Here is a 230,686-nt window from a genome sequence, read left to right as displayed (position 1 = left end):
TGGCTGGCGACACTCTCATCAGATTTTACCAAGTGCAAAATGGCACTACTGATGCCTTGCAAGCTGGACAAATTTCCCTGCAAGATGTTTCTTTGAATGCGCCAGCTCTGACACAAGAGAATGGAGCCTTAAACTTCGGCAATATTAGCCTAACAGTTCAAAAGACAACTGAGCCTGCTCCAATAGGAACTACTTTCCAAGGTAGCAATCAGGGAGAACTCATCGACCTGAGCAACCAAAACACACTGCAAGCAAGCTACATAGTTAGTAGTCAAGCAGACTTTAACAATACTATTGGTTTGTATGTAGTGCAAAACGAGCAAGGTACTGTCATTGACCCGTTGACGGGCCAACTAATTAATCCTGGAGAAGAGGGGTACTCTCAATCAGCTATCCGTATTGGTCAAAGCTTACTACAAGCTAGTCAGGATGAGACGGGTTCAGTGCAACTTGAAGGTGGATTAATCTATGCACCCTATCTCATTGCCGATGGCACCACGGCAGAATTTCTGGCTGACAATCCCAGTAATCAGGGTGAGGGGAATAAACTTCCTTTAGCTTACTTTGCTTATTTGGGAGCTAACCCTGATGGCTTTGATCACGTTCGTTTGTTAGGAGACAACGTCTTTGGTTTCGAGGATTTGTTTAGTGGCGGTGATCAAGACTATAACGATATAGTCTTACAGGTCAATATTGCCTAAAAAAGGTGGTAATTGCTCTCTATTAAGCTCTTGAGTTAATTGCCTTCAAGCTGCATTACTGAGTGTTCGTCACAGGCGATTTACAGACAGTTGTTAATAATTAGCGAAATTAGCAATCGCAGTTCTCATCAGCACTACAACTCCTAAAACCATTACCCCCAGAATGGGTGCATCTACACTTCAGCTAAAGTAGTAAGAAAATCAGAAACTAAGTTTTCTATTTAGTTAAGGTAGCCTTAGAAAAAAAATAGGTTAATTTCTCTAGCTTAAATCCTTTCTTATCGATAAATTTATAGTTATCCCCAATTTTTCAAGCTCCAGTACCTGGTGGGCAGTACACCTGATCTTTAAGAAGTAGGTGGCACGCCAGTTCCCTATAATACGTTTTGGACAAAACTATCTTCAGATAAATTGTAATGAAACAGCTCCTCTATCATCTACACCGTTGGCAAAAACACCTTCAAAACCTGATAATACCGCTTTTATTAATGGTTTTGGTCAGTGGGCTAGTGGCAGCACCAGCAGCAGCAACCAACATCTATCAAATGCCCAATGTCAGTTCCGGTGAACCAACCTGGATAATTGATCAATCAGAAGTTATCAGTCGTATCAATGAAGGCAGAATCAGTACAACACTGGAAGACTTAGCCAAAGCAACTGGCAATGAGGTGAGGCTAGTTACTGTTCGCCGCTTAGATTATGGCGAAACCATTGAAAGTTTTTCAAAAGCTCTGTTTGAAAAATGGTTTCCTACCGAGGAAGCTCAGGCTAACCAAACTTTACTCGCCGTTGATACCCTAACAAATAATACTGCTATTGTTACAGGTGAGGCAGTCAACTCGACTATGCCCAAGGATATAGCAGAAAGCGTAGCCTCTGAAACAGTACAAGTGCCACTCCGCGATGGTAATAAATATAATCAGGCTTTTTTGGATGCAAGCGATCGCTTAGTAGCTGTCTTGTCTGGTCAACCTGACCCTGGGCCACCTGTTGTGGAAGATACCATTGAGGTGGAAGGTACTTTTAAGACGGCGGAAGAAACAGACACCAACAGTGCTACAACTTGGGTGATTGTCGTCTTGGTTGTTGCCACAGTTGTTCCCATGGCTACCTACTTTTTCTACCAGGGTTTCTCAGGCTAGTCTTGTATCTGCTCTTGGTTTTCGCTAAAGTATGCCAATTTTTAGATAATTCTCAGCCCGAAAAAAATCCCCAAAACAAGCAGCGATCTAGTCAAGCCTTGTCTGAGGAAAGGGCTGAGTTTACTTGGTTTTACTAAGTGAAACAGGAACAAGAATTGTCAGCTTAATCCTGAATTAAAAAGTCAATCTCCCGCTTGCTAAAGGGTAAATCCTGATTAATCGCGTCAATTTCCTGCTGTTCCATTTCGTTAATTTCACTGATATAGTGGCGCAAAATTTTAGTGAGGCGTCCGTTGTAAAATCGGTGCAAACTGTGATTAGCTGTGGCGGGAAAGCCGCGACGTTTTTTATGACGGCCACCAGCACCAGGGTCAAAACTCTGAATACCCTTAGCGATCGCCCACTCAATTGGTGCATAATAGCAGGCTTCAAAATGTAGGCAGTCAAATTCTTCAAAGCATCCCCAATAGCGACCATAAAGTAATTGATCTTTAGTGAGACAAAATGACATACCTACCGGACGCCTGTCATTACCTTCCTCATAAGCAGCAAACAACAGCACTCTGTGACTATAGTTGGGATACAACTGCTCAAAAAACTTGCGGTTAAGATACTTACTCCCGCCCCAAAATTTATCGCAAGTACTGCTGTAGAAGCTGTAAATTAACGGAAATAAAGATTTAGGAATTCCGTCCCCAGTATAAGTTTCAATGCGCAGATTGGCTTTGCTAACCGCTTTGCGTTCCCGTTTGATATTACGGCGCTGATTAGCATTGAAAACACTAAGATAGTCATCAAAACTGCCGAAGTTCTTATTTTGCCAAATGTAGCTGTGGTGCATCCAGCTAGTAAAGCCCTGGCGTTCTAGAATTGGTCGCCATTGTGGATCCACAAACAGGAAATGACAGCCAGAAATCTTGTGGCGATCGCAAAAATGGTCAATGGCATTAACCATCAATCCCGTGATTGCTTCCTCGTCTTCTCCCGGTGCGATCAGGAATCGGTAGCCCATAGCTGGGGTGAACGGTGTCATTCCCAAAAGCTTTGGATAGTAATCAATGCCTAATCTGTAAGCTAAATTAGCCCATTCTTGGTCAAAGACAAACTCTCCGTAACTATGACCTTTGACGTACAAAGGTGCCGCAGCAATTAGCTGTCTATCTCGCCAGACACTCAGATGATTAGGCAACCAACCTGTCTGAGGAGTTGCACTACCAGATGCTTCTATATTGTTCAACCACTCCCATTCCAAAAAGGGGGTTTTTAGGGGCAGGGCTAAGGCGTCCCAGTCTTGTTGGGGAATGTCGGCGATCCGGTTGACCCAGGTAACGGAATAGTCTATCTGGGATTGTTGAACCATTGAGGGAATCCAGGGTAAAAACTTCTTGAAATACCACTTCATCAGCCAGGTGGGTGCAGGTTTAGCTAGCAAGGAATCAGAAACTTATGCTTCCTGTGATTATTGCTGAAGCCACTCCCACTTTCGAGTAATAAACTTTATTTAGGTTAACTAATCTTCAAGAACCTTGCCGTCGATAGTGCAAAAATACTTCCTGCTCAACAGTCTGGACACTCAAAAGTTCTAGATGCCTTGCCAGGTGTAAGGAAAAACCTTCCCCTTCCACTGGTGTTGGGGCTGTTGCCCCGCCTAAAATCAAGGGACAGATTGTTAACCAAAGTTCATCAATTAAATCTGCTGCCAGTAGCGAAGCTACCAATTCGCCACCACCGAGGACAGCTAAGCGTTTAATACCTAAGTTTACTAACTGCCGAAGTGCGTTGTTCCAATCAATTTTTCCTTGGTCAGTTTGAACCAGCAAAATTCGCTCAAAACTACCAGCTATGGAAGACTGTTGAGCACGTTGAGCCCCAGTTGCTGTTGTCAGTAACCAGCGAGGCACCTGCTGACGAAAAAAGCGTAATTCGGCGTCAAACTCAACGGAACTAGAGCAAACAATCTGCACTGGTTGTAGTGGTAACCCTTGCTGCGAACGGAGTTGAAGTAGTTGAGGATTTGAGACACTTAAAGTCGTGCCGTAAGCCCTGAGAGTACCTGCACCAAATAAAACGCCATCAGCCTCAGCCACTTGTTGTTCTAAATGGGATCGGTCAACTGGCGTTGAGAACCTAGCAGGCGATCGCGTTTTATCTGCAATCTTGCCATCAGCGCTCATCGCTAAAACTACGATTGTCTGAGGTCTGTCAACACTCGTGTTGTGGGTTTTCAAGTTATATTCGAGAATGCTAATCTTCCATAACAAAAGATACTCTTAATAGCAAAGGGTTGAAGAAAATTCTCTTGAGGAAGAAGTTTATGCGGTCGAGAGATGTCGCTAGAATCTAGGAATCGGTCATAAGGTATACATTTTTCCTGTGGTGGGTCATTAAACTGGTAAGGAAAATCTCCTGAATTCCTGGATGCATTTTCGACACCGCCGCTCGCTTCAAAATTTCTAGGGGGTGCATCAGACAATACCCCTCAAAGTCTCCTCTTTATTAGGTAAATTGAGAGTGAGATCTACTCCAAATTACAAACAGGTTAGTGACAAGGGATCATCATAGCGGCTCTGGAGAAGTGAGAGAGTTGCCTCCGCTATAAGCTTGAAAGTTAAGGGGGTAACTATGCCACCATGGAAACCAGTCTGATCAACATAACTATCTACAGAGATAAGGGGTAATTCTTCTACTGTATAAGTTAGTGCTGTTGGGTTTTCTATTTCAATCTGAGAGACATCCTATGGCTAAGCCAGGTCAATCCTCCTTTCGTCGCATCCTGCTGTCGCGCCTTCTACTGTTGAGCGTGCCAGTATTATTAACGGGGGTGTATGTGACCTACAAAAAAGCACGCTCGGCATTTTTAGATACTGCTCGCCAAAATCTCATGGAAAGTGCCCAGAGAAATGGTGAAAGCATTCAAGCCTCAATTGCTGCACTGCAAGCTAATTTGATGAGTGCTAGTCAGAGCGTAGTGTTACAGTCCCAATCACCGGAAGCATATCAACAATTTATTAACCAACTTGCTCAACAATTACCGACCCAAATCAAGTGTGCACAGTTGTCTAATGTCCAGACAAAAGAAATTATTGCCAACACCTGTGGCGATAGCCTCTTAGCCAACACAGAGGTTTCTTGGTCGCAAGAGCAGCCAACTCAATCATTCTGGAACCCTTCTCAGGTCAAAGTGAGAGTGATAGCACCGGAGGAGTCTCTACCATTGAGCAGCAAAAGTGCTAATCAAACCAACTCCAACAATCAACTCAATTTGTTATTGAGCGTGCCGGTTTACAACCAAGCTGGTCAACTGCAATACGCTCTTAGCATCGAGTCAACCTTGCTCAAGGGAGAACTGCAAGAGTCTAAGCCGGGGTCGCTTTCTGGCTATCCAGTAGTGATTAATGAAGAGGGCAGGATTTTAGTTCATCGGGATCCAGAGCGAGTTGGGAGTAATATTGCTCAGGAGGGGGATGCAGCTCCCCTAGAGGAGCTGGTGGAAAAAGCCCAACCTGGTCAACAAGATTTTCTACATCTATTTTCCTTTGAAGAAAACACTGTAGAGCTAATTGCTGGCTATACCGCAATTCCTAGTCCGATTACTGCTAAGGACAACCAAAAGTGGATTATCTTAGCAGCTACTCCCTTAGATAACGCTCTGGCTGGCCTCGAAAATATTAAGCGGGTTCTCTATACTTTGGGGTTTGGTCTAATTGCGGCAAATTTTTTGGCAACACTCTATCTTGCTCGCGATTTAGCACGTCCTTTGGAAAAACTGAGGGATTATGCCTTGAACGAGTCTCAGCTACACTCCACAGACAGGATTCCTCATGACTTCAAAGTTCGGGAAATTAACCAATTGTCTGAAGCTCTTGATGGCATGATTGAGCGTCTCAGGGATTGGGCTGAAGAACTCGAAACTGCCTGGAAAGAAGCGCAAACTGCTAACCAACTGAAAAACCAGTTTCTGGCTAGCACTTCCCATGAGCTGAGAACTCCCCTCAATGGCATCATCGGTTGCTTGCGATTAGTCAAGGATGGTTTCTGTGACTCTCGTGACGAAGAACTAGATTTTTTACAGCGAGCTGACGATGCGGCAATTCATCTGTTGGGAATCATTAATGATGTCTTAGATATTGCCAAGATTGAAGCTGGTAAGCTCTCCGTGGAAACAGAACCCGTTGATTTGCGTAAGCTGCTTGATGAAGTAATTAATCTACAAGCAGTGCCTATCCAGCAGAAAGGCATACAGTTCAACACTAATGACTTACACGAGGTGATTGCTGTCCGTGCTGATCCAGCTAAACTCAAGCAGGTACTGCTGAATGTGGTTGATAACGCAGTTAAGTTTACTGATACTGGTAGCATTACCATCAGTACGATAATTGAGTCGATTAATCACACAACTCAAAGTAATCAACCCTCTACACTCCCTTCTTCTTACAAAGAGGAAAAATCACAAGAAACTGATGTTGATGGGAAAGACTCAGAAGTTTGTACGCCTGTGACGTCTTCAGAAGGGGCTACTAAGGATAGTATTCCTGTGCCATCCTCAGCTAAGAATTCCCTAAGCACCTCCTTACAGGTTGTGATAACAGTCAAGGATACAGGAATTGGTATCGACCCCAATCAACAGCACAAACTATTTCGTCCCTTTGTGATGGTTGACGGCTCGACTACTCGCAGGTACGGTGGGACGGGTCTTGGTCTTGCTATTTCACGCAATTTAATCCAACTTATGGGAGGTGCTATCACCCTATCAAGTAACGGTAGAGGTAAGGGTACTACTGTTGAAATCAAATTGCCGACTATTGAACCTTCACTCTTGGTTTCAGGAGAGTCCCCAAAATTAACCAGCATGAGTCAAATAAGCGCGGACGAGTTGAGTGTTGATGGTTCCCAAGTATCGTAAAAAAAGATGGAGATCCCCGACTTCTACAACAAGTCAGGGATCTTGCTTGGATATAATTTACTTCATAAACCTGAAATACTGTATCTTCTTCTTTCGTAGACTAAACTGACAACTGAGGAACCGTTACTGGGCAACCTCCAAGCTGGAGAGATTGCTCCAGACAGCTCAGAATCTGCACTAGTTGTGTGCCTGCCCAGCCAGAGGATGCTACTGAAGGTTTAGATAAGCGAATGCTATTAAGAAAATGATCGCAGACCAAACCTAGTGGTTGACTGGGTTCGACGTAGATAACTTCACGACTTTGACCGACAGGAGTAAAGGAGTCACCGTCCGGCTCTAGATATCCATGCTGAAGGCTCAAAGGGCTTTCTTGGAGCATCTCATCAAAAATCAAGGTTCCCTGACTACCAACAACAGCAAGACGCCGTTGTTTATCAGGATTGAGCCAACACAGATGAATAAATGCCTCGAAGCCACTAGGGTAGGTCAATTTGACCTGAACTAAATCAGCTAAGTAGGGCAAGGGTGAAGACTGTAACTTGTTTACTTGACTTTCGGCTTTTGATTGATCCAAATTTAAGCTCTGAAACTCTTTTGGGCTGCAATCCCGCTTCAGCCAAACTGCACTAGTAGCTTGCACCTGTAGTGGAGTTTGCCCCAGCCAATGGTTAAAAATTGAAATGTCATGAATTGCTAAATCCCAGAGAGCATTTACATCTTGGCGCACTGGGCCTAGATGAGTACGGGCAGCGTAGCCGTAGCATAATTCTCCCAAACAGCCTGATGCAACGACTTCTTTGCCCCGCCAGACAGCAGGGTGAAATAAATAAGTATGATCAACTATTAGCTGCCGTTGCTGTTTTTGAGCCAGTTGGCAGAGTTCTATGCATTCAGCAACATCCAGTGCCAAAGGTTTTTCTGCAAGAACATGGCAACCTTGCTGTAGTGCATTAGCAATTAAGCTGTAGTGAGTAACAGCTGGTGTAGCAACTACCACCGCCTCAATTGCAGCGTGATCAGGCAGAGAAAACCAATCAGGTGCCAAAATTACACCTTGATCGAGGTCAAATAGCTCTTGAATTGCTATCAACCTCTCTAGATTTAGATCTATTACTGCCACCACCAGAGCCTTGGGGTGTGCCAAGAGGTTCCGCACGAGGTGTGTACCCCATCTACCCGCTCCCAGTATGGCAATCCTAGTGGGTTTCACTCTGGTTGTCTATTAGTGCCAAAAATGCTTGTTTGGCAGCAGCTTGTTCAGCTGCCTTTTTAGAGCGTCCCTTTCCTTGACCTAATTGCCGATCTTGCAGCCAGACTTGGGCTGTAAATCGATGGGTTTTGTCGTTTACCTGAATATTCTCTGTCAGGCGATACTCTGGGAGTATTTTGTAGTTAGCCTGAGTCCATTCCTGTAGAGCGTCTTTATAATTTTGGAGGGCTGGATCTTGACGAACTTCAGTAGCTAGTTTTTGTAAGTGAGGATCCAGCCAGGGACGCACCAGTTGCAGCGTGCGAGTACTCAGATACAAGGCTCCCAGCATGGCTTCAAAGGCATCTGCCAGCCGCGATGTCTCTCCGGCCGGGTCACCAGCAGCACTACTAGAAATCAACAAGTAGCGGTCTAGCCCATAGATTCGAGCTAGTTCGGCAAGGATGCGATCGCTGACTAGAACTGAACGAATAGCAGCAAACTCACCAACTAGAGAATCAGGATAAGTTTCAAATAAAAACTCTGATGTCGCCAGACGCACTGCTGAGTCGCCGACGAACTCTAACTGTTCATAGTTGCTCTCAGCAGAAATGCTGGGATGGGTCAGTGCTAAGTCAAGAAGTGCCCACTGTACGGGGGCATCCTCAGGCAAACCCAGTTTTTGCAATAACTTCTGTAGTTGTTTCTGGCGGCGAGGATCTCTAAAGGTTGTCACGGGAGGAGTTTAGCTTAGCGCTAAAAGTAACCGACAGGACAAAAGGTAATTACGAAGGAGAGAGCAGGACATAAGCCGGGTTCTGTTCTCTTGAACATATTGTCAAGAGGGCAGTTATCTATCTAGGGCGGCTGTTACCAGACGCCTCAAGCGGTTCTCTTGGACGGAACCGGTAAAAGACCAACCTTGGTTCCTACGACCTTGCTCCCAACCGGGGTTTACCGAGCCAGCACCTCTCGATGCTGCTGGTGCGCTCTTACCGCACCTTTGCACCCTTACCTGTCTAGCCAAAAGCAGCAAAGCTCTTCTGGAATCATCGGCGGTATGTTTCTGTGGCACTATCCTCACGGTCACCCGCACTGGGCGTTACCCAGCAAGTCTGGTCTTTCGGGAGCCCGGACTTTCCTCAGAACTAACCACTCTGGCTAGTCTGCAACTGCCTGCGCCTACTCTCTCCCCTACCTAGTCTAATCTCCATTGGGACTAACTGTTAGCCTCTTAGCCATTTGCCCTACGGGAAGAGTGTCTGTTGGCTCTCAGTCGGTTGTCAATCCTTTTTGGCCTGTGGGTAGTGAGCTCCTATCACCCACACTGTAATTAAGAGTTCTTTTCGCGGCACAGAAGAAGAGTGCCATCCTCAAAAATTACTCTTGAGAAATTATCACTTTGGCGGTCTTAAAATTAAGTCAGCGGCTTTTGCCCAGTGTACTTTTTCGACACCTAGTGGACATTTCACTACACAGAAGTTTTGCTTTTTCGTATCTTTAGGATCGGCAGTCTGATCAGAGACATTAAAAGCTAATTGGAGGTGAAATTTATTGCCAGATAAAGCGGCTAGTTTCAGCAATCTTTCGCTAACCAAGGGAGATTTTTTATAGGGTATGCTATTCAGTGGAGATTTTAGTTTTTCATCACTAAGATTTTCTACAATAGTTTGACCAGGAAGAATAGTACTTGTTGCCTGGGATGTAGGTGGATCAACCATCCCGGAAGTCACTCTGATTGACCGCCCTGCTTGCTTTTTAAAGTTAGAGATAGAACTCTCATCCCAATTTACTGAGACTTTGTGATTCTGGGATTTGTTAGTGATTACCAGAGGTAGTTGTGTGACATTATTAAGATCATCAAGATGATAAGCTGGCTTAAACTTAAAACCTATAGCGACTATATCTTTGACGTTTTGTTCTTCCAGTTGCTTATTTACTTCGTCAGTATCTAACTGGATTTTTACGCGGCTATCTATCTCCTGAAATGCTTTTTGTAAGACATAAGTAACACAGATAATATAGACTGTTATAAGCAGCAAATCCCAGGGACTCATTGCTATTGTCCTCCTTTTGTTATTTATTGAGAGGAAAAACTTAGGATAATACTATTAGGCTGCATATTTATAGATTATCATCATTAGAAAAATTAAGGAAAACACCAGACAACTTCAAAAGGTCTTTCACTTATAGCAATTACAGCGCTTTTCGGGTGAGTGAACTGTGGAGATGCCCGACTTCCCGAAGAAGTTGGGCATTTTGCTTGGAGATACTGTACTTCATAGACCTGGAATCTGCTGTGTCATCGCCCTAGGGATTCGTGATTACCCTGCTATTAAAAAAAAGCAGCCTATCTCTGATAGATAGACTGCCTGGAGGCTAAGGCCTAACAAAGCGTGGACTACATCATGCCCATGCCGCCCATGCCGCCCATGCCGCCCATGCCGCCCATGCCGCCCATATCAGGAGCAGGAGCTTTCTTCTCAGGCTTCTCGACCACTAAAGCTTCTGTGGTCAAAACCATACCAGCAATGGAGCCAGCATTTTGTAGAGATGAGCGCACTACTTTGGCAGGGTCAATGATGCCGGCTGCAATCAAGTCTTCAAATTTATCTGTTGCAGCATTGTAGCCGATGTTGGCATCACTTTCCCGCACCTTTTCCACAATTACCGAACCCTCGACGCCAGCATTGTCCGCCATTTGACGCAGGGGAGCCTCTAATGCCCTAGCAACAATTGCAGCACCAATTTGCTCTTCTACACCAAGACTATTCTTGAACTCGGTAACTTTCGGAATCAGGCGTATTAGCGTCGTACCGCCACCGGGAACGATACCCTCTTCTACAGCAGCCTTTGTTGCATTAAGGGCGTCTTGAATTCGCAGCTTGCGGTCTTTGAGTTCGGTTTCGGTAGCCGCACCTACTTTGATTACGGCAACACCACCAGCCAGCTTAGCAATTCGCTCTTGCAGTTTTTCTTTATCGTATTCGGAATCGCTTTCTTCCAGCTGGCGGCGGATTTGACCTATCCGCTTCTCAACATCTGCCTTGGTATCACCACTAGCAACAATGGTGGTTGTATCTTTGTCAATAGTGATTTTCTGGGCACTTCCCAGCATCTCGATGGAGGCAGTGTCAAGGCTCAGGCCGATGTCTTCTGAAATTAGCTGACCACCAGTGAGTACAGCAATATCTTGCAGCATCTGCTTGCGGCGATCACCAAATCCTGGTGCTTTAACCGCTGCAGCATTCAAGACGCCTCTTACCTTATTGATAACTAAGGTTGCCAACGCTTCCCCTTCCACATCTTCTGCAATGATCAGTAGAGGTTGACCGGCACGCGCTACTTTTTCCAGAATTGGCACCAGTTCCTGAATTGCGCTTACCTTTTTGTCAGTAATCAGGAGACGGGGATTGTCAAATTCCACGGTCATCCGTTCAGGGTCAGTGACAAAGTAGGGAGAGGTGTAGCCTCGGTCAATTTGCATCCCCTCTACGACCTCTAGTTCCGTAGAAAGAGATTTAGACTCTTCAACAGTGATCACACCGTCTTTGGTAACTTTGTCCATGGCTTGAGCGATCATTTCGCCCACTTCTTCATCATTGCCCGCCGAGACTGTCGCCACCTGTGCGATAGCGCTTCCCTGAACTGGCTTTGCCATGGTCTCAATTTCTTTGACCAAGTAGGTAATGGTTTTGTCAATACCTCGACGCACAGCCACAGGATTAGCACCGGCAGCGACGTTCTTGAGACCTTCACGAATCATCGCTTGAGCTAGCACAGTAGCTGTAGTGGTGCCATCACCAGCGATATCTTTGGTCTTGGAGGCAACTTCCTGAATTAGCCTAGCGCCAGTATTTTCTAAGGGATCTTCGAGTTCGATTTCCTTAGCAACAGTAATGCCATCATTGACAATCTGGGGTGCACCAAACTGCTTTTCTAAAAGCACATTACGGCCCTTGGGGCCAAGAGTAATGCGGACAGCATCGGCAAGAGCGTTAACACCTCGCTCTAAAGACCTTCTTGATTCTTCATCAAAGGAAACGATTTTTGCCATGTTTGCGCTGTTCCTCTTCATATATCCATTAGCAAATTTAGCACTCCTTACGGGAGAGTGCTAATAAAAGTAATCGAATGGGTTAGTTTTTCACTTTTAGTTTAGACTGAGAGTACCTCAAGCCATGACCATGCCACCGTCAACATTAAACACCTGACCAGTGACGTAGGCGGCAGCCTCATCAGCCGCCAGAAAGCGTACCATTCCCGCCACTTCTTCTGGCTTACCATAACGACCCAGGGGAATGTACTTGAGAATTTCCTCGGACTTGAGGTCATTGGTCATGTCTGTAGTAATAAATCCAGGTGCTACTGCATTGACTGTAATGCCACGACTGGCTAACTCCTTGGCGACAGTTTTGGTAAATCCAATCACACCTGCCTTAGCAGCGCTATAGTTAGCCTGACCAGGATTTCCCATCTGTCCTGCTACTGAGGCAATATTGATAATGCGACCCGAACGCTGTTTGAGCATCACTTTGCTAACTGCCTTCGTACACAAAAAAACACCTGTCAGGTTCAGATCAATCACTGCTTGCCAATCTTCTAGCTTCATCCGCAGCAGCAGAGTATCGCGGGTAATTCCAGCATTATTAACTAAAACGTCAACACGCCCAAACTTGTCCATAGTCTGCTGCATTAGAGACTCTACCTGCTCCACTTTAGAGACATCAGCTTGCAGCGCTATTGCCTTTGCGCCAGCTTCAGTGATTGTTGCTACTGTTTGTTCAGCTGCGTCGCTAGAACTAGCGTAATTTACCACCACGGTAGCTCCCTGAGCTGCCAAAGCTAAAGCAGTTGCCCTACCGATGCCTCGCGAGGCACCTGTAACGATAGCAACACGATTGACTAATCCCTGCGAAGATGCTGGTGAAACTTCCATGAAAAATCCCTAGAGAAATATTTGCCTAGTTCGGCTCTTGTGAATTTTGCACTAAAATCAAGCAGAAAGACTAACGTATTGGTTTTTTCTTATGGCACTCAAAAAGCAGTTCTCAAACTTCTCAGAGTTACTCTCTGGTTCTGAAAAGCCAGTTTTAGTAGATTTTTACGCTACTTGGTGCGGTCCGTGTCAGATGATGGTTCCCATTTTGGAGCAGGTGAACATTCAGCTCAAGGATCACCTACAAGTTGTGAAAATTGATACAGATAAATACCCTCAAATTGCCTCTCAATACGATATTGAGGCATTGCCCACCTTAGTACTTTTCAAGAATTCTCAGCCAATCGAGCGTATTGAGGGTGTAGTGGGAGCTGAACAACTGATCGAACGATTGCAAGCTCTACTCTAAATCTCACGTTTTCCCTGCAATCCTTTTCTTGTTCTGGCAAGATGAGTCGCCAGTTGCACTCATATCTGATGAGGAGCAGCAAAATTTATCTGCCAGATAATATCTAGGTTACAGTGCTGTGACTGGCAAGCGCTATCTACCTTCTTTATTCTTTACTGGTGCTGAAAAATTCGACAGTAGTTCTGCCCAGAAATAGTATTTGCCCTGATGATAGCTAAATAAGCAAGAAATAAGGCAAATAGCCAAGATAGTTTTCAGACCAAATCAAAGGGATTTAGCAGCAATTAAAAAATACTAAGATAAGCGAAAATACTCGATTACCTTGGTAATAATTGTCGGCTAATTCCCGACAAAAAACAGACAGATACCTAGTTACTCAAACTACTTTTAGTATCCAGGCTGTAGATAGAGTAAGATAGCCATTGAAAATAAATATTTTTAATAACCTGCCTACTTCTATTAACAAGGTCTGGTAGTTAACTTACCTTAGAAGAGGTAGAGATAAGGGCAGTTTTCTAGATTACGGCAGCTATTAGTATAGGTTGAGTTTACCTATACTGTCCTGGCTATGAAGAAGGCGTTTCCCCTTGAGAAGAATCCGATTCTTGGATAGATTCTGGAGAATTGTTAGCTGCTGTCGCTCCCTGCTTTTTATCCTGAGTACGCTTTTCGCGTTTTTTTCGCTCGGCGATGATCGCATCTGCCATCATCAGTTGTGCCTGCTCCATTTTTTCTAAGTTGCTGCGGTACAAGTCCAAGTCTTTTTGTAACTTATCTTCTGGAAGGTGCAAAGCACTACTAATTTGCTTAAGGGCTTCATTAAGTTGTTTTTCGTCTTTAACTAACTCCAAATTCGCTTGTTCGAGAAGCGAATATATACCGACAGCAAACAGACGACTGTACTTAAATTTGGGATTTTGTGCGATCGCTATTATCGTGTTGTGTAAATCCCCAGTTTCTTCCAAGGGGGTTGGCGAAGCAAACCAGGAAAGCAATTCTTTTCCAGGAAGATGCAAAGCCATAGTCTTGAGCAATTCAGCATCTTGACGATACTGTTGCTGCTCCTTTCCCACTGCCTTGCAAAGTGCCTCAAAAATTGATTCTTTATCTTTTTCTGGTTGATAGCCTTGCATGAAGCGCTCAAAGGATGTCACCACGCCCATAGCATAAATGGGATCGTAGTTGAAATCGGCATTGACCGCTAGTAAATGCATCTCTACCATCAACTCTTCCACTACCCTCCGGTAAACCGAGTTGACAGGACGAGTATGGTGGTTGTAGAAATCTTTTTTGGTATCTGAGACCGTGGGAACTTTATTCACAAAGCCGACTCTAAGGTTTACTGGATATGTTCTCTCGCCAAAGCCACTAGTTTTAACGAGGCATGGCAATAACACTGCTGAATTTGACTGGTTGGGTAATCTTGCTTAGACAATCGAAGACTTCCCCCGATTAGCAATAAGCTGCTCTCTTACAATGCATTGCTTTTGCTATACTCCAAAGCAGTTGTGCCTTACTTTCTTTAATTACCAGACTAGTGGACAACTCTCTCTATTTAGGAGTACAGCTCAGGCTGGCAACAGCTCTTTAACTTTCCCCAGAACCTAGCTGTTACATATTTAATATTAATTTATCATGTTTTTTTAGATTTATTTCACCATTTCTTCAAGAATTATCAAGGTAGAGTGGGGCAATTTTAAAAGAAAACGTGCTATCTTCGGCACATTGACGGCTTCACTTCAATAGAGGAGTTCTCCAAGTGACGTACCTAGGCTTCTCTAACGAGTAAGTGTAGGCTTCTCAGCAACTCTTCTTTGAAGACATTAACTGAGCTTTTAAGCCGTGCGTCCCACGGACTTTGAGAGATATATTTGTTGTGTTTGTAGGCTGCATTTCTGCATTTATTTTGATTACACCTACATCTCGTATTCTACCGCACATCCTGTTCGCAATTCATCCCGCGCCTCCTTGCAGGTAGGTGTGGGACTTCTTACGATTGAAAGTTAAAAATAGACTACACTCTCTTAGCTCTGAAAAAGCACACCTCGCTTCTGGATATCTGGCTTTGTCCAGGTTCAGGATGAGTAAACCAGGAGCTAAGCTACTCTAACAGCTTGATTGTTTTTGCTATCCCTAAATCAACCGCTTCTAGTTAGTCATAGCTAAGATCTGTACACCCAACGTTTTAATATTTTGACTACTTTCTAAGTTGCCATGCTTCGGGAAATACCGTCCGTGGCTTCTTCCTCGGTTTCAAATATTTCAAACACAGAATCCATCATAGTGACTTCAAAGACTAGTTTGGCTTCTGGGTGAACATTACAAATGCGGAAGCTACCCTGAACTTTATCGGCATCCCGCATACCTGCCACCAAAGACGTCAGACCAGAGCTATCAATAAAGTTCACCTGACTTAAATTAACTACCACATAGCGGCTGAGTTTAGAAATACACTCTTGCAACTTCAGGCGAAATTGCCAAGCCGTAGTGATGTCTAGACGACCAATTGGCGTCAAAACAATGATGGCTGTACCAGTTGGTGTTGTATGTGTTTTCTGGTCTATATGAATCATCAGTACCTCTTTGCAGCGATTGCTCCTCTTGAAGCTCAAGAGGAGCGATGTTTGGGTTGCGGTTTGGGTGCATCAATAAAGCTTGAAAAACTCAAGAGGAAAAATAAGAACACCCTGATTGCACTCCGTTCGCTACTCTCCCCATGTAGTTTAACTCACATAGGTTGGAGAGTTTGAGGGTTTCCAATTAGCCCAGTCTTGAGGCTTGAGAAAAGTCTCATATAACTGTGCTTCCGGCGTATTAGGTTCTGGGTGATAGTTATACTCCCAACGGGCTAGAGGAGGTAGAGACATCAGAATAGACTCAGTGCGTCCATTGGTTTGTAGACCAAAGATCGTACCCCGGTCGTAAACTAGGTTAAATTCAACGTAACGTCCCCGGCGGTAGAGCTGGAAATTACGCTCTCGGTCGCCGTAGGCTATAGAGCGGCGTCGTTCTACAATTGGCAGATAAGAAGGTAAAAACGCCTCACCACACTCCTGAACAAAGGCAAACACATCCTCCCAACTACGAGGCGGCAAAGCCCCTAGTTTCTCGCTGTAAGATGCCGCCGGATTATCTTGGTGAGGACCCCGATACAATTGTCCTTGACCATCCTGATAATCAAAGAACAGCCCACCAACGCCTCGCATTTCTTGGCGATGCTTCAGATAGAAATATTCATCACACCAATTTTTGAATACTGGATAGTATTCAGGGTGGTGATTATCACAAGTTTGCTTAAGGGTAAGATGAAAATGCGCTGCATCTTCGGCAAAAGGATAATATGGTGTTAAATCGGCACCTCCGCCAAACCACCACACTGGCCCAGCTTCAAAGTAACGATAATTCAAGTGAACTGTTGGTATATAAGGGCTACGAGGATGCAGAACCATCGATGTGCCAGTAGCAAAAAAGCCATGTCCAGCAGCTTCGGGACGCTGCGTCAGGACTGAAGTAGGGAGTTGGTCACCCCAAACTTCAGAAAAATTAACTCCACCCTGTTCAAATACTGCACCTTCTCGGAGAACACGGGAACGACCGCCACCACCTTCTTCACGCTCCCAGACATCTTCTGTGAAACTGCCAACGCCATCAAGATTAGCTAGGGCGTCACAGATTTTGTCTTGCAGCTGCTTCATATGCTGCAAGACTCTCTCCCTAGAACCAGGGACTGGTAAAGAATGAGTAGTAATCGCTGCGTCCGTCTTCAAAACTGTCATAATCTCAATCTCGTGTAGTTAACCCAAATGCTCAGTGCCGCCTTGGGGAGTAGGGGAGGCTTCAAGACATTGAATCCGTTGGAAGACCTGCTCCGGGTTCTCTAGAACATTTTCAACCAGAACCAATGCAGAAACTCACGCTTTGAGCGTCGCCGCCCTCTTTTAAAAGATTAGCTTGGATTGGTTACCTAAAGAACAGTGCGAGATTTGTTTTTCGAGGAGTCGTGATTTCATCTTATAAAGAAGGATTTTACTAGCAATGCCATTAGCCATTAACAAAATATGCTTGAGTGTTTTTGCTCCTAAGGGTTTTGCCCGGTAATCATGGACAATTCTTAGTTAAGCTCTATCGTACTTATCTCTTACTATCTAACTAATAGGTTATAGGTCAACTTGTCTTGACAGGGGTATTTCCACGGGGAGGTGTTTTGTGATTCTCAACTTTTCCTTTAAGCTAACCGCAGATCGAGAGGGAGTGTGGTGCAAGTTTTCCCTCTTCCGGACTTATCGTGCCTTGAGTAATGCCCCTGTGGAGGTTCTCTGGCAAAAATTAATCAACTTAGCTGATGTTTCCTGGAATCCACTGCTATCGAGTACCAATGCTCCTAGAGGGTTAATTGCTAAACCCGGTTTAATTTATCAGGTGGTCACTCGTTTGATACCCATTCCCGTGAGAATTTTTGTTGAGCATGTACAACCGGGTGAATTACTTAGTGTAAGGGTTTTGGCAATCCCTGGTGTAGAGAATCGCGTAACTTACCGTGTTGAATCTACTGTTTGCGGGACTTACGTATCCTTCTCGGTAACGCTACGCGGTTGGTTATCTCCCTTGCTGTGGTGCTTAATTCGTCCCTACGCGGCCCGTGTAGCTTCTGAATTAGCCCAGGCAGCCGAAAGCAAGCAGATAGTACTCTAAACTATCCTCTGTTGCTGCTCCGTTTAGGACTAAACCTATAGTAGATAGGTTAGGAAATTATTTAGAGGGATTCTCCAACATCGATTAATTACTCGAAAATTTAGTCAAAGAAGGAGAATCATCTTCGTTGATAGTTGAGAAAAATGATCCAAAATCCCTAATTTCCAATCTGGCACTAATCAATTTACGTTTTCGGTAACGGCTTCAACAGCGCTAAACCCCTAAAATAACATAAAGAAACTCTGGTCAAGTTAGCCCCAAAAAGCAGCAGCTAAGGAATCTACATCTATTATGCTCGATACTAATTCGGTTTTAGAAGTACTAAAACCCGTGCAAGACCCCGAACTCCGCAAGAGTTTGGTGGAATTAAATATGATTCGCAATATCAAAATCGATAATGGCGCTGTCAAGTTTACCTTAGTCTTAACTACACCTGCCTGCCCTCTTAGGGAGTTTATTGTTGAGGACTGTCAAAAGGCAGTCAAGCAACTACCAGGTGTCACTGAGGTAGTAGTAGACGTTACCGCCGAAACACCCCAGCAGAAATCTCTGCCAGACCGCCAGGGAATTGGCGGCGTAAATAATATTATTGCTATTTCTAGTGGCAAGGGTGGTGTTGGCAAGAGTACGGTAGCAGTGAATGTGGCAGTAGCCCTGGCACAATTAGGAGCCAAAGTGGGTCTAATTGACGCAGATATCTATGGCCCTAATGCTCCGACAATGCTAGGGTTAGCCGATGCCAAAGTGATGGTGCAGCAAGGACCACAGGGAGAAGTCTTGGAACCGGCTTTTAACCATGGTGTCAAGTTGGTTTCTATGGCTTTTTTAATCGACCCAGACCAGCCAGTAATTTGGCGAGGACCGATGTTAAATGGCATTATTCGCCAATTCCTCTACCAGGTAAATTGGGGTGAGTTAGATTATTTAATTATCGATATGCCACCGGGCACCGGTGATGCACAACTAACCTTAACACAGGCTGTACCTATGGCAGGCGCAGTGATTGTGACAACCCCCCAAACAGTGGCGTTATTGGATTCCCGCCGAGGCTTGAAGATGTTCCAGCAAATGGGAGTACAGGTGCTGGGAATTGTGGAAAACATGAGTTATTTTATCCCGCCAGATATGCCAGACCGGGAATATGATTTGTTTGGCTCAGGAGGTGGTGAGAAGACATCGAAAGAACTCAATATTCCCCTACTGGGCTGTATTCCTTTGGAAATCTGCTTGCGACAGGGGGGCGATAATGGCTTACCAATTGTAGTTGCTGACCCTGATTCAGCTTCTGCTAAAGCACTGGTTGCTCTCGCCCAGCAGATTGCTGCTAAAGTCTCGGTGGCTGCCCTCGCTACTAATTAGCTATCAGTTATTGGTCTTTTTCGCTTAAAGTGTAGCCCGACATTCCGGAAAGTAGCTACTTATCATGGCTAATTGATCACATCAAAGATTACTACCAGCTTAATATGTTGCAAAAGTCACTAACTGGTATACGCTGGAAGTCTCTATTTGCCCCCTGGCAAGAACTTGACTGGCAGCTATTAATATTGACCATCGGTCTGACGCTGCTAGGCGGGGTGATGATTCGCAGTACCGAACTCAACGCTGGACAAGCAGATTGGTGGTCTCATTGGGTCATTGGCGGTATCGGATTGGTACTGGCTTTATTTATGGCGCGTTCGCGCTATGAAAACCTACTCAATTGGCATTGGATTATTTATGGCATGATCAATGTCAGTTTAGTCGCGGTGATGTTCGTCGGGACTACGGCCAACGGCTCGCAAAGATGGCTCGGCGTTGCTGGGTTCCACGTTCAACCCTCGGAATTTGCCAAAATCGGGCTGATTATAACTCTGGCTGCTATTTTGCACTCGCAACCAGCCTCAACCTTGACTATGGTTTTTAAAGTACTAGGGGTGGCAGCAGTGCCTTGGTCCTTTGTATTTTTGGAGCCTAATCTAGGCACTTCACTAGTATTTGGTGCCATTACTTTGGGCATGCTCTACTGGGGTAATGCTAATCCCGGCTGGCTATTGCTTCTGATTTCTCCCATCGTTTCCGCTATTCTATTCAGCTTTTTCTTGCCTGCATGGTTTGGCTGGATGGCGTTGATGGTGTTTGTTGGCTGGCGCAGCTTTCCTTGGCCTTGGTCTGGAGCAGTAGGAGCCTTGGCTTTAAACTTACTTTCAGGAGGTCTCGGCAATTTGTTCTGGGGTCTATTGAAGGATTATCAAAAAGACCGACTGACTCTCTTTTTAGACCCCGATAAAGACCCTTTGGGAGGAGGATATCACTTAATCCAATCTCGGATTGCGATCGGGGCAGGTCAACTTTGGGGAAAAGGACTCAACCAGGGTAGCCAAACCCAGCTACACTTTATACCTGAACAGCATACTGACTTCATCTTCTCGGCAATTGGTGAAGAACTCGGTTTTATGGGCGGTGTGTTGGTGATAGTTGTCTTCTGGTTAATCTGCCTACGTTTGGTAATTATTGCTCAGAACGCCAAGGACAACTTTGGCTCGCTGCTGGCAATTGGCGTCCTCTCGATGATTGTCTTTCAGGTGATCGTTAATATTGGGATGAACATTGGGCTAGCTCCCATCACTGGTATTCCTCTGCCTTTAATTAGCTACGCCCGGTGGTCATTGCTAGCAAACTTTATTGGTATCGGCTTGGTAGAATCGGTTGCCAATCATCGGCACCGACTGAGGTTTTAGTTAGTCGTTTGCCAGTTTTCTCGGTTATTTGCTGATTGCTGGTTGCTTGTTGATACACAACTAACAACCAATAACCAGCCAAAGCCATAAGCTATTAAATATAAACTCAGTGTTTTCAGACTCATGATTCTTCCTGGTTCAATTGTTCGCGTAATTAATCCCGAAGACACCTACTACAAATTTGAGGGGTTAGTCCAAAGAGTTAGTGATGGCAAAGCAGGAGTACTTTTTGAAGGAGGTAATTGGGACAAAATCATGACTTTCCAATTGGCAGAACTAGAAGCTATAGATCCAACAGCGGGTAAAAAAGGCTGATGGTCCTTGCTGAAGAAAAGTTGACGGTTGGGGAGGTTAAAACTTCTCTAGTCAGTCTTCTAGCCATCCTCAATGATTCAGTAGATAAACACAGGTGAGCGCGAAAAAATAGGCAGTTTTCACGATTCATCGAGGATTGCTAGATAACCTTCCGCCTGATCAGGGTGAAGCATGTGGCGAGACCAATCAGGACTAATCGCTAGATATTAGCGTGTCCCTGCTTCACCCCCATAAAGCTTTGACTCTTTACCAAACACTAAGACTAAATTATGCGTCTTCCTTTGCCACAGTTCGCCATTAGCGATCGCCCTGACTATCATATTGCTGAGGTGATTGAGACGGCGACTACAGAATTTCTGGCACAGTGCTTGGAACCAGAAGATTTAAGCTTCCCCGTCATGCCTCCTTTTGGCAGTTGGGTAAGGTCAGTTGATGAAGAGTCAGGCAATCAAGTCTTAGCTGTAGTTTACTACGCTACTACTAGCCCAATTGACTCGGTGCATCGTGCTAGAGCCTTGGGTTTATCTCTTACCGATTTACGAGAACAGCAGCCCCAAATTTTTGCCATGCTCAAAACTGAGTTTCGCGCTGCTATCGTCGGTTTTTTCTCTCCAGAACAGAGTTTGAATGGTTCTGAGCAAATTAGTAGTCCAGTCTATCAATACCTTCCTCCTCGCCCTCCACAAATTCATCAAGCGGTTTACCAATGTACACCAGCAGAAATTGTTCACTTCAGTGAGAATTTGGATTTTTTACGCACTCTTTTGGAAGTAAAGGGAGCGCCTGTAGAGGCATTGACCGCCGCTGCTATCAGAGCAGTTTATCAGCTACGTAAAGCTGACCGCGACTGGCTAGTCAAGGCGGGGCGCACCTTAAGTATTTTGCTCAAAGACGATTATGATCGCTTGCGGTATGTTTTGAGCCAAATTCACTGGTAATAAATTAATTACTTCTGGGTTGAGTTAAAACTCAATGCCCTCCAATTTTCTTCTCGCTTCTAACTCCTGCCTTTTTTGAATCTTGCGAGGGCTAGCTAGGATTCGCTTATCTCCCCATCGGTTTGAGAATTCAACTCCTCTGCCATCAGTTCCAACTGCTGTTTTTTCTGTTTTAGATCCTCTTCTAGGGTTTGAATTTGTTCGCGACGTGCTTCCATTTCTGTACGCAGGCGGGTCAAATCTTGACTTTGCAGGGTCAGATCTTGTCGCCACTTTTCGGTGCGTTTCACTTCTTCTTCTAAGAAAGTTGGACTCATGCCGAAGCTCAGGTATTCCCTTACTAAATCCAGAACCCAGTCTTTGGCATGTTTGATGCTAAGAACTTCTTGGTTTTCAGCAAGCTCTGCTAAAACCAACGAAGCTTCGGGTACAGAGTGAGTGAGAGTCAGTGGAACTTCTTCAGGGTTAATTAATACCCAATGGTGCTCAGATTTTTGGTGAGCTAGCAACCTCAGTGCTACGCCACCTGAACTCTCTTTTTTTTGTACTTGGGCCAGGTATAACATTGCCTGTCAGTTCTTGGTTTTTAGCGAATAAAGACTTGATAATTGAACTTTAGAGTCGATTGAGGCGATTGCGCAAAATTTCTTCTTGCTTTTGAGCTTCTGCCATTGCCTCTTTCGCTGCCTGCACAACTGCCTCTGGTGCTTTGTTAACAAAGTTTTGATTAGCTAAACGTTGGCTAAGGGTTTGAGTTTCGGCCGCCACTTTGCCTAAGTCTTTTTCTAACTTAGCTCGTAGTGCCTCTATATCCACAACACCAGCCAGGGGGAGTAGCACTTGGACGGTGCCAACAACACCTGTCATTGTAGTCTTAGGTTGAGTTTCTAAAGACGGAGTGATCGTCAAACTCTCAACTTTAGCTAACTCTTCTATGTAAGACTTCCCTGCTTCTAGAATTTGGCGTTCTGTAGCATTCCCTGTTTGCAGAATAACCGCGACCTTAACCCCTGGTTTGATGTCTGCTTCAGCTCGCAGATTGCGGATAGTGTGGATTGTTTCTATTAGCAGCTCGAACTGTTGCTCTAGTTCTGGGTCAATCGGGATCAGCTTCCCGTTTAAAGGTGATGGGGGTGATGGGGGTGATGGTTGCTTACTAATTACTGATGCCTCAGGACTAACTACCTCAGATTGTAATGTTTCTACTTTGCCAAGACTCAGTTCTTTGAGGGATTGGATTTTTGCGGATAGTTGCTTACGGTTCGATGCCCGTAGTACATAGCGGTACAAGAACCAGATTGAGTATCCCAAACCTATCAGTTGGAATGTGCCTGACACCAGAGGAATTTCCCCCAGTGCACTGGTAGTTGCTAGCAGCACTCTAAGAGCGACAATTGCTGCCAAAATTACGCTAACTACAACAATCTCTCTTCGGTTTTGCCCAAAAAAGTTGCCTAAACCACCGGGCAGTTCTGCCAAAAACTCGGCAACTTGGTTGCCAATGTGCTGCATTTGAGATACTGATTTGTCCAATGGAGGCTTTTCAGGGTTTAAAGGCTCAGCAGCTAGCTGCTGAGCTACTCCTGCTTGCCGAGCAGATGCCGTGGTTGTGGTTGCCGGGGTGGGTTTAGCGAAGAGATTTCCCTTCTCCGGCGATAATTGCTGTTTCCCAGCTACCTTGACTATTTCAGGAATTGCGGGATAGGGTTGCAGCGCCAAAGCCTCTACAGGTGTCGTTAGCCACTCATCGCTAATGCTTTGCCCGTGCAAGGTATGCCAAATTTCTTCTGTGATGTGGGGCATCAAAGGATGGAGCAATTTGAGGATTCCTGCAAGTACGTAGGCAAGAGTTTGTTGTGCGACAACCCGCGAAGGGGAAGTTTTATCCTGCCGCAGCCGCGATTTAACTAGTTCTATATACCAGTCGCAAAAGTCGCCCCAGATGAATTCGTAAAGTCCCTTGGCAGCTTCTCCCATGCTGTAGTTGTCAAGGTAGTCACTAGTTTGCAGCACTACTTGATGGAAGCGCGATAGAATCCAGCGATCGCTTAATTCTAACCCTTCACTCCCACTGACTAAGGGAGAACCCAACTGTTCGGGTGTCTTACCGTCGAGATTCATCATCACAAAACGGGCAGCATTCCAAAGTTTGTTGGCAAAATTACGCGAAGCCTCGACGGAGATGGATTCATCTGTCTTACGGTCATACTCCAACCGAATATCTTGACCTGCACCGACAACTTCCTTAACCAGGGTGTAGCGTAGGGCGTCGGTGCCGTACTTGTCAATCAGGATTAAGGGGTCAATGCCGTTATTAGACGACTTGGACATTTTCTTATTATTTTCGTCTCGTACCAAGCCGTGAATATAGACGTTTTTAAATGGCATTTGACCCGTGAAATGCCCTGCCATCATTGTCATTCGGGCGACCCAGAAGAAAATAATGTCAAAACCCGTAACCAGAGTTGCTGTCGGGTAGAAAGTCTTCAAGTCAGGGGTTTCTTCTGGCCAACCCATCGTGGAAAAAGGCCACAATCCCGAAGAAAACCAGGTATCGAGAACATCAGGGTCTTGTTCTAGCTTGACATTTGCCCCAAATTTTGATGCTGCTTGTTCTTGGGCTGCTGCTTCATTGTGGGCAACGATAAACGGTGTCTCGTCGGTGATTTCCCCATTGGTTTCACTGACTACATACCAAGCAGGGATTTGATGACCCCACCACAGCTGACGCGAGATGCACCAGTCGTTCAACTTCACTAGCCAATCACGGTAGACTTTCGTCCAGCGTTCAGGGATAAATACGGGGGAATTTTCCTGGTCAAGGAAATTCAGAGCACGATCTGCTAAGGGGCGAATACTGACAAACCACTGAGTTGAGAGCAGAGGTTCGACGGGAACTTTGCCACGATCGCTGTAGGGTACTGTATGTTTATAATCTTCGACTTTCACTAGGCAGCCCAAATCCTTGAGCTGGTTGAGGACGTTCTTCCTCGCCTCAAATCGGTCTTGCCCTTGGAAAGAAGCGGCATTTTCGTTTAAGCTGCCATCTTTGTTCATGATGTTGATCAAGGGCAGATTGTGGCGCTTGCCCATTTCAAAGTCATTGGGGTCATGGGCTGGTGTCACCTTCACACAACCCGTGCCGAATTCGGGATCAACCAACTGATCAGCAATTATCGGTATTTCCCGACCGATGATTGGCAATGTTACCGTCTTACCAATCAAAGACTGATAGCGTTTATCGTCAGGATTAACGGCAACGGCAGTATCTCCCAGCATCGTTTCTGGTCGAGTTGTTGCCACTTCTACATCGCCAGTACCATCGCTGAGGGGATAACGGAAGTGCCATAGATGCCCATCAACTTCTTGATTTTCCACCTCCAGATCAGAGACTGCTGATTGGGAAGCTGGACACCAGTTAACCAGATACTCACCCCGGTAAATTAGACCTTCTTCATGGAGTTGGACAAAGGCCTCGATTACTGCCTTAGATAAACCTTCGTCCATAGTGAATCTTTCCCGCGACCAATCTACAGAAACCCCTATGTTCCGCATTTGGTTGACGATTTTACCGCCAGATTCTGCTTTCCACTGCCAAGCCCGTTCTAAAAATTTTTCCCGTCCCAAGTCGTAGCGAGTGGTTCCTTCTGCCTTGAGCTGTTTTTCGAGAAGTGTTTGCACAGCTATACTGGCGTGGTCAGTTCCCGGTAGCCACAGAACATTACGCCCTTTCATTCGGTGGTAGCGGACAAGAGTGTCAATTAGGGCATACTCAAAGGCGTGACCCATATGTAAGCTACCAGTCACATTGGGTGGAGGAATGACAATACTGTAAGGTTCACCACCGTGATCGGGATCTGCTTGGAATACTTGGTGTTCTTCCCAGTAGGTTTGCCACTTGGCTTCTGTCGTTTTGGGGTCGTATTTGGATGCCAGTGTGGGAATGTTTGCAGTCATGGGTGGAACACTAAATTTAAGACGGGCTTAACTAAATTTTGCCACAGTATAAGAGGGGGTTTGTTTAAGAAGCTGCTCTCGAAGTATAGAAGGCTCACCCAGAAGAGAGTTGGCACAACAGATTAATTCTTTCTTGAGTAATTAATCATCGAGACCGTGTCTATTGCTCTATTCCCTCTCTCTCTGTCCGTGGTACTCTTATGCATCAGGGCGGTTTGTTAAATCAGTGACCTAGGGTCGGAAAACGTATCTTAAGCTACAAAATTTCCGGTTGTTGCAGTGTAGAAAGTGTCAGGCTGTTCTATAAGTAATAGAAGAACAAACGAGGAGTTAGGACCTTGAAAAAGGTAGAAGCAATTATCCGGCCTTTTAAGCTGGACGAAGTGAAAATCGCCTTGGTTAACGCCGGCATAGTCGGCATGACTGTGTCAGAAGTCCGAGGATTTGGGCGTCAGAAAGGTCAGACTGAACGCTATCGCGGTTCTGAGTACACCGTTGAGTTCCTGCAAAAGCTCAAGGTGGAAATCGTTGTTGAAGAACACCAGGTTGACATGGTGGTAGAAAAAATCATTGCCGCCGCTCGAACTGGTGAAATTGGCGACGGCAAAATTTTCATTACAGATATAGATCAGGTAATTCGGATTCGTACAGGGGAAAAGAATCTAGAAGCAGTTTGACTATCATGTCGTGATCAAAGGACACTGAGGCGATGATGCCCCCGGTTAATGCCTCAGTACTTCAATTTAGTTACGGTAATACTGGCAAGCATTAAGTCAATTTCCTTAACTGAGGTAGCAGTTCTTCAAAGGCTTTGCCGCGATGGCTCAGGTGTCGCTTCACTTCTGGCTTCATCTCAGCAAAAGTTAGCTGCTGCTGTGGTACATAGAAGAGAGGATCGTAACCAAAACCACTACTACCTCTGGGAGCAGACAAAATTTCGCCTTGGCAGATACCCTCAGATTGAAGAACGATCTTCCCATCGGGACGGGCAATCGCCACGACGCAGACAAACTGCGCTTGCCGATTCTTTTCCTCTCCCAGTTCCTGTAAGAGCCTCTCAATCCTCGCGGCATCTGTTTGACCATAGCGTGCCGAGTAGATGCCCGGAGCCCCATTAAGGGCATCTACTTGCAAGCCAGAATCATCAGCGATTGCCCACTCCCCAGTTGCCTTTGCCACTTCCGATGCCTTAAGACAGGCATTGGTAACAAAGGTGTCCCCAGTTTCCTCAATCTCTAGTTCTGGTGGCTTCAACTGTAGTTGCCAGTCTAAAGAAGTCAGGTACTGTTGTATTTCCCGTAACTTGCCGGGATTTCCTGTAGCCACAACAAGTAATCTCATTAGTCACTAATAAAGAAAATGGAGTTGCCGGTTACAGGTTAACAGTTTGCCGGTTACAGGTTCTCAAGACTTTTGCCCCGTATACCAAAAACTCTTGAGAACTTTCACCTTCTAACTTCTTATGCTGACTCTGCCCAGTTTTTAGCCCAGTTTAGGGTTTGGCGTGCTTGCTCAGGGGTAGCGGCTTCACAGTACAGTCGCAATACAGGTTCAGTGCCACTAAAACGAATCAGTAACCAACTGTTGTCGGCTAGACGGAACTTGTAGCCATCTATAGTTTGACACTCAATCACCTGCTGAGAGTCAATTTCTGTTAGAGGCTGAGTTTCTAGTTTTTCAATCAGTCGTGAACGTACTTCCATACCCGCCAAATGCAAATCTATGCGGTCATAGGCAGAAGTATAGCTGGTGCGGTCTTGTAGGCTTTGGTAGAGTTCACTCAAATCAAGTCCCGATTGGGCGATTGCTTCTAGTAGGTAAAGTGCCGATAACAAGGCGTCTCGTTCGGGAATATGATTACCGTAACCAATTCCCCCTGATTCTTCACCACCTAGTAAGACTTGACTTGATAACATCCGGTCGGCAATGTACTTATAGCCAATGGGAGTTTCATAGACCGATAGCCCGTATAAATCAGCAATACGGGGAATTAAGTCCGAACCACTCAGGGTTTTAACTATTTCACCAGTAAACTGACGCCGAGAGGCCAGGTGTTCGATCAAAATGGGGATGAGAATTTGGGAACTCAGGAAGTTTCCCTGACCATCGACAGCGGCGATGCGATCGCAATCTCCATCAAACACTAACCCTATCGCCAGCCTTGCGTTCTCTTGACGCTGGTGAGTTTTAATATCTTGGAATAGCTGAGAAAGATAACGGGCCAAGGGTTCTGGCGCGCCACCACCAAACAAAGGATCCCGTGAGCTATTGATTTCCCGAATCGGCATGTCTAGGATCCGGCTTAAGCCAGTTGCGGCTGCACCATGCATCACGTCTGCGAAAACGGTCAATTTTCCTTGACTGATGAACTCTTTAATCTGAGAAAGCTCAACTTTTGTTCGTAGTTCCTCGCAATAGCTGGGCCAAGGATCGAAGTTGCTCAGACTACCGGGGGTTTCGGCAGGTGTTATTGCTTGAGAGAGTCGGGCTTCGATTTTCTGGGTAATTTCTGGAGGGACTGAGCCACCAAAAGCCCCTTTTACTTTCAATCCTAGGTAAATACCAGGATTATGACTAGCTGTAATCACCAGAGCTCCTAGGGCATTCTGATGCTTTGCCGCCCAGCTAAAAGCCGGAGTTGGGGCATAACTATCAGAAAGTAACACATCAAAACCAGCAGCTGTAACTACTTCGGCTGTCTTCATTGCAAAGTTTTCCGCCATGAAGCGCCGGTCATAACCCACAATAATTGTGCGGCTACCAGTAGTACCTCCATAGGTTTCTGCCAGAATTTGAGCAGCCACATGGGCTACCAAAGCCAAGCGCTCGAAAGTGAAATCGGCGGCGATGATACCTCGCCAGCCGTCAGTTCCAAACTTGATTGAATCCACGGCAATCGCTGTAAATAAAGGATATTGATTTTCTGAAATTCCCTGACTGACGGCAGGATCCTAACATTTGTCAATCGTGATGTCTTGCTTAGTCAGTATGGGTGCATCTCACCTTTTGCAGAGATACCTTATGATTTACGAATTAAATTTTACTCTGTCCGGATTTTTGGGCGGGTACTCAGGATGAGCTGACTGCACAGTTAGATCTGTACAGTCTTTGTATCAAGAGTTTTTTGAGTACACCAACAACCTCAGCCTTGTTAGTGGCTAGCTCTTAAGCCGAATGATCTGGTAGCTTGGCTAGCATTGAGCGCAATGTCATGCGTTCAATATAAGGCCAACCTCCAGTTTCTTCGATATCTTTAAGCAGAGCATGGAGAGCTTGGCGATTATTAGGCAAAGACTCCTGAAACCAATTCTCTCTAATCTCGCGATGGGAATGCTCTAATGCTCTGAGCAAAGCTAACAGGACTAGAGCGTTATCTTGATGGCTACTTGCTAGGGAATGAATTTCTGCCGAGAGTTCTTGCAGCTTGACCTGTAACTGCCTTGAGTCAAAATTCTGGTCACTGTTCATGCCATCAATTTCAAATACATCAAATTAACCTAAAGCTTAGCTGGATGCAATCACCAGAGCTTGATTGAGAGTTTAAGGATACTCTTCCCGTGTACAATGCTCTTACAACAAGAGCTGAGGCTGAATCATTCGGTGCCATCCCAGGAACTTCGCTCGATTTGGTGGTGGTTCGACAGATTTAACTCTCACCAAAACTGTTCTTGTGTACCAAAATATAGCATGGGTGTCAAGTTAGTCGGAGATATCTGCTGTCGATGTCTTGAGAGCGACGGTAGTTTCATTCCGATTTAGCAGATTAAATACATCCATCACCTTGAGATAAATTTTCAGATCAGACTATTGAGATTGACCATGAGGTATCGCGCTTTTATCATTGCCTTCCTAGCTTTGTGCCTGGGTGTGTTGACGGCTTGTAGTGAAGGACCAGCAACAGCAACCAGTATTGAAGGACTAACCTACGACCAGATCAGAAATACTGGTTTGGCGAATCTTTGTCCGCAGCTTTCCGAAACAGCTCGTGGTTCTATTGCCATAGAGCCAAGCCAGTCCTATAAAGTACTGGACATGTGCTTACAACCGACCAAGTTTTATGTTAAGGAAGAACCCGCTAATAAGCGGCAAGAGGCAGAATTTGTTCCGGGCAAATTATTAACAAGGTACACTTCCAGCCTTGACCAAGTTCAGGGAGAATTAAAAGCTGACGACACAGGAACCTTAACCTTCATAGAACAGGGGGGTATGGACTTTCAAGCAATCACAGTCCAATTACCTGGAGGCGAGCAAACCCCTTTCCTGTTCACAGTTAAAAATTTGGTTGCCAAGAGTCAGCCAGGTCTTGATAGCCTCAACACTTCCACTGACTTCGTTGGTGAGTACAAAGTTCCCTCCTACCGTGGTGCTGTTTTCCTAGATCCTAAGGGTCGTGGGGTCGCAAGCGGCTATGATAATGCGGTTGCTCTTCCCGCTGAATCTGATAGTGAACAACTTGTCCGCGCCAATGTTAAGCGTGTTGTAGGTGGTAATGGCAAAATCTCTTTGCAGGTTGCAAAGGTAGACAGCTACACTGGCGAAATTGCCGGTACATTTGAGGGCGAACAGACTTCTGCTACCGACTTAGGTGCTGAGGATCCAGAGGAAGTGAAAGTTCAAGGGATCTTTTATGCCCGCATCGAACCAGAATAAGCTTAACTTTCGCGCTTGAATCTTGAGCAAAAGCATTATTCCTGTTTGAGCAATAGTATAAAAAAGGGGCAAATGCCCCTTTTTTATGGCAATATTCCGGCAACTAGGCAACTTATCTACTAAAAGCAAATTAGGAATGTTGCTAGCATTGACTGTGCTTTTGATCTCACTCGCCAAAGTTGCTAAGCGTATAAAGAGCTTTTCAGGGTGTGGGGTGTTGCCCATCAAATCCAAAAATTTAAGTAGTTTGAGCTATTATATAGTTTGGCAATCAGCGAACTGGTTGAGAATTCTTAAATTTAGATGCACTAGAGCTAGATGTATCTACCAGCAGAAATTCTCTTCCTAAGTAACAAGAAGAGTCATTGATGTGACTCCGAAAACTGTGCTCTACCATCAAGAACTCCCTATGGGCCCCCTAGTTCAAGACGAACTGAAGTATGAGAGCTTGAGATTGTTGCAAGAGTACCAGCAATGTGGTGCTGCGAGGATTCGCAATCAGCTAGTTCATCTCAATTTTGGACTAGTTAGAAAAGAAGCTCATTACTGGGTCAATCAATGCAACGAAAGCTATGAAGACTTGCTTCAGGTTGGCTGTATAGGCTTAATTGGTGCCATTGAGCGGTTTGACCAAACCAAGGGAACTGCCTTTAGTTCCTTCGCTATTCCTTATATTCGTGGTGAAATTCAGCATTATTTGCGGGATCGAGGTTGCTCGGTGCGCATTCCGAGGCGATGGCTGAGCTTACGGCAACTATCTGTGGGCATTACTCAAAAGTTGCAGGTGAAGCTAAACCGTCAACCAACTGATGCTGAGGTTGCAGCAGCATTAGATATCTCCACGGCAGAATGGCAAGAAATTAAGCTGGCTCATCAGAATCGAGAGCCACTGAGTTTAGACACACCAGTACGAGATGTGGAAGAAGGCACCACAAGCTTGGGTGAACTTGTACCGGATCCTCGATATCGCAGTTTCCAGTTGGCACAAGAGGATCGGATTCGCTTACAACAAGCTCTGGCTAATCTAGAAAAGCGTACTCGCGACGTTTTAGAGTTCGTTTTTTTACACGACTTGACGCAAAAAGAAGTGGCGGAACGTTTAGATATTAGCGTGATTACCGTCTCACGCCGAGTCAAAAAAGGATTGAGTTCATTGAAAAATTTAATGACAGGTGAAAGCTAAAAAACTTATTAGCTTTTCTTACTTTCCATAACCTCAAAAAAGTACTTTTGAGCAAAACTTGAGAAAAATTATTATCAGGCAAACTGCTTCCGATGACATCAAGAAGCAGATGTCTATTTATCTCTAAACAAAACAATAATTGCCTCGTCTATCAAAAAACATCTTCAAAACAGCAAAATTGTCAACTATACGACTAAGCTATGCCACACCAAAAACTGTTTAGATATACTTAAGTTATCTACTGGTTTACTTGATTGCCGATAGAGGTAGTCTAGGGGAGCGTTTTGGTAAAACCTTGGTTGGGGGAATGCTTATGCGTCATATTTCATTAATTGCGTTAGTGAGTTTAGTCGGTCTATTGATAGGAAGCTGTCAGATTGGAGGGGACACTGAAGAAGCAGCGGTTGACACTGTTGAGTCATCTCCTGCCGTATCTCCTGCTACTCCAGAAGCCTCACCAGCTGAACCCAAATTTGCTAAGCCTCTGGAGCCACAAAAAAATGCAGATCCTGTAGCAGTTGCAGGCTTGATTCAAACTCTGCCACCAGAGGCAGTAGTAAAACAACTTGAGTCAGGGCGTAGCGATCCCTTTGCCGTATTTCCAGTGCAGCCGGAAGTGACCGTTTCAGCCAACCCCGGTGCTGCCACAAGACCTGTACAACGGCTGCCTAATATTCCTCCATCTGGGCAATCTGGCTCACGAACCAATAGGAATCAACCAGTAGCTAGAAGCAACGTACTGCCACAACCAAAACCACCAGCGGCTCAAGGTAGAGGTGCCAGCGCCTCGAAACCAGGTACTCCTGCCAGAGGTAATGCCGGTAGTGCCAGCGCCTCGAAACCAGGTACTCCTGCCAGAGCTAGTGGTAGCACTAGCACTCCTCAACCAGGCGGTAGCTCTATCGCAGCTATTCCCGAATTGACACCAGTAATCCCAGAATTACCTGACCCAGAGCAGGCAAAGGGTGTTAAAGTTACCGGAGTAATTCAAGTGGGTGGCATTCCCAGTGCCATAGTAGAAGTACCTAATGAGCCAGCTCGCTATGTTCGAGTGGGACAGCGTCTTTCTAATGGACAGGTACTAGTCAAGCGGATTGAAATTAACGCAGGGCCTGAACCAATCGTGGTTTTGGAACAATATGGCGTTGAGGTTGCCAGACGAGTTGGGGAACAACCAGCAGAGGCGCAAAAACCAGGCTCGCCAACAGCGTCTCTTCCGGCACCTAGCTTGGTAGGTACAAAAATCTTTCCTCAAGTGTGAAACCTATTTGTCAAGCTGGACATGGGAGTTGTATAAAGTGCACAAAGCATTTAGCGAACAACTGCGATACCAGATTCGCTATCCAGGATTGCCTTTGGCAGTTTATCTTGAGGTAGCTGCACATTTGCAGCAAGTGCAGGGAGTAGAAGCAGTTCTAATTCCCTCCCCACAAGAGCAACGGTTTGATTACACTCAAAGTCAGGCGGATGGTTTGTGGATTAGTTATACAGGGGTAACTCAATCAGCAGATCGAGAACGCATTGACCAAATTTTGACGTATTATCAAAACCGTTATGGAGTCTGGGAAATAGAAACGTCTCAGGCACTGCCATAAAACAGGTAGCACAGTGAAAGTTAATGGGTTCAATTCAGGCTTTACGAGGAACGCGGGATATTCTTCCCGAAGAAGTTGGTTACTGGCAACAGGCGGAGACAATCGCGCGGCAAATTTTAGGCAGAGCCGCTTATCAAGAAATTCGCCCCCCCATCTTTGAGCGCACTGAGCTATTTGAACGGGGTATCGGTGAAGCGACAGATGTCGTGGGCAAGGAAATGTATACCTTCAACGACAAGGCAACTCCTCCGCGTTCTGTAACTCTACGTCCAGAAGGAACTGCTGGTGTGGTACGTGCCTTCATTCAAAATAGTCTCTATGCCGCCGGAGGAGTACAACGTCTCTGGTACACAGGACCAATGTTTCGTTATGAAAACCCTCAAGCAGGTCGCCAGCGCCAATTTCACCAACTGGGGGTAGAAGTACTGGGTAGCAATGACCCACGGGCAGATGTAGAAGTGATTGCTCTGGCAACAGATATCCTGAAAACTCTAGGTCTTCAAAACCTGCGACTGGATATTAACTCCGTGGGGGCTCCAGAAGACCGACCGCGCTATCGGCAAGCCTTAGTGGATTATCTGATGCCTTACAAAGACGAATTAGATGCCGACTCTCAAGACCGCCTCGAACGTAACCCATTGAGGATTCTAGATAGTAAAAACGAAGGCACTCAAAAAATAGTCGAGGCTGCTCCTTTACTCATCGACTACCTAGGTAAGGAATCTCAGCGTCACTTTGCTAATGTGCAGCAACTGCTCACTGACGTAGGCATTGATTACCAGCTGAACCCTCACTTAGTGCGTGGCTTGGATTACTACACCCATACGGCTTTTGAAATTCAATCTGATGACTTAGGTGCCCAGGCAACAGTATGTGCCGGCGGTCGCTATGACGGATTAGTAGCCCAACTAGGGGGACCTAATACACCAGCCGTAGGTTGGGGACTGGGACTAGAGCGTTTGCTGCTGCTACTACAACAGCTACAAGAGCCACCTTCGTCAATTATGGATTTATACGTGGTTTCCCGAGGGGAAGCAGCTCAATCTCAGGCTTTACAGTTAGCTCAAAAACTTCGTCATGCTGGATTTACAGTAGAACTTGACTTAAGCGGTAGTGCCTTTGGTAAGCAATTCAAACGTGCTGATCGTAGTGGAGCAGTTGCCTGCTTAGTTCTAGGAGAGGCAGAGGCAGAAAGCCAAACTGTAAATTTGAAATGGCTCCAGTCGGGAGAACAACAAGCCCTCTCTCGCGTTGCTCTTCTAGAAATGACCGATGAGCTGCGAAGGCAGATTGATAGCTCTCGATAGATACTCTAAAAAGTAGTTACAGCAAAGTAAAAGGCACTCAAACTAAGGAGATTTGTTAATTTATTAGGTTATAGACTAGCAGTTACCTAGGCACAGAATAGATGGGCTTTAGCGACACTTTTCTGTAAAATATAACCTCATTCACCCTCAGTAATAATTAACCAATTAAATATTTGACTCTAGAGATCAAAATCACAAAAAGTGCCAACGGTCAAGCCCAACTGATGGCTAACATCAAGGATTGCTCACGGAAGAATCCCTAAAACTATGGAATATTGGGAATTTTTAATACAGAAAGAGGGCGAACGCTTCTGGCTACCCATCAAGTCCCCAAAAATTGAAATCGAAGCAGGTCGCTATCGGGTGGTTGCTCACTCAAATCTGAGCAATATTAATCTAGAAGTCTGTGTAACTCATGAAAGTACAGGGGAGCTACCACCAAGGCGACGGTCTCAGAAGCGGTCACGCTGCACCAACCAAGAGGGGTTAATGGTTGTTCTTCCCTTCACTGACTTCAAGTCTGGGCTTTGGAGACTACGTTGCTCTAGCGATATCATGTCCGACCTGATGGGCAACTCCTGGCAGCAGGTTGTGGTACTGTCTGTTCTACCAAAAACTCAAGAAGTTTTGCCAACAAGTGAAGCGCGATCACCAGGAGTTTCTGGGGAAAATTATCCAAATTCTCATTCTCCTGATCTAGTTACTGCAGCCACTCCCAAAGAAACCCCAGTTGTTTCTCTTAGCTCCCTTAACTCGCCTGCAGTGGTTCCTTCTCAAGTAAAAGAGTGTGGACACGAGAAAGGTTTACAGGAGGCTTTTACCGTTGAGTCCAATGGCTCGGCCAAGATCGTTCCATCTATCCCCGTCTCGACGACAACTGAAGCTTCCCTCTCTGACGAAGTTCCTCGTAGTCAGTTAAGAGCTAGTCAAGATAGCAATGGACATCAAGGGGAAAAAAGCAACTTGGCAGAGACATCGGCTCAATTGGAGTCAGCTTCTGCCCCTGCAAGTCCAACTGATCTGGGGAGCAATTCAGCCAATCCGAGGCATGAACAGCAAATTTTGTCTAACAATAGTGTAGGCAAGAACTCATTAATTCCTGAGCCAGAACAGCAATCCCCAAACAAGCTTCAACGAAGAAACGAAAAGCGAAAATCTTCAACTCAAAAGTGGGCAGCAGAGGACTCTAGGACTTCAATTTCACCACCAGCAACAGTCAATCAATCTCCTGATTCTTCTCATCCTCCGGATTTAGAGGAGGAAATGCCTCAAGTCGCAATTACCAATAACTCAGCTGAGGTGTCAGTACGGGCAAATCCGATCTTTGAGCAATCCCTACAGATGCTGGAGGAAGTACTCCAGGAAGTAGTTGAGCCAGTATTGCAAGAGTTTGAATACTCTGATTCTCAGGAGCTGCGCTCGTCGTTTAATGGATTACAGCTAGTGGCAACGTCTGATTCAGAGGCGGAGCTAGATATATTTCCTGAGCAGCAATGGTTAACCTTAAGCCTAAATCAAGAAGCCTTGGTGGCACATCGGGGAGAGCCGTTGACTGTTACTGGAAAATTGGCTATCTCGGACGTAAATCAGAGTGGTGACCAGATTGATGCTGCTGTGAAAAAACTGTTCCCGGCTAACCTGCGCTATCAGCTAAGAGATCCTCAAACCTCACAAGTCCTGCTCGACGTTGATTATCCCCTATCAGAACAGTCACTACCTTTAGCTTTTAGTCATACTCTGGAAATTCCCACTGACTTTAACACTCGTTTAATTTTGGGAAAACTCACAGTTTATGACTCAAGTCGAGATGCTTTAGTAAGTCAACCATTCAGCATCACTGCAGATTTAGAGGAATTATTAGGCTCAATTATTCCTGGTAGCAAGGCAATGCCTTTAGTAAGAGTACTCTCACTCACGGATAATCTTGCTGCCTATCAAGAAAACCAGGTAAAGCCAAAACTTAAATCCCCACCACCATTGAATCAAGATTTACTTAACTTCGTAAATGCCACCGATATTCCCGATCCTCTTCCCCTGCAAACTTCAGTAAAACCCGTCTTTCCACCGAAACTTGAACCCAGAACTCCCCCTCAAAGTACCCCATCATCTCTCAAGCTGCCCAAACTGCCTAAAGTTTCGGGATTACGTCCTGCGGCGAGGGAAGCTAGGCCCTGGGCTTTCCTGCATGACCCTGAGTTAACCGTTACCAAGGCAGAAGACCATGATCAGTTATCTCTGAGAAGTGGAGATGATTACCTCTACCAAATTGTACTCAATGACAATCAGGTAGAAGTTATAGAAGAACCAGTTGACTCCTTGCTGCTGGAAGAGTTAGAACCTGATGTTGTTAACGACAGCCTTGCTTCCGGAACGCCTCTTCAGGAGCCAGCAGCAGCAAGTACGCATCTAGAGTCACAAGTCCAGGAAGATGCTATTGAGTGGTTTGATGCTATTCCTGAGCAGAATATAGCAACAGATACAGAGTCTTCATTGAGTATCTGGGATGAAGCTGAATCCCCAGAAATGGCAGCGCATTTAGACGCTCCTCGGCAGGATGCTTTCAAGGCGACGGCGGACTCGGAGGTTGGTCAATCTGAGGTAGATGCCTCACTAGATGATACCGAGTTGTGGCTCAATGATGCTAATCTCGGGTCACCGTCTCCAGAGATACCAACAATAACCTCATTAGAAGCAACTGAAGAGTCAGAAACCGATGATCAGCACAGAGACTCAGAGACAACTGGAGAGTCAGGAGATGATGCTCAAAGTTCCAGGGAATCAACTAAAGCTGTAGCCGATCAGGAGGAGGTTACAGATACTTTTAATGCTTTGGAGAACTCCTTCGGAGCGTTAAATATACAAGATCGTTTTTGGTCGCGACTGAATTCTCTGGTCACAGATGTGGACTTTTCTGAATCGATGAAGCCGGATTCGTCTGTTTCTAGTAACCTGACAAATCCTGAGCGAGTAACTACTCTACAGCCAAACTCTGATACAGTACCGACGGATTTTGATGAATCTATCTGGGAGGAAACTGACGAGTTCGGTGGTACTAATGTCAATAGTGACTGGTCACAGCCAGATTCTTCGAGAGAAAGCGTTTCTTTAGACAGAGAAATATCAGAACAGCCGTCTTCGTGGGATGTGCCTCAGACACAATGGGAAGCTCAAGAAATTGTGATCGAAGATGATCAGCTTCAAATCCCCATGGGATCGCAGCAAAGAATTGATGATTCGAGAAGGGTTAATTCACAGGGACAGTTGAAATCCCAACTAGAATCTGAAACGATTGATCCTCGGCAATTGGACTTACCAGTCCCAGCACCAGTACTCCTCCTACCCACGAGTGAACTTGTTGCTGGAGAACCAGTAGCAGTGCGCATCAAGTTACCGCCTCATCCAGCGCGTTTATATGTCAAGCTATGGCTTCAGGACAGGCAAAGTCGTGCTTTGTTGGATGGACCGCGCTCTTTAGTGGATTTTATCCCCAATAATTCCGGCGAACTTGAAGCGCTAACCCAGTTGATTGTCCCATTTAGTAGTGTAGAAATTCGGTTTGAGGCGATTACGGTAGATATTTTTAGTCAACGGGAAAGCCGCAAAGTGGGATTCGACTGTGTAGTCGTTCACGATGATTTGTCCGATGATGCCTCTTTATCTCTAGATGACCTGTAGGAGGCTTTGAGCCGAGGTAGCAAGAGACTTTTAATGCTATTTTCTCTGTTACCCCGCTACAAAAAATGACAAACAAACCGCCGATTGAATGAAAATCGGCGGTTTGTTTGGCAATACTTATCTGGCTGCTCAACCAGGTTCAGGGAATTCCTGTCAAAGGTATTTCTAATACGGTGCTACAGAGAAGAACCTACGCCTGCATAGGAACCATAGAAGAAAATACCGACCACTGTAAGCAAACCTAAACCAGCAATAGTTGCCACAATCCACAAGGGGATTTTTCCAGTTCCAGACATGACTCATACCTCCAAATTAAAAAAAACAGCAGTTTAAATTAAGCCCAGTTAATTAAAGAAGTAACTGGAAAACAAAATCCCAAGAACAAAAATTAGCAAAAGACCCAAGAAGAGCGAAGTCCGGTTAAGCTCAACTGGTTGGTTATTTGGGTTGGGAGTACGCTCTGGCATAGTCTTTTCTTCTATCTTTGAACAAATTGCATCGAAGCGATCGCACCCAAGAAAAATACCGTCGGTACAGCCAGTGTATGAACAGCTAGCCATCTCACAGTAAAAATCGGGTAAGAAATTGGTTGATTTGGCGAATTACTCGTCATGGTTTTAAATGTGATCTACAAAAATCTACTTGATAAATTGCTCAATTTGCTGCTTGCTTTGGTAGCGGTCTTTCACAATTGGTAATTCCTGCCGCTCTTGAGTGAAATACTCATTGGGACGGGGTGTACCGAAGATATCATAAGCTAGACCAGTACTTACAAAAAGCCAGCCAGCAATAAACAAAGCAGGAATGGTAACGCTATGAATTACCCAGTAACGAATGCTAGTAACAATGTCTCCAAATGGACGCTCTCCAGTTGTACCCGACATAGCTAATTCCTCCTTCCAACAACAGTTTGAAACTTACTACCTATCATACGAAACCTATTTGCATTGATACAAGAGATTTCGGTCGTCTCAAGCCGCTTGTGAGGGCGGCTCGTACTTAAGCAAAACACCTTTTTGACCAATGATAAATCCCTTGTCTGGTGTTACAAAAATGACTCTGTATAAATTAGAGGGCACCTTCTCAAGTTCGCGGTCTTTTTGCCAGGTTTTTCCGCCATCTAAACTACAAAGTAAATTACCACTGCCGCCTGCTAACCAAATTTCCGAAGGTGTTCGATAGGCTAAATCTAGGAAACCCCAGCTTGTAGAAAATTCTGGATATATCGGCTCCTCCCACACGTCTTTGTCTTCAGGGTTACTAAACCTTAACTGACCACCCCGCGCTAGTATCCAGAGACGTCCATCTTCGCTATAGCCCATATTTTGAAGACGCTTAGAACTGGTACGGTTATGCTGAACCCAAGCCTTTTGACCCGGTTCCCAGGTTGAGTAGAAGTTACCTCTAGCAGACACAGCGACGTATTTGCCATCATCAGAGCGGGCTATATTACGGACAACACCGACGGCTTCTTCCACCATCGCCTTCCAGGTTTCCCCAGCGTCTTGGGTACGATAAATTGCCCCAACACTGGTAGTCATTTCTGCTACTTGTGGCTCTAGTGCCGTAATTCTATTGGGCGAACCAGGCAACTTCTCACTTAAGGGTACGCGAGACCATGATGCTCCGCCATCGGTAGTGTGCAGCAGGATTGTTGGTTCCCCAGTAATCCAGCCTTCTTCTCCACTAAAGTCGATATCGGTCAAGCGATAGTTTTGCTCCCCAAGAGCTAATTTTTTCTCCAGCCAGTTCTCGCCGCCATCTGTTGTTTCTAAAATTGTGGAATCACTACCCACTGCCCATCCATGACCAAGGTCGCTAGTAAAAGCTACGTCCTGGATAGTGGCAGCTGTTGGCAAGGGAACAAGTTGCCAAGGGTTATAGCCCAAAGGTGAGGCATATTTACAGCTAACACACAATAGGGCAATCGCTAATAATATTACAATTTGTTTCAGATTTCTCATCAAATAGCTCATAAAGTCCAGAACTGGTTAAAGCAAACTTCTCTCCTGCGCTGATTGAGAGTAATATTTCAGGCTTATTGATACCTACAACCATAAAGCCCTTACGGAGTACTGCTGTGAAGAAGGCTTTCTCTGCAGTACAGCCCATTGCTAATCGGTCAATTGCCCATTATTATCAGCCCAACCGTGATGATTTCAGCTCAAACCATATAGACTCAAAAAGAACAAAAAGCCTATAGCTAAGCCACCAAAAATCAAGAGATTTTTCTGACCTGGTGTCAAGCGGTTGACACCCAAGCCAAAGTTGAGATTTTCCTGAAACCCAGAGGGGGCATTGCTCGCGCCGATGTTCTCAAACTGAGACTTGCGAGCGCCGCATACAGGACAACGCCAATCGCCTGACAAATCTTCAAACAGCGTCCCTGATGACACATTACTCTGACTGTCTCCCTTGCTCGGCTCATATACATAGCCGCAAGCGCGACAGGCGTAACGAGCCGGTGCCTGTTCAGCGAGGGTTTGCTCGTTTGCTGGATCGCTCATTGCTTACAGAAAAAAAATTGGTCTAAAATTGGTCTGCGAATATTAATTGCATGTTAAAAATTATCGCATAAATGTAAGACTTTCTTAACTCAGCAGAATTGATATATCTGGTGTCGGGTGCAAAGATGAAACTAATCAAGGTTCTGGACTGCTCTAGAAGAGTATCCCGGAAGCAGGAGGAAAAAATTATGTCATTTCAACCTGCATCGGCTCAGGAGTAGTCAGCGATCAAAAGTGTAGATTCCTGAGATGTATCTTGACAAAAATGGCAGGAAATGAGTTTTTAGAGCTTCTTGATCTCCTGAATTAAGGAGTTGAGGTTAAGTTAATCGGCATCAAGGCCAATAAGTAAGATTATTTTTAATAATGGGTTTGCTTAGTTTGTTGTAATGGGACGAACTAACATACTCAATATAATAAGGTAAGAATGTAAAGAAGTAATAACGCAAGTTTTTAGCGGTAGTTATCCATTGTGTTTGTTCTTAGCGGCTACGAGTATCTCTTAGGTTTTTTACTGGCTTGCGGTTTAGTTCCTCTGTTGGCACTGACTGCATCTAAGCTTCTGCGGCCTAGCAATCGCGGTCCAGAGCGGCTTACTACCTACGAATCGGGGATGGAACCGATAGGAGGAGCCTGGATTCAGTTCAACATCCGTTACTACATGTTTGCTCTGGTATTCGTGATTTTCGATGTAGAAACTGTCTTCCTCTATCCTTGGGCGGTAGCCTTTAACACCCTAGGATTACTGGCTTTTATCGAAGCCTTAATTTTTATCGCAATTCTCGTGATTGCTCTTGTCTATGCATGGCGTAAAGGAGCTTTAGAATGGTCATGACACCCAATACACCAGATAGTGTTGCTTCAGAAAAGCAACAAAAAGAAAAAATACTCAATCCTATTGAGCGACCTCAGGTCACCCAAGACCTCTCAGAAAACGTTATTCTGACGACAGTGGACGACCTCTACAACTGGGCACGGCTTTCTAGCTTATGGCCAATGTTGTACGGTACTGCTTGCTGCTTCATTGAGTTTGCAGCTATGATCGGTTCTCGCTTTGACTTTGACCGATTTGGCTTGGTGCCACGTTCTAGTCCCCGGCAATCTGATTTAATTATTACAGCAGGCACGATTACCATGAAAATGGCTCCTGCACTGGTTCGTCTCTATGAGCAAATGCCAGAGCCGAAGTATGTAATTGCCATGGGTGCCTGCACGATTACTGGTGGTATGTTTAGTGTAGACTCTCCCACAGCAGTGCGGGGCGTGGATAAGTTGATTCCCGTGGATCTTTATATCCCAGGGTGTCCTCCTCGTCCAGAAGCAATTATGGATGCGATCGTTAAGCTGCGCAAGAAAGTTGCTAACGAATCGATGCAAGAGCGGGCTATTATTAGCCAAACCCATCGTTACTACAGCACGACTCACAGCATGAAAGTTGTGCCAGAAATTTTGACTGGAAAATACTTGCAGTCGGAAACTCGCCAAACTCCCCCGAAGGAATTGACAGAAGCCACTGGTATGCCAGTACCACCAGCACTCAAGTCTGCTCAAAAGCAGGAGGTAAACCGTGGCTGAAGAGTCGAAACCAGCAGCACAAGAAGGACAGGAAAAGACAGAAGATTCCCAGTTGGTAGAAGCTGGCAAAGTTCACGGCTGGCTACAGGAAAACGGCTTTGATAGTGAGTTAATCGAGCCGGATCACCTGGGTGTAGAGATGATTAAAGTACAGCCAGAAGTATTAGTGCCAGTTGCCACGGCTTTATATGCCTACGGGTTTAATTACCTGCAATGTCAAGGTGGCTATGATGCTGGCCCTGGTGATGACTTGGTCAGCTTTTATCATCTAATTAAAGTTAGTGATAATGCTGATCAACCGGAAGAAGTACGGATTAAAGTTTTTCTACCACGAGACAACCCCAGAGTAGCTTCAGTTTACTGGATTTGGAAAGCCGCTGACTGGCAAGAGCGGGAAGCCTACGATATGTATGGCATTATCTATGAGGGACACCCCAACCTGAAGCGGTTGTTAATGCCAGAAGATTGGACAGGTTGGCCTTTAAGGAAGGACTATATCTCGCCAGACTTTTACGAATTACAAGATGCTTATTAGTTAGTTGTTCTGCTAAAAGCGATCGCATTTTCTCTTAATCAACACTCGCTTCTTAATTGAAGTGGGTGTTATTTTTTAGGTAAGAATTGCTTAGCTAGGGTGCGATCGCTTTTAGTTGTAGACAATAATTTATTAAATCAAGCTAATGTCCCACATTTCTCGGCGTCAGTTTTGCCTCTTCACTGGAGCTACTCTGGCAAGTTTGGGCTTGGGTCAGTTTAAGATTAAACGACAGGCTCAAAACTACGGTAAGGTTTTAGCTCAAAGTACTCCTTGTAAACTGGCTTTACTTGTTGGCATCAACCAATATTCATCTCAACCTTTACGAGGATGCCTTAATGATCTAGAGTTGCAACGTTATCTCCTGATTCACCGTTTTGGTTTTAATCCCCAAGATATTTATACCCTGACGGATGAACAAGCTACTCGCCAGGGTATTTTAGAGGCATTTGAAGAACATTTAATTAAGCAAGCCAAGCCGGAGGATGTGGTAGTTTATCACTACTCAGGTCATGGTTCGCGGGTACTGGATCCTGAACCGATTATTTTTGAGCCTGGTCAAGAAGATAACTTAAATGGCACGTTTGTTCCCGTTGATAGTTCCTTACCTACTGGCTATCCAGAACAAAGCGGTACTGTTGAAGACATTATGGGACATACTTTGTTTCTGTTGATGTCTGCCTTGCCGAGCGAAAATTTTACCGCAGTTCTGGATAGTTGTTTCTCTGGTGCTGCTACGAGAAAGTTTACAGTAAGGGCGCGAGATGGTGGCAGTAAGGTGCTAATTTCTCCCCAGGAAAAAGAGTACCAAGAAAAGTGGTTATCGCGGCTAGGTTGGTCTAGAGAAGAATTTGTTAGCAGGTATCGCCAAGGTGTGGCTAAAGGCGTTGTCTTGGCAGCAACTGACCCCACTCAATATGCAATTGATGCATCTTTAAATGGCTTCTATGCTGGAGCTTTTACTTACTTATTAACCTCTTATCTCTGGCAAGAAGATGCTACACCAGAAAGTGCGATCGCTTATGCAGTAAAACAGATACCTGAAGAATTTAACCAAACACCGACCTATGAAGTCAATGTAGGGAGTAATTACGAAGATCAGCCCATGTATTTTCTGGGTAGTCCTAGTTCAGAAGCTAATGCAGTGATTACTGAGGTAAAAGGCGATCGCGCAGAGGTTTGGTTAGGTGGTGTAGATTTAGCCACAGTTGATCAGGGTACGGTGTTTAGTACTGTGGATGGTTCTGGCCAGCTAAGATTTGTCTCTCGTGATGGTTTGGTGGGAGAGGTGGTAGTTGAAGGGAAGGTGGAACCAGGAACGTTGTTGCGGAAGGAAAATTAAGCTTGGCGTGTGGGTAGTTGGCATCAATATTTAGCGTTGAGATAAGGCAGGAGGAAAGATAATTTTAGCCTTTTTACGATAGTGCGAGCGTCTCGCTCGCGTCAATCGAGTTCTCGCTTTTCACCATTCATCCAAGATGACTATATGATACAAACTACTGCCAAAACCATGAGCCTAGATGAGTTTCTGGATTGGTATCCAGACGGCTATGGTCGCTTTGAGCTTCATAATGGAGTGGTCGTAGAAATGCAACCAACTGGCACTCATGAAAGGGTTGCTGGATTTCTTGCTCTTAAATTAGGAGTAGAGATTGAACGTTTAGCACTTCCTTACTTGATTCCTCGGCAATGTATTATTAAGCCGATTGATTCTGAGCAATCAGGTTTTATTCCTGATATTGCTGTTTTAGATGAAAGGGGGCTTGATGCTGAACCAATGTGGAGAAAGCGTTCCACTATTACTAAAGGGGAGACAGTGCGGCTGGTGATTGAAGTAGTCAGCACTAACTGGCAAGATGACTACCTGATTAAGTTAGCGGAATATGAAAAGCTGGGTATTTCAGAGTACTTGATTGTTGATTATTTGGGCTTAGGAGGTAGGCGCTATATTGGTAATCCCAAGCAACCAACTATCTCTGTTTATCAGTTTATTGATGGTGAGTATATGTTTAGGCAGTATAGGGAGAGTCAACGTATTGAGTTGCGAACTTTTCCAGAGTTGAAGCTGACTGCTGAACAGGTTTTTGCTCAGGGAATATAGTTATAGCAGTTCTCTCTCATGTGAGGTGGAGTGAGACCCCCTAAATCCCCCTTATCAAGGGGGACTTGAAGCTTAAGAACATACCTCACAAGACTAGGAAACGCTGTATAAGCTGTTCGTCATTTAAACGCGATTGCCAATAATTGCGAAATCCTTGTAGTGCGACCATCTTGGTCGCGACTTATACCCAATTTAAATGCGTGACAGCTTAGCAGTTTTTATAAGAAGTCTAATAAGATGGTTCTACAAATTAAGTCCAGCCAACAAAAACCAACTGTCACTTGGAATCCCTTACCAGCAGACTTTACTTTACCTGATGATCCTGTGGAAAATCTTCAGCAACCTCTTCTTGCAGCAGCTTTAACTGATGCTTTAGGGGCGAGAGGTTATATTCAGCCAGAGATGCTGATTGGTTCTAACTTTGGTTTAGTCGCCACAGTTAATAAAGAAGTTGTTGTTAAGGCACCTGACTGGTTTTATGTTTCTCAAGTAAATCCAGTTGAAGCTAATATAATTCTTCGTAATAATGCTCCTTATTTAGAAGGTAAACCTGTGGCTGTGGTGATGGAATTTCTCTCAGACACAGAAGGTGGAGAACTATCTGTACGTTCGACTCCTCCCTATGGCAAGTTATATTTCTATGAGCAAATCCTGCAAGTTCCTACTTATGTTACCTACGATCCCTATGAACTAAGTATTGAAGTGCGCCGCTTAGAGGAAGGGAAATATGTTTTACAAGCAGCAGATGGGAACCAACGCTGGTGGATTCCGGAATTAGAGTTATTTTTGGGAATCTGGCAGGGGGAAAGATTAGGGCATAATATCCATTGGTTGAGGTGGTGGGATTTGGAAGGTAATTTGTTGTTGTGGAGTAGTGAGCAAGCTCAACAGGAACATCAAAGGGCGGAACAGGAGCGTCAAAGGGCGGAAAAGTTAGCTGCTAAATTGCGTGAGTTAGGAGTTGAGCCTGATAGTTTTTAAGCCCACTGAGATTTTTTGCCATTCTCTGTAAGTCCAATAAACCGCCAAGAAATCAATTTCTTGGCTAATAGCTTAAGTCGGTTTAAACCGACTGAAATTCTTATCTAAGCTGTTGTGCATTTAAATTGGTTATAGTGCATTTAACTTGGTTTTAATGCATTTAAATTGGGTATGAGTAGCGACCAAGATGGTCGCACTACAAGGATTTCTCAATTATTAATAATCAAGGGTTTAGTTATGGGTAGCGACCAAGATGGTCGCACTACAAGGATTTCTCAATTATTAATAATCAAGGGTTTAGTACTCTTGAGAGGACTTTCGCTATTAGCTAAGGGTTTGAACCCTTGGCGGGTTTAAAGGATAAAACAATCTGTCTGCGTAATTTCAACTTAAATCGGTGAAGTAAATAATAGGTAGGAGTAATTAGAGTAGACGCGAGAGAAGCTAGTTGCAGCTATGAACCAAATCATTGCAGGCAAATCAACTCCAAGTAAATTACTTTTGGGGTTGAGTCGTTCTAGTCTGAGTTTATTGGTTAGCCTTCTCTTCTTACCTGTGGGGGAAGGTATGCTTTATCCTTACCTGATAGGGTAATTGCCCAGACACAACAACAACAAGCAGCAACTGAACAAGAGGCAATTCGTGCTGCTGCACAGCGATTATTGGCAGAGGGACTACAACTTTATAAGCAGGGTACAGCAGAATCTCGGCGGCAGGCAATTGTTAAATGGGAAGAGGCACTTCCACTTTTTCAGAGAGTGGGGTACAAAGAAGCGGAAGCTATCACACTGACTTCCATCGGTAGAGTCTACTCAGATTTAGGACAAAAGCAAAAAGCCTTGGAGTACTATAACCAATCCTTACCTTTGAGTCAGGCTACTGGGGACAAGACACAGGAAGCCGTTACCCTCAATAATATCGGTCTTGTGTACTCTGCATTAGGAGAAAAGCAAAAAGCCTTAGATTACTACCACCAATCCTTACCTTTGAGTCAGGCTACTGGGGACAAGACACAGGAAGCCGTTACCCTCAATAATATCGGTCTTGTGTACTCTGCATTAGGAGAAAAGCAAAAAGCCTTAGATTACTACCACCAATCCTTACCTTTGAGTCAGGCTACTGGGGACAAGGCAAAGGAAGCCGTTAGCCTCAATAATATCGGTCGTGTGTACGATGATTTAGGTCAAAAGCAAACAGCCTTAGAGTACTACAACCAATCCTTACCTTTGAGTCGGGCAACTGGGGACAAGGCACAGGAAGCCGTTACCCTCAATAATATCGGTCTTGTGTACGACGCTTTAGGAGAAAAGCAAAAAGCCTTAGATTACTACAACCAATCCTTACCTTTGAGTCAGGTGGTGGAGGACAAGACAGGGGAAGCTGTTACCCTCCATAATATCGGTGCTGTGTACTATGCTTTAGGAGAAAAGCAAAAAGCCTTGGAGTACTACCACCAATCCTTACCTTTGAGACGGGCAACTGGGGACAAGGCAGGAGAAGCCACTACCCTCAATAATATCGGTGCTGTGTACTCCGCTTTAGGAGAAAAGCAAAAAGCCTTAGAGTACTACAACCAATCCTTACCTTTGAGTCGGGCAACTGGGGACAAGGCAGGGGAAGCCGTTACCCTCAGTAACATTGTCGGATTGAACGCACCCAAGGCAACCTCAACGAAGCCTTAACTCAAATTAAAACAGCCATCAATATTATTGAAGACCTCCGCACCCAAATTGGCAGCCAAGAACTCCGCGCCTCCTACTTCGCCCAAAAACAGGGTTACTACCAGTTCTACATAGACCTACTGATGGAACTGCACCAGCAAAACCCCACTCAAGGATACGATGCCCAAGCCCTCCACGCCTCAGAACGAGTACGTCGCCGCAGTCTGGTTGAACTCCTTGCCGAAGCTAATGCCGATATCCGTCAAGGAGTAGACCCAGAATTACTAGAAAAAGAAAGCAATATCCAACAAAAACTTAACGCCCAAGAATACCAAAGACACCAATTAGTCAGCAACGGTCAATATACCAACAAACAACTCGACCCAATTAAACAAGAAATTAACACCCTCCTCGACCAACTCCAACAAATTAAAGCCGAAATTCGTATTAAAAGCCCTGGTTATGCTGCCCTAAAATATCCCGAACCCCTCACCCTGCCAGAAATTCAACAACAAGTTCTTGATGAAGAAACTCTACTATTACAATATTCCCTAGGTGAAGAACGCAGCTTTCTTTGGGCAGTAACTCAGACAGGTATTAATAGTTACGAACTACCCCCACAAGCTGAAATTGAAGCCGCAGCTAAAGAATTGAGGGGACTTCTGCAATCAGAAAATAGCGAGGTGATTAATTCTGAAGCAGCCAAAAAATTAAGCCAGATGCTGTTAGCACCTGTAGCGGAACAATTAAATGGGCAAAGATTGTTGGTGGTGGGTGATGGTATTTTGCAGACGATTCCTTTTGCCGTGTTGCCAATACCTGGTAAGACCTCTCCACTATTAGTTAACCACGAAATTGTCACCTTACCTTCAGCAACTGCGATCGCAGTTTCCCGCCGTGACTTGAAAAACCGTACTCCCGCACCTAAAACTCTAGCAGTACTCGCCGACCCAGTTTTTCAGCAAAATGACCCCCGTTTCCAGGAAGATTATACCCAGTCCCCGCTAGCCAAATCTCCATCTTCAACCTCAGACAAAGTAAGACAATTCGCTGTAGAAATAGGTGTTACCCTAAACCGCCTTGAGTACAGTAGCCAAGAAGCAAAAACCATTCTCGCCCTAGTACCAGAAAATCAGCAAACCCAGGCTCTGGGATTTGATGCTTCTCGCCTCACAGCCACCAGTTCAGATTTATCTCAATATCAAATTGTCCACCTTGCCACCCACGGATTACTCAATACAGAAAAGCCAGAATTATCGGGTTTAGTACTCTCTTTATTCAACCAAGAAGGCAAAGAAGAAGACGGCTTTCTGCGTCTCCACGATATTTACAACCTAAATTTACCTGCCGAATTAGTTGTCCTCAGCGCCTGCGAAACTGGATTAGGTCAAGAGGTGAAAGGAGAAGGATTGGTCGGCTTGACGAGAGGCTTTATGTATGCAGGTGCTAAGGGAGTTGCTGTTAGTTTGTGGAGTGTTAATGATGCCGGGACAGCTATATTTATGGAGAAATATTACCAGAAAATGCTGCAAGAAGGACTAACTTCTGTGGCGGCAATGAGGGCTGCACAGTTGGAAATGTGGCAAACTGAGCAGTGGAGTTCTCCTTATTATTGGTCGGCTTTTGTCGTGCAGGGAGAGTGGAGAGAATAAGTAATAAGCATGCCCTTGAGTGGAGCGAAGGGTAATAAGCATGCCCTTGAGCGGAGCGAAGGGTAATAAGTAATAAGACCAGTGAAATGCTTGTCTGAAAGGTTGAGTGGATGATTGTTTACATGGGGGATTGCAAAAGTATGAAATTAATTTAAGTCAGCGACGGATCGATATATACACTGAGATAAATGTGATTATAAAAAAGACAGTATTTTGCGAGAATTATAAATCTATCTTCCCGCAAACATAGTGACTATTCTATAAGTAAGTATTGGATAAATCTCAAATAAAATCATACCTAGTATTAAGGCATTAAAAAGATTAAACCACTTGAATTTAAAGCGAAAAATATTAATCCGCGGATGATGATGGGCGTGTACGGTTAACACTGATGCTATAAAGAACATGAAGGGCAGAAATTGCGCCAAGACAAATCTGCTACCACTGGCAATGGGAATATACCAAGCATAAAGCAGCAAATAAGCGATTAAGTAGCTTAGGGTAAACGAGATCAAGAAACAATGCTTTTTAGCAATTGCCCAACTGCTGCGAAAGTTTAAACAGGTAATAATTAAAGCCATTGCCAGGTAAATAGCGGCATATTTGAAGTATCCGTAAGACTGACTAGTAACCGAATATATTTTGTCTAGTCCATTCAAAAACCGCTCGAATATTTGCCCAGTTGTGTGTTCTTGTAAATATTTTTGGGGACTCGGAATTAAGTCCGTGGGCATTTCTGGTACCAGCCTTTTCCATCGCCATAAAGTCTGGTTCCCTGCTTGGCTTCTTGCCAAGAGTCATACCACATATAAAAAGTGGAATTGACATTATAAAAATAATGTCCAAAGAATCTATTACTATTACTGATATAGGGATAAATCGTAACTGTAAAACATAAAATAACTAAAATTAAGCTTAGCAAATTAGAAACTAAGTAGCCTTTTGCTTCAGCTAAAATATTGGATAAATCTCTTTTCTTTGTTTGGAGATGAGTACAAAATAAATAAATTTCTTTGCCTAAGAAAAATAGAATAAATAGCAATAAACCAGGTAATATTGATGCTTTAGTAAGATGAGTTAAGCCAATTACAGCTCCACTGATAATTCCTAATTGCCATGAAGGTCTAATTAGCAGTTTGTACATTAGTAAAAAGCTACAAAAGTTCAAGAAGTAAAATAACAACTCAACTTGAACGTAGGCGGCTCTAAAAATAAATACGGTAAAAGTAGCAATTAACCAAAGATTAACAGCAAGACGCAGGGGAAAACTAGCCGCTAGAAGTAAAAATAGTGCAGGTAAAATTGCTGCTGATAAAGCAATATTAAAATATTTACCTCGAGTAAAGTACTCATTCTCGCTGAAATCAGGGTCGTATATTAGTGATAGTAAGAAGGGATAAACTGGCATACGGTTGCGTCCACCAGTGTAGTTATAGTCAGTTTCGTACATATTCTGTGCATAGCTCAGATAAGCACTCTGATCAATCTTGTCTCGATCTAAGTTGACTCGCCTCGAATGCTCTAAGGCACCATAGCAGTATAAAGAAATAAACAGCACGGCAAGCCCAGCAAAGCAAATTTTTTGGAAATATTGAATTCGATTTAATTTCATTGCCCAATATATAGCAATTCTAGATACATTGTGAAAACGCCATGTTTTATCTCTATCTATTTGTGTCAATCTGTGGTCAATGTTTCTCAGAAGTCATTAAAAAACCCTATAAATAAGCAGATTAATTAACTAAAATTATTGCCCAAAGATTAGTCAAAAAATATTATATTTTAAGATGCAATAAATAGCTCTAAATCCATCTTTCCAGTTGACTTTCTTGCCATCTTGGTAGGTACGACCGTAGTAAGAAATTCCTACTTCGTAAATGCGGCAGTGTTTTTTAGCAACTTTCGCCGTAATTTCCGGTTCAAATCCAAAGCGATTTTCCTCAATTTTGATTGATTGGATAATTTCCCGACGAAAAGCTTTGTAGCAAGTTTCCATATCAGTAAGATTGATATTGGTAAACATGTTAGACAAAGTTGTGAGGAACTTGTTACCTACTAGATGCCAGTAATAGAGAACACGATGGGCATTGCCCCCGGCAAATCTTGAGCCATAAACTACATCAGCTTTGTTTTCTAAGATTGGCTTAATCAGCAGAGGATATTCTTGGGGGTCATATTCAAGATCCGCATCTTGAATAATAATAATATCTCCCGTTGCAGCATTAATTCCTGTACGTAGTGCGGCACCCTTACCACAATTACGAGCATGATAAATAACTCTATTAACTTGTGGTTCAATGACAGACTGCAAAACCTGCCTTGTGCCATCTGTTGAGCAGTCGTCAATAATAATAATTTCCACTTCACTAATGGGAGATGCCTTGACGGCTTGAACAACATCCTCAATAGTTTTTACTTCGTTGAAACAAGGAATGATAATACTTATTTTCACAAAACAAGCAGTTTAAAAAAGGATTAAAAGTACTGATTATTGTTAAGAAACTATAGGTTAGAACTAAGTAAACAAACAGATAGAAAATCCTTAATTTTGTTCCATGGCAGTAAAGCATAGCATTAAACCCCACTTAAGGCAGATTAATCGGCGGTACGGAGTCTCTGGAAAGCAATTTCATGTAAAAATTTGTTACAAAAAACGCTTCCTTGCGCAAAAGGAAAGCTTTACTCTGAAAAATATCTAGCAACTCAAAATCAAAAAATTTTGTAGTTGGCTCCAGAAAACCTGGAAAAATGGTAATACCCGCGCCACTTTCCCGGAAATTCCAACCTTGGGACTTGCAATGCGGGATTTTTTAGGGTGAATGGTCATGTTAGGAGTTCAGGGACATAATTCAGTACCACGAAAATAGTTCCCCAATCCTTGCGGAGATCCTAAACCTCTTGAGGCTATCTCAAACAGATGCTACGGAGGCTTCCCAACTAACTCAAGCCTTTGAAGCCCGTGAATTTCAACTAGGCGATACTCTATATAGTTACAACCCACTCCATCTAGCAGACAATTCTGCCACAGAGGAAAACGATAACTTAGGCTTATATCTAATTTGCCAAGGTCGGGTTCGCTTGTTAGGCTTAGAAAAATCTGGAAGCAGAGAAGTTTCGGCAATGGTGCTGGAGGCTGGAGAAAGCTTCGGTACTGAGACTTTATTTGCCGATATTCCCTCCCTCAGACAAGCGATCGCAGCTAGTGATACTCAAGTTGCCTGGATTCCCCTAACTCAACTCCAGTCTTGGTTAGAAAGATTACCCAACCTACAAGAGTACCTGCGGCAAACTGCCCTAACTCGACAACGCCTGATTTTCTTTAAAACCTCAACTGACTGGCGACGCTTACCCGCAGCCCAACTACAAGAAGTTTTACCCTATTTAAGAGAAACCACGATTTCTGCTGGCGAAGCATTAGTTGCCTCCTCTGCATCAGGACGCTTTTGGCTGTGTAGTGGCGAAATTAGTCAAGGTGAACAAACAAGCGCCCCCAGTATAGGAGAAAGTTGGGGCTATCCCCATGCCACACCAGCCGAGTGGATTGCTCAAACCGATTTGTTAGTTTACCAACTTCCCCAAGAACATTGGCAAGCTGTAGAGAATGCCGGAATCTCCTTTGATTCCCCCTCCAGCAACAGCCACCATTCTCCTCAAGACAAGACAAGGGTTGTTGCCAAAGTCCGCACAGCCCCAGCACTGCGATCGCGGTCGCCCGCCAGCGAACCTCAAGCACCACCACCGCCTAACTCCCCAGCCGAAAGCGTAGTTTTTCCTAAACCATCCAAGCAGGGTTATCGAGTACGCAGCTTTTGGCAACGCTATCCTTTCATTCAACAACAAAGTGCCGCAGATTGTGGAGCCGCTAGCTTAGCGATGATTAGCCGCTACTGGGGCAAAACCTTCAGCCTTAACTACCTGCGGAATCTCGCCAATGTCGTAGGTGCTGGTGCTTCTCTCAAAAGCTTAGCTAATGGTGCCGAAAGTTTAGGATTTCAGGCACGACCCGTTAGGGCTTCTTTAAGCCGCTTGGTGGAGCAGAAAAACCCCTGGATTGCTCACTGGCAAGGCGATCACTATGTAGTGGTTTATCGAGTTAAAGGCGATCGCGTCCTGATGGCTGATCCTGGAGTCGGCAAGCGATTAGTAACGCGCCAAGAATTTCTCGCTGGTTGGACTGGCTATGCCTTACTCTTAGACCCCACCGAGCGCCTAGAAGCCGTACCTAACCAAAAAACTCCCTCCGCAGCTTTTTAGGGGTAATTTGGTACCGCTCCCTGGTGGTGCAAATTATCTTTGCCTCTTTGTTGATTCAGGTTTTTGGTCTGATTACTCCCCTGTTTACTCAGATCATTCTTGACCGAGTGGTGGTTAATAAAAGCTTCGTCACCCTTCATGTCTTTGCCATCGGTTTAGTACTGTTTGGAGTGTGGCGTATTGGCTTGATGGCAATTCGTCAATACCTGCTAGATTACTTTGCTAATCGTTTAGACCTCACCCTAATTAGCGGCTTTATTAGCCATGCTCTCAAGTTACCGTTGAGTTTCTTTGAATTGCGCCATGTAGGAGATATTATTACCCGCGTTCAAGAAAACCAAAAGATTCAAAGATTTCTTACCCGCCAAGCGATTACTACCTGGCTAGATTCCTTGATGGCGATTGTTTACATCGGGTTGATGGCTTATTACAACTGGCGTCTTACTTTGCTGGTAGTGGGACTAATTCCCCCTATCGCCATTTTGACCGTGGTGGCAAGTCCCTTCCTGCGGGGGATATCACGGCAAATCTTTAACAAAGAAGCTGAGCAAAATTCCTCCCTAGTAGAAATGATGACGGGGGTTGCTACAGTTAAAGCGGCGGCGGCTGAAGCAGATTTGCGTTGGCGTTGGGAAGATCGTTTAACGGCAACACTCAATTCAAGATTTCGCGGTCAAAAACTGGCTAATGGTTTGCAATCAACTGGTAGCTTAATTAATATCTTAGGTACGACAGCTCTGTTATGGTACGGGGCGATACTGGTGATTGAGGATCAACTTACCATTGGTCAGTTTGTAGCTTTTAATATGCTTATTGGTAATGTGATCAACCCAGTTCTATCTTTGGTAGGTCTTTGGGATCAGTTGCAGGAAGTAATGGTTTCTGTGGAACGACTTAATGATGTACTCTCCCAGACTCCAGAAGAAACTCCCGAAACACCATTGATGGTTCTACCTAAGTTACGGGGCGATGTAAAGTTTGAAAATGTCACCTTTCGCTACGATCAAGAAGGGGAGCGTAATATCCTGGAGAACCTTAATTTTGAGGTAAACTCAGGGCAAACTATCGCTATTGTTGGTCGCAGTGGTTCTGGTAAAAGTACTTTGGTGAAACTATTGCAGAGCCTATATTACGCGACTAGTACGCATCCTGGTGGATGGACACGATATTCGCCACGTTTCTCCCTCAAGTTTGCGTCGCCAATTGGGAGTAGTACCCCAGGAATGTTTCTTGTTTTCTGGGACTATCTTAGAAAATATTACTCTCTACTCCGATGAGTTTAATTTGGAGAAAGTGACCGAAGTTGCCAAGCTAGCAGAAGCTCATGCTTTTATTCAAGAATTACCCTTAGGATATAACACCAAAGTCGGTGAGCGAGGTTCTAATCTCTCTGGAGGACAAAGACAAAGAATTGCGATCGCTCGTGCTTTGTTGGGAGAACCGCGCATCTTAGTTCTGGATGAAGCAACTAGTTCCCTAGATACAGAATCAGAACGCAGATTTCAGCAGAATTTAACGCGCATCAGCCGCGATCGCACTACCTTTATCATTGCTCACCGACTCTCAACCGTTCGCAATGCTGACTGCATTTTGGTACTAGACAAAGGTATTCTAGTTGAGCGTGGTAATCATGAAGAACTAATGGCACTACAAGGGATTTACTACCATCTCGCCCAACAACAATTAGATCTTTAAGTAGTTAAGTCTAGTTCATATACCCTTAACTCCGTTCAAGGGTATATTTATTACCCTTCGCTCCGCTCAAGGGCATGCTTATTACCCTTCGCTCCGCTCAAGGGCATGCTTATTACTTCAAGCCAAACTATGCACAGCATTCTTTAGGAAAATTAGTATTACGTCCTCTTAGTCATTACTATAGTCAGCAGCATCGGTGCGATCGCTTGAATTGGTAAAACCTTTTTTGCCGCCCCTAGGTTAATCGCTTCTTGAGGCATACCAAACACAACAGAAGTAGTTTCATCTTGAGCAATTGTCAAGCCACCAGCTTGGGCAATCTCCAACATTCCCGGTGCGCCATCTCTACCCATTCCTGTTAACAAAATACCGACTGTTGACTTACCATAAAAGTTAGCTACCGACTTAAAAGTTACTGTTACCGAAGGGCGATGTCCTTCCCACGGCTCGGAATTAGGGCAAATAAATCTACCTCTAGCATCTAACTCTAAATGCCGGTGTTCTGGAGGAAAATAAATCCTTCCTGGTTTTGGTTGATCTCCTTGTCGAGCAATCTGAATTGGCAGCCGACAACTACTAGCTAACCAATCGATTAATCCCTGCAAAAAGCCAAGACTAATATGTTGCACGCAAATTATTGGTACAGGAAAATTAGCTGGTAGTTTGGTAAACAGTTCCTGTAGAGCTTGTGGCCCACCTGTAGAGGCACCTATGACTACTATTTTAGTTCTGGGGTAGGAATCAGTAGTTAAAGAAGAAAGATTTCCTATTTCTATGAGAGTTGCTGGAGCAAGAGGCTTGCGTTTTTTCTTAAATACCCTTACCCCAGCTAGTATTTTAATCTTATTAATTAGCTCTTGCCTGAGCAACTGATCTTGTATTGACATCCCGGCAGTTGGCTTAGGAAAAATATCCACCGCCCCTGCATTTAAAAGCTGAAAAACTTTATGTTGATCATCTTTTTGCACCGAAATGCTAACTACCAGAATTGGTATAGGATAGAGAGCCATGACCTCAGATGTAAATTCTAGACCATCCATGTGAGGCATGTGAAAGTCTGTACAAATGACATCTGGCTGCACTTGAGGAATTAACTTCAAAGCTTCTAAACCAGTACTAGCTTCTCCGACTACTTTAATCTCCGGTGATGACTCCAGAATTCTTTTGAGAACTACTAAAACAAGTGGGGAATCTTCAACTAACAAAACTCGAATGGTCATTGGTGTTTATCAATTATTGGTATTGAGTTAAGGTCGCTTCCTCATAATTTAATTTAGCAATATTTCTTAACTATTAGTAAACTTAAATCAATCTAGTCATCCTAGATTAATCATCTATTTAATTTTGTCTGTGTACATCGGCGGTAATTTTTTCACGAATAATTAAAGAGTGCTTTGACAATTAAATAAGTCCTGCCAATATTTCCAAAAGAGCCTGTTGATTAAACTTCCCTTTAACAACGTAAGCACTAGCTCCAGCTTCAGCACCTCTTTTCTTATCTTCATCACTAGAAAGTGTGGTAACTAAAATTATGGGTAAATGACTATACTCTGAGTGCTGGCGAATTTTTCTTGTCAGGGATAACCCATCAATATGGGGCATTTCTACATCAGATACCACCGCATCAAATTCACGATTTTTAAGTTGTTCATAGCCATCTAATCCATCTACAGCTACTACTACTTCGTAGCCGGCTCTTTCCAAGAGCCTTTTTTCTTGAGTACGCACGAAGACGGAATCTTCTACTAAAAGAATCACGGATTTCCTGGTAACTACTTCCTTTCGTTTAACGGCAACTAAACTTCTAGTTGGCTGCTGCAACGATTTCAGCAAGTCCGATGGGTTCAGAATCGTGCAAACTTCTCCGGTGGGTAGAATAGTTGCTCCCGTGACATTACGCACCCGCTTTAATAACTGACTCTGAGGCTTGATTGCTACCTCTTGAGTATCAAAAAGCCGATCTACAAAAAATCCCGATTGTTCTTTGCCTACCTTAAGCAGGATAGTAGTTCGTAGATTACTTTGTGGTTGCTCATATTTGGCAACAGAGTCATAAGCAGGAGAGTTAGAAAGTTCTAGTAAATCTGCCAAGTTTGCTACAGGAATATCTTGCTCATCAAAAGTAATAATTTCTCTACCTTCGCTAGTCAAAATCTGCTCTTGAGAAACCATTAAAGTTGTTTGCACAAATTCAATTGGTAGAGCATGAATAATACCCTGAACTTCTAAGATTAGTACATTGGCGGTTGCCAGGTTTGTCGGTAGTTGTATGCGGAAGGCGCATCCTTGACCAAAGGTTGATTCAATCTCAATATTGCCTTTAAGTTGTTCAACATTGGTACGTACAACATCTAACCCGACACCTCTGCCGGAAATTTCTGTAATAAAAGTTCGGGTTGAGAAACCAGAAGCAAAAATTAGAGCGTGAATTTGGCTAGTAGTCATCGTCTCTAGCTCTTCTGGGCTGTAGAGTCCCCGCTTAATGGCAGTTTGCTTAATTTTTTCGCTGTCTAGCCCTTGCCCATCATCGGCTACTTCTATAAAAATTTTGTTATCCGCTTGATAACCTCTGAGCCAAATGTTAGCAACTGGAGATTTACCGAGTCTTTCTCGTTCGGCGGGAGTCTCAACACCATGATCAATGGCATTGCGAAGCAGATGCATCAAGGAGTCTTTAATCTCTTCTAGGATCAGTTTATCAGCGGTGGTTTCTCCTCCTTCAACGATTAACTCCACCTGTTTTGATTGTTGTCTAGCTAAATCCCTCACCATGCGAGGAAACAAACCAAAGGTAGTAGATAGAGGTAAAAGCCTTAGAGTACGAATGTTTTCTCTTAATTCCCCAGCAATGACATCTAGTTTCGTGCTGTTTTCCTGAGCTGAACTTCTTAGGGAGTCGATCAGGTTTTCTAGACGCTCCTCGTAGGGATTTTTACTTAAGGAGGTAGATTTAAGGCGTCGCTCCCGGCGCTGGAAAGCTTTCCACTCTTCCCAGAGAGTTGCCATTGCCTCCATCTCAGTAGTAGCCTGGGCGATGCGGATTTTAGTCAGTGTTAATTCCTCAGCTTGCCTAATCAAAACATCAAGCTGACGCGTGGAAACGCGAATAGAATCAATACGGTAAGCTTCATCAACTCCTAGAGGAGAAGATATCTCTTGAGTTGGTGGTGCGGCGGGAAGCGAGAGAACTCCTGTTGGCGAGAGTCGTGGTTCTTCGAGTTCTGTTGATTCGGCAAAGACTCCCCTTAATTGCTCAAGTACTTGAGCTGTTTCAACCCCACTTGCTTGACCGGTAATCGCTTCCTGAACCAAAATACCAATAGTATCTAATCCTTGATAAAGGCGATCGCTAACATCTAAAGTGAAAGAAATTTCTTGGCGTTTGAGGCTACTAAGAATCTCTTCAAAAGCATGGGTGAGAGTCTCTACGGTTTCTATACCAACACTTCTGGAATCACCCTTGAGGCTGTGGGCTTCCCGCAGTAACTTTTCTATCGTAATTTCGTCAAATGGATGTTTTTCTAGATGTAGTAAACCAGCTTCAAGTTTCTGTAAGCGTTCTTCAGTGGTAAGTTTATAAATCTCTCGCAGTTCTTCTTCTATATAGTTTGGTGCCGCAGCAGGAACATTGCCTTCTTCCGGAGAGGCTTTAAATTCTGGGTTCGGCGAATCAAAGACTGCCATCAACAGCTCAAGCACTTGTGCTGTCTCAATGCCACTCGGTTGACCACTAACGGCTTCTTCCACTAGTAAGCTAATGGCATCGATTGCTTGATAAAGAGAACCGCTTACCTCAGGAGTAAAAACTAGCTCTTGGCGTTGGAGGCTGCCGAGAATCTCTTCCACAGCATGGCTAAGGGTTTCGACGTTTTCTGTGCCAACACTTCTAGAATCCCCTTTGAGGCTGTGGGCTTCCCGTAGCAAATCTTCTAATATGGCTTCATCCAGTGGCTGCTCTTCTAAATGCAGCAAACCAGCGGCCAGTTGCTGTAATCTATCTTCGCTAGCAGTTTTATAAAGATTACGGAGTTCTTCGTCTTCTATATAAGTTAGTGCAACTAGGGACGCATTGCCATTGCTTGCTGAGATTAGGGCAGGTATCGTAGATTGACTGTCTTGATCAACTGATACTTGAGAGATCAAATCCTCTTCTAAATCTGCTGCCGACTCCGGTGCTGGCGGCTCAGAAAAAACTGCCATTAACTGCTCAAACACCTGCGCTGTCTCAATGCCACTCGGTTGACCACTAACGGCTTCTTCTACTAGTAAGCCAATGGCATCGATTGCTTGATAAAGACAAGCACTCACCTGGAGATTGAAAACTAGCTCCTGTTGTTTGAGACAGCCGAGAATCTTTTCGACGGCGTGGCTAAGGGTTTCAACATTTTCTGTGCCAACACTTCTAGAATCCCCTTTGAGGCTATGGGCTTCCCGCAGCAAATCCTCTAAGGTGGTTTCGTCGAGTGGGTGTTTTTCTAGATGCAGCAAACCAGTTGTTAGTTGCTGCAATCTTTCTTCACTGGTAATTTTATACAGGTTCCGGAGTTCTTCGTCTTCTATTATCATCATTGGTTATACCAAGTTGCCATCAAAGGTATTACTCCCCTTATCTCCGGTAAATCCTTACTCTACCTGCTCTAAAACAGGCAAATGACTATTTCTGTGAAAGCAACTTACCTGAGTTCGACATCACCCTCAAATAATTGAGCTTTTCTTCTCAACTAAAGCCTCGATTCCCTTCTGGCGTTGAGTAATGTCTGATATCGAACTCAGGTAACTGGGTATTAGTTAAAACATCACCATGAAGATGTTTAGGTAATCTCGCTGCCCGTAGACTGATACAGCGTTGCTCAACCAAACTTTTGTGGGAATTTTGGGTAGGGTAGTAAGACTTACTAGTTAGTTAAACCATCCGCTTAAGAGTTAGGGCAGCATCTTTGAGTTGCTGAGTACCCAACTTAGTTTGATGGATGCCAGTGGCAGTTTCTTTGGAACCTTTGTTAATGGTGTCCATTGCTTCAACGACTTGCTGCATGGCATCTACTTGCTGCTTAAGATTCAGCGAGATTTGCTGGTTGTTCAAAACCACATTGTTAACCGCATCTGCTACCCCAGAGAAGGCTTGATCTGTTTTTTTGGCAATTTGTACTCCTGTCTTCACTGTCTTGGTTCCTTCTTCCGTCACCATTACTGTGGAATTAATCGCGTTTTGGATTTCAAAAACCAAGTTACTAATCTTTTCGGCTGATTTTTGACTCTGATCTGCCAGTTTACGAATCTCATTAGCCACCACGGAAAAGCCTTTGCCATGTTCTCCAGCGCGGACGGCTTCAACTGATGAATTGAGAGCTAACATATTTGTCTGGTTTGCTAAGTCAGAAACTAGCTGAGAGATGTTACCAATTTGATTGGCTTGCTCACTTAGATGCACAATTTGTTCGGCAATCGCCCCCACTTTCTGTTCTAGGTTGAACATTCCTTCTAGGGTTTCTCCCACTGCTTTAGTTCCACCTTCTGCCATCTGAAGTACTTGCTGCGCCGACATAGCAGCTGCTCTAGCTTGCTCTGCGGCTTGTCGGCAAGAAGCTTCGAGTTCATCCATGGTAGTCGTGGTTTCGCTGACTGAAGCAGCCTGCTGACTTGCTACGCGTTCTTGCTGTTCCAGGGTGGAGAAAATTTGTTGACTAGAGGTGGAGATACCGCTAACTACTTGTTTAATCAGATTTACCAGTTGGCGTCCCCGGAAAATTCCCAACGGTAGCACCGTCGCCAAAGAAACCAGAATAATTAGACCTGCAACCAGTTTAAACGAATTAACCGAGCCAAAAATAGCCTTCTTTTCGATTTGATCGATAATCACTAAGAATTGCTGCGTCTCTGGAGCAAGATTAACTCTCTGATAGGCGACGATTCCAGTAAGTCCTTGATCGATGAGCCCTTGCTCAGTGTTGAGAATTTTATCAGCAATGTTGGCTGGATAATCTTTATCTAATTTCTCTTCTTTCTTGAGGTCAAATCCCCACTCTTTTTCAGCATTGGGATGGGCAATGTAATAGCCATCCTGATTAATTAGTAACTTCTCTTCTCCACTCCCTACATTCTCTTCTTTGAAAGGTTTGATGAACTCATTGGCAAAGACATTGGCGATGACAATTCCTTTTTTGTTGCCGGATGAGTTAAAAATTGGTGTACCGTAACGAACTACTGGTTTATAAGGCTCCTCGATGGCACCCCGTTCTTGATTCAGGTTCACCGGTGAGATATAAATTCCCTCAGGAGACAATTCTATTGTCTCGCTAAAATACGGTCTATCTGCCTTATTTTGTAGTTCTGCTTCGGGAATGACTTTGACATTCGTGCCGTCCGAGTCTACCCGCACGATTTCCTGACCTTTTTCGTCCAAATATCGAAGCTGCATGTATTGCGGCTTCACCTCCATCAAGCCAGAAAAGATGCTTTGTAACTGCTTAATCCAGGCGTTATTTTCTCCTTCAGCTTGGATAATACCTTGAATTTGGGGAGTCTTGCTCAAGAATAAAACGTCATTACTGATACCTTTTAAAAAGTCTGTAATTTCGTCAGCATTATTGGCTACTTGATTTTCAAGTTTGGCTATATTTAAGTCTGCTAAGGCTTTGGTGGAAGAGTAAATCCCATAAGAACCCACAATGGAAATAGGAATAATCGTGCTTAAGAGTAACAACAACAAAAGCTGATTTTGGATTTTTCGGAAAAACTGTGTAAACATACTTGTTTATCTATTAGTAGATAATGGGACTGTAATGTGCAACTAATACGATGTTGCTTTTTGTTTTAAGTAATTAGGAATAGCGGGAGAAAATATTTAACCCCAAACCTGTATAACTTAAAGCTGGAGAGGAAGACCAAATTACTGCGTAGGGAATTTCATTAACTATTGTCCAGCCAATCTGAAAGTATAGTGCTAGCACTACTGTGATAATGGCTCTATCTACAAATAAGTAAATAGATAACTAACTAGACAATCTGCTCAGATAAAAGCAGGCAAAACTATTCCTGTCTAAGGAAGCTTTGAGAGGGAAGTATCTGCCTAGGGCTATTGCTGGGCTAATTATTTATAAAATTTACCCTGAACTTATATGCTAGTCATCGTTACGGTTAGTTATTTAGGCTTAGTTGACTAACAGAACTAACAAAAGTACCTAACTAGTCATTATGGACTCAATCAGTAAAATTTTGTTCTGTGAAGGGTAGAAGCAGCTAGTGATCAATGCATCCAGTTGAACAGCAAGACAGATGTGCGACTTAGAGTCTTGCCTACTTTACAGCATACTTTCAGTTTGCTAACATCAGCAAGAGTCTACATCAAAATTTATTGCTTTTTTTTTGGGGAATTAATTAATTGTTGCAAGAGAAAAACATGAGCTTTTGGGAAGCATTTTCTTCATTAAATCTTATCACTAATATCCTTAAAATTTCCTGATTTTTTTTTATAAGAGCGTATATAGAATGACACTGATCATTAAGCCAAGCAGTAGTTGTTTAACTAGCTCCTCAATCTTAATCTCAGCAACCGTTAGACCAAAACCAAGCTTTTATCTATTCATAAAGGCAGCACTATTTCAAATTGTGATGCATGACAATAGCAACTCTGACTGAACAATTAAACAACCTTAATCAAAGAGGTAATGATGGAGAGCTAATTCTCAGCAATCAAGACTTTGCTTTGACTCTTCATATTTACCGTGGCAAGTTGCTCTATGCTACCAACAGCATACATCGTGTAAGGCGCTGGACTAGAGCATTACAACAGCACTGCTCTACCTGGAAATGGGGTGTTGAGTCCTCCCATTTGTTAGATAATCAGTTCCGGGAATGCGGGCTTTTAGAGCAAGGAATCAGCCAGCAGCAATTGAGTCTGATTCGAGCCAAGTTAGTGATTCGTAATATTGTCCAGGAATGTTTTTTTGAGCTAAGTAGCTATACAAACTTGAACAGCGAATGGAAAGACAACCAAAAAGAGATCTCAATTTCTTGTCAAACCGCCGCCTTATCTTCTCAGGAAATACGCTCAGTTCTCTATAGAACAACACAAATGCATCAACAATGGCAAGCTGCTGGTTTAGCTCACCTCAGCCCAATCCTCTCACCAACTATTAAAGCAGGAACACAGTCTCAAGCGCTCCCGGTTTTAGGCAAATATCTTAACGGTAATTTGACTCTCTGGGATATTGCTTTGCACTTAGAAAAATCGGTAACAGAGGTTACTCGTTCTTTACTACCTTTGGTTGAGAAAAACTTACTTGAATTTAAAGAAATTCCAGATTTGCCAGCAACAACTGTAGAACAGCCAGTTGTAGAAACGCATCGCCTATCGGAAGTACAGCCTTTAATTGCCTGTATAGACGACAGTCCCGTGTTAGCTCATACACTCAAAAAAATCTTAATACCAGCTGGATATCAAATGTTAAGTATTCCAGAGCCTATGCGAGGTTTCACTCAACTTATTGAAAACAAGCCTGATTTAATCTTGCTAGACTTGCTTTTGCCCAATGCCAATGGCTATAGCATCTGCAAATTTCTGCGAGACACTCCCGCCTTTGAGAAGACGCCAATTATTATTCTGACGGCCAAAAATACCCTAGTTGACCGAGCTCGTGCCAGGATGTCTGGTGCAACCGAGTTTTTAGGCAAGCCTCCAGAACCCCAAGAATTGCTGCAAATGCTTCGGAGATATCTTGGACAATAAATTTGCTGGAAATCAGATTACCAACCATTATTAGAGGTTACTTTTTTCCCGATTGAAGAGACACCGGGATTTATTACCAATAAAAAATGGAAAACGGAATCTTTATCTCATTTTCCATTTCCCATTATTAGTAGCTCAGAAGTGAATAATTTCAGAAGTTACTCACATTTTTGTTGCTCTGGCTATTGAAGCAATTGTTTGAAGAATATCCCATCAATTAGGTTAATTAATTCTTCATCGTCTGCTTACTTTAAATTGATGTATAAGTGACCAACTAAAGTATTTCTTTCATAGGATAGCAAGTAAAGATGCAAGAGATCGGGGTTATCCTTGTCAAGGTGCATAGCTGCTCCATCAACTGCTACTTTGTGATGGTCTATCCAGCCGTCATTTGAATCTAGCAAGACACTAAAATAGGGACTTTCGTAGGGAGGATTCTTTTTCAATTCTTCGTAGGCTTGATAAAAGGGTCCTACCCCAATTCCCATAGGCATGTACAATCCCTTGGGATAATCTTCTATGGCTAACTGAGGAAGCTCTTTGAAGTCAATGCCACTGAAGTATAATCTGTTTTGTTCGCCAGTCTTTGTGTCACTGAATACTAGCTCAAGTTCCTGTAGGTCTTTTTTCACACCCACAGGTTTGATATCTCTCAGAATAGCTTTTTCAAATTTACCAATTCTCCAGTATTCACTGTGATGAAGTTTGTTTGGGTCATAGAACCCTGGCGGTCGAAAAGTAGCAAAATTAATTTCGTTTTTGCCACTGTAAAAGTCTCCCCAAGTTCTTAAGTTGCTAGCTAGGGTAGTTCTGACTTTCCTGACCTGCTCACCCGAAACAATTACCTCTTCATCAAGCGGAAGTTTAGCCGTAACTTCTCTTTCGTCAATAACTTCCCTGAGTAAATTTGGTTTAACTACTGTACCACTAGGATCTTGCCAGTGTTCTAATTTCCACCAATGTTTCCAATAGGAGAGATTATTAATTTTTTCAAAGACATTTTTATAATGTCCCATTGGTAAGGTGAACCACCCTTGGTAATAAAGACCTTTTTTGTCATCTTCTTTAAAGGAAAGCAAAACCTCCCATAATCCTGCGTTAATGCAGTTTCTCGCTAAAGCTACTTCAGTGAGGTTTTCTTTTTCAAAACCATCTCCTCCACTGACTTCTATATGCTCTGAATCAACAGGAAAACTAATCTGTTGTCTGTTCCACTCTCTTTCTACAAAAGCAATTAACTCCAGATTTTCATCTTGTTTAGTCCATTCTGGCGCTTTAGGTATTAAAAGGCTTAGATCAACGTTTTTGATAACTATCTTGGCAGTTTTTTCGTTAGTAGGTTCTAAGACGAAATCAAAGTGTGTATCATCTCTCTGAATAACTTTTAGCTCTCGATTGCCATATCTTTGGAAGTTTTTGCTTAAACCAGCGGGATTTGCAGGGTATTCAATATTAGATAACTCTTTTAGCTTAACCTCCATTTCTTGCTCATATTTATACCTAGAGTTAAACCATAAACCTCCTGCACCCAGCAAGCCAACAAATAAAATTAGGCTGCCAAATAAAATGCTTTTTTTGGGAACTTTGAATTTCTTAGGTTCACCTAATGAAGGAACACTATCGATGCCCTGTTGCGAAGCGGGATTTGTCATTTGGACATTTCCTTTAAATTGTAGTTCCGCGTAGTATCATAGCTTAAGGCTGTCCATTTTTCTACAAACTCAAAAAATTGTTACCCAGTTTCTGCCTCTCGGTAATGTAATGACGAGTTTTTGATAATGGGGAGTTTTTGGATTTTATTTTCTGGAATAATTTTCAAAAAGCCCTAATTTTATTGACCTGCAAAATAGTTGTCTAAGAAACTGGGATAAAATACAAAGCTAGATTTCTAAGACAACTTCACTTTTACTTTACTGAAACTTCACCTTTACTTTGCTGTAGCTTCATTTGATTATTCTTTAAATGCAAGAGTATTAAACTAGCAACTTTCTTTTTTTGTCTCTAGAGTTATAAAAAAGAAATTAATTTTTATTACAAAAAGCTAAAAATGTTACTTTAATTTGCTTGGATATACACTCAATATTTTATTTGTCAGTGCTTATTGAATTTTCATCTTTGTAGATGCCACCATACCCTAACAGATGGTGAATTTTGCTCACAGCAATCCACCATCGCACAACCAGATATTTCTTCAGAGGTGATTAAAAATTACCAATCAAATCACTTCATCCACGATTAACCCACCCTTAAAGAAAATTTTAGGCAGATCTAAAATACCCATTATTTTTTCACCATATGGAGCTACCCCTTGAAGATATTCGCCATTAAGTGGCTCGATAGTAGTTGATGTAGTGGTTATCTCTAGTGGATTTAGGAAAAACATTACATCATGAACTTCTTCCACGACTACACCAGTAACTATATCTTCAATTTCTACAACCATTACTTTGGAACCATCAGTTACACTCTTCAGGGGTAAATTCAGTAGTTCACTAATCTCCACTAAAGTGAGAATCTCACCTCGTAGATTCATATTTCCCACAACGTGCGGTGGACAGCAAGGAATGGGAGTAACTCTGTTGATGTTAGTAAACTCTTTAACTATTTTCAGATCAATACCCAAAAAATTTCCATTTAAACTAATTACTGCTAGAGTTCTAAAACTACTTAAATCCTGGCTCTCTAAGGACAGTTTTAGCTCATCAGCTCGTTTGCGGAAAATTTCTCTCTCTTGCGGTGTAGCGCTAGGGCAAAAGACAAGTTGTTGCGTCTCTAATAATTCAGATTCATTAAGCTGAAAGTCTTCTAGATCATCAAAATTTTGAGTATTTTTTTCTGCAAAATTATCAACAGTGAATCTTGTTTGCTGATGTATCTGAAGAAGCAAACTTTCTATTTTACTCAAAATCAAAATCTTCTCTGTACTACTGTCAATATTTTCTATTAAATTTTTCTGCTCAATTATAAGAAACTCTCGTTCTAGGGGGTCAAGAGAAAGTTCTGCATTAATTTCATCAGGTGGAATATTGATTACTTCGTAGACTTGATTAACAATTATGCCTAATCGTAAGTCTTTCCACCTTAAAATCACCACACTATCTGTCAAACAATAGTCCAGTGATTGATAACCAAATCTAAGATTAAGATCCATTACTGGTAAGATATCGTCTCGGAGGTTAAGAGTACCCACAATGTCATTAGCTGTCTCCGAAAGTGGGATTAGTTCTGGTAGATAAAAAATTTCATCTACGTAAGCTGTACTAATGCCATACAAACATTTATTGAGGCTGAAGGTAAGATAGTAATACTCTTTCATATTCTTGTTTAGTTTGAATATTGTTTACTGTTTTGCTTTTGTTTAAGCAGTACTCAACTTTATAAAGTTGAATAAAATTATCTGCCTAACGCTGATAAACTAGGGATTCAGGGAATACTTTTGTCTGAAATTCGCTTAAATTACGACCATAAAGCTCAGCATGCCCAGTGAGAAGGTATCCTGACGGTTGGAGCGCATGGTAGAATTTACCTAAAACATGAGTTATTGCTGATTCTTCAAAATAGATAAAAACATTGCGGCAAACAATCAAGTCCATGTCTCTTAACTCACAAGCCGGATGAGGAAATGGCTCTTTAACTAAATTGAAAGGTTGAAATTTAACCATTTGCTTAATCTCTGGATCCAGCTCATATTGATTACTTGTAAACTGAAAATACCGTTGCTTAATTTCTGCATCAACACTTCTAAAAGACCAAGCAGTATAAATTCCTTTCTTTGCCTTTTCTAGTGCTACTTTATTAAGATCTATACCTAAAATGCTTATATTCCATTGCTTTAAATTAGGGATCATTTCTTTAAGAAGGATAGCTAGAGAATAAGGTTCTTCTCCGCTGGAACATCCTGCGCTACAAATCCGAATAGTTTTACTCTCAGCACAGCGTTTAATTATTTCCGGCAGCAGACGATGCTGCAATAAATTTAATTGACCTTTATCTCGAAAAAAGTAACTTTCTATATTAGTCAGAAGAATAACTAAATTTTGCCATTCTTGATAACTTTCTGCGCTTTTAGTTTCTAGTAGTTCGTAATATTCTTCAGGGAAATCTAATTTAATAGACTTCATTCTTAAGAAGATTTTTTCACTTAAAACTGTTTGATCTCGCTCTCGAATGGCTAATCCTGTATGCTGAGCAATTAGCTTTGTAAAAGCCTGAGTAAGCCATAAATTTAAATATTCTTTATTGGACACTTTAATCTCTTAATAATTTTGATTATAGACATTAGCTGTTTTGGACAAAAACTCATAATCATTGTGAGAAATTTTTCTATAAGTTATTAATGTCTGCTAAAAGCTTGGTTTCCAGCTAAAAAAGCGGACAAAAGATACTTTAGCCCTGCATTCTCAGACATAACCGCTAATTCGGCAATAATTGCCAAATTCCTCGCGTAACCCAATTTGCCTGAAGTAACACCCTATTGGTTCTGGCGCGAAAATTACTTTTGAGGAAATTACTCAAACCCTGTAACGGTAACTCCAGATCCTGAGATCTGACATAGGATAAAGTGCCATTTGTCCAGCAAAGACGACTACTAGAATGACACTCCCCTATCTACAGTAGGCACTTAGGCAATTGTCAAAGCTTAATTTTAGTCTAACGATACCTTGAGGATCTAGGTAGGGTTACATGCTTTCACATCCCAACCTTTTCCACTATCTGTGGTCATGAATTATGTGCAGCAATCTGTAAAGAAATATTACAAAAATATCGGTGATCAGCATAAAAATATGGGCATTGCCCGATGAGTAACTAGCAGCTCAAAATTACTAATTTTGCAGTTTGCCAATGCAACTTCACCTTCGGGAAAGTTTTTTATTCAGGGTCACCACCATGCACAAGCCTCAAACAAAGATTACCGCCACAGCGTCCTCAAGTATGTCAGATGCTAAGTCGGCTCACTCTTTTGGTTCTGGCTGGAAAAATAGTTTCCTGAATATGGGACAAGAGTCATCTTCTAATACTGAATCTGTCTATGGAGGTAAAGGTATCTCCAGCAAGCCAGTTTACCAAAGACCTAGTAATACTCAAGATAGCCCACATCAAGCGACCTCGCCAACAGCAGTAGCTAATGCTGCAAGCTGCTCTACCTCAGTACAAACCCTACTTGACCAACCACCATCCTCTCTTCCTCAACGAATTATTTTAGGAGGCCTGGCATTTTCTATGGCTTTTGGTGCTTGGGCTACCTTAGGACAAATTGACGAAGTAGGTCACGCTCAAGGGCGCTTAGTACCAAAAGGGGAGGTCTATAAAATCAATCCTATTGGTTTAGGTAAAACTGTCAGCATTCATGTCGAAGAAGGGGAAGCGGTACAAGCTGGACAAGTTTTGTTAGAACTGGATACAGAACTTGCGGATCAGGAAGTGGAGCGTTTAGAGCAAATAGTAAGCGCTGACCAAAACCAACTGACTCAGATGCAAGCTTTGATTGACAAAACCCGTCTAGAAGCCGAAACCCGCACTGCGATTGCTCAGGCAAATGCTCAAGCTCAAAAAGCTGCGATTGCTCAAGTCACAGCCAAGACGGCCGCCACTAGGGAGCTGATTAGTCAAAATCAGGCGATGACGGCTGCGGCTCAAGACAAAATTAGTAGGTTAAAACCTCTAGTAGCAACAACTCAAGAACTTATTAGGCAGAGGCAAGTGGATGCAGGGGCTCAACAAGAACGACTCTCACGACTCGAACCTCTCTTGCAAGAGGGAGCAATTTCTAAGGAAGTGGTGTTTCAAGCCGAGCAGAGTTTTCGCGATCGCCAAAGAGCGATCACCGAAAGCCAACTGCAAGAGGGTGAGAGCATCAAAGAACAGCTTTTTCAAGCCCAACAGAGTCTGCGTAACCATCAAAGTACTATTACTCAAAGCCGAGGCGAACTTGAGCAAACTCTCGCCCAAGCAGCGCAACTTGAGGCAGAACTTACTCAAAAGCAAACTGAGGTACGTAGAACTCAGATAGAAGCGCAACAACAAATTCAAAAACTGGAAGTGGAAACGGCTCAACTCAAGGCCAAAATTGCCGACAACCAAAATCTGATTAAGAGTGCTCAAGCTAAGCTAAAACAGCAGTTCCTCTACGCACCAGTTGATGGCGTAGTTTCTTCTCTTAACGTTGCTAATGTTGGCGAAGTCGTGCAGCCAGGACAAAGTGTTGCCGAAATCGCTCCCCAAGATGCACCTCTAGTTCTCTCAGCTAGTTTACCCAGCAGCGAGGCGGGTTTTGTTAAAGAAGGGATGCCAGTGCAAGTTAGGTTAGATGCTTACCCTTATCAAGATTATGGCATTGTTCGCGGTAAAGTTACTTCGGTTTCCGGTGATGCCAAAGCCGATCCACAACTAGGCGCGGTCTATAAACTTGAAGTGACCCTAGACCGCAACTATGTTAGTGATGACGGTCAAACTGTGCAATTCAAGGCGGGCCAGACTGCTAGTGCTGATATTATCATCCGTCGTCGTCGCATTGCCGACCTGCTACTAGACCCAATTCGGAAGCTGCAAGAAGGTGGTCTAAAGCTGTAGTACCAAAAAGCACGATGTCAATGGTACAAGTGCCGTTTGAGAAAAAAGATTTAATAGCCATGACTATGCAAATTTCTTACTCTAATCGACAATTCAACAAAGAAATCAGCCCAGAACAGTTCGATCAGATTATAGAAGCAATCCTTGCTGGTAAGTATTCTTGGGCTTGTGTGTTAATGCTACGTTTTGCTGGTTATAATCCCTTACACTACATCCCTTATCGAACTCACAACCGACTAATTAAAGAAAATTCTCAAGTTGCTCAATCCAGCTTACCGAAGCTAGGTGAAGGCAAAAAGGTAAATCACAATAATCCAATTGAGTTTAAGCGGAAAGCTTCACAGAAGTGTGTCAGCAAAATCACTGACCTCAGCTATCTAGAACCTGTCGAAGAAAAAAATACTCGTGTACGTGGCGGAAGCCTCAAGGCGTTGAGTGGTTCGGGGGAAATTATTCCGTGGAAGTTGAGAGAGATTTTAACTTAATAACCTAAAGTTACGCATTGGCAATTGACGTATTTTTAAACTACTCGTTACTGTTGCTTGGTTCTCAGCCTAAATCAAAGTATGCTGGGAACTTTTTTTTGTTTATTTTCAACATAATCGGCTGCGTCTCGTGTCCCAGTAAACTATCAGATGTAAACTTTTGTTACAACAATCCGTCTTGGGCGTAAAAGCTTAGAACCTAGCCGATAAATAGTTAGCGGCTCAAAACTAGAGATTTTGCAGTTTGCAGGCGCTACCTAACTTCAGGAAAGTTTTTTATTCAGGGCTACTACGGATATGACTACACCAATTTCCTGCTCTCGTAGAGAATCGCACCAAGCCATCAGCACAGAACAATTAGATCAGATTGTGGGCGCTATTTTGGCAGGTAAGTATTCCTGGGCTTGTGTCCTATTGCTGCGCTTTGTTGGTTATAATCCCCTCCACTACATCCCCTATCGGACTCATAACCGATTAATTAAAGAGAATTCTCAGGTTTCTAAACTTCATCACTCTCTGGTAGGTCACAGTACAACTAACCGAGGAAGTGTGGTTGATTTTGAGCGCCGAACTGAACAGCATTTATATCAGTAAAAACCGTCTACCAGTCTTTACTTGAGATGGAAACCGAATAAACTACTTTTTGGATGCGTTACTCTTAATTTAAATGAGGAGATTTAATTAGACTGTTAGGTTATTTTCATTTAAATTAAAACTATCGATAATGACCATAGTTTCTGCCAAATTGGCAACACGACCAATAGAAAAATAAGATAGATTATCTATAACAAACAATTCAAATCATTGCTAGCAAGTTTAAGTAACTAATTATTACTAGGAGACACACCATGAGTCAATTAATGATCGATGATCTTAGGTTTTGTGAAGAAGTCACCCCTGAAGACGGTAATGTGAAAGGTGGTTTGTTGGGATTCTTCGATTCCCTAGAAGCTCAAGTGATTGGACTGGGTTATGACTATGAAAGAACCAGCACTGACACCACTGATACTATTGCCATTACTAATACAAGCCTTTTACCGGGTGGCGGTATGGCTGCTCAGAGTGCTTCAGCTTCCGTCGCAACGATAATTTGAGCCTTTTAGTGGTCAGCTTACTCTCATAATTGGTTAGTAGTAATGCCTCCAACCAACTTCAACTACTAGCTTTTGTCGATAACTAAGTGACATGAATTTTAGTCCCAGTTCGCTTAAGGCGAATTGGGATTTTTTGAGGTTAACATTGATTTTTATTTTGCCAAATTACTGTTATTTGTTAGTAAACTAAATGCCATTTTTTTAAATTTCTGCCAACTTGGCAACCTGATTATTTTCCTTTCAGATAGATTATATATAACGAAGAAAACAAGACAGATTCTACACACACACCTGAGGAAAAAATTATGTATATCTCTGACTTAAACCATCTCGAAGTTCTCTCTCAAGAAACTGCAACCCTAGCTAATGTTCAAGGTGGTTCACTACTAATCCCTTCCCCCTTTATTTTCCCTCCTATTGCTGTTGCTGATGCTGGTGCTGACTCCATCGCTTTGGGTCAATTTACTGCCACTAATACTCAGACCAGCACAGAAGCGGTCGCTGGTGTTGGTTCATCTTCAAGTTCTAACTCTAGTGCTGTCGCTATCGGTTAATTTTCTCTGCTCAACCTAGTCTGATTTTACACACACACATCACAGGAAAAAATCATGCATATCTCTGACTTAAACCACATCGAAGTTCTCTCTCAAGAAACTGCAACCCTAGCTAATGTTCAAGGTGGTTCACTACTAATCCCTTCCCCCTTTATTTTCCCTCCTATTGCTGTTGCTGATGCTGGTGCTGACTCCATCGCTTTGGGTCAATTTACTGCCACTAATACTCAGACCAGCACAGAAGCGGTCGCTGGTGTTGGTTCATCTTCAAGTTCTAACTCTAGTGCTGTCGCTATCGGTTAATTTTCTCTGCTCAACCTAGTCTGATTTTACACACACACATCACAGGAAAAAATCATGCATATCTCTGACTTAAACCACATCGAAGTTCTCTCTCAAGAAACTGCAACCCTAGCTAATGTTCAAGGTGGTTCACTACTAATCCCTTCCCCCTTTATTTTCCCTCCTATTGCTGTTGCTGATGCTGGTGCTGACTCCATCGCTTTGGGTCAATTTACTGCCACTAATACTCAGACCAGCACAGAAGCGGTCGCTGGTGTTGGTTCATCTTCAAGTTCTAACTCTAGTGCTGTCGCTATCGGTTAATTTTCTCTGCTCAACCTAGTCTGATTTTACACACACACATCACAGGAAAAAATCATGCATATCTCTGACTTAAACCACATCGAAGTTCTCTCTCAAGAAACTGCAACCCTAGCTAATGTTCAAGGTGGTTCACTACTAATCCCTTCCCCCTTTATTTTCCCTCCTATTGCTGTTGCTGATGCTGGTGCTGACTCCATCGCTTTGGGTCAATTTACTGCCACTAATACTCAGACCAGCACAGAAGCGGTCGCTGGTGTTGGTTCATCTTCAAGTTCTAACTCTAGTGCTGTCGCTATCGGTTAATTTTCTCTGCTCAACCTAGTCTGATTTTACACACACACATCACAGGAAAAAATCATGCATATCTCTGACTTAAACCACATCGAAGTTCTCTCTCAAGAAACTGCAACCCTAGCTAATGTTCAAGGTGGTTCACTACTAATCCCTTCCCCCTTTATTTTCCCTCCTATTGCTGTTGCTGATGCTGGTGCTGACTCCATCGCTTTGGGTCAATTTACTGCCACTAATACTCAGACCAGCACAGAAGCGGTCGCTGGTGTTGGTTCATCTTCAAGTTCTAACTCTAGTGCTGTCGCTATCGGTTAATTTTCTCTGCTCAACCTAGTCTGATTTTACACACACACATCACAGGAAAAAATCATGCATATCTCTGACTTAAACCACATCGAAGTTCTCTCTCAAGAAACTGCAACCCTAGCTAATGTTCAAGGTGGTTCACTACTAATCCCTTCCCCCTTTATTTTCCCTCCTATTGCTGTTGCTGATGCTGGTGCTGACTCCATCGCTTTGGGTCAATTTACTGCCACTAATACTCAGACCAGCACAGAAGCGGTCGCTGGTGTTGGTTCATCTTCAAGTTCTAACTCTAGTGCTGTCGCTATCGGTTAATTTTCTCTGCTCAACCTAGTCTGATTTTACACACACACATCACAGGAAAAAATCATGCATATCTCTGACTTAAACCACATCGAAGTTCTCTCTCAAGAAACTGCAACCCTAGCTAATGTTCAAGGTGGTTCACTACTAATCCCTTCCCCCTTTATTTTCCCTCCTATTGCTGTTGCTGATGCTGGTGCTGACTCCATCGCTTTGGGTCAATTTACTGCCACTAATACTCAGACCAGCACAGAAGCGGTCGCTGGTGTTGGTTCATCTTCAAGTTCTAACTCTAGTGCTGTCGCTATCGGTTAATTTTCTCTGCTCAACCTAGTCTGATTTTACACACACACATCACAGGAAAAAATCATGCATATCTCTGACTTAAACCACATCGAAGTTCTCTCTCAAGAAACTGCAACCCTAGCTAATGTTCAAGGTGGTTCACTACTAATCCCTTCCCCCTTTATTTTCCCTCCTATTGCTGTTGCTGATGCTGGTGCTGACTCCATCGCTTTGGGTCAATTTACTGCCACTAATACTCAGACCAGCACAGAAGCGGTCGCTGGTGTTGGTTCATCTTCAAGTTCTAACTCTAGTGCTGTCGCTATCGGTTAATTTTCTCTGCTCAACCTAGTCTGATTTTACACACACACATCACAGGAAAAAATCATGCATATCTCTGACTTAAACCACATCGAAGTTCTCTCTCAAAAAACTGCAAATCTGGCTAATGTTCAAGGTGGTTTACTACTACTGCCTAATTCTTTCTTCCCTCCTGTAGCTGTAGCTGATGCTGATGCTCAATCAGTAGCTCTTGGTCAATTTACTTTCACCAATGCTGAGACCACGACAGAAGCTGTTGCTGGTGTTGGTTCGGCCTCAACTTCTAGCTCTACTGCTGTCGCTATCGGTTAATTTTTTTCTACTAGTAGTGACCAGTTATACTAATTTTCACTACTAGCTTTTGATATTGCCAAGTCAACAGACAAATTTTTTAGGGAGCTATGAATATTTCTGACTTAAACTATCTGGAAGTTGTTTCGCAAAAACATCATATCTTTGGTGGTTACGGCATTTCCAATTCATTAGATGCGGCTCTAGCGACTGACTTAGATGCCTCTCTGAGTGCAAGTTTCGGAGTGAACGGAAGTCCTCTAGGAGGTGCTACATTTGCCTTTGCAGGTGCTGGTAGTGGTGCTGGCGCTTTCGGTGCTGCTGCTTCAGTCAATGGCGATGCATCAGCGTCCGCAGATGCTAATGCTAATACCAGTACTAGTATTTAGAGTTAAACAGAGAAACTCAAGCACTCAAACCGCTGTAAGCTAAATATATAAAAAGTTTGCAGCGGTTTTGTTTCACCCAATTAAAGACACCATATATCCCCCATGGCTGATCTTTCAACGATATCTCTTCAACCAGAAGAAATTGTTAGTTTCCTGAAGAAAAACCTTCAATTCAGGGAAGTTTACCAGAAGATTCTCTATCAGCGAGTAATTAATCAAGCGACCGCTGAAAGAGGTATAACAGTTACGCCGGAAGAAATTCAGGCTGAAGCGGATCAGCTGCGCCTTGAAAAGCGCCTAGAGAAAGCCTCTGATACACTAGCATGGTTAGCTGAGCAGATGATTACGCCCGATCAATGGGAGGAAGGGATTCGCGATCGCCTATTATCTAAGAAATTATCGGAATCTCTGTTTGCTAAAGAAGTAGAGAAGTCTTTTGCTCAAAATCGAATTTCTTTTGAGCGGGTTCTACTCTATCAGATTGTCGTAGAGGATGGTAAAGTAGCCCAAGAATTACTATATCAAATTGAAGAAAAGGAAATCAGTTTTTACGAAGCTGCTAAATTTTATGACATTGACGAAAATCGCAGGCAAAACTGTGGTTGTGAAGGTGAAATTGACCGTTATCAACTCAAACCAGACATAGTAGCAGCCGTTTTTAGCGGACAATTAGGAGAAGTAGTTGGCCCACTAAAAACGGAGCAGGGTTATCATCTATTGATGGTGGAAAAGTTTATTCCAGCAGAACTAACATCCCAAAGGTATCAAGAACTGCTTGATGGTATGTTTCAGCAGTGGCTGGTTGCTGAATTAAACTACATGCTTCATAGTCAAGCTAGTTAAATAGTGAGCTATTAAAAGATAATTTGTTTGAGATTACTCATAGTAATTATCCCGATTATCATCTATCTTAACGAACACTGGTTCTAGTTCTTGGGCGAGTTTTGCTCTAGATTCCCAGGCTTTATTCTTAAATTGATACATAATAAAAATTAAGCCGAACCACAGCAAACCTAGAAGGTTTGAAGCTTCCGGGACTTTAACGCTTGCTTGATTTACTTTAGCTTCTACTAAGGTTAGGTAAGTTAAGCTGTCGAAATAACGAGAATAAGAACTGCTAACTTTAGCTTCAGCGTATTCTTGATTTCCTCCAAAAGCAGTATCTATTTTTGAATCAACAGTAATGCTCTCAGTGTATTGAGGTGCAATAAAGTCACCTTGTCCTGGAGTTGTTAAATTTCCAGAGAGAGTAAAGGAATCTAAAGCTATCCAATTATTATCGTCAGTTGTGTCATACAACTTCAAATCCACTAATCCAACAGCACTAGCATCCTCAGATTGAGCATTATCAACTGATGTTCTTAGAGATAACAAAGTATCGAAATCAAAAGAAAAGCTTTCGTCCTTGTTTATACGAAAATCGTAACCAATTACTTCAGCAAAACTTTGCCCTATACCTAAGTAATTACTACCCTTTCCTGCTGCTGTACTCCAAGAAATATTTTCAGCCTGCGTTGTCTCAGGTGAAGCAGCTACAAAGTTTGCCTGCGCGTCAGCGGCTGCCTCAACTTTACCGTTATTAGTGGCAATTGCCAAAGTTTTTGTGTCAGTAAAGGTGAAAATTTTGTTAGGTGCTTGGCTAAAGTTGTTAAAACTTACCACTGCTTTAGAAGAGGCTAAAGTCGCAGCTAGAGTTGGTGATATGCCAAATAGAGAGCCAGTTACTAAGGGTGCAATTAATAAAAATAAGCTTTTTGCAGTTTTTTGCTTAGTTTGCATATTTTTTTGTAGTTTTTAGTTAGCTTCTGATAGTCTCTGATAGTCAAATATCGGTTATAGACTCAATTGGTAGAAGCTCTAATTAGCTTAAAATAGCCCTGATTTAGGGTCAGTTTTTAGCAATTTAATTTGTTTTTTGCCAAAAAAAATTATCCGTCAACTCCAATTATAAGTTGATTTTTTGTATTCTTTTTGAATTTTAAGTAAAGCTAAACTGAAGATTATGTAAAGCAATAGTAATTTTAAAAAAGCAAGCTAAAATGCTAAAAGCATGCTGATATTCCATCCTATTCGCATCTTGCAATAATAATAGCCTTACTTAGTCATCAGTAAGGCTATTATTATTTAACTAGCTATTTATATTTTTATTGAAAATTTTCAATCTACAAAAAAAACATCAAATCCTGAGATTTTACATCACAAATTTGGCGACAATTTACAATGCAAACTAGCTAAAAAAAATTGAAAGTGAACTAGGAATATATTCTGCAAAAACCGCCTGTGTCTAAATGATTGCCAACGCTCATACTAATTGGGTTTGAGTCTGACCCCTACCCCTATTCTCTAATAGCTCTCCCCTAAAGCTTTTCGGGCATGGGTCAAGGGCTTAGAATAAAGGGAGGCTGGAGGACTGTGGAAGTGAAATTGAAAAAGCCAATTAGGAATACCTGGTTTTACTCTAGCTGCTGCCAACAAAGCAACTTATCCCACCAAACTACTTGCCTGAGGGATAAAATTGCTCGGTAATGCTGATTTTTTTGTTTAACCACGCCCTCGGTAGGATTCGAACCTACGACCTAAGGATTAGAAATCCTGTGCTCTATCCCCTGAGCTACGAGGGCATAACTTAATCATTACACAAAGCTCAAACAGCCTACTGATCGGCAGAATTACTTTATTCAACAGTCCTGACTGTGAGTGAGCTATATACCGAACGGCTATGGTTCACGCTTTGCATAGATGACTAACTTTTCTTGGGAGCGACCCGATAATAATACCAGACATTCTATCGATGATCCCTATTACCAGGCAAGTCAATATTTCAGGCAAATCCGCACTTACCTAGACTCAAGCCCCTTGATGGTCGAGTACACTATAAACCATTACTTCAGATGCTTGTATCGAAGTGACGCGACTGAGGGTAAACGGCTCAAAAACAGAGGAGCCTAGCATTGCCAGCAGTTAAATCATCTCCCGAAACTAGCATTATGTATAGAGAGATAGTTGCTGAGTCATTATAGCTATATCACTACGGCAACCCCCGACCCTGTCAGGAGTCATTTGCTAGTGCCATGTTTATTCTCAAAAGGCAGGATGTTGAAATCTCTAGTATTCAGCACCCGAAGCAGAAGCAAAAAATCCCGATTCTTACCTATCAAGGGCAAACGTTTCGCTTGCTTAATGTGTTTAGCGGCAATCAGCAAGAGGAGGCTAGAGCCTTCTGGCGAGATCTTACAGACAATCACGGCAAAGTCTGTGTTTTACTCGAAGAACCCGAACGCTATAGTGTTTGGGGGAAAGTTATTCTTGAGCAGCTAGAAACTGAGGCTGCCCCAGATGCTTCGTTTTTAACTTATACTAAAGCCTGTCTTTTACTGCTCCAGACCGTCTATCTTGATGTAGAAGACCTCTTGGGAGGCAGACAAGCTGGGTTATTTGAGAAAGATCTTACTGATGTCTTTCAGCAATGGCACTTTCCCCAAGCTGACTCGCCCAAAGCTGTGCAACAATTGCTTACAGCAGACCCCCTAGCTACCGTCCAGATGCCTACTTGGGAAGAACACCATCTCATAACTCTATTGCAAGAACTCTATCGCCTTGGAAAAGAGTACTTTGGAAACGCTAACTTTGCTGACGGAGTCAAAGATATCTTGCAAGATATGCCAGCTAACGAGCAAGCTCAGTTTATGAAATGGCTAAATCAATCTCCCCTTGGTCAACTATGGAGATAATCTAGAAGTAAGATTAAACAAATTTGTTGATCGTCGCTGGAGATTAAGACACTTTTACTGGTTTACCAGCCGATGATCTTCCAGGCATCAGCTTTTAATGATTTCCCTCTTCCTGTGATCTCTGGACAGTCCTATGAGCAGCTCTGTAAACAAGTCATCTACAACTCAATCCATTTTCAATGGTCAAAATGTTGTCTATGCAGGAATTGCTTGGGCAGTAATATCGCTACTATTTTTTCTGCTGTTTGGGATTGGGGAAGAAACTCCACTGTGGTACTTAATTGGCACTTACCTTCTGGAATGCCCCCCTTTTCTAGCAGCAGCCATACTCTGTTTTAGGAATTGGCGCAGTCCTCAGATTGCCAGTGGACGCAATGTCTGGTTGGGAATTGCTTTGGGAACGGTATCCTTTTTCGTCGCTAACTTGCTATTTGGTTGGTGGGAGCTATATTTTGGTCTTGATCCTGCTGTATCACCTGCTGACTTGTTTTACATTGCTACCTACTTGTTTCTTGGCTGGGGTATGTTTTTAGCAGTTCTTCCTCGACGCTTGAATTTGGAAACTTGGCAGTGGGTATCCGTCTTCGTGATCGCAGTGGTGGGATTGCTCTTGGCCGGTTGGATTGCCTTTGCCCCACCCAAAGTTTCCAATGTAAGCAGCTTTTTTGCTTCACTGAATGCTAATCAACGTAGTGAGCCAACACAATTGGCTGTAATTTCTCCCCAAGAACCTACTACTGCCACAGCATTATTAGTGCAAGAAGTTTCTTCCCCAGTCACAGTAACCTCAATAACGGCTCAATCAACTCCATCTGCACCAGAAGCAGAGCCAAGTAGCCCCAATAGACCACCTGGCTGGGCTACCTCCCTTGACAAAGCACTTACTCCCCTGAGTGAATACGTGAACTTCTTTTATATTGCTGCTGATGTTTGCTTACTTGTGATCGCCTCAACTTTGCTACTAGCCTTTTGGGGTGGACGTTTTTCCCAGTCTTGGCGGATGATTGCTGCTGCAACTTTTTGCCTGTACATTGCAGATATGTGGACATTTGTTGAAGCTCTGGCTATAGACTATGAAAGTGGGGGATTGCTAGATATATTCTATGTTTTTAGTGGAGTACTCTTTGCGGTAGGAGCTGCCCTAGAGTACGACGTATCTAGCCGTTCCCGCCGTGGTTCTCGCCGACGGGCTTAAGGATTAGCATGAGTCCCAGAAAACTATCTGATGCTGATAAAAGCGACATATTGAAGTTGTATCGACATCAGTCAGAGACAACCTCAACTCTAGCTGCGCGCTACGGCGTCAGTAACTCGACGATTAGCCGTATTCTCAAAAGTAGCCTGTTAGAGGCAGAATACGAAGCGCTGATTCAGCAGAAACGATTAAGTCGTACCTCAAGCAGCGCCTCCCCTGGCGATACCAGCGCCATTGAATTACCCAAAGAACAGCAGACTGAGCCACTACCACCACCTATTCCGAGGACTGAGCCGCCGCAGGAATTCGATAGCGAATCCTCAGACTCGGCTACCGCCGAACAACGCCGGAAGCGCAGACGTTCCTCGATAACTGGCAAAGAAGTTCCTCAACCAAAACCAAATGCTATACAGACCGAGTTACCGCTCGAAATGAGAGCCGAGCAGTCAGAAGAAAAGGTCTATGCTCAACAAGAGTCTGTTGATAAAGTTGAGCGTCCCAAAATCAGAAGGTTTGAGGAATTAGTGGATGAAGATTTGATCAATGAATTAGATGAGGATTTAGATGAAGACTTAGACGACGAAGATTTGGATGAAGACTTAGACGACGAAGACTGGGAGGAAGACGAACTCGAAGCACAGGATGAAGAGCCAATTAGAACTTCTCTTGCCTTCAGAAATACTAAAGTAGAGGTGTTACCTTTATCTGAAGCTTCCCTTCCTAAAATCTGCTACCTTGTCGTAGACAAGGGTTCAGAGTTGATTGCTAGACCCATGAAGGAATTTGGCGACCTCGGGCACATCCCTGAGGAAGAAGTTCAGGAGAGAACGCTGCCAGTATTTGATAACCATAGAGTGGCAAGGCGCTTTTCTAATCGTTCCCAGCGAGTGATCAAAGTTCCTGACGGTCAGATGCTTCAGAAAACTTCTGATCATTTGCAAGCAAAAGGAATTACCCGACTCTTAATTGATGGCCAGGTTTATTCTTTATCGCCAGCTGGGCTGTAAATTTGCTCACGATTCAGCTAAGTGTTTCCCTGATGAATAAAAATTCTGACCCTGCTGGCTATGGTGTGGTGCTAGTAACCACTTCTTCACAACAAGAGGCAGAAGCGATCGCCAAAGCTCTGGTTGAAGGTCAGATGGCGGCTGGTGTCACCTTGATGCCAGTGCATTCTATCTACACCTGGCAAGGTAAGATTCACCAAGAGCAAGAGTGGCAGCTGATCATTAAAACCGAATTAAGCCAATTTGCCCTCTTGGAAAACAAGATCCGAGAGCTGCATTCTTACGAAGTACCAGAAATTATCGCGCTACCAATTAAGCAAGGTTCTCAATCTTATTTGCAGTGGATTTCAGAGAACCTCAGCAAGCACTAGCACCCCAAACGACCTGCTGATGATTGTTACTGAGACGCCAATCAGTTAACTCAGTTAAGCTTCCATCGGCTAGAATCGCGATAGAAGCTACACTTTACCTATTTAATCCTCAACGAGCACGGAGGGATTTGAACCCCCGACACCCAGAACCGGAATCTGGTGCTCTATCCACTGAGCTACGTGCCCTTCTTGATAGCCACTTTGAGTACATGCTATCACCAGAGATAGTATAACCTTTAATCTGGTCAAGCGTATCGCATTAGCCCACGAGCTAGAGATAAATCATGGGATCTATAGGTTCTCCCTGTTTACGGACTTCAAAGTGAAGATGAGGGCCAGTAGATAAGCCCGTAGAACCTACCGCCGCGATCACTTCTCCCAGCTTCACCGATTGTCCCTCGCTCACATAAAGCTTACTCGTATGACCATAAAGCGTTGCCAAACCGCCGCCATGGTCAATCACCACCGCATAACCATAGCCACCGTACCAACCAGAAAAAATCACCTTGCCGCTTTCTGCTGCCCGAATAGTGCTGCCATAACTAGCACCAAAATCTATACCAGAATGGAAGCGAGATTTACCCAGAATCGGATGACGTCGCCAACCAAATTCGCTGGTAATTTCAGCCTCACTAGGAAAAAGCAGTTGACCAGAGCCAGAAAAGCCCCTGTAGGGATATCTAGCCTTAGCAGCCGTTCTGCGAATCAAAATGCCGAATCCCCTCGAATCCGCTGCCAACTGTGCTTGAGCCGCCTCCAAGGCTTGTTGGTCGGTATTGAGGCGCTCAATCAACTGCTGCTGTGCTGCTAGTTGCTTTTCAAAATTCTCCTTTTTTGCCAATATTTGCTGAGTGATCAGAGCAATTTTATTTTTTTGTCGCTCAATCTCGGCCTTCTGTTCCTTGATACGATCTGCTTCTGCTTTTAGGCTATTGAGCATTTTCAGATCAGCTTGGTAAACCAATTTGACTCGACGACGCAGGCGGAGAAATTCGCTGAGATTCTGACTTTCTAGTAAGGTGTCCCAGCCAAAGCCTGAACGCTGCTGACGTTGTAGGAAACGCAGTCGAGCAATAGTAGCAGCTTGCTTTTGGTAATAGACTCGTTCGGCTTCTGTCAAATCCACTTGCAATTCTTTGATGCGCTTATTTGTCGCTTGGATTTGAGCATCGTAATCTTGATAATTTGTATCGGTGGACTCTAGGTTATAGAGTATCCCTCTAAGCTGACCCTGAGCTGCTTTTTCAATGTCCGAAAGGCGATCGCGCTTTTTAATAATATTAGAGCGCTGCTGCTCAATTTGCTCCTGCATCTGGCGCAAGGTATCCACTGAGGCGGGATCTAATGAAGGATCAGCGTGTACTGGTGTTATTAACGCCAACAGCCAGACGAGAATACCAAAGACGACCCCTCCAAACCATGCTTTGGTCAGAGAGGGAAACAAAAGGCAATAATTTTTCCTTCTTTTCGGTTTTATTGCGCTCATCCTTTGTTCTGCGTGCCTTCGTATGGTATCCGGGTTTGGGGTCATCAAAGAAAACATTCTAAAGCTTAAACACCCCTTGAGTCTTGGCTGGAAGGCAAAGCTATTCTATTCTCCAGAAATGACTTAAGCTGTCACACCTTTAAATTGGGTATAACTAGCGACCAAGATAGTCACATTACAAGGATCAAGTCGTATCTCTTGTTGGAGAAAATTTTAATTTCAATACTTCTTCTACCTCCTGAGTTCTGCCTTTTATCTTCTGAAAAAGTCAGTGTCATATTAGAAGAAGTTAATTTTTCTTGAGGTATTGCAGTATGGTAGAACCTTGGACAGCCTTAGGTGTTTCCCTGCTCAAGGACTTAGTATTTCAGGAAGTCCTGCTGAAACTAGGCAAGGATGCCTTAGAAGATTATGTCAAAGACTTCTTCAAGGACTGCATTAAGGGGGGTGTGGAATCCGCAAAACCAAATGTGCTGAAAAAAGCGCTAGGTGAATCTCTACAGCAATTCTTGCGGATCGTGCAGGATCAATTGGAATTGAACTGCGATATTTCCGGCGCTGAAATTAGAGATGACTATGAAATACGGATTGGAGAGTTTATTCGGAATCAGCAAGTTAAGCCATTATTGGGTAAAGCATTTGAAAAAGATTGCCGCCGTATCGATGGGACGAAATTAGGGGCAATTTGGCTAAACCATTACCCGCCAGCAATGCCTATGGATTTTGATTGGGATGGCGTGGCTAAAGAGTACGTTAAAGAAGCCAAACGCATTGTTAAGCAGTCGCCAGAATTAAGGGCAATTCTAGAGCTAGAAATTAAGAAAGCTATCGAGGAAAGCACTAGGGAAATTGCCGGAATTATTCCAGATTTTAACCTGAAAACCTACCAAGAAGGACTGCGAGAGCGCTACGGCAATCTCAAGTTAGATAGTTTAGATACTACTGGTTGTGCTTATAACGAACTGAAATTATGGCAGGTGTTTGTCCCCCAAAATGTTCGGCAATGTCAGGAATTTTTACCCCAAGCTTATGAAATTCCTAAGGGACATCAAAGACGCCTTCGGGAGAGTAACCAACTGGAAGAGGAAATTGATTTAGATGAATTGGCAAGATACAAAAAGGTTTATTTTCAACAGCCGATTAGCCCAGTTGGGGAGATTATCAAAGATCAAGAAACTTATCCCTATTTAGTCATTTTAGGTGATCCGGGTTCCGGCAAGTCTACCTTGTTGCAATATCTGGCGTTAAATTGGGCAAATTTATCCCCAAATGATGCAAAATTTCAGCCGATTCCGTTGCTAATTGAATTGCGGACTTACACACGCGATCGCAATTCTGGAAAATGCAAAGATTTTCTAGAATTCTTCCACAACGGCAATGTTATCTGCCACCTCAATCAGCACGAACTGCACGAACGGCTCAAAGCTGGCAAGGTTTTAGTAATGTTTGACGGCTTGGATGAGGTATTTGAGCCAGTGCAACGGGATGAAGTGATTACTGATATCCATCGCTTCACTAATGATTATCCCAAAGTGCGGGTAATTGTGACTTCTCGCGTAATTGGTTACAAGGCGCAACGGCTGCGAGATGCCCAATTTTCTCACTTCTTGTTGCAAGATTTAGAGCCAGAGCAAATCCAAGACTTCATCCACAAATGGCATGAATTAACCTTTGCTGACGAGGCAGATAAAGTTAGAAAGCGGGAGCGATTGCAACGGGCAATTAAGACATCCAAAGCGATTGGGGAACTGGCAGGAAATCCCCTGTTGCTGACAATGATGGCAATTTTGAACCGCAATCAAGAATTACCCAAAGATAGATCAGAATTATATAAGCAAGCCTCGCGAGTTTTGCTGCATCAGTGGGACGTGGAGCGGAAATTGTTAGAAGATCCGAAAGTTGATGCGGTCACAATTGATTATAAAGATAAACAGGCAATGCTGCGTCAGGTTGCCTATTTTATGCAGGCGGCAGATAAGGGTTTAGCTGGCAATCTAATTCGGAAGGAAGATTTAGAAAGGATTCTGATTGGCTATTTGAAAAGTATAGAAGTTAGTCAGGAGAGAAGAGTTGCTCGGTTACTGATTGAACAACTGCGGACTCGCAACTTTATTTTGTGTTTTTTGGGTGCTGATTCCTATGGGTTTGTACATCGGACATTTTTAGAATACTTCTGTGCCTCGGAGTTTTTTGAGCAGTTTGGAAAACGGGGACTTGAGGGAGGGTTGACGATTGAAGAACTCAAAACGGAAGTTTTTGGTAAGCATTGGCAGGATGAGTCTTGGCATGAAGTGTTGCGGCTGATTGTGGGGATGATTGATACGAGTTTTGCTGGAGAAATTATTGATTATTTAATGGATTTAGATGGCGAAGAGGAAAAATTTATCAATCTATTTCTGGCGGCTGAGTGTCTTTTAGATGTGAGAAATCCTGCTGCGATTGCATCAATAGCTGATAAGTTACTCGAACAGCTACAGGGGTTAATGAATTACGGAACCTTAATTTTAAGCCCTCGCACTGATAGAGATATAGAACATTACATTAGAGACATTAGAGACATTAGAGTAACTAAAATTCGCACCCAAGCTGTTGCATCAGTTGCCACGATTTGGAAAGATGACCCCAATACCTTAGCCATCCTCAAACAACAGGCGCAACAAAATAATGATTGGGTTGTGCGAAGTGCAGCGCTGCGAGAGTTAGCCCGTGGCTGGAAAGATGACCCCAATACCTTAGCCATCCTCAAACAACGGGTAAAAGAGGATGACGATGAGATGGTGCGAAGTGTAGCCCTGCTAGAATTAGCCTGTGGCTGGAAAGATGACCCTGATACCTTAGCCATCCTCAAACAACGGGTAAAAGAGGATGACGATACGATGGTGCGAAGTGCAGCCCTGCGAGAATTAGCCCTTGGCTGGAAAGATGAGCCTTGGCTATTTGAATTGTTGTGCAGTATTGCTGTTAATGACCCCTTTGAACGCGAAAAAAACTACCAAGACAACCCTCGACAATTAGCACTTGAGCTCATCATCAAGCAATATCCCAACCATCTCCAAACTCTATCCCTGTTGAAGGATAGAGCAGACAATGACCCAGATGAAAAAGTGAGAGAGTTCGCCAAGGAGAAATTAGAGCAATTAGAAAGGCAAAATTAGAACTGTGGGAAGTGAGGAGCGATGAACACACCTAGCTTATGCCAAAGAAAATCAGGGAATTGAAAAGCTTACTCTTGAAAGCAGGTTTCACTTGGAGTCCTGGTAAAGGTAGTCATACGAAGTGGTTTCATCCTCTGCTACCTGGAAAACTGACTTTATCAGGTAAAGATGGAGATAATGCCAAGTTATATCAAGAGAAAGACGTTAACAATGCACTTCAAAGACTAAAAGAAATTCAACAAGAGGAAGACGAACAATGAAATCTCACTACACGATCATTATTCAATGGTCAGATGAAGACCAGTGTTATGTTGTCAGTTTGCCTGAGTGGGGAGAGTTCTGTCATACTCACGGGGATACATACGAAGAAGCTCTGAAGAATGCTCAGGAAGTTTTAGAACTTCTCATCGAGTCAGCTTTAGACGAAGGTGAGCCACTACCAAAACCTATAATTTTCGGGCAGTTATCTCAAGTAGCTTTATCCTCCTTTTAGGATGAAATCAACAGCAGCACAACAACGGATGACAAAGTAGAAAAGTCTTGAACTTAAACATCATGACACTAACCAAATACGAAGTTGCATTCGTATATAGCACTTGCTCTTTCTTGTCCCCTCGTCCCCTTGATCACTCTACAGTTTAGAGCGCAACTCCGTACCACGATCCCCCGTCGCCAGTGCTACGACACACAACAAAACAAAATTATTTGAACAATTTTCAAAACTTTCCGGATACCATAGGCAAAGACCCGAAGAAATGAAATCGAACGTTACATAAAATCAGCAGTATGCCCGAATATCAATGGAAGCTGACTATTGTAGAGCGCAACTTATTGCTTTCTAACTGGATGAGACTGATACCAGAAGCGCAAGAGCGAATGTTAGAGGAAGCTGATCAATTGATTGCAGACTTGCCTCTATCAGATAGGCAGCGGTTAATGGCATCACTGGGAATACTTCAACAACATACAGAAAAAAATTTGCAAAAGAGAATCATGCAAATTTTGAGTCCTAAGTCAAGTAAGGACATCATCAACGTGCTGGAATTTAATGTCAAAAACAATAACCTCTCTCTCAGTACTCCACAGGTGAATTCAGTCACCTTAGTGAAATCGATTAACTAAGAGAATTAGAGGTAATATAGCCGCAGGCTTGAGTCTGCGGGTCTATATTTACTTCTACTCAAGCAGCAGACACTAGCAATCTGCTATACCAATTGTCCAAGTCAGCCAAAGCGCGATCACGATATACTCCGTATCGCTCCCGCTTATTCTTAATTCGCGTTGGCAACTCGGGCAAAATGCCAAAATTCGGCGGCATCGGTTGAAAATGTTTCGGTGAGGCAGAACTAATAAACTCAAACAGTGAACCAATCATTGTGGTTACTGGCAAGGTTATCGGTGGCAAACCCAACACTAGCCGCGCTGCATTTGTCCCAGCCAGCCAACCACCCGCAGTAGCTGCTGTATAGCCTTCTGTACCCACCAACTGACCAGCCGCCAGTAACATGGGGCGTTGCTTAAATTGCAGCGTCGGGTGCAATAGTTGAGGAGCATTCAGGAAAGTATTGCGATGCATTACCCCCATGCGCACAAACTCCGCCTCCTCCAGACCCGGAATTAGCCGAAATACCCGTTTCTGTTCACTCCAGCGCAAATTTGTCTGAAATCCCACCATATTCCACAACTGACCCGCCTTGTCTTCTTGGCGCAGTTGTGTAACCGCATAGGGACGTTTGTGCTTATTTTCTGGTTCGCGAAAGTCTCCCTGACGGGCATCAAATAAACCTACCGGCTTCAAAGGACCGTAGCGCATGGTATCTTCTCCCCGCCGCGCCATTTCCTCAATCGGTAGGCAACCTTCAAAAAATTTGGCGGTTTCTTGCTCAAAATCTTTCAATTCCGCTTTTTCGGCTGCACAAAGTTCTTGCCGAAACTGGAGATATTGCTCCTGATTCATCGGACAATTCAGATAAGCTGCTTCGCCTTTGTCATAGCGAGATGCCATAAAGGCAATGTCACGATTGATTGATTCTCCCACCACAATTGGCGAAGCAGCATCAAAAAAGCTGAAGTATTCTAGACCAGTAAAGCGTTGCAAGTCTTCACTTAAGGCCGGGGTAGTCAGAGGACCAGTAGTAAGGACAACTATGCTATCGGTGGGAATTTGTTCAACTTCCTGCCGACGCAACTCAATCAGGGGATGACTAGCAAGAGTTTCCGTCAATTCGTGGCTAAATACACCCCTGTCTACCGCTAAAGCACCACCTGCCGGGACAGCGTGTTGATCAGCTTTACGGATAATAATCGAGCCAAGGCTGCGCAGTTCTGTATGTAGCAAACCAGCAGCGCGATCGCTTGAGGCAGCACCAAAGGAATTACTACACACCAGTTCCGCCAGTTCTTCTGTGTGATGGGCCGGGGCGGTTCTGCTTGGTCGCATCTCGTGCAGTACCACTGGCACTCCTGCTTGAGCAATTTGCCATGCAGCTTCTGTGCCAGCTAGACCACCTCCGATGACCTGAATGGGTTGTTGCTCCATGATCCTTCTTTGACCTCCCTTAAATTATGTTAGCCAGACTCCTATTTTTCTGCCTCGCCAAGCATACCAGGATGTACTATGGTAATATCATCGAACTCTGGATCTGGTAACTCACTCTTTTCGGGATCTGGTAACTCACTCTTTTTGTCATTTCCCCTGTTCCGGTAGTAGGTCGCACTCACTTCAGGACCGAAGATAATGTCATCTTGGTCTTCAAGATCATGAGCCTTAAGTTTACGACCGTTAATCAGGATACCGTTAACACTAAGATTGCCTTGGAGATCACCATCAACAATCCGGTAATAGTAGCTCCCGTCATCACGACTGCGTCGCACCAATGTAGCGTGTCGGCGAGAGACAAAATTTGAGAAGTGGGGGAAAAGATGAATATCAGAATTTTCTTTTCTACCAATAGAATAGACTTCCCCTACGAGGGTAAATTCTCTACATCCCTTGTCGTCTTTAACCACAAACGAATGACTATCTTGTTCTTCTGAAAGTCTTGAAGGCTTAGTGCTAAAATCGCGTGTTGCAATATTAGACAAAGATTGATAATTGTGAGAGGTTTTGGCTTCAGGCATTTTCTTGCATTAGGGCAGTATTCTCTTTGATGATGAATTGCACTCTGATGATAGGTGAGGAAACTCCTTTCCCCACGGACGAATAGCTACTGGGAGCTGACTATTCGCCCAAAAAGCTGACCAATCTAGAGGGGTTTGTACCTAGTTTAACTACTTAGCCATTTGAGGGAAAATGGCGATTGACGAATGATTAATACTTAGCTACTTGTACACTCTGAATCTCTTACAAATTTAAGAGCCTAGTAATCGTAACAGGTGCCGGTAAGATAATGCTTACTAAAACCACCATAGCTAAAAAGCCGCATAGATCACGCCAGTTGTCAAGTTCTGAAACATCGTTAAGAGCCGGTTCGTCTGCTACTGGCATGAATAACAAGATAATTGCCCACAGCAACAAATCTGGCTCAAGCAAGGCTAATACCAACATCAACAGCCGGGTAATCTGACCGATTATGGCACCAATTCTCTGGCCAAGCATGGCATGGACAACATGACCGCCATCAAGTTGACCTACTGGCATTAAATTGAAAGCCGTCACCACCAAACCGATGTAACCAGCTACTGCCACAGGATGAAGCTTAATTGCCATTGCTGAGGTTAATTGAGAACCCAACGCCCCTTTACTCAGTACAGTGAGTAACAAAGAAAATCTAGGGTCTAGGGATTCATAATTCAATAATCCTGAGGCATCAGAAAGAGGAACCACACTAGAGTGAGCTAATCCCCAAATTAGCAGTGGTATAGTCACAATCAACCCGGCGAGAGGTCCAGCAATCCCGACATCGAATAAAGCCTTACGGTTCGGTACAGGCGATCGCATCTGGATAAAAGCCCCAAAAGTTCCTAGGAAAAACACAGGAATCAAGTCCAGTGCGCCCAAGAAAAAGGGTGAGGGGATAAAATAGGGCAGCGTTGTCTGCATCTTGTAGAACATTGCTGCTAGGTAATGGCCCATCTCGTGGATGCTGAGAATTGCCATTAATGCCAGAGCATAGGGCAGACCTTGTAATAAAGTTGCTGGATCTGATGTGAGCTGTTCAGCAGAAAAGCCAGCAATCCTTACCCCAATTACAGTGGTGGTAAACAAAGTAATCAACATCAATCCCAACGCCAAAGCCTTGCCTTCGACAGGTTGGCGTTCTTTGGGAATCCCATCTTCCCTGGTTTTGGTTTGGGGATTAGGGACCAGGGCAAAGAATGGCTTACCACTGAGACTTTCTTGAAAGAGTAAAAAGAAGCGATCGCCAAATTCTGCCTCAACATTGTCCCGCACAGTCTGGTAAGCTGCCTCCGGGTTGGTACGCAGCTTACCCCGACACAAAACGGCCTGCGGTCGGTACTCCACATTTTGAAGATAGTAGACTCCCCAAGGAAAGCAATTTCTGAGATCGGTTTCTTCCTGTTTAGTAATCGGACGCAGTGTTGGTTCCTTGGCAATTGCTGGAACTTGTCGACTAGCAACAGAGGCTTGATTTTCTGTCTGTGTTTTCTGGGAAGCTGGTGGGTTAGCGTCTCGCCTTCCCCACTGAATCAACAGCCAATACAACAGTGGGCAAGCTACAAACAGAGCAAGCATTAATTCAGTGGGCAATGGTACGTCCTCACCTTTGGCTAAAGTCCAGCCACCCAAAACCAGTGCTGGTGTCATCATCACCAGCCACAACAACCAGACTGGCGTACGGGTGATACGAGCAACACTGCGATTAATGATGAAGTAGGTGATAAGACCCAGTAAAATTAGGAGCAACCAAAGTTCCATGATGTATAGATCAAAATTAATGTAAAGAAGCAGTCTTGACAAAAGTCATTACCGTTCACTAATAAACACTACGGTCATATCCAGGCATACAATAATTGTGCAACCCGATTTACCCCAACAGGGCGACTTTATTCTTTCTCAAAGATCATCGTCAAAGCAGCCAGAAGCTGCTTTCAAACCACCACACTCCATCCTCGAGACCATTTTTGCTTTTCCACCCAGTCGAGATACTTTGGGTGGTACAGCCTACCTTATTGTAGAAAATACCGTCAACATCCTGATCGATTGTCCAGCTTGGAATGAAACTAACGAGCAATTTCTACATCAACAAGGAGGAATATCTCTACTTTTTCTTACCCATAGGGGCGGCATTGGCAGAGTACAAGAATTTCAATCTACTTTTGGTTGTCCGATTATCATCCAAGAACAAGAAGCCTACTTGTTACCAGGACTCAACGTCAGGTCATTTCAAAAAGAGTTAACCATTACTCCTCGCTGCTGCGCTATCTGGACACCTGGACACTCACCTGGTTCAGCTTGCCTTTACTATACTGCTGCCGGCGGTGTTCTGTTTTCTGGGCGTCATTTATTACCAAACCGACAAGGAGAACCTGTCCCTTGGCGAACCTCAAAAACTTTTCATTGGCCCAGACAACTGCAAAGCGTCGAGTCTCTAAAAGGGCACTTTACGGCGGAAACTCTCAGTTATATCTGTCCTGGTGCTAATACAGGCTTTCTGCGAGGTAAAGGTGTGATTGACCAGGCTTATCAAAGTTTGTCTCGGCTGAATAGAGAAAGTTGAAAATTGCTAATTGAGCTGTATACACCAGCATCTGGCTGATCATCTCAACTCAATATTCCCTTTTTTTGTTAGCAATTTTCAGCGCCAGGGGAGGGGTTGTTCCTTTTCTAGCTGAAAAAATGAGCGCTTGCCTTGGCGGCGACATTGATGGCCTCAAAGCATTTTGCCAAGACACCTCCTGAATCAATGGACAACAATTGAGCAAGTTACGGGCTAATTACTAATTACCTCAGCAAGCACTGACTGACCTGCCAACAATTTTACTGCTGCCTGATATTGGCTATCTACTGCCGTTCCTACTTGGTCGAGAGAGATTGACTCTAGGGGAACTTCTAAGTCTGGTTTTATCCCCAGTTTATTGATGTCGTGGTGGCTAGGTGTTTCATACTTGGCAACAGTAACAGCCAATCCTGAGCCATCCGACAGGTCAAATAAAGATTGAATTAGACCTTTACCAAAAGTTTTTTCACCAATGAGCTTAGCTCGACCATTATCCTGCAAAGCTCCGGCAAGAATCTCACTGGCGCTAGCACTCCCTTGGTTAACTAACACTACTAGCGGATCTTTTGTCAATGCCTGACCATAGGCTTCAAAACTGCCTAGCGTTCCCTGGCGGTTGACTGTATAGACAATAGTGCCTTCATCTAGCCAAATACGGGCAATTTCGATACCTGCTTGCAGTAAGCCGCCAGGATTGTTGCGCAGATCAAGAATGTAGGAATCTACACCCTTTTCTTCTAGTTCAGCAACCGCATGAGCAACTTCTGCGGGAGCATTGGCACTGAATTGGGTCAGGCGAATGTAACCAACAGGTACACCACTGGGCTGCTCATCTAAAGCGGCATATACTGGATTGAGGGAAATGCGATCGCGCACTAGTTCAAGAGAATTTTTCGCCCCTTTTTTCTTACCTTGGATTTTCAGGGTAACACTGGTGCCAACCGGGCCACGCATCAGGGAGGCCGCCTCATCAAGGGTCATTTCGGACGTTGCTTGCCCGTCAATTTCTAGGATATGGTCAAGTGGTTGGATGCCAGCGGCTTCCGCCGGCGAACCGGCAATTGGTGCTACGACAATTAACCCTCCAGTTTCCGCATCAAGAGCAATCTGTAGTCCCACCCCTGAGAGTTCCCCAGAGGTGTTCACCTGCAAACTACGATATTGCTCCGGCTTTAATAGCCGAGTGAAAGGATCATCAAGACTTCCTAACATTTTCTCAATGGCAGCATAAGTTGCCTCGCGGTTTTGCAGACGCTTTTGCAGAGAATGCTGACGCAGTAACCACCAGTTCTGGCTGTTAAAGGTGTCATCTAAATAAGCTTGGGAGACAATGCGCCAAGCTTGGGAGAATAGTTGTTGCTCATTGGTAAAAGCCGACGCTGGTGGTGTCCAGCAAGCTGAGAGGAAAACAATTTGGAAGGTTAGTAAGATTCCTACCCAGAAAGCTCGTTTGTGCATCATTAAAATTTTCATATCAGGCTATGATTTTCTCATTTTTCAGTGTGGCAGAGCCTTGGATGAGAAGAGAACTTGAAATAGATTTCTTGCTTGAGTCTCTTTGGTAGCACAAGAACGAGTCTTTGTGAGTTAATCTCTGAGAGCCTCAACTCCTGTCAAGTTATGTTACATTTCTTGTAAAGGGGAGAGCAAACTTAGATCAGAAATTCTGACCTAATTTGTCTGAGTTCGGTGAAAGCGGTGTTTGGCAACCTTAACTCAAGCAGTCAGCTTTGCTGCACTAAGCAATTCAGCTTTAGCGTCGGCTTGGGGAAAAATGCAACAAACATTTGAGTGTAAGTGCTGGCAGTGAGGCTACAAATCTGATGCCTGTTGAGCATTTCCGAGAACTTCCCCAACTCGGAGTGTTTACCAACATGTTCTCGCCTAGGCGTTTTTAGCACCTGTAGCAAACCAAAAGCAAAGCCTCTTTTCGTGGCCCGGAATAGGTGAGGGAATCAAATACAACAAATTTTCCGAGCCTTGGCTTACCAAATTTGCTGTAAGCAGCACAGTCAAACTCTGCCGATAGCCAACTCTTCAACAGAAAAAGTGCTTTTTCTCCGTCACTAATTCTGTCCAAAGAGTAACCATCGACAACTCGGAGAACATATAATAATCTCCCCGGCGGCAACCCGCCTTTCCAGGGAAAAACACTTCCAAAAACAGCAAGCTCCTTTTAGGAATTCCGGACTTCATGTTTTCTAAGCAGATAACCGAATCAAAAGCCTTCAACTGGTTTGAGGAACGCCTCGAAGTTCAGGCGCTAGCCGACGACATCACCACCAAGTACGTACCTCCCCACGTAAATATTTTTTACTGCCTGGGAGGTATTACCCTAACTTGCTTCATCATCCAGTTTGCCACTGGATTTGCCATGACCTTCTACTACAGACCGACGGTCGCAGAAGCATTTACCTCGGTACAGTATTTGATGACAGACGTCAACTTCGGCTGGCTCATTCGCTCCGTCCACCGCTGGTCTGCCAGCATGATGGTGCTGATGATGATTTTGCACGTCTTCCGTGTCTACCTCACTGGCGGCTTCAAAAAGCCTCGTGAGTTGACTTGGGTTACAGGCGTGATTCTGGCAGTAATCACCGTTTCCTTCGGTGTTACCGGCTATTCACTACCTTGGGACCAAGTCGGATACTGGGCAGTCAAAATTGTTTCTGGCGTTCCCGAAGCAATCCCCTTTGTAGGTCCTCTAATCGTGGAACTACTTCGTGGTGGTGTAAGTGTTGGGCAAGGCACCTTGAGCCGCTACTATAGCTTGCATACCTTTGTTTTACCTTGGCTGATTGCAGTCTTCATGCTATTGCACTTCATCATGATTCGTAAGCAAGGCATTTCTGGTCCTTTGTAAGTTGCGCCGACAGCTAAGCCTGATTAAGAAAAGGCTATTAAAGCTGGGATGTCAGCATAATTGACCCCAAATGAGACTTCACCCAGAATAGGTAATTTTAACCAGCATCAACACCTCAAAAGTCAACAGCTAGTAGGTAAGCTGAGTCTGCGTCAACCTGGCATCATACCTAAACCAGTAAACCCCTATTTTGGGGAAAAGTTTGCAGTCACCATGACCGCTCTGGGGGCCATAGCATAGATAAGCGACCTTGAAATATGCCAAAATCTGACTATTGACAGTGCTAGAGAGGCTTTTCTAAGCAGATGAATCGAGAAGTTACTCTCTTATGCTCAAGCTGGTTACAGCACACTGTCGAAGTCTAGACTAGGTTACCGCTAATACCTGCTGATCTTTGTTCATTAAGGAGAATAAGCAAACAATGGCAACTGTTAAAAAGCCGGATCTTGCTGATCCACAGTTACGCGCCAAACTAGCAAAAGGGATGGGTCATAACTACTATGGCGAACCCGCTTGGCCAAATGACCTACTCTATATCTTTCCCGTAGTGATCATGGGGTCAATTGCTCTATGCATTGGTCTAGCAGTTCTTGACCCAGCAATGATTGGAGAAGCGGCAGACCCCTTTGCCACTCCTCTAGAAATCCTTCCGGAATGGTATTTATATCCAGTTTTTCAAATTCTACGCGTTGTACCTAACAAACTGTTGGGTATTTCAGCGATGGCCGGTGTTCCCCTAGGTTTGATACTGGTTCCCTTTATCGAGAACGTTAACAAGTTCCAAAATCCATTTCGCCGTCCAGTAGCAACTACTGTATTCATGATTGGTACTGTGGTTACCCTCTGGCTGGGTATTGGTGCAACCTTCCCGATTGACAAATCTTTTACCTTAGGCTTGTTCTAGTCTCAGGATAGATTGAGGAGTCTCTAAGCAATTAGGAAGCCTCAACAACACTTTTTGTAATTAAAACCTGGGTATTTCCCCGACTTAATTACTTTTACAAACGCCTGTAAGTGTCTTAGCAGTACTCAAGTATTGCCGATAGACATTAACAGGCGTTAATTTTTGAGCATTTTTCGGGGTTTTGGTACACAGTTGCCTTGACTTGTATGCAGACAACAGGGTTTGCAGAGAATCGCCCAAGGGTAAACCAGCAAAGCGAAGGGATGACCGTAGGACAGACAGTGATAGGTAATAGATAATAGATAATAGGTTTTGGAAGAAGGAGTTGAGACTCACCGGATGATTCAGCAAAAAAACAGATTATTGTTACTTATTACTTATTACTTATGTTGAGGGGCAAGACCTCTTGGAAGCAAACGACTAATACCGGAAGTGACCACGTATTTCTCTTTTTAGAAATATTTGAGCGAGAAGGAGGTATTCAGTCTTATGTCAAGGACATCTTTGAGTCCTATCTCTCAATAAGACATCAAGGAGATGCTAGCAGCAGTGCTGCTAAGAGAGCAGAGATATTTTTACTCAGGGATAGCCCAGAATGCACCAATCCCTTTGCTGTCCACCCCTTAAAATTTCATTACCTGAAAAGCAAAAGTCCCATGCTAGGACGCTTCAAGTTTGCCGCAGCAGTTTGGCAATGTCTCTGGCAAAAATCTCCTAGCCATGTATTCTGTGGTCATATTAAATTGGCGTCCCTAACCAGGCTACTATGCCAGCCCCTGGGTATTCCTTACACAGTAATAACTTATGGCAAGGAAGTGTGGGAAAGCTTACCCCATCAGCAACATAAGGCGCTAAAAACAGCAACAGGAATTTGGACAATCAGTCGCTACACTCGCGATCGCCTCTGCGCCGCCAATGACTTAGATGTTGAGAAAGTGCAGCTATTACCTTGTGTGGTAGATGGTGATGCTTTTACCCCCGGGCCGAAGTCCCCCGAACTGATAGCAGAGTATGGTCTAGGTGGTGCTAAGGTACTGATGACCGTTGCTCGGCTATGGTCGGGCGATATTTATAAAGGTGTCGATGTCACAATTCGGGCACTTCCTGCGATCGCAGCAGTTTTTCCAGACGTCAAATATCTCGTAATTGGTCGCGGCGATGATCAACCGAGACTAGCACAACTGGCTCAAGATTTAGGCGTGGCTGAGCGCGTTGTCTTTGCTGGTTTTATTCCTACACCCGCCCTAGTAGAACACTACCGCCTTGCTGATGCCTACGTCATGCCCTCCCAGGAAGGGTTTGGTATCGTTTATTTAGAGGCGATGGCTTGTGGTAAACCAGTGCTTGCTGGTGACGCTGATGGTTCTGCTGACCCTTTGCAGGATGGACGCCTCGGCTGGCGAGTTCCCCACCGCAATCCAGCAGCCGTAGCTCAAGCTTGTATTGAAATATTTACAGGGGAGGACGAGCGTTGTAACGGTCAATGGTTAAGACAACAGTGCCTTAGCCTGTTTGATCAAGATGCTCTAACCCAGCGCTTAAAACAACTACTCAATCACGCTACGGCTTCCTCGTCTTCATCAGTCGGTAATCTGGACTAGGATGGAGGTAGATCAAAAAGTTATGCACCCTGAAAGATTACTGTGAACCAGAACATTCCTAAACTTGCTCAGTTCAACATATCTGGCGCAGGCTGTTGGCTCCTTTTCTTCTCAATTTGTTTGTTGCTAGGAGCGGTTGGCTTAGGCTGGGTAGTCAACGGGTTTTTGATTCTGATTGGATTATTAATCATCTCACCAGTAATTGGGTGGCTAGTATTTAGCTGGTGGATCAAACGCAATCTGGTTCAAGACACATGTCCAGTCTGTGCCTACGAGTTTACTGGTTTCAATCAAACTCAGTGTCAGTGTCCTAACTGTGCAACACCCCTGAAGGTAGAAGAAGGGCATTTTGCTCGATTGACACCCCCCGGTACGATTGATGTTGAAGCGGTAGAAGTACCAGTTAAGCAGATTGAAGATTAGAAGTTTATAGTTGTAAATTGCCTGTGGCGTCTGAGAAGCGGCCGTTTTGATCACCCACGGCTTCTAGATAAGTAGCTTATTGAGAGTTCTTTTGAGTAGTGATTGATAGTGTATAAGCAGTTTGACCACCAGCACGATCACCCACGTAGATCGAGTATTGACCTTCTACCCACAATCCTGAATCTTCAATATTTTGCCCCGGTAAACCCTGTACACAGGTGCTTCCGCTTGGTCCCTCAATAAAGAGTGTTGGTTGACCAGTGCTTTGCACAATGAAGCGCAGGTAGTTGAATTTTTGACCTAGGTTAATTACATGATTAGGTGTTGCTCCAATCATGCCGCAGCTTTTACTGGCCTGTGAACCGCCGGAGGTTCCCGTCAAAACCAGCGGATCTGGTTCAAATCCAGGCTGAATCTCCCTATTTTGAGAGTAAGCAGCACCTATACTGCTCAAAAAAATAGCCAAGGCGATGGGAATAACCATCGAGTAGTTAAATGTTTTCATCTGTCATCTTTCCCTAAACTTTTTTTAGGTTTTGCTAATCAAAGTATCCTAAATTATTTGACGTTTAGGGGCTTTATCTGTTCCTGTTGAACAAGTGTCACGGTAGCTGATTAATCGTTGTTTTACTACATAGAGAGGATGCTCAAGCTTTGAGCAAATTCCGTCGCTAACTACCGCTTGACCCTATCGGGTACAAGCGTAGGATGCGCGACGGTCAGGATTTATCAGCTTTACCGTGATTCTTAATGTAAGTAATTAGTACATCAATACTGGCACTAGCTCCTACAGAAATAATCGTCGAGCCATCGTTCCAAAATTCACCACCCCAAAGATATTCTTCCAAATAGTCACCGTACTCCTTCCGCATTCGGCGAGAGGATACGGATTTCACATTTTTGATCAAGTTAACCAAGTTTAATCCTGGATAAGCATCAAACAAGATGTGAATGTGGTCGCCTTCCCCACCCAGTTCAATAGGTTCGCACTCCCATTTCACCAGCAATGTAATGAGGATTTGCTTTAACCTATCCTGCATCTCTTGGGTCAAGATATCTTTGGGATACTTCAATGTGAGGATTAAGTGGTAGCACAACCTGAAAGTCATGTGATTTCTGGATTTTAGCTTTAAATTTTTCTCTTTATTCACTGCTACAATCATTGCATGGGCAATTCAATTGTACGCACAGATCGGTGGCAGTTAGCACCGACACCAGAGCAGGTGAAGCATTTAGAGCGAACAGAGAAGATGTATCGCTCCTACGCTCGTGCTTTGATTGGTGTCGTTTTCACTCACTTTGACCAAATAGTGAGTGCCGACTCTCCTTGTGCGGCAACTGAACGACTCATTCATGCCACCAAAAATAATCCCAATCCTCGATACCAATACTTGGGACGGAATTTTTACAAGTTTCCGTCCTACCTGCGTCGAGCCATTATTCAAGCCGCTATCGGGCAAGTCTCTAGTTTCGTGACTCGTTATTACCGATGGCAGCAAGGACGACGCTCCAAAAGAAATGCACTGCCTCCTATACTCAACGCCGTGACGAATTTGCACGTTGTTTTGTATAGAGGGCAGTGCATTTTGTTTGAAGAAGATTGCGTCCACATCAAGGTCTACAACGGTAGGGAGTGGACATGGGAAAAAATAGGGGTAGTTGGACGCCGAGAACGTCACAAGCTCCCAAACTCTAAGAGTTTGTCACCATCACTAGTAATGAATCACAAAGGAGTGTTCTTGGCAGTTCCCTTCCAGATCACACCTCCTAAGATGGGAAAACCCAAAAAAGTTTGTGGTGTTGACCTCGGATTGAATACAATTGCGGTAGCCTCAATCGTGAGTTCTGACGGCACTGTGACTGCAGGCCGATTCTTCAATAATTGTGCAGCCGACATAGACCGAAGGGATAAGCGATTGCAGGCTATTCGCCACAAAGCCCGTTTAACGATGAGAAAAACGGGCAAGCTGTACAAGGGTTTTTGTCAATCGATTTACCGGAAGGCTCACAATATCAACCGTCAAATCTGTCAGTTAGTTTCTAGGCAACTGGTAGATTGGACAGTACAGCAAGGGGCTGAGGTTATCGTCCTGGAAAACCTTAAGGGTTGGCGACCCAAGGGTGGCAAGAAAGGCTCTACCTTGCGTCAGCGGTTCCATGGTTGGATGAAGAGTCGATTGGCTCAACTCATTACCGAAAAATTTGAAGAACTGGGAGGCAAGGTCGAGTTTGTTTTTGCCCGTGGTACATCTAGTAATGCTTTTGATGGTTCTGGGACTGTAAAACGTTCCAAATCCAACTATTCTCTGGCTACATTCCAGACTGGGAAGCGGTACAATGCTGACCTTAGTGCGAGTTACAACATAGCGGCTAGATATTGGCTGAAAAACATTAAACCCACTCGGAGAAATCGCAGTGGGTCTGTTTCGGGCAAAAGTTCCCGAACGGAACCGAGAATGCCGGGCCTACTCTGTCATTTATGGAGCTAGACGCCACGCTTCTATTCGTAAGAATGAAGCGTGGAGCATTCACACAAAGACAATCGTAGCTAACTGTCTAGTTATTTAGTTTGACAAAGCTAGAAAAAACTCGGCAACTAAAGACCTAGGTAAAGTTCCTAATTCAATTGATCATTAATAGGGTGGAATCACACCCCCCGTCTGAATTAGTGAACCATTGGAAAAATAATATGTTGATCCCTTTATTGCTAAGTGCGGTAGGATTGTTCCTCAGCCTATGGATTGTAGTTCCAGCTCCGACGTTGTTCTTACTACCTCTGGGAGTGGGTGCGCCAGAAATTAGTCCTTGGTTGGTTTGTCTCAATGCGATTGCACTGATGCTAGTCAGTTTGAGATGGTCTGAAGGTTGGCTGTGCAATGTTACCCTGGTTTGCAGTCTACTGGCTTTGCTCCTGAGTTTGTTGCCGCTTATTCAGTTCTCGACGGCAAATGCAGGAATTGCCAATGAGATGCAGACTGTGCTGGGAGAAGACTACTTGGCAAAAGTTCCTCCATCTGCACAGATGCCAATGCGTTCCCAACCCTTTGTCCTGATAGATGCCTTTCGGGGAATTCCTCTAGAAGAGGTTCGTATCGAGCGAGGTATTGTCTTTGCTAATCCGGATGGGGTGGCACTCAAGCTGAATATTTACCGACCATTATCTACTGGAAAATATCCAACGATTGTCATGATTTACGGTGGCGCTTGGCGAACCGGGACTCCCGATAATGACGAGAAATTCAGTCGCTATATGGCAGCGCGGGGTTATTCAGTAGTAGCGATTGATTACCGCCATGCTCCAGAGTATCGCTTTCCGGCTCAGCTTGAGGATATACAGACGGCTTTGTCCTATATCCAAACCCACGCCGAGGAGTTGGAAGTTGATATTAAGCGCATGGCTTTGCTGGGGCGATCAGCCGGTGCTCAACTAGCAGCGATCGCAGCTTATCAGCCAGATGCAGTCCCGGTTCGGGCAGTGGTGAACTACTACGGTCCTGTTAACCTCACCAATGGCTACTACAACCCGCCCTTTCCGGATCCTATTGATAGTCGTGCTGTTCTGAGGGCATTTTTAGGAGGAACGCCGGAGGAATTGGCAGAGATTTACCGAAAAGCTTCTCCGATTAGTTATGTTAGACCGGATCTTCCGCCTTCTCTACTAGTTTATGCAGGTTGCGATCATTTGGTACAAGCCAAGTTTGGACGCCGACTTTACGAACAGTTGCAAACAACTGAAAATCTTGCTGTTTGGCTAGAAATTCCTTGGGCTGAACATGCTTTTGATGCGGTTTTTAATGGAGTTAGTAATCAGTTGGCGTTGTATTATACAGAACGCTTTTTAGCTTGGGCTTTGCAGTCTTAATGACCATTAATCTAGCCCCTGCTGAAGTTTGAAGGGCAAGAACATCGCCCAAAACCACAATTTACCGATCTCGCGTAAAAAAACTTGATCTCTTGATGAATCACCGTTTTCCACACCATAACTTGAGCCTGAAATTGTTGCCAAGGATGAGGTGCAACCGAAAATAGCATCTAACCTTTTGCCTCGCTTGTCTAGTTCTGCTCACTCTCGGTAGGGCTCCCCAATCAGCGAAAAGCTGATCAGTCTCTGGGGTCAGGATGTTTTTTCCTGGTTGTCAGCCTGGAGAAATTTACATGAGACGATGACCAAAGAAAGCGCGTTCTAAGACCCGAATATCAGATAAATCAAAAGAGCCATTATGAAACACCTAGAGGGCAAAATCACCTTAGTCACAGGTGCAACACGGGGTCTCGGCAAAGGAATTGCCATTGGACTTGGTGAAGCAGGTGCAACGGTATACATTACAGGTCGCACTCTTGAGAGTTCTAATCCAGCAGATGGCATCTCAGGGAGCCTTCAGGATACCCAGTCCGCTGTTGAGGAAGCTGGGGGTGTCTGCATTCCCGTGCAGGTTGATCACAGTGATGATCAGCAAGTGCGTTTGCTCTTTGAGCGCATCCAAGACGAGTACGGACAGCTCGATCTACTGGTTAATAATGTTTACTCAGGGGTACAGGCATTAAGGGACACTAACGGGCAGTCATTTTGGGAGAGTGAACCCAGTTTTTGGGATGCTTGCAATAATGTTGGTCTTCGTAGTCATTATGTGGCAAGTGTGTTTGCGGCTCGCATGATGACCCAGCACCAGCAAGGAATCATTTGCACTCTCTCCTCCTGGGGTGGTCTGTCCTATATTTTTGGTGTACCTTACGGTGTGGGCAAATCCGCATGCGATCGCTTAGCTGCGGAGATGGCAGTTGAACTCAAGCCGCATCATGTCGCCTCACTCTCAATTTGGCCCGGTATTGTCGGTACTGAACATATGTCCCAGTTGGCTGCGCAAATGAGTGAAAGTTCTGCCGCTGAACCACAAAATTCAGCCATCAAGGAGGGTTATAACTGGGAAACTCCTTTACTAACTGGACGGGTAATTGCAGCACTAGCGGCAGATCCAACTGTAATGCAGCGGACAGGTCGGGTGCAGATTGTTGCCGAACTGGCTCAACACTATGGATTAGTAGACCAAGACGGCAATCTCCCTGTCTCTTTACGCTCTCTGCGTTTCCTGCTCCCCTCGGCTTTGCCTAACCTCAGAAAATACCCCTGGCTTGTACCTAATATTAAAGTACCCTGGTCACTCCTACTACTAAAAGCACTCAGCTCGCCTAAAATTTGATTCAAGCGGTATACGGAGCAAAGCTATGACCCAGCTAAGTAAGGCGGTGGTGCTGATTACAGGAGCAGCCGGAGGCTTTGGACAAGAACTCATCAGACAGTTATTGATGGCAGGTAGCCGCCTAATCCTCAGTGATCTGGATAAAAGCGTCCTACACAAATTGGTTGAAGTCATTGAGCAGGAAGTCACGACGGGTGAGGTACTTAGTTGCTTAGCCGCCGATTTATCCTCTCGCGAGGGATGCGAAGCACTGTATCACCAGGTGAAATCACTAGCCATTCCCGTGGACATTTTGATCAATAATGCTGGTATCGGGCTGTTCGGTCGCATGGATGAAGTGCCAGCCGAACAATGGGAACGGTTGATGCAGGTTAACTTAATGGCACCGATGCGGTTAAGTGCGCTATTTGCTGCTGAGATGATTGCTCGCCAAAGGGGACACATTGTCAATATGTCATCCTTAGCCGGGTGGTCGGGATCAGGTGGGATGGCTCACTATGCCGCTAGCAAATTTGGTTTACGGGGGTTTAGTGAAGGACTTTTTAATGAAGTCAAGGCTTATAACGTCAAGGTGACAGCCGTGTATCCGTTTTTCAGCCGCACTCCGATTCTCCAATCACAACGGTATGGGACACTTGCTCAGGGAAACGCGGATCTTCCAAAATACCTGATAACCGATCCTGCAAAAGTTATGGGCGAAACGATTCAAGGTATTGTTCGCGATCAACTGCATGTATTTCCCGATGCGATCGCGAAAAATCTTCATCTCCTCAAGCGATATGCTCCCGGATTATTAGACTGGATGAGCAACACATTAGCCAGGAGTAACAACAGTGGTACAGGTCGGTAACTCTAGTAAAACTCCACGGATGGTTGATACCGCTGACAAACACTTAGTTATCGGGGCGGGTTTTGTGGGATTAGGGATGGCTCAAGCACTTAAAGCTGCTGATATTCCCTATGATCAAGTTGATGCGAGTGATCATATTGGTGGCAATTGGTATCACGGTGTCTACGAAACCGCCCACATCGTCTCATCCCGCAAGATTACTCAGTTTACTCATTTCCCGATGCCAGAGGATTATCCCGACTTCCCCAGCGCTCAGAATATGCGGGATTATCTCAATTCTTTTGCTGATCATTTTGATTTACTTGAGCATATTGAACTCAATCGTACGGTCAATCATGTGCGACCCATCGAAAATAATCTTTGGGAAGTTACCTTCGCCAGTGGGGAACAACGAATCTACAAAGGCGTATTATTGTGCAATGGACATCACTGGTGCAAGCGTTTTCCCAAATTTGAGGGAGAATTCAACGGAGAGATTATCCATTCCAAAGATTACAAACGACCCGATCAGCTTCGTGGCAAACGAGTTCTGGTGATTGGTGGTGGCAACTCAGCCTGTGACATTGCGGCGGAAGCTGCGCGGGTAAGCACTAAGTGTGTTTTGAGTATGCGCGAGTCGATATGGTTCATCCCAAAAACCTTTGCCGGAGTCCCAGTCGCCGATCTGGGCAAATCAAGGATGCCACCGATGCCAGCATGGTTCGGGCGGCTGATGGTTTATGGGATTATACGCCTGACATTTGGTAAGCACTCCGACTATGGTTTACCCAAACCAAACCATCAAATTGGTGATAAGCACCCTACTCTAAACAGTGAAGTACCTTACTACATCAAACACGGTCGTATCATTCCCAAACCTGCTGTGGGTCAGCTTAAGGGCAGGAAAGTAGAATTTATAGATGGCAGTTGTGACGAATTTGACTTAATTGTTTGTGCCACTGGCTATTACGTTGCCTACCCATTCTTACCTCAAGAACTTCAGCGCGTCGAAGGAGCAGTTGTCAAATGCTACAATGGCTCGTTTCTCGATGACTATAGGGGACTCTACTATATAGGTTGGGAACAAGTTAGGGGAGGTGTTGGCTCGTTCATTGCGGCTTATAGCCCACTATTCGTCCGCTATCTCAAACTTCAGGATGAAATTAACGTGCCACTTGGTTTCGTCTTTAAAGAAATGGGACAACAGCTACCGACTAATCATCTGGTCGATCCCCGGAAGATGTTTAAACAATTCCAACTCGCTAGCGCTGCCTTTAGCAGGATTGCCAAAAGAGCTCATCAGGTTGATGCCAAATATCCCAATTTTAGTAACCGCCCACTGCCCAACTGACTTATTCATGGCATCTTTTAAGTAAACCTCAGCCTTAGAAGATAGCATCGGAGACTTTTCCGACATCCTCTTCTAGGGAAAAGGTATGAACTAGGGCAGTTGCCGTCCTCCAAGATCAAAAGTAAGTGTAAACTCTAACTCGTGGATTGAAATTGGAGCATGGCTAGCCCCACTATCAAAAGAGTCAAAAGTCGAGAGGGTAGACGGTCATTGTCGTTACGGGTTCACCTGGCATTGCCATTGGTGACGCGGCGTTGTCTGGCTGTTCTTCTGGAAGCTTCAATAGTTGTAGCTTCGGCACTAGTCCCTTACGGCATCGGTTTATATGCCAATCAGCAGGAAACAGCCCAACCTGTTCCCTTAAACCCAGTACTAGCATCTACCGAGGAAGCGCTCGCCAAAACTCTGGCTTACCCTCTGCGAGGACAAGCTAATCGGTGGGTGGCACCACTGACGAATTTATTCTGGTGTTCAGCAATAGCAATACCAGTGGCAGTGGTAGGTCGGCAGGTGTATCTTCTGGGAAAAACGGGTCAGACTACTGCCAAGCGTTGGTTTGGCGTTCAGGTAGTCACAGTTTATGGAACGCCTCCTGGTTTAGTGCGTGCAGTGTGGCGTGAGGGAGTAGGGCGATCTTTATTACCTAGCGGAACTGCTTATCTGCTCTGGCGCTACACCGGTGCTTTTCCCAACCTAGGTATTTTGTTGGGCATGGCGGGATTTATCTTTTTAGCGGAGAGCGCTTGCTCCGTTTTCCACTCTCGACGCCGTGCCTTGCACGACCAACTCGCAGGAACCTATGTCCTAGATGCTGGTGGAGTTGTCTTGCGCCATGGAGCAGGTTTCCCGCCCTGCCGACCATTACAGACTAATCAGCAGGTAGAACTGGAGGTGGAAAGCCGTTGGGGTGTTCCCGACGAGCAGACAGCTCATCGTCCAAGTCCTGGTCGTAATGTCACAACCATTGTGATCAGCCCAAAGCCCCGGCAAGAGCCTCTCAATTTTTGGCTTTGGATGCGGCGACATCCTGGCTTGACTCTACTAATTGTGTCGTTTGGCAGTATGGCTTGTATACTGGGAACCTTTTTTGGCACCCAAGTTTATATTCAAGGTCAGGCAAATCAGCGGGAATTCAAACAGCAGAAAAATGAGGTATTTCTCGCACTAGTTAGGCAATTAAGCTCTACTTCAGCAACAGCGATAGAAGAGCGACAGGGAGCAATACTCGCACTAGCAAGGCTTGAAGATGACCGTGCTGTTCCTTTACTAGTGGACTTACTGGCTCAGGAAAAGACGCCTAGCTTAATTAATGCCCTGGAGCAGGGCATAGTCAGTAGTGGCTCCAATGCCTTACCAGCTTTGCGACGTCTCAATCAATCCTTAGAAAATGACCAAAAAGTACTACAGCGACGGGGAACAGTTAAAGAGCAGCAGCTAGTGGCTTGGCGTCAACAAGCAACTAACCGGGCGATCGTCAAAATTATTACCATCTACGCCGGTCAGCTCCACTATGCTAATCTAAGTGCGGCTAATCTCGGTCAGTTTAGCATCGGAGCAGCTCAATTTACCCTGATTCTAGATAATCTAGACTTGTCTGGAATCAACTTCCGCTCAGCAAGTTTAAACAACGCTAGTTTAAGAGGAAGCCGCTTCTACGGACCTGGTGAAGATCAACGTTTTGGTACGTTCGATGATTGGATTACCGATTTTAGCGGTGCTGACCTCAAGGAAGTGGACTTAACTGGTGCTATTCTCAACAATGCTGTGATCAATCGCAGCAATTTAATTCGGGCAAGTCTCAACCGAGTCAATTTATCTGGGAGCAGCTTAGTTGGCACTAATCTTAGTAGTGCTCAACTCATAGGAGCAGATTTAAAGGGAGCCATTTTGGAAAACGCTAGCTTGACGGGTGCATATTTGGGAGAGGCAAAATTAGCCCAATCTAATCTGCGTAGTGTTCTTGCGGGCAAGGCTAACGCGATTGGAGCTGATTTTTCCTTTGCTGATTTAACTCAATCGAGCTGGCAGGAGGCAGATCTTTCCGGGGCAAATTTGAGCAATGCCAGACTCCGAGATGCTGATTTAAGTTCAACTAAGCTAGTTGGCGCAAATCTGAGACATGCTCAGTTGCAGAATGCCAAGTTACGTAACTCTAACTTGAGTTCTGCTGACCTACAGGGAGCGAATCTAGCAGGAGCAGATTTGCAGGGAGCCACTTTTGCTAAAACGACTCCTGTCGAGTCAGATCAATTTATTGAGGTGTCTCCCAATGTAGCTTCAGTTGCCCGCATCAAGGGAGTTAATTTTGCTAAAGTCAAAAATTTAGATGCTAAGCAGATCAAATTTATTTGTGTCCAGGGTGGGCGTCATCCTGAATGCCCCTGAAAGGCAGTGTGAAATTCAATAAGTGCCTGGTTTAGCAGTTTTTGGCTAGCTAAAAGTTTTTTAATTGAGCATAAGTTTTAAGTTGTTGTAAGTAAGATAGAGTCCGATGTCAACAAAAAAGCAAAAAAGTTATTTCTCTAGAAGAAATCTGCTGAAGTTAGGTACTGCATTTGTGGGAATAGGTACGCTAGCAGCAAAAATCGGCTCTGACTTGGTTTTTCCAGAACCTGTGGTTGCCCAAAATGACCTGACTCCTGATCAAGCTTTAGAAAAGTTGATGGCAGGGAATCAACGTTTCGTGCAAAAAAAAATCCAAAAACCTAACCAAGATGTTGAACGTCTTAAAGAAGTTGCCCAGGAGCAGTTTCCTTTTGCTTCTATTCTTAGTTGTGCTGATTCCCGGGTGCCACCAGAAATCGTTTTTGACCAAGGACTGGGGGATTTATTTGTAGTTCGTGATGCAGGAAACATTGCGACACCGGAGGAGATTGGAAGTCTTGAATTTGGCACCTTAATCTTAGGCTCAAAGGTCTTAATGGTATTGGGGCATGAATCTTGCGGTGCGGTCAAGGCAGCATTGACAGGTAAACCGGTTCCTGGTCAAATTGGCAGCATAATTTTGGCAATTAAGCCAGCTTTAGCTATGTCGGAAGGAAAAACTGGTGATCGGGTTGATTTGGCAGTTAGAGATAATGTTTTGCTACAAATGGAAAAGTTGAAAGAGTCTCCAGTTATCACTCAATTAATTGAGGAAAACAAACTGAAATTAGTTGGTGGTCGTTACGATTTGGATACTGGAGAAGTGACTATTGTGAGCTAACAACTACTGTTGATTTCATACTTAGCCGATTAGTAATTATTATGGTTGGCATTATCTATCTTTGTTTTACCGGATTGGATTAACAGAAGCGATAGGCAGACAAAATGATTGACGAAACTTGGTACAAGTACACTCCTGGAATTGAGAAAGAAACATCCGCAGGCGGTGTGGTTGCACGCTTAGAGAATGAGCAGATGTACATTGCCCTAATTAAAGAAAATAGAAGAAGTGGCTATGTTTTGCCTAAAGGACGTGTCGAAGCTGGCGAAAGTATTGAACAAGCAGCATGTCGCGAAATTGAGGAAGAAGCTGGTTTCGTTAACTTGCAATTGATTGCTCCCCTAGGAGTGCGGGAGAGATTGGCTTTTTCCAAGCGGACTTGGAAAAAAACCTATTATTTCCTGTTTATTACTGACCAAGTAGAAGGTATCCCAACTGACCCTCTACATGACCAACCACAGTGGTTTTCTCTAGAGCAACTACCTGAGCTATTTTGGCCAGAGCAAAAAGAACTGATTGAAACTAATCGCGATCAGATTAGCAAACTCATTAACAAATCTTTGAGTACATCAGCTTGAATCTATTTTATTGCTACTCTGTGATACTGATTTATCCTCTGAGTAGCAATGCATTAATCAGCTAAATCAGGCTATTCTCTACCTCATTAGGATGTTAAAACGGTCACATTTTCTGAGTGTTTTAAGGGAAGTTGTGCTAACCGCAAGATTCATAATATCGGCTATATTTTCTAACTAATTCTGGAAAAATAATCTACCCAGTTCAATAAATATGAGGGAAGACAAGGACAATCTTGTTATCTTCCCTCAGTAGATTATCTCAATTGGTCTCAAATATTTTTTAGGAGACAGTCATTTGGTACTGACTGTCTCCTAAAAAAAGGATCAGGCTTTGAGCATTTGTTGTTTTTAGCTGACAAGTTTTGCAAGACAAGCTAAGCAGCATTAGTTTTTGTACTTAGTATGTAGCATGTTAGAGGGCTATTGGGGTCAGCTACTAGCGAAACATACTGCTAACTGAAGAGTCTTCATGGATTCGCCAGATGGTTTCCCCTAGTAAGTTAGCTACCGATAGTACCTTAAGCTGTTCAAAGCATCTGTCTTCCGGAACAGGGATAGTGTTAGTGACAATCACCTCTTCAAATAAGCCAGAAGACAGTCTTTCTACAGCAGGCGGCGAAAATACAGCATGAGTAGCACAGGCATATACCTGACGAGCCCCCTCTTGGCGAAGTACTTTAGCACCTGCGGTGATTGTCCCTGCGGTGTCAATCATATCGTCTACCAGCACTGCGGTTTTACCCTCGACATCACCGATGACATTCATTACTTCGGCAACATTGTGTGCTTGTCGTCGCTTATCGATAATGGCTAATGGCGCATCATCAAGCTTTTTAGCAAAAGCACGAGCTCTAGCAACACCGCCGACGTCTGGTGAAACGACAACAATATCCGATAGTTGCTTAGAAGCTAGATAATCTAAGATTACTGGCGAACCGTAGACATGGTCAAAGGGAATATCAAAATAGCCCTGGATTTGGGCTGAGTGTAAATCCATTGCTAATACCCGATTGGCACCTGCCTCAGTAATCAGGTTAGCAACTAGTTTGGCGGTAATTGATTCACGGCCTGCGGTTTTGCGATCTGCCCTAGCATAACCATAGTAGGGAATTACGGCGGTAATTTGCCGCGCTGATGCTCGACGACAAGCATCAATCATGATTAGTAATTCTACTAAGTTAGCGTTTACCGGTGGGCAAGTTGGCTGGATTAAATAAACGTCACAACCACGAATTGATTCTTGAATTTGGATATATAACTCGCCATCGGCAAATTGTTTACGAACCATGGGTCCTAAGTCCATGCCCAGATAACGAGCTACTTCCTTTGCTAGGGGAGTATTAGAAGAACCGGAAAATAGTCGTAGACGATTCCCCTCCGCAAGAGGCGGCAGCGTAGGCTGAAGCGTTAAAGTTCCAGAAAGGCTCACAGCAGACCCTCGAAGCTTGTTTCATCGCAATGTTATCATTCCAGCTTATCAATATTTCTAATAATTTCCTGTAAATTGACTGGAATGATCACACTAACCATTGCTACCACTCACACCGATGATCATTAATCAATCATGAAGATGAAACAAATTCATTACTTTTAATAGTGGTAAAAACACCAAGAAATGATGGTTTACTCAGCTCAAATGCTATTGAAAAAAATCAAAACCCAAGCGTTACTTAAGCTCAACTGCCTTACTTCTCGATGATCACACCTAGGTTTTTAGAAAATTACTTAAACCAGTAAGGGAGTGCTTCTGGTTGTGCGAGCCTAACTTTATCAAGAAAAAATAATTTTTGCAAAGAAAAACAACAAAGTGTTGCTGTTCCCGAAAACTATTGAATAGTGAAGTATGGGAAAATTGACCTCAAGATACTTAATAAACAAAAAACCCGAACTGACAAATGTTTTACCTGTAAGAAGCCCCTAGAAATAATCTCAATCATGAATTGATGTTTTTAAGTAATTAAAACCAAAAAGTAATATATGCTGGTCAAAATCTGAGAGCTAAATTAATTTTAATTAAAATTAAAGTGCTAATGTTAATTTTCTCTGCCCTCAAACAGTAGACGAAATTGCCAAACATAGATCCTTAACTACTTTAAACTGCAAAAGAAGTAAAAACAAACAGCCTGATTCTTAGTGAAATTAAAATTGTTGTAAGCTACCGTTTAGGTGTTTTGTAAAACCGATTTATAAAATTATGGAACCACCAATTGCTTCAGGAACTACTCTGCAAAACCGCTACCACTTGATTAGAGTTCTTGGTCAAGGCGGGTTTAGTCGAACTTATCTTGCAGAAGACTTAAATCGCTTCAATGAACCTTGTACTCTCAAAGAATTAATTCCTGTTCAAACAGATGACTATGCATTAGAGAAGTCGAGAGAACTTTTTGAAAGAGAGTCAACAACTCTGTATCAAATTGAACATCCACAAGTTCCCCAGTTCCGAGCTACTTTTCAACAAGACGGTAGGCTGTTTTTGGTAAGGGAGTATGTGGATGGTAAAACCTATTTTGAACTACTTGTTGAGCGCAAAACTCAGTTTCTGGGCCTACAATCTCAAGGGGCGAATCCGGATATCACTCCCCCAGAACCGTCCTCAGGAGCAACTACCAACTCTGGAATTTTCTCAGAACCTGAAGTCAAGCAGCTATTACAGCAGCTACTACCAGTTTTAGACTACATCCACAGTAAAAATATCATTCACCGGGATATTGCACCAGATAATATTATTCGGCGCAATACGGATGGTCTGCCTATTTTAATTGACTTTGGCGTGGTCAAGGAACTGGCAACTCGTTTACACAATCCCAACATTTCAACACCAGCAACAACTGTCGGTAAGCCTGGTTATGCACCCATCGAGCAAACCCAAAGGGGCAAAGCTTATCCCAGTAGCGATCTCTATTCCTTAGCCGTGACAGGGGTTGTACTGCTGACAGGCAAAGATCCCAGAGAACTTTTTGATAACACTCAACAAACTTGGCACTGGCAGCAGTGGACTAGTGTTAGCGATCACTTCGCCCAAGTGTTAAACCGGATGCTCAATCAAAATCCAGGTGATCGCTATCAATCTGCTATGGAAGTGTTACAAGCGCTGCAACCTTCGGCTGGCGCACCTCAACAGCCAGATCCCAATCACAACCTCTCGCAAGTCGCTACTGTAGCTGTAGGGCGTCCTCCTGAGCCAAATGGTTCTAGTCCCGGAACTCCCCAAAGATCCGCTCCTGCAACTTCTCGACCCACAGATGACTTAAGACGACCTCAACCTTGGCTAGTTCTTGGGATTGGTGCAGCTTTAGTCTTGCTGGTGGGGCTTATTTTGTGGGCATTTCTGGGTAAATCTGGCAGACAAGAAGAAGAAGTCGTTACCCCAACACCCGTCGAGACAACCCCACTAGAACCTATTTCTTCTGGTGGGCGTTTGAATTTGGTAGTTGGTGAACCTCTGTCAAAATCAGGTAGTTTAATAGGAAATTCCAGCGTTAACTATGTGATCCCAGGCAAGCAAGGTCAAGTTCTGAGTGCTTCTCTATTGGGTGATGGGGTAGTGATGAGTGTCCGACAACCAGACCAACAGCCAGTCAATGACCAGGCAATTCAAGTAAATCAATGGAAAGGAACTCTCCCTGTAACTGGTGATTACACAATTCAACTCAATCCAGTTCAGGATGCAGCCAATAATGATTACCAGCTAGACCTTGATTTGACTGAAACGCAGCTCTCGTCACCATCCCCGTTGCCACCATCACCCTTCCCAATACCGGTGTCCCCGTCTCCATCTCCATCTCCATCTCCATCTCCATCTCCATCCCCGTCTCCATCGCCATCGCCATCCCTATCTCCATCTCCATCGCCATCCCCGTCTCCATCTCCGTCTCCATCTCCGTCTCCATCTCCGTCCCCATCGCCATCGCCATCCCCGTCTCCATCAATTGATAGAGAACAGCTTTCTATCCCTCCTGGCGCTTCGGGAGTGACTTTGAATGATAAGACTCGCCCCAACACAGTTAAGCGCTATCTAGTTAGGATTCAAGAGGGTCAGCTACTGAAAGCAGAAATAGTCCGAGGTAGTGTGATTTTAGATGTTCGCTCTCCTAATGGTCGTTTAGTACCAGAAGCATTAGGTGGTCTAGAATACGCTGTACCTAGTAGTGGTGAGTATATGATTGAGGTGAGAACCCCGGAGAGGGAGTCAGACTTTACCCTACGCGTTAGCGTTCGCAATCAAGAGTGATTTAGCCTTGAACGTACTACTAATTACTGGCACGGATACAGCAGTTGGCAAAACAGTTTTGACCTGTGCTCTGGCGGCTTACTGGCAAACTTACCGTTCTCAAGAAACTTTGGGAATTTTTAAGCCTATTCAAACGGGGAGTGGTGATTGTGAACTATATACTCAGCTGTTTGATCTGAACCAAGCTGCGGAAGAAATAACGCCTTTACGGTTTCTGTTGCCAGTAGCACCACCATTAGCAGCAGCTCAAGAAGGCACAGGGGTGGATTTAAAGCTTGCTTGGCAGGCTTTTGAAAACCTGCGGCGGAAACGCCAATGGGTACTAGTCGAAGCACTAGGAGGACTCGGCTCACCCGTAACTGATGAACTTACTGTGGCAGATTTAGCAAGGGATTGGCGGCTACCGGTGGTGTTGGTAGTACCGATAAAACTGGGCGCGATTTCTCAAGCTGTAGCTAATGTTGCTCTAGCGCGCCAGTCAGGAGTCCATCTCAAAGGTATTGTTCTTAACTGTGTCAGACCTTTGTCCGATGAGGAAATTGCTGGTTGGGCACCAATTGAACTTATTCAATCTCTAACTAACGTCCCGGTTTTGGGCACTTTACCCTATTTAGCCGATACAACCGACCTTTCCCAACTAGCTCAAGTTGCTTCAAATCTAGATATGGAACAATTAATGATGGATTTTTGAATGGGGTAGTTCTGTATGACACTAGGTCATTTTGTCCAGAAATCAAAATGCTTCATCATTCTTGCTAACAGTTTCTCATAAATAATGAAAGAGCCAGCGTCACGAGACAACAGCGCTGGCTGAGGCTTGAGCTAGGAGCCAAAAACTATGCGAGGTCTAGCTATTGTGGGACTCTTTGCCTACTACTTGTTTTTTGAGGGCTTCAAACTCAACTGCTAGTTCTTGGCGTGTCTCCACTTTCAGTAAGTAGCGCCAAACAAACCAGCCAGTGTAACCAATACCCACTAGTTCAAAAATTGGTGCCAATAGAGGCACACCATTGATAGCATCAAGTATTGCCAGTGTTACTTTAACGGTGACTACACCTGACAAAAGCAAGGCAATGATAATCAGTGGTCTTTGATACTTTTCAAAGAAAACCGCAGCATAGTCAGGCAGTTTTGACACGAATTCCACCACAGGCTGTACCCATTCTTGCCAGGGTTCGTCTGTTGATGGCTCAGGGGGAGGAAGTTGTGTTATGGCACCGGGCTGGTCAACTCTTACTTCTACTTTTGGTTTTTGGACTTTCTGGGCTTCCTCTTTGGGGGAAATGCTTTCGGTATATTCAGATTTTTGCTCAGATTCCATATTTCTTCCACCTTTACCTTAAATTGGGACATTTGATCATTGGAGCAAGGCAGCTGGAGACAACAACAGACTGACTAACTTTTGCCCATATTACCAAAAGTTCCCTAACGACTTGCTAAAATACAGGACGCCTATTGCAAAAGTTAGGTATATCCTGCTGATGCGCTCTTAGACCTTCACTTTTTACAAAAATAAGTGGCAATCATCCGGAAATGAGGGCATCAATCAATCCTTGATGTTTACCTTGGGAACAATAACACCTGCAGGATGCTATCAATCGGGTCTCAGCTTACCTTAGTCCGCAAGAAAAAATCCTGAGTTCCTTACAGTTATTAATCCAAAAGGCATTAACAGGGAGTAGACAGCTTCATGGTAATTTAATTATTGTATTTATATACAGCCTCCTATAGTAGCGTAAAAATCTCAAAGTCCATCGGAAAGCTTCGCAGACAATTTAATTCCTCGGTCTGATATCGATAGGAGTATAGCCTCGTGCAGACATAGATAAATGACCGCCAATTCTCTCTCAGAAATTGGCGGTCGAAAAGCTCCTTTCCCTAGTTCAGAAGCTCGTGAATGGCTAAGGCTAAAATGCTGGTAGAACCGAAGAATATAGCAAGAACAAAGAATTTTTTGTCAAGATATTTTCATTAGACTTCACTATGCTCGTCTTACCTCTGTTAACCTCGATACTATCCCTAGTAATTTACAGTGGAGTTACCAGCGCTTCCGTTCCCTGCACACTAATCGAGGTTAACGGCAAGTCAGAGCAATAAACCTCGCAGGAATTGTTAGGACTTTCAATCAACTTGACTTTGTAAAGCGCAGCTCCCAACTCTTGAATTGGTTGTTGGAGTAGGTTCCGGATATAAATAGCAATATTCTCAGCAGTAGGAACAATCTGGGCGAAGTAAAGAATATCTTTATTGAGGAAAGTATGGTCTAGTGGCTCAACTACGTAGTCCTCAATTACCTTATTTAAAGCTCCTAAATCTACGAGCATACCTGTGTTCTGGTCAATTGTGCCTTTGACTGTCACCTCAAGATGGTAGTTGTGTCCATGACCATGGGGACGGGCACACTTACCATATATCTCAGTGTTTTTTTCGTAATTGAGGTCAGGACGAGCGAGGCGATGAGCGGCACTAAAGTGAGTACTGATAGTGAGATAAGCTTCCATGCCATTTCCTTGATAGTCAGCCCAAAGTTCTGGATGTTCAAACAGTTGAATGTTTACCAGTGGTAGGTAAGGAGCCAATCGCTGCCAAATTACCCGGGCAATGTTTTCTGTAGTAGGTAGAGTTTGTTGAAATTCTGACCAGACATCATTGAGATAGGCGTAGTCCAGTTGACTGGTGACTTCCCCTTTAATCACCTTTTTTACTTCAGACAAGTTTTGCACCATGCCATACTCGTCGAGATCCCCAGCAAGGGAGACAAATAGGACATAGTTATGTCCATGACCAGGAAACCGACTGCCTAAACCAAATTTCTGGAAGTTCTTCTCTTCATCCAACTCTGCTAACCAGTAGCGGTGAGAAGCTGAGAACTTAGCGCGGCGGTTAATGATGCACTTCATTATTCATTGGATTATTAATGTGAACAATCAAAAAAATGTAAAGTTCCGTAAAGCACAATTAATTTCAGGATAAACGAAATGGTGTGGAAATTTCTAGTTCCGACTCCTTGGACTTCCTTCTCGACAAACTTGGCTAGCTGAGACAAAGATTTTTGAACGTTAGGGGTTTGCCGCTGAATAACAGCTCTCCACCATTGTTCAAAAGTATTGCTAAAGCTGATCTAAGCAAAGTCTCTATCTCTGACTGCTTCTTGAGCTTCGTAACGTAGACTGCTAGCAATTCTGAAGAGTTCTTGACCCGTATGTAAGTAGTGGTCGTCGTAGTTAAGTGTAAAAGTTTCTAGCTCTTCTATACCATCTTTTAACTGATTGAGACAGTAGTAGAGGTTAGCCGCAGCACCAGCAACAGTAGCGGGATTCGGTTGAGAACGAAATGCCAACTGAGCTTGATTAACGTAGTAGTGACAATCTTCTAGGTAAGCTTGGAACTCTGCCATGAGTTCGTCATCAAAGGGATCAGCAGATAGTTCATCAAGTTGGCTCTCTAAAGGATTGAGGATACAACTAATTAAATAGTTGACTTGCCGATAAACAGTTTTTAACCAATCATTCAAATGTGCATCGGCGTTTTTTGCCGTTTGTCGATAACGCTGGTAATTTTTCTGAGCAGCGGCTGTTCGCTGTTGTCGATTTGAGCCATCTGTTTGAAAGATTTGTGTTTGTAACTGGCGGTCGTAGGAACGGCGGCGACGAGGGTCACTTAATACTTCATAGGCAGCATTAAGCCGAACAATTTTTTCGGGATCGGAAGTTTCACACTGGCTATCGGGATGAAAGAGTTTGACTAGATGGCGGTAAGCTTTTTTTATTTCTGCCGGGGTGGCTTGAAGGCTGATATTGAGAGTTTCGTAATGATTGGAGTCTGACATGAGAGCGCTCGTAGTCGTATAAACATAGAAAGCTAGCCAGTGGATAAGAAATTTGCCAGTGGCTACTGGTGAGACGAGCATAAACCACTGAACAACTCTAACCTACCGCGCTTTTCTGTTTTCTTTCAGAGTAAAACTTTCGACTAAAAGTACCAGTGAAGTTCTCTTTCTGAGCTACTTTTTATGTTGAGTACACAACCAAATTGGTCGGTCTTTAGCCTGGGGTACTCTCTAGTAGCAGCGCAGCGTCAAAGCCAGAGATTATCGCATCTTGGCAAATCTCCATCTCTAATGCTCACTGAGAGCCTCAAAAGAGACGGGCGCAAAGTTTTTGCGCCCCTGGTTAGTTTTCCAGCAAGCTAATAAGAGAGTTAACTCACAACAGCGGGTATTCGTGGCTCCGGGTCTTGGAAGAGGGGAGTGCTTAAGTAACGTTCTCCAAAGCTGGGCTGAATCATGACTATCAAGCGACCTTCATTTTCCGGGCGTTGAGCCATCTGGATGGCAGCGCACAGAGCTGCACCGCTAGAAATGCCGGAGAGTATGCCTTCTTCCCGTGCCAGACGACGACCGTAAATGATCGATTCTTCGTCAGTGACGGCAATCACTTCATCGAGCAGCTCAACTTTCAGGACTTCGGGAATAAAGCCAGCACCGATGCCCTGAATTTTGTGAGGCCCTGGAGAACCTCCCGAAAGAACGGGACTACTGCTCGGTTCCACAGCGATCACCTGGAAACTCGGTTTCCGGGATTTGATAACTTCAGCGACACCAGTAATGGTTCCACCGGTGCCAATTCCAGCCACGAGAATATCTATTTGTCCTTCAGTGTCTTCCCAGATTTCTTCTGCTGTTGTCTCTCGGTGAATCTGTGGGTTAGCTGGGTTGCGGAACTGTTGCAGCATGTAAGCATTAGGAGTCGTCTCGGTAATCTCCTGAGCGCGACGAATGCAGCCACTCATTCCTTGAATTCCTGGTGTCAGTTCGAGCTGAGCGCCGTAAGCTCTTAACATTGCCCGTCGCTCGGTACTCATGGTATCTGGCATCGTCAAAATTAGCTGATAGCCCTTGGCTGCGGATGCCATTGCTAGAGCAATGCCAGTGTTTCCCGAAGTTGGTTCTACTAATATTGTTTTACCTGGGCTGATCAGTCCTTCCTGCTCAGCTGCATTGATCATGTTGACTCCGATGCGGTCTTTCACCGAAGCGGCAGGGTTCATTCCCTCTAATTTCACCAGGATGCGAGCTAAACAGCCTTCGGCTTGAGGAATACGGTTTAATTGTACTAAAGGTGTCCGACCTACAAGTTGTGTAATATCTTGTGCAATACGCATGACTTGAAAAAGTTATTAGTGGTTAACAAGGGGATTTTAGGATACTTTCGAGCTTCTTGAAGTTTCTAGTTAAAGGCACCACGAGAGGGTTATTTTAATTAAAAGTATGTCGCCTTAAGTAAGTTAGTGACATTAAATAGGCATTGGGTAGCTCCGGAGGACTATGGAGCTACCAGACAACAACTAGAAGAACTTCTGAGTTTCTAGTCCTTAACTCGATGGTTCACCAGCTTTATTTAGGTTAGATTCTCCTAATTAACAGGTGAATGGGCATGATTAAGATGTTAGGTTAAACTTTTTACAACTTGATTCCTATTCAACAAAATTTGAGATTTTCATCGTTTTTTGTTGGTACTTTGGGCTGCTGTTGTCAAGCATTCACTGCTAAAGCCCTAAATGTAGTACATGATGTCCAGTTGCTGTCTAGCCTCCCGCTTCTCGGATAAATCCTGAAGTGTGTATTCTTTTAGGACATCGTTAGCTCGATCCTGGACTTCCTGCCAAATTTCTCCGACTATGGTACTTTCCAGCGTGCCCAAAGTTTTTTCCGTTGGGGAAGCTTTGGAGTCTGAGCCTTCCAGACAGTTGATGACGTCTAAAAGATTAATATTCCAGGGTTCTCGCGCTAAAAGATAACCTCCTTTAGCTCCCCGTTGGCTACGCACTAGCCCTCCGCGTCTCAAAGTTGCCAACAACTGTTCTAGGTATCGGTCAGGAATATTTTGCACAGCCGCAATTTGTCTGATTTGTAGCGGCTCTCCTTGGTTGTAATGACCAGATAGCTCTAGTAAAGCCAGAAGAGCGTATTCTGTCTTGCAGGAAAGTTCCACAGATTCTAATTAATCACTTTTATTTATGGGCAATTACTTACAGTATACCCCGGTTATCCAGTGGGGTTTGCTGATTAAAGCCTACCTATAAGAAAAAACCCCGCTCTCAGGCGGGGAAAACTAATTAGTTAGCAGATTAGGGCTGTTGCTTGAGTGTTAACTCAGTCCTCTAGAAAGTGAAAGTAGTTCTGAGTGTGCCGATAATCGCGTCTTCATCGTCAGTTTCTTCTGGATTAATTAACCAGATGACACCTGGAGTAACGGAAATATTATCTGTCACTTGGTACTTGTAGAAGCCTTCGATGTGAATTGGTGTATTCTCGTTGCGGTAATCCTGACCAGGAACTGTGGCACTTCCCAAGTAAGGGACTGCTCCACCAAAGATACCCAAGACGTTACCTTCTTTTCCTAAATCAGAGAGTGCCAAACCTCCACCGTAGCTCCAGATTTCAGCTCCACCTTGACCAATGAGGATGGCATCAGTGTAAACCCCAAAGCCGCTAATTGAAATGTTGTTGGTCAAACGGAAAGCAGCTTCCACACCGTAAGAATTAGTTACTAGCGGGGTTTCGGGGAGGAGCGGGTTTAAGGCTGAGACAACACTACTCGGATTGTTGGCAAACAAAGAACCTACTATCGGAGCGGCTGGGTTGCCCCCTCTGGCACCACCTGCGTCGAAGATCGCACTACCGCTGTTGTGATAGCCGTGAACAAAGGTTGCACCAATGCCAATCCGGTCACCTAGGTTGAAATTCAACTGTCCGAAGGCAGCATAATCACCGTCAAATAGACCATTTTTGTTGCTAGGATCGGCTGCATCAGGCCCTGCCAGGTAACCAGCGGTTAAGGTACTCGGTCCGAGAATACTGTCTAGAAGACCAACACCCAGGCTGATGGCACCACCAGCACCGCCGCCGATACGATAGATGGGGCTTTCGGAAGCGAAAGTAGAAAGAGCTCCGTTACCACCATCAAAGTCTTCAAAGTAAGGGTTGAGAGTAGGAGCGTAGTCGCTGTGAATACCGCCAGTTGCGGCAATGTAAACCCTTGAAGCGCCAAAGTTAGAGTAGTAGGCCAACCAGTCTACGACGACATCGTTGCCCTCGGAAGCGACAACGTCAAAAGTCTGAACTCCCTGACCACTTTCCCGACCAGGAAATACTCCAGGAAATGGCTCATCAAATGGACTAAATTGCTGAGCATTACCCGCAGCTAGACGAGTGACTAAGCGATCCTGACCAGTGAAGCTAGTGTTGAGGTCTAAGCGAACCCGGTCTTGTAAGACAAACTCATTGTCGTAGTTAAATTCGTTGCTGACGGCAAAAATAGCTTCACCGCTTAACTTGGTGGTAGTAGAAAACTGATGGTCTTCCAAAAACCCGACACGACCTTCTAGGTTATCTACCCGTGTACCGAGAGTAGCTAGTTCTGCTTCAAACTCTTGAATCAGACGTTGCAGAGTTTCTAAGTCCTCGCGGGTGACAGCGCCCTCTTGGGAAATAATTAAACGCTCAATTTGGTTTAAGCAGGAATTTAGACCAGCAGCAAATTCATAGCGTGTCGTCGGCGACTGCCCCCGATAGGTGCCGTCAGGGTACCCCACGATACACTGATAGCGTTCAACGAGACTGCGCAATGCTTCGTAAGCCCAGTCTCCAGGGGATACATCCCTCAGCTGCTCAATATTGGTTACCTGGTTTTGGGAGTTACCACTACCTTCGTTGCTGTAGCGGTTAATTTGGTTCAGAATTTCGCTGTTACCCCCTGTTCCAGGAGTAGCCTGGGCAACAGTTGTTTCTAGCTTTGGTTGGGTAGCAGTTGGGGCTAGTTGATCGGCTTTAAGTGCTTGAGCTTTCAACGGTTGCGCCTCTGGAGCAACCAGCTCTAGCACTCCAATTTCAGCATTCTTTGAAGATAAGTTGCCTTGATTGGCTACTTTGCCAATTACTGTTTCTTCCTGAGCAAGCGGGGTAATTGCTGTAGTTGGTACTGTAACAACTGCCATTGATGATGCTTGGGAAGTAACTCCTTCTCTGAGCTGATTGCCTTCTTCGATAGCAACACCCTCAGTTGCGAGTAAGTTAGCTCCATCGGCAGCACGCACATTTTCTACGGAGACAACCAAGGTTGCACCCAGCAGAGCTGGGCTAATCAACAGAGATTTCCAAACTATTCCAGACATATTTCTCTTCTCCTCACACCTCATTAACTTGATCTCCTCAGAACCTTTGCACAATTAAAGCTAGCTTATGTCTTTTGAGCAATGGTACATGTTTTATTATGTGACACTTACTACACATAGGCTATTTAGGGGCAGCTAAGATGCATATTTCTCTAGCTTGACCAGCAGCTTTAGCTCCTGAGTTCCACTAGGCAAGGGTGGCAATTTTTAGGAGTTTAAATTGTTAAGAGTTCTTTTCGGATTGTTCAACCCCAGAAACCTCTAGAAAAGTTCTTAAAGAACTATCCGCTCTCACGGGAAGTGATCTGGTTAAAACCATCACACTTTATGTGAGAGCGGTCTAGCGGGTCTTCTGATTGAAGCCTGACTGCCGGGAGGATCTCCGAGCCAGCCCAGCAGTACAACTAATATTCTCCGAAGAGAATAAAGCTGACTGCTAGAGAACAGCCCCGGCGCACAGCCGGTCAAATTCAATCAGATGACCCATGATTTTACTACTATCTGACATGGGCATCACCTCCGCGTAACTTTCATGTGTTTTCATTTGTCTTTAAACACTCCTAGTAACCTTGATAAGACTTATCTTTTGCATCAACAGAAACCCTTTTAGGTTAATCCCAAGTAGGTTTGAATCCGTAATACCAAAGCATTTTAATTTCTTGATCTAGGCTTGCTTACCTTAGCGGTAAAGCATTAGGATTGTTGTCTGACATGGCTGCTTTACTCCCATTCCCCATCCCTTAATTTTAGGATAGGTTGGTTGCAGCACTCCCCTAAAGATAACATACGCTCAAAGCTATTTACTGATTTATTGGTGACACTTGAAGCCATCTGTCAAAGAATTTTTTGTTGAGCTGCATCAGAAACCTTTGCGGCAGTTCTCAATTCCGTTCTGAAGGGTTAAGACAGCCGTAGTTTTTCTCCAGACTTTTGCTACAAATTACCCCTACCGTAAGGCAGGGGTAATTAATGGGGTGAAACCCTAGCTAACTGAATTTGATGCTAGCTTACAGAGCGTTACCGCGAGGTAGAACTTCCTCAGGGAACTCAAAACGTTGATGGGGTTGGTCTTGAGGTGCCATCCAAGCTCGGATGCCCTCATTGAGCAGAATGTTCTTGGTGTAGAAGGTCTCAAATTCTGGGTCTTCCGCCGCACGGATTTCCTGGGAGACAAAGTCGTAAGCCCTCAAATTGAGCGCTAAACCAACGATGCCCACCGAACTCATCCACAAGCCGGTTACTGGCACAAACAACATGAAGAAGTGCAACCAGCGCTTGTTGGAGAAGGCAATACCGAAGATTTGTGACCAAAAACGGTTGGCAGTTACCATCGAGTAGGTTTCTTCGGCTTGGGTCGGGTTAAACGCCCGGAAGGTGTTGGCTTTGTCGCCGTCTTCAAACAGGGTGTTTTCCACCGTGGCACCATGAATGGCGCACAGTAGCGCTCCTCCCAAAATTCCGGCAACTCCCATCATGTGGAAGGGGTTGAGTGTCCAGTTGTGGAAGCCTTGCAAAAACAGCAGGAAGCGGAAAATTGCCGCTACTCCGAAGCTGGGAGCAAAGAACCAGCTAGATTGACCCAAGGGGTACATCAAGAAGACGCTGACAAACACCGCAATCGGGCCGGAGAAGGCAATGGCGTTGTAAGGGCGGATGCCTACCAGGCGGGCGATTTCAAACTGACGTAGCATGAAGCCGATCAGTGCGAAGGCACCGTGGAGGGCAACAAAGGCCCACAGACCACCGAGTTGGCACCAGCGGGTGAAGTCTCCCTGGGCTTCTGGTCCCCACAAAAACAGCAGTGAGTGTCCCAAGCTGTCGGGAGGGGTTGAGACGGCAACGGTTAGGAAGTTGCAGCCTTCCAAGTAGGATGAGGCTAATCCGTGAGTGTACCAAGAACTCACGAAGGTGGTGCCGGTCAGCCAGCCGCCAATTGCCAGGTAAGCGCAGGGGAACAGCAGTATACCTGACCAACCGACGAAAACAAAACGGTCACGCTTGAGCCAGTCGTCGAGGGCGTCAAACCATCCTCGGCTGCTGGGCGCGCGTCCTACAGCTATGGTCATAGGGAAGATCTCCAGTTATTTATAATTTCGGAAGAAAGCTAACTCTTTAGCCAACTAGGTTACTCTGCTGAATGAACAGATAGCTAGCCTGGATGAGAGCAAAGTTTACTTTTCTTTACTGTCCTTAAATGTAATGTTATGTGAAAATTTCTCAAATTTCCACCCTTATTTTTCAGAAATATGGATCTACAGCCTCTGGTAAAAGATTCAATCACCTTCAAACCCGCCAATAGACTAGGCTTTTTGTACAATGTGTTTGACAGAAAAATTATACGCAGGAATAGCGTATCTCTTAAAATCGCATGTACACCATTGACTTGACTCTCAAACAAACGCCCATGTCCTTATCCGTTCAAAGGAGTTCGGCAGAAGCGGCAGAAGAAACTTACCAGGAAGTCCTAAAGGCAATGCGCTCATCAGGCGAGGCTCAGTTATTGGAACTCACCTGTGATAAGCAACCTGAGAAGAAAATTGGCGTTCTTAGTGATCAGATTTGTGCTGTTGTGATTTCTCAGAAATCGGGTGCTGCTGGAGCAGGACGTCCACCCGGTTTCTTCGCCATAGCTGAGTAAACAGAGGCATCTGAGGCAATGACCCAGTGGGCTATTAGAGTACGAGATCTTTGCTTCAACTGGTCTCAGGGAACATCAGTTTTACATTCTTGCTCGCTGAATGTTCCCTCAGGTCAGTTTTGGATGCTATTGGGTAGGAATGGCAGTGGCAAGTCCACATTACTAAGACTGCTAGCCAGTCTGTTGCAACCGCAATCGGGAGAAATTCAAATTACTGAGCCCGTAGGCTTCGTTTTTCAGAATCCTGATCATCAGCTAGTAATGCCGACAGTAGGTGCTGACGTCGCTTTTGGGCTGGTGGAGGAAAAGCTTTCTCCTATCCAAGTGCAGGCTAGAGTACAAGAAGCACTAGCGGCTGTTAATTTACTTAATTTACAGCGACGACCAATTTATGCCCTGAGCGGTGGTCAGAAGCAGCGAATTGCTATTGCTGGTGCACTTGCCCGTCAGTGCGAAGTTCTGTTGCTTGATGAGCCCACTGCCTTGCTTGATCCAGATACTCAACAAGATTTAGTTTTGCAAGTGCAAAGCCTAGTTAAAAGTCGGGGCTTGACGGCTCTGTGGGTGACCCACCGCTTTGAAGAATTAGATCATTGTGATGGGGCATTTTTGTTAGAACAAGGTCGGGTGGTTGACCAGGGGGATCCACAAAGACTCAAGCAAAAACTGATGCAAGAGCCAAATGGGACAATGTAAAGTATTGTTGATATAAGTAATTGTCCCCAAAAGAGCAAGATTGGTTTTGAACAATGCCCCCTTCATCACCGCAGGCTACTTTACTGGTTGATGGCTACAATGTCATTGGCACTTGGACTGAGCTCAAAAAGATCCGAGATGTCAGTGGGCTAGATGCAGCTCGCCAAGGTTTGGTAGAAATTTTGATTAACTACAGTGCCTTCGTCGGTTATAAAACTGAGGTTGTCTTTGATGCTCAGTATCAAAACACACGCCTCTACTGTGAAGCCTTAACTAGTCATTTATCGATTTGCTTTACAGCTTTTGGACAGACAGCAGACACTTTCATTGAAAAGTTCTGTGCTTCGTTTCGACACCAACCTAGCTATCGAACTAAGCGGTTGATTGTCGCCACCTCAGACAGAGCTCAGCAATTGACTGTAGTGGGATATGGAGCCGAATGGCTCTCTTCTGAGCAATTAGCCCACGAGGTGGCATCAACTGCTAGTCGAGTTCGCCGTAAACACCGACCCGAAAAACAATCTCGCGCTCGTTTTTTATTCAATTCCCTGGACACACAATCTCAACAACGTCTAGCCAACCTGCGCCATGGCATTAGATAAATTTGAATTTTTCTGATTAGGTAGTTGACACTCCTGGCAAGATTCGCTATCTTTATAAAGGTTCACAAAACAGGCCCCCATCGTCTAGAGGCCTAGGACACCTCCCTTTCACGGAGGCGACAGGGATTCGAATTCCCTTGGGGGTATACTACTAACAAAAGAATAATTTTTAGACTGCTAGTGACTTGCCCTAAAGCCTCTTGTCTAAGTTTTCCCTAATCGCTAAGCTGATTAAAGAGCGCAGCAAAATCACGAACCAAATGGCAGAAAAGGTGAAAGCGGCGCTTGCCCAAGCACTGTGAGTCCCTAAAATTAGAACGGTACCAGATAGCAAGCTAAATCCCGTTAAGCTAGCATAAATAAGGCTTTTGATCGCTAAATGAATCCTTTTTAGTGTGCGATCGCTCTCGACTGAATGCACGCGCACTTGTAGATCGCCCTGTTCAATCCGTGCTTCTAGGCGTTGAATTAGTGTCTCGGTGGCGCTAGGCTGCTGTAATCTGTATTTAATAAAATCTCTAGCTTGCCTTGCCAGTTCTCCCACTATCTGTCGAGGTCTTTGAGAAACAGTTAGGCTCTTAACGAAAGGCTCAGTTGCCGCTAAAAGGTTATATTCTGGGTCTAGGGATCTGGCAATACCGTCGAGAGTGGTTAACGACTTCAAAATAAAAGTCATCTGCGCCGGCAAGCGAAATGGTTGTTGCTCAAACATTAAGTAGATTTCGCTACCCATTTGTTCAAAGGTCTTTAAGTCTATGGGCTTTTCTGTAAATTTCTCTAAAATAAAGGCAACTAAGCGTCTTACCGGTCTCATATCCGCCACGGGTTCAATTAAACCCATGTAGGTTAAGGTATTTACCACCTCATCTGTGTCTTTTTTCAGGACGGCAAAAAATGTCTTAATCATCTGATCTTTGGCAACAGGCTTCACCTCAGCCATCGTGCCAAAATCATAAAAGATTAGACTGCCGTCATGAGTGACTGCCATATTGCCGGGATGGGGGTCAGACTGGAAGAAACCATCCTGTAATAATTGTTTAAGGTAACAACAAATACCGAGCTGAATAATTTCTGCGGTATTGATGCCACAAGCTTCTAGAGTCTGACGATCATCGATTTTGATGCCTGGTAAGTATTCCATCGTCAGGATCTTTTTTGTCGTGTACCGCCAATGGATTTTAGGAACAATAATGCGAGAATGGCCGATAAAATTTTGGCTAAAACGATCAGCATTTTTGCCTTCGTTAATATAATCAATTTCTTGATAGAGTAATTCAAAAAATTCTTGATAAATTGACTCTAAGTTATACTTTCTGACTCCAGACAGCCATCGGTTGCACCAGCGCACCAAACCGTGCAGCACTTCAAAATCTAAATTAATTAGCTTTTCTAATCCTGGGCGTTGCACTTTGACAACAACATCTTCTCCAGTATGCAACCGGGCTTTATGCACTTGCCCTAAGCTAGCAGATGCCAGAGGATAGCGGTCAAAATCACGATACAAAGCATGAATTGAATTACCTAGTTCAGTTTCAATTAAAGCGATCGCTTCATCTGCACTGAATCCTGGTACTCTGTCCTGTAATTCTCCCAATGCCTGTACATACTCTAAAGGCAGTAAATCAGCGCGGGTAGATAATGCCTGCCCAATCTTGATAAAAGCTGGGCCTAAATCCAGCAGTCTTCTAACCAACCACTGGGCGCGGCGATTTCTCTGCTGGGCAGAATTGTGACCCATGAGCTTGTCCCAGGACAAGTAAAGTAGAAATTGGGCTGCCATACCAAAAACGTCGCTTTGGCGCTGTAGTGGGGCATATTTAGAATATCTAGCTCTTTGCCAACGGGGTGGTTTAGGGGCAGCAGTTAAAGCCATACTGTTGTCTATTTTGGTTTGTTTACCTCCACTATTGCAGCAATAAAACTACGATGTTTGGGGTAATCAGTGCTTCAGAACTGGCTGGCAGATCTAAAACTTTTCTGTAAACTAATCAGCTACTGAAACTAGATTTTGATCCTCCTAAGGAAATTGAGGCAGGGTAACGGTAAAAGAGGTAAGGTAGCTTTGGGAATCGTCGCAGGGGAGGCTGGAAACCTCAATCGTGCCATCGAGGCGTTGCACAAGGCATTTTACCAAAGCCAGACCCAAACCAGTACCTTGAACGGCTTTCTGAGTAGCATCTTGACCGCGACGGAATTTATCGAAAATATATTTCATGTCTGTCGGTGAGATACTGGCTCCAGTGTTTGTCAAGGTAAAAACCACTTGATTAATTGGTGATTGCACTGGGTGAATAATCTGCAAATAAACCGTCGTATTTGGATAAGAATACTTGCCTGCATTAGTCAAGAGTTCCCAGAGGATGCGGTTAAGACTATCAGGATCGATCTCAAGTATCAGTGAGTGTTCTTGAGACTTGTCTAGTGCACCGAAAGGAGTTTCTACTATCAAAGTTAAGCCCTTATCCGTCCACTTAGCCTGAAAAGATTCAGCCAACTTTCGGATGAACAAAAATAAGTCAATTTTTTGGGGTTGAATGTGAGAGCTATCCGATTCTAGCTGCTGTAAACTCAGTAGGTCATTAATCAGCTCAATTTCTCGATTACACTGCTCCTCAAGAATTTCCAGGTATTTTTCCCTGCGTTTTGAGGGGAGTTTAGCTTGGCGCAGCATCCGGATCGCCAGAGTCATTGTGGTTAGAGGTGTTCGCAATTCATGACTCATCGTACTCATGAATTCTTCTTTAAGCTGATTCAATTCCTGCACTTGTTCTAGATGCTGGTGCTTCTTTTCGTCTAGCTCTTGGTTAGTTGGTTGAGGATGTTGCAATTGAGCAGTGGGATTGGGATATTTAACGAGGGTTTGTTTTGTGTCTAGAGCTTGATTCTGGAGAATAACAGAACTTACTTGTCTACTCACCCACTGGATCAAGTCTAATTCATCAGGAAGCCAAGGGCGAGGTTGAGGATTTTGTAAGACCAGGAAGCCTAAGATGGTAGTTGATTCTGACTTTTTGCTCTTTGACCCAAGCAGGGGGAAGATCACTGTAGCTGGCATGATTTCCCAATCAAAAATTGAGGTGATTTTATCCTGGGGAAGAGTAGGGGAGTAAAGGGCTAAGGAGGTTTGGCGGGTTGAATCCCGATAGTCTAAACTGTTGGAATACTCTGAAAAACTTTCGTCTGTTTTTTCTTCTCTGGGTGGATTTGAGTGCCGGAGGTCAATTTCCTCTCTCTCGGTTGAGGGTATAGACTGTTGATACTTCAATCCTAAAAGACTTTGATCAGCAAATCCAGCAGGAAGATAGTTGCGTCCATCAACGACAACTATTGGTTCAGGGGCATTTCTCAAAGCCTGTTGGCACCAGTAAGAATCTGCCAGCCAGAATGATTGCTTAGAAAGTTGACTAGTTCTTCCTCTGTGATCTGATTTACCAGTAGTTTCCTCTGACCATTGGTAAGCGACATCAACCTTAATTTTCGGAAGTTTATGGGAAGAGCGACCCTTAACCAAAGTTGAAGTATCTTTTAATAATAGAATGAAACCACGATTAACCTGAAGTGCTTGAGCTATGCCAGTAGTTGCTACTTGAAGAATTTTTTTTAATTGACTGGTTCCACTCATCAAGAGACTCAAATGCTTGAGCAGGTGTTGGTGGCGAGCCGCTGCAAGTGTTTGTTGAGTTAGGTGGACTTGAGAAATGGCGATGGCGATCGGTTCTGAGGCAACCCCTAATAGTTCTCTATCGTAGTTAGTCCATTCGTACGGCTGATTTCGCCCTAAAAGGATTAATCCATTCCGCTCAGACTGAAAACGGGTGCGGATCATCAGTAGTGATTTAATGGGTAGACCATAGCCAATTATTTGAGCGCTATTGGATGCTTGAAGATCTGAAATTGCTCGTGGTTCTTCGCCTACCCAATCATCCGTCAGCATTGGGTATTTTATTAGTTGTTCTTGATACTCTTGTTCCCTATCTTGGTGAGCATCAGCACACCATAAACCAACTTGGTTAGTTGCCGCTCGGTTAACAACTTCAGCAATTAAGCAAGTATCCACCTGAAAAATCTCCCCCAGAGCCTTGGCTATTGTCGCTAGCAAAGTTTGTGGATCTGGGCTTTTAAGAATAATTTGCGTAATTTGGGATCCTAGCTGAGCGGACTCTACCGGGTAGTACATGAGTAAACTCTTATGCTCCTCGGTGAACAGTGGCTCTACCTTTCAGACAAACTGGAAGTTAAAGGGATTTACCGTTTTTGCGTTGCTACTTTAATACTCTGAGCAAAGACTTATAAATCGATATTATCGATATTACAGACTAACTTTATCAGTAGCTCCGCAAAGAGCATCGAGTTTTCTGTATTCATTACCTTTATTGCAAAACTTATGTTAGGCTGGTTTTTTGGACAGCCAAGATCAAACGAGACTTAAAAACCACCACATTACCATAATCTAACCCATCCAACAGGGTAATAAAGTTTCTTTTGTCAAGCCTGATACTCCAACCATCTAACTATCCTCAAACTGATGGTAACTTGTCTGAGCAAGGTTAACTATTGTCCTTTTGACCTGAGTATGGGCTGCTAAACAATAAGTTAAGTAATGAGCAGTAGGTTTATTGCCCATTACGTTTTCCACTATAAGTGGTGGTTGTGGGAGGTTGACGACTAATATTTATCTCATTAATTAGGAACGTCTCTGTCTTGCTTGTCTTTGGGCTTCCTCACTGTTCTGTCGATAGGTTTTAACCCGATTCTGGGCAGTTTTGTGGCGCTGATCTTCTGGTTTAACCGCACTCATTAGATCTGAGGCTCGCTCCCACTTGGCTGCTAAATCCAGCCACTCAGCAGAAGTTTGAGCATTCTTTCCGGCTGAAGCAGCTTGTTCGGCGAGGCGCACTGCCTCAACAAAGGGATCACTGGCATTAGGATCCTTATAGGGTGATGACACCGATTTTACAGAATTTGTTTGGGTTTGCGAGGAGGCGGCTGTAGGATTTTGCAGTTGGGTTGTTGTCCGAGTGTATAATTTCGGACTAAGCCAGGTGTAAACAGACCAGCAACCTAATACTAGAAGTATACTCAAGCTAACTCCGCTGAGAATACCGCGCCTGAATCTAGTTTTTTCCCGGTGTTTAAGGGAAGAGGGGGTAGAAATATTGGGCGTTTTGAGCTGTGTGGCTGGGTGACTTTTGAGATTTTCTGTTAATTGCTTGAAGAGGTTTGGTTTGGCAAGAATTATTTCTTCAGACCAGAGTAGCTGATTTTCTGGATCTCGGCTAATTTCCTCTAACCAAAGCAACTGTTGCTCCCGCACGATGCGACTGTTAATCTTGACGCGCCGAATATTGTGCGGGGCAATACTCTCCAGGATCTGCTGAATTTGTGCTACCAGCGTCGGTTTCTCAAGCTGCTCGGCGAGTGCCGCCTCGCATAACAACTGTAGGACACCATCTATTAAGATAGCTCGGATCCTAATGCCAGCTTCTGCTAGTCTTTCATTCAAGGTTTGAATAATCGCCGCAACACTACCCTGACGAGCTTGTCTGACGATGTCCTCCATTGGGTCATGCATTTTTCTTGGAGCCATGGACTAATAGCTATGCCTGACTGTGTAATAGATTGCTGCCAATTTCACCCATTCTTATTTAGGTTATTGGCATTAAAGGCAAGATGATAGTGTCAAAAACACTATTTTTGACGTAAGGCGCACTGAAGTTAACCAGCACTGTTGCCATTTTGTTCTCAAGTCGCGGACGCGTTAATATGATACAGGCTTTTTACAAGTTGTTCCGGAATTTGAGTTTAAAGTGGGGCAGTTTCCCGCTTTTTTGACTAGAGGTTAGCAGTTATTGTCAACAAATATCCAGGCTTCGGCTGTTTTGCCAAGTAAACGATAGCCCTCTAGTTTAGGTCTACAGGTACAAAGGAGATAATTCTAGAGACAGGAGGATTATATTGGGATTTATTTTGCTGATCATCAAGTACAGATTTCCAGCTCCGCCCTCCGATAAATTACTCACCCTGGTGCCATCTTAACCAGAAAATATCAGAATTCTATGCTCCAATAGTTTGTTAGGCTTCTAGGGCAAGTTTCTCTAACCAGGATAGATAAAATCGAGGTTAGGTTTATATTATATCCGTGGAGAATTTTGTTGTCTCGACTAGAAGAGAATCACTATCGCTGCGGTTATCTATATAGTTAATTAGTTAATTGCTGCTAATGCTGACTCAACAAAGGCTGGTGTATTCACACAAGTTTACAATTAGCCTATAAGAGTCTTATAAGAGTTAATAGTAGGAAGGTTCCCATGCTGCTAAAGTCCACAACTCGTCACGTTCGCATTTACACTGCTGAAGTGAACCAGAATGAACTGCTTGAGAGTGATAAAGTTTTAACCTTAGATATTGACCCAGACAATGAATTGAACTGGAATGAAGATTCCTTGCAAAAGGTGTATCGCAAGTTTGATGACTTGGTGGAATCCTATAACGGGTTAGATTTAACAGAATATAACCTGCGTCGTATTGGTTCTGATCTAGAGCACTTTATCCGAGTAATGTTGGAGAAAGGGGAAATTAGCTATAACCTGAATAGTCGCGTTCTTAATTACAGTATGGGATTGCCTCAAGTGGTGCCGCCAGCAGGTGTGGAAAGCTAAGGGGTAACAGGTTATACAAAAAAGCCAAAGGAAGAAGGCGGTGATGCTGGAGTTTTAGTTAATTGAGTGGTACTGACTGAGGCGGAAAATCTTGGTTTGTTGTGAAAAACCAAGATTGGGGGGACTTCCCCCCAAGCCCCCCATTGGGGGACGGAGTGCCTCCCCCAAGCCCCCTGCACAAGGATTGATCGGTTGAGGTGGTTTTGCTTAAATCAGTGTTGTTCATTGATTAATTTCTGGTTTCTTAATGGGATTTGAGTTGAGTACTCCCTTATCTCCCTTGTCTTACAAGAAAATTTCTGTATTGTATCCAGGTGAGAAAAGCTATGAATCTTCTGCCTTTGGTGTTTATTATTTGAGTAGTTGGCTAATTTGCTGAAGATCAACGTTGCCGCCGCTGATGATGATGCCGATTTTTGTGTCTGGGATGGTGATTAATCCTTCTAGTAGGGCGGATGCGGCTAAAGCGCCTGTGGGTTCGACAACTATTTTCAGGCGTTCCCAGAGGAAGAACATGGTGCGTAGAATGGCTGCTTCTGAGACGGTTAGCATGTCGTCTACGTAATGTAGTACTAGGGGAAAGGTGTATTTTCCTAGGCTTGGGGTGCGGGCACCGTCGGCGATGGTGTCTGGATTGTGAATTGTTTGCAGTTTTTTGGTATAAAAGGAGCGTTTGGCGTCGTCTGCTTGTTCTGGTTCTACTCCTATTACACGAGGGTGGTGGGATGGGGAATTGGTTTGGTTTGGTTGACTTTTGGTAGCGATCGCACATCCTGAAAGTAAGCCTCCACCACCACAGCAAACTAGCAGCAAGTCTAGCTGGGGGACTTCTTCGAGGAGTTCTTTGGCGGCTGTGCCTTGTCCGGCGATAATCTGGGGATGATCGTAGGGGGGTATGATTGTTAGTTGGCGATCGCTTGCTAGTTGTTGTGCTAGTTTTTCTCTAGTTGTGGTGGCGCGATCGTAGAGAATTACTTGGGCACCATAACCGCGAGTGGCTGCTAGTTTCACGGCTGGAGCATCTTGGGGCATTACGATGGTTGTGGCAATGCCTAGTAGTTTTCCAGAAAGTGCGATCGCTTGGGCGTGGTTACCGGAAGAATAGGTAAGGACTCCCTGCTGTTTTTGTCTGTCGGATAGTTGTGCTAGGGCGTTATAGGCACCTCTAAATTTAAAGGAACCTGTGCGCTGAAAGTTCTCACATTTAAAGAATACTTGAGCTTTAGTTAGTTCGTTGACTGTTCTGGAAGTAATAACGGGTGTGCGGTTTGCTACTCCGGCGAGGCGTTGTGATGCGGCTTCGATATCGGCGTAGGTGACTGGTGACATCCTCCCTTCCCAAATCAAAGATTATGGAAAGGGCTTCCTAAAATCGCTTCTAGGAGATTCCTGTCTCTTCCGGTGCTACCTAGACTGAGTAACTCAGTCCCCAACGCATCCCGTCCACAGGCAATTTCCTCCACCGTCTGTCCAACGGCAGAAACACCCCGGTTTCTGACAATTTGAGCGGCAGCGACATCTCGATCCGTCTTGTACCCACATTCGGGACACTCATGCACTCGAACCGATAAGTTCTTGGAAACATGAGTATCGCATTCTGGACAAGTCTGCGATGTGCCAGCCGCTACCACTTTGGCAAAATACACCCCACGTTTCCAGCAAACCCAAGATAATAGCTGCAAGAACTGACCCCATCCAGCATCTAAAGTGTGCTTTCCTAGCATTCCTTTAGCCATGCCTTTGAGGTTAAGTTGTTCGGCAAATATCATCCCAGCCTGGTCACAAAGGTGATGCGCCAACTTAAAGTGAAAGTCTTTTCGGGTGTCGTGTATTTGTTGGTGAATTCTCGCTATCTTTTTAGCTAACTTAGCTTGATTTTTAGACCCTTTTTTCTTGTACTTAAGTCGGCGTTGTAGCAATTTAAGCTTAGTTGCCAAAGCTTCAAAGAACTTGGGTCTTTTGATTAAGCTCACCATCAGATGTTGCCAAGAATTTTTTCAGTCCAACATCAATCCCTAAAGGGTGTCCTGATGGTGGAGTGTCTGGCAGATTAACGTCTAACTGCAATGACAGCATGACGTAATAGCCTGACGCTTTTTTGACGATTCGAGCCTGCTTCAATTCAAATCCACTAGGTATAGGTCGATGCATAATTACTTCGACTTTGCCTAATTGCGGAAGCTTTACCCAGTCTTGCCCTAATGGGTCTTTCAGCATTTGGGGATATACAAAAGACCGCATTTGTCCGAACTTCTTGAAGCGAGGGAAACCGAATCCCTTTCGCTTGATGTCTTCAAATGCGGTATCTAATTTCCTCAGTACTTGCTGCAAGACTTGAGCGTTAATGCTTTTTAACTCTTCATTCGTCTTTTTGGCTACAGTTAGCGCTTTCTCCTGAAGACTTTTACGAGGATAAGGCGTATCTGCTGGAATGATATATTCCGAATGAATTGAGCAAGCATCTACTCGACACTTACGCGAATTAATCCAGTCCCTACGTTCCCGTAAAGCATAATTCCAGACTTTACGGCACACCTCTAATGTCTGATCAATAAGTGCCGTTTTACCTGAATTTGGATTAATTTTATAAGCGTAAGTTAGGTTGAGCATTTTATTATTTTAGAGTATCTACCAGAATCAATCAATATGGTAGACTGCTAATTTAAGAGGTGTTGAACCCCTTAAATTAGCTTGGGTGAGTCCAGGTACCTACGCCCAACCCTAGGGGTATGGACGCAGCACTATCGCTCCCCCAAACCCCCTCATTTAGGTAGGGAGGGAGTATCTGGAGTGGTAGGAATTGGGGAAGTCACTCGATTTTGGATTTTGGATAATTAATCTGTTTGGTTATTTTTTACACCCTAGCTTTAGCAATTGTAGTGCGGGCATCTTGCCCAGGTGAGCGAGATGCTTAGACTAGGGTGATAGGGTAGAGTTTTTAGTCTAGAGTTGTCAGCTTGTTGATTGCTGATTCTTCAACACAGAGAACTGGTTCTTTGGTATGCCAAGGGTCATTGGCGTCTACTTGGATATAATAATGCCAACCTGCTGTGATGCCTTCTATTACCCACAAGTTATCGGCACGGAAGTATTCAACTCCGACGAGTAAGCCTGTTTGAATGAGGGTAATATCCGGGAGTTGGGTTGTTACTTGGACTTGCTCACCTAATGAGAACTTTGGCAAGTCCCAATCTACTGGAATGCTTAAGCAGTGGCGGTTTTGGCTATTTTTTGACACCATTAATATGCTCCTTTCATGGTTATTGCATGGGAGGGGAAACCGTCGTGGAAAGTCTTTCGTAACACCAATTCACGGCGTTCTCTTTGATTGCTATTTTCGATATCTTACCCTGATTGGGGAAAAAAAGAGCAATTGCCTATTTTGTTTTGTTACCTGTCAGAAGTTGCCGCATCGATTCAGCAGCTTTTGAGTTAGGAAAGGCTTTGAGGAACTCATCTAAATCCCGCTTTGCCTCGTTGATGATAGTTTGCGGTGCTGCTTTGGCTGCTTCGCGATACAAGTTTTCTGCCTTCTCGATGTCGCCGCTAGCTAGTAAGTAGACGGCGAGATTAAGGGTGTTTTGATAGTCTTGGGGGTTTTTCTGATATTTATCTGAGGCTAGTTTAATGGCAGTAGTAAAGTCTTCTTGTGCTTTGTCTGATTGGTTTAGAATTTTGTAGACAAGAAAGACGGTTGTATAAATTCCAATCATCTTCTGGTTCTAGTTCAATAGCACGGTTGAAGTCAGCTATTGCTTCTTCGTAGCGTTCCATCAAGCGATAGGTATAGCCTCGCTGTGCGATCGCCCATTCGTCTTCTGGTTTGAGTTCGATAGCACGGTTGAAGTCAACTAATGCTTCCTCGTAGCGTTCCATCAAGCGATAGGTTAAGCCTCGCTGTGCGATCGCCGATTCGTATTCTGGTTTGAGTTCGATAGCACGGTTGAAGTCAACTAATGCTTCCTCGTAGCGTTCCATCAAGCGATAGGTTAAGCCTCGCTGTGCGATCGCCGATTCGTATTCTGGTTTGAGTTCGATAGCACGGTTGAAGTCAACTAATGCTTCCTCGTAGCGTTCCATCAAGCGATAGGTTAAGCCTCGATGTGCGATCGCCCATTGGTATTCTGGTTTGAGTTCAATAGCACGGTTGAAGTCAGCTATTGCTTCTTCGTAGCGTTCCATCAAGCGATAGGTTAAGCCTCGATTTGCGATGTTCCATTGGTATTCTGGTTTGAGTTCAATAGCACGGTTGAAGTCAGCTATTGCTTCTTCGTAGCGTTCCATCAAGCCATAGGTTTCGCCTCGATGTGCGATGTTCCATTCGTCTTCTGGTTTGAGTTCGATAGCACGGTTGAAGTCAACTAATGCTTCCTGATAGCGTTCCATTAAGCGATAGGTATTGCCTCGCTGTGCGATCGCCCATTGGTATTCTGGTTTGAGTTCAATAGCACGGTTAACTCAACTAATGCTTCCTCGTAGCGTTTCATCAAGCGATAGGTTTTGCCTCGATTTGCGATGTTCCATGCGTCTTCTGGTTTAAGTTCAATAGCACGGTTCAAGTCAACTAATGCTTCCTCGTAGCGTTCCATCAAGCGATAGGTTTCGCCTCGATTTGCCCAGTATTCGGCTTCTGGTTTGAGTTCGATAGCACAGTTGAAGTCGGCTAATGCTTCCTCGTAGCGTTCCATCAAGCGATAGGTTTCGCCTCGATTTGCCCAGTATTCGGCTTCTGGTTTGAGTTCGATAGCACAGTTGAAGTCGGCTAATGCTTCCTCGTAGCGTTCCATCCAAAGATAGGTAAAGCCTCGAAGTGCGATCGCCAATGCGTATTCTGGTTTGAGTTCGATAGCACGGTTGAAGTCAGCTATTGCTTCTTGGTAGCGTTCCATCAAGCGATAGGTTAAGCCTCGAAGTGCGATCGCCCATTCGTCTTCTGGTTTGAGTTCGATAGCACGGTTGAAGTCAACTAATGCTTCCTCGTAGCGTTCCATCAAGCGATAGGTTAAGCCTCGAAGTGCGATCGCCCATTCGTCTTCTGGTTTGAGTTCGATAGCACGGTTGAAGTCGGCTAATGCTTCCTCGTAGCGTTCCATCAAGCGATAGGTTTCGCCTCGATATGCGATCGCCCATTGGTATTCTGGTTTGAGTTCGATAGCACGGTTGAAGTCGGCTATTGCTTCCTCGTAGCGTTTCATAAAAAAATAGGTTGTGCCTCGATCTGCCCAATATTCAGCTTCCTCTGGTATTAGTTGTATGGCTTCACTATGGTGTGATACCGCCTTGGGATATTCTTCTAATAACCTGTACAAATACCCGCAATAATTGAGTGCTACTCCACGCCACTGCTTCTCTAACTCTACTTCCTTGAGTAAATCCTCAAAAATTTTAACAACGGGTTCATAGCGCTTCTCTTCAGAAGCTATCACTCCCTCTAGCAACTTTTTACCCCAGCGCTGTACCTCTACAAAACCAGTTTCCTCCCCAACTTGTTTCATAGTTTCTGCCCAACGACGGGCAAAGGCTTTTGAGTTCTTGAAAGCAGCAACAAACCCATTCAGCGCAAATTTAAGAAACTTATGGGATGACTCACACAAGCGATGGTAGAGAACTTCTAGGGCGTAACTTTGCCAAGTAGCATCTTGGTATTGTTTCTCTGCTGGCAATTCCAGACTATTCTGCAAAGTCTCGTAATAACTTGCCAGTTTTCCATGTAAGCTAGACCAATTCTGCCCCGACACGGTACGCTGATAGCGCAACATCTGTTCTCTAACAACCGAGTGATAAGTCCAGTGTTCAACTTGCTTACTGACAAAAGGCTTATCCGTCAGCCAGGTAAAATGCTGATGAGCCTGCTCATCTCCTACTAACACGCCTAACACATCCCGATTGAGCATTCTGGGTAGTGAGGCATTGAGCGCGACTTGCCGTTGATTGTCGTCTTCAACCCACTTAAGAAAACGCTCAATTGCTGTCTCTGTGGGGTCAATTACTGCTGAGGGATGCTCCGGTTTACCAGCAGCGAGGGTGGCAACTAGTAGGGGTAACTTTCCCGAAAGCTTGAAAATAACCTCGATTGAGGCTTCATCGGTAATGCCTTTTCTACTCAAGAAATCCCGCGCCTCTGCCTCTGTGAAAGGTTCCAAGGGCAAGCGCACTAACAACGACTCATTCTCATCCCAGAGATTTTTATCTAGTTCTTCCCTACCAGCAATCACCATTAAAATTCTGGTGGGACATGCACCATACTTTTCATCAATTAAATCGCGCAACCAACTATCAAGAAATTCCTCCGTGCGCTCATAAGTATCAAAAAATAGAGTAATTAAAAACTCCTCTGGCAACTTATGCAGTTCCTCTAAAAAAAGAGGCGTGAGAACTTCTAATGGTTGCCTAACTAACTGCACTTCGTCTTTATTTTTCAGCTTGCTGTAGGCATAATCGATCCATTCCTGGGCTTGTTCAGCTACTACATCCTCATCAACTAAATCAGTTAACCCACCAGCAGGAGTACCACGAGCAAAACCTAGCCCTACTTTGACCATACCTCGCCCTACCAAACCAGCAAAGCCTTTGGGCGTTTCTGAGTCAGCCTCTAACTGTTCTAGACACTGGCGATATAGGCGGTAGCGATCGCGAAATTTCCGCAGCTTATATCCTTGCTGTGCCAATTGTTCGGCAATTTGTGCCATCACTTCCGGAACGCCGCGTTGAGTTTCATCAATGTAGGCATGAAAAGTGAATTTTTGCCGCACAATTTTGCGGAAATTCTCCAACAGCGTCGTCTTGCCCACGCCCCCTTGACCGTGTATGTTAAAGATAAAGCGACGGCGAGGGTCGCTCAGTTCTAAAAATAGATTTTGTTGAAAAAGATTTAGTTGCTCCTCACGTCCCACGAAAGCCGATTTTTGACGGCGTTCTCGAATATCCTTGAGACTCATATAGCTTCGGCAAATTTTGGATAAATCTTGACTATTAGTCTAGCCTCGTTATTTTTTGTAGGTTGGGTTGCCACGCAGCAGCTTTCTCCCACAATAAAAGAAGAGGCACTACTCAAAGCTTATGATTCCCCCCAAAATTACCAGGCGCAATTTTTTACTAACCAGCGCCACTGTAGCCGCTAGTATTGTTGGCTGTGCGACAGGGCAACCAGATAGTACCTCTGATGCTCAAGAGTACTCACCAGTAACTACTACCATGCCAGAACGAGAGTTAGGTAGTACTGGTATTCCTGTACCAATTTTGGGTTTAGGTGGTGCAGGCAACACGCCATTATCCCAGTACAATCAAGAAGCCGCAGCAGTGGCACTAATTGAACGAGCTCTACAGTTAGGGATTCGTTACTTTGATACAGCCGCTAGTTATGGCCCTTCTGAAGATTATTTAGGAAAAGTACTGCCCTCGCAACGAGATCAGGTGTTTCTGGCAAGCAAAACAGCAGCCCGCGATCGCGATGGTGCATGGCGAGAATTAGAGCGATCGCTACAACGCCTCAACACAGACTACCTGAATTTATGGCAACTGCACCACGTCTCTTTTGAGCAAGAATTAGAGCAAATCTTTAGTAAAAACGGCGCAATTCAAGCGATCGCAGAAGCCAAGGAACAGAAACTGCTGCGCCTAGCAGGTATTACCGGACATCACGAACCGGAAATAATCGCTGAGGGATTGCGCCGCTACTCCTTTGATACTACGCTAATTCCGATTAATGCCGCCGATAAACACCATCCCCGTCCCTTTATCCCTACCGTATTGCCAGTAGCAAGTCAGCAAGGAGTAGGGGTAATTGCCATGAAAGTACCTGCTTATGGACGCTTATTCAAGCCAGGAGTATTGGATGGCATGCACCAAGCGCTAGGCTATACTCTTTCCCAGACAGGTGTTCACTGTGCCATTATTGCTGCTGAAAACATCCCTCAGTTAGAGTCTAATGTGCAAGTAGCGCGGGCATTTAAGCCACTGACAGAGACAGCATTAGCAGAAATTGAGCAGCGCACTGCTACTAGTTGGCAAGATAATACCTTCTATCGTGCCTGGACTTAACAGAGTAATCCCTCTCCTATCAGATAAAATAGTCACGGAACCCCAGAAATCAAGGTCTAGCTAAAGGTAATGCAAATAGAATTTCGCGAGTTTGACCCCTTCGATTTGTGGATTTGGCTAGAGTTCAACACCGTTCCATCTCCCAGAGAAAAGGAATATGTTGAAGAACTTTTCAATTCATGGTTTTTCTTAGGCAAACTGGGAGGATTTGACGCAGAAAATTTGCAGGTGCAAGAAGTTGGTGTCGATCTCAGCTACATGGAATATGTTGATCACTCAGCAGATATTAACCTAGTAGCGTTCATGCACAATCAAGGTGATTTTGAGTATTTAGGAACTTGGGGGCGCTGTTGGTTTGATTTAGGTACTAGTGATGCGATCGCTCTTGATGTTTTGATTAATTCTCTCAAGAGGCTTACTCTAGAATATGTTGAAATAAAACGCTTATTAATTGGTGGTCAAAATGAAGATTGGCCGGTAGAAGGCAGTCAACAGCCTAATTTATATGACTCTGAGCAAAATGGCCGTGTTAACTAACTGATAAACTTGGGTAATAGTTAGCTCGTGAAAATTGAGTCTCTATCTGTTAATTTTTAAGGTTAAGGCATAAATTAAGGCGACAAAAATGGGTCAACCCAAACAGAAAATTCGGGTTATTGTACTGGGTTTGATTAAAAATGGCGATCGCACTTTACTCTCAGAGGGCTATGATCCAGTCAAGCAAGAAACTTTTTATCGCGCTTTGGGAGGTGGTGTTGATTTTGGAGAAACTAGCTACGATGCCTTGAAAAGAGAGTTTCAAGAAGAACTGCAAACAGAATTAGTAAATATTAAGTATTTAGAATGCATAGAAAGTTTGTTCATTTTTAATGGTAGAAGCGGTCACGAAATTATTCAGCTTTACCAGTGTGACTTTGCCGATCAAAAACTTTACCAACTTGATGAATTAGAATTTGTTGAGGGAGACAGCAAGAAGAAAGCTGTCTGGGTAGATATTGAGCAGTGCAAATCCGGCAAACTGCGCGTAGTTCCGGAAAAGTTTCTCGATTATATTTAGTATTTATCCTCGAAAATGTTTAATTGTCGCTGCGCGTGTCAATAGTTAATTGAAAATGGTTAATTGAGCTGCACACACCAGAATCTGGCTTATAGTCTCAATTTTCAATTTTCAATTTTCAAAAGTTACTGAGCGAGTGATGGCAAAAAACTGACTATACCAGGGAAGGCAATAATTAGTACTAATACTAATAGTTGCAGTAAAACAAAAGGAATTGCCCCTCGATAAATATCTGTAGTTTTTACTTCTGGAGGGGCAACACCACGCAAGTAAAAAAGTGCAAAGCCGAAAGGCGGAGTCAAAAATGAGGTTTGGAGATTGGCACCCAATAATACTCCGTACCAAACTAGGTTAATTCCTAGTGTTTGGGCCACTGGTGCGAATAGAGGAATAACAATAAAAGCAATCTCAAAAAAGTCAATAAAGAAGCCCAAAAAGAAGACGGTAAGCATACTTACCAATAAGAAGCCAGTTTCACCGCCCGGAAGATTTGATAAAGTATCAAACATAAAGCGATCGCCATTCAAGCCTCGAAATACCAAGCTAAAGGCTGTCGAACCCAACAGAATGAAAATCACCATACTGGTAATTCTGAGGGTAGCGTCACATACTTGTCTTAAGGAAGCCCAACTCAACTGACGGTTCGCGCCAGCAAGTATCATGGCACCCAAGCTACCAACAGCCCCGGCTTCTGTGGGCGTGGCAATGCCAAAAAAGATACTGCCCAGTACCAACAAAATCAACAGTAACGGGGGCAGCATTACTTGGAGTATACGGCGTCCCAAGGATGCTGCACCGATATCCCGCACTTCCAGGGGTAATGCTGGTGCAACACTCGGCTTTAGCCATGCCACAATTATCACATGCATGGCAAAAGCTCCCGCCATCATCAAGCCGGGAATCACAGAGCCCAGAAATAAATCACCTACAGAAATGCCCAACTGATCGGCTAAAACTACTAGTACCACACTGGGAGGAATAATTTGCCCCAATGTCCCTGAGGCGGCAATCACACCAGCAGCTAGTTCTTTGTTATAGCCATAGCGCAGCATCACTGGTAAAGAAATCAGTCCCATAGCCACGACTGTGGCAGCGACAACGCCAGTAGTAGCCGCCAACAAGGCACCTACAAGTACTACAGCTAAAGCCAAACCTCCCCGTAGTCGTCCAAAGAGAATCCCCATTGTTTCCAGCAACCGTTCGGCAATTCCCGATTTTTCCAGCATCGACCCCATAAAAATGAAGTAGGGTATCGCCAGCAACGTATAATTTGCCATAATGCCGAAAATTCGCTGGGGCATTGCGGTGAGGAATAGAGCGTCAAAGACACCTAAGCTTATTCCTAAAATTGCAAAAAAAATTGCCACTCCTCCCAAGGAGAAAGCTACTGGATATCCTAAGGAAAGAAAGGCTAATGCTCCGACAAACATTACTGGACCTAACCACTCATAAGCCAGAGTCATCTGCTTCCTCCCCAGATACTGTGTAACCAGTAAAAATTGCCCAATTTTTAATTGCTTCCGATATACCCTGAAGCATCAGCAGTCCAAAACTGACAATGATCATCGATTTAATTGGGTAGCGTGGTAAGCCACCAGGATCAGGAGAATTTTCCAAAACTTTCCAGGAGTTGAGGATACTATCCCAGGAAAAATAAATCACCATTAAGCAAAAAGGAATTAAGAACAATAAAGTTCCAATTAAGTTAGCTATGGCTCGTTTTTTGTAACTCAAGTTTTTATAAAAAACATCTACTCTGACATGTTCGTTATGTTTAAGAGCATAGGCAGCACCCCACAGAAAAATTAAATCGAACAAGTACCATTGAGCTTCTATCAAAGCATTAGAAGTCAAGTTTTGACCCAGGAAACGTCCTAAATAGCGACCGATAACATTCCATACTCCCAGCAGCACCATCAACAGAACAAGCCAGTCGGTTAGGCGGCCCACCCACTCATTGAAGGCGTCAATAATTCTGGATATGTGTAGTAGTTGCTGCAATGCTTACCGCTCCAAGATTAGCTGCTACAGATGTTGTATTTTACTCCTTATTTTCTCCCCATAAGATACTTGAGGAGTTGAAAGTTAACTCTCAACTCCTCAACGGTTGATCAACAAAATTCAAAAAACAGTTACCAAGGGTTGCCCACTAATGTAAAGCCTGCCCAATGATAGGGATGTGTTAGCAGTCTTTCCCCCTGCTGTGCCAGTTCTGGCGGCAAGGTAATAGATCCATTCTGGGTGATTAGCTGATCATTACTGAGTTTTACTTCTCCCCGCAGAATTGCCACCTGCGCTTGCTGTAATGCCTCGGCTTTGGTTGTAGCGTTGCGCAGATTCTGATAGAACTGCGTCATCAGCGCTAGAGTACCTTCATCACTGACGTACCATAGACTGCCAAGAGAAGACTTGACCCCTGCTTTAACCGCTAAGCCCGAAAAGCCTAACTCTGCTTGTTCATTTCCTAAAGCTGTGCGACAGGCACTGAGTACCAACAAATCCACCGTCGGGTAATTCCAGCCTAAATTAGGCAATTGGTTAAGGCTAAGCCGGGTGTCCCACAACTGGATGTAGGAGTTATTAGGAGCACCCGGTTGGAAATCAGCATGGGTTGCCAAGTGAATAATACCAAAAGGCTGCTCTGCACGTTGCTCTTTGAGATTTCTGAGAGTAAAGGCATCGTCAAGAAAAGATTTGCCCTGCCAGAACTTCTGAGTGATCAGACTCAGTTCCAAGGGTACTGCTGGTAAGGGATTTCTATCGGCAAACTTCTCGACACCCATTGCCAAAACCCTGGAGTTTTTAATGTCCCGGAAACCCGTATTAGTGAGGCTGAGACTGGGTATTAGACTGCTGCTATATTTCTCTACGAGAAAGCTTTCCCCATCGTAAAATGCAGCAATAGCAAGAGAGCGTAAACCTGTATCCACTGAAAAGATCAGGTTTTCAATACCTCGCTCTTGTAAGGTCTCTTCTAGAGGTCTTAGTAACCAATCGTAGAGTTGCTGGCTTGATTTTAAGTAACCTTTGACATTGATACGATTAGTGACGGTGCCTCGGAACTCTTGAGCTACTCTAAAGACGTGTTTGCGTTTGATAGCAAGCTGTTTGCGAATCAGATCACCAGAGGAAGTGATTAATAAAAGTTCGAGTTCGTCCTCATCCTTGTCCAATGCTTCTTGGGGATTAGTACTGGGGACAAATCGGGCATAAATCAGCGCTGATTTCACACCGGGTTTTTCTTCCACTTGTCGCAAAATTTCACGCGCTTGATTCAGAGAGAGGATGGGAACTCGGTCAAGTCCTAAATATGACTCATATTGTCGCGTAAAGTATTGGTCTGTTTCACTAAACACACGCTCAAGTTCAACAGAGTCGCCACTATTAGATTGCTTTGGTGTTGAGTTTGAGCTAGAGCTATCATTATCCTCGGCAGTCGTGGTGGGATTACTAGTTGTGCCACCAGATGCAGATTCGGTATTATCGACTATCGTGGTGGGATTACTAGTGTCGGAATTATCCAGAACGCCTCCTCCTGTATTGTCTGAGGCATTCTGGGGTTCTTGAGTTTGAGGGTTTGTCGGATTTTGATCTATAGGTAGAGAGTTGTTATTCGGGATATCTGAGTCGCCTGATTCGTCGGACTCTCCAGCACCACCGTCACCACCCACGTTACCTGAGTCGTTTGATCCACCAGCGCCAACACCGGAACCGCCACCGGAACCACTGCCACCACCGGAACCATTACCACCGGAACCACCGCCACCACCAGCACCACCGACACCGGAACCGCCACCAGCACCGTTACCACTGCCTGGATTATTAGGAGAGTCGATTGAATCTGTCGTGATTAACTGAATTGTAGTCAGTTGAGAGCCCGGAGGTGGAAACTGTCCGAAATACTCGCCCTCGGTAATTTGCTCACCTCCTGTGGAGATTGCTCCAAAGGTGCCATTCTCTCCGTTGAAATTTGGTCCCACCGTAAAAGCAATGGGAGGGTTACTATCACCACCACCGTGGGAAATGGTGATATTACCACTGCCGCTACCACCAGCAGTGAAGATGCTGTTATCGGTCTCGGCAACTGTACCTAAAGCTTTAAACAGGCTCGCAGTGGTGATAGCAACATTGCCGCCAGTACCACTCCCGCCCTGTGCATTGATCGAGGAGACTTCAATTGACCCTGGGGCAGAAACTGTAATATTTCCACCGTTATCCACCCCTGATGAATTCAAGTTACCACCAGTTATACCACCCTCATTACTCGTTAGGTTTATTGCTGAGCCATTGGTAGTAATGTCTCCGGTGGTGATATTCTGATTGCCATTTACAGTAACATTCAAACCCTGGGTGGTAACGTTGCCATTAATTGCGATCGCGCCGTTAGCAGTTATCGGACCTTCCGTGGTTAAGGTAATATCGTTGCTATTGAGGGTAATATTCCCACCTTTCAAGGTGCCAGTATCTTCAGGGTTAATTGGCTCATTTGGTGGTCCTCCCAAAATAAGTCCATTGGCAGTAAGACTAATATTGCCACGACCACTGCCACAGAAAGTATCACCAATAAGACAGGATGCGATACCACCGTTATCACCTCTGCCAGTGGTGTTAATTATGCCGCCACTGTTGATCTCAATATTTCCAGCGCCTGTAGTACCTCTAGTAACAATACCGTCACTGTTAACGTCACCCCCTGGGTTAATGATAATATTGCCACCACTACCGTCATTACCTACCGAGAAGACATCAAAAAGCTCCATGATGCCCCCCGCCGTGAGGTTAATATTTCCCCCATTCTGACCTCTAGAGTCAAGAGCGACACCGCCTATATTATTGACGGTAATATTGCCGCCGGCGTTAAGGTTAATGGAACCTCCATCACTGGTAGTATTTCCATTAGCAGTAATGGGACCAGTGGTAATATTGCCGCCCAGAGCCTCCAAAATTACTGAGCCACCGTTTACTCCATCTGTGGTGGATGTGGTATCAATACTGCCTACCTGAATGCTTCCGGGCAGAGTTGGCCCTCCCGGAGATGAGAAGCTTCCTCCAGGTGTTACCTGATCGGGAGGCAGATTCGGGGTATTTTTCAAGGGAGTTTTACCCGCCAGCAAAACTAGAGATGGACTAGTTGTTAACTGCTCCAAATGATCGTCTGTATCAGGAATGGAACCAGAGATATCAGGCCCTGTAATGCTAATATTTCCGGCAGTAATACTACCTGTAGCCTCGACCTTGAGCGCCACACCTGTGTAATTATTAAAGCTGACATCTCCCAGAACGCTGATAATGGGGTCGTAGAGACTAACAAAGTTTCCCGGTTGCCCAGCTAAGTTAAAAATTGAGAAGCTACCACCACTGGCAAAATGAGCATCCCCGGAGACGTTACCGTCACTAATTAAACTGAGATTACCGCCACTTTGAAAGGGTGTTTCGGCATGATTGAGCGCCAGGATATCAATCCCATTATTACCCTGGATTTCAAGATTGCCTCCTGCTTTTGCCAGAAAGGGCTTTTGTATACTATCTCTAGCTATAACGGTATTCTGGGCCAGCAGTTGCAAATCTCCGCTAGTCTGCAACTGGCTCTCTGGCAGGGTCAAATTATTTTCGGCTGAGAGTAGAGCACTTCCGGCTGTTACCTTACTTACCGCAACGTCACCATTGTTGATTGGCAGACTAGAGCCAGTCAGAACCACTTCACCGTTTTGATTAACTCTCAGACTAGAGGCGTGTTCTGCGGTGCTACCCGTCAGCAGTTGAGGCAAGGAGAGAGGATTAGCAACAGAAAGATTAGAGTTCGGTGATAGGGTGTTCGGTTCTATTTCTAGATTTAATAAATGTCCTGGTTGACTGATGCGTACCGAGCTATTGCCCGGTATAGCTGCGATAGTAACCTGACCCCCCGGTGCTTCTAACTGACCGCTACTTACAACGGTGCCCCCCAGTAAGGTAAGATTTTCTTCAGAATTAACACTAAGCTGCCCCTCGTTAATAATTGCTGAGGGCTGGGAAGTGTCAAAGATAAAGGCGCTAGGATTACCCACCAAGGTAGCGTAGTCATTATTCCCGGTGGCGTTGAACCAGTTACCGTTAAAGCCAATACCAGTGGCTGTAGTTGCAGTAAATGAGGCAGGCACATTTAACTGAGCGTTAGAGCCAAAGACAATCCCAGCGGGATTGATTAAAAACAGGTTAGAGTTGCCGCCAGTGATCTGAAGCAAGCCATCGATAACAGAAGGATTACCACCAGTGATCCGAGAGAGAATATTGGCAATATCCGGTGAAACAATAAAGTTGGCAATCTGATTTGAGTCTAGTCCCAACTCGCTGAAGCTATGGAAAATATTAGCTCCATCACCGGAAATTTCGCCGCCAGTGATGTCGATGCGGTTACCATCAGGAGTCACAATGGTGTTGGTACTGCCATCTGGGAGGATAGCTTGTCCTAATGCTGGCTTAATCATCATCAACCCTGTCAAAGGCAGAGCTGCCAGCGTTAGACAAAGTTTATGGTTGATCGTACGGTACGCCATCTGTTTTTATTGACTACTGACTAGTGATCACTGAGCGAAATTTGCTTAATTTAGCGACTTTCGGGTAACTTCGCTAATTAGCTGTCCATGATTGAACAAAGAAATGCTTTCCCTGAAAATTTCCTCCAGCAGGAGCTACCCTTGGTGAGAGCCTGCTTTGAGTCTTACCTGGGAAATTGGAGCATTGATTCTGGTACTTACACAGATGAGAAGTATTCTGGTTAAGCTGAGGTAACCCTATCTGGTAAATATTGTTTCTAATGATCTTTGATTTCAATTGTTAGTTTATGAAATTTTGCTATGCTACGCAGCCGGCAAAGAGTTTAACACCATTTCCGTAAAGCCTAATTATGGCTGGTAGCAGTTAGTAGATAGATTAAGTTATTGCTCCTACAAGCATCTAACAATAAACAAGTAGCACCCAGCATCTACAGACTCTTAAGTAAGAGTTCCATGGTCGCATCTCCCCTGGTTTTACCTGTCGTCAAGATTATCTCTAGAGTTCCCAAAACGCTTAAAGTTAACCCCACAAGGTTTAGCTATCCTTGCCTGTTAAAAAAATAAAAATGCCAATAGTTTAACTGCTAAATCTTACCCTGACTTGAGTAGATGCCAACACCCGTTCGTTTAACTGGGTCGCTGAAATACTTTTGTATTCTGTGGTTTCTATTGTAGTCTTTACAGACCTCAAAGTGCCAGTAGTGGTGAAGCCAATGACTATGCCGAGCTACTCATCAAGAGTAATTTTAGATAAAACCGACTTGAGACTTACCAACAAAAAGTCTCTCACATGCACTTCACCCTAACCAGCGGCTAATGAGAAGCTGACGCTAAACAGCGACAGATAGTTGCAGTTAATTATTTTGTACTCTTAGCTTGCAGGCAAAATGCTCTTCAACAAGTGTACTGACTTCTTGAGAGTCAACCTTAGTGTAACGAGACTTGTCGGGCATTAAGACTACAACCGGTCCTTTTTTGCACTGCTTCATACAGCCAGTAGGTTTGATGGTAACGTGGTCTTCCAGTCCTCGTTCGCGTAAAGAATCTGTTATCGCCTGACAAACATCACTGGCACCTCGCTTACGGCAAGAGGACTTTTGACAGACCATGACACAGGCTTTAGCTTTAGGAGCAGTAGCAGTTGTTTGCTTGTCCTTTTTTTGCTGATGATTTTTATCAGGTTTGCAGACGCGAGTCATCAGTTCGTTAGAGTCTAACTCCAGCAATCCTAGTTGCTGAGCACAAGCTTTTGAATGCACCTGAAAAGCTTTGAGCTTCATTTCGCCAGTTTTTGGCTTGAACTTTTGTTCTCCGGAAATTTCTACACAGTCTCCAGGAGCAAGAAATTCCTCTAGGGAGCCACGCAATTTCTTGGATAGCTTGATAAAGCGTTCGCCTGCCAAGGTTTCCACCCATAATAGTTTTGCTGGTTTTTCGGATTTACCAACGAAGCCGATTACTCTCCCTTCCAAGCTGAACTGGGAGACTTTTACTGCTATTTCCGATTTACCCATGCTTAAGTCCTCAATCTACTTACATCTAAAATTAACCCTAATTGATAATAAATTTCATATATATCAACTAATTTTTATCAAAACTGCTAATTTTTTCAATTATTTAGATACCTAGTATGGTCACAAACACCTGTAACTTTTAGTGCTGTAGCAACATTTTTTGTGAATTTAGTGACCAGTGAAGTTGTGCTAATTAATTTCTGGGCCTATAGCTGTTTAGCCAAGCAGCGATTAGACTATGTATGCAATTGCCCGATCATCGCTCTAGCTTCACTCATCCTGAGTAGTTTGCAAGTCTGCCAAAGCTTCTAGCTGTTTGGTTAAGCCTTGCATTAGTTGGTTAAGGGCCGGCAACATCTCTAGTGGTATACCGTGGCGAGAAGAGCGATTGCGGATTTCTTTGAGCTTTCGCTGTAGCTGCCCTCCAAGCTGTAGGGCATCTTGACTAAGCTTTTCCAGTTTTTGGCGCTGGTATAGTTTCAGGGCAACACCCCGCACAATTTGGAAAGTTGCCTCTTCTCCATAGCTGCCGGGATTGACTCGCAGGCGCAACAAGAGACATTCTTGTTGGTATCGACACTCTATTTCTACCTGCTTAAAAGCTGTAACCGTAAGCAGCGGCAAGTTGAGCAAACGCTTCAGTTCAATAATCACACCTTGGAAAATAGGCAAAGTTAGTCTTTCTAGTACAGACTGCAGCACACCATTTTCACTCCAGAGAATACGGCCTTGCTCTGGTTGCCGTTCTAAATAAAGGCGACTAATGCCACTATTTAGCATTCGCCCCAACAACTCTTGTAATAGCTGCTGGGGTGCTAAAGTTTCAATAAATTCTAGAGGACGTGATAAATATAAAGCTTGCACTTCCAAAGGTGGTAGAGCTTTATTGGGGTCTGAGTATACCGTTGCTAATGCTAAGGAACCGACAGATGCAGTTCTTTTTTTCCTGGGGAGTGGCTGTGCTAAGTTCGGCTCGTTTGGCAGTTGTTCGACCTTTATTAGCGAATCCGAGCGCAGGATTGGATTTACTTCTATAGAGTGGCTAGAGTTTTGCCTAGGCTGTTGATGCGAATCCCTAGTGGCTGGCGAATCTTCAGATTCGTATAGTTCAGAACCAGGTAAATCCTCCAGATTATCGCCCCCTGAACTTAGCTGCTCACGGCTTGCTAATTGTTGCTCGTTTTGTTGGGAAGCTTGGAGTCGCTGAAGGGAGGATGTATTAGTATAATTCAGATATTCAGAAAGTAGCGACTGATGGGTCTGAGTATCAATCAACTCAGTCTTAAGAGAACAGTTCAAGTAAGCCAGGATATGACGCACATAACCGCGAGCAGCAGAATCTTCAGGCTTTACCATCCCTAACTTGAGGTGCTTTCCTTCCAGAGCCATTGGCAGGAATTGATGGTACAGACAAGCTTCAAAGGGGAGAAAGCTGTCAATAAGCCTAAACATCTGCTCCTTATCCATTTATGAAGCACCTCTGATCGCTTGAGCTGCCAAATAGAGTTTACTCCATTCACCAATCACCTGGTTGGTTTTCAAGTCTAAGTCCTTTGCAATCAATTCTGGCTTCATCCCGGCGGCAAACTGGTCAAGTAATTGGCGCTGGTCAGGCGTCAAATTTTTGAGGTATTGCTGCCACTGTAGTGGCGTTAGGCCAAAGCTATGCTCTTGCAGGGAAGTCTCCAGCCAGTTGGCAACTAATTCCGGCTTTCCTTTGATGGAGAAAACTTTGATCGCATGATAGCTGACTTTTTCCCGCAGTCGATAGATTTCCTTCACGGGTTTATTTAACGTCCGCGCGATCATTTCTTGAGATTGACCTTGGAGGTAAAGTCTCAGCCATTGTACTGCCTCGGAGTTGAGGTTTTCTGTTAGGTAAGCCTCAAATTCATTGAGTACACTTAACCGCAGTGTTTGTTGCTCTTCCCAAGCTTGGCTGTCTTGATAATCTAATAGTGCTTGTTGATCTAACAGACTAACTGGTGTGTCTGTTTCTTCTATAGTTATTGACTCCGAAACCAGCCGCACCTTCTCACTTTCTGGTACGTGAGTCATACCACCACGCTGAGACCGACGCAGAAAGTTAACAAATCTATAGACGAGCAAAGGCTGATTACGAATCGGGCGCAGACAGTACTCCTCGACACTGGTGAGCAATAGAGCATCGCGCAGGCGCATATCTTCAGTACATTGAGCAATCCAGGCAATTTGTTTTTGAATGTAGCGATCGCTGTTTAATAATTCTTGAATTACTTCTTGCAAGACATCAACAACGGCTCTTTGGCGATCGCGGCTCAGACTAACCCAAGTGCGAATTTTGTTACGTAATGTTACTAAGCTTGCTAATCTAGTTGTCAAATTGCGATAAGCCAGTTCTGGTCTTACCCCTAGATAGCGCTGTCGCAAAATCCGGTAGCGATAGTCCATCGCTTGTTTAGCAATTATTAACTGGTTCGGCATTAGTTTTTCAAATCTGTCTAGGTTCTCTCCTAGTAACCAGCTTGTAATGCCTTTTATCGTAGCTGGACTAGAGTCTGGATAGTCTCTAGATAGGCGCAACCGCCAGTCTTGCTCCAGCTCGTCTGCTAACTTTGCCATGAGATTGCATTCCTCGAACCCCTGTCTTAAAGTTTGCATGACAACCCTCTTTTGTTCTACAGACTCTGTTTAATAGCGGCTGCTCTTCATTTGAGCATTTCTGGCATTAGCGAGAAGTGATCACGTCGCCATAAATCTCTCTGTAAGAATCACAATGGTACTTTGACGCAGAGCAATTCTTTGCAGAACCCAGATCTCATTGGCAAGTGTCTGAGATCACAACACTCACACCCCTTCCCTCAATTTCTGGAAGTCTCGATTTCTTGGTAAACTCCCTAAAAGCAGCTATCTCAACGATATGGAGCATTCACTTTCTCTTATTAGTTGAAGACTGTTATCTGGAAGTTGATCTAAAAAAATCGTGACTTGGCTTTGGTTAACTAAGGCTACGTACCTCACTTTGAGCGATTGTCCACTGGCTTTACTCACGAAGAACTTCTTCAGTGAGCAGAACTAAGGCAACAATAAATCCTGAAAAACTAAGCATCACTATCACTACTCAGGTATGGTGACTGAAACCTTAGAATCTAATGCAGTGGGGATTTTCCATGTCACCAGCGTTTGCCAATGCAGAATATGTTCTTTTGAGCTTCTTACGTACTTCTCAGGAGTAGTCATTACTTTTTATGCCTGGTTTCGGAAATTCGTAAAGTTTCTTTACTAAACTGACGCGAGCAGACGAACCCTAGGCTATCTATCCCTGCTAAAAACTCAATCATCAACCCTGCCTGCAATGATGCCGAGGAGGTAGATGTCTAGAGAGTGCAGTCGCCGGATATAGGATTATTCTCCCACAACTTGGCAAAATTTCCGGGTAATCTAGGGAATAATTAGCAAAGCGTGGTTAGCATTTTGCCTCAGATACCCTCATGATAGGTAACATGCACCAGGCCAAGTATATTGCCAAGTCTATTAGCCATATTATTGGCACTTTTATAAATTTCTTCATGTTAACTTTACATACATAAAAATTATAAGTAGGAGACTAGAGAGGTACAACAGAACGCAAAACATGGAAATGAAAAGGATCAACAGTTATCAGGCATTGTGGAGGTCAAAAGAAAATAAAGGTCACTTTTGGTTCACTTATGTCGATGGAGAAAGACACCGCACTGTTGATATTGACGCCAAAAATTTCCGAATTGTCTTGGAAATTCTTGATACGGACAAACCAATTTTCGGTGATCACACTACAGCTACTGTCGCTGTTCACTGGTCACGCCATGAAAACAAGCAGACTGAGAACTTGTAGTTTTTGTTTCCCTAAGAGCTAGCTTTTTTGAGGACAGTCATGCAAATACTAAATTTTTCTGATGAGTAATCACTAAATCTCAGTCAGTATACACTCGTATATTGGAGACTATAAAATCATCAGGTAGTAACCACGTAGATTAGTAGGCAAATAAAAGGAAAAAGCCCGATATGCAAATGAGAAGAATTACTAGCTATCAGGCATTGTGGAGGTCACAGGACAATAGAGGTCACTTTTGGTTCACCTATTATGATGGTGAGAGACAACGCACTCAGGATATCGATTCAGAAAACTTTAAAATAGTGCTAGAGATTCTAGACACCCAAAAACCAATTTTCGCTGACCACACAACCTCAACTGTAGCTGTTCATTGGCCGGATACCGAACTGAAAACAGGTGCATGGGCTTAGTTGAAAAACTTTCGGTCAAGTGACCCTTGCTGGCTCTCAAAGAAGATTAACAAACGTTGGAGTATGATATCAGCCTCTGACTATAAAAATCAGGAAACTTCCTTGTCATTAGCCTTGCCTAGGTTTTTAAAATTACATTGGTGAGATACAGACTGGAAGTATTGGGAATAATTGAAGACATAACTCTGAGAATTTGTCCCCTAAGTCATCTAGCTAATACGACTAACTTGTCTAACTCTTAACATCTAAAAAGTCAATGAACCCAATGAGACGGATTACTAGCTATCAAGCATTGTGGAGACCCCAAGAGAACAAGGGTCACTTTTGGTTTACTTACTACGACGGTGATAGACAACGCACTGAAGATTTAGACGCCGAAAGCTTTAAGACCATGCTAGAGGTGCTTGACACTGATAAGCCAATTTTTGCAGACCATACCACATCTGCTGTTGCCGTTCATTCAGAGCCCAATGATTTGAAAACAGGAGCATGGGCTTAGGGATAAATCCGCTATCAGTCTAGCCTAGTGCTGTCGGTAACCACAATATTTTAGAGGTAAATGAAGTAAAACTTGTTAGGTATTACAGTATCTAAAAGGGGATTTTCTCAGGGAAAGCTCCACTAGAGTTAGTTACTTAGCAGTAAGCTCTACAAGCTGTTGAGTTATATTTTGCTAGAATACCCCCCCATGAAACGTATTATTTAGATTGTAATATTTAACTCTTGCGAAGAGGAGCAATCAAACCAGGCGAATTTTAATTAATGTTTTTAAGGGCTGCGCTGAAACTGAGTAGCCTTCAAGAGATTCGACTAACTTGTTTAGAGCCAGTACTTTTTAAGAGGCTGACTGTGGATGAGGATATTGGTGAGTTCTGTTTGTTAACCGAGCTACCCCCTCCCTAGTTAATTCCCTAAAGTTGGTAGAGTAGCAAAGATTGTCAACTCTCACATAGTATATACTTGCTCACCTGGCGTTATGCTTGGCTAATTAACACAGACTATTTAACATCTTACCCCCTCAGGAGTAGGATATTCCTGGTCTATCGACTTTGACACGATTAATGAGCCAGATTTCTCCACAAACATCTACTAGTTCCCCTATCAATCTATTACAGCAGCCAGTTAGCTGGCTTTACGCCTTTTGGAAATTCTCTCGTCCCCATACAGTTATTGGCACTAGCCTCAGTGTTTTTGCCTTATATCTGATTACTTTAGCAGCCACAAACAGCAGCATAGCGCTGGCAAGTTTAGAGCAACTATTAGGCACTTGGGTAGCCTGTTTGTGTGGCAATATCTACATTGTCGGTCTCAATCAACTGGAAGATGTCGAGATTGATCAAATTAATAAACCTCATCTACCAATTGCTGCTGGGGAGTTCTCCCGCCGACAAGCACAACTAATTATCGGAATTACTGGCATTTTGGCGCTAGTGTTAGCCGGGTTACTAGGAATATGGTTGTTTTTGATGGTTGGTATTAGTTTAGCGATTGGCACAGCCTATTCTCTACCGCCATTAAGATTGAAGCGTTTCCCCTTTTTTGCAGCAGTATGTATCTTTTCTGTACGAGGAGCTATCGTTAATTTAGGATTATTTCTGCACTTTAGCTGGGTTTTGCAGGGACAAGAAGTAATGACACCGACAGCCTCAGTCTGGATACTAACGGTGTTTGTCTTGGTGTTTACCTTGGCAATTGCCATCTTTAAAGATATCCCTGATTTGGAAGGAGATAAACAATACAATATCTCCACTTTTACAATTCAACTAGGTAAAGAAACAGTGTTTAATTTGGCAAGATGGGTAATAACCATTTGCTATTTAGGTATGATAATTGCTGGTATACTCTTGCCTAAAGCAGTTAATCCCCTGTTTTTAGGCTCAACCCAGTTAGTGACATTAGGTCTGATGTGGTGGCGCAGCCAAAGTGTTGACTTGCAAGAAAAAAATGCGATCGCCAACTTCTATCAGTTTATCTGGAAACTGTTTTTCTTAGAGTACCTAATTTTCCCTGCAGCCTGTTTCTTGGCTCTGTACTAGCTGCATTAAGAAGCACTAATTCCTAATTACCGATGACAAAAAAATACTGGCAAAGCACTAACCCCAAAAACTAGTTGTGCCAGTATAAGTAGCCAATGGGTGTCCTTTGGCTACCACCGCCTCAAAGCTGCGTATTGACGAGCCTCTAAATGTGAATTAGATTGGCATCAAGTGCCTCTAGTTGAGTGTAGGGCGCTCATTGCAAAAATCTACTCTGATGCCTTCGTCTTCTACTGCATGACTACATAGGGTCAGCTACCTGCTTCACCTCTCTTCCAGACTAGTCTTAGGTATTCCTCTAGTCGGTAGGGAGAAATTGTTGAATCTACATAAGGCTTAGCAGTCAAAGCATCTATGCTCTAAATTTGGCAGGACTCGGAGAACCTACCAAACAAGGGTTTTCCTCGTTTTCTCAACATATTGATAAGCACTGTCAACCCAGTCTGTAAGTAAACACGCTTTCAGACAAAGTATCTGGTGGCAATAAATAAATACCAACAGAGCAATCAGCGTTAATCACTCTCACTCCCATCTTTAAGGGAGGGGATGAATACCTATTGTAATTCCTTCTTATCTATCATAGCCTCTAAGATGAATAATTCTAATGTTGCTGTTCGGTGGGTTGATGCCGCTTTACAGGCGGTAACTGACGCGGTTACTGGACCAACTATCGGCTCGCGAGCCTACGGCTTAGTCAGTACTGCCATGTACAATGCTTGGGCGGCTTACGAGCCAACAGCAATTAGTACCGAACTTGGAGATATTCTACAACGCCCGGAACAAGAGAACACCGAAGCCAATAAGAGCGAGGCGATTAGCTATGCAGCTTACAGGGTTCTTAAGGATTTGTTTCCTTCTCAGGTGGGCTTGTTCAATCAATTAATGAACGAACTGGGCTTTGACCCTAATAATACATCTACAGATAATAATAAACCTAGTGGTATCGGTAATATCTCGGCCAGGGCCTTACTAGCTGCCCGACGCGATGACGGCTCAAACCAGTTAAACGGGTACACTGACTATACAGGATATCAGCCAGTCAATACGCCCGATGAGATTATTAATCCAGACCACTGGCAACCCTTACGAACGCCATTGGACAACCCAAATGGCAAAGTTCAAAAGTTCCTAACTCCTCAATGGGGTAATGTTACACCCTTCGGACTAGATTCAGGAAAACAATTCCGACCTGGTGGTCCTCCCAAGTTTGGTAGTGAAGAATATCTCCAGCAATTTCAGGAAGTTGTCGACTTTAGCGCTAACCTGACCGATGAGCAAAAAATCATCGCTGAGTATTGGGAAGATGGCGTGGGAACTCCCTTTCCTCCTGGGACGTGGATGCAGTTTGGTAAGTTTATTTCAGAGCGAGATAACCATACTTTAGACCAGGATGTCCAGTTGTTCTTCGGGCTGGGTAATGCCGTTTTTGATGCGGGGATTGCTGCTTGGGAGGCTAAAAAATTCTACGATTCTGCGCGTCCGATTACAGGTATTGAAGCACTGTTTGCAGGGCAAAAGATCTCAGCTTGGGGCGGACCAGGAAAAGGCACAGTAGAATTAGACGGCTCAGAATTCATCCCTTACCAAAGACAGAATACCCCCACTCCTCCTTTTGCTGAGTATGTATCAGGACACAGTACCTTCAGTGCTGCTGCGGCTGAAATCCTCAGGCTATTTACAGGTAGTGATAACTTTGGTGGTTCAGATACAATTGCGGCAGGCACCTCTTTTATTGAACCCGGCCTGACCCCTACCGAAGATATCAGACTATCTTGGCCGACGTTTACCGACGCGGCAAATCAGTCGGGAATATCAAGGCTATATGGAGGAATTCACATTGCAGCAGGCAACCAAGACGGGTTAACTTTAGGCAGGAAAATTGGTGATGCTGTTTGGCAGAAAGGACAAGCTTTTATTCAAGGAGGTTCTGAGCCAATTACCCTTGAAGTAGCAGCCAACGACCTCTTTTTCCTCCAAGGGCCAGGCATACCCACCCAACTACAATTTACCCTTACTAATACCAACACCACTTTGGTGAATGAAGTAGGAGTAATTGTCGCGGATGATCACCAAGGGACAGTTGATGGTCTAACTCCAGGCTCACAAGGCTATCTAGAAACTGCCTTGCATAAAGCCAAAGTTATCTTAACAGCATTGCCAGATAAACTAGCAGGTACTGGTCTAACTCGTCAACTGAGTTTACCTACTGACAAGCATTTAATATTCTATTTAGTGCAAAATGGCACAACAGAAGGAGTGCTAGCGGGAACCCAGAGTCAAGAAAATGTTTTCTTTGGTCTGAATTCAGCTAATGCAGGTCAATCTGATCATCTTCAAGTTTCTAACCTAGGCGAAAACTTTTTTGAACTCGCTTGGGAAGAGGAAGTTAACGAAGATAAGCAATTTTTTGATGATTTAGTGCTAACTGTTCAGACAACAAAAGCTACCTCACTCACAGACTTTGTTTCTGCTCGGCAAGGAGAAAGAGAACTCCTAGATTTGAGTTTAAATGATGGTTTGGTAAAAGCCAACTTTGTGGTTAATCGCGACGCGGCTTTTGATAATACCTTTGGTTTTTATCAAGTTGCCAGTATTAATGGAGGTATTGACCTTGATAATGATGGTCAAATTGACCTTAATCCAGGGGAACAAGATTATGCCAAAATTGCAGTCGAACGGCGCGTAGATTTGAATGCAGGGCTTCCCGGTGGTGGTTTTCTCGCACCATTCTTGATTGCCGATGGTACACCGGAGGAATTCTTGGCCAAGAACCCAGCTAATCAGCCCGGTAAAGAACCTATCGCCTACTTCGCTTTCTTGGGGGCTAACCCAGATGGAAAGGATCACGTCCGTATGCTAGCGGACAATTGCTTTGGTTTTGAAGATTTGCCAGGGCTAGGTGATGCTGACTATAACGACTTAGTCTGCAAAGTTCAGTTTACCTAATTTTGTAGATCAAGAATAATAGGAATTGACATCCTCTATTGTTAGACGTTGAAATTTAACAACAGAGGAATGCTGTTAAATAGATAAATAATGCCAACCTTAAACCAACTGCGATTTTTGGCTGTAACTGCCGTCCTAATAACGCTCTCAGCGGGATGTTCCTCTGCAAAGCAACCTCAAGCTACCGCCTCAATTGTCACACCATCTATCGCCACATCAGCCAACCCTGCTAGTGGAACGGTAGAACAACCCCAAGCGAACAATCCCGCCAGCCCTACTTCCAGCAAAAATATTACCCCAGTGCGGCAGATAGCCGATAATAGCCAATCATCAGAGTGCAATCGCGCTCAGACTCAGAGAGAAATCAATGCTTGTGCCAGTTCTCAAGCCCAAGCGGCGGATGAAAAATTAAATCTAGTTTATCGACAACTTAGGGCAAAACTCAAAGGTTCAACCCAAGAACAACAACTTATTAAGGCTCAAGTTGCATGGATTAAGTTTAGAGATGCTGATTGTAAGTATGCTAGAGATCAATATCAAGGAGGTACATTTGCTCCTGCTGCTCAGGCATTTTGCCTTGCTAGGGTAACAGAACAACGCACTCAAAATTTAGAAGAGTATCTGGAACAAGCATCACTCTGATGGTAAAAATATCATCTCAATAGAACTTGTTTTGTCAGTTTATCGCACTTAAGAGTTCATTCCCATAACTAATCTGGGCTGAGGGGTCGATTAGCTCTACTGAACAATAAAAAGGGGTTGACTAACTATTGGTGTCGAGCACTCGATGTATTGGTATCAGATAAACTTTTTTACTCACAATGGCATTACCATAGGAGCTAGTTAGTTGAAGAAGAGTTGGCTAGAAGTGGTCGAGAGGCAAAATGGCAGAGATGACTCAACCAATTAATCTAATTGCTGCAATAACGGTTATTTTTATTGTAATTGTTCTAGCGTTTTTGGCAGTCAAGACAATAATTGTTTCCAACCTTTTTCAAAAAGGAGTACTACTCTATCAACACCAAGAATATGAAAAAGCTGAAGCGATTTTTAGTAAAATAATTTCTCAACAAAGCAGTAATGACATGGTTCGTCTACTGCTGGGCAAGACTTTAACAGAACAAGACAAGCTTGATGATGCTATTGCTGCATTTCGCGAGTTGATTCAACGCTCACCCAAAAATATAGATGCTTATTTACAATTGGGTGAAGCTCTCATTAAACAAGGTAACCCAGAAGAGGCGATCGCTCACTTCCAGGAGTTAATTCACCGACTCCCGAAAAATACAGAAATTCCCTTCAAGGTGGGAATTATTGTCTCTAAACTTGGTCGGTTAGAGGCAGTGATTGCTAATTACCGAAAACTGACAACAGAAACTCCTAAGCAAGCAGCAATTCATCTTAATTTAGCAAATACTCTCATGGTGCAAGGTAACTCAGAGGAAGCAATCCCGGAGTACCGAGAGGCAATTCGTCTCAAGATTAAAAAACAGGAAGCTTACTGGTACTTAGGCGATGCTTTAAGCCAACAAGGTGAACCACAAGAAGCAATTGAAGTCTGGCGACAAGCTATCAAAAAGAATCCTAGGGATAAACTAGCTCAGCAGAGAATTAGACGAACTCTACAGGAACAAATTAAATTGAGTTGATTGATCTTTTACAGTTAAGTAGTAAGAAATAATTAAAAATAAGAATACAAGCAAAAAATAGTTTAATTTAAGTACCAATCAGCAAATTAAAATTATTACTCTTCGCTCCGCTCAAGGGCATGCTTATTACCCTTCGCTCCGCTCAAGGGCATGCTTATTATTTATTACTTCAATCCAGACTATTTGTAGCATTTTTTTAAACTGGTATAATAGACATCTCTGATAATTAACCTGAAACCCCTGTACTCCTTGTACCACGGTTGCTAAATCTTAATTTCTGCAGATGTCTAATAGGGTGCCGGAACAAAAGCATAATGACCGAGCAAAAAGGCAAAATCTACATTGTAGGTGCAGGGCCAGGAGATATTAAGTACCTGACTGTACGGGGACAAGAACTCCTCACTCAGGCAGAAGTTTTAGTCTATGATGCTTTAGTCGATGCCTCAGTATTGCAACTAGTGCCAGCTAACTGCCTGAAGTTGGATGTTGGCAAAAGAGGAGGAAAACCTAGCAAAACTCAAGCAGAAATTAACCAACTGTTGGTAGAACAATACTTGCAAAAAAAGCAGGTAGTGCGACTCAAAGGCGGTGATCCTTTTATTTTTGGTCGCGCTAGCTCAGAAATTCAAGCTTTGAATGCCGCTGGCTGTCTTTTTGAAGTAGTACCAGGAATTTCCTCAGCACTAGCAGCACCTCTATTAGCAGGAATTCCCTTGACGGATCCTCTCCTGAGCAAGGGTTTTGTGGTTGTTAGTGCCCACCAGCCAGCAGAACTTGATTGGGAAGCACTGGCAAGGATCAACACTCTGGTAATTTTAATGGGAGGCCGTCACTTAGAGCAAATAGTCCAGTTGCTGCAACAGCATAAGCGATCGCCGACAACACCCATCGCTTTGATTCGCGCTTGTGGACGTCCTCAACAACAAATTTGGACTGGCACCTTAGCCAATATTGTTCAGCAAACGGCAGGTGTTTCTTTCTCACCAGTAGTAATTGTAATTGGCGAGGTAGTAGGACTAAGAGACTATCTGCGATCGCCAGAGTCAGAAGATTGAAGTTGGGAGTTGTATAGTTACCAAATGATTTGGATTATGGGTGATTATTTTGCTCCTAGTCAGCTATCAGTTGACTACTGAACCCCATCCCCCTTGTCTTCCTTGTCTTCCTTACTCATCTGCCGATAGAGTAACACCGCAAGTTGCCCAGGATTTCACCCTTCCCTAAAGGTAGGTGAGGAGGATAATCTTCTACCTATTAGTCTGCAATCTTTAAGCAAAATGCCATCTTCTGCCTTATCTGCCTTAATTGGTAAAACCATCTTAGTCACTCGCTCAGCTAGCCAGTCAGGTCAATTTAGTGAACTTTTGCAATTGTCCGGAGCACAAGTTATTGAAATGCCTGCTTTGATCATTGGCCCGCCTTCTAATTGGGAAGCTTTAGATCAGGCGATCGCTAATTTACCTAACTTCGACTGGTTGATTCTAACTTCGAGCAATGGAGTCGATTACTTTTTTGAGCGACTACTTAACCAAGGTAAAGACGCCAAGGCTTTAGCCGAGATCAAAATTGCTGTAGTCGGCAAGAAAACCGCTACTACTATTAAAGAGCTTGATTTAGAACCCGACTTTATACCTCCAGATTTTGTGGCAGATTGCCTAGTACAGAAGTTTCCAGAGTCAATCAAGGGTAAAAAAATTTTGTTCCCTAGGGTAGAAACTGGGGGGAGAGAAGCCCTAGTGCAAGAGTTTACAGCTCAAGGTGCACAAGTGACAGAGGTAGCGGCTTATCAATCCCAGTGTCCGACTACTATAGCACCAGCAGCTCGAGATGCCTTGCAACAGGGAAAAGTAGACGTTATCACCTTTGCTAGTTCCAAAACAGTAAAGCACTTTTGTCAATTATTGGAGACATCTTTACTGTCAGACTCTGGAGAATTGAGCAATCTCCACTCCTGGCTGCAAGATGTTTGCATTGCCTCAATTGGTCCTCAAACTTCCCTTACTTGTACCCAGTTACTAGGGCGAGTAGATGTCGAAGCACAAGAATATACTTTGGAAGGATTAACTGAGGCAATTGTCAAATGGTCAGCAGACAAAGGTAACTCTCATCAAAAAAATAGCTAGGGTTTCTTTGCTTCAGATTCCAGATAAAGCAACTGGGCTTTACAGTATTCTCAGTCACCATCAACTACTAAGTTTTAATCTGAGTGTTTACATTTACTGAAGCCCAGTAAGGAGAATGATAGATAAATTAGCTAACCAAAAGAACCTAGCAGGCAAAGTCTTATTCATCTATGGAGGTTTTGGCAGCCTCTGGATTCTATTTTCTGACTGGCTACTGAGATTTTTGAGTAATGACACGAAACTGTTCACACAGCTACAGACTTTTAAAGGATTGGCCTTTGTCCTACTTACCAGTGGACTTTTCTACAGGATCTTGAAGCAGGAAGAACAATCACAGCAAGCAAGTTACAGTATTTTGTTTACCGAAAGCAACCAGTTACTGGAAGAACTCCAACAAGAGAAAGAAGACTTAGCAGCCTTGAGTAGTGTTACCGCTAATAGCGTCAGCACTTTAAATCTAGAAGAACTACTCAATGTACTCCTCCAGCGCATTTTAGAAGTGATGCATGCGGATGCTGGAGTGATTCTTTTGAAAAAAGATAACCGTCTGGAAGTGCGCGCCTGTATTGGTATTGAGCAACAAACTTGCCCAGCTTATGCTGTTGCTATAGGGGAAGGTTTTGCGGGTAGAATTGCCGCAACTATGCAGTCGCTTTACATTGAAGATGCTCAGGCAGACTGTAGTGTAGTTGGTCAGTTAACCAAAGAGTCCGGTATTCGCACCATGTTAGGTGTGCCGCTAGAGCGTAATAGTAATTTAGTGGGAGTGCTTTATCTAGATTGGTTGAGTATTCATCCCCCTAGCGATCGCGAACTTAACCTGCTAGAAATTACTGCTGAACGGTGTACAATGGCGATTCTCAACGCTCAGTTGTATGAAGAAACCAAGCATTTACAAGAGCGCCTACAACTACAAGTTGACCAAATGCCCATCGGCTGTATTATCAATGATGGACAACTACGCCTAAAAGATTGGAATCCCGCCGCTGAGAAAATTTTTGGCTTTACAAAGGAAGAGGTGCTAGGGAAAAATCCTTGTGATCTCATCGTCTCACCCCAACTTCGCTCCCATATAGAAAATATTTATCAGCAACTGGCAACGGGTGAGACAACGGTGCATAGCATCAACGAAAACTTAACCAAAGATGGTCGAGTGATCATCTGCGATTGGTATAGTACACCCCTAAAGGCGACGGATAACTCAGTAGTGGGTACCCTCTCCATGGTGCAAGATGTTACTGAACGCCAACAGACAGAAGAAAAAGTGCGGCGTTATGCTTTTCATGAGCCATTAACAGGTTTACCTAATCGAGCTTGGTTCCTAGAGCGCTTAGAACAACTGATTGTCGGAAGGAAAAATCGTCAGTCTGGTTTATTCGCTGTCCTGTTTCTTGAGCTAGAGCGCTTTGAAATGGTTAAGTACAGCTTAGGTCACGCAGCGGCCGATCAACTGATGATTGCTACTGCCAAACGACTAGAGGCTTGCCTACAGCCTGATGATACCTTAGCCAGACTAGGGTCAGCAGAGTTAGCGATTTTGCTAGCGGATATCCAAGATCGGGAAGAAGTTACCAAAATAGCTGATCATCTTGATCAGCAACTGATGTTACCTTTCGACTTTGAGGGATGTGAGGTGTTTTCTAGTAGTAGCATGGGCATTGTGCTGTGCACTTCTCAACAGTCAGCCAGTGATCAGGAATGGCAACCTTGTCCTGTAGAATCATGCCCAGAAGCCTCCTACCCCCCTTCTTCAGCAAGACTATGGCCTTCCTTAACATGCGGGAAATTACCAGAAGACTTATTGCGCGCGGCTGATACGGCAAGGCATCATGCCAAGTTACACGGTTTAAAACCTTACGCGGTGTTTCATCCTGCCATGCACGAACAAGTGGTGGCGCGTTTTCAACTAGAAACTGACTTGCGACGGGCACTAGAACGTCAGGAGTTTCAAGTCTACTATCAGCCAATAGTGTCCTTAAAAACTGGTAAGATTAGCGGTTTTGAGGCTCTGGTGCGCTGGAACCACCCGACGAGGGGAATGGTATCACCCACAGAATTTATTCCCGTTGCCGAAGAAACCGGGATGGTTAATCTGATAGATTGGTGGGTAATTGGCGAGGCTTGTACTCAACTTGGCATTTGGCAACAAAGATTTGCTGCTGAGGTTCCTTTGACAATGAGTATGAATTTATCTGGCTTGCAGCTCACTCAACTCAGCCTTTTAGAGCGATTGGACAAAATTTTGCGGCAGACAAGCATTGAGGGACGCACTTTGAAGCTGGAAATTACTGAAACCGGCTTATTGAAAAATGTTAACTCCTCAACGGCGATGCTAAAGCAACTAAAAACTCTAGGAATTCAGCTCTCGATTGATGACTTTGGCACGGGGTACTCTTCCCTGGAACGTTTACATCAGCTACCGATTGATACCTTAAAAATTGATCGTTCTTTTGTCAATCGCCTCGGTTTTCAGGACAATAGCTTAGAGGTAATTCGGACAATTATTACTCTGGCTCACCGTTTGCAGATGGATGTTATTGCTGAGGGTGTGGAAACTACACTGCAATTATCACAGTTGCGCACACTTGATTGTGAGTATGGTCAGGGTTATTTTTTCTCTAGACCCCTAGACAGTTATGCTGCTGGAGAATTGCTCGCGGCTGAATGGCAATGGTAAAAAGGATTATTGGTCTCACAGGCGGCATTAGCACTGGAAAAACTACCGTCTCGAATTACTTAGCTAATGCCTGGACACTACCGATCTTAGATGCGGATATCTACGCTAGAGAAGCTGTACAACTGGGTTCGCCAGTATTAGCCAAGCTTGTCGAGCGCTACAGCTCTAGCGTTCTGCTAGCCGATGGTAAACTTAATCGCCAAAGCTTAGGAGCAATTATTTTTAGTGACTCAGTTGAGCGGCAGTGGCTAGAACAGCAGATCCATCCTTACGTACGCGATCGCTTTCAATCGGAACTCGCTACTCTGGTTGCTCCTACAGTGGTGTTAGTTGTGCCTTTATTATTTGAAGCCAAGATGACTGATTTGGTCACGGAAATTTGGGTAGTTAGCTGCACAAGACAACAACAGCTAAGACGCCTGGAGGAGCGCGATCGCCTCCCATCAGAGCAAGCAATTGCCCGGATCGACTCTCAGCTACCTTTGCCAGAAAAAATAGCTGGTGCTGATGTCGTTCTAAACAACTCCTCTACACCAGCAGATCTACTCAAACAGGTAGATTTAGCCTTAGGGTCACTCCATTCTGCTTAGCTACTGATTGGGGGTGAAAGTCATTTCCTTAACAGCACCAACTGCTCCTAAGAGTTTTGGTTGCTGTTGGTTCAAAGAATACTCTACACCACCAGCATTACCAGATCTCAGAGTCAGTTGTTTTTGGGCAGTCCAAGTTTGCTGAGCTCCTTTGTCTAAGATGCCCTCAAACTCAGTTTTGCCATCAACTATGACTCGCAGCCAAGATTTCTCCTCCAGATTTACTGCCAATTTAATCGCTTTACTAGCCTGAGAAGCTGGTGATGCTTTAGGTGATGGAGATTTAACAGCCAAGGGTGCAGGCGCAGGAGTTTTAGGGACTGTAGAAGCTACAGTTGTCGAAGCAATGGAGTTGTTCGTGAATTTTTGCTGCTGAGTGGCTGATGCTTTTCTTGCCTCTGTAGAGGATTGGAGTGTCTGTGGTCTATTGATTAAATAAAGCAGTCCACTGGCAGCTGCGACAAAGAATAAAATGTAGCTTAAATAAGGTTTGATAACTGCTGCGCGTGGTTTGAGAGCTATCGCCTGTGCTGTCTGAGATTTAACGGCGGCTACACGAGAAGAGATGTCTATCGAGGGAGACTGAGGAATCTGCTGACTAGATGCATCTGGTTTTATTGGTGTGATATTAATTGGTGTGACATTAAGAGGAAAGGTTTTGGCTAAAGCCATACCATCTAAATTGAGGCAATCTGCATAGCGACGAATGAATCCCTGAACAAACACAGGTTCAGGTAATTGATCCGATTGCCCTTCTTCGAGAGCTTTTAACAAACGCGAGGAAATAAACGTTTTGTTAGCTACTTGCTCTGTCGATATTGACTGCTCTTGTCTAATTTCTCGTAGATAGGCACCGATTTTTTTGAGTTGCTCAGCTTGAGCCGGATTTAAAGAATTCACCTGATAATCACTCTGCCAAGGAATACACAACTAATTTTCTTTTAAAAAAATTAACAGCTCACCATTATTTAGTGAAGCTGTTAAAAAAATTATCATACTATTTGGCAAAGTAAAGTTAATCAATTCTGGTGATCGGAGCCATCGTCTCGGCTGGTGATGTCAGTTCTCGATTGAATCCCCTTGTCATTTGTGTCCCCAAGAGTCCTTTGAGCCAAAGGAAAACCACCTGCATCTATTATCTTTAAGCCTCTCCTCCAACAACCACATCGCGAATCCGCAAACTCGGTCCCCCACAGCCTACTGGCAAACCACCTTGCCCTGCTTTGCCACAGCCACCGGATTCATCCCAGTAAAAGTCGTCGCCAATTGCTTCAATATCTGCCAATGTTTTGAAGACATTCCCAGAAAGAGTGACATCCCGCACCGGTTCAGCCAATTTGCCATTGCGAATCATCCACGCTTCACCAGCGCTGAAGGTAAACATTTCGCCATTAGTCATACCACCCAACCAGTTGCGGGCATAGACGCCTTCGTTAATTCCCTGAAATAAATCCTCTACTGGTGTTTTCCCTCGCTCAATCCAGGTATTGGTCATGCGCACGATAGGAGGATAATGGTAGTTAAGACAGCGAGCATTACCGGTTGGTGTCTCTGCTAACTTGCCGGCCGTTTCGCGAGAGTGAAGACGCCCGACTAACATGCCGTCTTTAATTAGCTGAGTTGTAGTCGCTGGGGTGCCTTCGTCGTCGTAAAAGTAGCTGCCACGATGTCCTGCTGGTGCAGCGCCATCAAAGATTTGTAACTCAAGCGGCCCAAAGCGACGACCCATGCTCATAACTTCTAGCAAATCTGGGTTTTCATAGGCCATGTCAGCTTCGGAAAGGTGTCCGAAGGCTTCATGAACAAACAAACCCGTGAGGATCGGGTCAATGACTACGGTATAAATACCTCCCTTAACGGGTGGTAAGGAGAGAGCATTTGTGGCTCGCTTAGCTGCACTACGTACTTGTTCGTCAAGCTGGGTAAGATCTTCGTAGGCTTTACGAGAGCCAGTAGTTTCTCTACCAGTTTGCACAATGTCGCCGTTACGGGCGGTGGCGGCGAAGCGCATTTCCATATCTACCCAGGATTGATCGATGAGAGTGCCTTCGGAAGTAGCAATAATCACTCTTTGGGTACTATCGCCATAACTTACAGAGGTGGTAGTGATGCGGTGATCAAGGTTCTTGAGGATGGCGTTGTAGCGATCGCAAAGTTCTTTTTTTTGAGCCAGAGGGATACTACGGGGATCGGTACCAGTTAAGGGAAGTTGGCAAACGTCCTGCACTGGCTTAATCGGAGCAAGTATAGTTTGCTCGTCACCGACAATTCGCGCTGCTGTTATTGCTTCCTCAACTCGCTCTTTGATAGTAGAAAGCTGATTGAAGCTAGCAAAGCCCCACCCTCCTTTGTAACATGCCCTTACTTGTCCACCAACGGAAAGACCTTCACTGAGGGTTTCCACTTTATCACTGCGCAAAGAAATGTTGGTTCCTTCCGACTCTTCTAAACGAATTGCCAGGTAATCAACTTGGTGGCGATATTGAGTAATCAGTTCAGAAAGTAAATTTTTAGCGTTAGTCAGTACAGTTGGCATATAGGGAAGCAAGAGCAACATAACTAGATCTATTGTGCAATGACGGAGTTACCCTGCGCTACTGCGGGGAGTAAAGGAGCAGCATTTTCGCTTATTTCTAGTGTCCTTTGCTGGTGAGAGCGTTTTAGATAAATCTCTGCGGCTCGATCCCAGGGATTTTGACGCAGACATTCCTGAAAGTATTCTGCTGCTTTTTTAAAGCTATGACGATAGTAAAGTAGTAAAGCTTCTTCAAAGATGGTTTTTGTTGCTAATTTAGCCTGTCGGATCTCTTCTGGTTCGCCGTCCAAAACTTCAAAAACGGCGACGGATTTTGATTTGCCTTTCACTTTAACTTGATCAAGCAAGCGGATAGCATACTGAGTAGGGTTTTGTAGGCGAGCAAAAGTGTGATGAGAGATTAATAAATTTACGCCATAATCTTTAGTTAAATTTTCTAGACGAGCTGCTAAATTAACGGCGTCACTAATAACAGTACTATCCATTCGGGAATGTCCCCCAACCGTTCCTAGCATCAAAGAACCGGTATTGATGCCAATGCCAATTTTGAGGGGGGGACGCTCTGGTCTTTGGCGAGTTGTATTATATTCTGCCAAACGGTGTAGCATGGAAATCGCTGCTTTGACAGCGTTATCTGCTTCACCACTAAACAATGCCATAATTTCATCGCCAATATATTTATCAATAAAACCTTGGTATTCAATAATCGCTGGTTCCATGCGGCTCAGATAGGCATTAATAAATTTGAAATTATCCTCCGGCGTCATTTTTTCTGAAAGAGTTGTGAAGGAGCGAATATCGGAAAATAGTACCGACATCTCCTGTTGCACTTGGTCGCCTAATTGGACATCGATAATACTTTTTTTGCCCAGAAATTGCAGGAATTGACGTGGCACAAAGCGGGAAAAAGATTGATTCAACTCAAAGAGTTCTTCAGTAAACTTTTCTCGTTCAGCTTCTGCTTGTTTTCGTTTGGTAATGTCTTGAAAAGCAGCGAGAGCATAAACTAAACTGCCTTCTTTATTATAAATTGGCGTTCCCCAGGCTTCTATAGGAATAATCTTGTCTCCTGTGTGAATTTCTATATTATCGGCAGTAGTACTTTCGCCTTTTAATGCCCGTACCAATGGCAATTTTTCTGAAGGGTACACTTGAGTAGTTCCTGCGATATAGTGTTGATAAACCTCAGCTATTTGCTCTGCTGTGGCTTCCAAGACAACTCCTTTACCTAATAATTCCTGAGCTTTTTGATTAATGTAGTAGGGAGTACCATTAGCATCAATTACTTCCACTCCCACTGGCATGGCTTCTAAGAATTTGGTTAAGCGACTCTCGTTTTCATGTAATTTAGCAATTAGTACAGCTTGCTCATGATTCAATTGTTCTAATTGTTGATTCATTTGCTGTAGCTTGACATTTTGCTCCGCCAGTTTTTTATCCTGAAGATAGCTATGCACTGCCTCTATAACTGTTAATTGCAGGTCTTCAGACTGCCATGGTTTAGTTATATAACGATATAGCTTAGCATGTTTTATGGCATTGCCGACGGCCTCAAGTTCCGCTTTCACTGTCAACATTATTTTGATAGTTCTCGGTGATATTTGGTGAATCAATCTTAGTAATTCATCACCTTTAATACCGGGCATAATATAATCGGAAATTACCAAGGCAATTTCCCTTTTTTCTTCTAATAATTCTGCAAATAAACTTAGAGCATCTTGACCATTATCAGCAGTTTCAATAATATATTCATTGCCTACTGCTCGCTTCAGTTCTCTTTTGAGAGTTTGCAGTACATTAGGTTCATCATCTACACAGACAATGACAGGTTTATTCATGACTTTGATATTGTTTTTAAACCAGATTTAATCGTTTCAATTAATTCTGTAGCACTCCAGGGCTTGCACAAATGGCAATACATATTTGCTTGAGTATTAGCACGTCTAATAGCTTTTTCGTCAGCTTGACCAGTTAATAAAATTTTGATGATATCAGGAAATTTTTGGTGAACACCAATTAAAAATTCATCTCCTTTTATTCCAGGCATTAACCAATCAGAAATAATTACCAGGATTTCTGATTTATTCTTTTCTAGTTCTTCGATAAGTATCATTGCCTCATCGGCATTTTCTGCTAATTCATAGACATAAGTGTTTCTAAATTCTGTTTTTAACTGCCGCTTTAGGCAATCTAAAATCATGACTTCATCGTCAACACATAAAATTACTGGCTTGTTCATAGTGGCTTTCCTCTGTCATTTTGATCGGAATAACTATGGTAAATGTGGTTTTACTGGGTATCGAATCAACTAAAATTTTGCCTTGATGCTTTTCAACAATCCTCTTAACTATATCTAATCCCAAACCATTTACTTCTTCTGTAAATTTAGTGGTGAAGAATGGCCGGAATATTTTCTGTTGCATTCCCTGAGGTATACCTGCACCGCTGTCAGTGATACTTATCTCTACATTCTGAGCACGCTGTTTAACATCAATTCTTAATATCCCCTGATTGTTCATTGCCCACAAAGCATTATGAACAAGATTTATCCATACTTGGTTGAGTTCATAAGGATAGCAATCTATAGGTGGCAAAGCATCATAATTTTTAATTACTTCTACGCCCTGTTTTAATTGGTGTTGGTAAAGAGTCAAAACATTTTCAATACCTTGAATGATATTTGCTTTCATTTTGCTATCTGACTTCTGATAAGAAGCATAAATTTTTAATGCAGATACTACTTTTACAGCCTTATCTGTTGCTATCAGGATAGTTTTTACACTTCTTTGTAGATTCGTAAATTGATAAACTTCATTTAAAATATTTTGACTTTTATGTTTTTTTAAGAAGGGCAAGAATGATTCAACATCGTTATAAATGCCTATATCTACCAGGGTGTCAGAAATAAGATCAGCGTTGGTAATGTTTTCAGAGGTAAACTGCTCAATTAACTTTTTTTTAAATTGTCGTTTTTCTCGACTAGAGAAAATTTTGTCTTGCTGAATAGCCTTTCGGAATAGGATGAAGAAATCCTCTTGTTCCTGAGTAGATAATCCTCTAAAAAAATCTGGCAACTGTTCTAACTGTTTACTTAGAAATTCAGTAATATTATCTACAGATGAACGAATTACTGCCAGGGATGTATTGAGTTCGTGGACAATACCTGCAATCAGTTTGCCCAAAGCTGCTATCTTCTCCGATTCTATAAGCTTATTTTGAGTTACCTTCAGTTCTCGTAAAGCTTTTGCTAAAGCCTCATTTTTATCCTTCAGACGCTTTTCCAGGCGACGCATTGCTAAATGCGTTTCTACCCTAGCTAAAATTTCAGCAGCTTGAAATGGTGTAGTGATATAGTCAACTCCACCAACATCTAAAGCTTTTATCTTATTGCTTGTGTTATTGAGGTCGCTGATAAAAATCACCGGAATGTCACGAGTTACTTCATTTGCTTTTAGCTGTTCGCAAACCTGATAACCGTCTATGTCCTGCATTACGGTGTCCAGCAAAATCAAGTCAGGGCTTATGCTTCGTACTACTGAGAGTGCTAATCTACCGTTTAGGGCTGGTTGCACTTGATAGTTCCTAGCTGACAAAATATTGACCAATAGCTGCAAGTTAGTAGCACTATCATCAACGACTAAAATTTTGCCTTTGTTCTTTTCTGGTAAAGGGTTGTTCATGTTAGAAAATGTTTGATAAGTTATCTTTAGTTAAATAAATTGATTGATTTTAAGAGTTCACAATTCTTAAAAAATAATTCTTCAAAATATATTATTAACCATCTTTTATAACTCTGACCAGAATAAAATAAAAGATGTTTTCAGAATAATTAGCGCTCCTTTCCAGGAAAGAAGATCATATTATTTACTAGATCACAGCCAAAATAAAATTAGTACTTGTTTTTTCTCATTTCAGTATTGCCCTGTTGTCGCTAAACTCATTGAGCAGTGACAAGGGATACAAAGTTTATCTGAAGATAAACTCTAGCTATTTTATTCTCGAAAAATTCCTGTGTCTTAGTAGGGGTAATTAGTAAATCCTTAATGATCTCCTACTTCCCTGTTAGCTATTGACAGCTAGAGAACTAATATCGATTAGCGTTGGTTTAACAGCACAAAACCCCGCGTTTTGCCAGAAACCGGATCTACCGTTGCTGTTGCCTGCCAGAGTTCTTCTGCTGTTACCCACACTGGGGGATATTTATAACGGGAAACATCCAGGATGAGAAAGCGATCCTCTTGTTCGTTGTAAGCGGCCACAGGAGAGATATGTCCCCCTGTTTCTTGACCAATTGCTTTGCGCAAATAGTTAACTAAGACAAAATTTCCTGTTTCCTGCAAATTCTGAGCCAGTAGTCGGCGAAACTCTTCTAGAGTTACATCGCCACCGTGGTAGACTTGCGCTTTTACAGGATAACTTTCTAAAAGTTGACCCAATTCTTCTAAAGTCATACCCTGACGAGCAACAACATCAGGTGTTATAACTTTTTTAGCCTGTGAATTGAAAAAGTTCTCTTGAGTGAAGAAGCGATATTGACCAAACCCAGGCGATTCTGGTGCAGGAATCGAGAGGGCATTGAGTACCATCACAATACTAGCAACTCCACAGTAAGCAAGGTTTTCTTGAGTGATAAAGTGAATACTGAGAGGCAAATAGTCTTTTCTGGCTTGACTAGTCATCAGTAACTGCTCTCCTTGGGGAGAGTTTAGATCAATCAGGTTCTCAGTGAGAGTTGGTGTCTGTGCCAGCAGTCCTCTACTAAAAATACTGATACTTATACCGATGATCAATGCTCTTAAGGGTATACCGATAATTTTCAATGAACTAATTCGATAAATCCTGGAGTTCATGGCATCTTTCCCTCTAAGTGTGAGTTAGCAAGTCAGTTTTTTGTGTGAACATAGATTAATGTTTCGCATTGTGACATACTCTGCTTTGTCCTGGAGGGGGTGGTTAGAGATTAACTAATGCGAACTATCTTATGCCAACTAGCAAGCTCTCAGCGGTAAAATGAGCTTCGCTGCTGATCAACAATACGAAGTATGACCGTTTCTCAATGTCCGGTTTGCCAAACTGAATACGCCGCAGGCAAGATTGATTGCTGTTCGGTATGTGGTTGGGATTTGACGCCCTATCCAGCAACTTTATCTGAAGAATTTTTGCAAAAAGAAGGGACGAAATTAACTTGGGCAAAGCAGATGTGGGTTAAGTTGCAGTCCCCTCCAGGTGGGCAACATGCCCGATTATCCTTAGAAGAGCAGTTGGCTGAGATTCAGCAACAGCTTAAGCAAGCTAAACAAGAGCGCCAGATATTGCTATCGGAACTACAAAAGCTGCTTACCCAAACAAAGCCCCTGGAACTCCAGCAATCAGAGCAATCTCTGGCGTTGGAGAATGCTCCTCTTGACTTAGGCAACTTAAACTATACATTAACTGAGAAAAAGTTCACCTTAAAAGGACACGAAGACTCAGTTTTATCTGTTGCTATTAGTCCGGATGGACAGACTCTAATAAGTGGTGGCTATGACGATCTAATTAAAGTTTGGCATCTCGACACCGGAGAAGAAATTCAGACATTTAAAGGGCATAATAAGTCAGTATTATCTGTTGTCATTAGCCCTGACGGACAAAAATTAATTAGTAGCAGTTCCGACAATACTATTAAGATCTGGGAGTTAGCTACAGGAAAAGAAATTATGACACTAGACGAGCATTTAGACTCAGTTTTGTCTGTTGTCGTCAGTCCTAACGGTAAGACTTTAGCTAGCAGTAGTTCTGATTGCACTATCAAATTATGGGAGTTGATCACTGGATACGAAATCCGTACCTTGACAGGACATAACGACTCAGTTTTATCGGTTGCTATTAGCCCTGACGGACAGATACTAGTAAGTGGTAGTTCCGACGATACGCTGAAACTATGGAATCTGAAAACAGGAAAAGAAATCCGTACCCTAAAAGGTCATGAAAACTCAGTTTTATCTGTTGCCATCAGCTCAGATAACAAGACTGTGGTAAGTGGCGGTTATGACAACATCATCAAAGTGTGGGATTTTAAAACTGGAGAAGCAATCCGTAACCTTAGCGGACATAAGGATTCGGTATTAGCTGTTGCTATCAGTCCAGACTCCAAAACCATAATCAGTGGCAGTTCTGATCAAACAATCAAAGTGTGGGATCTAAAAAGTGGAGAAGAAATCCGCACTCTTAGTGGTCATTCTAGCTCTGTGATTGATTTGGCAATTAGCCGCGATGGCAAGACTGTCGCTAGTTGTAGTTCTGACAGAACAATTAAAATTTGGCGTTTGCCTTAGTAATATCCTCTAGAGTTAATCCTAATCAGGATATCGCGATGACTGCTTTTTTTTGCATTTTACTAAAAAGCAGACTAGAGCAGTCCCTGGTCAAAGTAAAGATGACGTCTAATTCAGAGGTAACTAAAATGACTAAATTTCTAGCTCATTCACTAGTAGTCTTGTTACCCTTTTTCGCTAAATTTTGCAATGATTATACCGAGGAATTTCTCAATCAGGAGTAGGTGTTTTCTGCTTAGAGCGATTAACTATGAAATGGCACAGTTACTAAAGGTAACAACCCTAAAATTACCCAACTCCAAGCCCACGAGCTGGAAGCAGTAGATAAGTCTGGCTCTTCTAACAGCGCGTCGATTCTTTCTTGTAGGCGATTAGCAGGAGCCTGGCGGCTGAAAGCTGCACAGAAGCTTTTTGAGCCAATCATGGGCGCGCTGACTACAGTCAGCAATGATTCTGCTAAGACTAAGGCATCTACGCGTTCTGCTGCCCAGCGATCTGCTCGGATTTCCCTCAATATTAGTAGTTCTTGCCATAATGCCTCAGTATTCGGCAACCAGCTACTCAGCCGACGCAACCAACCCAACCAGAAAAACCAAAAAGTGTCTCTGTAATAGAGATGAGCCTGCTCATGGGCTAAAACTGCCTCTAAATGAGGCGGCTTTAGTTCCTGCAAAAGTCCTTGACTAATAACTAGTTCTGGTTGCCATAAGCCAATCTGGGCAATAAATAGCATCGGATGCTCTAGTAAACGAGCTGGTATCCCATCTAAGTCAATCTGGTGATAACTACGGATTCTTTGCACAGACTCGCTAGCCTCCAAAGCTAGCCTTAAGCCAAAAACAACGACTAAAACGACCCATGCCACAATCAAACAGTAGCTTAACCAGTCAGTGTGCAATCCCATCATTTTCCCCTGCGGCCCCATGCACAGCACAGCTAGGGCAGTCATAATCAGCAGTAGAGGCGGCAACAAAAAGAATAATAGCGCTCGTTGCCAACGTTGTGTCCAGTTACCACTTGCTTGATACCAGTTGCCTCTAAGCCAGCACGCCAGCCCAACTGCTGTCAGAATCATGATTAAATGCATTACCCTTCCTCCTCTCTTGCTTGACGTGCTGCTTTCAGCCGCAGAGCGATCGCTTCAATTTGCTCGATGCTGGCAGTGTCCAAGCTATCAGCAAAAGCCGCAACCACATCCGGGTTGCCTATGGCGAGAAATCGGTTGAGCTGCTCATGAGCTTGTAATACCTGTGCTTCTTGGCTAGATAGCAAAGGCTTCCAGTAAAAGACACGTCCTTGTTTATCACAAGTTAGCCAACCTTTTTGGGTGAGGCGACGCAGCACCGTAGTGACTGAAGTATAGGCTAACTCTCGATTGGGATCACTCAAAATCAGTTCATGCACGTCCTTAACCGTGGCACAACCTAGTTCCCAGACGATATGTAATATCTCCTGTTCTAAAGGGCCAAGGGAGAGTTGTTTGGGACGGTGATCGGGCAAAGGAGTCATGAGTAGTTTTAGGTGTTTTGGCTAGAGGCAATCATCTGCTAGTACAGGATGGCGGAAGTTTAGCAACTGTAGTGCGGGCATCTTGCCCGCGTGAGCGAGACGCTCACACTACGGGTTGGCAGATTAAAGCCGAGGTCTACTAGATTACAGGCTTTGCTGTAAAGTTTGACGGCTTGTCTTTTGACTTGTACGGTTGCCTTCCTCTGTAATAATAATCGGCACTGTTACAGCTTACTGGTCGTTGTCATAACTAGAGGAGAATGCACATGAGAAAAATTTTTACGGTTGCTTTGTTGGTGATCGCTTTTTTGAGTTTTGCCTTGAGCCGTCCTGTTTTGGCAGGTGATGCGGCATCTGGTGCCAAAATTTTTGCGGCCAACTGTGCCGCTTGTCACATGGGTGGTGGCAACGTGATCATGGGAAATAAAACCTTGAAGAAAGAGGCTCTAGAAAAGTATGACATGAACTCACTAGAGGCAATTAGCTACCAGGTGACTAATGGCAAAAACGCTATGCCCCGTTTTCAAGGCAAACTAAGTAGCCAGGAAATTGAAGATGTTGCTAGTTATGTTTTAGAACAAGCTGATCAGGGCTGGTAGTTCCAGAACGCTTCACGAGCAAGGCTACTGCGCCTTACCCACTCAGATCAATTTGCCATAAGTACAAAGCTTGTCATCCCAGGCTATAATTGCTCCTCACAGTGATCGAGGAGTGAGTGATTTTTGCTGCTTAGGCTCCGTTGGTGCTCAGTTGTTCTAAAATCTTAATGACGAAGAATTCTGCGCATCTTTAGGATAAAACGATGAAATTTAGAGCCACAATGCTACGCAAGCTGGGTTTGCTACTGTCTACTGTTGTGTTGGTAGTTGCTAGTTTTGCCCTAACAGCTTCCCCTGCGGCAGCAGAAACTTATACAGTTAAAATGGGTGCAGACAGTGGCATGCTGCAGTTTGTACCCAGCACAGTAAAAGCCAAGCCTGGTGACACAATCAAGTGGCAGATGAACAAACTTGCTCCTCATAACGTTGTCTTTGATGGCGACTTAGCAAAGTCAATGTCTAAAGACAAATTATTGTTTGCTCCTGGTGAATCCTATGAGTCAAAAATCCCTGAAGGCACTCCCTCAGGCGAATACACATTCTACTGCCAACCTCACCGTGGTGCTGGTATGGTTGGCAAACTAGTTGTGGAATAGTCCCATATTCGATTAATCCTGGGAGAGTAAAGTCTAGAATACCGTGTATAGAAGGAGGTTGTCTTTCTTTGTGAAAAGGGGAAGACAACCTCCTTCAAGCTATTTGAGAGCTAGTAAACTTCTCTATTCCACCTGACAAAGGCTAAATTTTGTCTCCCAGTTGCCATGATTACAAGTTTGACAGCTCGTCTTTTGACCTTGAGAGCTGTAGCCCTGACAATGAAAGCAAATTTAGTACTTACTCTCTCTCTAGAGAGGTGAATAAAGCGAAAAAAATATGTGGGTTATCGAGTACTAATTCCCATATCTAGTATATTGCTCTGTAGCAATTTATTCAGATAATATGAGTCACTTTTTCCGAGCCTTTTTCAGCTTCGGTGTCGCTGCGTTGCTCATTTTTATGCCGTTGACTAAGACAGCCCAAGCAGCACCAGTAAATAGCGACCAGATGAGTGCCAGTGAATTTTTTGAACTAGGCGTAGACAAAGCTCAACAAGAAAAATATGCACCAGCAAAAGCTTATTTTACCCAAGCAATTAAGCTGAAAGAAGACTTTGACGCTGCTTACAGTAATCGGTGCTTAGTCTACCTTAAATTAAGGAATTACACAAAAGCCATTGAAGATTGCACTCAAGCGGCACAACTCAATCCCGATAACCGTGAAGCTTATCTCAACCGAGGGCTAGCCAATTACAGACTGGGGCAATATCAAGCTGCTATTTTCGATTACTCCCAGGTTACAAAATTAAAATCTGATGATCATCGCGCCTACTACAACCGAGGATTGGCGCATTTTGAATTAAAAGATTACACAGCGGCGATCGCCGATTATGAGCAAATTTTAAACAAAAATCAGTGGCCTTCTGATCTTCCGCTGGCAGATATTTATAACGACCGTGGTTTAGCTCAGCTAATGTTAAATAACTTACCAGGCGCGATCGCCGATTTTGATCAGGCAATTAGTCTTAATAATAGCGATCACCGAGCTTTCTACAACCGAGCTTGTGCTTGTCACACTGTAGGTGACTATCGAGGCGCAATTCGAGATTTTTCACTAGCACTGCAACTAGATCCTAACCATGCTGAAGCTTACGTTAATCGGGGTCTAATTCGCCATCAGCTTGGCTATCAGCAAGCAGCGATGTCTGATCTGAAAGCCGCATCCCAACACTTCCAACAGCAAGGCAATACAACGGCTTACCAACAAACTCTAGATTTGATTGAGAGACTACAAAATTTGCTCCAGTTGTCCGAGCAAAGTGCGATTGGCTGAGCAAGACTGTTTTGATTTTGAGGTCTAACTTTCCCTTTTTTAATTTGACTACTAAATCGCCTCCCCGCTAGCTCTAGATTACTCAGATAATGTTTTGCTAGACAATAACACTAGGATTAAGTCCGATTTATACCCTAACTAGTGGAGTTACTAGCATGCATCAACAGATTGCCTTTCTCGGACTCGGCGTCATGGGTGGCCCGATGGCGGCAAATTTGGTACGAGGCGGTTACTCAGTCAAAGCCTGGAACCGAACCCCGAAACGTCCTGGCATAGAAGTAGCAGCCAATGCTGGTGCTACAATAGTCTCCTCTATTGGTGAGGCAGTTGAGACAGCAGACATCATCTTTTTGTGTCTCAGTGATGTTCCTGATGTTGAGCAAGTCATCCTGGGAAGTCGGGGAGTTGCTGAATCGGCAAAACCGGGCGCTATATTAATTGATACTAGTACGATTGGTCCAGATGCTGCCCGCCAAATAGGAGCCGAACTTAAAAAACACAATCTACGTTTTCTGGATGCGCCGATTTCTGGTGGAGATATTGGGGCGAAAAATGGCACCTTGACGATTATGGTTGGGGGTGAGCAGCAAGATTTTCAGGAGATTAAGCCACTGCTGGAAGTATTAGGCAAAACTATTCGCCTTTGTGGGCCAGTAGGCAGTGGTCAAGGAGTAAAACTCTGTAACCAGGTGCTTGCTGCTGTTCATATGGTAGCTTTGTGCGAGGCAATGCAACTAGCTCGGCAACAGGGAATCGACCCGAATCTTATGGTCGAGGTTTGCAGTACTGGTGCTGCTGGCTCTTGGGCACTCTCTAACCTAGGGCCAAAAATCGCCGAGTCAGATTACCGACCAGGTTTTATGATTAAGCACATCATCAAGGATTTGAGGCTGGTGCAGGCAAGTCTCAACTCATCTGGTCAAGAGTTACCGGGATTGGCAATGGCACAAAGCCTATTTAAAACTGTTCAAGCCATGGATAACGGCGCAGGTGGTGAACAGGGAACCCAGGCAATGATCCGTGCTTACCAGGGAAAGCAGCCATCTGACTCATGACGACGTAGAGCACAATTCCCCATGGGTTCAATTTCATCCCTGGGGTAGTTAGCTAAAAAGTTTAGTTTCTTTATTATTGAGATAAATCCTTATCCTAGGCGATCAATCCCTTAACTAAGCCTTGTTCACGCCAATCCCTAAATTTGGGAAAATCAGTCCATAAAAATAGCCAATAAGATTTTGCACAGGTTAAGTAAATGATCAAATCTTGGATGGTAATTGGGGCAATAACCCTACTAGTAGGTTTAGGTGGTAGCTTGATAAGACCCCAAGATGCCAAATGGTTCAACCGCCTCCAACGTCCAAGATGGTTGACTTTTGAGCGAGCAATCCCTTTTATTTGGACTGTGATTTTTATCTGCGGTGCTTGGTCAGCTTACATTGTTTGGCAAAACGACCCATACAGCGCAAAAACTTGGCTGCTGATGGGTCTATACTTTTTGCTGGAACTAGTGACCATTGCCTACACACCAGTGATGTTCTTACAGCGTAGCCTTAAGGTAGGCACAATTATTGGTGGCACGGGTGCAGTTATGAGCATTATTTTGGCACTTCTGGTTTTACCTATTTCTCTTTGGGCGTTTTTGTTGTTGTTGCCTTACGTAATTTGGAGTCCCATTGGCACTTACGTCACTTGGAAAATGATTCAACTGAATCCAGAAGCCGCCTAGAAGAACCGCGCTACTCTCTTAATCAGTCAGTACTTCTCAAGATTTAAACTTTTTCCTGAAGAGTTGCATTTTCCACAGGATATAACAGAGAAAAGCATAGAAGTTAACTACTAGGGTGTAATCATAACCATATTTCAGAGGCTGCACTAGCAGTAGCGATTCTAGATGGTGCAAAAATTGTAGCGATATAGGTAATTGCCCATGGTGAAGGTGGCACTACTGATTGGCATCAGTGAATATGGGCCCGGATTGAACCCACTTCCTGGGGCAATTGAAGATATTGAAGCAATGGAGCGAGTGTTGCAGCCGTCAGAGGCTGGCGGTTTTGACGAGGTAAGAACCCTGTCCAATCCTAACCCTCCAGTGATGCGCAAGGCGATAGAAAATTTGTTTTTTGGTCGCAGTGCAGATGACTTAATATTGCTGTTTTTCTCCGGCTACGGTCTTGTTGATCAACGCGGTAAACTTTACTGGGCAACCTGCATCACTTCTCGAAACTCCAAGACCGATTTGATTAAGATAACTACGGTTCCTGCTAGCTTAGCGCAAGAACTCATGAGCAATAGCCCCTGCAAGCAGCAGGTGATAATTCTAGAGTGTGCTTTCAGCAGCGCCTTTGCTAAAACAATGACGGCAAAAGAGGATGGCGCTGTAGACATTAGCATTCCGCTGGCTAGTAATGGCAAGGTAATCCTTTCCTCTGCGAGTGCGACTAAGTATTCCTTTGAACCAGAAAATTCTGACCTTTTGGTTTACGCTCGTTACTTACTCGAAGAACCAGAACAGAAAGCGGCGACTCAACTCAATGAAGCTTTGATAATAGTTGAACAGCTACACGATTACACTTGCCACAAACTTCAAGCAGCAGCCTTAATAGTAAAGCCAGACAATGCTATCCCCGTAGAACCTCAAACTTTGCCAGTTTCTCTACCACTGGAAGAGCTTAAGCAAAACTATCGCCAAGAAGTTGAGCTTTGGGCAAGTCACGGTGAGATTTCTCAAGCTGGTCGTTATATCTTAAATACCTTAGCTCAAAGTTGGCAGCTCACTCCTGAAGAATGTGACTCTATCGAAGCTGAAATCCTCAAAAATTATCTAGAGTATCAAGAAAAATTGCTGCGATATGAGCAGGAATTGCAAACAGCACTCCACAGCAATTCCCCTCTAAGTTTTCCCAATAGTGAGAATTTAAGTCATCTGCGACAATCTCTGGAAATTAAAGAGGAAGATATCGCACTAATTGAAGCACGTGTTGCTCGACAAATACTAAAGGCTGCATCTCCTACTTCTCAAGAAAACGCTAAAAATTCAAAATCAACTAATAGTGCTAGCGAAGTCAAAGAAGAACCTCTTAGGGAGAGCATAATACCACTAGCAGAAACAGCAACACCAGAGGGAGAAGCCACTCAGCTTGATTTTGCTATTCATTCCTCATCTAATCCGCAAGAACTACCCACTAACACTGCTACCGTTTCCACTTTGCCCAAGCAATTTCTTCTGGGAATAGGAATTGGAGGAAGCTTAACAATTCTAGCTCTGATGTTCGATCTTTCCCATCAGGTATTGGTCAAACCTGTTGCTAATTTAACTCGTTTGCTATTATCACCACCTCAACCCTCATTAATAAACTCTGGTGGTATAAATCTTGACCAAGGCTTTAATTCTAAAACTACTTCTTCTAATACCGCGACTTCGCCAAATCAGAAAACTTGCTCAGTTGTGGTTAACGGAAATTTACGCTCTGAGCCTGCTTCTTTTCGACCTAATCTGATCAAATCTGTTGCCAGAGAGCGGCTTCCGGTGACGGGTAAGCAGACAGAAGGAGGCTGGATAGAGGTGAAGTTGGATAATCACAGGTTAGCTTGGGCGCACCGACAAATTATCTCAGATGCTCAAGATATAGATTCCTGTATCTTGAAAAATGGTCTAGTTCCGGAGATAGTCCCCGATATTAATCCTGGGTTTTAGGTAATCAGGGGCACAAAAATAAACTTTAAATAGAGGCTTTTTTTTAAGAGATAATTTTCCTATATATACAAAGGATAATTTTTGATTATCTAGAGTTATTATTTGACCGTTTAAATCTAAGCTTTTCTGCTTTACCGACCCATAATAATTTTTTGATGGATACCTGGCTTATTAAAAACAGTTAAAAGTTGTTATGTTGTTTGCAAAGAATCTTTAAAGATATAGGTTTATTTAACTAATCGCCCTGTTAAAGATCTACAATGGGGAAAAGTGTAAAGTGATAGAATCATCTATTATTGGTAATTTTAGAAATTTTGACTTAATAATTTATCCTTTTAAGGTAATTCCTTTCGGTATCATCTTAAAAAGAAAAAATTAACCGAGCAATTTCTTCTCGAAGATATTTATACGTGACTTTTCCCTATTTCTTTACACAAGATAAATCAATTTCAAAAAATTAGGTCAGGGATGTAGCAGTCTTAAATAATTTATGAGAAAAATTAACTAAAGATGCACAAAAGAGAAGCGATGAAGTTTTCACAACTTCTCTAAGATTGTTATCAAAATTCAGGCAGTGCATTAATTTGTAGTGGTATAGGTAATCACAGATGGCAAAGGTGGCACTGCTAATTGGTGTCGGTGAATACGGATCTGGCTTAGATCCACTTCCTGAAACCCTCAACAATGTTGAGGCAATGCAGAGAGTTTTACGTAATTCAGAAATCGGTGGTTTTGACGAGATCAAAACGCTTCTTAATCCTAATCCTCCAGTGATGCGGACAGCGCTGGAAACTTTGTTTGCTAATAGCACTACAGATGATCTCGTGCTGCTTTTTTTCTCCGGTCATGTTGTTCTCGATGAGAGCAGTAAACTTTACTTAGCAACTTGTATAACTCGTCAAACTCCCAAAGCAGAACTGATCAAGGTAAGTTCTATTCCTGCAAGCTTAGTAGACGAATTGATGAACAATAGCTCCTGCAAGCAACAGGTGGTTATTTTGGACTGTTGCTCAAGCAGTTTATTGACTCAGGCAAGTACAAAGAATGGTAGTAATATAGATATCAATATCAATAGCCACCTCGGTGGTAGAAGCCGATCGCTCCTGAGTTGTTTAAGAGCTACACCATCCTTCTGTGAGCCAGATGAAGCTCCTATTTCAGTCTACACTCGTTACCTAGTCGAGGGTATGGCAACAGGGGTGGCGGATCAGAATAATAACGGTCAAATTTCTGTTAGGGAGCTCCATGATTATGCTGGCGACAGAGTGCAAGCAGCAGCACCAGCATTAAAGCCAGAGTTCTATTCATCTTTGGCGGAAGATAAAATATTGTTGGCTAAAGCACCAACCGATGACCTTAAGTTAAAGTATCGCCAGGAAGCCAAACTCTGGGTAAGTGATTCAGAGATTTCTGCCACTGGTCGTTATACTTTGAACTCATTAGCTAGTAGTTGGGGGTTAACGGTTCAAGATTCTGTAGCTATTGAAGCAGAAGTCCTTCAACCCTTTCGGGAATACCAGAAGAATTTGCAGCGATATGAGCAGCAATTAAAAAAAGCATTCCGTCAGCACTCTCCTTTGAGTCTCCAAAATAGAGAAGACTTAAACTATCTTCAGCAATTTCTAGGACTGACAAATGAGGATGTAAGATCAATTGAAGAACGATTAACTCAAAAGTTAAAAACTAATGCCTTCTCTGAAGACGATTTTTCCGAGCAAGTAACCTCAGAGACTGAAAGCGAATTAAGTGAGAAATCCTTAACTGAAGTTACTTTACTACCAGAGCCGAGAACAATACTAACAGAGGATTCTTCACAGCTACCGAGAGATGACTCGACAAAGCCTCCCTCAGTTTCTAGTTCTTCTAATAGTTCAGCATCATTAGAGGAGACAAACCAAGCCAAGGAAGAAACTATAACAGAAAAGGGACTAACCTCAGAGTTCAGACAAATTACCCCAGCCGAACTCACCAATCCCCCTCCCAGCATCGCTGCTGTGCGGCCCCAAAATTCGTCTACTAGCTCTAATTCTAGTTCTAGTGCTAGTTTCTCGAAAAAATCCCTGTTAGTGATAGGAATTGGAGGTGGTTTAGCTGCTATTGCCTTAGCGATTGGTTTCTCTAACCGTGCGTCGCTAACACCTCCAGAAGAATACCCAGAGATAGTTGCATCTCCTACGCCATCATCCTCTCCTGATTCTGCATCAATAACATCTCCGACACAAACTCCAGGAGAGAACAGTTCTAGTATTAACGCTTCTCCTAGTCCTCAACCGTCACCAGAGAGTAAAATTTGCTCAGTCTATGTTAACGGCAACGTGCGCTCCCAGCCTACCTCTGCTGAAGATAATGTTGTCACATCCGTGAAAACTGAGCTACCCCTAACCGGAAAAAGGACATCTACTGGCTGGATGCAGGTTAAACTTCCTAGCTACCAATTAGCTTGGGTACACCCAGAAGTTATCTTGGATCAACCAGCAATAGACTCTTGCTTAGCTGAAAAAGGAATAACTATCAAGGTAGTTGAGTAGTTGATCGTATTTCCTAAAAATAGGGTAGGTTTTCCTACCCCTAAAATTACCAAGCCGGCAAAACTCTAGACCAACTTCAGATCCGGATAGCCAGCCATGATATCGTCTGAGGTTAGAGTATCGCCTTCTGCTTGTGGTGTCCAAAGGACTTCTACGGCAAGTAAGCGATCGCTAGAAACACCGCCCATCTGACGCAAGGCTTGATTAAGGTCATTTAAGCTGTTGATTGTCGGTAATTCTAGCTTGCCCTCAGTAGCTGCCAAAATGGTGACGACAATGTATTCACTTGGCGCTTGGGTTGCTACCATCTCTCCACTGCTCTCAGATGCAGTAGTGGTACTACCCTGTCTAAGTTGGTTATTAAAGTTCGAGAGAGTTTCTTCAGTAAATTTGCTGCGCTCAGCTAATGAGAACTGATTGAATTTAGCTTCTGCTGCTTCAAGACTAGTCTGTTGAGAGGCTGTGGCAGCGTAAACCCAGTATTCTGGGTGACGTAACAAAGCTAGGGTAGACTCTTGTAAGACTTGTGCTCTACCAGCAGCAGAACCTGTATCAGCCGTACGAGCTAAATCATTGAGTTCTTTTTGCAGATTACGGGCGTCCGCTAACAAACCAACTTGCAAGCTTCCTACAGAAACCTTGGGATTGCTATAGCCATAAGAGCCACCTTCGCCTCCTTGACTAACACGGCGGAAGCTTTGTACCAAAAAATTGGCGATCGCAAAGAAGATCAGGATACCAAAAAGACCACCAAATCCCCCGAAGCCGAAAAAGGGCAACAGAAACGGAAATCCGAATCCTCCTCCTCCATACCCATAGCCGCCACCGGGCGAGCGATAACCGCCACCAGGAGGGGAGTAGGTACGACTAGGTGCTCGGAAGGAGCCGCCGCCAATCCGTCCGCCACTGCGAGCGGCGAGGGCATTACCAGCGTTACCCAGCACCAGGGTAAAGATCAGCCCAAAGACGAATAGGGATTTCAAAAGTGGTTTGATTTTTGAGAAAAATTTGTTATGCATAATAAAATGGTTGCTCTCTAAGCGGAAATACACTTTAGTGGCTCTAGTAGCTCATAAGATTCGGCTACTGGCTAGTCTTAAGGCAGAAAGCCGAACTAGTTCAAGCCCCACATCTGGTGACCGACTTAATTCCAATTTACAGTCAACCCTTACTTAATGAAGTATCTCGCTGGCCGTGATTCCCGATGAGGATACCCGTACCCTGGGAGAAATAGAGGTTAAATTTTGGTGTAGCGCAATTAGGAGACAAGGGGGACAAGGAATCGCCGAAAGTCCCCAACCATGCCTTTAACCACCCCCGACAATAGTGACAATTTCCAACTGATCACCTTGTTTTATTGGCGTTTCTGACCAAAACTGCCTGTGGAGAATTTCGCCGTTGTACTCAACTGCTACTAGGCGCGGATTTAAGCCCAACTGTTCTAGTAGCTGAGGTAGCAGAGTTTGAGCACAGCAACTGCAAGACTGACCGTTAACTTGAAGAGTAATTTGATCAGTGTTGTTAGACATAGGACTGAGGGAAGTTAGTTTCAAGGCGTCGGAGGGTTTCCATGCGAGTGAGTTCGGAGAGGAAATACTGCGTAACTAAAGTAGGCTGCTCTGCCTGCATAATGGCACGGACAACTGATACTCTCTGAGCACCAGCACTCAGGACTTCGTTGAGGTTGTTAGAGTCAATTCCCCCAATGGCAAACCAGGGAATCGGGGAGTTTTCTGCTGCATACTCTACATATTCTGTACCAGCAGCGGATTTACCTGCTTTGGTGGGCGTTTCGTAGACAGGGCCAACACCAATGTAATCGGCACCTTCACTAATTGCCCGCTGCATTTCATCAGGGTTAGTGGTGGAACGACCAATCAGGCGTTGTGGCCCCAATAGCTGACGTGCTAGAGCGATCGGTACATCCTGTTGCCCTAAATGGACGCCATCGGCATCTACTGCTAGGGCTAAGTCCACTCGGTCATTCATGATAAATAATGCACCGTAATGATGGCATAACTGGCGCAGTTTATGGGCATGAGAGAGTCTCTCCCCGTCATCGGCTGCTTTTTCCCGGTACTGTAGGATAGTTAATCCACCTTGGAGAGCCGCTTCTACTGTAGCAAAGAGCCTTTCCGAATTAGAGGTAATTAGGTAAAGCTGCGATCGCATCAGTTGCTGATGACGGCGGGATGCTAACAAATTACTCTCAATGGTATAAACCCGGTAGCGCATTTGTTTACATGCCGCTCCCATTTCCGGTTTGTAAAGCTTGCCATATTCCTCTAGTACCCGCAGCGCTTCTTCTACACGACAAAGATTTGCCTGTAGCAACTGCTGGACACTAGAGCGATGTTCTTCGCCGGGATGAGTCAAATCAGTACCTGGATCTCCTGGGGTATCCCGCCATTCCCTAAGTTCTTTGCTATGCAAGCTGGCTAATTCTTGTCGCATTTGCTTGCACTCATTCGCCATGGGAGCGCTATTAAGACCAAAGCGGCACCATTCTTCAATTATGCGCAAACCTTCTCTAGCTCTGTCTAAATTAGCGTCTAGAATGCGGTAAATAGCTGGCGCTTGCCATCTGATAAGACTGCTGTACTGATCGCTCACCTTTGAACTACTCCATTACTTTTTCATCGTAACAGGGTGGGTGTTGGTTTCTTACTTATTAAGCTTGCGCTGTTCAGTAGATTTCACCCAAGGGATAAATACCACTGAATACAATCTTGTTTATACCCAAAATTAAGTTTTATCGTATCCTCTAAGATTAATGGATCCTGTTTTTGTCAAACTTGAGCAAAAGCAGAAACACATGTAGGGTGATCAGAATGCTAAATTCGCGAGCATCGCAATCATCACCAAGAGTCGAAGCTGGTAATCACGGCTCCTTCTTGCCTCCAACATCAGAGGCGGGAACTCAGAGGGTGTTTGCAGAAGGGGAACTTGAGCAATACTTATTTAAACTACCTTGTCGCTTGCGCCTCCTGAGACAAACCACCCCTAACCGTTGTCAGGTAGTTGTGTTTCAGCAGTTGTGGCGTTGGTGTGTCGGTAGTTGCAGTATCTTGCTGGGGTCAGGATTGCTCACCATTGCCTCCCTTGGGTGGGAAGTTCCAAGGGCTGAGGCACAGTTAACTGTGACTCAGAGTCCCCAGAGCCAGAGTACCCTAACCAAATCAGAAGTCGAGGTGTTGCTTGTCAACCCAGTCACAGGAGACGATACCAATGGCAAAGGTACAGAGCAAGAGCCTTTCCGAAGCATCACTCAAGCATTGCAAGTAGCTAACTCTAACACGGTGATTTTGCTCTCTCCTGGAGTCTACAGCACACAAACTGGTGAAATCTTCCCTTTGAGATTGAAGCCCGGTGTCACAATTCAGGGCAATCCCCGCACCAGGGGTCAGGATGTAGTTATTCAGGGAGGCGGTAGCTTCAAAAGTCCCACTGCTGCTCGCCAGGATATTACGATTCTGGGAGCTGATCAAGCAGGCTTGAGGGGAGTCACAGTGGTCAATCCCAATAAGCAAGGCTATGGGCTATGGATTGAATCAAGCTCTCCCCTGATAGTAGACAATACTTTTACCGGAAATATCAAGGGTGGAATTTCCCTGAATGGGGATAGTGCACCGACGATCCGTAGTAACTACTTTTACGACAACGGCGGCAATGGAATCACGGTTAACGGCACCTTGCAACCGGAAATGCGGGAAAATGTCTTCGAGGATAATGGTTTGGGGACAGGTTTTGCTGATAACTCAGTACCCCAGTTAATTGGTCATCACCTAGTCAGTAACCACAACGGAGAGGTGATTGAGAGCAATGCTCAGTCAGGCTTAGTTAACGCTTTGAGAGCAAATTCTGAGCCAGAGAAACTTGCAGCCAGCTCCCCCTCGCCGTCTCCTGCTTTAGAAACGCTGGCAGAACCAAGCGACAATCAGCTTCGTGAGCAGAATCTATCCCAGAGCAACACTCAAGTCCTCAAAGCAACTATTATTAATTTTGGTGAGCAGCTTGACGAGATTACTCAGAGCAACGTTGATTTGACGGAAACCGAAAATCTGACCAGTCAGGTTACAGCCGAGGAAACAAATCGTCAATTGCCCTCGCCAGCGACTTCAAGAGAGCCGTCAACTCAGTCTGAGAGTTTGCCCCTGAACTCAACAGAAAATGTACCAGAGGCACTGGTTGCTGCACCCACAACCAACGAAGCTAGTATTTCAGAACCAGTTGTTGCTACCCCTGAGAAAGCTCCGGCATCAGCAGATAATTCTTCTGATCCGGCAGAGAATACTCTGGAAACCCTCACCAAAAACGAAGTCTTTGAAGCCCAACCAGTGGCAGAAGTAGAACCGGAAACTGCTGCTACCATCTCTGCGGCATCCTTTCCTGTTCCTTCCCTGCTGAGTTCTGAAACAGTAGCTACAGCTTCGAGAACAGATGTAACCTCAGCAACAAACAGTTCAATTACTGAAGCCTCCACAGGGAAAGAAGCTGTTCAGGGAAACCTAGAGGCTACCTTGTCTTCCGGAGAAGCTGTGGACGAACAAACCAAAGTGATTGAATTCCACCAACCACTGCCATCGAATTCTCTTCCCAGCTCAGGGGACACTCAAACTACTGCTTCTCTGGCTGAATCGACACTAACCCAGAACGACGCTCCCCAGGCTCAAGGAATTCCGATTCCCGTGCCATCGCCTAACTCTACCACTGTAGAATCGACTCCTAAACCAACAGAACCGCCTCGGGCCAGCACCACAGAAAATCAAAGCAACCCTCCCCCATCCGAGTTAGACCAATCTGGGCCGATTTTAAATCCCGATCCCCAGTCGGATTCAGCAGAGCAAAATTTTCCAAGAACAGACTCAGTACCAGTTTTCAATGATAGTAATCAACAGCTAGAAAATAATGACACTCGAACTACACTACAGGGGCTGCGTTACCGAGTTTTAGTGCAGGCAAAGGGCGAAGAACAGCAAAATTTGCTAAAATCACTAATTCCCGATGCCTTCCGTACTGTTGTGAATGGACAAGCCATGATGCAAGCCGGAATATTCAGCACTCGTGAGACTGCCGATCAAGTTTGGCAAATGCTCAACAGCAAAGGTCTAAATGCCACTATTGAACAACTAGAATGACAAAGTTACTTGAGCAGATGGAGTTGGTTATAGCTAGTAGTTAAGCAATACTCCAGAGTAGTTGATAGCTGCCCATGGTACATACCACCCCTGCTTATTTAACGACAATAAGGAGCGATCCCAGTTTTATAATTCACTAGATTCTCTCCCAATCTTCTGCAAAGGAGGCAACTATGATGGAATTTCTAGATTTTTTGAAGCACAAATTTGCCTATGTCGCTATTGGGGAATTCAAACCAGGCAAGTTTGAAGAAGCCGAACGACTCTTTGAAAAAGCTGTATCAACCTACGGGCAAGGTTTCAAAGGGGCATATCTGCTGCAAGAGCCTGGAACTGATAAAGCAATTGCCATAATTCTTTGGGAAAAGCTAGAAGATATGGAAGCTAATAAAAGCGAGACTTACCAGACCATTTTGCATCAGATGTCCCATTTGTTTACTAAGGCACCAACTACTTCTTTCTATGAAGTTTGTAGCGAAATTAAAGGTTCAGATTAGCAATACTAAGAAGAGGTAAGAGCCGATTTTGCCGGAATCACTCTTTGTTTATTGAGTCTTTAACAGAGGAAGTTTTTTATACTTCCTAGTAAGATTCCAGATTAGGATTAAGAATTACGAGGATGAGCCAGTGACCATCGAAACTCTCGTTGAGAATCCCTACATTCAGGCAGAGTCAGGATCTGAGGTATCTGTACCCTTCGACCAAGCTGAATTTGACGCCAACGTAATGGGTACTTATGGGCGTTTTCCCATCGCCCTAGATCGGGGTAAAGGTTGCCGTGTCTGGGATACTGAAGGGCGCGAATATCTCGACTTTGTAGCGGGAATTGCTACTTGCACTCTTGGTCACGCACACCCTGCCATGATCGAAGCAGTAACGCGGCAAATCCAAAAGCTGCATCATGTTTCTAATCTTTACTATATTCCAGAACAAGGAGAGTTAGCTAAGTGGCTAATTGAGCATTCCTGCGCAGATCGAGTATTTTTCTGCAACTCTGGGGCAGAAGCCAATGAAAGTGCTATAAAATTGGCGCGCAAATACGCTCACACGGTTTTAGATATCGAGAAGCCAGTAATTTTGACGGCAAAAGCCAGTTTCCATGGACGAACCCTAGCGACGATTACAGCCACGGGTCAGTCTAAGTACCAGAAGAACTTTGACCCTTTAGTGCCTGGGTTCCATTATGTGCCTTATAACGATATCAAGGCAGTTGAGAATGCGATCGCCGATCTTGACGAAGGCAATCAGAGAGTGGCAGCAATTTTGCTGGAAGCCTTGCAGGGAGAAGGCGGTGTCCGTCCAGGAGAGCTAGATTACTTCCTGCGGTTGCGTAAAATCTGCGATGATACCGGCATTCTTTTAATGCTAGATGAAGTGCAAGTCGGCATGGGTCGTACCGGCAAATACTGGGGGTACGAAAATCTGGGGATTGAGCCAGATATCTTTAGCAGTGCAAAAGGATTGGCGGGTGGTATTCCCATTGGCGCGATGCTTTGTAAGCAGTTCTGCGACATTTTCGAGCCTGGTGAGCATGCTAGTACCTTTGGTGGTAATCCCTTTGTCTGTGCAGTCGCCCTCTCCGTGGGTCAGACATTAGAACAAGAAGATATTCTGCAAAATGTACAGCAACGAGGTGAACAGCTACGGAAAAGATTGCGAGCGATCGCGGTTCAGTATCCTGAATTAGTTGCCGAAGTGCGTGGCTGGGGTTTGATTAATGGTATGGAATTAGCCGCAGAGACAGAACTGACTTCCATAGATTTCGTCAAAGCTGCAATAGCAGAAGGATTATTGCTGGTGCCAGCCGGGCCGAAAGTTATTCGCTTTGTACCACCGTTAATTGTTTCAGCAGAGGAAATAGAACAAGCAGCACAAGTTGTTGAACGAGTGATGGCAGCCTCGGCATCTTGAAGAAAAAAACTGCTGTGATCGCAGTTTAGGGCAAAAGGGGAATAGCAGAAGTTAGCAAGCGTCTGCTGACGAGGGATTGCCTGGTTATTGAGCATTCAGGAAGTTTTGTCCCTCTAGATAATGGAAAAGGGCGAGGTCTAGCTGTCGCCCTTTCCTGGCGCTTTTGCCCAAGGCATCTGAGCTCGCTACAACTAACAATTGGTATCTAGACCAACCAAGTAACCTTAATTACAAGAAAATCTAGGGCTTAAATTCCCTTCGGGACGCCCGGTAGTAACCCATCCGGCAGTAGGTTCCGAGATTTTAGTCCATCCACGCCCATCAATTTTACGGAAATCTGGGGGATCAGAAAGCTTAATTCTGGTGTTGAATGCTAGTCCACTCAGCCTCTGAGATTGAAGATTCGGTTCACGTCGGATGGCTAGACCTTCAGTATATTTAACTGTCTGGCAAAGTTTTCCTTCGCTGGTTGAAACTTCTGGTTTAGTTGGAGTTTGTGGTCTAGGTGAGGCTTCTGGTTTAGCGGTGGTTTCTGTTCTGGTTGAAACTTCTGGTTTAGCTGGAGTTCGTGGTCTAGGTGGGGCTTCTGGTTTAGAGGAAACTTGTGGCTTGGCTGGAAGGGCAGCACTGTCGCAAAGTTTAAGATATCTGGCTATTACATATCCCCTTACAGGAGAACTAACTTGTATCCAACCATAGGCACCTTGACCAAAAAGAGTCACTTGTTGGTCGGGTTCTAGCGTTGCCAGAGTTTTACTTTCAAAGGAAACTGTAGGAGAAGAGAAAATATCAATTAACCTGTTAGCCGCGCGGCACTCTCCAGTCAGATTTTTCGCTAACTGAGACTGATTCTGAAGTGAGGTTGACTCTGATTCTTGAATGGTGTTGGCTACATTAGTAGTGGTGACAGATGTACTAGCTGTCAAACTCCAAAAAATACTGACAATTAAAACTAAACTACAGAGGGCAGCAAACTTGCCCCTCGTCCTAATATTCTTCATGCAGTTAACTCCTCATCTCACCGAATTATTTATTTTAGAGACTTCCTGAGCTAACAAAATCCAAGCGCCAGGATAGATTTTTTATCTTGACCTACCGATATAAATCATTGAGCAATCTATTTCTAGGTCAAGAGGTTCTCAGATAGTCAGTGTTTTGGAAGTCTTTTAAGTCAGATACCATAGAAGAAATATTTGCGCAAACCCCAAATTCTCACGAACAAACTACTAGTCTTGATGAAACCAGGCGGTAATTGCCACGGCTAAGGCATCAGCCGCATCATTTGGCTGGGGAATACTCTCCAAATTCAACTCTCGCGCTACCGCTTGCTGCACTTCGTACTTGTCGGCATTGCCATAGCCGGTTAATGCCTGCTTGACTTGAGCAGGAGTAAACTCCACTATAGGCACATGATGTTGTGCTAAAACCAACATCAAGACGCCCCGTGCTTGAGCAACACTAATCGTGCTGCTCATCCGGTAGAAAAAGAGTTTCTCAACCGCTACGAGATCTGGTTGCAACTGCTTCATTAGGGTGTGTAAATCTTCATAAATTGTACAAAGTCGCGATCCGATTTCTGTACGAGCTGGTGTCTGGATGACTCCAAAATCCAGTAACTGTAATGGCTGAACTACTAACTTTGCTTCTGACTTAGCAACACTAAGAGCTACTCCTGTCTCTAAAGCGGCTGTTGGGCAAGCAATTGCCCCAAACCCTAAGATTGCTAGTCCTGGATCAATCCCCAAAATTCGCTTTTCCATTTGCCTTGCTACTGGAAATGCCTTTCCTTGTTTAATAACTTAAATGATTACCAATCATCAGTTTTTTGAGTGCTATCGATTTCGCAGATGGGGTTTTGACCTAAAAACCAGTCTATTTTGCTCCAATCTATTCTGGTGGACACCCGCTCACTGCTAATTAAGTAACATGACAACTTTAACAACACAAAACTCGTTCAATCCCAAAGACTCGCTAGTACTTACGTCTGCAAGATACTCTTTTCCCCAGCAGAGGTGCTAGTATGACCGCTTGGCAAAGCTTCTTTGTTAGCATTAGCTGCGGTGCTGTCTGACTTACTTTCGGCACCAAAGTATAGCAGAACAAAATTATAGTTAGCGTATCTACTTGAGTGATTTCATTGTGCTTGGTTAAAGTCTATCCAGTTTTTTGTTCCTCTGACTTATATCAGTAATGTCCTCAATCAGTCTTTTTAAAAGAGTCCTACGTACCCTAAAAAATGAATCAAAGGGTAGGACACCCCGGCGAGTCAATCGGTGGTTTAAGTGGCTACTTCCTGGATTGTTCGTGAAACGCTGGTTGCTCTTAAGTGCGTCTGGTGTATTATTGACCAGTCTAGGGTTGGCTATTTGGGCAAAGCTGACCCCGATTTTCTACTTAATTGATCTAACGGCTTGGGTTCTGGAGCGGATTGCGACAATTATCCCTAGTTACGTTTCTGGACCAGTGGCGATTATCTGTGGTTTTGTCTTAATTTTCTGGGGGCAAACCCGGACTGTTGGCTCAATTACCGAAGTGTTAAAACCCCATGGAGACAAAGAACTCATTGATGTTCTCATGGATCATCGCCGACTTAACCGGGGAGCAAAAATTGTTGTTGTTGGTGGGGGAACAGGACTCTCAACCTTGCTGAGAGGACTTAAACTTTACAGTGCTAATATTACCGCCATTGTGACTGTGGCAGATGATGGCGGTTCTTCTGGGCGACTGCGCCGAGAGAATGGAGTACTGCCACCAGGGGATATTCGCAACTGTTTGACAGCATTAGCAGATCAAGAGAAATTGTTAACAGAATTATTTCAATACCGCTTTAAAGCAGGTAGTGGTTTAGTAGGTCATAGTTTTGGCAACTTGTTCCTAACTGCCATGAGTGATGTAACTGGCGACTTAGAGCAAGCAGTAGCGGCAAGTTCGGAAGTATTAGCAGTACGAGGAAGAGTACTACCCGCAACCCTCAGTGATGTTTGCCTCTGGGCAGAATTAGCTGATGGGCGTCGGATTGAGGGAGAGTCTAATATTACTGAGGCTAAAAACGTTATTAAAAAGATTGGTTGTACTCCAGAAAATCCACCAGCTTTACCTGCGGCCCTCAAGGCAATTAAGGAAGCCGATTACATCATTGTTGGGCCCGGTAGCCTCTATACCAGTATCATTCCCAATCTGTTGGTGCCAGAAATCACCGACGCGATCGCTTCTCGCTCTATTCCTAGTATTTATGTTTGTAATATTATGACTCAACCGGGGGAAACTCAGGGATATACTGTTGCCGACCACATCCAAGCTATTGATGAAGCCTGTGGTGGTAAGCAGTTGTTTAAAGCCGTATTAGTGCAGCGCAAAACCCCCTCAGCACAATCTTTGATTAACTATGCCCAAGTAGGTTCTCATCCTGTTTTTCTTGACCGAGAAGCAACTGCTACTTTGGGGCGTAGTGTTGTTTTGGCGAATGTGATGGATGAAGATAAAGACACCAATTTAGTACGGCATAATCCCGAAAGGCTAGCGCGGGTGCTACTACGGTGGTACAGTCACACTTGATCTTTAGGTTGCAGGTTGCCAGTGGAAATGGGTAGAAGTTTGACGAACACTAGATTTGACAGCGAAAGTATTCTTTTTTGACTACTTAAGTTCAATTTCTTAACCTGTAACTTTAAATTAAAAATCCAGAGCATTAATGACTAAAATTTTGTTAGCAGATGCTGGGGCAATGCGATCACTTGGTGTTATTCTGGGGCAGTCTCTATCTGCCGGTAGTGTAGTTTTACTGGAGGGAGAGTTAGGCAGTGGTAAAACGACCCTAGTTCAAGGTATTGGTGAGGGTCTAGGTATCACTGAGTCGATTGTTAGTCCTACCTTCACTTTAATTAACGAGTACTCAGAAGGGCATTTGCCTCTCTATCACTTAGATTTGTATCGCTTAGAACCCAAAGAGGTAGCAGCCTTAAACCTGGAAAGTTACTGGGAAGGAATAGATTTTCCGTCAGGAATTATGGCAATTGAGTGGGCGGAACGTTTACCGTACGAACCGCCCAGTTATCTATATATTCGTTTAACCTATTCAGCTAATAATGGACGTCAGGCTAATCTGGATCCTGTCGGTGGGTTTGATTTTAGCAATTTAGAAAAGAGGCTGTTGAGCTAACAACTAATACTCATAATCTTTAGTAGTTTCTTTCCCCAATCTTTGAGTTTATCGGTACTGTTGGTCAGAAACCTCAATCGAGAATTAGCAAACCCTTTACGGCATCACAAAAAACTTTTATAGTAGTTCTTGTTTTCTCTGGGCGACTTCTTCCCGACCTTTCAAGCGGCGGAGAAATCAACTACAGCTATAGCCACCCCCAGCAGCAAAACTACTGCGCCTAATAACACCCGCATTCCTGGCACTTCGTTAAAAATCAAGTAGCCCAGAAAACTAGAACCCACAGGCTCAAATAAAATAGCCAGAGTGACAATAGTTGGAGCCATCCAGCGCACTGCCCAGTTGAAGCTGGTATGTCCTACCACTTGAGACACCACAGCCATCAAAAAAATATAAAAGTAAACTGCGACTGGATAACCAAGGTAGCCGGAACCGAAAAGTAGAGGCAAAGGTAGAAGTACTAATGCCCCAGTACTATAGGCAACAGCCACATAACCACTGATACCTAGACCTCGGCTTTGGGCTTCGCGGCCTAAAAGCAGGTACAAACTTGCCATTCCTGCTCCTAAAAGGGCCAAAAAGTTACCTAAAGGTGGATTGCTCCCCAGGCTAAGTACTCCCGTATCTCCGACAGCAATCAACAGGCCACCGCCCAAGGCAATGCCAATTCCCAGAACTGTCTGCCTGGTGGGTTTCTCTTTTAACCACAGCCAAGAAAGCAGCGCTACCCAGATGGGATTGGTTGTTACCAGAGTAGTTGAGGCAACAATTGAGGTGAAGGAGAGCGAGGTAATCCAAGTAACAAAATGTAGGGCTAGACAGATGCCAGCCGCAGTAGCATAGCGTAGGGCTCCGGGACTTAGTTGGGTTGGTTTTAAGTGCTGCCAAGCGGGTAGTAGTATCACAGAAGCGACGGTGAGACGGGAAGCTGACAGAAAAAGGCTAAATCCTATTCCCCTAGCTAAATTGCTACCGTCTTGAGTGGTAGTGGCCTCCATTGCTAGCCGCACAAAAATCGCTGCCGTAGACACTGCCAAAACTCCGATGAGTAAGACCAATCCTACTTGCCAGCGAGGTGGCGGCTGGAGAAGTCTCATGGGAGTTGCCGACAATTCCACAGGGTTTTTCTCCTCCATAGCAATTCCCCTTGAATTATCAGAGTATCCATCTTTATCTCTTGTCCATCTGGGGTTTTTCTAATCAGCCATCTAGGGCTGCTCTAGAAAGAATCGCTTTCTCTCTTCTCTTGTCGGCATTGCAATTTTACAGATAAATCATCTTTCTAGTCATCCCACCATCTACGATAAAATTTGCCCCCGTAATGAAATCCGATTCCGGAGAGGCTAAATAAAAAGCCATGGCCGCAACATCTTCTGGCTTGCCTACACGACCTACAGGATGTTGTTGGTAGTCTTGCTGGGTTAGTTGAGGTTCTTGGCGAGAAGCTTGCTTTTGCCAATCTTGGACGGCAATCCAACCAGGACTAATGCAGTTTACTCTAATCTCTGGGCCTAAGCTATTAGCTAGGGCATGAGTGAAGGCCACAATACCACCTTTGGCAGTAGAATATGCTTCCGTGTGGGGTTCTGACATCAAGGCTCTTGTTGAAGCAATATTGATGATTACGCCCTGATGATTCCGCAGATATGGGACAGCATATTTAGTACACAGAAAGGAACCGGTCAGATTGGTGGCAATCAAGCGATTCCAGCTTTCTAGGCTCAATTGCGTGATTGGCGCGTTCTCTGGATTAGCAATGGCTGCATTGTTGACGAGAATATCCAGTTTACCGAACAATTCTATCGTTTTAGCGATCGCCTGCTTAACCGTTTCTTCACAAGCAATATTGGTGTATACGAATCTAATCTTACCTAGGTTACTATACTCAGCTTCTGTTTCTTTTCCCGCTTCTTGATCAATCTCAGCAATGACAACAGTCAGTCCCTCTTTAAGGAATCTCTGGGCAATCGCCTTGCCAATCCCTTGACCGCCGCCAGTAATCAGGGCTACTTTTCCAATTAAGCTCATTAATCTGTTAAGTTTTTCAAGTCATCTCTTGCAGCCAATAAGAATTCTTGACCAGAATCCTTGGTTAAACTGCTACAAAGCGATTAACCGCAAAGCCAATCCAACGAAACTCGACGATTAACACTTTAGGTTGTGCTTTATAGCTTATCGGAAAAATCAATTTGAGACATATCGGACTACAGAGGCAGACAGCTAAACACAGATATTTTGTTAAATTCAGGCTAATCAGAGATTTTTTCCGATAATTTCTTATTAGTTGCTATTTCTTGACCTGTTTAGCATTCACTGAGCCAAGAGTGAGGCTTCCGGTAAATTAACTAGCAACTGAGACCTAACAAATAACAACGAATTATGTCTGAGCTACCGCCGCTAAATACTGAAACCGTTTTGGCAATTGTCAAAGAAGAAATAGATGACGAGACGGTGAATAAGCTGCTCTGGCGCTGTCTCGGTTATCGCTATGATGCAACTACCTCGCAATGGGATGCCACAGGAGTTTCTCCTGAATGGCGGCAGACTTATCCAGAGCCACCAGACTTCATTGACAGTCGCCCTGCTACTGTAAAACTCACCCGCTCAATCCCTGCGGAAAAGAAACAACTATTGAAAACACAGTTGGGTTTCAAAGGTTACAAAATAGGTGAATTCAGCCCTAGGCAGGCTCGCAGGGCTACAGCAGCAAATTGGTTATTGAGTTATTTGCAAGAGGCTGGTTTAACACCAAAGTGAGTTTACCAATCTGGGAAGTAATAGTTCAAATTGAGTAAATTACAGAGAAAAATGAAAGTTTCTTCATCCTGAAGAGCAAGTTTTTTAGGTGAGAGTCATCTTCCAGAAAAGCCAAGCAAGATTTACTTCGTTAATCAACAGCTACCTACTTCGACAGATATACTGACTATTCCTCCTCTTGATTGATGAAACTTTTAGTTAAAAGTGGATAAATAAAAGAATCAATGCAGTCAAAACTAACAAAAAATAGGTAATTCTTTTGGTTATCCACACTGATTCTTTTTCGGAGGAGGAAGCAATGCTGTTAAATAGACGAAAGTGGGAGGCAGTTAATACGGAGGTCAGCCCCTCGGATGTTAATACGACTTCTCACACCACCTATGCAACCCCTAATGCCTACCAGTTGCATACGCTGGATAATCCTTTGCCAAAAGGTCACTACAGGCATACTAGCGGTGTGTTCCAACATCCTCAAGGAACAGAAAAGGCGCTGCGGAAGCTACAGTTAGCTGGTTTTCCGATGAACCAAGTTGCTGCAGTGATACAGGAAGCTCAGTCTCACTTTAAGCTGACTAGTGCAGATTTTCCTGATTTTCCTGATGGTGAAACTGCTATAGCTAGTAGTTTTTCAGGCAGAATGACTAGTTTAATCATCATCAGTGGCACTAAGCCAGAAATCCGTCATGCTGAAGCACTCCTCACTTCTACCGAGATTGGCAAAGAAGAGGAATACCACACTCTCTAGATAGGCTCAAATTGATAGTAAAACCGCCCCGTGTGATCAACAAATTTTTCCCAAACATCGCTTTTAAATTCACTTAAATACTGACCAAGGCTTTAATTCAGGAGAGGAGCAATAGCCGATGAACAAGTTTATGACAACCTTGATGCTCAGCGGCACTCTTGTGTTCGATAAAGTTCACAATAAAATCCGGTAAATTAACAATTGTTTAACAATTGCTAGGATTGTCTAAAATACAGATATAATTTAACCGCCTATTACTTACACATAAGTAGTAGACGGTTTTTTTAGGGGTGATCTAACAACTGTTAAATGTTTATCCCTTACTATCCTATTAATGTTTTAGCTTATAAACTGTCATGAAATTTACGGTTGTGATTGTTGGCTTAGCTACATTACTTAACGGTTGTACCAATCCAACTAATCCAATTAACGAGGAGTCAGTTCAAACAACTCAAATAAGTCAAACAAAGAAATGTCCAGAATCACCATCAGTTTTACCAATTAAATTATCAGAAAATGAAGGTTGGTATGACCGTTTTGAGTATCAAATAAAAGAAGTTGTAGCTAACGAAGAGACTATTAAGTTTCAAACCCCCAAGTATGACTTTGTTTTCTGCCGAGACAGTAGTAGTTGGACTGTGAACTCAGGCACTCTTGCCAGTGAAAAATCAGTAATTGAGGCAACTGACCCTGCTTACGAAACAATTGAATTAGACGGCAAGAGTTATCAATATCGGGTAGTCCTCGACCCCAATCCCCTGCCAGATTTTCAGGTGGAACCAGAAAAAGTTGTTTTTGAGTTAATTACGCCGGATAGTGAGCAGCCTCAAAATCATACTCTTTACACCCTTGAAGAAATGAAGCAGGCTCAGGCAGGAGAGCAGTTGGGTCTGCCTCGCATCACAGCCGCTCTCAGTTACGATAATCGCCTTTTTTGGACTGTGGCTTCAGAACAAGGAGAAGGAAACGGTGGCATTGCGACAATTATTAATTACGATCCTCAATCTGATCAAGTCGCACTGATACAGCCGAAGGAAATTAAGGGGCAACAAATTACCGACTTAGTAATTGCTGGAGAACCCAAAAACCCCACTTTTTGGATGGCAACCCAACTCAGTGGAGAAGGAAATCCCGACCTTCCAGGAATGGGACTAGTTGCTTATCTGCCTAAGTTAGCAGAGGAGCAATTAGACCCCGTGAGGTCTTACGATATCCGCAATAGTCCCATAATAGGTGCAATTCCTGAGAAGCTACTGTTGGAAAAAGACAAGCTTTGGGTCGGTACTGGCAACGGCATCTGTCAGGTGCAATGGCAAGAGGCGAGTAGTTCTAAAAGTTGGTCTTGTTGGCGATTTGCCCTAATGGCAAAACTGCCTAGGGAAGGAATGCCTCTCCACAGCACGCTATTTAGCGAGACATCTGCTGCAACTGTTGAAACAACTACTGGGCCAGGAAGCGTCGAAGTCTTATGGTGGTCTCCCTTAAACTCCGAGACTGGAAAAGGTCGCTACGAGGTGAGATATAACAAGGGTTTTACCGTCGCCTTAAATGATCAAGGGGCAAGTGTTTGGTCGGGGCCTGTTGATAAGTCATCAGAGGCATTGCCTGCGGTTGATTGGGTTGGTAGAGAGTGGCATTGGAGAGGTGATCAATTCGTTCGAGGATTTGATGCAGTTGCCCTTAACCAGGTTGGAGGTGGTCCCATGGGCATTGGCTCAAATCAAGTAGATACTGGAGGTCGAATTGATTGGAATACCATGCGTGGTGATTTGGAAATACTTAATCTCAGTAAAGATGCTACTGAAATTAAGTACCATTCTGGCTGGGTTGAGGATAGCTTACTTGAACCGTATTTAACAGTAGCGCCTCAAGAACCCCTACAAAATTATCAACTTAACCCCCTAAAAGCTGTAGCTAATAAACTTAAGTCCTAGGCAGTTTAAAGTTAGAGAATACTGAGCTTGTCTTAGGAGAGTCGTTATGGGACTTGAGCGAAAAATGTGGAGGGGAATGTTCGCCCCTGGAAAAATAGTCCAACTCAGACAGGTGTGTTTCACGCCGGGAAGGGTGTTTCAGCCGGGAAGGTATCTAGTGGGTGAATTGCCGGATATTGCCTTTGAAATGGGTTTAGTAGAAGAAGCGCCCCCAGTTAAGGGCAAAAATGCTCAAATACAAGATATTGAACCTCCCCCAGAAACCGAGTCCTAAATATCGACAATGCCAACTGATCCTTATGCTTGGCTAGAGCCATCACTAGCGACAATTCACCGTGCTAACTGGTATCGTTCAGTGCAAACGCTGCAAAGCCTTCCTGGTGCGGTGGTGCAATTAGCAGGACACGAGGTGATCAATTTTGCCAGCAATGACTATTTGGGACTAACTGGCGATCAGCGCTTAGTCCAAGCAGCAGTGGCAGCTACCAGAGAATGGGGAACTGGTAGCACTGGTTCTCGCTTGCTCAGTGGCCATCGAGCATTGCATCGGCAGCTAGAAAAAGCGATCGCTTCTCTTAAACAAAGCGAAGATGCCCTAGTATTTAGCTCTGGTTATCTGGCTAATTTGGGAACTATTGCTGCTCTCGTGGGGAAGCGTGACTTGATTCTGGCTGATCAGTACAATCACTCTAGTCTGAAGAATGGAGCAATTTTGAGCGGTGCGATGGTACTCGACTATGGACACTGTGAGATGGAAGAGTTGCAAAAAAAGCTAGCTCAACATCGGCAAAACTACCGCCGTTGTCTGATCACCACCGACAGTGTTTTCAGCATGGATGGCGATCTTTGTCCGCTACCGCAGCTATTAGCGATCGCCCAAGAATTTAGCTGTATGTTACTAGTTGATGAAGCTCATGCCACTGGAGTTTTAGGGGCTACGGGCGCTGGATGCGTAGAACATTTCGGCTACACGGGAGAGGCACTCATTCAAGTGGGCACCCTTAGTAAAGCTTTGGGCAGTTTAGGCGGCTACGTGGCTGGTTCAGCTGCCTTAATTGACTTCCTACGCAATCGCGCCCCTAGTTGGATTTACACTACTGCTTTATCCCCCGCTGATACAGCAGCAGCATTGGCAGCAGTTGAGATTGTCCAACAAGAACCAGAACGCCGAGTCCAACTGAGTAGGAATGTAGATACTCTTAAGCAGCTAGTACAAAAGCAACTGCCTAATCAGCGGCTTTTACCGTCCGAGTCACCAATTCTTTGCTTGCAATTAGCCAGTGCAGCAGAAGCGATCGCTATTGGTCAAAAATTGAAAGCTGCTGGTATCTTTGCCCCAGCCATCCGCCCTCCCACAGTTCCCACTAGTAGAATTAGGATTTCCTTGATGGCAACTCACGAGTTAACTCATCTTCAAAAATTAGTAGATAATTTAAGTAAATTGACTTAAATCTCTGGTTCAATTCCAGCTGCCCGTAACTGAGCTGCCAATGCTTCAGCTCGTTGTCGTTCCTGCATCACTGACTCTACTCCCCACGGCAATATTTGTCCATTTCCGTACCACCAACGCAACCAGTAGCCCGTGCGGTTTCCCTTAGTTCCTTGCCAAGCACCTAGCCATAGACCCAGTGCCTCAATTTTATAACGATCATCAGCATTGGGCTGTTGCAGTTCATAATGCCCAGAATCATTTAGTTGATAAACTTCTAGCACTCCTTGTTGCGGCTCAAAAATGGCATATTGCGGCACTTGCAACACTTGCTCGTAAAAGAACCATTTACCAGGAGGATAAGTCGGTTTGACTGAATATTCGTCTCCCTCTGTTTCTGAGAGAAACTCGATAAGAATAACCGGAATTTCTCCTTGTAGTTGTGGTGTGTAGCGGCGATGGACTTTTTCTCGTGAAACCCAAATACGAGGCACATACATCCAGTCTGGGTCTTTGACGACAATTTTACTGTTTAAGGTGGCACAGATACCGTAACTAGTGGTGACTAGCCCATTCTCTGGCAACTGTCCTGCTTGTTCTAAACTGTCACTCAACGCGGCTGCTAATAGGGGTTGATCTATGTTGTCCACTGGTTCATTGGGTAAGGGAAAATCATCAGGTAGCCTCTCCCAACTGATTGTGTAGCTTGTGGTGATGGGCATGGTGCATGTTCTCCTATCCCGTTAACCCTACCGTAGATACTGATTAGCTGACAACAGCAATGCCATCGTAGGATGTACGTTAATGGAGCGCTTTCATGGAAAATAGGGGTGTAGGGAGAATATAAAAATGCGATCGCCTAGCATTTTTTAGGTTTCTGTTCAGGGAACTAATGGAATAACAACCTGATGAAACTATAGTGCTATTAAAGATAGGAAATTCCCTAATATGAACACCATTATCCTAACTTTAGAATCCATAATCAATCTAACTAAGGAAGTTTTACTTGTTCCTCGTCAGTTATCGGGGGAGGATGTACTGCCAGATTTTATGCTGGATTTGACGGGGATTCTTTGACAAAAAGCGATAGCCTACTGCTGAAGGCATTTAGCAAAAAACCTTGCCAGTTTTAGGACTACAAAATTTTTGAACCAATGTAACCAATGATTATCTTTCCTTGCTGTGATTCGGGGAAAAAGTAGAGCCGCCCAGGTCCTGGTGTCATGCGAACATGCAAGCTGAACAAACGCTCTTGTCCATCAGGACATTTAATATTTAATTGCTCTCTAAATTGCTGTAACCTAGACTTACTTTCCGGAGAGGCTTTACTGGGAATACTCTCTAAATCAAATGCTCCATCTGTCCAATTTTTGCAGCATTCCTCAAGCTCAAATAAGCGTTTTACAACCTGTCTTAAAATGGGATTGCCATTACCAAGACTTTGCATCTGCTTGCATACATCTTCACAGAATTTCAAGCTAGGAAATAATTCTTCCTTTCGATTCCATAGTTCTTGACCATTAAGGACTGCTGTGTGGATACGATTTTTAATCCAATCAGCATTTTCCTGTACATGATGTCTACGACTAGCATGAGGAATTTTTACATATTCCTCGATTAATTCTTCGTCTTCAAGTCTTGTAACTGCTAACTCTAAGTAGCTGCAATCCCATCTTGTTTCGGAATTTAAGCTGACTGGTATTGCATCACTAACTAGAGCAAAACAAAGTCCTCTTGCTTCCTCTGCTTGATAAAAAACGTCAGACAAATCGAAATTACTTTTTATTTCTTCAGCAGCATCTGTCCAAAAGGGAGCTTTTGCTGTGAGAGTTCTAAAAAAACTACGTTCTTCTCTATTTACTGTATTATCGTTGCGCCAACGAGCCACGGGATAGCCTGGTGCGAGTTCGATAGTGTTGATATCGTTAGAAGTACGAAGTATACGCTTCACACCACTAGAAGTTGCTTGGCGAACAGTACTCATTAGCTCTGACATTAATTGGCGTGCTGTTTGTTCGTCAGAAGTGGGAGTACGCAGGGAGAGTTCATTCAACACCATTTCTAAATCCATATTTTACTCTCCGGCTGGTTCTAACAAAGCTTCCAAACTTTTATCCCATTCATCAAAGAAGCCGTCGGGCCATTGATCAATTCTGCCGTTTCGATCAATATGGGGTGATATTACTTCGGTAAAAGCTTGCCCTTTTTTCTGCTGTCGCTGGAAGTAGTGCAATTGAACATTATTAGGATTAAGTTTGCCCCCATGAACACCAAGACGAATGCCATTTAAAACATGATCGCTATGAGTTTCTATGACAACTTGAATGCCACAACTAGCTGCAAGGGCCAACAATTCTCCCATTTTTGCTTGCCCTTTGGGATGGAGATGAGCTTCTGGATTTTCAATTAAAATTAGTGTATCTGCCGTAGATGCAAGTACTGCTACAATAATTGGTAAAGTATAGGTAATTCCAAACCCTACATTTGTCGCACGGTAAGGGTTACTGTCTCCATAGGAGTATTGAAAACTCATCAAATCTACATCTGGTTTTGGAGAAATTTTGAGGCGTGTACCTGGACTAACTTCTCCCATCCATGCTTCAACTTGATCTATTAGATCCAAAGACTTTGCTTCTGGATGACTTAAACTGCTATTGGGGATAGTCTTACGTTCATTAATTGAAAGAAAGTGAGCTGCGTATTCACCTCTGATGCCTAATTGTCTACGCTGTCGTACCTGAAAATCTGACATCTCGGAAAATGGGCGAGGACCAATTCTTTCTGCTTGAAGGTAGTGGAAATTATTGCCAAAAAGACTTGATTGATAAACTTCTTGGAAATTTGCTGGTGAAGCAAGATTTAATACATCTACCTCTCGGTCATAATCGAAACGCCACAATCCCTTATTACCATCTTCCCAAGTTAGCTCAAAACTGATTGAATCCTCTTGTGCTGCTTCAAAAAGGGCATCTTGAGCCGTACCAATACAAATTAAATCACCATTAAGTGCTAATCCTACATTGGGCAATAAACCCTGTTGATAAGATTGACGTAGTAACAGCAGTGACTGCAATACTGAAGATTTACCTGTGCTATTAAGACCAGAAAGCAAGGTTAGTGGTTTAAATGCAAGAAGCTGATTGGCGAAAGCCTTAAAGTTTATTAAGCGCAGTGAGCGAATCATGAAAGTACTTCTGAAATTATTTTTTCAACGGTTCTAAATCGATATTCAACTTTGTTAGCTGCCTGAGAAATAGATTTAAGAAATTCTTTATCTTCGTCAGCGTAATGAATGAATTTATCAATCAGTTCCTGCTTTTTATTTTTTAAAATCTTAACTTCTTCAGCACTAAGATAGCTAAAGTTAACTGACCAAGCCTCAAATAATGCTTTATTGAGTGGCTGTTTTCTCTTGGTCTTTTTAGATAGTTTGCGAAAAGAATTAGCCCCAAAAACCTCTGATGCCGTATTCATTGCTTTCTTGAAATCGCTTTCGATATCGTTTAATGCTTCTTCTGTTAGATGATTAATTTTAAATAAGGCTTCACTTAAAAATGAATCTCTATCTCCATCTTGATAATTTTTATAAGAGGTTAGTCTAAATGCCAAAAATCCAAGTACAAATTCACGATCATCCATACGCTTCCTTTTTGATTCACTAAGCTCAATTACTTGCCTAAATTCTTGAGATGCGGCAAGTCTTGCTAAGAACTTAGTTGCATTACCTGGGTTTAGTGCATGGCGAATTTCTTGGTTAGAAAGAGGAGTGCCACCCGTATTAATTCGTTTGAATATGTTGTATTTAACTTCAGGTGGTGTCCCTTTTTCAATCAGATACACTGTAGGTTGAGTCTCAAGTATTCGCCGTCGGTATCTAGGTTCTAATTCATCATAGGTTTTTCCTTCAAGATTATTAAGATACTCCAATCCAGTTAGCTTAAGGGTTTTATCGCTCACAAATTGTTTGAGGACAGATAGGCGCTGTAACCCATCTACAACTAACCAGTTCTCTTCATCAGTTGCATCTACATAGAAAGCTGGTAACGGAATACGGATGAGGATAGATTCAATAAGTCTGCTTTTAACATCAGGCTTCCAGATATTAGCTTGTCGTTGAAAGTCTGGTGCTAAGTCAAGCGCTGCCTCATCGATTCGTCTTAGTAATTGCTCAATGGTTGGTTGTCTGGTAGCAATGTTAATTTTTTCAGGATCGTACTGGAAACTACGGGGTTCATATTCTTCTTCTTCTTCTTCTTTGTCTACAATATCTTCATCAAGTAGTTCTGTTTTTTCTGTCACGGCGCTTGCTCCATATCCTGTATTTGAATGCTAGCATCGACACTCTTTTCTTTTCCTTGGTATCCCATGATAAAAAAAAGAGCGATCGCGCATCGGATCACTCTTAATATGAGAAGAGATTTTTGCTTACTTCCCTCTCCTATTTTGAAGGGAGGTAAGGGGAGAGTTTAAATCTTGGCTTCTTCCTTGACTAACTTCTCCCAACCCAAATCCTTGAGATTATTATTCCGACGCAACGGACGAGTGGCTAACTCCAGAACATCACGCGCATTGGTAAAACCGTGAATTTGAGCAAAGGTAAACTCAACTGACCACTTAGTACTAATCCCACGCGCCTCTAATGGGTTAGCATGAGCCATACCAGTAATTACCAAATCAGGCTTCATTTCCTGAATCCGCTTCAACTGGTTGTAATTATCCGGCTTTTCAATAATTCTAGGATTAGGTACACCCATTTCTTGGCAAGTCTTCTCCAGCATGGTCAATTCGGCAGCTTGATAGCGCTTATCCATGTAGGGAATACCAATTTCCGGGCAACTCATACCGCAACGAATCAGAAAACGAGCCAGAGAAATCTCCAGTAGGTTATCACCCATAAAGAAGACTGACTTACCGCGTAGCAGCTTTACATAGTCTTCCAAGCCTTCCCAAATTTGTGCTTCCCGTTCTTCCAATCCTTTCGGTTCAATGCCGAACACAGAGCAGATTTTCTCAATCCAAGCACGGGTGCCATCAGGGCCAATCGGGAAAGGTGCACCAATTAGCTTACACTTACGGCGACGCATCAAAGTGCTAGCAGTACGGCTTAAGAAGGGGTTAACACCAGAGACATAATACCCTTCTTCAATCACTGGCAGCTCAGTATACCGCTTCGAGGGCATCCAACCAGAAACTTTTATGCCCTGTTTCTTCAGTTCTAGCGTCAAGTTAGTTACCACAGGGTCAGGCAATGAGCCGAACAATACTAGTGGAGGATGATCGACATACTCTGACTCTTCAGCAGCAACGTCTTCCTTCTTGCGTCCAAAGTTGAGAAGTTTGGTGATCGAATTGCGCTCTTCTTTCTCGTGTTCTACCTTGGGAGCTTCTTTGGGACACCTGTGCACCATCGATGCTAAAACAGTGTCTTCACCTTGAGTAAAGGCGTAGTCTAAACCATTGGCACGCGCTGTGACGATGGGGATACCAATCTCAGCTTCCAGTTTGGGGGCCAAGCCTTCCAAATCCATCTTGATGATTTCGGTGGTGCAGGTGCCAATCCAGACAATTACACTGGGATTGCGATCGCGTTTAATCTGCAAGCACAAGCGCTTGAGTTCTTCATAATCATTAAGCTGAGCAGAGATATCTCCTTCTTCTAACTCTGCCATTGCATAGCGTGGCTCAGCAAAAATCATCACCCCCATGGCATTCTGAAGGAAGTATCCACAAGTCTTGGTGCCAATTACCAAAAAGAAACTATCTTCAATCTTTTGGTAGAGCCAAGCAACACAGCTAATCGGGCAAAATGTGTGGTAGTTACCAGTCTCACACTCAAAATCTAGGGCCTGAGGGGATTGAGTAGCGGTCATAAAAATTCTCCTCTCCTCGTCTTTGTTAGGAAGTTTCTACAGGATTTAGCATACTGAATGTGGAAGGTTGGAAGTTTGCAGGTTGAAGGGTTAAGTTTTATAGAGAAAACCCTCAACCTGAAACTCTTCTTAGACCATCATCAGATCTACTTCTTCTTCCTCCGTCCTTGCTTGTGGCTTCTGGGGATTGAGGTAGAAGTCAGACAGCAAAGAGAACAACTCCCGATCGGGGGAATCATTGGGTACAACTCCCTCTGGACGCGCTAGAATCTGGTCAGCAATGTTGAGGTAGTAATCGCAGACATAGCTCAGGGATGGATCAGTCTCTGCCATCTCAAATAAGGTTTTACCCTTAACGCGAGAGACGCGAATATCTTCAATTAAAGGCAGAACCTCCAGCACAGGCATTGGTACTGCTTCAATATATTTCTCAATCAGGTCACGCTTAGAAGTACGATTACCAATTAAACCAGCTAAACGCAGTGGGTGGGTACGAGCTTTCTCACGGACAGATGCAGCAATTCTGTTAGCGGCAAACAAGGCATCGAAACCGTTGTCAGTGACAATCATGCAGTAGTCAGAATAGTTCAGGGGGGCTGCAAAACCGCCGCAAACTACGTCACCCAGAACGTCAAACAGAATTATGTCGTACTCATCAAAGGCGTTGAGTTCTTTGAGTAACTTTACCGTTTCACCAACAACGTAGCCACCGCAACCAGCACCAGCAGGAGGGCCACCAGCTTCTACGCAATCAACACCACCATAGCCTTTGTAGATGACATCTTCAGGCCAGACATCTTCGTAGTGGTAATCCTTTTCCTGAAGCGTATCAATAATTGTGGGAATGAGGAAACCTGTGAGGGTAAAGGTGCTGTCGTGTTTCGGATCACAACCAATTTGCAGTACTTTTTTGCCGCGCTTGGCTAGTGCTACTGAGATATTGCAGCTAGTTGTGGATTTACCGATGCCACCTTTTCCATAAACTGAGAGTTTCACGCTTTTTTGTCTCCTATCCGTTCTAAATCTAAGAATTTAATTTTTTTTGCCGCTAGGTTTGCTTGTCCGATAAGCTTTGGCACTACAAACAGCGGTTAAGGGCTTTTTCTGTTGGTGTTGATTGCATTATTGACTAACTCTGAGGGAAAGGAAAGGGGAGTTTTTGCTCAGATGGTCTCTAAAGGCTTCCTATTATCCTTATTTTCTTATTTTTAGATATTAAACACTCTAGGATAACTCTAGTTCAACGAAAAGCTATTATTTAAATATTTTATTTTTAATTTTATAAAAAGCGGTACAAAAAACAAAAGCTACTTAAAAGGATCAAAAATCTAAAATTATCTAAGTAATCCGACGAGCTGGAAGAGGAATTACTTACTGTAGTAAATAGACTTCGTAGAGCGGGTTTGAGGCAATAGCGCCTCCACTAGGTGTGGGTTTGCCTCTAAGATACTTAAACCAAAGCAGATCGTTTAATTGAGGATATATCAGAGCTTTTGCTGAAGATGCGAAGATTTTTGTAAACAAGAGTTAATTTTTTTGCTTGATTACCAAACAAGACAACAGTTAGAAGGCTAGAGGGACCAAGAGAAGCTTTAGTTGTGGGTATAGAGACCCTAAGCTGGAATTACTCGCAAAGTTATAGTGGTTGGGGTCTCTCTGACTACACCTTGAGGTGTAGTCAGTAGCAATCCAATCAAACTTTTACTCAAACGCCGCCATTGTAGCTGTCCATATCAAATAATTGACACTGTAGCCCACCTTTATCTATACACAAAGCGTAGTAGTCAATTTTGCCGACGATGCTTATACTACGCCGAACCTTTTCTCGCTTTTTGTAGAGACGTTTACGGACGGTTTCATTGGGGCAGAGAATCTGAAAAGTAATAACGCCCTCATCGTCCTCAATGCGATATAGGCAATCCTGCAAAACTGCTCGGAGGCTGCTGTCAAAAGAGCTGTGGAACCGACGCAGCTTACCAGTCAGAGTATAGTCTTCCAAAGTGCGACCAAAGGGGCATTCGCGCTCCTTTTCTTCATCGAAGGGCAAACCCTCTTCAGGGTCAAATGGCTTAACCATAGCTTTCTCACGATTCGCGAAGTCTTCATCTCTAGGATAAGAGCTTCGCAGTTTCTGGCAAGTAAACCTAGTACTCTATTACACCGATTGCGGAATTTATTTCCATTTATTTTTCAAGAGACTTGAATTAGGCGAAGGTTGAATGTCCCCCTTATCCCCCTTGTCCCCCAATTGCGCAACCCCCTAGGAGTTAGTAGCTAATTTGCAGAGTTACAGAGGCTTGCACTGTTTGCTCACCACCAATAACTGGTGTAGTAGCATCAGCAGATCTTGAGAGTTGCTCTACTTTAAACGCTCTAGGCTGGGGAGCACTGGCTCCATTAACCTGAATACTGACAATCTCCTTGGGGCTAAAATTCAAAGCCTGCAAAACAACATCTGCCGATTCTTGAGCATCGAGGATTGCCTTACGGAGAGCTTCTTTTTCTGCGGAGGAGATAGCCTGTTCGGTAGCGGTAAAACTGATACTATCAATGCGAGTGGCTCCGGCTTGAACAGCTTGATCTAGTAAAGTGCCAACTTGCTCAACACTGAGGCGAAAACTGACAGTATTAGTGCCAATATAACCGACTAAGCGCCTTTGTTGATCACTGTAGTCATAATTCGGTTGCAGGCTGATGCCCGTAGTTTGTAACTGCTTGACATCGCGAGAGCGCAGAAAATCTACCACGGCTGATGTTTGCTTGGCTACTTCCTGCTGGACTTGTGCCGCCGAAGCACCCTGCACTTCCACTCCCAGCTGTACTTGTGTCAGTGTGGCAGGAATTCTTTCTATCCCTTGTCCAGTTACTGTCAAGGTTCGCAACAGTTGTTCTTGAGCCATCACTGGATTAGTAAAAGTTAGACTGAGAAAGCTGCCAATAGCTAGCGCCATCCAGAAACGCTGCCGAGGTAAGCTAAATTGACGACTCTGCATCCTTCGCTCCTTCCCTCCTTCAATAGTCACACAAACTTCACTTTTGCCCAAAGTGACAGAAGAGGGACACGCCCTCCTCAACTAATAAACCTTTAAGTTACAACCTTTGTCCGGATATTTTGGACAAAATCAGCGATTAATTCATCTAGTGGGCGGCAATACCCCTTAAGGAAGACGTGAAGACCGATCCAGCGTATCACGTCCACTTTTTTAGAATTATGACAGACAGTTAGAGGAAAGATCTATTAAAAGATGCAACCTACTAATCCCAATCAATTTACAGAAAAAGCCTGGGAAGCGATCGCTCAAACTCCAGATATCGCTAAAGTTGCCCAGCAGCAACAAATTGAGAGCGAACACTTGATGAAAGCATTGCTAGAACAAAGCGGACTAGCCAGTAGCATTCTCAACAAAGCAGAAGTGCCAGTACAGCAGGTGCAGCAAGCTGTAGAAGACTTCATGCAAAGCCACCCCAAGGTTTCTGGCAGCACCAGCTCTATTTATCTCGGACGCAGCCTAGAGAGCCTTTTAGATCGAGCTGATTCTTATCGTAAAGACTATGAAGACGATTACATTTCTATTGAGCATCTAATGCTAGGTTACGTCAAAGACGAACGCTTCGGCAAAGCCTTATTCAAAGACTTTAAACTAACAGAAAAGAAGCTCAAAACTACGATTGCCCAGATTCGGGGGAACCAGAAAGTGACCGACCAAAACCCAGAAGGCAAATATGAAGCCTTAGAAAGATATGGACGTGACTTGACACAAGCAGCGCGGGAAGGCAAACTCGACCCGGTAATTGGTCGCGATGACGAGATTCGCCGCACAATTCAAATTCTTTCTCGTCGGACTAAAAATAACCCCGTGCTAATTGGGGAACCGGGAGTTGGTAAAACGGCAATTGCAGAAGGGTTGGCCCAGCGGATTGTGGCCGGAGATGTACCCCAATCCCTCAAAGATCGGAAATTGATTGCTCTGGATATGGGCGCACTGATTGCTGGTGCCAAGTTCCGTGGCGAATTTGAAGAGCGCCTCAAAGCGGTTCTCAAAGAAGTTACCGACTCCCAAGGTCAAATTATCATGTTCATCGACGAAATCCACACCGTCGTTGGTGCTGGCGCTACTCAAGGCGCGATGGATGCGGGAAACTTGCTTAAACCCATGTTGGCTAGAGGTGAGTTGCGCTGTATTGGTGCCACAACCCTTGATGAGTATCGCAAGTACATTGAAAAAGATGCAGCTTTAGAACGCCGCTTCCAACAGGTTTATGTAGATCAACCCAGTGTAGAAGATACAGTTTCGATTTTACGGGGACTCAAAGAACGCTATGAAGTGCATCATGGTGTCAAAATTGCTGACAATGCCCTAGTAGCAGCCGCTACCTTATCTACTCGCTATATTAGCGATCGCTTTTTGCCGGACAAAGCGATTGACTTAGTAGACGAGGCCGCAGCACGGCTAAAAATGGAGATTACCTCCAAACCAGAAGAACTCGACGAAATCGACCGTAAAATCCTGCAACTAGAAATGGAGCGCCTGTCACTGCAAAAGGAAAGCGACCCCGCTTCCTTAGAAAGACTAGAAAGACTGGAAAAAGAACTGGCTGATCTCAAAGAAGAGCAACACACCTTAAACGCTCAATGGCAGTCAGAAAAAGACATCATTGACCGCATTCAAGGCATTAAAGAAGAGATTGACCGAGTTAATGTGGAAATCCAGCAAGCTGAGCGTGACTACGACCTCAATCGGGCTGCCGAGTTAAAATACGGTAAGTTAACCGAGTTGCAAAAATCCCTCTCTGCCACGGAAGAGCAGCTCTCAGACACTCAAACTAGTGGTAAGTCTCTGTTGCGGGAGGAAGTAACAGAAGCTGACATTGCTGAGATTATCTCTAAGTGGACAGGCATTCCCATCAGCAAGCTAGTGGAGTCGGAGAAAGAGAAGCTACTGAACCTGGAAGACGAATTGCACAGGCGGGTAGTTGGTCAGGAAGAAGCAGTCACTGCTGTTGCTGATGCCATTCAGCGATCGCGTGCTGGTTTAGCTGATCCTAATCGACCCACTGCTAGTTTTATCTTCCTCGGCCCCACTGGCGTAGGTAAGACAGAACTTGCCAAAGCTCTTGCTGCTTATCTATTCGACACCGAAGACGCTATAGTGCGGATTGATATGTCCGAATATATGGAGAAGCACGCCGTCTCGCGACTAATTGGCGCTCCTCCCGGATACGTTGGTTACGAAGAAGGCGGGCAACTGACAGAAGCCATCCGCAGACGACCTTATGCCGTGGTTCTGTTTGACGAAATCGAGAAAGCACACCCCGATGTCTTTAATGTGATGTTGCAAATTCTGGATGATGGTCGTGTCACTGATGCTCAGGGTCACACGGTAGACTTCAAGAACAGCATCATTATTATGACTAGTAACATCGGTTCCCAGTACATTCTGGATGTTTCCGGTGATGACTCTCAATACGAGGAAATGCAGAGTCGAGTCATGGAGGTAATGCGCTCTAGTTTCCGTCCAGAGTTCCTCAACCGGATTGACGAGGTAATTATCTTCCACGCCTTGCAAAAACATCAGTTGCGCTACATTGTCCAATTGCAAACTCAGCGCTTAGAAGAAAGACTAGCAGAGCGCAAGATGTCCCTGAAGCTTTCAGACAAATCCCTGGACTTTTTGGCAGAAGTGGGTTACGACCCAGTTTTTGGGGCAAGACCCCTCAAGCGAGCCATCCAAAGAGAACTCGAAACCCAAATTGCTAAGGGCATTCTTCGGGGCGAGTTCCAGGACGGAGATACAATTTTCGTCGATGTCGAGAACGAACGCCTTGCCTTCAAGCGCTTGCCAGCAGAGCTATTAACTACTCAGTCCAGCTAATGTCAAGGCTTGATGCTAATGTGATACAGGTTGCGTTGCGGCGCGACCTGTGTTTTTTTTATTTATGATTATTTAGTTATTTCAGGAGTCATATTTGTGAGTCAGCAACCTAATCAAGGAGTAACGGTATTTCTGTATATTCTTGGTATTTCCGTAGGCATTGCTTTATTGCTAGCTGCTGTCGTTTTGTTGCTGATCGGAATAGGTGTTATTCAGCAAGTTCCGAGTGCCGTTATCTGGGCTCTTGGCTTGTTTGCTGTCGGCATTGGTATCCTAGTTGGTATCGGTATGAGGCGATAGTAATTATTGATAAGCTTAAGGGTAGCCATACACAAGGCACCGAGAAGGATCAATAGCTTAGCAAGTTCACCAGCTAGATAAATTATTAACCATGAGTTCCTCTCCTCCCTCCGATACTCTGAAATTTGCCTACACCTTTGGCATTACTCTGGCAATCACAGTTTTCGTATATTTACTCAGAGGCTTTGGTTTATTAACTTTTATTCCTGGCGGTGTAATTTATCTATTAATCTTGCTCTCGATTGCCACAGGAATTATTTACGGCATCCAAAAAACACGACGTTATTGATCATGAGTCAATATCTATCGTTTTCCCATTTTCCTGCTCCCACAGTTGATGCTACCGCCGTATGGCTGATGGCGATCGCTTAATTGTTTCCTTGGCGTAGCTTTAGCCACAAGGTTTAGCAATCAAGTTAAGGTACAAAACAACAGACTTAGTTAATCAAAAGTCTGGCGTTACAACCAAACCTCTATATCCCCTTTCTGTCCCTAGAGAGTGACGTCAATTTTCTACTGACAATTTTCAAATTACTCTTCATTTTGTCTAAAGTTTTCTTACTAGTGCCACTCTGCCAAAGCGAGGATCTAAATCAATTCCCACAACCTCAAGAGGGTAAGTTGATTTACCATCACTACAGGGAAAAGAATAAACTTTGATTTCTCCTGCCTGTTGAGATACACATTGCTTAAAGATAGCTTTTCTTTGAGCAGGAGGTAAGAAAGTATCACCTCCTATTTTTAAAGCCGCTTCATTATAGAAAGAAAGTTGACCTTCGTGATTGAGGATGCCGGAAGGTTCTTTAAATTGCTCACACCACCTCATAGCCAAAAACCATTTAGCTTCCGAAAGTCTTTGATATACTCTGTTCGGGTTGGGATGTTGCAAAACCTGGTATCCCCCATCGCAGGAGAGAATGGTTCCGCCTAAAAACCCAAATATTGTACCAATTGTGTCACTCATATCTTGGGAACTCCATCTCTCGTCCGTTAAGGAGTGTCAATATCTTATCCGTGGCTGATATGAGTAACCTCAAATTCTCTGAATTAATTAAGAGAGTAAGGCTAGCTACCGAAAAATAAGCTTACTACGCAGAAAATAACGGCTTAAATAGCAAATTGATTGCCTCCAGAATGCCAGTTCTGGAGGCTTGTTTTTTAGCTATTCTTGGCTAGTTTCCCTGTTCTTGTCTATGCTCACCTCGATGCGCTTCTCTCTGCTGGCGCAGTTGTTGGAGTTGCTCCTCCGTTAAGACTTCTTCCATTTGCTTTCGGGCTGATTGATGAACCTCTCGCATTTGGTTTCGCTGCTCCTCGGTAAGGTTGAGAGCTTTCATCGCCCTTCGTCCCTGTTGACGCTGTTCCCTGATGTTTTGGAACTGCTGTGCTTGTTCGGGAGAGAGAATAGTCTCAATTTGAGAGTCGGCATTTTCTCGGATTTGATCTAACTGAGTTTGTTGCTCAGAAGTAAGGTTGAGGTTGGAAAATTTACCAGGCCCTCCCTGGGCATTGGCTATCATCGGAGCAGCAGAGATGGCAATTGCGGCAACGCCAGCGAGCAGAGGAAACAGTTTGATTTTCATAGTGCTAAATTCTTGATGCGCTTACTCGGACTGATTGGTGTTTGATGTCTTAATCCTAAAAGCAGCACTAGTTAAACCACATGAGGCGCAAGACCTAAATTAATCCAGGACTTTAGTCCTATTTAAAATATGACTGGGTGTGTCCTGTTTGCGGAGCAGAACAAGAGGATTTTGCAGCACAATAGAGATTGTTAGTTTCCTTCGTCGGTGCTCTATTGGCTTTGCAACCTCTACAAATTGTCGTAATCGGCGGCGGTGCTGCCGGTTTTTTCGGGGCAATTACCTGTGCTCAAGCCCATCCTCACAGCCAAGTCACTTTACTAGAAGCGGGGCGTCAACCCTTATCTAAGGTGCGTATCTCTGGTGGTGGGCGCTGTAATGTTACTCATGCTTGCTTTGAGCCTGCCCTGTTAGTGCAAGCTTATCCGAGGGGCAGTAAAGCGTTGCGGGGTGCTTTAACGCGCTTTCAACCTAAAGATACTATTGCTTGGTTTGAAGCCCACGGGGTTCAGTTGAAAACTGAGGCAGATGGGCGGATGTTTCCCATCACTGATAGTTCAGACACGATTGTTGATTGTCTATTCCAGGCTGCGCAAGAAGCCGGAGTAAAGGTGTGTACTAGCATGGCAGTCAAGTCAGTTTCGCGACAAGTTCCAGCCACTTCTCTCAATACCCTCAGTCAAAATCATTCCCTCTCGACCACTGTTGAGGAAAGTCAGGAGAATCAACAGCAAAAACCGCTAGCAGGGTTCGAGATAAGCTTAAAAAATGGTGAGATAATCAAATGCGATCGCCTTCTCATCGCTACTGGCGGCAATCCCCAAGGCTACCGCTGGGTAAAAGATTTGGGTCACAAAATCGAATCACCTGTTCCCTCTCTCTTCACCTTTAATCTTCCTGACCCCCGTTTGCAAGATTTAGCTGGAGTTAGTGTTGGTGATGCCTGTCTGCGTTTACTGGATGCGGGTAAAAGCCTCAAGGAACAAACTGGGCCGTTACTGATCACTCACTGGGGTTTGAGTGGCCCTGCGGTTCTTAAACTGTCCGCTTGGGGGGCAAGATTTCTACAGGAAAATAATTATAGAACCAGCTTGATTATTAATTGGTTACCCCAATATAACCAAGAAAAATTACGCCCACTACTGCTTAAGGTCAAGTCCCAACTTTCCCGGCGCTTCATTGCTACTAGTTGCCCTGTACCTATCCCCAAGCGTCTTTGGCTTAGTCTGATTACCTATGCAGGTATTGGGGAACAACAACGCTGGGCAGACTTATCGAAAAAATCCTTAAATCAGCTAGTTGAAGAACTAACTCAAGGACTATACCAGATTCAAGGTAAAGGTGTATTTAAAGAAGAATTTGTTACCTGTGGTGGTATTAATTTAAAAGAAGTGAATTTCAAAACAATGGAAAGTCGTATTTGTCCAGGGCTTTACTTTGCCGGAGAAATCCTGGATATTGATGGCGTTACTGGTGGATTTAACTTCCAAAGTGCTTGGACAACAGCCTGGTTAGCTGGTCAGGCAATGGGTAGCTGAGATTAAGCTAATTTATTGGCTTCACCTGCCACTAGATAACTATCGGTATGTATTTGTTAATCAGTACTAACCTATGAATCGCCTTAAACAAATATCGCTATATTTAACCGCTGGTGCTGTTGGTGCACTGGTCAATAGTTTAGTGGTGTGGGCGGCTGGAACCACGGGATTAACTGCTGCTTTGGGAGCAAAAATTGCCCCTACTCTCACACCTCCCTGGCTATATCAGCGTTTGATTTGGGGTGCACTTTGGGGATTGCTGTTCTTTATACCGATGAAGCGCACCTTTAATACTAGAAAAAATATTGTTAGACGAGGTTTATTAGTTTCACTCGGCCCCACATTAGCGCAATTATTGTTCTTTTTTCCCTCAACTGGAAAAGGTTGGCTAGGTATTCAACTAGGTGTCATTGTGCCGCTATTGGTAATTATATTTAATGCCATTTGGGGAATCGTTGCAGCAGCTTGGATAGAAACAGCAAAAGGTTAAAATCAATCGCGCCTAAATCAATGAAGTTTAGTGAAATTGTTCAAAAATTAGATTCAGCAGCACAGTGCAATAGTTTGAGTGTTCAGGCAGATTTAGACCCGCTAATTACTGGTGTGGCATCTGTTGACCAAGCCTCTAACAGCACCCTGAGTTACATAGAGGGAGCAAAGTTTGCCCCTATGGTAGGTACAACAACTGCTAGCGCCTTGATTTTGCCAAGGGACGAAACCTTACAAGCACAAGCCACGGCACGGCGTATTGCTTGGATTGGGGCATCTGAACCAAGATTATTGTTTGCCAAAGCGATCGCACTTTTCTATCAATCCTGGCAACCATCACCAGAAATTCACCCCACGGCTGTCATCCACCCCAATGCCCAGTTGGGTCACAATATCTACATTGGTCCCCATGTAGTGATTCAGGTAGGGGTCAAGATTGGTGATGGTGTCTGTATTCATCCCAATGTGGTGATTTATCCAGAAGTGCAAATTGGCGATCGCACTATCTTACACGCCAATTGCACTATCCATGAACGGGCGAGAATTGGGGCAGATTGTGTGATTCACAGTGGTGCTGTAGTTGGGGCAGAAGGTTTTGGTTTTGTCCCTACTCCAAACGGCTGGCTGAAAATGGAACAATCTGGCTGTACGGTTTTAGAAGATGGTGTTGAAGTTGGTTGCAATACCACCATTGACCGCCCAGCAGTCGGAGAAACACGGATTAGCCGCAATACCAAGATTGATAATTTGGTGCAAATTGGTCACGGTTGCCAGGTAGGGGAAAACTGCGCTTTGGCGGCCCAAGTAGGATTAGCTGGTGGTGTGAAAGTTGGCAACAGAGTGATTCTGGCAGGTCAAGTAGGGGTTGCCAATCAAGCAAAAATTGGAGATGGTGCGATCGCTACTGCCAAAACCGGTGTCCATAAAGATGTCCAACCGGGCACTATTGTCAGTGGTTATCCGGCTGTTGCTCACAAAATTTATCTCAAAGCCTCGGCAATTTACCAGCGCCTACCAGAAATGTATCAAACCCTGAGGCGGGTTCAGCAGTCTTTAAAAGATTGAAAATGGAAAGTAGCTCAAGGAAAATAGTTGATGGTTAATTAAATTCTATTTTCTATTGGCTATTTTCCATTTGCCTCTTATGCTGATTGCAACTCATCCAAACGGGCGAGTACTTCTTCCGAGTGAATTGCTGGCCTAACACCAAGAAACTTCTCCCGGAGAACGCCTTTGGAGTCGATGATGTAGGTGTGGCGTAGAGAAATGAAGCCCATCCAAGAACCGTAGGCTTGGCTAACAGTACCATCAGTATCGGCTAATAGGGGAAATTTTAAACCTTCTGAATCACAAAATTCGGCGTGGGAGTCAACATCGTCGGCACTAACACCCAAAATCTGGACGTTTCTGTTGAGGTACTTGGCTAAGTCTTGCTGAAACCGACGAGCTTCTAAGGTGCAACCGGAGGTAAAATCTTTGGGATAGAAGTAGAGAACTACCCACTTACCCCGATAGTCAGAAAGGGAAACTTCGCCATCACCAGTGTTAGTCGGTAAGGTGAATTGTGGGGCGGGTTGGTTCAGAGGCGGCTGTGGTCCACCAAGGGCAAAGGCATCTGAGGTGAAGTTAAACCAGCTAAGGCAGATGAGGAAGCTAGCTAAGAGTGTACTGAGAAAAGCGCGACGGGAAATCATGGTAAAAACGGAAAGCTTTACTTAACATAAGTTTACAATTTCCTGGGGCTTCAACGCCAATCCCCCTGTACTGTAAAAGCTGCCCAATAATAGTGAGACTGCCATTGCTGAGATTTTCACATTTTTGGTTGTGCGGATCTCCCGACGGATATGGGATTTTGCCCTTCCTGAAGCATCTTTTGGTAGAATTTTGCCATTAAAGCGCTGCGCGGTGGTGAATTTACAGATACCAGAACGCAGCAGAGGCAGCTTCGTGAACATTAAAATCCTATGATGGTAACTCTTTTCTCATGGCTGTCTTCACTTTATGCCACCAATGTTCAATGGAGTTAAAATCCGGAGCATAACTCGCTAAAAAGAGTAAATTACAGCCAGCTTTTTCTCTCAGTTCTTTGATTGGAGTTGACCGATAAAAAGGAGCATTATCCATAATAATTACCTGTCCGGGTTGGACTTTAGGTAACAAACACTTCGACAAACAAGCCTCAATTAACGAGACTAGTATTATCCCTCTTTTGTCACTAGAGGGAATTTTATCAATCCAGGTTATTTCAGCCTAGGAGAAATCAACGTTTCAAGCCAAAATAACCAAAGAGAGATTATTTGCCGCGAGAACCTTGATGGCGTCCTCGGCGCTGACTCATCAACTCGGCCATTTGACTACGTTGTTGGGGAGTTAGCACTTCTCGGACACTCAGCATCATTTCAAACCGTTGATCTGCTAATTGCTGATGCAGACGCTGAAGTTCCTGATGCTGTTGCCGCAACTGGTCAGATGTTGCTGATTCACTGGTGAGAAGCGATCGCATTTGTTCCTGAGCTTGCTGCATTTGTTGGCGCAACCCCTCTGCTGCGGTTTTAGACTGTTCCTGAATAGTACGGATTTGCTCGGTTTGCTCTGTATTAAGATCTAGCTCTTGCAACCATCTTTGCTCTCTAGGGCCTTCTGGTCGCTCTCCACCCGGAGGAGCATCCGGTGGCGGGGGCAGTTGAGCCACAGTTTGGCTATTTTGATTCAATTGAGCAACGGCCAAGGTGCCACTCATAAGTAAAAATAAGGGGACTGTGGATAACAGAATAGTTCGACGTAGAGTCATGGTAGGTATTTCTTGAGCAGAGGGTTAAATTAATCAGTCGCCAAAAAGTTGATCTTGCTTGGCGAACAACCTCATCCTAGGTAATTAGACTGTGGAGTTACCTGGATCGTAACTCCTAAATTTAGTGCAACTAAGGTACTAATTGAATCTAGGACTTTTGACCTAGTTAATTGTGCAACTCTAGAGCCTGAAAGATTTTGAAGCTTTATCTTATAGTTAGTCGTGGGTTATGAGCTATTGCTGGTTATGCCAAGGCTGTTCGGAATCAAACATCCATTTCGCCTCTTGCTCTATTTAGAGTGGATTTTGCTTGGCATTGCAATATTGGCTGTGTTTTCATCACTTCATCCACCGCCACCCCATTCACTACCTCCACCTGGTAGCTTGAGGCCACCTCGAATACCACCCCATTGGGGAGTGCGCTCTCCCCTGGGTGTCTTAGCCAGTATTGGCGCTTTGGGACTGCTTGGCTTAAGACTACCTGTAGGTTCTCGTCTCTCTCAAGGACTTTACACGAGTTTGGGCTTTGGCTTGAGCTGGTTAGCCGTGTTGGTGGGAGGACGAGGCAGAAGCTTTTTCCCTGCACTACTACTAATTGTAGTAATTCGTGCCTGCCTGATGTTTCCTTGGTACGGACGCTTAATCGTGGCAGTTTTCGCCTATGCTTCATTTCTGCTGTTGCTGCTGACAAGAATTGATGTTTTAGGTCTTTTCTCTGGTAGATCACCGTCTCCAAAATTTTCAGGCATGCCGTCTGAGTTGGTTCAAAGTGTGGTGATTAATTTAACCCTAAATTCTGCCATACTATTCGGTTTAGTACTCGTATTTGTGCTGCTATTAGTTGGGGCATTAGTAGCAGAAAAACAAAGCCGTCAGGACTTAGCATTTGCCAATCGTCGCTTGCGTCAGTATGCTTTACTAATTGAAGACCAAGCCACTTTACAGGAAAGAAACCGCATTGCCCGCGAGATTCATGATTCAGTAGGACATTTTCTTACAGCTCAAAGTATTCAGCTAGAAAATGTGGCGATGCTCTTACCAAAAGATGTTCAACAGGCAGATAATTATCTACAAACAGCCAGACAACTAGGCAGAGAAGCCCTACGGAACGTCCGCCAATCAGTAGCTACTTTGCGTACTAATCCTTTGCAAGGACAATCATTACTGACTGCTTTAGCCAAACTGATCCAAGATTTTGAACAAACAACTAATATTAAATTTAACTCAAATATTAACCTCACCTCCCCTTTACCTATAGAATTTTCTACAGCATTGTACCGCATAGTTCAAGAAGCCCTGACCAATATTTCTCGACATAGTGAGGCAACTCAAGTTCGCCTGGAACTCAGGGAAGAAACTAGGAGAATCTACCTAGAATTGGCAGATAATGGTAGAGGTTTTGAGCCCACTGAAAATACAACGGGGTTTGGCTTACAGGGAATGCGCGAGCGTGCGGAGGCGTTGGGGGGCAACTTCTGTGTGCACAGCCAGCCGTCTCAAGGTTGCCAAATACATGTTGAACTTCCCTTAGCAAAAAAAGATGATCCGCATCTTACTAGTTGACGATCAGTACCTTGTCCGTGAGGGACTACGCAGTTTATTGCAAGCCAAGCCCGATATAGAGGTGATTGGTGAGGCCGAAAATGGTAAAGTGGCAGTTGAGCAGGCTCTCTCACTACAACCAGATGTAGTGCTGATGGATGTACGCATGCCGGTAATGGACGGAGTTGCTGCTACCCGTACACTTCATCAACAAGTCCCTGAAATCAAAGTTTTGGTATTGACTACCTTTGATGATGATGAATACGTTGCTCAAGCAATACGCTCTGGAGCCAAAGGTTATCTCCTCAAGGATACTCCCTCCCAAGAGTTGGCAGAAGCAATCCGCGCCGTTCACAAAGGCTATACTCAACTAGGGCCAGGGCTGTTGGAGAAAGTGATGATTACAACTGTGGCAGTTAAACCTCCTCCTGAGTTAGCTCAGCTAACCCCTAGAGAACAGGAAGTATTGCAATTAATTGCCACAGGATGCAGTAACCGTGAAATTGCTAAAGTCCTCTATATCTCTGAGCGCACCGTCAAAAATCATGTAAATAGTATCCTGAGTCGTCTTAATTTACGCGATCGCACTCAGGCAGCAATTTTTGCGACAACACTACAGAGGAATGAGTAACTCTCTTGCCCAAGATAGTTTGGTAATTGCTCTATTTATCTTCAATGAGATGTTATTAAAAAGTCACTTATAGCTATCCTAGATAAATTGTGAAAACTTGATGTTTTATCTCTTGTACATCTGTGGTTAATTTTTTTTACCACTATATTCAAGCAGCAACTTGAGGGAATATTGCCATTAAGAGGATATCTAGAGCCCCGTACCAATGGCATTTTAGAGGCAATTAACCAGGAACTTTTAGAACCTGCCGTTAAGAAACTCAAACAGCACCGCTACCAGGGACTCGTGATCATCGTCGATAATCTTGACCAAAATTGACTGAGCTAACCCCACTTGTAATCTTGATTCAAGTGGGGTTAGTTCACACTATTGATTAATCTGCAGTAATCTCGTTTTTCGAGCGGTGGTAAACCATTGCTCCCGTATCTGGGACAAAATGGCAGCTACGATAAGAGCGCCAGTATTCCTGCCAAATTGATTGATTCGATGCTCGGTAGTAGTCGCCCAAAATTGGTTTGATAGCCTCAGTTGCCGTTTTCAGATGGTAATGGGGCATGCTGAGGAATATATGGTGAGCAACATGGGTGCCGATATTATGGTGAATGTTATTGAACAATCCATAATCACGGTCAATAGTCGAAAGAGCACCTTTGAGGAAGTACCAGTCTTTACCACGATACCAGGGAATATCTGGCTCTGTGTGATGGAGAAAGGTTACTAAGTCCAGCCAGACGACAAAAACTACATAAGGACCGAGATAATATTTCAGCAGGAACAGCCAGCCGAACTGGTAAGTTAGACAGGCTAAAAAGCCTACCATCAAAACCCAACAGATGGTACTCGTGATCACATCCCACTTTTCTGATGGTTTAAACAGAGGACTATCTGGTAAAAAATGGGAACCAGCTTCTCTGTCAGGAGAACGTCTAAACAGGTAAAGCGGATAGACAAAAAGCAATACCTCAAAGCGCAAAAGCTTTTCCCACCAGCTCATACTCTGATACTTGGTTTCGGTGACAGGGTACCAGCTTTCGTCGGTGTCAATATTGCCAGTATTTTGGTGGTGAGTTCTGTGGCTAATGCGCCAACCATGGAAGGGAACGAGAATGGGGGTATGAGAAAGATGACCAATCAGGTTATTGAGCCATTTGTGGCGTGAGAAGGAACCGTGTCCACAATCATGTCCAACGACAAATAGCGCCCAAAACATAGTGCCTTGCATTAGACAGAATACTGGCCATAACCACCAAGAATCAAAAAAAAAGGCCATCCCGTAGAGGAGACCAATGATTGAGATATCTAGGAAGAAGTAAAAAAGTGATTTCCCCGGAGATGGCTCAAAGCAATAGTCCGGAATAGCAGATTTTAGCTGTTGTAGGGTGAAGGGAAGTTCTGAGGGACGACTATTTAGTGATTTCTCTTCAGAAGGGCTGTTTAACTCAACGAGATTTAGTTGCACTTAGTTTTTATTTTGACTTGGCTGTAGACAACAGCGACCATTCTAACCCCCAAAATCCGAGATTGGTTTACACTCAGACCAATCTAATTTTCTGTATATTTTGATACTTTTTATTGAGTTTTTTGTGCTCGAGCGGCTTGACTCCGTGCCATTGATGCCAATTGTGTAAATAATTGTTACCAATAGCGACACGAAACATAAAAGTTAGTCATTAAAAGTGAGAACTATTTAGCAGCTCAAAACGACAGAGTTATTGGTTGATAGACAGGAGTGACTCAGTTACTTAATTTATGGTTATGTCGGTTCATGGTGACAATGCACTTAATCAATTACCCCCTGTAGTTCCCTTCACTAACAAGGACGGCGACAGTCAGGGGTTAAATAAAGTGCAACTTCATAAAAAATTGGTATCAGAAGAATCAAAATAACAGTAATAGTATCAATTAGTCTTAAACAGCCTAGGGGAACCCTTCCATTTGAGTAAAAATCTGGGACAGCATCCGGAATGCAGTGATCTTCTTTGGTAGCTAATTAGTAGATGAACTTATTCTGATTAAACTGAGGTGCATTCCCCAAAATTTATTTGGTTTTCTTATGAGACTGGATTTACATAAATTTTTTCAAGCCACGAATCCAGGTAGAACTTTATTCGTGGAAAATTCTGAAGAAGATCAAAAATATTATATTGATTTTGCTTCGGTGCGCGGTGGTCAAGTTATTGAAGATTTGAGAGATAATATTACTATCTGGGCACCTGATGACCCCACTTGCCAATTACTTACTGGACATATCGGCTGCGGCAAATCTACAGAATTACTGCGCCTCAAGGCGGAGTTAGAATTGGTAGGATTTCATGTGGTCTATTTTGAGTCCTCTCAAGACTTAGAAATGGGTGACGTTGATGTCGGCGATATTTTGCTGGCAATTGCCCGCCGGGTCAGTGAAAGTATCAATAGCCTAGAAGACATTAAACTAGCAGAACCTAAAGGACTCAAAAATATACTCGCAGGCGCTGCCAAGCTGTTAGGAGAAATCGAACTTTCCGCAGAAGCCAAAGTTCTTGGTCTTGGTCAAGTTTCGGCTAGCAGCGAAGGAAATTTCTCGGCTGAGGTTGGTGTTCCTGGAATAGGTAAACTTACCGCTAGCAAAGAGGACGGACTTTCACTAATCGCTACTGGCATTGGTAAAATCACGGCAAAGGCGAAAGCTAGTCCTGACCTTCGCAATAAATTGAGAGGATATCTTGAACCACGAACCAACGGTATTTTAGAGGCAATTAACTCAGAACTACTAGAGCCAGCTAGGAAGAAGTTGAAGCAGCACCATAAAAAAGGACTAGTAGTAATTGTTGATAATCTCGACAAAGTTGATAGTACTCCTAAGTCCTGGGGACGACCTCAACAAGAGTATCTATTTGTAGACCGAGGTGAGCAACTCAGAGGACTTAATTGCCACTTAGTATATACCATGCCCTTAGCATTGAGATTTTCCAATGACTTTGGCACCCTAATCCAGCGATTTATTGTCAGACCACAAGTACTGCCAATGGTGCCAGTACGATGGCGCGATGGGAGTGAGTGTTCTGAAGGTATGAGGTTGCTGCGCCAAATGGTGTTAGCAAGAGCTTTTCCAGATTATGAGCAACAGCAGCGCCTGAGCAAGATAACAGAAGTATTTGATATTCCTGAGACTTTAGATCGCTTATGCAGAGTTAGTGGTGGCCATGTGCGGAATTTGCTGCGACTTCTTAATGACTCGATTAAAAAAGAAAGGGGATTACCCATCTCTGGCAGAAGCTTAGAAGCGGTGATTCGAGAGTACCGCGATGAAAGAATCCTGGCGATTGACCATGAGGAGTGGGTCTTACTGCGCCAAGTAGCACAACACAAAAAAGTAGCCGGAGATCATGGATACCAAACACTGATTCGCAGCATGTTTGTTTATGAGTATCGAACTTCTGAAGAATCTTGGTTTGATATCAATCCGATTTTGGCAGATGCCAAAGAATTTAATCTTTGAAACTCCGATGAGCTCGGTAGTAGAAGCTGGCGTATAAGCTGATGAATGAAGTGCACTCCTCCCCCCCTCAAAATGCCCAAAATAACGAGAAGTCTCTACAGGAGTTAGTTTGGGCAATCCCTAGTTCTCTGGGTCAATTTTCTTTAATTTTGGCTCGCTGTAACTACGGTGAATTACGGAAGCAGATGGTACAGCAACTGCAAAAAATTTGCTCAGTGCAAATCCGAGAAATTGTCTTGGAACCTTCTGTCCAGAAACTCTACACCACTATCCGAGAGCAGCTAGGGAATGAACAGCCATCGGCAGTGATGGTATCTGGGTTAGAGTTAGTCAGCGATATTGATCAGCTACTGACTTCGATCAACTCAGTGCGGGAGGAGTTTCGTAAACATTGCCGCTTTCCACTGATATTGTGGGTCAATGATGAAATTGTGCGCAAGTTCATTCGCTTAGCGCCTGATTTTGAGAATTGGACAACGCGCACTGTATTTACTCTTGAACCCGAAGTTTTACTTGAGGCTCTGCGGCAGAGATCACAGTATCTATTTTCAGCGATTTTGGATGCTGGTGCTGATCGATTTGTACCTACCGAAGACATCTTCAGTACGCGCTATCGGCTAGAACTCAAGTCAGCTTTGAGGGATTTAAATAATTTTGGTCAGCAATTAACTCCCGATTTAGAAGCATGTTTGCAATTTGTTCGTGGCCGTGACGCTTACGTCAGTGATCAACTCGATGAGGCTGTAAGACAATATCGGCAAAGTCTAGCTTTTTGGCAACAAAGCAATAATTTAGAGCGCCAAGGAGCTTTATTATTTCATATTGGGCTATGCTATTACCGCAAAGCTAAACTAAATCGGGAAGAAAATCTTCTCCGTTGGCAGGAAGCGCTGCCTTATTTTCGCCAATGTCTGGAAGTTTTTGAGCAAGCAAAACGGTCAGATTTAGTTGCTAAGTTTATTGGTCAATTAGGTAAGGTACTGCGCAGGCTGAAAAACTGGAAACAATTGCAGATACTGGCAAACCAATCTAAGCGGCTGCATGAACAATATGGTATGAGCGTGCAGCTAGCTCAAGATTACGGTTTCTTGGCGGAAGTGGCTTTGAATAGAGAGAAGCCAAGTTTTACTCAAGCTCAGTATTGGGCAGAACAAGCACTGCAAATTTTGAACTTTTTGCCCAAGGAACAGCAAAAATATCAAGGTTTATATCTGTTACTTTTGGCGCGAAGCCTACGACAATTGGACAAAGTTGAGGCGGCTATTAATAGTCTCAAACAAGCACAAGGAACTGAACCAGAGGACAATCCACGACTTTACATTCAGATTTTAGAAGAGTTGCGATCGCTCTATTTTGAACAAAATCAGTATCTAGAAGCCTTTCGGATTAAACAAGAGCGACGTTCCCTTGAGCAACAATTCGGTTGTCGTGCTTTTATCGGTGCGGGACGCTTGCAGCCTCAGCGACAAGAAAAATCAGTGGAGGCTGGGTTAAATCTATCTCCACAAGGGAAAAATCAGGACACAGTTGCCCAAGAAATTATTGCTTCAGGAAGAAAACAAAATGTTGAGTATTTGATTGAAAGAATTGGTAAGCCGGAACATAAACTGACAGTGATTTATGGTCAGTCAGGAGTAGGTAAAAGTTCTCTGGTTAACGCAGGATTAGTACCAGCTCTTAAAGAAACTATTATGGGTACTAGAGACATTTTGCCGATCACCTTACGAGTCTACGCTAATTGGGCTAAGGATTTAGGCAAATCACTAAGTAGGGCCCTTAACCAAAAAGGTATTGTTTTACCTGTTGCACCTAGTTCTGCAACGACAATAATTGAACAATTAAGACAAAATGAGAACCGCAATTTACTAACGGTACTTGTTTTTGACCAGTTTGAAGAGTTTTTTTTCGTTTGTACAGATGCAGCACAGCGAAGGGATTTTTATAGTTTTTTCCGGGATTGTTTAGATACTCCTTTAGTGAAGGTTATCTTGTCGATGCGGGAAGATTATCTGCACTATTTGTTAGAGTGCGATCGTTGTACTGACCTCGAAGTTATTAACAATGATATTCTCAATAAAAATATCATTTTTTATTTAGGGAATTTCTCCAAAGTCAATGCAAAATCCATCATTGAAGGATTGACAAAACGCTCTCAACTACAAATGAAACCAGCCCTAATTGATGAGTTTGTAAAAAATCTAGCTGCCGAATTGGGGGAAGTGCGACCTATTGAGTTGCAGGTGGTAGGAGCGCAACTCCAAGAAGATAAAATTACTACACTAAAACAGTATCAAAATCTTGGTTCTAACCCAAATGCTCAACTGGTAGAAAAGTGGTTAGAGGCAGTTGTCCAAGACTGCGGTAGTGCTAATCAAGATGCTGTTTGGAAAGTCTTGGCATCTTTAGCCGATGATAAAGGAACTCGTCCTTTAAGAACTAAGAATGAGTTGGCAACAGCGCTCAAATCCCAGGCTTCTAAGTTGGACTTAATTTTAGAAATTTTGATGGGTTCTGGTTTAGTTTTTCGCTTGCGATCGCAGCCAGAAGACCACTACAAACTGGTTCATGATTATCTGGTTAAGCCAATTCGTAAAAGATACAGCTTTGACCTAGAGAAAAAGTTTGAAGTTGCCGTTGAGCAATGGCTAGAAACTATTGTCAAAGATTGTAGCATTAGCCACCAAGATATTATTTGGAAAGTCTTGGCATTGTTAACAGATGAAAAAGGTATCCGTACTTCTAAGACTAAAGAAGAGTTGGCAGTTACCTTAAAGCCTCACAACGGCGAACTCGACAGAATTTTAAATACCTTGGTAAACGCTGGTGTAGTGATTCATCTCCATTCAGGTTCAAAAGAATGCTATCACTTAGCCTACGATTATTTAGTCGATCCCATCCAAAGAAAATACGACGAAGATTTAGAAAAACGTCTCAAAGAGGCTCAATATACTAAGAGACGCCAACGACGAGTAGTAATTATCTTTGCCACCTTAGCTTTGGGATTAGGTTTGGTAGCACTGTACCAAAGAACACAAATATCCCACATTAAAGAAACTCTAGCAGAATCAAAGGAACTTTTTGACTCGAATCAAGAACTTGAAGCCCTCAAAAAAGCTATTGAAGCGCGGCAAAAATTGGAGACATTAGTCGGGGGAAAAGATGATGTTCAAAACCAGGTTGCAGAGACATTATGGCAGACAGTTGACGCAATTAAAGAGTACAACAGCCTGGAAGATCATAAAGATGAGGTTATCGGAGTGGATTTTAGTCCCGATGGCCAGCTAATTGCCACAGCAAGTTTCGACAAAACAGTCAAACTGTGGAGTAAGGATGGTCAATATCTGAGAACCTTAGTAGACAATAAACTTCACAGCAAAGATGAATCCCATAGCGATCGCGTTAACAGTGTAGATTTTAGTCCTGATGGTCAGCTAATTGCCACAGCAAGCTTCGATAAAACGGTCAAACTCTGGAGTAAAGACGGCATTCTACTCAAGACTCTCGAAGGTCACACCGATGGAGTTTTTGGAGTCACTTTTAGCCCAGATGGCCAGATGATTGCTACAGCGAGTGCAGACAAGACTATCAAACTCTGGAAGAGAGATGGCACTTTACTTAATACCCTCAGGGGACATGATGATCTAGTTGACGGAGTTGTTTTTAGCCCAGATAGCAAAACGATTGCTTCTGCTTCTTGGGACAAGACTATCAAACTCTGGAAGACAAACGGCAGCTTGCTGAATACCCTTAGAGGTCATAGCGATCGCGTTTTTGGAGTGGCTTTTAGTCCCGATGGTAAAACTATTGCTTCTGCGAGTAGGGACAAGACGATTAAACTCTGGAAGACAAACGGCAGCTTACTCAATACTTTGTCAGGCCATGGTTATGAGGTAGTTAGAGTGGCTTTCAGTCCTGATGGCAAGACTATTGCCTCAACGAGTAAGGACAAAACTATCAAACTCTGGA

The 230,686-nt window shown here is 43.9% G+C and carries 198 protein-coding genes, 3 tRNA genes, 1 other RNA gene and 6 pseudogenes (2 of these 208 running past the window's edge); 112 read left to right on the top strand and 96 right to left on the bottom strand.

Translation table 11 applies throughout. From position 1 onward, the window contains the following. Both ACT7WV_RS21290 and psb32 read left to right on the top strand, forming a co-directional pair. Positions 1-701: the end of a DUF4114 domain-containing protein gene (locus tag ACT7WV_RS21290; protein WP_445104804.1), read on the top strand. Its footprint begins 3,115 nt before the window's first position; the window shows 701 of its 3,816 coding nt (coding positions 3,116-3,816); its start codon lies beyond the left edge, outside the window; it ends in the stop codon at positions 699-701. A gap of 416 nt (positions 702-1,117) precedes the next feature. Further along, a complete protein-coding gene (psb32, locus tag ACT7WV_RS21285) occupies positions 1,118-1,843 on the top strand; it encodes a photosystem II repair protein Psb32 (RefSeq protein WP_445104803.1) in 726 nt (241 codons plus the stop codon). A gap of 163 nt (positions 1,844-2,006) precedes the next feature. Here the strand turns inward: psb32 and ACT7WV_RS21280 are convergent, their stop codons facing one another. Together ACT7WV_RS21280 and ACT7WV_RS21275 are read right to left on the bottom strand one after the other, a co-directional pair. Beyond that, a complete protein-coding gene (locus tag ACT7WV_RS21280; RefSeq protein WP_445105705.1) occupies positions 2,007-3,203 on the bottom strand; it encodes a GNAT family N-acetyltransferase in 1,197 nt (398 codons plus the stop codon). A 157-nt stretch (positions 3,204-3,360) separates the two neighbouring features. Beyond that, positions 3,361-4,104, bottom strand: a complete 744-nt coding sequence (locus tag ACT7WV_RS21275; RefSeq protein ID WP_445104802.1) for a RibD family protein — start codon at positions 4,102-4,104, stop codon at positions 3,361-3,363. Positions 4,105-4,580: 476 nt separating this feature from the next. On the opposite strand from ACT7WV_RS21275, the gene ACT7WV_RS21270 reads away from it, so the two are divergent. After that, positions 4,581-6,746 (top strand): sensor histidine kinase, encoded by a 2,166-nt coding sequence (locus ACT7WV_RS21270; protein ID WP_445104801.1) that lies wholly within the window; start codon positions 4,581-4,583, stop codon positions 6,744-6,746. Positions 6,747-6,846: 100 nt separating this feature from the next. On the opposite strand, the gene ACT7WV_RS21265 is transcribed toward ACT7WV_RS21270, so the two are convergent. From ACT7WV_RS21265 to fabG, 6 genes are all read right to left on the bottom strand, one after another. After that, positions 6,847-7,956 (bottom strand): Gfo/Idh/MocA family protein, encoded by a 1,110-nt coding sequence (locus ACT7WV_RS21265; RefSeq protein WP_445104800.1) that lies wholly within the window; start codon positions 7,954-7,956, stop codon positions 6,847-6,849. Next, on the bottom strand, positions 7,943-8,671 hold the full coding sequence (rnc, locus tag ACT7WV_RS21260) for a ribonuclease III (RefSeq protein WP_445104799.1): 729 nt from the start codon (positions 8,669-8,671) through the stop codon (positions 7,943-7,945). The genes ACT7WV_RS21265 and rnc overlap by 14 nt, the downstream gene beginning before the upstream one ends. Before the next feature lie 56 nt (positions 8,672-8,727). Continuing rightward, positions 8,728-9,124, bottom strand: an RNA gene (gene rnpB, locus ACT7WV_RS21255) — RNase P RNA component class A. Positions 9,125-9,332: 208 nt separating this feature from the next. Further along, positions 9,333-9,992: a hypothetical protein gene (locus ACT7WV_RS21250; RefSeq protein ID WP_445104798.1), complete on the bottom strand. Its 660-nt coding sequence runs from the start codon at positions 9,990-9,992 to the stop codon at positions 9,333-9,335. A 344-nt stretch (positions 9,993-10,336) separates the two neighbouring features. Continuing rightward, positions 10,337-11,992, bottom strand: coding sequence for a chaperonin GroEL (gene groL, locus ACT7WV_RS21245; RefSeq protein ID WP_445104797.1), 1,656 nt, complete (start codon positions 11,990-11,992; stop codon positions 10,337-10,339). A 117-nt stretch (positions 11,993-12,109) separates the two neighbouring features. Next, the gene (fabG, locus tag ACT7WV_RS21240; RefSeq protein ID WP_445104796.1) at positions 12,110-12,874 is read right to left on the bottom strand and encodes a 3-oxoacyl-[acyl-carrier-protein] reductase; all 765 of its coding nucleotides are present in this window, start codon (positions 12,872-12,874) and stop codon (positions 12,110-12,112) included. A 91-nt stretch (positions 12,875-12,965) separates the two neighbouring features. Here fabG and trxA point away from each other — a divergent pair, with 91 nt between their 5' ends. Continuing rightward, positions 12,966-13,283, top strand: a complete 318-nt coding sequence (gene trxA / locus ACT7WV_RS21235) for a thioredoxin (RefSeq protein ID WP_445104795.1) — start codon at positions 12,966-12,968, stop codon at positions 13,281-13,283. Positions 13,284-13,849: 566 nt separating this feature from the next. On the opposite strand, the gene psb29 is transcribed toward trxA, so the two are convergent. The 3 genes from psb29 to hemF form a co-directional block, all read right to left on the bottom strand. After that, positions 13,850-14,605, bottom strand: coding sequence for a photosystem II biogenesis protein Psp29 (psb29, locus tag ACT7WV_RS21230; protein WP_445104794.1), 756 nt, complete (start codon positions 14,603-14,605; stop codon positions 13,850-13,852). An 882-nt stretch (positions 14,606-15,487) separates the two neighbouring features. Next, on the bottom strand, positions 15,488-15,856 hold the full coding sequence (locus ACT7WV_RS21225; RefSeq protein ID WP_445104793.1) for an STAS domain-containing protein: 369 nt from the start codon (positions 15,854-15,856) through the stop codon (positions 15,488-15,490). A 150-nt stretch (positions 15,857-16,006) separates the two neighbouring features. Beyond that, positions 16,007-17,059, bottom strand: a complete 1,053-nt coding sequence (gene hemF, locus ACT7WV_RS21220; protein WP_445104792.1) for an oxygen-dependent coproporphyrinogen oxidase — start codon at positions 17,057-17,059, stop codon at positions 16,007-16,009. 430 nt (positions 17,060-17,489) lie between these two features. Here hemF and ACT7WV_RS21215 point away from each other — a divergent pair, with 430 nt between their 5' ends. From ACT7WV_RS21215 to rodA, 3 genes are all read left to right on the top strand, one after another. Beyond that, entirely contained in the window at positions 17,490-17,975 is a 486-nt protein-coding gene (locus ACT7WV_RS21215; RefSeq protein WP_445104791.1) for an SRPBCC family protein, read from the top strand. A 291-nt stretch (positions 17,976-18,266) separates the two neighbouring features. After that, the gene (locus ACT7WV_RS21210; protein WP_445104790.1) at positions 18,267-19,334 is read left to right on the top strand and encodes an Mrp/NBP35 family ATP-binding protein; all 1,068 of its coding nucleotides are present in this window, start codon (positions 18,267-18,269) and stop codon (positions 19,332-19,334) included. A 104-nt stretch (positions 19,335-19,438) separates the two neighbouring features. Further along, positions 19,439-20,692, top strand: a complete 1,254-nt coding sequence (gene rodA / locus ACT7WV_RS21205; RefSeq protein ID WP_445104789.1) for a rod shape-determining protein RodA — start codon at positions 19,439-19,441, stop codon at positions 20,690-20,692. Here rodA and ACT7WV_RS21200 read toward each other — a convergent pair. After that, a complete protein-coding gene (locus tag ACT7WV_RS21200; protein ID WP_445104788.1) occupies positions 20,689-20,817 on the bottom strand; it encodes a hypothetical protein in 129 nt (42 codons plus the stop codon). The two genes, rodA and ACT7WV_RS21200, sit on opposite strands and share 4 nt — an antisense overlap. Here ACT7WV_RS21200 and ACT7WV_RS21195 point away from each other — a divergent pair. Both ACT7WV_RS21195 and ACT7WV_RS21190 read left to right on the top strand, forming a co-directional pair. Further along, positions 20,816-21,007 carry an NAD(P)H dehydrogenase subunit NdhS gene (locus ACT7WV_RS21195; RefSeq protein ID WP_445104787.1) on the top strand — a complete coding sequence of 64 codons (192 nt, stop codon included), beginning with the start codon at positions 20,816-20,818 and terminating at the stop codon, positions 21,005-21,007. The genes ACT7WV_RS21200 and ACT7WV_RS21195 overlap by 2 nt on opposite strands. A 269-nt stretch (positions 21,008-21,276) precedes the next feature. Then, on the top strand, positions 21,277-21,945 hold the full coding sequence (locus ACT7WV_RS21190; RefSeq protein WP_445104786.1) for an HAS-barrel domain-containing protein: 669 nt from the start codon (positions 21,277-21,279) through the stop codon (positions 21,943-21,945). 95 nt (positions 21,946-22,040) lie between these two features. On the opposite strand, the gene ACT7WV_RS21185 is transcribed toward ACT7WV_RS21190, so the two are convergent. After that, positions 22,041-22,511, bottom strand: a complete 471-nt coding sequence (locus tag ACT7WV_RS21185) for a hypothetical protein (protein WP_445104785.1) — start codon at positions 22,509-22,511, stop codon at positions 22,041-22,043. A gap of 49 nt (positions 22,512-22,560) precedes the next feature. Continuing rightward, positions 22,561-25,902, bottom strand: a complete 3,342-nt coding sequence (locus ACT7WV_RS21180; RefSeq protein WP_445104784.1) for a valine--tRNA ligase — start codon at positions 25,900-25,902, stop codon at positions 22,561-22,563. Positions 25,903-26,240: 338 nt separating this feature from the next. Here ACT7WV_RS21180 and ACT7WV_RS21175 point away from each other — a divergent pair, with 338 nt between their 5' ends. Further along, on the top strand, positions 26,241-26,579 hold the full coding sequence (locus ACT7WV_RS21175; protein ID WP_445104783.1) for a P-II family nitrogen regulator: 339 nt from the start codon (positions 26,241-26,243) through the stop codon (positions 26,577-26,579). Positions 26,580-26,670: 91 nt separating this feature from the next. Here the strand turns inward: ACT7WV_RS21175 and rdgB are convergent, their stop codons facing one another. The 3 genes from rdgB to ACT7WV_RS21160 form a co-directional block, all read right to left on the bottom strand. Further along, positions 26,671-27,243 carry an RdgB/HAM1 family non-canonical purine NTP pyrophosphatase gene (gene rdgB, locus ACT7WV_RS21170; protein ID WP_445104782.1) on the bottom strand — a complete coding sequence of 191 codons (573 nt, stop codon included), beginning with the start codon at positions 27,241-27,243 and terminating at the stop codon, positions 26,671-26,673. Between the two features lie 119 nt (positions 27,244-27,362). Next, on the bottom strand, positions 27,363-28,793 hold the full coding sequence (locus ACT7WV_RS21165; RefSeq protein WP_445104781.1) for a phosphoglucomutase/phosphomannomutase family protein: 1,431 nt from the start codon (positions 28,791-28,793) through the stop codon (positions 27,363-27,365). 274 nt (positions 28,794-29,067) lie between these two features. Next, a complete protein-coding gene (locus tag ACT7WV_RS21160; protein WP_445104780.1) occupies positions 29,068-29,370 on the bottom strand; it encodes a hypothetical protein in 303 nt (100 codons plus the stop codon). A gap of 351 nt (positions 29,371-29,721) precedes the next feature. On the opposite strand from ACT7WV_RS21160, the gene psbO reads away from it, so the two are divergent. The 6 genes from psbO to ACT7WV_RS21130 all read left to right on the top strand — a co-directional run bounded on the left by psbO (position 29,722) and on the right by ACT7WV_RS21130 (position 38,312). Then, positions 29,722-30,552 (top strand): photosystem II manganese-stabilizing polypeptide, encoded by an 831-nt coding sequence (gene psbO, locus ACT7WV_RS21155; RefSeq protein ID WP_445104779.1) that lies wholly within the window; start codon positions 29,722-29,724, stop codon positions 30,550-30,552. A gap of 409 nt (positions 30,553-30,961) precedes the next feature. Further along, positions 30,962-31,735 (top strand): RNA polymerase sigma factor SigF, encoded by a 774-nt coding sequence (locus ACT7WV_RS21150; protein WP_445105704.1) that lies wholly within the window; start codon positions 30,962-30,964, stop codon positions 31,733-31,735. Positions 31,736-32,048: 313 nt separating this feature from the next. Then, on the top strand, positions 32,049-32,996 hold the full coding sequence (locus tag ACT7WV_RS21145) for a hypothetical protein (RefSeq protein WP_445104778.1): 948 nt from the start codon (positions 32,049-32,051) through the stop codon (positions 32,994-32,996). Between the two features lie 37 nt (positions 32,997-33,033). Beyond that, positions 33,034-33,330, top strand: coding sequence for a hypothetical protein (locus ACT7WV_RS21140; protein ID WP_445104777.1), 297 nt, complete (start codon positions 33,034-33,036; stop codon positions 33,328-33,330). Positions 33,331-33,353: 23 nt separating this feature from the next. After that, positions 33,354-34,637, top strand: a complete 1,284-nt coding sequence (hisS, locus tag ACT7WV_RS21135) for a histidine--tRNA ligase (RefSeq protein ID WP_445104776.1) — start codon at positions 33,354-33,356, stop codon at positions 34,635-34,637. Between the two features lie 267 nt (positions 34,638-34,904). Then, positions 34,905-38,312 carry a hypothetical protein gene (locus ACT7WV_RS21130; protein ID WP_445104775.1) on the top strand — a complete coding sequence of 1,136 codons (3,408 nt, stop codon included), beginning with the start codon at positions 34,905-34,907 and terminating at the stop codon, positions 38,310-38,312. Positions 38,313-38,488: 176 nt separating this feature from the next. On the opposite strand, the gene ACT7WV_RS21125 is transcribed toward ACT7WV_RS21130, so the two are convergent. The 6 genes from ACT7WV_RS21125 to ACT7WV_RS21100 form a co-directional block, all read right to left on the bottom strand. Next, on the bottom strand, positions 38,489-38,608 hold the full coding sequence (locus ACT7WV_RS21125; RefSeq protein ID WP_445104774.1) for a photosystem II reaction center protein J: 120 nt from the start codon (positions 38,606-38,608) through the stop codon (positions 38,489-38,491). Positions 38,609-38,656: 48 nt separating this feature from the next. Next, positions 38,657-38,779 (bottom strand): photosystem II reaction center protein L, encoded by a 123-nt coding sequence (locus tag ACT7WV_RS21120; RefSeq protein WP_445104773.1) that lies wholly within the window; start codon positions 38,777-38,779, stop codon positions 38,657-38,659. Between the two features lie 11 nt (positions 38,780-38,790). Next, on the bottom strand, positions 38,791-38,925 hold the full coding sequence (psbF, locus tag ACT7WV_RS21115; RefSeq protein WP_445104772.1) for a cytochrome b559 subunit beta: 135 nt from the start codon (positions 38,923-38,925) through the stop codon (positions 38,791-38,793). Positions 38,926-38,950: 25 nt separating this feature from the next. After that, positions 38,951-39,196: a cytochrome b559 subunit alpha gene (gene psbE, locus ACT7WV_RS21110; protein ID WP_445104771.1), complete on the bottom strand. Its 246-nt coding sequence runs from the start codon at positions 39,194-39,196 to the stop codon at positions 38,951-38,953. A gap of 87 nt (positions 39,197-39,283) precedes the next feature. After that, a complete protein-coding gene (locus ACT7WV_RS21105) occupies positions 39,284-40,288 on the bottom strand; it encodes a photosynthesis system II assembly factor Ycf48 (protein WP_463424191.1) in 1,005 nt (334 codons plus the stop codon). Between the two features lie 183 nt (positions 40,289-40,471). Continuing rightward, positions 40,472-40,819, bottom strand: coding sequence for a rubredoxin (locus ACT7WV_RS21100; RefSeq protein WP_445104769.1), 348 nt, complete (start codon positions 40,817-40,819; stop codon positions 40,472-40,474). Between the two features lie 472 nt (positions 40,820-41,291). On the opposite strand from ACT7WV_RS21100, the gene ndhC reads away from it, so the two are divergent. The 8 genes and pseudogenes from ndhC to ACT7WV_RS21060 form a co-directional block, all read left to right on the top strand. Then, positions 41,292-41,654 (top strand): photosynthetic/respiratory NAD(P)H-quinone oxidoreductase subunit C, encoded by a 363-nt coding sequence (gene ndhC, locus ACT7WV_RS21095; RefSeq protein WP_445104768.1) that lies wholly within the window; start codon positions 41,292-41,294, stop codon positions 41,652-41,654. Beyond that, complete coding sequence (ndhK, locus tag ACT7WV_RS21090) at positions 41,651-42,394, top strand: photosynthetic/respiratory NAD(P)H-quinone oxidoreductase subunit K (protein WP_445105703.1); 744 nt, start codon at positions 41,651-41,653, stop codon at positions 42,392-42,394. Before ndhC ends, ndhK begins: the two co-directional genes overlap by 4 nt. Next, positions 42,387-42,929 (top strand): NAD(P)H-quinone oxidoreductase subunit J, encoded by a 543-nt coding sequence (locus ACT7WV_RS21085; RefSeq protein ID WP_445104767.1) that lies wholly within the window; start codon positions 42,387-42,389, stop codon positions 42,927-42,929. The genes ndhK and ACT7WV_RS21085 overlap by 8 nt, the downstream gene beginning before the upstream one ends. Positions 42,930-43,074: 145 nt before the next feature. After that, entirely contained in the window at positions 43,075-44,271 is a 1,197-nt protein-coding gene (locus ACT7WV_RS21080) for a caspase family protein (RefSeq protein WP_445104766.1), read from the top strand. 144 nt (positions 44,272-44,415) lie between these two features. Further along, positions 44,416-45,030 (top strand): Uma2 family endonuclease, encoded by a 615-nt coding sequence (locus tag ACT7WV_RS21075; protein ID WP_445105702.1) that lies wholly within the window; start codon positions 44,416-44,418, stop codon positions 45,028-45,030. Positions 45,031-45,267: 237 nt separating this feature from the next. Further along, the gene (locus ACT7WV_RS21070; protein WP_445104765.1) at positions 45,268-46,011 is read left to right on the top strand and encodes a Uma2 family endonuclease; all 744 of its coding nucleotides are present in this window, start codon (positions 45,268-45,270) and stop codon (positions 46,009-46,011) included. A 171-nt stretch (positions 46,012-46,182) separates the two neighbouring features. Beyond that, positions 46,183-46,368, top strand: a complete 186-nt coding sequence (locus ACT7WV_RS21065; RefSeq protein ID WP_445104764.1) for a hypothetical protein — start codon at positions 46,183-46,185, stop codon at positions 46,366-46,368. A gap of 371 nt (positions 46,369-46,739) precedes the next feature. Beyond that, positions 46,740-49,324: pseudogene (locus tag ACT7WV_RS21060) on the top strand (tetratricopeptide repeat protein); the annotation flags it as partial. A gap of 230 nt (positions 49,325-49,554) precedes the next feature. On the opposite strand, the gene ACT7WV_RS21055 reads toward ACT7WV_RS21060, so the two are convergent. From ACT7WV_RS21055 to ACT7WV_RS21045, 3 genes are all read right to left on the bottom strand, one after another. Continuing rightward, entirely contained in the window at positions 49,555-50,058 is a 504-nt protein-coding gene (locus ACT7WV_RS21055) for a hypothetical protein (RefSeq protein WP_445104763.1), read from the bottom strand. Next, a complete protein-coding gene (locus ACT7WV_RS21050; protein ID WP_445104762.1) occupies positions 50,043-51,005 on the bottom strand; it encodes a hypothetical protein in 963 nt (320 codons plus the stop codon). Before ACT7WV_RS21050 ends, ACT7WV_RS21055 begins: the two co-directional genes overlap by 16 nt. Positions 51,006-51,089: 84 nt before the next feature. Beyond that, entirely contained in the window at positions 51,090-51,776 is a 687-nt protein-coding gene (locus tag ACT7WV_RS21045) for a glycosyltransferase family 2 protein (protein WP_445104761.1), read from the bottom strand. A 434-nt stretch (positions 51,777-52,210) separates the two neighbouring features. On the opposite strand from ACT7WV_RS21045, the pseudogene ACT7WV_RS25920 reads away from it, so the two are divergent. Then, a pseudogene (locus ACT7WV_RS25920) lies at positions 52,211-55,273 on the top strand (peptidase domain-containing ABC transporter). Positions 55,274-55,431: 158 nt separating this feature from the next. Here ACT7WV_RS25920 and cheB read toward each other — a convergent pair. The 4 genes from cheB to ACT7WV_RS21010 form a co-directional block, all read right to left on the bottom strand. Further along, positions 55,432-56,493, bottom strand: a complete 1,062-nt coding sequence (gene cheB / locus ACT7WV_RS21025; RefSeq protein WP_445104757.1) for a chemotaxis-specific protein-glutamate methyltransferase CheB — start codon at positions 56,491-56,493, stop codon at positions 55,432-55,434. A 181-nt stretch (positions 56,494-56,674) separates the two neighbouring features. After that, the gene (locus tag ACT7WV_RS21020) at positions 56,675-59,842 is read right to left on the bottom strand and encodes a hybrid sensor histidine kinase/response regulator (protein WP_445104756.1); all 3,168 of its coding nucleotides are present in this window, start codon (positions 59,840-59,842) and stop codon (positions 56,675-56,677) included. 334 nt (positions 59,843-60,176) lie between these two features. After that, the gene (locus ACT7WV_RS21015) at positions 60,177-62,021 is read right to left on the bottom strand and encodes a methyl-accepting chemotaxis protein (protein ID WP_445104755.1); all 1,845 of its coding nucleotides are present in this window, start codon (positions 62,019-62,021) and stop codon (positions 60,177-60,179) included. A gap of 73 nt (positions 62,022-62,094) precedes the next feature. Beyond that, positions 62,095-62,223: a hypothetical protein gene (locus ACT7WV_RS21010; protein WP_445104754.1), complete on the bottom strand. Its 129-nt coding sequence runs from the start codon at positions 62,221-62,223 to the stop codon at positions 62,095-62,097. Between the two features lie 665 nt (positions 62,224-62,888). On the opposite strand from ACT7WV_RS21010, the gene ACT7WV_RS21005 reads away from it, so the two are divergent. Next, positions 62,889-64,001 (top strand): response regulator, encoded by a 1,113-nt coding sequence (locus ACT7WV_RS21005; RefSeq protein ID WP_445104753.1) that lies wholly within the window; start codon positions 62,889-62,891, stop codon positions 63,999-64,001. Between the two features lie 245 nt (positions 64,002-64,246). Here ACT7WV_RS21005 and ACT7WV_RS21000 read toward each other — a convergent pair whose 3' ends face one another. From ACT7WV_RS21000 to ACT7WV_RS20990, 3 genes are all read right to left on the bottom strand, one after another. Continuing rightward, a complete protein-coding gene (locus ACT7WV_RS21000; RefSeq protein ID WP_445104752.1) occupies positions 64,247-65,653 on the bottom strand; it encodes a hypothetical protein in 1,407 nt (468 codons plus the stop codon). Between the two features lie 563 nt (positions 65,654-66,216). Then, positions 66,217-67,317, bottom strand: a complete 1,101-nt coding sequence (locus ACT7WV_RS20995) for a chemotaxis protein CheW (RefSeq protein WP_445104751.1) — start codon at positions 67,315-67,317, stop codon at positions 66,217-66,219. A gap of 85 nt (positions 67,318-67,402) precedes the next feature. After that, positions 67,403-68,248 carry a CheR family methyltransferase gene (locus tag ACT7WV_RS20990; RefSeq protein WP_445104750.1) on the bottom strand — a complete coding sequence of 282 codons (846 nt, stop codon included), beginning with the start codon at positions 68,246-68,248 and terminating at the stop codon, positions 67,403-67,405. 640 nt (positions 68,249-68,888) lie between these two features. On the opposite strand from ACT7WV_RS20990, the gene ACT7WV_RS20985 reads away from it, so the two are divergent. The 15 genes and pseudogenes from ACT7WV_RS20985 to ACT7WV_RS20915 all read left to right on the top strand — a co-directional run bounded on the left by ACT7WV_RS20985 (position 68,889) and on the right by ACT7WV_RS20915 (position 76,336). Next, positions 68,889-70,571 (top strand): HlyD family efflux transporter periplasmic adaptor subunit, encoded by a 1,683-nt coding sequence (locus ACT7WV_RS20985; RefSeq protein ID WP_445104749.1) that lies wholly within the window; start codon positions 68,889-68,891, stop codon positions 70,569-70,571. Between the two features lie 59 nt (positions 70,572-70,630). Beyond that, positions 70,631-71,056, top strand: coding sequence for a HetP family heterocyst commitment protein (locus tag ACT7WV_RS20980; protein WP_463424285.1), 426 nt, complete (start codon positions 70,631-70,633; stop codon positions 71,054-71,056). Between the two features lie 297 nt (positions 71,057-71,353). Next, positions 71,354-71,560: pseudogene (locus tag ACT7WV_RS20975) on the top strand (HetP family heterocyst commitment protein); the annotation flags it as partial. Between the two features lie 344 nt (positions 71,561-71,904). Continuing rightward, complete coding sequence (locus ACT7WV_RS20970) at positions 71,905-72,150, top strand: hypothetical protein (protein ID WP_445104746.1); 246 nt, start codon at positions 71,905-71,907, stop codon at positions 72,148-72,150. Between the two features lie 305 nt (positions 72,151-72,455). Beyond that, positions 72,456-72,704 carry a hypothetical protein gene (locus ACT7WV_RS20965; RefSeq protein ID WP_445104745.1) on the top strand — a complete coding sequence of 83 codons (249 nt, stop codon included), beginning with the start codon at positions 72,456-72,458 and terminating at the stop codon, positions 72,702-72,704. A 54-nt stretch (positions 72,705-72,758) separates the two neighbouring features. After that, the gene (locus ACT7WV_RS20960) at positions 72,759-73,007 is read left to right on the top strand and encodes a hypothetical protein (protein ID WP_445104744.1); all 249 of its coding nucleotides are present in this window, start codon (positions 72,759-72,761) and stop codon (positions 73,005-73,007) included. Between the two features lie 54 nt (positions 73,008-73,061). Next, the gene (locus tag ACT7WV_RS20955; RefSeq protein ID WP_445104744.1) at positions 73,062-73,310 is read left to right on the top strand and encodes a hypothetical protein; all 249 of its coding nucleotides are present in this window, start codon (positions 73,062-73,064) and stop codon (positions 73,308-73,310) included. A gap of 54 nt (positions 73,311-73,364) precedes the next feature. After that, complete coding sequence (locus ACT7WV_RS20950; RefSeq protein ID WP_445104744.1) at positions 73,365-73,613, top strand: hypothetical protein; 249 nt, start codon at positions 73,365-73,367, stop codon at positions 73,611-73,613. Positions 73,614-73,667: 54 nt separating this feature from the next. Beyond that, positions 73,668-73,916: a hypothetical protein gene (locus ACT7WV_RS20945; protein WP_445104744.1), complete on the top strand. Its 249-nt coding sequence runs from the start codon at positions 73,668-73,670 to the stop codon at positions 73,914-73,916. A 54-nt stretch (positions 73,917-73,970) separates the two neighbouring features. After that, complete coding sequence (locus tag ACT7WV_RS20940) at positions 73,971-74,219, top strand: hypothetical protein (protein ID WP_445104744.1); 249 nt, start codon at positions 73,971-73,973, stop codon at positions 74,217-74,219. A gap of 54 nt (positions 74,220-74,273) precedes the next feature. Continuing rightward, positions 74,274-74,522 (top strand): hypothetical protein, encoded by a 249-nt coding sequence (locus tag ACT7WV_RS20935; protein WP_445104744.1) that lies wholly within the window; start codon positions 74,274-74,276, stop codon positions 74,520-74,522. 54 nt (positions 74,523-74,576) lie between these two features. Further along, positions 74,577-74,825, top strand: coding sequence for a hypothetical protein (locus ACT7WV_RS20930; protein ID WP_445104744.1), 249 nt, complete (start codon positions 74,577-74,579; stop codon positions 74,823-74,825). Between the two features lie 54 nt (positions 74,826-74,879). Beyond that, positions 74,880-75,125 carry a hypothetical protein gene (locus ACT7WV_RS20925; RefSeq protein ID WP_445104743.1) on the top strand — a complete coding sequence of 82 codons (246 nt, stop codon included), beginning with the start codon at positions 74,880-74,882 and terminating at the stop codon, positions 75,123-75,125. Between the two features lie 89 nt (positions 75,126-75,214). After that, positions 75,215-75,493 (top strand): hypothetical protein, encoded by a 279-nt coding sequence (locus ACT7WV_RS20920; RefSeq protein WP_445104742.1) that lies wholly within the window; start codon positions 75,215-75,217, stop codon positions 75,491-75,493. Between the two features lie 102 nt (positions 75,494-75,595). Continuing rightward, positions 75,596-76,336: a peptidylprolyl isomerase gene (locus ACT7WV_RS20915; RefSeq protein ID WP_445104741.1), complete on the top strand. Its 741-nt coding sequence runs from the start codon at positions 75,596-75,598 to the stop codon at positions 76,334-76,336. Positions 76,337-76,369: 33 nt separating this feature from the next. Here ACT7WV_RS20915 and ACT7WV_RS20910 read toward each other — a convergent pair whose 3' ends face one another. Together ACT7WV_RS20910 and ACT7WV_RS20905 are read right to left on the bottom strand one after the other, a co-directional pair. Next, entirely contained in the window at positions 76,370-77,272 is a 903-nt protein-coding gene (locus ACT7WV_RS20910; protein WP_445104740.1) for a hypothetical protein, read from the bottom strand. A gap of 769 nt (positions 77,273-78,041) precedes the next feature. After that, a tRNA-Arg gene (locus tag ACT7WV_RS20905) sits at positions 78,042-78,114 on the bottom strand. 450 nt (positions 78,115-78,564) lie between these two features. Here ACT7WV_RS20905 and ACT7WV_RS20900 point away from each other — a divergent pair. The 4 genes from ACT7WV_RS20900 (at position 78,565) to cutA (ending at position 81,797) form a co-directional block, all read left to right on the top strand. Beyond that, positions 78,565-79,224, top strand: a complete 660-nt coding sequence (locus tag ACT7WV_RS20900; RefSeq protein WP_445104739.1) for an Npun_F0813 family protein — start codon at positions 78,565-78,567, stop codon at positions 79,222-79,224. Between the two features lie 133 nt (positions 79,225-79,357). Continuing rightward, positions 79,358-80,419, top strand: coding sequence for a hypothetical protein (locus tag ACT7WV_RS20895; protein WP_445104738.1), 1,062 nt, complete (start codon positions 79,358-79,360; stop codon positions 80,417-80,419). Between the two features lie 8 nt (positions 80,420-80,427). Then, positions 80,428-81,426, top strand: a complete 999-nt coding sequence (locus ACT7WV_RS20890) for a transposase (protein WP_445104737.1) — start codon at positions 80,428-80,430, stop codon at positions 81,424-81,426. Positions 81,427-81,458: 32 nt separating this feature from the next. Beyond that, a complete protein-coding gene (cutA, locus tag ACT7WV_RS20885) occupies positions 81,459-81,797 on the top strand; it encodes a divalent-cation tolerance protein CutA (protein WP_445104736.1) in 339 nt (112 codons plus the stop codon). A 113-nt stretch (positions 81,798-81,910) separates the two neighbouring features. On the opposite strand, the gene ACT7WV_RS20880 is transcribed toward cutA, so the two are convergent. Together ACT7WV_RS20880 and ACT7WV_RS20875 are read right to left on the bottom strand one after the other, a co-directional pair. After that, positions 81,911-81,983 (bottom strand) — tRNA-Arg (locus ACT7WV_RS20880). Positions 81,984-82,068: 85 nt separating this feature from the next. After that, complete coding sequence (locus ACT7WV_RS20875) at positions 82,069-83,283, bottom strand: murein hydrolase activator EnvC family protein (RefSeq protein WP_445104735.1); 1,215 nt, start codon at positions 83,281-83,283, stop codon at positions 82,069-82,071. A gap of 314 nt (positions 83,284-83,597) precedes the next feature. Between ACT7WV_RS20875 and ACT7WV_RS20870 the strand changes: the two genes are divergently transcribed. The 4 genes from ACT7WV_RS20870 (at position 83,598) to ACT7WV_RS20855 (ending at position 87,560) form a co-directional block, all read left to right on the top strand. Continuing rightward, positions 83,598-86,438 carry an NACHT domain-containing protein gene (locus ACT7WV_RS20870; protein WP_445104734.1) on the top strand — a complete coding sequence of 947 codons (2,841 nt, stop codon included), beginning with the start codon at positions 83,598-83,600 and terminating at the stop codon, positions 86,436-86,438. Between the two features lie 38 nt (positions 86,439-86,476). Continuing rightward, positions 86,477-86,698, top strand: a complete 222-nt coding sequence (locus ACT7WV_RS20865) for a type II toxin-antitoxin system HicA family toxin (RefSeq protein ID WP_445104733.1) — start codon at positions 86,477-86,479, stop codon at positions 86,696-86,698. Then, positions 86,695-86,931 (top strand): type II toxin-antitoxin system HicB family antitoxin, encoded by a 237-nt coding sequence (locus ACT7WV_RS20860; protein WP_445104732.1) that lies wholly within the window; start codon positions 86,695-86,697, stop codon positions 86,929-86,931. The genes ACT7WV_RS20865 and ACT7WV_RS20860 overlap by 4 nt, the downstream gene beginning before the upstream one ends. A 293-nt stretch (positions 86,932-87,224) precedes the next feature. After that, positions 87,225-87,560, top strand: coding sequence for a hypothetical protein (locus tag ACT7WV_RS20855; RefSeq protein WP_445104731.1), 336 nt, complete (start codon positions 87,225-87,227; stop codon positions 87,558-87,560). A 58-nt stretch (positions 87,561-87,618) separates the two neighbouring features. On the opposite strand, the gene trmFO is transcribed toward ACT7WV_RS20855, so the two are convergent. From trmFO to ACT7WV_RS20840, 3 genes are all read right to left on the bottom strand, one after another. Next, positions 87,619-88,977: an FADH(2)-oxidizing methylenetetrahydrofolate--tRNA-(uracil(54)-C(5))-methyltransferase TrmFO gene (gene trmFO, locus ACT7WV_RS20850; RefSeq protein WP_445104730.1), complete on the bottom strand. Its 1,359-nt coding sequence runs from the start codon at positions 88,975-88,977 to the stop codon at positions 87,619-87,621. A gap of 41 nt (positions 88,978-89,018) precedes the next feature. Continuing rightward, entirely contained in the window at positions 89,019-89,558 is a 540-nt protein-coding gene (locus ACT7WV_RS20845; protein WP_445104729.1) for an FHA domain-containing protein, read from the bottom strand. 223 nt (positions 89,559-89,781) lie between these two features. Next, complete coding sequence (locus ACT7WV_RS20840) at positions 89,782-91,317, bottom strand: site-2 protease family protein (protein ID WP_445104728.1); 1,536 nt, start codon at positions 91,315-91,317, stop codon at positions 89,782-89,784. A 97-nt stretch (positions 91,318-91,414) separates the two neighbouring features. Between ACT7WV_RS20840 and ACT7WV_RS20835 the strand changes: the two genes are divergently transcribed. Next, positions 91,415-92,119: an MBL fold metallo-hydrolase gene (locus ACT7WV_RS20835; RefSeq protein ID WP_445104727.1), complete on the top strand. Its 705-nt coding sequence runs from the start codon at positions 91,415-91,417 to the stop codon at positions 92,117-92,119. 213 nt (positions 92,120-92,332) lie between these two features. Here the strand turns inward: ACT7WV_RS20835 and ctpA are convergent, their stop codons facing one another. Next, the gene (gene ctpA, locus ACT7WV_RS20830) at positions 92,333-93,577 is read right to left on the bottom strand and encodes a carboxyl-terminal processing protease CtpA (RefSeq protein ID WP_445105701.1); all 1,245 of its coding nucleotides are present in this window, start codon (positions 93,575-93,577) and stop codon (positions 92,333-92,335) included. A gap of 736 nt (positions 93,578-94,313) precedes the next feature. On the opposite strand from ctpA, the gene petB reads away from it, so the two are divergent. The 4 genes from petB to ACT7WV_RS20810 all read left to right on the top strand — a co-directional run bounded on the left by petB (position 94,314) and on the right by ACT7WV_RS20810 (position 97,910). Continuing rightward, positions 94,314-94,982, top strand: coding sequence for a cytochrome b6 (petB, locus tag ACT7WV_RS20825; RefSeq protein ID WP_445104726.1), 669 nt, complete (start codon positions 94,314-94,316; stop codon positions 94,980-94,982). 421 nt (positions 94,983-95,403) lie between these two features. Further along, entirely contained in the window at positions 95,404-95,886 is a 483-nt protein-coding gene (petD, locus tag ACT7WV_RS20820) for a cytochrome b6-f complex subunit IV (protein WP_445104725.1), read from the top strand. 386 nt (positions 95,887-96,272) lie between these two features. Continuing rightward, complete coding sequence (locus ACT7WV_RS20815; RefSeq protein ID WP_445104724.1) at positions 96,273-97,487, top strand: glycosyltransferase family 4 protein; 1,215 nt, start codon at positions 96,273-96,275, stop codon at positions 97,485-97,487. Between the two features lie 42 nt (positions 97,488-97,529). Further along, on the top strand, positions 97,530-97,910 hold the full coding sequence (locus tag ACT7WV_RS20810; RefSeq protein ID WP_445104723.1) for a hypothetical protein: 381 nt from the start codon (positions 97,530-97,532) through the stop codon (positions 97,908-97,910). Positions 97,911-97,986: 76 nt separating this feature from the next. Here ACT7WV_RS20810 and ACT7WV_RS20805 read toward each other — a convergent pair whose 3' ends face one another. Next, the gene (locus ACT7WV_RS20805) at positions 97,987-98,415 is read right to left on the bottom strand and encodes a hypothetical protein (protein WP_445104722.1); all 429 of its coding nucleotides are present in this window, start codon (positions 98,413-98,415) and stop codon (positions 97,987-97,989) included. A 214-nt stretch (positions 98,416-98,629) separates the two neighbouring features. Further along, a complete protein-coding gene (gene tnpA, locus ACT7WV_RS20800; protein ID WP_445100940.1) occupies positions 98,630-99,073 on the bottom strand; it encodes an IS200/IS605 family transposase in 444 nt (147 codons plus the stop codon). Positions 99,074-99,076: 3 nt separating this feature from the next. On the opposite strand from tnpA, the gene ACT7WV_RS20795 reads away from it, so the two are divergent. The 8 genes from ACT7WV_RS20795 to ACT7WV_RS20760 all read left to right on the top strand — a co-directional run bounded on the left by ACT7WV_RS20795 (position 99,077) and on the right by ACT7WV_RS20760 (position 109,071). Beyond that, positions 99,077-100,399: an IS200/IS605 family accessory protein TnpB-related protein gene (locus ACT7WV_RS20795; RefSeq protein WP_445100939.1), complete on the top strand. Its 1,323-nt coding sequence runs from the start codon at positions 99,077-99,079 to the stop codon at positions 100,397-100,399. A 200-nt stretch (positions 100,400-100,599) separates the two neighbouring features. After that, on the top strand, positions 100,600-101,772 hold the full coding sequence (locus tag ACT7WV_RS20790; RefSeq protein ID WP_445104721.1) for an alpha/beta hydrolase fold domain-containing protein: 1,173 nt from the start codon (positions 100,600-100,602) through the stop codon (positions 101,770-101,772). Between the two features lie 358 nt (positions 101,773-102,130). Beyond that, positions 102,131-103,108 (top strand): SDR family NAD(P)-dependent oxidoreductase, encoded by a 978-nt coding sequence (locus ACT7WV_RS20785; RefSeq protein WP_445104720.1) that lies wholly within the window; start codon positions 102,131-102,133, stop codon positions 103,106-103,108. 25 nt (positions 103,109-103,133) lie between these two features. Beyond that, positions 103,134-103,958, top strand: a complete 825-nt coding sequence (locus tag ACT7WV_RS20780; RefSeq protein WP_445104719.1) for an SDR family NAD(P)-dependent oxidoreductase — start codon at positions 103,134-103,136, stop codon at positions 103,956-103,958. Between the two features lie 19 nt (positions 103,959-103,977). Beyond that, positions 103,978-105,288, top strand: coding sequence for a flavin-containing monooxygenase (locus tag ACT7WV_RS20775; RefSeq protein WP_463424284.1), 1,311 nt, complete (start codon positions 103,978-103,980; stop codon positions 105,286-105,288). 159 nt (positions 105,289-105,447) lie between these two features. Beyond that, positions 105,448-107,673 (top strand): pentapeptide repeat-containing protein, encoded by a 2,226-nt coding sequence (locus ACT7WV_RS20770; protein WP_445104717.1) that lies wholly within the window; start codon positions 105,448-105,450, stop codon positions 107,671-107,673. Positions 107,674-107,779: 106 nt separating this feature from the next. Further along, entirely contained in the window at positions 107,780-108,493 is a 714-nt protein-coding gene (locus tag ACT7WV_RS20765) for a carbonic anhydrase (RefSeq protein WP_445104716.1), read from the top strand. A gap of 104 nt (positions 108,494-108,597) precedes the next feature. Further along, positions 108,598-109,071, top strand: a complete 474-nt coding sequence (locus tag ACT7WV_RS20760; protein WP_445104715.1) for an NUDIX domain-containing protein — start codon at positions 108,598-108,600, stop codon at positions 109,069-109,071. A 436-nt stretch (positions 109,072-109,507) separates the two neighbouring features. Here the strand turns inward: ACT7WV_RS20760 and ACT7WV_RS20755 are convergent, their stop codons facing one another. Continuing rightward, a complete protein-coding gene (locus tag ACT7WV_RS20755) occupies positions 109,508-110,500 on the bottom strand; it encodes a ribose-phosphate pyrophosphokinase (RefSeq protein WP_445104714.1) in 993 nt (330 codons plus the stop codon). A 765-nt stretch (positions 110,501-111,265) separates the two neighbouring features. Here ACT7WV_RS20755 and ACT7WV_RS20750 point away from each other — a divergent pair. Together ACT7WV_RS20750 and bioD are read left to right on the top strand one after the other, a co-directional pair. Further along, positions 111,266-113,302, top strand: coding sequence for a protein kinase domain-containing protein (locus ACT7WV_RS20750; RefSeq protein ID WP_445104713.1), 2,037 nt, complete (start codon positions 111,266-111,268; stop codon positions 113,300-113,302). 7 nt (positions 113,303-113,309) lie between these two features. Then, positions 113,310-113,993 carry a dethiobiotin synthase gene (gene bioD / locus ACT7WV_RS20745; RefSeq protein WP_445104712.1) on the top strand — a complete coding sequence of 228 codons (684 nt, stop codon included), beginning with the start codon at positions 113,310-113,312 and terminating at the stop codon, positions 113,991-113,993. A 156-nt stretch (positions 113,994-114,149) separates the two neighbouring features. Here bioD and ACT7WV_RS20740 read toward each other — a convergent pair whose 3' ends face one another. The 7 genes from ACT7WV_RS20740 to psbD all read right to left on the bottom strand — a co-directional run bounded on the left by ACT7WV_RS20740 (position 114,150) and on the right by psbD (position 123,543). After that, a complete protein-coding gene (locus tag ACT7WV_RS20740) occupies positions 114,150-114,623 on the bottom strand; it encodes a CAAD domain-containing protein (RefSeq protein ID WP_445104711.1) in 474 nt (157 codons plus the stop codon). A gap of 706 nt (positions 114,624-115,329) precedes the next feature. Next, complete coding sequence (locus ACT7WV_RS20735; RefSeq protein WP_445104710.1) at positions 115,330-116,202, bottom strand: 6-carboxytetrahydropterin synthase; 873 nt, start codon at positions 116,200-116,202, stop codon at positions 115,330-115,332. A 221-nt stretch (positions 116,203-116,423) separates the two neighbouring features. Next, the gene (locus ACT7WV_RS20730) at positions 116,424-117,131 is read right to left on the bottom strand and encodes a J domain-containing protein (RefSeq protein ID WP_445104709.1); all 708 of its coding nucleotides are present in this window, start codon (positions 117,129-117,131) and stop codon (positions 116,424-116,426) included. A gap of 371 nt (positions 117,132-117,502) precedes the next feature. Continuing rightward, on the bottom strand, positions 117,503-118,465 hold the full coding sequence (gene cysK, locus ACT7WV_RS20725; protein ID WP_445104708.1) for a cysteine synthase A: 963 nt from the start codon (positions 118,463-118,465) through the stop codon (positions 117,503-117,505). Between the two features lie 392 nt (positions 118,466-118,857). Beyond that, complete coding sequence (locus ACT7WV_RS20720) at positions 118,858-119,295, bottom strand: RrF2 family transcriptional regulator (protein ID WP_445104707.1); 438 nt, start codon at positions 119,293-119,295, stop codon at positions 118,858-118,860. Between the two features lie 169 nt (positions 119,296-119,464). Next, the gene (locus ACT7WV_RS20715) at positions 119,465-121,477 is read right to left on the bottom strand and encodes an iron uptake porin (protein WP_445104706.1); all 2,013 of its coding nucleotides are present in this window, start codon (positions 121,475-121,477) and stop codon (positions 119,465-119,467) included. A 1,007-nt stretch (positions 121,478-122,484) separates the two neighbouring features. Then, on the bottom strand, positions 122,485-123,543 hold the full coding sequence (psbD, locus tag ACT7WV_RS20710) for a photosystem II D2 protein (photosystem q(a) protein) (RefSeq protein WP_445103812.1): 1,059 nt from the start codon (positions 123,541-123,543) through the stop codon (positions 122,485-122,487). A 302-nt stretch (positions 123,544-123,845) separates the two neighbouring features. Between psbD and ACT7WV_RS20705 the strand changes: the two genes are divergently transcribed. The 4 genes from ACT7WV_RS20705 (at position 123,846) to ACT7WV_RS20690 (ending at position 125,559) form a co-directional block, all read left to right on the top strand. Then, a complete protein-coding gene (locus ACT7WV_RS20705; protein WP_445104705.1) occupies positions 123,846-124,115 on the top strand; it encodes a hypothetical protein in 270 nt (89 codons plus the stop codon). Positions 124,116-124,133: 18 nt separating this feature from the next. Continuing rightward, on the top strand, positions 124,134-124,811 hold the full coding sequence (locus ACT7WV_RS20700; protein WP_445104704.1) for an energy-coupling factor ABC transporter ATP-binding protein: 678 nt from the start codon (positions 124,134-124,136) through the stop codon (positions 124,809-124,811). 53 nt (positions 124,812-124,864) lie between these two features. Then, positions 124,865-125,413 carry an NYN domain-containing protein gene (locus ACT7WV_RS20695; protein ID WP_445104703.1) on the top strand — a complete coding sequence of 183 codons (549 nt, stop codon included), beginning with the start codon at positions 124,865-124,867 and terminating at the stop codon, positions 125,411-125,413. A gap of 73 nt (positions 125,414-125,486) precedes the next feature. Then, positions 125,487-125,559 (top strand) — tRNA-Glu (locus ACT7WV_RS20690). Between the two features lie 44 nt (positions 125,560-125,603). On the opposite strand, the gene ACT7WV_RS20685 is transcribed toward ACT7WV_RS20690, so the two are convergent. The 3 genes from ACT7WV_RS20685 to ACT7WV_RS20675 all read right to left on the bottom strand — a co-directional run bounded on the left by ACT7WV_RS20685 (position 125,604) and on the right by ACT7WV_RS20675 (position 131,000). Continuing rightward, entirely contained in the window at positions 125,604-127,286 is a 1,683-nt protein-coding gene (locus ACT7WV_RS20685; RefSeq protein ID WP_445104702.1) for an ABC1 kinase family protein, read from the bottom strand. Between the two features lie 144 nt (positions 127,287-127,430). Next, the gene (locus ACT7WV_RS20680) at positions 127,431-129,590 is read right to left on the bottom strand and encodes a GAF domain-containing sensor histidine kinase (RefSeq protein WP_445104701.1); all 2,160 of its coding nucleotides are present in this window, start codon (positions 129,588-129,590) and stop codon (positions 127,431-127,433) included. A gap of 507 nt (positions 129,591-130,097) precedes the next feature. Further along, positions 130,098-131,000: a hypothetical protein gene (locus ACT7WV_RS20675; RefSeq protein ID WP_445104700.1), complete on the bottom strand. Its 903-nt coding sequence runs from the start codon at positions 130,998-131,000 to the stop codon at positions 130,098-130,100. Between the two features lie 721 nt (positions 131,001-131,721). Between ACT7WV_RS20675 and ndhM the strand changes: the two genes are divergently transcribed. After that, entirely contained in the window at positions 131,722-132,072 is a 351-nt protein-coding gene (ndhM, locus tag ACT7WV_RS20670) for an NAD(P)H-quinone oxidoreductase subunit M (RefSeq protein ID WP_445104699.1), read from the top strand. Positions 132,073-132,423: 351 nt separating this feature from the next. On the opposite strand, the gene ACT7WV_RS20665 is transcribed toward ndhM, so the two are convergent. The 6 genes and pseudogenes from ACT7WV_RS20665 to ACT7WV_RS20635 all read right to left on the bottom strand — a co-directional run bounded on the left by ACT7WV_RS20665 (position 132,424) and on the right by ACT7WV_RS20635 (position 139,010). Further along, positions 132,424-133,401, bottom strand: a complete 978-nt coding sequence (locus ACT7WV_RS20665) for a threo-3-hydroxy-L-aspartate ammonia-lyase (RefSeq protein WP_445104698.1) — start codon at positions 133,399-133,401, stop codon at positions 132,424-132,426. Positions 133,402-133,415: 14 nt separating this feature from the next. Further along, positions 133,416-134,682 (bottom strand): annotated as a pseudogene (locus ACT7WV_RS25915) (RNA-guided endonuclease InsQ/TnpB family protein). Between the two features lie 328 nt (positions 134,683-135,010). Continuing rightward, entirely contained in the window at positions 135,011-135,313 is a 303-nt protein-coding gene (locus tag ACT7WV_RS20650) for a hypothetical protein (protein WP_445104695.1), read from the bottom strand. A 136-nt stretch (positions 135,314-135,449) separates the two neighbouring features. Continuing rightward, positions 135,450-135,785 carry a tetratricopeptide repeat protein gene (locus ACT7WV_RS20645; RefSeq protein ID WP_445104694.1) on the bottom strand — a complete coding sequence of 112 codons (336 nt, stop codon included), beginning with the start codon at positions 135,783-135,785 and terminating at the stop codon, positions 135,450-135,452. After that, positions 135,697-136,458: a tetratricopeptide repeat protein gene (locus ACT7WV_RS20640; RefSeq protein ID WP_445104693.1), complete on the bottom strand. Its 762-nt coding sequence runs from the start codon at positions 136,456-136,458 to the stop codon at positions 135,697-135,699. The genes ACT7WV_RS20645 and ACT7WV_RS20640 overlap by 89 nt, the downstream gene beginning before the upstream one ends. After that, positions 136,458-139,010 (bottom strand): tetratricopeptide repeat protein, encoded by a 2,553-nt coding sequence (locus tag ACT7WV_RS20635; RefSeq protein ID WP_445104692.1) that lies wholly within the window; start codon positions 139,008-139,010, stop codon positions 136,458-136,460. The genes ACT7WV_RS20640 and ACT7WV_RS20635 overlap by 1 nt, the downstream gene beginning before the upstream one ends. 124 nt (positions 139,011-139,134) lie before the next feature. Here ACT7WV_RS20635 and ACT7WV_RS20630 point away from each other — a divergent pair, with 124 nt between their 5' ends. From ACT7WV_RS20630 to ACT7WV_RS20620, 3 genes are all read left to right on the top strand, one after another. Then, the gene (locus ACT7WV_RS20630) at positions 139,135-140,112 is read left to right on the top strand and encodes an aldo/keto reductase (RefSeq protein WP_463424283.1); all 978 of its coding nucleotides are present in this window, start codon (positions 139,135-139,137) and stop codon (positions 140,110-140,112) included. Between the two features lie 69 nt (positions 140,113-140,181). Then, a complete protein-coding gene (locus ACT7WV_RS20625) occupies positions 140,182-140,649 on the top strand; it encodes a DUF3531 family protein (protein WP_445104690.1) in 468 nt (155 codons plus the stop codon). Positions 140,650-140,737: 88 nt separating this feature from the next. Continuing rightward, entirely contained in the window at positions 140,738-141,169 is a 432-nt protein-coding gene (locus tag ACT7WV_RS20620; RefSeq protein WP_445104689.1) for an NUDIX hydrolase, read from the top strand. 125 nt (positions 141,170-141,294) lie between these two features. Here the strand turns inward: ACT7WV_RS20620 and ACT7WV_RS20615 are convergent, their stop codons facing one another. The 6 genes from ACT7WV_RS20615 to ACT7WV_RS20590 all read right to left on the bottom strand — a co-directional run bounded on the left by ACT7WV_RS20615 (position 141,295) and on the right by ACT7WV_RS20590 (position 151,859). Then, a complete protein-coding gene (locus tag ACT7WV_RS20615; protein WP_445104688.1) occupies positions 141,295-142,632 on the bottom strand; it encodes a TRAP transporter large permease in 1,338 nt (445 codons plus the stop codon). Continuing rightward, positions 142,616-143,170: a TRAP transporter small permease subunit gene (locus tag ACT7WV_RS20610; protein ID WP_445104687.1), complete on the bottom strand. Its 555-nt coding sequence runs from the start codon at positions 143,168-143,170 to the stop codon at positions 142,616-142,618. The genes ACT7WV_RS20615 and ACT7WV_RS20610 overlap by 17 nt, the downstream gene beginning before the upstream one ends. A 131-nt stretch (positions 143,171-143,301) precedes the next feature. Continuing rightward, positions 143,302-147,705: a CHAT domain-containing protein gene (locus ACT7WV_RS20605; protein ID WP_445104686.1), complete on the bottom strand. Its 4,404-nt coding sequence runs from the start codon at positions 147,703-147,705 to the stop codon at positions 143,302-143,304. Between the two features lie 854 nt (positions 147,706-148,559). After that, a complete protein-coding gene (locus ACT7WV_RS20600; protein ID WP_445104685.1) occupies positions 148,560-149,219 on the bottom strand; it encodes a (2Fe-2S) ferredoxin domain-containing protein in 660 nt (219 codons plus the stop codon). A gap of 270 nt (positions 149,220-149,489) precedes the next feature. After that, the gene (locus ACT7WV_RS20595; protein WP_445104684.1) at positions 149,490-150,671 is read right to left on the bottom strand and encodes a hypothetical protein; all 1,182 of its coding nucleotides are present in this window, start codon (positions 150,669-150,671) and stop codon (positions 149,490-149,492) included. Between the two features lie 15 nt (positions 150,672-150,686). Further along, positions 150,687-151,859: a HetZ-related protein 2 gene (locus ACT7WV_RS20590; RefSeq protein ID WP_445104683.1), complete on the bottom strand. Its 1,173-nt coding sequence runs from the start codon at positions 151,857-151,859 to the stop codon at positions 150,687-150,689. A gap of 973 nt (positions 151,860-152,832) precedes the next feature. Here ACT7WV_RS20590 and ACT7WV_RS20585 point away from each other — a divergent pair. From ACT7WV_RS20585 to coaE, 10 genes and pseudogenes are all read left to right on the top strand, one after another. Continuing rightward, the gene (locus ACT7WV_RS20585; RefSeq protein WP_445104682.1) at positions 152,833-153,072 is read left to right on the top strand and encodes a hypothetical protein; all 240 of its coding nucleotides are present in this window, start codon (positions 152,833-152,835) and stop codon (positions 153,070-153,072) included. A gap of 170 nt (positions 153,073-153,242) precedes the next feature. Beyond that, the gene (locus ACT7WV_RS20580) at positions 153,243-153,482 is read left to right on the top strand and encodes a hypothetical protein (RefSeq protein WP_445104681.1); all 240 of its coding nucleotides are present in this window, start codon (positions 153,243-153,245) and stop codon (positions 153,480-153,482) included. A 256-nt stretch (positions 153,483-153,738) separates the two neighbouring features. Continuing rightward, complete coding sequence (locus ACT7WV_RS20575; RefSeq protein WP_445104680.1) at positions 153,739-153,981, top strand: hypothetical protein; 243 nt, start codon at positions 153,739-153,741, stop codon at positions 153,979-153,981. Positions 153,982-154,543: 562 nt separating this feature from the next. Continuing rightward, on the top strand, positions 154,544-155,518 hold the full coding sequence (locus ACT7WV_RS20570; RefSeq protein WP_445104679.1) for a homogentisate phytyltransferase: 975 nt from the start codon (positions 154,544-154,546) through the stop codon (positions 155,516-155,518). A 591-nt stretch (positions 155,519-156,109) separates the two neighbouring features. Then, a complete protein-coding gene (locus tag ACT7WV_RS20565; RefSeq protein WP_445104678.1) occupies positions 156,110-158,464 on the top strand; it encodes a DUF6851 domain-containing protein in 2,355 nt (784 codons plus the stop codon). Positions 158,465-158,554: 90 nt separating this feature from the next. Further along, the gene (locus ACT7WV_RS20560) at positions 158,555-159,106 is read left to right on the top strand and encodes a lysozyme inhibitor LprI family protein (RefSeq protein ID WP_445104677.1); all 552 of its coding nucleotides are present in this window, start codon (positions 158,555-158,557) and stop codon (positions 159,104-159,106) included. A 242-nt stretch (positions 159,107-159,348) separates the two neighbouring features. Then, on the top strand, positions 159,349-160,113 hold the full coding sequence (locus ACT7WV_RS20555; RefSeq protein ID WP_445104676.1) for a tetratricopeptide repeat protein: 765 nt from the start codon (positions 159,349-159,351) through the stop codon (positions 160,111-160,113). 314 nt (positions 160,114-160,427) lie between these two features. Then, positions 160,428-162,236 (top strand): annotated as a pseudogene (gene cobA, locus ACT7WV_RS20550) (uroporphyrinogen-III C-methyltransferase). 115 nt (positions 162,237-162,351) lie between these two features. Further along, complete coding sequence (locus tag ACT7WV_RS20545; RefSeq protein WP_445104675.1) at positions 162,352-164,913, top strand: EAL domain-containing protein; 2,562 nt, start codon at positions 162,352-162,354, stop codon at positions 164,911-164,913. After that, positions 164,907-165,503, top strand: coding sequence for a dephospho-CoA kinase (gene coaE / locus ACT7WV_RS20540; protein ID WP_445104674.1), 597 nt, complete (start codon positions 164,907-164,909; stop codon positions 165,501-165,503). The genes ACT7WV_RS20545 and coaE overlap by 7 nt, the downstream gene beginning before the upstream one ends. On the opposite strand, the gene ACT7WV_RS20535 is transcribed toward coaE, so the two are convergent. From ACT7WV_RS20535 to ACT7WV_RS20510, 6 genes are all read right to left on the bottom strand, one after another. Then, entirely contained in the window at positions 165,504-166,403 is a 900-nt protein-coding gene (locus ACT7WV_RS20535) for a helix-turn-helix domain-containing protein (protein ID WP_445104673.1), read from the bottom strand. A 241-nt stretch (positions 166,404-166,644) separates the two neighbouring features. Beyond that, positions 166,645-168,039 carry a TldD/PmbA family protein gene (locus ACT7WV_RS20530; protein WP_445105700.1) on the bottom strand — a complete coding sequence of 465 codons (1,395 nt, stop codon included), beginning with the start codon at positions 168,037-168,039 and terminating at the stop codon, positions 166,645-166,647. A gap of 29 nt (positions 168,040-168,068) precedes the next feature. Further along, on the bottom strand, positions 168,069-169,877 hold the full coding sequence (locus tag ACT7WV_RS20525) for a tetratricopeptide repeat protein (protein WP_445104672.1): 1,809 nt from the start codon (positions 169,875-169,877) through the stop codon (positions 168,069-168,071). Then, a complete protein-coding gene (locus ACT7WV_RS20520) occupies positions 169,874-170,278 on the bottom strand; it encodes a response regulator (RefSeq protein WP_445104671.1) in 405 nt (134 codons plus the stop codon). Before ACT7WV_RS20520 ends, ACT7WV_RS20525 begins: the two co-directional genes overlap by 4 nt. Further along, a complete protein-coding gene (locus ACT7WV_RS20515; RefSeq protein ID WP_445104670.1) occupies positions 170,250-171,719 on the bottom strand; it encodes a sensor histidine kinase in 1,470 nt (489 codons plus the stop codon). Before ACT7WV_RS20515 ends, ACT7WV_RS20520 begins: the two co-directional genes overlap by 29 nt. Before the next feature lie 414 nt (positions 171,720-172,133). Continuing rightward, entirely contained in the window at positions 172,134-172,889 is a 756-nt protein-coding gene (locus ACT7WV_RS20510; protein ID WP_445104669.1) for a phytochelatin synthase family protein, read from the bottom strand. 192 nt (positions 172,890-173,081) lie between these two features. On the opposite strand from ACT7WV_RS20510, the gene ACT7WV_RS20505 reads away from it, so the two are divergent. Then, positions 173,082-174,353, top strand: coding sequence for a hypothetical protein (locus ACT7WV_RS20505; protein WP_445104668.1), 1,272 nt, complete (start codon positions 173,082-173,084; stop codon positions 174,351-174,353). A 244-nt stretch (positions 174,354-174,597) separates the two neighbouring features. On the opposite strand, the gene ACT7WV_RS20500 is transcribed toward ACT7WV_RS20505, so the two are convergent. Together ACT7WV_RS20500 and ACT7WV_RS20495 are read right to left on the bottom strand one after the other, a co-directional pair. Next, on the bottom strand, positions 174,598-175,440 hold the full coding sequence (locus ACT7WV_RS20500) for a M56 family metallopeptidase (protein ID WP_445104667.1): 843 nt from the start codon (positions 175,438-175,440) through the stop codon (positions 174,598-174,600). Continuing rightward, positions 175,440-175,862, bottom strand: coding sequence for a BlaI/MecI/CopY family transcriptional regulator (locus ACT7WV_RS20495; RefSeq protein ID WP_445104666.1), 423 nt, complete (start codon positions 175,860-175,862; stop codon positions 175,440-175,442). Before ACT7WV_RS20495 ends, ACT7WV_RS20500 begins: the two co-directional genes overlap by 1 nt. A gap of 266 nt (positions 175,863-176,128) precedes the next feature. Here ACT7WV_RS20495 and petJ point away from each other — a divergent pair, with 266 nt between their 5' ends. From petJ to ACT7WV_RS20460, 7 genes are all read left to right on the top strand, one after another. After that, positions 176,129-176,461 (top strand): cytochrome c6 PetJ, encoded by a 333-nt coding sequence (gene petJ, locus ACT7WV_RS20490; protein ID WP_445104665.1) that lies wholly within the window; start codon positions 176,129-176,131, stop codon positions 176,459-176,461. Between the two features lie 203 nt (positions 176,462-176,664). Further along, a complete protein-coding gene (gene petE / locus ACT7WV_RS20485) occupies positions 176,665-177,057 on the top strand; it encodes a plastocyanin (RefSeq protein WP_445104664.1) in 393 nt (130 codons plus the stop codon). Positions 177,058-177,400: 343 nt separating this feature from the next. Then, entirely contained in the window at positions 177,401-178,330 is a 930-nt protein-coding gene (locus tag ACT7WV_RS20480; RefSeq protein WP_445104663.1) for a tetratricopeptide repeat protein, read from the top strand. A 155-nt stretch (positions 178,331-178,485) separates the two neighbouring features. Next, positions 178,486-179,385, top strand: a complete 900-nt coding sequence (locus ACT7WV_RS20475) for an NAD(P)-dependent oxidoreductase (RefSeq protein ID WP_445104662.1) — start codon at positions 178,486-178,488, stop codon at positions 179,383-179,385. 197 nt (positions 179,386-179,582) lie between these two features. Then, a complete protein-coding gene (locus ACT7WV_RS20470) occupies positions 179,583-180,056 on the top strand; it encodes a TspO/MBR family protein (protein ID WP_445104661.1) in 474 nt (157 codons plus the stop codon). Positions 180,057-180,257: 201 nt separating this feature from the next. Beyond that, the gene (locus tag ACT7WV_RS20465; RefSeq protein WP_445104660.1) at positions 180,258-182,024 is read left to right on the top strand and encodes a caspase family protein; all 1,767 of its coding nucleotides are present in this window, start codon (positions 180,258-180,260) and stop codon (positions 182,022-182,024) included. A gap of 608 nt (positions 182,025-182,632) precedes the next feature. Beyond that, positions 182,633-184,552, top strand: a complete 1,920-nt coding sequence (locus tag ACT7WV_RS20460; protein ID WP_445104659.1) for a caspase family protein — start codon at positions 182,633-182,635, stop codon at positions 184,550-184,552. A 65-nt stretch (positions 184,553-184,617) separates the two neighbouring features. Here ACT7WV_RS20460 and ACT7WV_RS20455 read toward each other — a convergent pair whose 3' ends face one another. From ACT7WV_RS20455 to ACT7WV_RS20445, 3 genes are all read right to left on the bottom strand, one after another. Then, the gene (locus ACT7WV_RS20455) at positions 184,618-185,571 is read right to left on the bottom strand and encodes a DUF1517 domain-containing protein (RefSeq protein WP_445104658.1); all 954 of its coding nucleotides are present in this window, start codon (positions 185,569-185,571) and stop codon (positions 184,618-184,620) included. A 288-nt stretch (positions 185,572-185,859) separates the two neighbouring features. Beyond that, complete coding sequence (thiS, locus tag ACT7WV_RS20450; protein WP_445104657.1) at positions 185,860-186,081, bottom strand: sulfur carrier protein ThiS; 222 nt, start codon at positions 186,079-186,081, stop codon at positions 185,860-185,862. Further along, positions 186,074-187,165 carry a thiamine phosphate synthase gene (locus ACT7WV_RS20445; protein WP_445104656.1) on the bottom strand — a complete coding sequence of 364 codons (1,092 nt, stop codon included), beginning with the start codon at positions 187,163-187,165 and terminating at the stop codon, positions 186,074-186,076. The genes thiS and ACT7WV_RS20445 overlap by 8 nt, the downstream gene beginning before the upstream one ends. 218 nt (positions 187,166-187,383) lie before the next feature. Between ACT7WV_RS20445 and ACT7WV_RS20440 the strand changes: the two genes are divergently transcribed. The 3 genes from ACT7WV_RS20440 (at position 187,384) to ACT7WV_RS20430 (ending at position 191,601) form a co-directional block, all read left to right on the top strand. Beyond that, on the top strand, positions 187,384-189,690 hold the full coding sequence (locus ACT7WV_RS20440; protein ID WP_445104655.1) for a DUF1565 domain-containing protein: 2,307 nt from the start codon (positions 187,384-187,386) through the stop codon (positions 189,688-189,690). 173 nt (positions 189,691-189,863) lie between these two features. Then, on the top strand, positions 189,864-190,187 hold the full coding sequence (locus tag ACT7WV_RS20435; protein ID WP_445104654.1) for an antibiotic biosynthesis monooxygenase: 324 nt from the start codon (positions 189,864-189,866) through the stop codon (positions 190,185-190,187). Between the two features lie 130 nt (positions 190,188-190,317). Continuing rightward, positions 190,318-191,601 (top strand): aspartate aminotransferase family protein, encoded by a 1,284-nt coding sequence (locus ACT7WV_RS20430; protein ID WP_445104653.1) that lies wholly within the window; start codon positions 190,318-190,320, stop codon positions 191,599-191,601. A gap of 224 nt (positions 191,602-191,825) precedes the next feature. On the opposite strand, the gene ACT7WV_RS20425 is transcribed toward ACT7WV_RS20430, so the two are convergent. After that, a complete protein-coding gene (locus ACT7WV_RS20425) occupies positions 191,826-192,602 on the bottom strand; it encodes an SH3 domain-containing protein (protein WP_445104652.1) in 777 nt (258 codons plus the stop codon). A gap of 225 nt (positions 192,603-192,827) precedes the next feature. Then, positions 192,828-193,361, bottom strand: coding sequence for a crossover junction endodeoxyribonuclease RuvC (ruvC, locus tag ACT7WV_RS20420; RefSeq protein ID WP_445104651.1), 534 nt, complete (start codon positions 193,359-193,361; stop codon positions 192,828-192,830). Between the two features lie 430 nt (positions 193,362-193,791). On the opposite strand from ruvC, the gene ACT7WV_RS20415 reads away from it, so the two are divergent. Both ACT7WV_RS20415 and tsaE read left to right on the top strand, forming a co-directional pair. Continuing rightward, positions 193,792-195,156, top strand: a complete 1,365-nt coding sequence (locus ACT7WV_RS20415; RefSeq protein ID WP_445104650.1) for a gluconeogenesis factor YvcK family protein — start codon at positions 193,792-193,794, stop codon at positions 195,154-195,156. Positions 195,157-195,292: 136 nt separating this feature from the next. Next, entirely contained in the window at positions 195,293-195,760 is a 468-nt protein-coding gene (gene tsaE / locus ACT7WV_RS20410; RefSeq protein WP_445104649.1) for a tRNA (adenosine(37)-N6)-threonylcarbamoyltransferase complex ATPase subunit type 1 TsaE, read from the top strand. A 161-nt stretch (positions 195,761-195,921) separates the two neighbouring features. On the opposite strand, the gene ACT7WV_RS20405 is transcribed toward tsaE, so the two are convergent. Continuing rightward, positions 195,922-196,896: a DMT family transporter gene (locus ACT7WV_RS20405; RefSeq protein WP_463424190.1), complete on the bottom strand. Its 975-nt coding sequence runs from the start codon at positions 196,894-196,896 to the stop codon at positions 195,922-195,924. Between the two features lie 127 nt (positions 196,897-197,023). After that, positions 197,024-197,788 (bottom strand): glucose 1-dehydrogenase, encoded by a 765-nt coding sequence (locus ACT7WV_RS20400; RefSeq protein ID WP_445104648.1) that lies wholly within the window; start codon positions 197,786-197,788, stop codon positions 197,024-197,026. Positions 197,789-198,139: 351 nt separating this feature from the next. Here ACT7WV_RS20400 and ACT7WV_RS20395 point away from each other — a divergent pair, with 351 nt between their 5' ends. From ACT7WV_RS20395 to bioF, 5 genes are all read left to right on the top strand, one after another. Continuing rightward, a complete protein-coding gene (locus tag ACT7WV_RS20395; RefSeq protein WP_445104647.1) occupies positions 198,140-198,517 on the top strand; it encodes a DUF1823 family protein in 378 nt (125 codons plus the stop codon). 298 nt (positions 198,518-198,815) lie between these two features. Beyond that, complete coding sequence (locus ACT7WV_RS20390) at positions 198,816-199,262, top strand: hypothetical protein (RefSeq protein WP_445104646.1); 447 nt, start codon at positions 198,816-198,818, stop codon at positions 199,260-199,262. 356 nt (positions 199,263-199,618) lie between these two features. Continuing rightward, a complete protein-coding gene (locus ACT7WV_RS20385; protein ID WP_445104645.1) occupies positions 199,619-201,196 on the top strand; it encodes a hypothetical protein in 1,578 nt (525 codons plus the stop codon). Positions 201,197-201,242: 46 nt separating this feature from the next. After that, positions 201,243-201,470: a hypothetical protein gene (locus ACT7WV_RS20380; protein WP_445104644.1), complete on the top strand. Its 228-nt coding sequence runs from the start codon at positions 201,243-201,245 to the stop codon at positions 201,468-201,470. Positions 201,471-201,479: 9 nt separating this feature from the next. After that, positions 201,480-202,646, top strand: coding sequence for an 8-amino-7-oxononanoate synthase (gene bioF, locus ACT7WV_RS20375; RefSeq protein ID WP_445104643.1), 1,167 nt, complete (start codon positions 201,480-201,482; stop codon positions 202,644-202,646). Here the strand turns inward: bioF and ACT7WV_RS20370 are convergent. Next, positions 202,643-203,347: a Uma2 family endonuclease gene (locus ACT7WV_RS20370; protein ID WP_445104642.1), complete on the bottom strand. Its 705-nt coding sequence runs from the start codon at positions 203,345-203,347 to the stop codon at positions 202,643-202,645. The genes bioF and ACT7WV_RS20370 overlap by 4 nt on opposite strands. Positions 203,348-203,573: 226 nt before the next feature. Between ACT7WV_RS20370 and ACT7WV_RS20365 the strand changes: the two genes are divergently transcribed. Next, on the top strand, positions 203,574-203,702 hold the full coding sequence (locus ACT7WV_RS20365) for a hypothetical protein (protein WP_445104641.1): 129 nt from the start codon (positions 203,574-203,576) through the stop codon (positions 203,700-203,702). Positions 203,703-203,760: 58 nt separating this feature from the next. On the opposite strand, the gene ACT7WV_RS20360 is transcribed toward ACT7WV_RS20365, so the two are convergent. The 7 genes from ACT7WV_RS20360 to ACT7WV_RS20330 form a co-directional block, all read right to left on the bottom strand. Continuing rightward, a complete protein-coding gene (locus ACT7WV_RS20360; RefSeq protein WP_445104640.1) occupies positions 203,761-204,696 on the bottom strand; it encodes a hypothetical protein in 936 nt (311 codons plus the stop codon). A gap of 3 nt (positions 204,697-204,699) precedes the next feature. After that, entirely contained in the window at positions 204,700-205,809 is a 1,110-nt protein-coding gene (locus ACT7WV_RS20355) for an AAA family ATPase (protein WP_445104639.1), read from the bottom strand. Next, positions 205,806-206,924, bottom strand: a complete 1,119-nt coding sequence (locus tag ACT7WV_RS20350; protein WP_445104638.1) for a DUF262 domain-containing protein — start codon at positions 206,922-206,924, stop codon at positions 205,806-205,808. The genes ACT7WV_RS20355 and ACT7WV_RS20350 overlap by 4 nt, the downstream gene beginning before the upstream one ends. Positions 206,925-207,091: 167 nt before the next feature. Next, the gene (locus ACT7WV_RS20345) at positions 207,092-208,495 is read right to left on the bottom strand and encodes a ferredoxin:protochlorophyllide reductase (ATP-dependent) subunit N (protein WP_445104637.1); all 1,404 of its coding nucleotides are present in this window, start codon (positions 208,493-208,495) and stop codon (positions 207,092-207,094) included. Positions 208,496-208,624: 129 nt separating this feature from the next. Next, on the bottom strand, positions 208,625-209,491 hold the full coding sequence (bchL, locus tag ACT7WV_RS20340) for a ferredoxin:protochlorophyllide reductase (ATP-dependent) iron-sulfur ATP-binding protein (RefSeq protein ID WP_445104636.1): 867 nt from the start codon (positions 209,489-209,491) through the stop codon (positions 208,625-208,627). 709 nt (positions 209,492-210,200) lie between these two features. Further along, positions 210,201-210,572, bottom strand: a complete 372-nt coding sequence (locus tag ACT7WV_RS20335; protein WP_445104635.1) for a hypothetical protein — start codon at positions 210,570-210,572, stop codon at positions 210,201-210,203. A gap of 190 nt (positions 210,573-210,762) precedes the next feature. After that, entirely contained in the window at positions 210,763-211,488 is a 726-nt protein-coding gene (locus tag ACT7WV_RS20330) for an SIMPL domain-containing protein (protein WP_445104634.1), read from the bottom strand. A 252-nt stretch (positions 211,489-211,740) separates the two neighbouring features. On the opposite strand from ACT7WV_RS20330, the gene clpB reads away from it, so the two are divergent. The 3 genes from clpB to ACT7WV_RS20315 all read left to right on the top strand — a co-directional run bounded on the left by clpB (position 211,741) and on the right by ACT7WV_RS20315 (position 214,957). Then, positions 211,741-214,368, top strand: coding sequence for an ATP-dependent chaperone ClpB (gene clpB, locus ACT7WV_RS20325; protein ID WP_445104633.1), 2,628 nt, complete (start codon positions 211,741-211,743; stop codon positions 214,366-214,368). Between the two features lie 96 nt (positions 214,369-214,464). Continuing rightward, positions 214,465-214,668: a hypothetical protein gene (locus ACT7WV_RS20320; protein WP_445104632.1), complete on the top strand. Its 204-nt coding sequence runs from the start codon at positions 214,465-214,467 to the stop codon at positions 214,666-214,668. 91 nt (positions 214,669-214,759) lie between these two features. Next, on the top strand, positions 214,760-214,957 hold the full coding sequence (locus ACT7WV_RS20315) for a hypothetical protein (RefSeq protein ID WP_445104631.1): 198 nt from the start codon (positions 214,760-214,762) through the stop codon (positions 214,955-214,957). Between the two features lie 258 nt (positions 214,958-215,215). Here ACT7WV_RS20315 and ACT7WV_RS20310 read toward each other — a convergent pair whose 3' ends face one another. Beyond that, entirely contained in the window at positions 215,216-215,632 is a 417-nt protein-coding gene (locus tag ACT7WV_RS20310; RefSeq protein WP_445104630.1) for a hypothetical protein, read from the bottom strand. Between the two features lie 208 nt (positions 215,633-215,840). After that, positions 215,841-216,251, bottom strand: a complete 411-nt coding sequence (locus ACT7WV_RS20305) for a hypothetical protein (RefSeq protein WP_445104629.1) — start codon at positions 216,249-216,251, stop codon at positions 215,841-215,843. A 188-nt stretch (positions 216,252-216,439) separates the two neighbouring features. Between ACT7WV_RS20305 and ACT7WV_RS20300 the strand changes: the two genes are divergently transcribed. The 3 genes from ACT7WV_RS20300 to lpxD all read left to right on the top strand — a co-directional run bounded on the left by ACT7WV_RS20300 (position 216,440) and on the right by lpxD (position 219,343). Next, the gene (locus ACT7WV_RS20300) at positions 216,440-217,789 is read left to right on the top strand and encodes a BaiN/RdsA family NAD(P)/FAD-dependent oxidoreductase (RefSeq protein WP_445104628.1); all 1,350 of its coding nucleotides are present in this window, start codon (positions 216,440-216,442) and stop codon (positions 217,787-217,789) included. Between the two features lie 73 nt (positions 217,790-217,862). Further along, on the top strand, positions 217,863-218,279 hold the full coding sequence (locus ACT7WV_RS20295) for a hypothetical protein (protein ID WP_445104627.1): 417 nt from the start codon (positions 217,863-217,865) through the stop codon (positions 218,277-218,279). A gap of 20 nt (positions 218,280-218,299) precedes the next feature. Beyond that, positions 218,300-219,343 (top strand): UDP-3-O-(3-hydroxymyristoyl)glucosamine N-acyltransferase, encoded by a 1,044-nt coding sequence (gene lpxD, locus ACT7WV_RS20290; RefSeq protein WP_445104626.1) that lies wholly within the window; start codon positions 218,300-218,302, stop codon positions 219,341-219,343. 77 nt (positions 219,344-219,420) lie between these two features. Here lpxD and ACT7WV_RS20285 read toward each other — a convergent pair whose 3' ends face one another. The 4 genes from ACT7WV_RS20285 to ACT7WV_RS20270 form a co-directional block, all read right to left on the bottom strand. Beyond that, on the bottom strand, positions 219,421-219,972 hold the full coding sequence (locus ACT7WV_RS20285) for a peroxiredoxin (RefSeq protein WP_445104625.1): 552 nt from the start codon (positions 219,970-219,972) through the stop codon (positions 219,421-219,423). A 21-nt stretch (positions 219,973-219,993) separates the two neighbouring features. Then, on the bottom strand, positions 219,994-220,233 hold the full coding sequence (locus ACT7WV_RS20280; protein ID WP_445104624.1) for a hypothetical protein: 240 nt from the start codon (positions 220,231-220,233) through the stop codon (positions 219,994-219,996). 7 nt (positions 220,234-220,240) lie between these two features. Then, positions 220,241-220,450 (bottom strand): transposase, encoded by a 210-nt coding sequence (locus ACT7WV_RS20275; protein ID WP_445104623.1) that lies wholly within the window; start codon positions 220,448-220,450, stop codon positions 220,241-220,243. A 121-nt stretch (positions 220,451-220,571) separates the two neighbouring features. Beyond that, a complete protein-coding gene (locus ACT7WV_RS20270) occupies positions 220,572-221,069 on the bottom strand; it encodes a Spy/CpxP family protein refolding chaperone (RefSeq protein WP_445104622.1) in 498 nt (165 codons plus the stop codon). Between the two features lie 246 nt (positions 221,070-221,315). Here ACT7WV_RS20270 and ACT7WV_RS20265 point away from each other — a divergent pair, with 246 nt between their 5' ends. The 3 genes and pseudogenes from ACT7WV_RS20265 to ACT7WV_RS20255 all read left to right on the top strand — a co-directional run. Further along, the gene (locus ACT7WV_RS20265) at positions 221,316-222,632 is read left to right on the top strand and encodes a sensor histidine kinase (protein ID WP_445104621.1); all 1,317 of its coding nucleotides are present in this window, start codon (positions 221,316-221,318) and stop codon (positions 222,630-222,632) included. Beyond that, positions 222,610-223,242, top strand: a complete 633-nt coding sequence (locus ACT7WV_RS20260; protein WP_445104620.1) for a response regulator transcription factor — start codon at positions 222,610-222,612, stop codon at positions 223,240-223,242. Before ACT7WV_RS20265 ends, ACT7WV_RS20260 begins: the two co-directional genes overlap by 23 nt. A 177-nt stretch (positions 223,243-223,419) precedes the next feature. Then, positions 223,420-223,554, top strand: a pseudogene (locus ACT7WV_RS20255) (ATP-binding protein); the annotation flags it as partial. Between the two features lie 61 nt (positions 223,555-223,615). On the opposite strand, the gene ACT7WV_RS20250 reads toward ACT7WV_RS20255, so the two are convergent. Next, a complete protein-coding gene (locus ACT7WV_RS20250) occupies positions 223,616-224,701 on the bottom strand; it encodes a fatty acid desaturase (protein ID WP_445104619.1) in 1,086 nt (361 codons plus the stop codon). A 594-nt stretch (positions 224,702-225,295) separates the two neighbouring features. On the opposite strand from ACT7WV_RS20250, the gene ACT7WV_RS20245 reads away from it, so the two are divergent. Together ACT7WV_RS20245 and ACT7WV_RS20240 are read left to right on the top strand one after the other, a co-directional pair. Next, on the top strand, positions 225,296-226,720 hold the full coding sequence (locus ACT7WV_RS20245; RefSeq protein WP_445104618.1) for an ATP-binding protein: 1,425 nt from the start codon (positions 225,296-225,298) through the stop codon (positions 226,718-226,720). Positions 226,721-226,761: 41 nt separating this feature from the next. Further along, positions 226,762-230,686, top strand: partial view of an nSTAND1 domain-containing NTPase gene (locus tag ACT7WV_RS20240; RefSeq protein ID WP_445104617.1) — the 5' portion only. Its footprint extends 1,109 nt past the window's final position; only the first 3,925 of its 5,034 coding nucleotides appear in the window; its start codon is at positions 226,762-226,764; its stop codon lies off the right edge, out of view.

This window comes from Symploca atlantica LB2515 (genome assembly GCF_052546295.1).
This window is presented reverse-complemented; position numbering and strand designations above follow the sequence as displayed.

Excerpts from the sequence above, each read along its gene's own strand:
- psb32 (WP_445104803.1), top strand. The coding sequence starts at position 1,118 with ATGAAACAGCTCCTCTATCATCTACACCGTTGGCAAAAACACCTTCAA.
- ACT7WV_RS21280 (WP_445105705.1), bottom strand. The coding sequence starts at position 3,203 with ATGGTTCAACAATCCCAGATAGACTATTCCGTTACCTGGGTCAACCGG.
- ACT7WV_RS21270 (WP_445104801.1), top strand. The coding sequence starts at position 4,581 with ATGGCTAAGCCAGGTCAATCCTCCTTTCGTCGCATCCTGCTGTCGCGC.
- ACT7WV_RS21250 (WP_445104798.1), bottom strand. The coding sequence starts at position 9,992 with ATGAGTCCCTGGGATTTGCTGCTTATAACAGTCTATATTATCTGTGTT.
- groL (WP_445104797.1), bottom strand. The coding sequence starts at position 11,992 with ATGGCAAAAATCGTTTCCTTTGATGAAGAATCAAGAAGGTCTTTAGAG.
- fabG (WP_445104796.1), bottom strand. The coding sequence starts at position 12,874 with ATGGAAGTTTCACCAGCATCTTCGCAGGGATTAGTCAATCGTGTTGCT.
- trxA (WP_445104795.1), top strand. The coding sequence starts at position 12,966 with ATGGCACTCAAAAAGCAGTTCTCAAACTTCTCAGAGTTACTCTCTGGT.
- ACT7WV_RS21225 (WP_445104793.1), bottom strand. The coding sequence starts at position 15,856 with ATGATTCATATAGACCAGAAAACACATACAACACCAACTGGTACAGCC.
- hemF (WP_445104792.1), bottom strand. The coding sequence starts at position 17,059 with ATGACAGTTTTGAAGACGGACGCAGCGATTACTACTCATTCTTTACCA.
- ACT7WV_RS21210 (WP_445104790.1), top strand. The coding sequence starts at position 18,267 with ATGCTCGATACTAATTCGGTTTTAGAAGTACTAAAACCCGTGCAAGAC.
- rodA (WP_445104789.1), top strand. The coding sequence starts at position 19,439 with ATGTTGCAAAAGTCACTAACTGGTATACGCTGGAAGTCTCTATTTGCC.
- ACT7WV_RS21195 (WP_445104787.1), top strand. The coding sequence starts at position 20,816 with ATGATTCTTCCTGGTTCAATTGTTCGCGTAATTAATCCCGAAGACACC.
- ACT7WV_RS21200 (WP_445104788.1), bottom strand. The coding sequence starts at position 20,817 with ATGAGTCTGAAAACACTGAGTTTATATTTAATAGCTTATGGCTTTGGC.
- ACT7WV_RS21190 (WP_445104786.1), top strand. The coding sequence starts at position 21,277 with ATGCGTCTTCCTTTGCCACAGTTCGCCATTAGCGATCGCCCTGACTAT.
- ACT7WV_RS21185 (WP_445104785.1), bottom strand. The coding sequence starts at position 22,511 with ATGTTATACCTGGCCCAAGTACAAAAAAAAGAGAGTTCAGGTGGCGTA.
- ACT7WV_RS21180 (WP_445104784.1), bottom strand. The coding sequence starts at position 25,902 with ATGACTGCAAACATTCCCACACTGGCATCCAAATACGACCCCAAAACG.
- rdgB (WP_445104782.1), bottom strand. The coding sequence starts at position 27,243 with ATGAGATTACTTGTTGTGGCTACAGGAAATCCCGGCAAGTTACGGGAA.
- ACT7WV_RS21160 (WP_445104780.1), bottom strand. The coding sequence starts at position 29,370 with ATGAACAGTGACCAGAATTTTGACTCAAGGCAGTTACAGGTCAAGCTG.
- psbO (WP_445104779.1), top strand. The coding sequence starts at position 29,722 with ATGAGGTATCGCGCTTTTATCATTGCCTTCCTAGCTTTGTGCCTGGGT.
- ACT7WV_RS21150 (WP_445105704.1), top strand. The coding sequence starts at position 30,962 with ATGGGCCCCCTAGTTCAAGACGAACTGAAGTATGAGAGCTTGAGATTG.
- ACT7WV_RS21145 (WP_445104778.1), top strand. The coding sequence starts at position 32,049 with ATGCGTCATATTTCATTAATTGCGTTAGTGAGTTTAGTCGGTCTATTG.
- hisS (WP_445104776.1), top strand. The coding sequence starts at position 33,354 with ATGGGTTCAATTCAGGCTTTACGAGGAACGCGGGATATTCTTCCCGAA.
- ACT7WV_RS21130 (WP_445104775.1), top strand. The coding sequence starts at position 34,905 with ATGGAATATTGGGAATTTTTAATACAGAAAGAGGGCGAACGCTTCTGG.
- ACT7WV_RS21125 (WP_445104774.1), bottom strand. The coding sequence starts at position 38,608 with ATGTCTGGAACTGGAAAAATCCCCTTGTGGATTGTGGCAACTATTGCT.
- ACT7WV_RS21120 (WP_445104773.1), bottom strand. The coding sequence starts at position 38,779 with ATGCCAGAGCGTACTCCCAACCCAAATAACCAACCAGTTGAGCTTAAC.
- psbF (WP_445104772.1), bottom strand. The coding sequence starts at position 38,925 with ATGACGAGTAATTCGCCAAATCAACCAATTTCTTACCCGATTTTTACT.
- psbE (WP_445104771.1), bottom strand. The coding sequence starts at position 39,196 with ATGTCGGGTACAACTGGAGAGCGTCCATTTGGAGACATTGTTACTAGC.
- ACT7WV_RS21105 (WP_463424191.1), bottom strand. The coding sequence starts at position 40,288 with ATGAGCTATTTGATGAGAAATCTGAAACAAATTGTAATATTATTAGCG.
- ACT7WV_RS21100 (WP_445104769.1), bottom strand. The coding sequence starts at position 40,819 with ATGAGCGATCCAGCAAACGAGCAAACCCTCGCTGAACAGGCACCGGCT.
- ndhK (WP_445105703.1), top strand. The coding sequence starts at position 41,651 with ATGACACCCAATACACCAGATAGTGTTGCTTCAGAAAAGCAACAAAAA.
- ACT7WV_RS21080 (WP_445104766.1), top strand. The coding sequence starts at position 43,075 with ATGTCCCACATTTCTCGGCGTCAGTTTTGCCTCTTCACTGGAGCTACT.
- ACT7WV_RS21075 (WP_445105702.1), top strand. The coding sequence starts at position 44,416 with ATGATACAAACTACTGCCAAAACCATGAGCCTAGATGAGTTTCTGGAT.
- ACT7WV_RS21070 (WP_445104765.1), top strand. The coding sequence starts at position 45,268 with ATGGTTCTACAAATTAAGTCCAGCCAACAAAAACCAACTGTCACTTGG.
- ACT7WV_RS21065 (WP_445104764.1), top strand. The coding sequence starts at position 46,183 with ATGAGTAGCGACCAAGATGGTCGCACTACAAGGATTTCTCAATTATTA.
- ACT7WV_RS21055 (WP_445104763.1), bottom strand. The coding sequence starts at position 50,058 with ATGCCCACGGACTTAATTCCGAGTCCCCAAAAATATTTACAAGAACAC.
- cheB (WP_445104757.1), bottom strand. The coding sequence starts at position 56,493 with ATGACCATTCGAGTTTTGTTAGTTGAAGATTCCCCACTTGTTTTAGTA.
- ACT7WV_RS21020 (WP_445104756.1), bottom strand. The coding sequence starts at position 59,842 with ATGATGATAATAGAAGACGAAGAACTCCGGAACCTGTATAAAATTACC.
- ACT7WV_RS21015 (WP_445104755.1), bottom strand. The coding sequence starts at position 62,021 with ATGTTTACACAGTTTTTCCGAAAAATCCAAAATCAGCTTTTGTTGTTG.
- ACT7WV_RS21005 (WP_445104753.1), top strand. The coding sequence starts at position 62,889 with ATGACAATAGCAACTCTGACTGAACAATTAAACAACCTTAATCAAAGA.
- ACT7WV_RS21000 (WP_445104752.1), bottom strand. The coding sequence starts at position 65,653 with ATGACAAATCCCGCTTCGCAACAGGGCATCGATAGTGTTCCTTCATTA.
- ACT7WV_RS20995 (WP_445104751.1), bottom strand. The coding sequence starts at position 67,317 with ATGAAAGAGTATTACTATCTTACCTTCAGCCTCAATAAATGTTTGTAT.
- ACT7WV_RS20985 (WP_445104749.1), top strand. The coding sequence starts at position 68,889 with ATGCACAAGCCTCAAACAAAGATTACCGCCACAGCGTCCTCAAGTATG.
- ACT7WV_RS20980 (WP_463424285.1), top strand. The coding sequence starts at position 70,631 with ATGACTATGCAAATTTCTTACTCTAATCGACAATTCAACAAAGAAATC.
- ACT7WV_RS20970 (WP_445104746.1), top strand. The coding sequence starts at position 71,905 with ATGAGTCAATTAATGATCGATGATCTTAGGTTTTGTGAAGAAGTCACC.
- ACT7WV_RS20965 (WP_445104745.1), top strand. The coding sequence starts at position 72,456 with ATGTATATCTCTGACTTAAACCATCTCGAAGTTCTCTCTCAAGAAACT.
- ACT7WV_RS20960 (WP_445104744.1), top strand. The coding sequence starts at position 72,759 with ATGCATATCTCTGACTTAAACCACATCGAAGTTCTCTCTCAAGAAACT.
- ACT7WV_RS20955 (WP_445104744.1), top strand. The coding sequence starts at position 73,062 with ATGCATATCTCTGACTTAAACCACATCGAAGTTCTCTCTCAAGAAACT.
- ACT7WV_RS20950 (WP_445104744.1), top strand. The coding sequence starts at position 73,365 with ATGCATATCTCTGACTTAAACCACATCGAAGTTCTCTCTCAAGAAACT.
- ACT7WV_RS20945 (WP_445104744.1), top strand. The coding sequence starts at position 73,668 with ATGCATATCTCTGACTTAAACCACATCGAAGTTCTCTCTCAAGAAACT.
- ACT7WV_RS20940 (WP_445104744.1), top strand. The coding sequence starts at position 73,971 with ATGCATATCTCTGACTTAAACCACATCGAAGTTCTCTCTCAAGAAACT.
- ACT7WV_RS20935 (WP_445104744.1), top strand. The coding sequence starts at position 74,274 with ATGCATATCTCTGACTTAAACCACATCGAAGTTCTCTCTCAAGAAACT.
- ACT7WV_RS20930 (WP_445104744.1), top strand. The coding sequence starts at position 74,577 with ATGCATATCTCTGACTTAAACCACATCGAAGTTCTCTCTCAAGAAACT.
- ACT7WV_RS20925 (WP_445104743.1), top strand. The coding sequence starts at position 74,880 with ATGCATATCTCTGACTTAAACCACATCGAAGTTCTCTCTCAAAAAACT.
- ACT7WV_RS20920 (WP_445104742.1), top strand. The coding sequence starts at position 75,215 with ATGAATATTTCTGACTTAAACTATCTGGAAGTTGTTTCGCAAAAACAT.
- ACT7WV_RS20915 (WP_445104741.1), top strand. The coding sequence starts at position 75,596 with ATGGCTGATCTTTCAACGATATCTCTTCAACCAGAAGAAATTGTTAGT.
- ACT7WV_RS20910 (WP_445104740.1), bottom strand. The coding sequence starts at position 77,272 with ATGCAAACTAAGCAAAAAACTGCAAAAAGCTTATTTTTATTAATTGCA.
- ACT7WV_RS20900 (WP_445104739.1), top strand. The coding sequence starts at position 78,565 with ATGTTTATTCTCAAAAGGCAGGATGTTGAAATCTCTAGTATTCAGCAC.
- ACT7WV_RS20895 (WP_445104738.1), top strand. The coding sequence starts at position 79,358 with ATGAGCAGCTCTGTAAACAAGTCATCTACAACTCAATCCATTTTCAAT.
- ACT7WV_RS20890 (WP_445104737.1), top strand. The coding sequence starts at position 80,428 with ATGAGTCCCAGAAAACTATCTGATGCTGATAAAAGCGACATATTGAAG.
- cutA (WP_445104736.1), top strand. The coding sequence starts at position 81,459 with ATGAATAAAAATTCTGACCCTGCTGGCTATGGTGTGGTGCTAGTAACC.
- ACT7WV_RS20875 (WP_445104735.1), bottom strand. The coding sequence starts at position 83,283 with ATGAGCGCAATAAAACCGAAAAGAAGGAAAAATTATTGCCTTTTGTTT.
- ACT7WV_RS20870 (WP_445104734.1), top strand. The coding sequence starts at position 83,598 with ATGGTAGAACCTTGGACAGCCTTAGGTGTTTCCCTGCTCAAGGACTTA.
- ACT7WV_RS20865 (WP_445104733.1), top strand. The coding sequence starts at position 86,477 with ATGCCAAAGAAAATCAGGGAATTGAAAAGCTTACTCTTGAAAGCAGGT.
- ACT7WV_RS20860 (WP_445104732.1), top strand. The coding sequence starts at position 86,695 with ATGAAATCTCACTACACGATCATTATTCAATGGTCAGATGAAGACCAG.
- ACT7WV_RS20855 (WP_445104731.1), top strand. The coding sequence starts at position 87,225 with ATGCCCGAATATCAATGGAAGCTGACTATTGTAGAGCGCAACTTATTG.
- trmFO (WP_445104730.1), bottom strand. The coding sequence starts at position 88,977 with ATGGAGCAACAACCCATTCAGGTCATCGGAGGTGGTCTAGCTGGCACA.
- ACT7WV_RS20845 (WP_445104729.1), bottom strand. The coding sequence starts at position 89,558 with ATGCCTGAAGCCAAAACCTCTCACAATTATCAATCTTTGTCTAATATT.
- ACT7WV_RS20840 (WP_445104728.1), bottom strand. The coding sequence starts at position 91,317 with ATGGAACTTTGGTTGCTCCTAATTTTACTGGGTCTTATCACCTACTTC.
- ctpA (WP_445105701.1), bottom strand. The coding sequence starts at position 93,577 with ATGCACAAACGAGCTTTCTGGGTAGGAATCTTACTAACCTTCCAAATT.
- petB (WP_445104726.1), top strand. The coding sequence starts at position 94,314 with ATGTTTTCTAAGCAGATAACCGAATCAAAAGCCTTCAACTGGTTTGAG.
- petD (WP_445104725.1), top strand. The coding sequence starts at position 95,404 with ATGGCAACTGTTAAAAAGCCGGATCTTGCTGATCCACAGTTACGCGCC.
- ACT7WV_RS20815 (WP_445104724.1), top strand. The coding sequence starts at position 96,273 with ATGTTGAGGGGCAAGACCTCTTGGAAGCAAACGACTAATACCGGAAGT.
- ACT7WV_RS20805 (WP_445104722.1), bottom strand. The coding sequence starts at position 98,415 with ATGAAAACATTTAACTACTCGATGGTTATTCCCATCGCCTTGGCTATT.
- tnpA (WP_445100940.1), bottom strand. The coding sequence starts at position 99,073 with ATGATTGTAGCAGTGAATAAAGAGAAAAATTTAAAGCTAAAATCCAGA.
- ACT7WV_RS20795 (WP_445100939.1), top strand. The coding sequence starts at position 99,077 with ATGGGCAATTCAATTGTACGCACAGATCGGTGGCAGTTAGCACCGACA.
- ACT7WV_RS20790 (WP_445104721.1), top strand. The coding sequence starts at position 100,600 with ATGTTGATCCCTTTATTGCTAAGTGCGGTAGGATTGTTCCTCAGCCTA.
- ACT7WV_RS20785 (WP_445104720.1), top strand. The coding sequence starts at position 102,131 with ATGAAACACCTAGAGGGCAAAATCACCTTAGTCACAGGTGCAACACGG.
- ACT7WV_RS20780 (WP_445104719.1), top strand. The coding sequence starts at position 103,134 with ATGACCCAGCTAAGTAAGGCGGTGGTGCTGATTACAGGAGCAGCCGGA.
- ACT7WV_RS20775 (WP_463424284.1), top strand. The coding sequence starts at position 103,978 with ATGGTTGATACCGCTGACAAACACTTAGTTATCGGGGCGGGTTTTGTG.
- ACT7WV_RS20770 (WP_445104717.1), top strand. The coding sequence starts at position 105,448 with ATGGCTAGCCCCACTATCAAAAGAGTCAAAAGTCGAGAGGGTAGACGG.
- ACT7WV_RS20765 (WP_445104716.1), top strand. The coding sequence starts at position 107,780 with ATGTCAACAAAAAAGCAAAAAAGTTATTTCTCTAGAAGAAATCTGCTG.
- ACT7WV_RS20760 (WP_445104715.1), top strand. The coding sequence starts at position 108,598 with ATGATTGACGAAACTTGGTACAAGTACACTCCTGGAATTGAGAAAGAA.
- ACT7WV_RS20750 (WP_445104713.1), top strand. The coding sequence starts at position 111,266 with ATGGAACCACCAATTGCTTCAGGAACTACTCTGCAAAACCGCTACCAC.
- ACT7WV_RS20740 (WP_445104711.1), bottom strand. The coding sequence starts at position 114,623 with ATGGAATCTGAGCAAAAATCTGAATATACCGAAAGCATTTCCCCCAAA.
- ACT7WV_RS20735 (WP_445104710.1), bottom strand. The coding sequence starts at position 116,202 with ATGAAGTGCATCATTAACCGCCGCGCTAAGTTCTCAGCTTCTCACCGC.
- ACT7WV_RS20730 (WP_445104709.1), bottom strand. The coding sequence starts at position 117,131 with ATGTCAGACTCCAATCATTACGAAACTCTCAATATCAGCCTTCAAGCC.
- cysK (WP_445104708.1), bottom strand. The coding sequence starts at position 118,465 with ATGCGTATTGCACAAGATATTACACAACTTGTAGGTCGGACACCTTTA.
- ACT7WV_RS20715 (WP_445104706.1), bottom strand. The coding sequence starts at position 121,477 with ATGTCTGGAATAGTTTGGAAATCTCTGTTGATTAGCCCAGCTCTGCTG.
- psbD (WP_445103812.1), bottom strand. The coding sequence starts at position 123,543 with ATGACCATAGCTGTAGGACGCGCGCCCAGCAGCCGAGGATGGTTTGAC.
- ACT7WV_RS20705 (WP_445104705.1), top strand. The coding sequence starts at position 123,846 with ATGTACACCATTGACTTGACTCTCAAACAAACGCCCATGTCCTTATCC.
- ACT7WV_RS20700 (WP_445104704.1), top strand. The coding sequence starts at position 124,134 with ATGACCCAGTGGGCTATTAGAGTACGAGATCTTTGCTTCAACTGGTCT.
- ACT7WV_RS20695 (WP_445104703.1), top strand. The coding sequence starts at position 124,865 with ATGCCCCCTTCATCACCGCAGGCTACTTTACTGGTTGATGGCTACAAT.
- ACT7WV_RS20685 (WP_445104702.1), bottom strand. The coding sequence starts at position 127,286 with ATGGCTTTAACTGCTGCCCCTAAACCACCCCGTTGGCAAAGAGCTAGA.
- ACT7WV_RS20680 (WP_445104701.1), bottom strand. The coding sequence starts at position 129,590 with ATGTACTACCCGGTAGAGTCCGCTCAGCTAGGATCCCAAATTACGCAA.
- ACT7WV_RS20675 (WP_445104700.1), bottom strand. The coding sequence starts at position 131,000 with ATGGCTCCAAGAAAAATGCATGACCCAATGGAGGACATCGTCAGACAA.
- ndhM (WP_445104699.1), top strand. The coding sequence starts at position 131,722 with ATGCTGCTAAAGTCCACAACTCGTCACGTTCGCATTTACACTGCTGAA.
- ACT7WV_RS20665 (WP_445104698.1), bottom strand. The coding sequence starts at position 133,401 with ATGTCACCAGTCACCTACGCCGATATCGAAGCCGCATCACAACGCCTC.
- ACT7WV_RS20650 (WP_445104695.1), bottom strand. The coding sequence starts at position 135,313 with ATGGTGTCAAAAAATAGCCAAAACCGCCACTGCTTAAGCATTCCAGTA.
- ACT7WV_RS20645 (WP_445104694.1), bottom strand. The coding sequence starts at position 135,785 with ATGATTGGAATTTATACAACCGTCTTTCTTGTCTACAAAATTCTAAAC.
- ACT7WV_RS20640 (WP_445104693.1), bottom strand. The coding sequence starts at position 136,458 with ATGGAACGCTATCAGGAAGCATTAGTTGACTTCAACCGTGCTATCGAA.
- ACT7WV_RS20635 (WP_445104692.1), bottom strand. The coding sequence starts at position 139,010 with ATGAGTCTCAAGGATATTCGAGAACGCCGTCAAAAATCGGCTTTCGTG.
- ACT7WV_RS20625 (WP_445104690.1), top strand. The coding sequence starts at position 140,182 with ATGCAAATAGAATTTCGCGAGTTTGACCCCTTCGATTTGTGGATTTGG.
- ACT7WV_RS20620 (WP_445104689.1), top strand. The coding sequence starts at position 140,738 with ATGGGTCAACCCAAACAGAAAATTCGGGTTATTGTACTGGGTTTGATT.
- ACT7WV_RS20615 (WP_445104688.1), bottom strand. The coding sequence starts at position 142,632 with ATGACTCTGGCTTATGAGTGGTTAGGTCCAGTAATGTTTGTCGGAGCA.
- ACT7WV_RS20605 (WP_445104686.1), bottom strand. The coding sequence starts at position 147,705 with ATGGCGTACCGTACGATCAACCATAAACTTTGTCTAACGCTGGCAGCT.
- ACT7WV_RS20600 (WP_445104685.1), bottom strand. The coding sequence starts at position 149,219 with ATGGGTAAATCGGAAATAGCAGTAAAAGTCTCCCAGTTCAGCTTGGAA.
- ACT7WV_RS20595 (WP_445104684.1), bottom strand. The coding sequence starts at position 150,671 with ATGTTTAGGCTTATTGACAGCTTTCTCCCCTTTGAAGCTTGTCTGTAC.
- ACT7WV_RS20590 (WP_445104683.1), bottom strand. The coding sequence starts at position 151,859 with ATGCAAACTTTAAGACAGGGGTTCGAGGAATGCAATCTCATGGCAAAG.
- ACT7WV_RS20585 (WP_445104682.1), top strand. The coding sequence starts at position 152,833 with ATGGAAATGAAAAGGATCAACAGTTATCAGGCATTGTGGAGGTCAAAA.
- ACT7WV_RS20580 (WP_445104681.1), top strand. The coding sequence starts at position 153,243 with ATGCAAATGAGAAGAATTACTAGCTATCAGGCATTGTGGAGGTCACAG.
- ACT7WV_RS20575 (WP_445104680.1), top strand. The coding sequence starts at position 153,739 with ATGAACCCAATGAGACGGATTACTAGCTATCAAGCATTGTGGAGACCC.
- ACT7WV_RS20570 (WP_445104679.1), top strand. The coding sequence starts at position 154,544 with ATGAGCCAGATTTCTCCACAAACATCTACTAGTTCCCCTATCAATCTA.
- ACT7WV_RS20565 (WP_445104678.1), top strand. The coding sequence starts at position 156,110 with ATGAATAATTCTAATGTTGCTGTTCGGTGGGTTGATGCCGCTTTACAG.
- ACT7WV_RS20560 (WP_445104677.1), top strand. The coding sequence starts at position 158,555 with ATGCCAACCTTAAACCAACTGCGATTTTTGGCTGTAACTGCCGTCCTA.
- ACT7WV_RS20555 (WP_445104676.1), top strand. The coding sequence starts at position 159,349 with ATGGCAGAGATGACTCAACCAATTAATCTAATTGCTGCAATAACGGTT.
- ACT7WV_RS20545 (WP_445104675.1), top strand. The coding sequence starts at position 162,352 with ATGATAGATAAATTAGCTAACCAAAAGAACCTAGCAGGCAAAGTCTTA.
- coaE (WP_445104674.1), top strand. The coding sequence starts at position 164,907 with ATGGTAAAAAGGATTATTGGTCTCACAGGCGGCATTAGCACTGGAAAA.
- ACT7WV_RS20530 (WP_445105700.1), bottom strand. The coding sequence starts at position 168,039 with ATGCCAACTGTACTGACTAACGCTAAAAATTTACTTTCTGAACTGATT.
- ACT7WV_RS20525 (WP_445104672.1), bottom strand. The coding sequence starts at position 169,877 with ATGAATAAACCTGTCATTGTCTGTGTAGATGATGAACCTAATGTACTG.
- ACT7WV_RS20520 (WP_445104671.1), bottom strand. The coding sequence starts at position 170,278 with ATGAACAAGCCAGTAATTTTATGTGTTGACGATGAAGTCATGATTTTA.
- ACT7WV_RS20515 (WP_445104670.1), bottom strand. The coding sequence starts at position 171,719 with ATGAACAACCCTTTACCAGAAAAGAACAAAGGCAAAATTTTAGTCGTT.
- ACT7WV_RS20510 (WP_445104669.1), bottom strand. The coding sequence starts at position 172,889 with ATGAACTCCAGGATTTATCGAATTAGTTCATTGAAAATTATCGGTATA.
- ACT7WV_RS20505 (WP_445104668.1), top strand. The coding sequence starts at position 173,082 with ATGACCGTTTCTCAATGTCCGGTTTGCCAAACTGAATACGCCGCAGGC.
- ACT7WV_RS20500 (WP_445104667.1), bottom strand. The coding sequence starts at position 175,440 with ATGCATTTAATCATGATTCTGACAGCAGTTGGGCTGGCGTGCTGGCTT.
- ACT7WV_RS20495 (WP_445104666.1), bottom strand. The coding sequence starts at position 175,862 with ATGACTCCTTTGCCCGATCACCGTCCCAAACAACTCTCCCTTGGCCCT.
- petJ (WP_445104665.1), top strand. The coding sequence starts at position 176,129 with ATGAGAAAAATTTTTACGGTTGCTTTGTTGGTGATCGCTTTTTTGAGT.
- petE (WP_445104664.1), top strand. The coding sequence starts at position 176,665 with ATGAAATTTAGAGCCACAATGCTACGCAAGCTGGGTTTGCTACTGTCT.
- ACT7WV_RS20480 (WP_445104663.1), top strand. The coding sequence starts at position 177,401 with ATGAGTCACTTTTTCCGAGCCTTTTTCAGCTTCGGTGTCGCTGCGTTG.
- ACT7WV_RS20475 (WP_445104662.1), top strand. The coding sequence starts at position 178,486 with ATGCATCAACAGATTGCCTTTCTCGGACTCGGCGTCATGGGTGGCCCG.
- ACT7WV_RS20470 (WP_445104661.1), top strand. The coding sequence starts at position 179,583 with ATGATCAAATCTTGGATGGTAATTGGGGCAATAACCCTACTAGTAGGT.
- ACT7WV_RS20465 (WP_445104660.1), top strand. The coding sequence starts at position 180,258 with ATGGTGAAGGTGGCACTACTGATTGGCATCAGTGAATATGGGCCCGGA.
- ACT7WV_RS20460 (WP_445104659.1), top strand. The coding sequence starts at position 182,633 with ATGGCAAAGGTGGCACTGCTAATTGGTGTCGGTGAATACGGATCTGGC.
- ACT7WV_RS20455 (WP_445104658.1), bottom strand. The coding sequence starts at position 185,571 with ATGCATAACAAATTTTTCTCAAAAATCAAACCACTTTTGAAATCCCTA.
- thiS (WP_445104657.1), bottom strand. The coding sequence starts at position 186,081 with ATGTCTAACAACACTGATCAAATTACTCTTCAAGTTAACGGTCAGTCT.
- ACT7WV_RS20440 (WP_445104655.1), top strand. The coding sequence starts at position 187,384 with ATGCTAAATTCGCGAGCATCGCAATCATCACCAAGAGTCGAAGCTGGT.
- ACT7WV_RS20435 (WP_445104654.1), top strand. The coding sequence starts at position 189,864 with ATGATGGAATTTCTAGATTTTTTGAAGCACAAATTTGCCTATGTCGCT.
- ACT7WV_RS20425 (WP_445104652.1), bottom strand. The coding sequence starts at position 192,602 with ATGAAGAATATTAGGACGAGGGGCAAGTTTGCTGCCCTCTGTAGTTTA.
- ruvC (WP_445104651.1), bottom strand. The coding sequence starts at position 193,361 with ATGGAAAAGCGAATTTTGGGGATTGATCCAGGACTAGCAATCTTAGGG.
- ACT7WV_RS20415 (WP_445104650.1), top strand. The coding sequence starts at position 193,792 with ATGTCCTCAATCAGTCTTTTTAAAAGAGTCCTACGTACCCTAAAAAAT.
- tsaE (WP_445104649.1), top strand. The coding sequence starts at position 195,293 with ATGACTAAAATTTTGTTAGCAGATGCTGGGGCAATGCGATCACTTGGT.
- ACT7WV_RS20405 (WP_463424190.1), bottom strand. The coding sequence starts at position 196,896 with ATGGAGGAGAAAAACCCTGTGGAATTGTCGGCAACTCCCATGAGACTT.
- ACT7WV_RS20400 (WP_445104648.1), bottom strand. The coding sequence starts at position 197,788 with ATGAGCTTAATTGGAAAAGTAGCCCTGATTACTGGCGGCGGTCAAGGG.
- ACT7WV_RS20395 (WP_445104647.1), top strand. The coding sequence starts at position 198,140 with ATGTCTGAGCTACCGCCGCTAAATACTGAAACCGTTTTGGCAATTGTC.
- ACT7WV_RS20390 (WP_445104646.1), top strand. The coding sequence starts at position 198,816 with ATGCTGTTAAATAGACGAAAGTGGGAGGCAGTTAATACGGAGGTCAGC.
- ACT7WV_RS20385 (WP_445104645.1), top strand. The coding sequence starts at position 199,619 with ATGAAATTTACGGTTGTGATTGTTGGCTTAGCTACATTACTTAACGGT.
- ACT7WV_RS20380 (WP_445104644.1), top strand. The coding sequence starts at position 201,243 with ATGGGACTTGAGCGAAAAATGTGGAGGGGAATGTTCGCCCCTGGAAAA.
- bioF (WP_445104643.1), top strand. The coding sequence starts at position 201,480 with ATGCCAACTGATCCTTATGCTTGGCTAGAGCCATCACTAGCGACAATT.
- ACT7WV_RS20370 (WP_445104642.1), bottom strand. The coding sequence starts at position 203,347 with ATGCCCATCACCACAAGCTACACAATCAGTTGGGAGAGGCTACCTGAT.
- ACT7WV_RS20365 (WP_445104641.1), top strand. The coding sequence starts at position 203,574 with ATGAACACCATTATCCTAACTTTAGAATCCATAATCAATCTAACTAAG.
- ACT7WV_RS20360 (WP_445104640.1), bottom strand. The coding sequence starts at position 204,696 with ATGGATTTAGAAATGGTGTTGAATGAACTCTCCCTGCGTACTCCCACT.
- ACT7WV_RS20355 (WP_445104639.1), bottom strand. The coding sequence starts at position 205,809 with ATGATTCGCTCACTGCGCTTAATAAACTTTAAGGCTTTCGCCAATCAG.
- ACT7WV_RS20345 (WP_445104637.1), bottom strand. The coding sequence starts at position 208,495 with ATGACCGCTACTCAATCCCCTCAGGCCCTAGATTTTGAGTGTGAGACT.
- ACT7WV_RS20335 (WP_445104635.1), bottom strand. The coding sequence starts at position 210,572 with ATGGTTAAGCCATTTGACCCTGAAGAGGGTTTGCCCTTCGATGAAGAA.
- ACT7WV_RS20330 (WP_445104634.1), bottom strand. The coding sequence starts at position 211,488 with ATGCAGAGTCGTCAATTTAGCTTACCTCGGCAGCGTTTCTGGATGGCG.
- clpB (WP_445104633.1), top strand. The coding sequence starts at position 211,741 with ATGCAACCTACTAATCCCAATCAATTTACAGAAAAAGCCTGGGAAGCG.
- ACT7WV_RS20315 (WP_445104631.1), top strand. The coding sequence starts at position 214,760 with ATGAGTTCCTCTCCTCCCTCCGATACTCTGAAATTTGCCTACACCTTT.
- ACT7WV_RS20310 (WP_445104630.1), bottom strand. The coding sequence starts at position 215,632 with ATGAGTGACACAATTGGTACAATATTTGGGTTTTTAGGCGGAACCATT.
- ACT7WV_RS20305 (WP_445104629.1), bottom strand. The coding sequence starts at position 216,251 with ATGAAAATCAAACTGTTTCCTCTGCTCGCTGGCGTTGCCGCAATTGCC.
- ACT7WV_RS20295 (WP_445104627.1), top strand. The coding sequence starts at position 217,863 with ATGAATCGCCTTAAACAAATATCGCTATATTTAACCGCTGGTGCTGTT.
- lpxD (WP_445104626.1), top strand. The coding sequence starts at position 218,300 with ATGAAGTTTAGTGAAATTGTTCAAAAATTAGATTCAGCAGCACAGTGC.
- ACT7WV_RS20285 (WP_445104625.1), bottom strand. The coding sequence starts at position 219,972 with ATGATTTCCCGTCGCGCTTTTCTCAGTACACTCTTAGCTAGCTTCCTC.
- ACT7WV_RS20280 (WP_445104624.1), bottom strand. The coding sequence starts at position 220,233 with ATGTTCACGAAGCTGCCTCTGCTGCGTTCTGGTATCTGTAAATTCACC.
- ACT7WV_RS20270 (WP_445104622.1), bottom strand. The coding sequence starts at position 221,069 with ATGACTCTACGTCGAACTATTCTGTTATCCACAGTCCCCTTATTTTTA.
- ACT7WV_RS20265 (WP_445104621.1), top strand. The coding sequence starts at position 221,316 with ATGCCAAGGCTGTTCGGAATCAAACATCCATTTCGCCTCTTGCTCTAT.
- ACT7WV_RS20260 (WP_445104620.1), top strand. The coding sequence starts at position 222,610 with ATGATCCGCATCTTACTAGTTGACGATCAGTACCTTGTCCGTGAGGGA.
- ACT7WV_RS20245 (WP_445104618.1), top strand. The coding sequence starts at position 225,296 with ATGAGACTGGATTTACATAAATTTTTTCAAGCCACGAATCCAGGTAGA.